Genomic DNA, 203,550 nt, shown 5'->3' with positions numbered 1-203,550 from the left:
ACGCCCGGTTACATTCCGAACCCGGAAGCTAAGCCTTACAGCGCCGATGGTACTGCAGGGGGGACCCTGTGGGAGAGTAGGACACCGCCGAACAAATTTTAGGGAAAACCCCGCACCTCATGGTGCGGGGTTTTCTGCGTTTTCAGCGCGGTCCGGGCGGCCGGTGCCCGGTGTCAGAGCCGGCCGGTCGCCTTCAGTGCGAGATAAGCATCGGCCAGTGCCGGTGCCAGGTCGTCCGGGATGGCGTCGACGACCGTGACGCCCTGTCGGCGGAGTTGTTCAGCGACGCGGTGGCGTTCTCCTTGGGAACGTGCCGCAGCCGCGGCCTCGTAGACCGCTTCCGCGGTACCGCGGGCGGCGGCCATGCGGGCCACGTACGGATCCGCCGCCGAAGCGACGAGCACCGTGTGCCGTCGGGTGAGCTGGGGGAGGACGGGGAGCAGGCCCTCCTCCACAGGAGCCGCGTCCAGGCTGGTGAGCAGGACGATCAGGGAACGGCGAGGCGCTGTGCGGAGGGCTGTTGCCACCAGTCCTCGGGAGTCCGTCTCGACGAGTTCCGGTTCCAGCGTCGCCATGGCGTTGACCAGGGACGGCAGGAGGTGGCCTGCGGCTCGGCCCTGTACGAGGGTGCGTACCCGGCGGTCGTAGGCGAGCAGGTCGACGCGGTCGCCTGCGCGGGATGCCAGAGCCGCGAGGAGCAGGGCGGCATCCATTGCGGCGTCCAGGCGGGGGGCGTCCCCCACCCGCCCGGCGGAGGTGCGGCCCGTGTCGAGGACCAGGAGGATGTGCCGGTCGCGCTCGGGGCGCCAGGTGCGTACGGCGACCGTGGACTGGCGGGCCGTTGCGCGCCAGTCGATGGAACGGGTGTCGTCGCCGGGCACGTACTCGCGCAGGCTGTCGAATTCGGTGCCCTCGCCGCGGGTGAGGACGCTGGTGCGGCCGTCCAGCTCCCGCAGCCGGGCCAGTTTCGCGGGCAGGTGCTTGCGGCTGGTGAACGGCGGCAGGACGTGGACCGTCCAGGGCACCTTGTGCGTGCCCTGGCGCGAGAAGAGACCCAGGGGGCCGTAGGAGCGGACCGTGATGCGGTCGGCCTGGCGGTCGCCGCGTCGGGTGGGGCGCAGGCGGGTCGTGACGCGGCGGCGTTCGCCGGGCGGCACCGTCAGCCGGTGGCGGGATGCCGTTGTCTCCGTGCCGGGCTGCCAGCTGCTGGGTGGCCAGGCGTCGCGGATCCGGGCACGCAGGGGGCGGCCGGACGGGTTGGTGACGGTGAGGGTGACGTCGGCGGTTTCGTTCAGGCGTACGGAGGTGTCGCCGGTGCGGGTCAGGCCGAGTCGGCGGACCGGTGCGGCGAGGGCGTAGTCGCAGGCGCAGGCGACGGCCAGGGGGGCGTTGACAGCGAGGATGCCCGACCAGCCCGGGTCCCAGATGCCGACGGGCAGGGAGCCGAGGGCTGCGAGGAGGGTGGCGCGTCCGGTCAGAGCCATCAGCGGGGGACCGGGACGTGGGTGAGGATCGCCGTGATCACCGAGTCGGCGGTGACGCCTTCCATCTCGGCCTCCGGGCGCAGTTGTACGCGGTGGCGCAGGGTGGGCAGGGCGAGGGCTTTGACGTCGTCGGGGATGACGTAGTCGCGGCCGGTGAGCCAGGCCCAGGCGCGGGCCGTCGACAGCAGGGCCGTCGCACCGCGGGGCGAGACGCCCAGGGTGAGGGAGGGGGACTCCCGGGTGGCGCGGCAGATGTCGACGACGTAGGCGGCGATCTCGGGGGAGACGGTGGTCTTGGCGATGGCGGCGCGGGCCGCGTCGAGGTCGGCGGGGCCCGCGACGGGGCGTACGCCGGCGGCGCGCAGGTCGCGCGGGTCGAAGCCGGCGGCGTGCCGGGTGAGAACGTCGATCTCGTCCTGCCGCGAGGGCAGGGGAATGGTCAGTTTGAGGAGGAAGCGGTCGAGCTGTGCCTCGGGCAGGGGGTAGGTGCCTTCGTACTCGACCGGGTTCTGGGTGGCGATGACGAGGAAGGGGTCGGGGAGCGGGCGGGGGGTGCCGTCGACGGTGACCTGGCGCTCCTCCATCGCTTCGAGGAGGGACGACTGGGTCTTCGGCGGGGTGCGGTTGATCTCGTCGGCGAGGACGAGGTTGGTGAAGACCGGGCCGGGCTGGAAGGAGAACTGTGTGGTGCGGGCGTCGTAGACGAGGGAGCCGGTGACGTCGCTGGGCATGAGGTCGGGGGTGAACTGGACGCGTTTGGTGTCGAGTTCCAGGGCGGCGGCGAGGGTGCGGACGAGAAGGGTCTTGGCGACTCCGGGAACGCCTTCGAGCAGCACGTGGCCGCGGCAGAGCAGGGCGACGACGAGGCCGGTCACGGCGGGGTCCTGGCCGACCACGGCCTTGGCGATCTCGGCGCGCAGCGCTTCCAGGGAGGACCGGGCGGCGGTCGCGTCCCCGGTGTGCCCGGCGTTGTCAGTGGTCGGGTCCATCATGGACGGCGTACCTCTCTTTCGAGGGCGTCGAGTCGGTCGGCGAGGGAGACGAGGGCCGCGTCGTCGCCGGGCGGCGGGCCGAAGAGGAGGTCGTGCAGGGGCTGTCCGTCGCCGTGGAGGCGGTCGGACAGGGCGGGGAGAAGGGTCTCGGGCGAGTGCGCCTGGGTGGCAGGGATGCCGACGAGGGGGGCGATGCGGGTGCGGGTGGCGGAGCGGAGAGCGGCGGCGGCGCGGTCGCGGGCGTCGACCTTGGCGTAGAGGCGGGCGCGGCCTTCGGTGGTCTCGGAGGCGCGGATCGCGACGGGGAGTTTCTCGGGCACGAGGGGGCCGAACCGGCGTGCCCGCCACAGGGCGGCCAGGGCGGCGGCGATGAAGAGCTGGAGGGTGCCCCAGAGCCAGCCGGAGGGGAGCAGGTCGAAGAAGCTGCGCCGGCCTGTGCTGGAGGCCGAGTCGTCGGTGAGTGAGGGGAGGTACCAGATCAGATGGTGGTGGGAGCCGAGGAGTTGGAGGGCGAGCGAGGCGTTGCCCTGCTGGTCGAGGCGGTTGTTGTAGAGGATGTCGGGCGCGCCGAGGAGGACGGTGTCGCCGCCCGCGTCCTGCGGGATGCGCAGGAGGGTGGGCAGGCCGTCGCTGGGGTAGCAGGCGTCGGCTGTGCGCAGGGGGGTGGTGTAGCGGATGCCGTCGCCCAGTTCGGCGGTGCCGGCGCGGCGAGCGGCGGGCAGGGGGCAGCCGGGTTCGAGGGCGGTGTCGAATCCGGGTGCGGGGTCGGCGGTGACGCCGGGGGCCAGGCGGTCGAGGGACGGGGTGCCGGCCGCGACCAGGACCGTGCGTGTGCCGGAGGGGGCGAGTGCGGTGTGCAGCCGGGTCTGCTGGTCGTGGGTCAGCAGGTCGGGGGCGGTGACGAGCAGGGTGGTGTCGGGGCCGGCCGCGGTGCGTGCCTCGTCGAGGCTGGTGACGACGCGTGTGGTCACCCGGTGGTCGGCGAGGAGGGCGGCGACGGCGCGGCTGCCGTAGGGGTCGGCGGAGCGCGGGTCGAGCCGGCCGTGCTGGTCGCCGGAGCGCAGCGCGGCGATGGTGACGGCCGCGGCGAGGAGGAGGACGAGCGCGAGCAGGACGCCGCGCGCGCGGGTCCACGTCCGGCGGGCGGTGGGGGTGGCCGAGGTGGTCGCGCGCGGGGCCGTGGTGGTGGCCTCGGTGGTCATCCGGCGGCTCCCCGGTCTGCTTCCTGCTGGGTGGTGGGGGTGGTGCTCGGGGTGCTGTGGGTGAGCTGGGGCCGGGTGCGTTCCAGGTCGCGGTCGAGTTCGGCGATGCGGTGGTACGCCGGTGCGGTGGCTTGCCGGTCGCCGTACGTGACGTCGTCGAAGTCCCGGGCGGCGGTGTGCAGCCGGTCGCTGTGGGCGGGCAGGGTACGGCCGGCCTCGGCCGCGGCCTCGTCGGCGGTGCGGCCGGGGCGGGCGTCGAGGAGGGTGCGTTCCTCCAGGGAGCGGACGATGGCGCGCATGCGTTCCTGGACGGCCTGGTTCCAATGGCCCTGGGTGGCGTGGGCCTCGGCGGCGGCGCGGTGTTCGGCGGCGGTGCGGGGGCGGTCGTCGAACAGGGTGGGCGCGGAGGTGGGCCGGCGGTGCGGGGTGCCGAGGCGCCACCACAGGGCGCCCAGTACGGCGAGTACGGCCAGGATGACGACGACGAGGCCGACGGGTCCGCCGGGGGTGGCGCCGGAGGCCGAGTCGAAGAGTTTGCCGAGCCAGTCCCAGAGGTGGTCGAGGGCGCGTTGCAGCAGGCCGGGTTCGTTCTCGTGGTACATCCGCTTGGAGAGTTCGCGGCGGGCGGCCTCGCGCGCGGGGTCTCGTGGGACGGTCACCGGGGGTTCGCCGCCCGTGCCCGTGCCCGACGCGGCCAGGGTGGCGGCGTGCCCGGCGTGGAGGAGGGCGCGCAGGGTCCCTTCGGCGTGGTCGGCCGCGTGCGGCAGCGTGGGCGGCGCTGTGAGAACTCCCCCCGGTAGGCTCACGGCATCAGCTCCCCGAGGCGGGTGTGCCGGAGCCGTGGCCCTGGACGCCCGCGGCGCGAGCCAGTTCGAGGTCGAGGCCCTCGCGGCGGATGCGCTGGTCGATGTAGAGGAGCACGGTGACACCGGCCGTGATCGGGAACTTGATCATGGAGCCGATCACCGACCCGACCCCCGCGATGACGAGGTACGTCCAGCCGAGGCGGCTGCTGCCCTCCAGGAGGCCGGAGATGCCGCCGTCGCTGAACGCGGTGGCGATGATGCTGAAGGGGATGACGATGATCGCCGAGATGATGTTCACGATGAGCGCGGTCAGCAGCTGGATGCCGAACATCCGCCACCAGGAGCCGCGGACCAGCTTGGCGGAGCGGCCCATCGCCTTCTTGACGCCCTGCTTCTCGAGCATCAGGGCGGGCGAGGCGAGGGAGTAGCGCACCGCCAGCCAGATGGCGACCACACCGGCGCCCAGCGCGCCGAGGACGGCGATCGCGGTGCCCCCGGCAGGGGATCCGGCGGCGGCGATGAGGATGCCGGGGACCGTGCCCACGGCGAAGACGCCGAGGCAGATGACCAGCAGCAGAAGGATCAGGCCGAGCAGCTGGGGGATCTGGGGGCGGGCGTCGCGCCAGGCTTCGCGGATGGTGACGGGCTTGCCGAGCACGGCGCGGCTGGTGACCGTGGTGAGCAGCGCGGTGGCCAGGACGGTGCCGATGATGCCGACGACGAAGAGGATGCCGGAGCCGAGCAGGCCGTCGCCCATGGCGCGCAGCAGTTCCCGCGGGCTGGCGTTGGGGTCGTCGAGTGCGGCGTTGTCGACGATGTCGTTCAGGGCCAGGCGCTGCACGAGGATGACGGCGATCTGGGTGACGACGGCGATGACCAGGGAGATGCCGAGCGCGGTGCGCCAGTGGGTGCGCATCGTGGAGACCGCGCCGTCGAGGATCTCGCCCAGTCCGAGCGGGCGCAGCGGGATCACTCCGGGCTTGGCCGCGGGCGGGGGGCCGCCCCAGCCGGCTCCCCAGGCGCCGTAACCCCCGGGACCGTATCCGCCGGGACCGCCGTAGCCCCCGGGGCCTCCGTGTCCGCCCCCGGGACCGCCGTAGCCTCCGCCGGCGGGCGGCGGGGTGCCCCAGCCGGGGCCGGGGGGAGGCGGCGGGGTCGCCTGGCCCGGGCCCGGTGCCGGGGCGGCCGAGGGCCCGGTGGGCGCGGACCACTGGCCGGCCGGTGGCTGCTCCTTGGACCACTTCACGCCGGGGCCCTGCGGCTGTGCGCCCGGCTGGTCCGCGGGTTGCGCGGGCGGTGCGGTGTCGGGGCGGCCCGCGGCGTCGGCAGGGCCGGACGCGCCGGGCTCCTGCCCGTCGGACGGGGCGGATCCGGGCGAGGCCCAGCCCGGAGTGTCGTTCATCATCGCTCCTTCACGGTGCCCGTCCGCGGTCGCGGCGGCAGGTTGGCTGCCATCGTGCCATGGGGTGGTGTTCGGGTGACCTGCCGCGGTGGGGGCTGCGCGCCTTCCATTGTCCGAGGGATACGGGGAACACTGACGGCATGGCTGATCAGTACGCGCAGACCCGCGAGGACAACCGGCCGCCGGGGATTCCCGCCCTCCGCTGGGAGGAGCCTCCCGAGGGGCCGGTGCTGGTGCTCCTCGATCAGACGAGGCTGCCCGCCGAGGAGGTCGAGCTGGTGTGCACGGACGCGCCCGCGCTGGTGGAGGCGATCCGGTCGCTGGCCGTGCGTGGGGCGCCGTTGCTCGGCATCGCCGGGGCGTACGGTGTCGCGCTCGCCGCCGCGCGCGGTTTCGACGTGGACGACGCCGCCGACGCCCTGGCGGGGGCGCGGCCCACCGCGGTGAACCTCTCCGTGGGCGTGCACCGGGCGCGGTGCGCCTATCACACGGCGCTGGCCGAGACCGGTGACCCGCTGCTGGCCGCTCCGGCGGCGCTGGCGGCGGCGCAGCGGCTGCACCGGGAGGACGCGCGGGCCAGCGCGCGGATGGCCGAGCACGGGCTGGCGCTGCTGGACGAGCTGCTGCCCGGTGGCGGCCACCGGGTGCTCACGCACTGCAACACCGGGTCGCTGGTGTCGGGCGGGGAGGGGACGGCGTTCGCGGTGGCGCTGGCGGCGCACCGGGCGGGCCGGCTGCGCAGGCTGTGGGTGGACGAGACCCGGCCGTTGTTTCAGGGGGCGCGTCTGACGGCGTACGAGGCGGCGCGCAACGACCTGGCGTACACGCTGCTCACCGACAACGCGGCCGGGTCGCTGTTCGCGGCGGGGGAGGTGGACGCGGTGCTGATCGGTGCGGACCGGATCGCGGCGGACGGGTCGGTGGCGAACAAGGTGGGCAGTTATCCGCTCGCGGTGCTCGCCCGCTACCACCACGTGCCGTTCATCGTGGTCGCGCCGGTGACGACGGTGGACGAGAAGACGGCGGACGCGGCGTCCATCGAGGTCGAGCAGCGGCCGGGGTACGAGGTGACGGAGCTGATCGCCCCGCAGGTCCCGGTGACGGGAGCCGGCGGGGGCATTCCGGTGGCGCCGCTGGGCACGCAGGCCTACAACCCGGCGTTCGACGTGACCCCGCCGGAGCTGGTGACCGCGATCGTCACCGAGCAGGGCACAGTGTCGCCGGTGACAGCGGAGGGGCTGGCCGAGCTGTGCGCGCGGGCGCGGCAGGCGGCGGCGGGGTAGGCGCCGGGGCGTCGGCATCGTGCCCGTTCCCGGGCGAGGGCAGACAGTGACGGCTCCGTACGACTATCGTCACAGGCCAGTGAGCTGTCTCACCTGGATCTTCGCCACCGTTACAAGAATGGGATGATGTCGTTCATGAAGGGACGAGTCCTTGTCGTCGACGACGACACCGCACTGGCCGAGATGCTCGGAATCGTGCTGCGTGGCGAGGGTTTCGAGCCGTCTTTCGTAGCCGACGGCGACAAGGCGCTGGCCGCTTTCCGGGAGACCAAGCCCGATCTGGTGCTGCTCGACCTGATGCTGCCCGGCCGGGACGGCATCGAGGTCTGCCGCCTGATCCGGGCCGAGTCCGGCGTGCCGATCGTGATGCTGACCGCCAAGAGCGACACCGTGGATGTCGTCGTGGGCCTGGAGTCGGGGGCCGACGACTACATCGTCAAGCCGTTCAAGCCGAAGGAGCTGGTCGCCCGGATCCGGGCGCGGCTGCGCAGGTCGGAGGAGCCCGCCCCGGAGCAGCTCGCCATCGGTGACCTGGTCATCGACGTGGCCGGGCACTCGGTGAAGCGGGACGGGCAGTCGATCGCGCTGACGCCGCTGGAGTTCGACCTGCTGGTCGCGCTCGCCCGCAAGCCGTGGCAGGTGTTCACGCGCGAGGTGCTCCTGGAGCAGGTGTGGGGCTACCGCCACGCGGCGGACACCCGCCTGGTGAACGTGCACGTCCAGCGGCTGCGCTCCAAGGTCGAGAAGGACCCGGAGAAGCCGGAGATCGTGGTGACCGTCCGCGGTGTCGGCTACAAGGCCGGACCCAGCTGACATGTCCGGGGACAGCGCCGCTTCGGCGCCCGGGCGCACCGGGTCCCGCGTGAAGCGGCCTGTCGGCCGGAAGAGCGCGGGTTCCCGTTGGGGGCGTCTCCTGGAGGGCGGGCTGCTGCACGGCGGCGTGCAGGGCAGCCCGGTCCTGCGTCTGCTGCTGCGCTGGGTGCGCCGGCCGCTGCTGCCCGTCATGCGGCTGTGGCGGCGCAACATCCAGCTCAAGGTCGTCGCCACCACGCTGCTGATGTCGCTGGGCGTCGTGCTGCTGCTGGGTTTCGTCGTCATCGGGCAGGTGCGCAACGGGCTGCTGGACGCCAAGGTCAAGGCGTCGCAGAGCCAGGCGACCGGCGGGTTCGCGGTGGCCAAGCAGCGGGCCGACGAGGCGGCGAGCGGCACCGGCGACGACGCGACGGGCACTCCCGCGGACGGGCACTCCTCGCAGAACGTCATCTCGTGGATGAGTGAGCTGGTGTCGTCGCTCTCCAGCGGCGGTCAGGGCGCCTTCGACGTGGTCACGCTCCCGGCGGATGAGGACAGCGCCGGGGGGCGCGGGCCGCGCGCCTCCGGCCAGGTGGATCCGACCGTGAGCGTCCCCGAGGACCTGCGGGCCCGGATCAACGGCAGCATGACCGCCGCGCAGAGCTACACGCGCATCGTCTACAAGGACACCGACAAGCAGCCCCAGCCCGCCCTTGTCATCGGCAAGCAGGTCAACGACCCCAACGGGCACCCGTACCAGCTGTACTACCTCTTCCCGCTCACCCAGGAGGAGAAGTCGCTCAGCCTGGTGAAGGGGACCCTGGCCACGGCCGGCCTCTTCGTCGTCGTCCTGCTCGGGGCGATCGCCTGGCTCGTGGTGCGCCAGGTGGTCACGCCGGTGCGGATGGCCGCGGGGATCGCCGAGCGGCTGTCGGCGGGGCGGCTGCAGGAGCGGATGAAGGTCACCGGCGAGGACGACATCGCGCGTCTGGGCGAGGCCTTCAACAAGATGGCGCAGAACCTCCAGCTGAAGATCAACCAGCTGGAGGACCTGTCGCGGATGCAGCGCCGGTTCGTCTCCGACGTCTCGCACGAGTTGCGTACGCCGCTGACGACCGTACGGATGGCCGCCGACGTCATCCACGAGGCGCGCGAGGACTTCGACCCGGTCACGGCGCGGTCGGCGGAGCTGCTTCTCGATCAGGTGGACCGGTTCGAGTCGCTCCTGTCCGACCTGCTGGAGATCAGCCGTTTCGACGCGGGCGCGGCGGCGCTGGAGGCCGAGCCGGTCGACCTGCGCGAGGTGGTGCGGCGGGTGGTCAGCGGTGCCGAACCGCTCGCGGACCGCAAGGGCACGCGCATACGCGTCGCCGGCGACCAGCAGCCCGTCGTCGCCGAGGTCGACGCCCGGCGCGTGGAGCGGGTCCTGCGCAACCTCGTCGTCAACGCCGTCGAGCACGGCGAGGGACGGGACGTCGTCGTCAGGCTCGCCGCGGCGGGCGGCGCGGTCGCGGTCGCGGTGCGCGACTACGGCGTCGGACTCAAGCCGGGCGAGGCCACCCGGGTCTTCAGCCGCTTCTGGCGGGCCGACCCGGCACGCGCGCGTACCACCGGCGGCACGGGCCTCGGGCTGTCGATCGCCCTGGAGGACGCCCGGCTGCACGGGGGCTGGCTGCAGGCGTGGGGCGAGCCGGGCGGCGGTTCGCAGTTCCGGCTGACGATACCGAGGACGGCGGACGAGCCGCTGCGGGGCTCGCCGATACCCCTGGAGCCCAAGGACTCGCGGCGCAACAGGGGAGTCGACGAGGCCGGTGCGGTGCGCGGCGGCAAGCGGGCCACCGTGCCCGTGCAGGCGGCCGGTGACCGCGGCGCGGCGCAGGGCCGGGACCCGATAGCGGGCCGGCCGACCGCGGCGGCCCCCACGGCCGACCCGACGGCGCTGCCGGGCAGCGGCGCGCGCGTGGTGCCCCGGCAGGCCCCGGGCACGCGGCGGCAGGACGCCACACCGACCGCCGAGGCCGCCGGTACGGCGGAGGAACGTGCGGGCGGGGGCGCGGACCCGGAGGACGCCGGGGCGCAGGGCACGCAGGAGCAAGGGGAGGCATTTCGTGGGCGCTGACCGCGAGGGGGGCGCGCGGCGTCGGCCGATGCGCGCGGTGGCGTGCGCCGCCTGGGGGATCCTTCTGCTGGCCGGGTGCGCCTCGATGCCCGACAGCGGGGACCTGCGGGACGTGGAGTCCACTCCGCGTCAGGACACCGAGGTACGGGTGTTCGCCATGCCGCCCCGGGAGAACGCCCCGCCGGCGGAGATCGTGCAGGGTTTCCTGGAGGCGCTGACGAGTGACGACCCGCAGTACGCGACGGCCCGGCAGTACCTGACGACGGCGGCCTCGCGGAAGTGGCGGCCGGAGTCGTCGACGACCGTGCTCGCCGACGGGTGGGACATCGAGGCCGACCGTGCCACGGCGCACGAGGACAGCGGTGACTACGCGTTCACGCTCTCCGGCAGCAAGGTGGCCCGGGTGGACGCGCAGCAGTCGTACATGCCGCTCGACGGCCGCTACAGCCAGTCCGTGCACCTCACGCGCGACCGGAAGTCCGGGCAGTGGCGCATCGACACTCCGCCGCAGGGCGTCCTGATGGGCCGGTCGGACTTCCAGCGCAACTACCTGCCCGTCAACAAGTACTACTTCGCCTCGAACGCGCCGGCCGGGACCGGACGGCCGGCGACGGCGGTCGCCGATCCCGTGTACGTACGCCAGCGGGTGGACGCGATGACGCACGTGGTCCGCTCGGTGCTCAGCGGGCCGACGCGGTGGCTGGACCGGGTGGTCAGGTCGAGCTTCCCGACCGGGACGGCACTGCGCAAGGACGTCACCGGGCTGTCGCCCGACGACCAGAACAGACTGACGGTGCCGCTGAACCTGAAGGCGTCGGCCGTCGACGACCAGAGGTGCTGGGACATGGCGGCCCAGGTGCTGTTCACGGTGCAGAACCTGACGCCCACGGTCGAGACGGTGGCGCTCCAGGGCAGTGACGGGAGCACGCTGTGCACGCTCGGCGCGGACCGGGCCCGGACCGTCGCCACGCGGGGGCCGGTGAAGCGGCCCGAGTACCTGTACTTCCTGGACGACAAGCGCAGGCTGGTGCGGATCCTCGGCGGCAGCGCCGGGACGAGCGTGGAACCGGTGCCGGGTGGCCTGGGCGAGGGCGCGCAGAGGTTCAGCTCGGCGGCTGTGTCATGGGACGAGCGCACCGCCGCGGGCGTCGGCAACGACCGGAAGGACCTGTTCGTGGCGTCGCTGTCGCAGGGTGGCGCGCTCGGCAACGCGGTGCTGCGCAGCAACGGCAAGACCGAGGACGACCGGCTGACGCCGCCCAGCTGGGACGCCCACGGCGACCTGTGGGTGGCCGACCGCGATCCGGCCCGGCCGCGGCTGATGGTGCTGGAACAGGGCACGGGTGAACCGATCGAGGTGGCGGTCCCTGGTCTGGACGGACGTGTCGACGCGGTGCGGGTGGCTGCCGACGGTGTGCGTGTCGCGCTGCTCGTGCAGCACAAGGACGGCACCGAGTCCCTGCTCATCGGGCGCATCGAGCGGGACGGCAGGAGCGGCGAGCGGCCGGCGGTGTCGGTGCTCGGACTGCGTTCGGCGGCGCCCGACATGGAGGACGTCACCGCCATGTCGTGGGCGGGGGACAGCCGGCTCGTGGTGGCCGGGCGGGAGCAGGGGGGCGTGCAGACGATGCGGTACGCCCAGGTCGACGGTTCCACGCCGGACATCCCGGCGCCCGCCGCGCTCACGGGGGTGAAGTCGATCGCCGCCTCCGAGGACGAGCGGCTGCCGCTGGTGGCGTACTCGGCGGCCGACGGGCTCGTGCGGATGTCGTCCGTGGCGCAGTGGCAGAAGGTGGTCAAGGAAGGGGCGGCGCCCGTCTACCCGGGGTGAGCGGAGCTTGGTGCCGGGACGGGCGGGGTCGGGTGCCCGGGTCGGGGCAGCCCGTGGGCGTGGGGCTCGGTGCCCGGGTCGGGGTAGCCCGTGGGCGCGGGGCTCGGTGCCCGGGTCGGGGGATTGCTGTCCGGGGTGGTGCGGGGTTTGTGTCCTTCCCTCTGCCTCGTGTCCTTCTTCCCTCGTGTCCTTTCCTTCTGTCCTTCTCTCCTTCCCTCGTGCGGGTGAAGCTCTGATCGTCGTGGGCGGAGTTGTCCACAGGGCGGCGCGGTCCGTTGTCCACAGGGGTGGCGGGGCCGGTGCGGGGTGGGCACAGTGGAGCCATGCGCGGGTGGTGGCAGGACCTCACCGACCTGGTACTGCCGGCCGAGTGCGGAGGCTGCGGCAGGCCGCGCACGATGCTCTGCCCCCGGTGCCGTGCCGTCCTCGGCGGGGCCGCGCCGCGCCGGGTGCGTCCGGTGCCGGAGCCGCCCGGCCTGCCGGCCGTGCACGCGGCGGCTCCGTACGCGGACGAGGTCAGGGCGGCCCTCCTCGCCCACAAGGAGCGCGGCGCGCTGGCCCTCGCGGGTCCGCTGGGCACGGCCCTGGCGGGCGCCGTGCGGGCGGGGGTGCGGGCAGCGACCGGGACACGGGAGGCGGCCGGGGGTTCCACCGGGCCGGTGCTGCTGGTGCCGGTGCCGTCGGCGCGCGGTGCCGTGCGGGCCAGGGGGCACGATCCGGTGCGGCGGATCGCGCGCGCGGCAGCCGGTGAGCTGCGCCGGTCGGGGTTGCCGGCCCGGGCACTGGCCGTGCTGCGTCAGCGGCGGGTCGTGGCCGACCAGTCGACGCTGGGCTCCCGGCAGCGGCTGGAGAACCTGGCCGGTGCGCTCCAGGTGGCCACGGGCGGGGAGCGGTTGCTGCGGGAGGGGGCCGTCGTGCTGGTCGACGACCTGATGACGACGGGTGCCTCGCTGATGGAGGCCGCACGTGCCGTGCGGACAGCCGTGTACGCGGCGCGGGCCTGGGAAGGGATGGGGGAACGGAAGCCGGTATCAGGCCGGAAGGAGGGGAACCCGGTGTACAGCACATCGGAATTGGCGGATGCCCGCGGCGCCGGTGACGTGATCTGTGCGGCCGTCGTGGCGGCTTCTCCGGATTCCTTCGAAATGAACCGGAACTGACAGTGGGCGGGGGTCGTTGCAGGTAATGACGGGGATAATTCACCTGGACGGAGGTACGCCGCGGTAGAGGGTGACGCCGTCCCGCCGAGCGAGATATGTTCGGGTGGTGAGGGAAAGGCGCAGGCCGTTCCCCTCATATCCGAATGCCGTGCTGCGGGTGTGCGAGTTTTTCGCAATCATCCGTACCGGCAGGGTGGAGATCTCGCCCGCGGGGAAGGGGAGGTGGACGTCACCGAGTCCGAGGTTCCGGACCCGACCGGAACCGGGTGCGAAAGGGAGATGCTCCGCCGCCGAAGCGGAGCGATCCGGGAACGGAGTTCTGCGTGGACATCGTCGTCAAGGGCCGCAAGACAGAGGTGCCCGAGCGGTTCCGCAAGCACGTGGCCGAGAAGCTGAACCTGGAGAAGATCCAGAAGCTCGACGGCAAGGTGATGAGCCTCGACGTCGAGGTGTCCAAGGAGCCCAACCCCAGGCAGGCCGACCGTTGCGACCGAGTGGAGATCACGCTCCGCTCCCGCGGTCCGGTGATCCGGGCGGAGGCAGCGGCCAGCGATCCGTACGCGGCGCTCGACCTCGCCGCGGAGAAGCTGGGGGCCCGGCTGCGCAAGCAGCACGACAAGCGTTTCTCGCGCCGAGGTGCCCGCCGTATCCCCGCGGCGGAGGTCGCCGACCACGTCCCGGGCGCCGCCACGCTGAACGGCAACGGGCTGACCGCCGCGGAGGAAGCGGCGGGCCAGGTGCCCACGAAGAAGGTCGGATCGCTGGAGGTGCAGGGGGACGGTCCCCTCGTCGTCCGCGAGAAGACCCACGTCGCCTCTCCGATGACCCTCGACCAGGCTCTCTACGAGATGGAGCTGGTCGGGCACGACTTCTACCTGTTCGTCGACTCCGAGACCAAGGAACCCAGCGTCGTCTACCGGCGGCACGCCTACGACTACGGCGTGATCCACCTCAGGACGGACACGATGGTGGCCCAGGAGAGCTCCCCCGAGGCGGGCGGCACCCTGGGCGGCTGACGACCCGCCAGGCCCGTCGGCTGAGCCGGTGCCCCTGGAGTGCGCGGGTGCGCCCCCAGGGGCACCGGCGTGCGACCCCTTCGCGCACCGCTTGGTCACCTCGGTAGCGGCCGGACATGGAATCATGGCCGCAACGGCCCAACGGCTGGGCTGTTGCCTCGGGTTGGCCACGGCACCGCATGCCCGGCCACAGCCTCAGGGGGAGGAAAACGATGACGGACAGCTTCGGACCGATGCGGGAGGTGGGCGCCGACCGCGACGTCGTCGGCATGGGCCCGGGCGCGGGCACCTCCCGCGTGGAGCCGATCAGAGTCCTGGTCGTGGACGACCACGCCCTCTTCCGCCGCGGCCTGGAGATCGTGCTCGCCGCCGAGGAGGACATCCAGGTCGTCGGCGAGGCGGGCGACGGCGCCGAGGCCGTGGACAAGGCCGCCGACCTGCTGCCCGACATCGTGCTGATGGACGTACGGATGCCCCGGCGCGGCGGGATCGAGGCGTGCACCTCGATCAAGGAGGTCGCCCCCAGCGCGAAGATCATCATGCTGACGATCAGCGACGAGGAGGCCGACCTCTACGACGCGATCAAGGCGGGCGCGACCGGTTACCTCCTCAAGGAGATCTCCACGGACGAGGTGTCCACCGCCATCCGCGCGGTGGCCGACGGCCAGTCGCAGATCAGCCCCTCCATGGCGTCGAAGCTGCTCACCGAGTTCAAGTCGATGATCCAGCGCACCGACGAACGCCGCCTCGTCCCCGCCCCCCGGCTGACCGACCGGGAACTGGAAGTCCTCAAGCTCGTCGCGACGGGGATGAACAACCGGGACATCGCCAAGGAGTTGTTCATCTCCGAGAACACCGTGAAGAACCACGTCCGCAACATCCTGGAGAAGCTGCAGCTGCACTCCAGGATGGAGGCGGTGGTGTACGCGATGCGGGAGAAGATCCTCGAGATCCGCTGAGCGGGCTGAACCGGCTTATCGGCGGACCGGCTGGAACGCGCTCAGCGCAGCGCGGCGGTCAGCGCCCGGGTCACCTCCCGGGTGAGGGGCTCGCGCAGGTCCGGAGCGTCGACCCGCTCCACGCGCACCTGCGTGGCGCCCACCCAGCTCGCCGCCTCGACCAGTGCCTGGGCCACCGCGGTGACCGCCTTGGGGCCCTCCAGGGTGACCTGTCTGGCCACCAGCGCGGCCCCCTGCCGGGCCGGGTCCACCCGCCCGACCAGTCGGCCGCCCGCCAGCACCGGCATCGCGAAGTAGCCGTGGATCCGCTTCGGCTTGGGGACGTAGGCCTCCAGGCGGTGGGTGAAGCCGAAGATCCGCTCGGTGCGCGCCCGGTCCCAGATCAGGGAGTCGAAGGGGGACAGCAGTGTGGTGCGGTGGCGTCCGCGCGGGGGCGTCGCCAGGGCCGCCGGGTCCGCCCAGGCCGGTTTGGACCAGCCCTCCACCGTGACCGGGACCAGACCGGAGTCGTCGATCACCGATTCGACCTGCTCGTTCTTGAGCCGGTGGTAGTCGGCGATGTCCGCACGGGTGCCCACGCCGAGGGACTGGCCGGCCAGCCGGACCAGGCGGCGCAGGCACTCGGTGTCGTCGAGTTCGTCGTGCAGCAGGGCCGGGGGGACGGCGCGCTCGGCGAGGTCGTACACCCGCTTCCAGCCGCGGCGCTCGACGCAGACCACTTCCCCGTACATCAGGGCGCGCTCGACGGCGACCTTGGTCCCGGACCAGTCCCACCACTCGCTGGTGCGTTTGGCGCCGCCCAGTTCCGTCGCCGTCAGCGGGCCTTCCTCGGCCAGCTGTTTGATCACCTGGTCGTAGGTGCCGTCGGGGAGCTGGTGGTTCCAGTGCGGGCGGTCGCGGTAGGCGCGGCGGCGGAAGGCGAAGTGGGGCCACTCCTCGATGGGCAGGACGCAGGCGGCGTGCGACCAGTATTCGAAGGCGTGCGTGCCGCTCCAGTAGGCCTGCTCGACGCTCTGGCGGTCGACGGCGCCGAGCCGGGCGTAGGGGATGAGTTCGTGCGAGCGGGCGAGGACCGAGATGGTGTCCAGCTGGACCGCGCCGAGGTGGCGCAGGACGCCCCGCACGCCGGATTTCCGGTCGGGGGCGCCGAGGAGACCCTGGGCGCGCAGGGCGATACGGCGGGCTTCGTCCGCCGAGAGGGCGACGGTGGGACGCGGGACGGTCGTCATGGTCCGCACGATAGGGGCCGGCACTGACAGCCGGGTTTGACCTGGGCGTTCGCCGGTGGACCGGCAGGGCCTAGGAGGACCGGGCGGGCAGGTAGGGCGCCGTCGAGGCCAGTTCCAGGTCCGAGGGGAGCAGGGAGCCCACCCAGCAGTCCCGTCGTACGCCCTTGTTGTCGAGCGCCGAGCGCAGGGTGCCCTCGACGGTGAACCCCGCACGTTCGGCCACCGCGCGGGAGGCCGTGTTGCCGACCTCGGCCCGCCACTCCAGCCGGTCCACGGCGAGCTGGGTGAAGGCCCAGCGGGCCACGGCACGGGACGCCTCGGTGACGTAGCCGTGGCCGCGGTGCTCCTTGGTGCCCCAGAAGCCGATCTCGGCCTCGCTCGGGGAGCGCCGGGTGATCCCCAGCACGCCCACGAGATCGTCCGAGGGTTCGGGGAGGAAGAGCCCGAAGGTGAACATCGAGCCGTCGGCCCAGCCGTCGGGCACCATCTGCTCGGTGAAGCCGCGCGCGTGCTCGTACAGATAGGGAGAGGGAATCGTGGTCCAGCGCTGGATGTCGGGGTCCTGCGCGGCGGCGTACACGGCGTCGGTGTCCTTCGGGCCGAGGGTGCGCAGGACGAGGCGGCCGGTGGTGAGCGTCACGGGTTCCATCGGCCGATTCTGCTCAAAGACCGCGCGCGACGCCATGGTGTTTCCCCGTGCGTGAGCGTGCGGTCACGATTCGCGCAATTCCCGGGGAGAACGCGGCACCATCCGCGCCCCCCGTCCGTTGTCCCCTTTGAAGGCGACGCGAAGCGCAGTGCGAGGAGTGCCCTCGCGGCAGGCACTCCCGGCTGGGCGGGGTCCTCGCATACGATGGCCGTTGCTCAGTCAAGTCAAATGGAACCCCGACCGTCCCAGGCCCGACCGGCAAGGAGACCAACCCCCGTGTCCGTCCTCTCGAAGATCATGCGTGCAGGCGAAGGCAAGATCCTGCGCAAGCTGCACCGCATCGCGGGCCAGGTCAACTCCATCGAAGAGGACTTCGTCGACCTCTCCGACGCCGAGCTGCGGGCCCTCACCGATGAGTACAAGCAGCGGTACGCCGATGGCGAGAGCCTGGACGACCTGCTGCCCGAGGCGTTCGCCACCGTTCGCGAGGCGGCCAAGCGCGTCCTGGGCCAGCGGCACTACGACGTGCAGATGATGGGCGGCGCCGCCCTGCACATGGGGTATGTCGCCGAGATGAAGACCGGTGAGGGCAAGACGCTCGTCGGCACCCTGCCCGCCTATCTCAACGCCCTCTCCGGAGACGGCGTCCACATCGTCACGGTCAACGACTACCTGGCCGAGCGCGACTCCGAGATGATGGGCCGCGTCCACAAGTTCCTGGGCCTGGACGTCGGCTGCATCCTCGCCAACATGACGCCGGCCCAGCGCCGCGAGCAGTACGCCTGCGACATCACCTACGGCACGAACAACGAGTTCGGCTTCGACTACCTGCGCGACAACATGGCCTGGTCGAAGGACGAACTGGTACAGCGCGGCCACAACTTCGCCATCGTCGACGAGGTCGACTCCATCCTCGTCGACGAGGCCCGCACACCGCTGATCATCTCCGGCCCGGCCGACCAGGCCACCAAGTGGTACGGCGACTTCGCCAAGCTGGTCACCCGCCTGAAGAAGGGCGAGGCGGGCAACCCGCTCAAGGGTCTGGAGGAGACCGGCGACTACGACGTCGACGAGAAGAAGCGCACGGTCGCCATCCACGAGGCCGGTGTCTCCAAGGTCGAGGACTGGCTGGGCATCGACAACCTCTACGAGTCGGTGAACACCCCGCTCGTCGGTTACCTGAACAACGCCATCAAGGCGAAGGAACTGTTCAAGAAGGACAAGGACTACGTCGTCATCGACGGCGAGGTCATGATCGTCGACGAGCACACCGGCCGTATCCTCGCCGGCCGCCGCTACAACGAGGGCATGCACCAGGCGATCGAGGCGAAGGAAGGGGTGGACATCAAGGACGAGAACCAGACGCTCGCCACGATCACCCTGCAGAACTTCTTCCGCCTCTACAACAAGCTCTCCGGCATGACCGGTACGGCGATGACCGAGGCCGCCGAGTTCCACCAGATCTACAAGCTCGGCGTGGTCCCGATCCCGACCAACAGGCCGATGGTCCGCATGGACCAGTCGGACCTGATCTACCGCACCGAGATCGCCAAGTTCGAGGCGGTCGTCGACGACATCGCGGAGAAGCACGAGAAGGGCCAGCCGATCCTGGTCGGCACCACCTCGGTCGAGAAGTCCGAGTACCTCTCGCAGCAGCTCAGCAAGCGCGGCATCCAGCACGAGGTGCTCAACGCCAAGCACCACGAGCGTGAGGCGTCGATCGTCGCCCAGGCCGGCCGCAAGGGCGCCGTGACGGTCGCGACGAACATGGCCGGCCGTGGTACGGACATCAAGCTCGGCGGCAACCCCGAGGACCTCGCCGAGGCGGAGCTGCGCCAGCGCGGCCTCGACCCCGAGGAGCACATCGAGGAGTGGGCGGCGGCCCTGCCCACCGCCCTGGAGAAGGCCGAGCAGGCCGTCAAGGCGGAGAAGGACGAGGTCGAGAAGCTCGGCGGCCTCTACGTGCTGGGCACCGAGCGGCACGAGTCGCGCCGGATCGACAACCAGCTGCGCGGCCGCAGCGGCCGTCAGGGCGACCCGGGCGAGTCCCGCTTCTACCTCTCGCTGGGCGACGACCTGATGCGCCTGTTCAAGGCCCAGATGGTCGAGCGCGTGATGTCCATGGCCAACGTCCCGGACGACGTGCCCATCGAGAACAAGATGGTCACCCGCGCGATCGCCTCCGCCCAGTCGCAGGTCGAGCAGCAGAACTTCGAGACCCGTAAGAACGTCCTGAAGTACGACGAGGTCCTCAACCGCCAGCGCGAGGTCATCTACGGCGAGCGCCGCCGCGTCCTGGAGGGCGAGGACCTGCACGAGCAGGTGCAGCACTTCATGGACGACACCATCGACGCCTACGTCCAGGCGGAGACCGCCGAGGGCTTCCCGGAGGACTGGGACCTCGACCGGCTGTGGGGCGCCTTCAAGCAGCTCTACCCGGTGAAGGTCACCGTCGAGGAGCTGGAGGAGGCGGCCGGAGACCGCGCGGGGCTGACCGCCGAGTTCATCGGCGACTCCATCAAGGACGACATCCGCGAGCAGTACGAGGCGCGTGAGACGCAGCTCGGCTCCGAGATCATGCGTGAGCTGGAGCGCCGGGTGGTCCTCTCCGTGCTCGACCGCAAGTGGCGCGAGCACCTCTACGAGATGGACTACCTCCAGGAGGGCATCGGCCTGCGCGCGATGGCGCAGAAGGACCCGCTGGTCGAGTACCAGCGTGAGGGCTTCGACATGTTCTCCGCGATGATGGACGGCATCAAGGAGGAGTCCGTCGGCTACCTGTTCAACCTGGAGGTCCAGGTCGAGCAGCAGGTCGAGGAGGTCCCCGTCGAGGAAGAGGCGCCGTCCCTGGAGAAGGCGCCGCAGGACGCGGTGCCCGCGCAGGCGGGTGCGCGTCCGGAGATCCGCGCGAAGGGCCTGGACGCGCCGCAGCGGCGTGACCTGCACTTCTCGGCGCCGACCGTGGACGGGGAGGGCGGTGTCGTCGAGGGCGAGTTCGCCAGCGACGACGAGCCGGTGCGGTCCGAGTCCGACGGCCTCACGCGCGCGGAGCGCCGCAAGCAGGCGAAGAGCGGCCGCCGCCGCAAGAAGTGACACCGGCTCCGCGTGAGCCGGAGCCGGACGAAGGGCCGGGCGCCTGCTGGGACGCTGTTGGCTAATTCGGGCCTTGTTGCTTCGCCCCGTCGTTATGCGGCGGGGCGGAGCGCTGCCAGGTGGCTGGTTCGGGTGCGGGCTCGGGGTTTGTCGGCGAGCCAGGCGTCGATGCGGATGAGGTTGACGGCGGCGCCGGTGAGCTGATGCTGGAGGCTGGTCTTTGGCAGGCCGCAGTAGCGGGATCTGCGCAGGTCACAGGCTTGTACTCCTTGGGAGATGGTCCCTTCGGCCCCGGCACGGATCTTGTAGCGGTCCTTCCACGCGTCGGTTTCCTGGAGTTGCCGGGCCTGGTGAAGGGCCTCGTATTCGTGGCGGGGCCGGAGGCTGATCTCCCGGCGCTGAGCTTTTGGGGAACTCACGCAGTCCCGCAGCTTGGGGCAGATACGGCAGTGGGCAGGGGAGAAACGGACCCGGATCACGGGGAGCTGTTCTTCCGAACGGCGCAAGGCCCATTGGGTGCTGGTGATCCCGTTCGGGCAGGTCACATGCTGGTTGTCCCAGTCGATGGTGAGGGCGTCCTGTCCGTAGGCGCCCTCACCACGGGCCTGGGAGACGGCGGTCACCGGCGGCAGTGGTCCGTGCAGGGCCACGCCGTGGTCGCTGCGGGCAGCGGCCAGAGCACTGGAGTTGGCATACCCGGTGTCAACCCAGTGCTCGTCCGGCAGCAGGCCGCGTTCGGCGAGGCCGGCATGGACGACGGCGGCCATCCGGTCGTCGGAGACAGTGGCGACGGTGGTGGTCACGTTCGTGACCAGGTGCACGGCATCGGAGTCACACGTCTCGGTGAGATGGACCTTGTAGCCATCCCACATCGTGTCGCGTTTGACGCTGCCACGGGTCGTCGATGTCATACGGGGTGACCAGGCGCTTCGCGCCCGGCGGCCGGTCTTTTGGGTCCCGCCGTTCCACGTCGCCCTCCACCAGGTGGAAGTGCTGGACCCACACCTGCCGCAGAATCCCGACCTCCGGCAGTTTCCGCAGTCCTGGTGGCGCGTCGTCTGCCCAGACCATGCGCAGCAGACGCATGCCGTCCGTCCCGATCCGTCGGCCCACCTCGACGCGCTTGGTGTGGGCTTTGGGGAAGCGGGAGTCCTCGATCCGGGTCGCGTAGTGCTTGAACCAGTCCGGCACAGCATGTTCCTTCAGCCACTCCGGCTCCGCGCGGGCCACCGTGTTCAGCGCCGCCCGGAAGGTCTCGCCTACCAGCTCCAGCCAGTTCAGCTCGCGTGCCGAGGAGAGCACATGCGTGGAGTCGGTCCGTGCCTTCCCGCCAGCCTTGACCAGTCCCCGTTCCTGAGCCGCGACCAGGATCGCGTCCAGCACAGTCCGCCCGGCGTCCCCGCCGACCAGACGGTCCCTGAACTCCGAGAGCACCGAGAAGTCGAAGCCGGGATCGGCCAGCTCCAGCCCCAGCGCGAACTTCCAGTCGATCCGGGCCCGCACCGCCTCAGCGGCCTGCCGGTCGGTCAATCCCTCAACGAACTGCAGCACCAGCACCATCGCCAGACGCCCCGGCGACCAGGCACGTTTCCCCCGCACCGGGAACAGCCCCGCGAACTGCTCGTCGGTGAACAGCACCCCCAGCTCATCCCGGACACGGATCGCCAGACTGCTCTTCGGGAAAGCCGCCCGCGCCACCCGCACCGTCTCCACCGGGATCTCCCCCGGCTCCCGCGGCTGCATCGACATCGACACCCTCCCCGTACGACAACGTCGGCTCCCAAGACCACAACAAGGTCTTGGGAGCCGACGTCGCGCGAAGGCCGGGATTAACCAACAGCGTCCCGGCTGGTGCCCGGCCCTTCGGCATGCCCCGCCCAGGGGCTCCGCCGAGGCCCTTGAGGAGGGGCTGGGCGGTCCTGGCCCCGGGTCCCGCGCGCGGAGGCCGGATTCTGTGCGCGGAGGGCCGGGCAGGCCGCTGGGTGGCCCCGGGGCCGGGCTCTCTCACTCCTCCCTGAGGCCGGAGCCGCGGGGGAGGCCCAGCTCCACCGCGGTGCAGCGCCAGCGGCGGTCCCGGCCCCGTTCGAGGCGGAAGGCCATGGCACGCAGTTGGCGGCCGGCGCCGATGCGGGCGAAGACCTCCAGGGCGCCGGGGTGGGGCTCGTAGTAGCCGATGTCGCGGACCACGGGCCGGGCGCCGCGGGCCCGCAGGGGGCCTCGTTCGGCGAGGCGGACCAGTTCGTCGTAGGCCTGGCCCGCGGTGTGCCGGAGCATCCAGTGGACGGGCCGCTGGCCGCTCAGCACGGCGAGGAGCCGGTCGGCGAAGAGGTCGGTGGTGGCTGGGTCGGTGACGGCCGGAGGGGTGACGGAAGCGGTGGCGGGAGTGGCGGCGACGGCCGAGGCGGTGGCGACGGCCGAGGCGGTGGCGACGGCCGAGGCGGTGCGCTGAGCGGCGCCAGGACCCTCGATGCCACTCCGGCTCTGGATGTCCCCCGGGCCGTCGATGCTGCCGCTCCGGCCCTGGACGCCACCCGGGCCCTCGATGCCGCCCCGGCCTCCGATGGCACGTCGGCCCCCGATGCCGCCCAGTTCTTCGGTGCCGTGCGGGACGGAGGCCGTCGCGCGGGGGTGGCCCGGCGCGGTGGGCGGGCGGTTGTCCGCGGGGCCGGTGCGGGCGGGCCCGCTACCCCGGGGGGAGCCGGGCGGACGGCCGTCGTTCGCGGTGCGGGCCGGGCTTCCGCCCGGCGTGCGCGGCGGGGCGCCGCCGGGGCGGCGGGCGTCGCGGCGGCCGGGCGGGCGAGTGCCGGGGCGGCGCTGCGCCCTGGTCATGACCTTGTTCATGCGTCCCCGTTCTCGGTGTGGTCTGGCGTGCGCCGTGGACGTGCGGGCCGCCGGTCGTGCGGGCCCGCTGTACCGAGCAGTAACTTCCTGCTGGGGATCTTGTACGGGACGCGGTTCGGCGGAGGCAAGGAAGGTCCCGTCCGGGTCGGTGGCCGACGGGATTCACCTATCCGGGTGACACCGGAAGGTCGCGCCCCTGGAATTCCGGGGCGGAACAGGGGTGCACCGGGTGAACCGAGGGGCGTGCGGTGGACGCGTGGGCAGGCGCGGCCGGGGACACGAAAGGGGACCCCCGCACGTATCCTGAAGGCCGTCCGGGTGGCCTCTCCAGGGTCTTCCGGCGCCCCGCGGAGCCCTCCGACCACGAAAGCGGCCAGCCATGCGCGTCTACGTCCCCCTGACCCTCCCCGGGCTCGCCGAGGCCTACGCGGCGGGGGAGCTGGGGGCACCGGCACAGCCGCTCGTCGCCTACGCCGTCACACCCGCGCTGCGCGAGTGGTACCTCTCCGACGACCTGGAGGAACTGGAGTACGCCGCGCTCAGCCGGGCCGCCCTTGCCTCGCTGCGGCTGCTGGCCATGGACCCGGGCGCACCGCGCCGCCGGACCGTGGTGGCCGTGGACGTCCCCGACGGCGCGGTGAGCGGCGACCCGGACCGGGGCCTGGACCCCGCCGCGCTCGGCGAGGTCCGGGTGAGCGGGGCCGTCCCGCTGGCCGACGCGGCGGCGGTGCACATCGACGCGGACGACGCGGAGGCGGACGTGACGGCGGCGGCGCAGGCGCTGGGGGCGGCGGACACCGGCGACGACGACGCGCAGTTCGTCGTCGACGGCGCCGAGGACCACGAGCTGCTGTGGTTCGCCACGCAGGAGATCCCGAACCTGGTCGGGCCGGGCGACGGCGGTTCCTGACCCGGTCCGGTTGTCAGTGGCGGCGGGTAGGTTCTCCGGTATGGGGATGCAGTCAGGTGCGCACATCGTCTGGGACTGGAACGGCACGCTGTTCCACGACAACGACGCGATCATCGGCGCGACGAACGCGGCCTTCGCCGAACTCGGCATGGAGCCGATCACGCTGGAGCGGTACCGCGCGCTGTACTGCGTACCGGTGCCGAAGTTCTACGAGCGGCTGATGGGGCGGCTGCCCACGGACGCCGAGTGGCGGCTGATGGACGACGCCTTCCACCGGCACTACAGCGTGCACCGGAATCGCTGCGGGCTCACCGAGGGCGCGGTGGAACTGCTGACGGGATGGACGTCGGCCGGGCACAGCCAGTCGATCCTCAGCATGTACGGCCACGAGGAGCTGGTCCCGCTGGTGCGGGGGTTCGGGATAGAGACGCACTTCCTGCGCGTCGACGGGCGCAGGGGGCCCTCCGGCGGCAGCAAGGCCGAGCACATGGTGCGGCACCTGGGCGCGCTGGCCGAGACGGTCGACCCCGCGCGCACGGTGGTGATAGGCGACGCGGCCGACGACGCGCTGGCCGCGCGGCACGCTGGGGCGCGTGCGGTGCTGTACACCGGGGGGTCGCACAGCCGGGACAGTCTGGAGGGGGCCGGCGCTCCGGTGGTGGACACGCTCCGGGACGCGGTCACCGAGGCGCAGCGCCTCGCGACGGCGGCGTGACGCGGTCGCCGGCGGGCTCTTGGCGGCGCCGGGCCGCGTGACGCGGCAGGGCAGGCCGGCCTGCAGGGGGCCTGCAGGGCCGTGTGACAGCCGTGGCGCCGTCCCCGTTGCCGGGTGACAGCCGCCAGCTGCCCCGGGCCTTGCCCGTGTCGCGTGACAGCCGCCGGGCAGCCCGGGACGTCGCCCTCGGCGCGTGACAGTCGCCAGCGCCCCCTGACAGCCTCGCCGTCGCCGTGCGGTGGCGGCCGGACGACCCTGACCTCGCTCCGACCTCCGTGGCTGCCACCAGCGCCTCCGGCAGCCTCGCCGTCGCCGTGCGGTGGCGGCCGGACAGCCCGGGCCTCGCCCCGACCCCCGTGGCAGCCGCCGGACGCCTCGGGACCTCGCCCCGGTCGTGTGACAGCCGCCAGGCCTCCGTGCCCCTGTGCAGAACGTCAAAGTTCCACCCCCGGTTTTGTACACATACGGCTCATGACGGGGCACCCGTGAAGAGCGATAGCCTGGTGGCGTGATCAGCGCGATAGTTCGCGGGGGCGCTCTCGCCTCCGCTCTGCGCCCGGTGAGCACGGACCACATCCGTGACCGGGCGGCGGTCGCTGGTCCTCGCGGGCGGGACGGGGTCGCCGCGACCCCCAGGTCCTTCTGGATGCCGGGCCGGTTCCCGGCGGCGCCACCGAGAGCAGTGTCACACCCCTCGGATGCGTCGAAGATGGCCGATATCCCCCCGCTCCTCTCACCTCACGGCATAGCGTCGGTAAGGGCCGGACACCCCGGACCGGGACGTCACGCCGAAAGGGCGGAGACCGTACTTCCTTCAACGTCACGCAACGGCGCGCGACAGGAGCCAGAGGACAATGCAGACCAAGCTGGACGAAGCCAAGGCCGAGTTGCTCGAAAGGGCCGTTCGGGTAGCTGAGAACAGTCCGGCCGGGGGGCACCTCCCCGCCGGAATGGCGGGCGAGGGAACCCCGGACCGGGACTCCGTACTCGCCTTCCTCCAGCGCTACTACCTGCACACCGCCCCGGAGGACCTTGCCGACCGTGACCCGGTCGACGTCTTCGGAGCCGCCTTCTCGCACTACCGGCTGGCCGAGAACCGCCCACAGGGCACGGCCAACGTACGGGTGCACACCCCGACCGTCGAGGAGAACGGCTGGACCTGCAGCCACTCCGTCGTCGAGGTCGTCACCGACGACATGCCCTTCCTCGTGGACTCGGTCACCAACGAGCTGACCCGGCAGGGCCGCGGCATCCACGTCGTGGTCCACCCGCAGTTCGTCGTCCGCCGCGACCTGACCGGCAAGCTCCTGGAAGTGCTGCCCGCCGCGCCGGCCGGTGCGGCGCTGCCGCACGACGCGCACGTCGAGTCCTGGATCCACGTCGAGGTCGACCGCGAGACCGACCGGTCCGACCTCAAGCAGATCACCGCCGACCTGCTGCGCGTGCTCTCCGACGTCCGCGAGGCCGTGGAGGACTGGGAGAAGATGCGCGACGCGGCCTCCCGCATCGCCGAGAGCCTGCCCGGCGAGCCGGTCCCCGCCGACCTGCCCGGGCCGCAGGTCGAGGAGGCGCGCGAGCTCCTGCGCTGGCTCTCCTCCGACCACTTCACCTTCCTCGGCTACCGCGAGTACCAGCTGCGGGACGACGACACGCTGGCCGCCGTCCCCGGTACCGGTCTCGGCATACTGCGATCGGACCCGCAGCACGCCGGAGAGGACGCCCACCCGGTCAGCCCGTCCTTCGAGCGGCTGCCCGCCGACGCCCGCGCCAAGGCCCGCGAGCACAAGCTGCTCGTGCTGACCAAGGCGAACAGCCGGGCCACCGTGCACCGGCCGTCGTACCTGGACTACATCGGCGTCAAGAAGTTCAACGACAAGGGCGAGGTGGTCGGCGAGCGCCGCTTCCTCGGCCTGTTCTCGTCCGCCGCGTACACCGAGTCGGTGCGCCGGGTCCCGGTCGTGCGCCGCAAGGTCGAGGAGGTGCTGGCCCTCGCCGGGTTCTCGCCCAACAGCCACGACGGGCGCGACCTGACCCAGATCCTGGAGACCTACCCGCGCGACGAGCTGTTCCAGACCCCGGCCGCCGAGCTGCAGGCGATCGCCACCTCGGTGCTGTACCTCCAGGAGCGCCGCCGGCTGCGCCTGTACCTGCGCCAGGACGAGTACGGCCGCTACTACTCGGCGCTCGTCTACCTGCCGCGCGACCGCTACACCACGGGTGTGCGCCTGCGGATCATCGACATCCTGAAGGAGGAGCTGGGCGGCACCAGCGTCGACTTCACGGCCTGGAACACCGAATCGATCCTCTCCCGGCTGCACTTCGTCGTCCGCGTACCGCAGGGCACCGAGCTGCCCGAGCTGTCCGACGCCGACAAGGAGCGCATCGAGGCCCGCCTGGTGGAGGCCGCCCGTTCCTGGGCCGACGCCTTCTCCGAGGCGCTCACCGCCGAACTGGGCGAGGAGCGCGCCGCCGAGCTGCTGCGCCACTACGCCGCCGCGTTCCCCGAGGGCTACAAGGCCGACCACACCCCGCGCGCCGCGGTCGCCGACCTGGTCAACCTGGAGCAGCTCGACGAGGACAAGAAGTTCGCGCTCAGCCTGTACGAGCCGGTGGGCGCGGCCCCCGAGGAGCGACGTTTCAAGATCTACCAGAAGGGCGGCTCGGTCTCCCTCTCGCAGGTGCTGCCGGTGCTCAGCCGGCTCGGCGTGGAGGTCACCGACGAGCGGCCCTACGAGCTGCGCTGCGCGGACCGTACGACGGCGTGGATCTACGACTTCGGCCTGCGCATGCCCAAGGCGGTCACCGGCAGCGGTGACTACCTCGCCGACGACGCCCGTGAGCGGTTCCAGGACGCCTTCGCCGCCGCCTGGACCGGCAAGGCGGAGAACGACGGGTTCAACGCGCTGGTGCTGAGCGCCGGGCTGGGCTGGCGCCAGGCCATGGTGCTGCGCGCCTACGCCAAGTACCTGCGCCAGGCGGGCTCCACCTTCAGCCAGGACTACATGGAGGACACCCTCCGCAACAACGTCCACACCACCCGCCTGCTCGTCTCCCTGTTCGAGGCGCGGATGGCGCCCGAGCGCCAGCGCGCCGGCCACGAACTGGTCGACGCCCTGCTCGAAGAGGTGGACGCGGCCCTGGACCAGGTGGCCTCGCTGGACGAGGACCGGATCCTGCGCTCCTTCCTCACGGTCGTCAAGGCGACCCTGCGCACCAACTTCTTCCAGGAGGCCGCGGCCGGCCGGCCGCACGACTACGTCTCCATGAAGTTCGACCCGCAGGCCATCCCCGACCTGCCGGCGCCGCGCCCGGCGTACGAGATCTGGGTGTACTCGCCGCGTGTGGAGGGCGTGCACCTGCGCTTCGGCAAGGTCGCCCGGGGCGGCCTGCGCTGGTCCGACCGGCGTGAGGACTTCCGTACCGAGATCCTGGGCCTGGTCAAGGCCCAGATGGTGAAGAACACGGTCATCGTGCCGGTCGGCGCCAAGGGCGGCTTCGTCGCCAAGCAGCTGCCCGACCCGGGCGTGGACCGGGACGCCTGGCTGGCCGAGGGCATCGCCAGCTACAAGACGTTCATCTCGGCGCTGCTCGACATCACCGACAACATGGTCGCGGGCGAGGTCGTACCGCCGCGGGACGTGGTCCGCCACGACGGCGACGACACCTACCTCGTGGTCGCCGCCGACAAGGGCACGGCGACGTTCTCGGACATCGCCAACGAGGTCGCCGAGTCGTACGACTTCTGGCTCGGCGACGCGTTCGCCTCCGGCGGCTCCGCGGGCTACGACCACAAGGGCATGGGCATCACCGCCCGCGGCGCCTGGGAGTCGGTCAAGCGGCACTTCCGCGAGCTGGACGTCGACACCCAGTCGCAGGACTTCACGGTCGTCGGCATCGGCGACATGTCCGGCGACGTGTTCGGCAACGGCATGCTGCTCAGCGAGCACATCCGGCTGGTCGCCGCCTTCGACCACCGGCACATCTTCATCGACCCGAACCCGGACGCGGCCACCGGCTACGCCGAGCGGCGCCGCCTGTTCGACCTGCCGCGCTCCAGCTGGGCCGACTACGACACCGACCTGCTGTCGGCGGGCGGCGGGATCTTCCCGCGCAACCTGAAGTCCATCCCGGTCAACGCGCACATCCGCGAGGCCCTGGGCATCGAGTCCGGTGTCACCAAGCTGACCCCGGCCGACCTGATGCGGGCCATCCTCCAGGCCCCGGTGGACCTGCTGTGGAACGGCGGCATCGGCACGTACGTCAAGGCGTCCACCGAGTCGAACGGCGACGTCGGCGACAAGGCCAACGACGCCATCCGCGTCGACGGCCGGGACCTGCGGGTCCGCGTCGTCGGCGAGGGCGGCAACCTGGGCTGCACCCAGCTGGGCCGGATCGAGTTCGCGCAGGCCGGCGGCCGGGTCAACACCGACGCCATCGACAACAGCGCGGGCGTGGACACCTCCGACCACGAGGTGAACATCAAGGTCCTGCTCAACGGGCTGGTCACGGACGGCGACATGACCGTCAAGCAGCGCAACAAGCTGCTCGCCCAGATGACGGACGAGGTCGGCGCGCTGGTGCTGCGCAACAACTACGCGCAGAACACGGCGATCGCCAACGCCCTCGCCCAGTCCAAGGACATGGTCCACGCCCAGCAGCGCTTCATGAAGCACCTGGTGCGCGAGGGGCACCTGGACCGGGCGCTGGAGTTCCTGCCCACCGACCGCCAGATCCGGGAGCGGCTCAACGCGGGACACGGCCTGACCGGACCCGAGACGGCCGTCCTGCTGGCGTACACGAAGATCACGGTTGCCGAGGAGCTGCTGCACACCTCGCTGCCGGACGACCCGTACCTGCGCGGGCTGCTGCACACCTACTTCCCGACCCAGCTGCGCCAGCAGTTCGGGGAGCAGATCGACAACCACCCGCTGAACCGCGAGATCACCACGACCGTCCTGGTCAACGACACGGTCAACACCGGCGGCACCACCTACCTGCACCGGCTGCGGGAGGAGACCGGGGCGTCGCTGGAGGAGATCGTCCGGGCGCAGACCGTGGCCCGCGCGATCTTCCGCTCGGCCCCGGTGTGGGACGCGGTGGAGGCGCTGGACAACACGGTCGAGGCCGACGTCCAGACCCGGATCCGGCTGCACTCGCGCCGCCTGGTCGAGCGCGGCACGCGCTGGCTGCTGAACAACCGGCCGCAGCCGCTCCAGCTCGGCGAGACGGTGGAGTTCTTCTCCGAGCGGGTCGAGCAGGTGTGGGCCCAGCTGCCCAAGCTGCTCAAGGGCGCGGACCTGGAGTGGTACCAGCAGGTCTACGACGAGCTGTCCGAGGCCGGTGTCCCGGACGAACTGGCCACGCGCGTGGCCGGGTTCTCCTCGGCCTTCCCGGCGCTCGACATCGTCTCGGTGGCCGACCGCATGGGCAAGGACCCGATGGACGTCGCCGAGGTGTACTACGACCTGGCCGACCGCCTCGCCATCACCCAGCTGATGGACCGCATCATCGAGCTGCCGCGCGCCGACCGCTGGCAGTCCATGGCGCGCGCGGCGATCCGCGAGGACCTGTACGCGGCGCACGCGGCCCTGACCGCGGACGTCCTCGCCGTGGGCAACGGCACCTCCACGCCTGAGCAGCGTTTCGAGGTGTGGGAGCAGAAGAACGCGGCGATCCTCTCCCGGGCCCGCACCACGCTGGAGGAGATCCGCGGTTCGGACGCGTTCGACCTGGCCAACCTGTCGGTGGCCATGCGGACGATGCGGACGCTGCTGCGCACGCACTCGTAGCGCACGGCGCAGCGAAGGAGGGCGTTCTGGGCCGCCAAAGGCCCGGGGCGCCCTCCTCCTCATTTCTTGTCGATGTTTAGGAAACGACGCACGGTAAATTTACCTTTTCCTGTTATTCGAGATCATTCGGATAAAGTGGCGCGCGTGACTGTGCACCTCGCCGGGGACCGTCCGGCCGCGCCCGCTCCCGCATCCGCGCTCGTACGTGTCACGGCCGCCCCCAGGGAAAGCGGCCTGTTCTGCGCCGGCCGGCCCGCATTCGGAATGCGCGGTGCGGGCGGCGGAAATACGGTGAAGGGCCTGCCGTCGGGAATTTCAGCGCGATGATGCGCGCCGCGCCGCCCGAGGCGCGCCCCGCCGGGAGGGCGGCGCCGCGGCCGCCGGTCTTCGTGAAACGTTCCGCCGCTCCCCGGACGGCCGCCGCGCTCCTCGTCGTCCTGCTGCTCCTGGTGATCGTCCGGCTGCCGTGGGCCGGTGACCTCGGCATGCACGCGGCCACCGTCGAACGCCTGCGCCACAGCCTGCTGCACCCCGGCAACCCGCTCGTCGACGCGGACACCCCGAGCCCTTACTACTCGCCGTGGATGCTGCTGCTGGGCTGCGTCGCCCGGTGGAGCGGCTGGTCCGTCTTCGTCGTGCTGCGCCTGGCCGCGTGCGCCGGGCTGGCGCTGCTGGCCACGGGCGTGCGCCGGTACGTACGGACGCTGAGCGCGCACCCGGCCGCGCCCGCCCTGGCCGTCCTGAGCCTGGTGCTGCTGTGGGGCACCGCACTCATCAACTGGAGCGGCTTCGTCTCGCTCAACTCCCTCGCGCTGACCGTCTCCTACCCCAGCGTGCTGGCCCTCGGTCTGGCCTTCCACCACTGGGCGTGGCTCACCCGGGCCCTGCGCGCGCCGGCCGGGTGGGAGGTGTGGCTCGGGCTCGGGGCGCTGTGGGCGGTCATCCTGCTCTGCCACCAGTTCACGGGGATCGTCGCCACCCTGGGCGCGCTGGCCACGGTGATCGCCGCCCGGCCCCCGCGCGCCCAGTGGCCCCGGATCGCCGCCTCGGCCGGGCTGGGGCTGCTGGTGCTGTGGCTGTGGCCGTACTACGACTTCTTCGCGCTGTTCTCGGCCGGGCGGGACCTGGAGGGCGTGCACCGGGCGCTGTACACGGACTTCGCGGGCCGGTACTGGCTGGCGCTGCTCGGTGTGGCCGCGCTGGCGGTGCGGTGGCGGCGCGACCGCTGGGATCCACTGGCGCTCTTCTTCGCGCTGGGCGCGCTGGTGTGCACGGCGGGTTTCGTCAGCGGCCACTACTCCTGGGGCCGGGCGCTGCCCGCCGCGCTCGTGCCGGCCCAGCTCGCCGTGGTGCTGGAGGTGCTGGGCCGGGGCCGGCGGGCGGTGCGCACCGGGTGGGCGTGGGCGCTGGCGGGTGCGCTGGCCCTGGGCGCGTGGACGCAGGCGGGGGTCCTCGGCTACGTCGTGGGGCGGGCCGCGCTGCCGGCCGCGCTCGCCGTGCACTACACGGAGCCGTGGGCCGGGTACCACTGGATCACGCCGTACGTGAGGTACGGCGACGTGGTCATGGCCCGGGACGTGCCGTCCCGGCTGATCCCGGCTTACGGCGCCTACACCGTCGTTCCCGGCTACCCGGAGTTCTTCCTGCCGGACGAGGCACGGCGGGAGCATGCCGTGCAGCGCTACTTCGCGCGGAGCACCCCGCGGGGCGCGCGCCGGGACATCCTGCGGATGTACCGCGTGCGCTGGGTGGTCGACGGCCGGGAGCCCCGGCGGGATCCCGGCCTGCGGCCCGTGGCCCACGGACCGGGCGGGCAGGTGCTGTACGCCGTGGTGCCGTGAGCCCGGGCGCGGGACCTCAGGACTTGCCGCTGGTGAAGGCCTCGTAGGCCTTCAGGACCTCGTCGGTGGGGCCGTCCATGCGCAGCACTCCGCGTTCCAGCCACAGCACCCGTTCGCAGGTGTCGCGGATCGAGTTGTTGTTGTGGCTGACCAGGAAGACCGTGCCGGCCTGCTTGCGCAGCTCGCGGATGCGTTCCTCGGAGCGCTTCTGGAACTTGCGGTCGCCGGTGGCCAGGGCCTCGTCGATGAGGAGGACGTCGTGGTCCTTGGCGGCGGCGATGGAGAACCGCAGCCGGGCCGCCATGCCGGAGGAGTACGTCCGCATGGGCAGCGTGATGAAGTCGCCCTTCTCGTTGATGCCGGAGAAGTCGACGATCTCCTGGTAGCGCTCCCTCACCTGCTCCCGGGACATGCCCATGGCCAGGCCGCCGAGGTGGACGTTGCGCTCGCCGGTGAGGTCGTTCATGAGGGCGGCGTTGACGCCGAGCAGGGAGGGCTGGCCGTCGGTGTAGATCTTGCCGTTCTCCACCGGCAGCAGGCCCGCGATCGCCTTGAGCAGGGTGGACTTGCCGGAGCCGTTGGTGCCGATGAGGCCGATCGCCTCGCCCTTGTAGGCGACGAACGAGACCTTCTTCACCGCGTGCACCCGGCGTACGCCCGCGGCCTTCTCGGCCTTGCCGGGGCGCAGGATGCGGTTGAGCGCGGCGGTCGCCGAGCCGCGGCCGGCGCCCGTGCCGTGCACCCGGTAGACGATGTCGACCTCGTCGGCGACGACGGTGGGGATCTTCTCGCTGGTGCGCTCAGCCACGTCCGTACCTCTCCTCGGCCTTCCAGAAGTAGACGAAGCCGCCGACCCCGGCGAGCAGCGCCCAGCCCACGGCGTACGCCCACACGTGGTGCGGGAGCTGGTGGGCCTTGAAGCTGTCGATGAGCGCGAAGCGCATCAGGTCGATGTAGACGGCCGCCGGGTTGATCTCCAGCAGCGTCTTGACGAAGTGCGGGACGCTGCTGTGCTTGAGGGTCGCGTCGATGCTCCACATGACACCGGAGACGTACATCCAGGTGCGCAGCAGGAACGGCATGAGCTGGGCGATGTCCGGGGTCTTCGCGCCCATCCGGGCCACGACCATCGACACGCCCGCGTTGAAGACGAACTGGAGCACCAGCACCGGCACGGCCAGCGCCCAGGACGCGGCGGGCAGCACGCCGAAGCAGAGCAGGATCACCACGAGGGCGGCCATCGAGAACAGCAGCTGCTGGAGCTGCTGGAGCGCGAAGGAGATGGGCAGCGCGGCCCGCGGGAAGTGCAGGGCCCGCACGAGGCCCAGGTTGCCGGAGATGGCCCGGGTGCCCGCCATGATCGAACTCTGCGTGAACGTCCAGATGAACACGCCGGTGACCAGGAACGGGATGTAGTCCGAGACGCCCCGGCTGGTGCCGAGCAGGACGCCGAAGATGAAGTAGTACACCGCGGCGTTCAGCAGGGGTGTGGCGACCTGCCAGACTTGGCCGAGCTTCGCCTGGCTGTACTGGGCGGTGAGCTTGGCCGTGGCGAAGGCCGTGATGAAGTGACGTCGCGCCCACAGCTCGCGCACGTACGCGGGCAGGGTGGGGCGGGCGCCGCTGACGGACAGGCCGTGTCGGGCGGCGAGCGCCCCCAGGTCGTCCTCGGCCTGGGCCGGGGCGGGGGGCGGTGTGTGGAGGACCTGGCTCACATCCGCTGCTTTCGCTCGGGGGAAGGGGGCGCGGGCGCCGGCTCCATGTCCACCGCCCGTTTCCTTACGGTTCTCTTCACGTTCTCTTACGTCGGAACGGGACCGTATCGTCGCAACGTGAGCGTAGGCCCAAGTGACGTCGCAACGCAACCGTTTCGTCGTAACGGCCTATGCTGGAGCGCATGACGACGAACGCCGGCGAACCCCAGACGCGTCCGCGCCGCGCCCCCGCCGGGGCGGCCGTGCTGCGGGAGGACGTGACGGAGGCGATCCGGGCCGCCGTCTTCGGCGAGCTGGCGGCCGTCGGCTACGCGCGCATGTCCATCGAGGGCATCGCGCGGCGCGCGGGCGTGGGCAAGACCGCGGTGTACCGGCGCTGGCGCTCCAAGCTGCACCTGGTGCTCGACGTCGTCTCCGCGCTCGCCGTGCAGGGGCTGCCCGCGCCGGACACCGGTTCCCTGGAGACGGACCTGCGCCTGCTGTACGAGGTGACCTCCCGCGCCCTGCGCCACCCCGTGGCCTCGCAGATCCTGCCCGACCTCCAGGCCGAGGCGGCGCGCAACCCCGATCTCGCCGAGGCCGTGCAGAAGGCCCTGCGCGACGGCCAGGAGGGGGTCGCCAGCAGCATCCTCGCGGCGGCGGGGGAACGCGGCGAGATCAGCCCCGGCCTCGACCGCGACCTGGCCCTCGACCTGATCTCCGGCCCCCTGTACTGGCGCGCGGTCGTCATCCGCAGCCCCAAGCTCCCCAAGGGCTACCTGGGCGCTCTGGCACACGGCACGGCGGAGGCACTCAAGTCCCTGTGACAGCGAGGCCGGCGAGCACCCCCGATCCGACGCGGGGTACGCGGCGCCGGGGCGCCGCTCAAGGCGTGCCCGGGGCCGACCGGGCCTGGACTGGGTCCGGGTGCGCCTGCACGCCTGGCCCGGATCGGGCGCGCACCCGCGCTGGGTGTGCCGTTTCAGGCGCGTCGCGTGCTGCCAAGGTGAGTACCGCGCTCGGACCCGCCCTCAGGGCGCCCACGGCGTGTCCGGAGCGAGCGTCGGGTGCGTTTCCACGGCACGTCCGGCGCTCAAGGCCGTCAAGTCCGGCTCCGGCGCGTGCGGCGCCGGGGCGCGCCGCTCAAGGCGTGCCCGGTCCGTCTGCGGCGCGCTCCGTCGGTTCACGGGCCAAGGCGCGCCCGGCGTGCCCGGGACGCGCCTCGCGCCTGCGTCACGCGCCCACGGCGCGCCCGGCTGCCCGGCCCACGCGGCCCCCGCAGAGGCAGGCGCGGGCGGGCCCGGGCCCGCGGGCCCTCAGGCGCGGGCCGCCTCCGGGTGGTGGTGGAGCCAGCCTGCCCAGGCTGAGGTGATCATGTCGTGGACGTCGTGCTTGGCCTTCCAGCCGAGTTCCGCGGTGATGCGGTCGGCGGAGGCGACGACGCGGGCCGGGTCGCCGGGGCGGCGCGGGGTGACCGTCGGCACGCGGTGGTGGCCGGTGACGGAGTTGATCGTGTCGATCATCTCGCGCACCGAGACGCCCTCCCCGCGGCCGATGTTCAGCGTCAGGTCGAGGCCGGGGGCGGCGCGCAGCGCGCGGGCCGTGGCCACGTGGGCCTCCGCGAGGTCCACCACGTGGATGTAGTCGCGGATGCAGGTGCCGTCGGGGGTGGCGTAGTCGTCGCCGAAGATGCGGGGCGGCGCGTTCTCCGTCAGCTTCTCGAAGACCATGGGGACGATGTTGTACACGCCGGTGTCGGCGAGTTCCGGGGCCGCCGCGCCCGCCACGTTGAAGTAGCGCAGGGAGGCCGTGGACAGGCCCGTGGCCCGGCCCGTCGCGCGGACCAGCCACTCACCCGCCAGCTTCGTCTCCCCGTACGGCGACATGGGCGCGCACGGCGTCTCCTCGGTGACCAGGTCCACGTCCGGCATGCCGTAGACGGCCGCCGAGGAGGAGAACACGAAGGCGCCCACCCCGGCCGCCGTCACGGCCTCCAGCAGGACGCGCAGGCCCTCCACGTTCTCCCGGTAGTACTGCAGGGGCAGCTCCACCGACTCGCCGACCTGCTTCTTCGCCGCGAGGTGGATGACGCCGGTGATCCCGTGCTCGGTGAGGGTCCGGGCCACCCGCTCCCCGTCCAGGGTGGAGCCCACCACCAGGGGGACCCCGTCCGGGACGCGCTCTGCGATGCCCGTGGACAGGTCGTCGTACACGACGGCCTGCTCGCCCGCTTCGGTCATCGCGCGGACGACGTGCGCTCCGATGTAGCCGGCGCCGCCGGTGATCAGCCAGGTCATGGTGGGCGTCTCCTCGTCAGTTGGCCCAGGTGGTGCAGGTGGTGCAGGTGGTGCAGGTGGTGCAGGTGGTGCAAATGGTTCAGTGGTGCTGTGGGCTGGGATGCGTTCGCGTCCCTATCCGGTTCCACGGCCCAGCAGGCGGCGGACCCTGCCGCGCAGGATCGTGGTGGCGCCGCGCCAGCCGGTGGCCAGGCGCAGGGCCAGCGCGCCCGAGTGCGTGGCGTAGGGCTGGACCAGCAGAACGCCGAAGCGCAGGCTCGGCACGACGCTGCGGCGCAGCAGGCCGGTGTCCGCCCCGGCGTGCCCGGTCACCTCGCGGGCGGTGCCGTCGGCGAAGCGCACCCGCAGGCGCAGGTCCCAGGTCCCGGCGCCCAGGGCCGTCAGGTCCACGACCGTGTCGGCCCGCCAGGTGTCCCCTGCGTCGGGGCGCAGCGCGACCGTGGCGCGCTGCGCCACGCGGCCCGCCTCGCGGTGCAGCCACTCCACCTCCACCGTCCGCGGCTTCGCGGCCGCCACCTGCCCGTACATCTCGTGCAGGCGCAGTCGCAGCAGGGTGGCGCCCCGCGAGCGGGGGCGCAGCGCCGCGTCCACGCAGAGCGGCAGCCGGTGCGCCGGCCGGGCCAGGTAGGGCTCCAGGGTGAGCTGGGGCAGGTCGTCCGCCCAGACGGGGACGCCTTCCTCGCCGCGCGCGTAGGGCGGGCACAGCCGGGCCGGCCGGGCGGCCAGTTCCTTCAGCCGGGGCAGGTCGCGCGGCTCGGGCGAGGCGAGGACGACCCGGGCGATGAGGCGGCCGGGCGCGGTCGGCTCGGCCGTCCAGTCACCCGCGTCGTACTCCCGCAGGTACGCGCGCGTGTGGGTCCACCAGGCGCGGCGGTACTTCGCGTCGCGCAGGGTCAGCTCGCGGGCGTACATGCGCAACTCGTGTTCGAGGAACTTGGCGCGGGCCGCCCGCGCCAGCTCCTTCTGCCCGGCGCTCAGCAGGATCTCGTACGCCTGCCGGTTCGCCTCGGTGCGCGCCTGCCAGTTCTCGACGTGCGCCCGGTCCAGCGAGATCGACAGCTGTTCGGCGGAGCGGCGGACGTTCCACACGTACACGTGGTCCGGGACGAAGGCCATGCGCGGCCCGGCGGCCAGGACCCGCGCGGCGAAGACGATGTCCTCGTAGGGGAAGCGGCCCTCGGGGAAGCGGATGTCGTGCTCACGGAGGAAGGCGGTGCGGTACAGCTTGTTGACGCACAGCGTGTCGTGCACGATCCCGGACTGCTGCGCGGGGTGCGCGAGGACGGTGGTCCGCGTGTACAGCTCGCCCTGCCACGGCACCTCGCGGCCCGAGGGCAGCTCGCGGCGCACGCACAGCCCGCCCGCGACCTCCGCGTCCTCGTGGTCGGCCGTCGTGAGCAGCGCGTCGACGGCGCCGGGCGGGAGCACGTCGTCGCTGTCGAGGAACATCAGGTACGGCGACGTCACCGCGTCGATGCCGGTGTTGCGCGGGCTGCCGCAGCCGCCGCTGTTGGTCTCGCGCCGGATCACCCGCAGCCTCGGCTCGTCCTCGGCGAGGCGTCTGAGCAGTTCATGGGTGCCGTCGGTCGAGCAGTCGTCGACGGCGACGACCTCGCGGACCATGGGGCCCTGGACGAGCGCGGAACGCACCGCGTGCGCTATGCGGTCGACATCGTTGAAGCCGATGACGACGACGCTGACGTGCGGGGTCTGCTGCGGGTGCAGGTGCATGGAGTCCACGGCCGAATATCGTAGGTGTGGTCGGTAATCTCCCGTTAAGTGGAACTCAGCGTCCCGGACGGAAGACGGTGCGGGTCCTGCTCGGGTTGTCTGCGGGGCACCACGGGTCTCGTCGAGCGCCACAGCCGGACGAACGAGACTACCGTGGCCGTGGCCAGCAGGCCGTTTCGGGTCAGCATCAACACACAACCCGTCCAGGTGCACCCCGCGACCTGGCTGTAGAGCGTCGGGTAGGCGATCGCGCTGACCAGGCAGGCGGGGGCGATCAGCGCCGTCACCGGGCGCTGTGTGGTCTCCCGTGAGGTGAGACACACCGCGGCGAGTCCCACCAGCCAGATCATGTACTGCGGGCTGATCACCCGGCTGGTCACGGTGAACAGCAGGACGGCGCTCAGCGCGGCGTCGCAGGGCGTCGCGGCCGTCCAGTGCCGGGCCCGGACGCGCCAGAGCAGCAGCAGTGCGAGGGCCGCCGCGGACAGGGCCAGTGAGACATGTGCCACGGTCGTGACGTGCGGGCCGGTGAACTCCAGCGCGCCGTACTGGTAGCGCACGGTGCCCGGCCAGCCCGCGTGGGTCGCGAGGGCGAGCACCGTGCCGCCGAAGGACTCGATCTGCACCCCCCGGCCGCCCTGCTGGCGCACGAAGGCCAGCGGGTTGCGGAACACCCCGGCGAGGACCAGTGCGACGAGGGCCCCGGCCCCGGCCGCCCAGGTCCACGCGGAGCGCGTCGTACGGCCCCGGGGGGTGCCCAGGAGCACCAGGGCGGGCCACACCTTGACCAGGGCGCCCAGCGCGGCGAGTGTGCCGGACGCGCGCGGGGAGCGGCGCAGCGCCAGCAGGGAGAGCACGGCGAAGGCGGTGACCTGGACGTCGTAGCGGGCGAGCGGGACGTGCAGCAGCAGCGGCAGGCCCAGCGTCCAGTAGGCGGCCCCGCGCACGCTGCGGCCCGGCCGGGTGCCCGCGCGGGCCAGCGTCAGGGCGATCACCGCGTCGGCGGTCAGGGTGAGGGCGACGAAGGCCTGGAAATACGTCAGCCCCGGCAGCAGCGCGGGCGACAGCAGTACCGGGCCGGCGCCCGGCGGGTACTGCCACAGCGTGTCGTGCGCAGGGAAGGCGCCCTGGGAGAGCACGACGTACCAGCGGTGGTACAGCTTCCACACCTCGCGCGCCACCGCGCCCCCGCCCAGGCCGGGCAGCGTGTCGTGGGCGAGCAGCCACAGCATCACGGCGCGCGTGAGGAGCCAGGCGGCCGTCAGGGTGAGGAAGCGGTGTCCGCTCGACGCGCGGACCAGGGCACGCGGCACGCTCGGGAAGGCACTCATCACGCGGGATCGTAGACCGCGCCAATGCCGCGTCCGCGTCGATACGCGAGCAATCACCGGTAAGAAGTCACCAAGCGTGCCCGATCGGTCATTCCGGACAAGTGTGCGGGGGGCATGCGGGGGGTCAGGGGGCCCGCGGCGTGATCCGCCGGAAGGTCCTGTCAGTCGGGCAGGTCCCGTGCCGCCGCGTCCAGGGCGTCGGTGAGCCGGGTGAGGCGCAGGTGCAGATCGGCGGCCTCCTCGGCGTCGAGGCCGGTCGCCGTCGCGATCCGGTGCGGCACCAGGGCGGCCCGCTCGCGCAGGGCCGCGCCCGCGCCGGTCAGCCGCACCTGGACCGACCGCTCGTCGCGCGTACTGCGCTCCCGGACCACCAGGCCCGCCGCCTCCAGGCGTTTGAGCAGCGGGGAGAGGGTCCCGGAGTCGAGGCGCAGGCGCTCGCCCAGCCGTTTCACGGGCGTCTCGCCGTCCTCCCACAGCACCAGCATCACCAGGTACTGCGGATAGGTCAGGCCCAGGTCCTTGAGGAGGCCGCGGTAGACGCCGGTGAAGGCGCGGGAGGCGGCTTGCAGCGCGAAGCAGATCTGGCGGTCCAGGCGCAGCCACTCCTCGTCGGGGGCGGGGGTCCGCGGTACCTCGGTCGTCATGACTGCAGGGTACCTCGGGCACGTCATTTAGTTGTGCACAATTGAATTGTGTGCTCTACTCATGGCTGTCCGGACAGGACGCCGACCCGGCGCCCGCCGGCGCACGACGTACGAGAGGGACGGATCTCCATGGACGCGCTCTACACCGCCGTCGCCACCGCCACCCACGGCCGCGACGGCCGAGCCTTCAGCTCCGACGGCAAGCTGGACGTGCAGCTCGCCCCGCCCGTGGAACTCGGCGGCGACGGCCTGGGCACCAACCCGGAGCAGCTCTTCGCCGCCGGCTACGCGGCCTGCTTCGCCAGCGCCCTCGCCGTCGTCGGCCGCCAGGCCGAGGTGGACGTGAGCGACGCCGCCGTCACCGGCGAGGTCGGCATCGGCAAGCAGGGCGAGGGCTTCGCGCTCGCCGTGACCCTGCGCGTCGAACTGCCCGACACCGTGGACGAGGCCACCGGCCGCAAGCTGGTCGAGCAGGCCCACCAGGTCTGCCCCTACTCCAACGCCACCCGCGGCAACATCCCGGTCGAGCTCGTCATCGAGTGACCTTCCCCGTCCCCTCCGGACTCCGTTCCCCGCCCTCTGCGCTCTCCGCGCTCTCCGTGCTCTCCGTGCTCTCCGCGCGTGGGCCCGGGATGCCCGCCGCCGGCCGCCGCGCCCCCGGGGCCGGCGCGGCGGCCAGCAGCGGCAGCCCCAGCACCGGCAGCAGCCAGGCCAGCACGATCAGCCGCTCGCCCCACACGGTGATGTCGGGATGCGCCGCCTGGTTGAGGAACCCGGTGGCCGCGGCCGCCACCACGAAGGCACCGAACGCCCGGCCGGGCCCCGGACCGGAACCGGGGCGGGCCCTGAGCGCGCCCCACGCGCCCGCGGCGAGCAGCGCGGCGAACAGCGGCTGCCACAGCTGCCGGCGCAGCCACTCCCGCCAGAAGTCGGCCTCCAGCCGCAGCAGTTCCGGCCACGGACGGGCCCGGTCGGGCCGGGCGTAGTGGTCGGTGAGCAGGTCCTGGAGGCTGTCGTACTCGGACGGGTAGTGCAGCGCCCGCGCCACCAGCAGCGTGCCGGCGACCGCGCAGCACGCCACCGCCGTGACCGCGAGGAGCGCGCGCCCCGCCGGCCGGTGCCGCGCCCGCCGCCGTACGGTGATCAGCGCGCCCGCGGCGGCCAGGGCCAGGCCGAGGAACAGTGCCTGGGAGTGCTTCACCGTGAACAGCGCGAGCAGCGCGCCGCCCACCACCGCGGGCCCGCACCGGCGCCGCCCGTCCAGGGCCAGGGCACAGCCCCACAGCGCCGTCAGGGTCAGTGCCGTCATCAGGCCCTCGGTCATCGGGCGCATGGCGGTGGTGCCGCACGGCAGGACGTAGTAGAGCCCCTGGCCGGCCAGCGCCAGGGGCGCGGGCACCCGGCGCCCGCGCAGCAGCACGTACACGAGGACGCCGCCCGCCACCGTCACGGTCACGCCCGCCGCCCACAGGCCCCAGGTCGCCCCGAGGACGCTGACGAAGGGGAGCAGGAACACCGGGTAGCCGGGCCGCACCTCGAAGATCCGCATGAAGCGCACCGGCATGAACGGCAGGGTGTGCCCGCCGGTCTGCCCGGCCCGCAGCCGCGTGTCCACGGCACGCCCCAGCTCGGTGCGGCACTCCTTGGCCACCCGGGCGGCCGGGCTCGGCGCGCGGAAGCGCAGCACGTCCACGCTCTGCTCGCGGCGGGCCCGCGCGGCCCGGCCCGCGCAGGCGTAGTCGATCGTGACGGCCGCCGTCGCGCGCTTGTCCGTGCCGCGCAGGCTCAGGGCGTAGGACAGGTAGTTCTTGGTGTCGGGGGTGTCCCGGCCGGTGACGGTGCCGAGCTGGAGCAGCGCGAACAGCACGGCCAGGAGCAGGACGCAGCCGCGCGGCCCGCGCAGACGGGCCGCCGCCTCCCGCATCCGGGCGCGGGGCCTCATGACGGGGCGAGCCGGCCGTGGCCGGAGAGCTGGGCGGGCACCTGGGCGGAAGCGGGCGCCGCGGACCGGGCGGACGCGGCGGGCGCGGCCGGTCCGGGCGGGGTCCAGCCCTCCTCCCCGAGGAGCAGTGTGCGCACCACCCGCTCCGCCGCCCAGCCGTCGTCGAACTCGCAGAAGCGTGCCCGGAACGCCGCCCGCAGCCGCGCCGACTCCGCGTCCCGCCAGGTCCCGGAGGCCAGCAGCCACGCCAGCTCCCGGTAGGAGCGCGACACGTGGCCCGGCGGCTCCGCGGTGATGTCGAGGTACAGGCCCCGGCTCGCCGTGTACGCGCCGAGGTCGTCGGCGTGCACCACGATCGGCCGGTCCAGCGTGGCGTAGTCGAACATCAGGGCGGAGTAGTCGGTGACGAGGACGTCGGAGGCGAGCATCACCTCCTCGACGAACGGCTCGTCCGTCGCGTCGACGAGCACACCGCGCCGGTGCAGCTCGGCCAGGCCCAGACCGCGCGCGGGGCCCGCCGCCAGCGCCGGGTGCAGCCGGACGACGAGGGTGTGCCCCTCGCCGAGGTCCGCGGCGAGGCGGGCCGCGTCGAAGCGCTCCACGTGCCCGCCGCGCCGGTACTCGCGCGGCGTCGGGGCGTACAGCACCACCGTGTGGTCCGGCGGGATGCCGAGCCGGGCGCGTACCGCGGCCCCCGGCTCGTCGCCTTCCCGTGCGCCGGCCCGCACGAGGACGTCGTTGCGCGGGCTCCCGGTGCGCGCGGAGACGAAGCGGCACGGGTAGGCCCGCTCCCACACCAGCTCGGAGTGGCGGTTGGCGACCAGGCTGTGGTCCCAGCGGTCGGCGCGGCGCAGCATGCCCGGGACGTCCAGGCCGTGCCGGGCGCCCGGCTTGGCCAGCAGGTCGGCGCCCATGTACTTCAGCGGGGTGCCCTGATGGGTGTGGATGTGCACGCTGCCGGGGCGCTTGGCGGGCACGTCGGGCCAGTTGACGTTGTTGACGAAGTACCCGGCGCGCGCGGCAAGCCGGCGGAAGCGCGGGGTGCCGGGCAGGACGTACTCGACGCCGGGCGGCAGCAGCCCGGCCCACCGCGCCTGCTCGGCGTCGCGGACCACCCACACCCCGCGCAGGTGCGGGGCGATCTCCCGCGCCTTGCGGTGGACGGCCGCCGGGTCGCCGAGCACCCCGCGGTGCGAGAACGCCGAGTACAGGACGAGGTCCGGGTCCAGGGGGCGGCGGCTGTGCAGCGCCGCCCAGCCGCCCTTCACCCCGCGCGCCGCCACCCGGCGGACCCGCCGCGCCCGCCGGCCCAGCTCCCGCTCGGCCCGCTCGGCCTGCCGCCGCAGCCGGTAGGCCGCGTAACCGCCCTCCAGGACGGCGAGGTCAGCGCCGACCGGTGCGCCCGCGGGCCGGTGCGCGCGGAACAGTTCGGCCGTGCGGTGGAAGAACTCGGCCTTGTCCGCCGCCGGCAGCCGGTCCGGCTTGGCGAGGATGTCCAGGCAGTGCTCGCCCATCTTGCGGTGCAGGTACGGCCGCCAGGAGGCCAGCTCCGGGTGCGCGTCCACGTACGCGAAGACCCGCTCGTACTGGTCGTGGATGTCGAAGTGCTTGCGGCTGGTGGTGGACAGGATGTTGCCCTGAAGGCGCTGGCGGTACAGCAGGCAGATCCGGTCGAGCACGGCGATCCGGCCGGCGGTGAGCAGGACCGGGAAGGTCCAGGGCGTGTCCTCGTAGTAGCCGGGCGGGAAGGCGAAACCGTGCTCCTCGACGAAGTCGCGCCGGTACAGCTTGTTCCACACGACCATCAGCAGGTCCAGGATCTCCGGCCGCTCGGCCGCCGTGAACGTCCCCTCGCCCGCCTCGGCCAGGACCCTCGCCAGGGCGTTGCGCCGCGTCCCGCCCCACCAGAAGGTGCGCGCGTAGTCGAAGACCAGCACGTCCGGATCGCCGGTCTCGGCCAGCCGGTCGGCCATGGCGCGCAGCGCGCCCGGGGTGAGGGTGTCGTCGCTGTCCAGGAAGAAGAGGAAGTCGCCGGTGGCCAGGGGCATTCCGGCGTTGCGGGCGCGGCCGAGCCCGGCGTTCTCGGGCAGGTGCAGCACGCGCACGCGCGGGTCGCGCTCGGCGTACTCGTCGAGGATCGCGCCCGAGCCGTCCGGGGAGCGGTCGTCGACGGCGATCACCTCGATGTCCCGGAAGGACTGGCCGAGGACCGAGTCGAGGCACTCGCGCAGGAAGCCCTGCACCTTGAAGCAGGGAACGATGATGCTGAAGCGGGGCACTGCTCTCGTCAGCTCCTCACGAACGGGACGGCGGCCCTCATGAACGGCACGGCGGCCGGGGCCGGGGCACGCCGGGCGAGGGGGACCACGGGCGGCAGCGCCACCTCGGGCTCGCCGAGGAAGACCCGGCGTACGACGCGTTCGGCGGCCCGGCCGTCGTCGAACTGGCAGAACCGCTCCCGGAACGCCGCCCGCAGCGCCGCCGACCGGGCCCCCGCGAAGGAGCCCTCGCGGAAGAGGGCCGCCAGTTCCCCCGGGGTGCGCGCCACCGGGCCGGGCGGCGTCCGCATCAGGTCGAAGCAGACGCCCCGCGTCTCGCGGTACACGTCCCAGTCGTCGGCGTACACGACGATCGGGCGGTCCAGGTTGGCGTAGTCGAACATGATCGACGAGTAGTCGGTGACCAGCGCGTCGGCGGCCAGGCAGATCTCCTCGGTGGAGCGGTGCGCGGTCACGTCGATGACCCGGCCGCTGTCCGCGCGCCCGCCCCGGTCGTAGAAGTAGTGGGCGCGCAGCAGTACGACGACGTCGTCGCCGGCCGCCGCGCAGAACTCCTCCAGGTCCAGGCCGGGTTCGAAACCGGTCGCGTGGTCGCGGTGGGTGGGGGCGTACAGGACGGCCGTCGCGCCCTCGGGCACGCCCAGCGCGCGGCGGACGCGGGCCACGTCCCCGGCGCCCGCCGTCAGCAGGAGGTCGTTGCGCGGATAGCCGTACTCCAGGTTCTCGTACGCGCCGGGGAAGGCCCGCTCCCAGATCTCGGTGGAGTGCCGGTTGGAGGACAGGTTGTGGTCCCAGCGGTCCACGCGGCGCAGCAGTTTGGTGAAGCTGCCCGTCTGGGCCGCGACCACCGGGTACGTCGACTGGTCGCAGCCCATCGTCTTCAGCGGGGTGCCGTGCTGGGTCTGGACGTGCACGCTGCCGGGCCGTTTGACGACGGCGTCGGCGAAGTTGGCGTTGTTCACCAGGTACTTGGCGCGGGCCAGCGCCTTCCAGGCGCGGGGGCTGCCGATCGGGGCGTGGTCGACGCCCTCGGGCAGGGTGTGTTCCCGGCCGGGTTCGACCAGGAACACCGCGCGCAGGTGCGGGGCGAGTTCGAGGGCCCTGGCGTGCAGGGCGGCCGGGTTGCAGGCGTAGCCGCGGCCCCAGTACGCGCAGTACACGACGAGGTCGTCGTCGAGCGGCCGGCGCAGGTGCCACCGGTAGCCGAGGCGGGTGCGGACGGCGCGCAGACCCGAGGCGGCGCCGGCGCCCGCCCGCGTTGCCCGCCCGGCGGCCCCGGCGGCGGCGGCCCGCGCGCGGAACGCGGGGTAGGCCAGGGCCGCGGGCAGCCGGTGCGGCAGGCCGGGGCGGTCCGTGGGCGGCCGGGGGCCGGCCGGGCGGTGGCCGCGGTCCAGGAGCCGTGCCCGGTCGAAGAAGGCGCGGCGGCGGCCCGCCGGCACCCGCCCCGGGTGCCGGGCCGTCTCCGTCACGACCTCCATGACCTGCGCGAACAGGGCGGCGTAGCGTTCCGCGGACAGGCCCTGCGCGCAGGCCCGGACGAGCACCCGTTCCGACTGGTCGAGGAGGTCGAACTGGTGCTCGCCCGGGAGTTCGAGTCTGCTGCCCTGCCGGCGCAGCAGGTGCCGTACGACGACGCGGCGTAGGACGGCGATCCGCTCGGCGGCCACGACGACCTCGCCGCCCCAGCCGAGGTCGGTGTGGTGCCCGGCCGGGAAGGCGAGACGGCGGCCGGTCACGAAGGCGCGGCGGTAGGCGGCGCTCCACGCGGGCAGCCGCACACCGGTCAGGTGCGGGGCCTGGTCGGGCGCGAAGACGTGCGCGGGAAGGCCGCCGGGAAGACCGCCAAGGAGGCCGCCGGGAAGGCCGCCGGCCGGGTCCGGTGGCAGGGGCAGCCCCTCCCACCAGGGCGTCCGCTCGTGCTCGAAGTACAGCGCGTCGACGTCGCCGGTCTCCTCCAGCCGGCCGGTCAGCGCGGTCAGCGCGCCCGGCGTGAGCACGTCGTCGCCGTCGAGGAAGAGCAGGTAGGCGCCGGTCGCCGCGGCCGTCCCGGCGTTGCGCGCGCCGCTCAGACCCGCGGACGGCGGGGAGTGCACCGGCCGCACCCGTGAGTCCCGGCGGGCGTGTGCGGCGGCCACGTCGGTGGCCGGGGCGCCGGGCCCGTCGCAGACCGGGATCAGCTCGAAGTCGCCGTAGGACTGGGCGAGGACCGAGTCAAGGGCCAGGGACAGCCGGCCCGCCACACCGTGGGACGGGACGATGATGCTGAAGCGCGGCATGGGGCTCTCTCTTCGATCTCTCTTCGGGTGCTCTCGGCGGGTGCTCTCGGTCAGGCTCAGGCTCTTGCCGGTGGCTCTCGGCGGGCTCTCGTCAGTGGCTCTCGGTGACGGTCTGCGGGCCCGCGGGCGGGGGCACGGTGGCCAGCCGGGAACGGGCCCGGTCCGCGGCGGCCCGCGACGGCACCGGGTGGCGCTCGGCGAGCGGGACGACGGGAGGCAGCCCGGCCGCCTCGTCGCTCTGGCCGAGCACCACGTGCCGTACCACCCGCTCGGCGGCGCGTCCGTCGTCGTAGGGGCAGAACCGCGCGCGGAAGGCGGCCCGCAGCTGGGCGGAGCGCGAGCCGCGCCAGTGGCCGCCGGTCAGGATGTCGACCAGCTCGTCCGGGGTGCGGGCGACCGCGCCGGGCGGACGGGCGCGGACGTCGAAGTAGGTGCCGCGGGCCGCCTCGTACGCCTCCCGGTCGTCGGTGAGGAGCACGATCGGGCGGTCCAGGTTGGCGTAGTCGAACATGATCGACGAGTAGTCGGTGAGCAGGACGTCGGAGGCCAGGCACAGGGCCTCGACGCTCGGGTGGGCGCTGACGTCGATGACCCGGCCGCCCGGCGCGGGACCGTCCGGCGTGTCCCGGGCGGGACCGTCCTCGACGGGGCCGTGGCGCGCGGTGGTGAGCGGGCCGTCCTGAAAGTAGTGGGCGCGGGCCAGGACGACGAAGCGCGGGCCGAGGCGCCGGGCGAGGCGCTCCAGGTCGAGGGCGGGGCGCTGGGTGCGGCGGTAGTCGCGGTGGGTCGGCGCGTACAGCACCGCGACCACGTCGTCCGGCACGCCGAGGGCCGCGCGCAGGGCCGCCACGTCGACCGAGGTGGCCCGCTGGAAGACGTCGTTGCGCGGGTAGCCGTACTCCAGCGTGATGTAGCGGCCGGGGTAGACGCGCTCCCAGGTCAGCGTGGTGTGCCGGTTGGCGGACAGGACGTAGTCCCACTTGTCGACGCCGCGCAGCAGGTCCGCGAAGTCCATGCCGCCGCCCGCCGCGGGCCGCTCCTGGAGGTCCAGGCCCATGTGTTTGAGCGGTGTGCCGTGCTGGGTCTGCACGAACACCTGGCCGCGCCGCTTGACCAGGCGGCGGTCGAAGTTGACGTTGTTGACCAGGTACTTGGAGCGGGCCAGGGCCGTCCAGTAGGCCGCCGTGCCCGGGGTGAGCGGCCGGGTGCCGGCCGGGGTGGCGTGGTGGTGGCCGGGACGCGCGACCCACGCCGTGCGGATGTGCGGCGCGAACTCGCGGAACGCGGCTTCCAGCGCGCCCGGGTTGCAGCCGTGCCCGCGCCCCCAGTACGCGGCGAACACGGCCCGGTCGGCGCGCAGCGGCAGGCACAGCTGGAGCCGGTAGTGCGCCTGGAGCAGGGCGGCCCGCAGCGCGCGCAGCGAGGTGACGGCGGCCTTGGCGGTCCGGCGGCGCAGGGTCATCGCAAGCCGCAGCAGGCGGAACGTGCGGTGCAGGCCGAACCGGACCAGGGCGTGCCGCAGCCGGGGGCGCAGGGCCAGGCGGGCGCCGGGGCAGCGGTAGCGGCGGTAGTACGTGCGGGCCCGGCGCAGGAACTCGGCGCGGCAGCCGCGCGGCAGCCGGCCGGGGCGGGTGAACACGGTGGTCAGGTGGTCGACCATGCGGCGGAACAGCACCGGCCGCCAGCAGGCCAGTTCGGGGCGCCGGTCCAGGAACGCGAAGAGGCGGTCGTACTGCGTGAAGACGTCGAAGTGCCGGCGGGTGGTGGTGCCCAGGATGCTGCCCTGCCGGCGCTGCCGGTAGTGCACGCACACCCGGTCCAGGGTCGCGATCGACTCCGCCGCCAGCAGCACCGGGTACGTCCAGGGCGTGTCCTCGTAGTAGCCGTCCGGGAAGGCGAGGCCCTCGCGCCGCACGAAGTCCCGCCGGTACGTCTTGTTCCAGGCGACCATCAGCACCCTGAGCAGCTCCGGGCGGTCGGCCAGCCGGAAGGGGGCCGGGCCGTCCTGGCTCAGCGGGGCGGTGACCTGGTCGGGGACGGGCCGACCGGTCCAGTCGGTGCGGGCGAAGCCGTGGACGAGGACGTCCGGTTCACCGGTCTCCTTCAGCCGGGCGGCGATCGCCCACAGGGCGTCCGGGGTGAGCGTGTCGTCGCCGTCCAGGAAGACGAGGTACTCGCCGCCGGCGCGGGCCATCCCGGCGTTGCGGGCGGCGCCGAGGCCCTGGTTCCCGCTCAGGTGGACGGCGCGCACGCGCGGGTCGCGGGCCGCGAACTCGTCGATGATCTCCCCGCAGGCGTCCGGCGAGCAGTCGTCGACGGCGACCAGTTCGAGGTCCATGAAGGACTGGGAGAGCACCGACTCCAGGCACTCGTGCAGGTACGCCTGAACGCGGTACGCGGGGACGATGACACTGAACCTGGGCAACGGGACATCCAAGGGTCGCGCGGGCGGTCGGTGCTGCCGTGCCCGGAAACGGCCGATGGAGTGAATTGGTTACGGTTCGCTACGGCATACGGGGGATGGTGGGTGAACGGAAGGGGGCGGACCGGTGCCGGTCCGCCCCCTGGGGGCCGTGCGGGGCGCCCGCTCGGTGCGCGGCGCTACTTGACCGCGCCCGCCATCACCCCGGACACGAACTGCCGCTGGAACGCGAAGAACACGGCCAGCGGGATCACCATCGAGATGAACGCGCCCGGCGCCAGGACGTCGACGTTGTTGCCGAACTGGCGTACCTGCGTCTGCAGGGCCACCGTGATCGGCTGGGTGCCGGACTTGGTGAACACCAGCGCGACCAGCATGTCGTTCCACACCCACAGGAACTGGAAGATGCCGAGGCTCGCGATGGCGGGCCCGCCCAGCGGCATCACCACCCGTGCGAACAGGCGCAGTTCACCGGCGCCGTCGAGGCGGGCCGCCTCCAGCAGTTCGCGCGGGATCTCCGCGAAGAAGTTCCGCAGCAGGAACACCGCGAACGGCAGGCCGAAGCCGGTGTGGAACAGGATCACCCCGAAGATGGTGCCGAACAGGCCGATCTTGCCGAACAGTTCGGCGATGGGGATGAGCGCCACCTGCACGGGCACGACCAGCAGGCCGACCACGGCCAGGAACCACCAGTCGCGGCCCGGGAACTCCATCCACGCGAACGCGTAGCCCGCCAGCGATCCGACCACCACCACGAGCACTGTCGCCGGGACCGTGATCAGCGCGGTGTTGAGGAGGGAGTGGGTGATGTCGCCGTTCTCCAGCAGCTTCTGGTAGCTGCCGAAGGTGAGCTGGGAGGGCTTGGTGAACACCGTCCACCAGCCGTCGGCGCTCATGTCCTCCGGCGAGCGCAGCGACGACAGCAGCAGACCGATCGTCGGCACCAGCCAGAACAGGCCCACCAGGATCAGGAACACCCGGACCAGGCCCCCGCCGGCGATCTCGGCGAGCCGGGAACCGAGCGGCTGCCGGGCCCGCGCGGGCGGCGCGGCGGGCACCGCCCGCGCCTTCGTGACGGCCTCGCTCGTCATCGCCGCACCTCCCGCCGCAGCCGCCTCATGTTGCTGTGTTCACCCGGGGGGCGACCCCCGGGCCCCCGGCAGAGAGCGTGGGGCCCCCTCATCGCCGCACCTCCCGCCGCAGCCGCCTCATGTTGAACACCATCACCGGGATCACCAGCAGCAGGAGGAACACCGAGATCGCGCTGGCCACGCCCGGGCGGCCCTCGGAGAAGCCCTTGCGGTACAGCTCCAGGGCCAGCACGTTGGCGTCGTCCTGCGAGGAGCCGGGGGCGATGATGAAGACCAGGTCGAAGATCTTCAGTACGTTGATCATCAGCGTGACCGCGACGACCGCGAGCACCGGGGCCAGCAGCGGCACGGTGACCCTGCGGAACACCTGCCACTCGTTCGCGCCGTCCACGCGGGCGGCCTCCAGCAGCTCCCGCGGCACACCGGCGAGCCCCGCCGCGATCAGCACCATCGCGAAACCGGCCCACATCCACACGTACGCGCCGATGATGGCCGGGGTGACCAGCGAGGGGCCGAGCCAGTCCACGCCGTTGTACGGCGCCTTGAAGTTGTCCGCGGGGAGTCTGAGCCGTGCCCCGTCGGCCTGCGCGGGCAGCGTGAAGGTGCCGTCGGCGGCGGCCTTCGCCGTGGCCACCACCTCGCCGTCCTTGACCGCCTCGATGCGCATGCCCGCGTAGCCCAGTTCGGCCGGGTCCACCGCGCCGAGCCTGCCGACGCCCTTGCCGCGCGTGAAGTCCTGCCAGGTGGTGCCGGTGATCTTCCCCGGCTCCGCCTTCGCCTGGACCGCCTTCCCCGCGCTGCCCGGCATCTGGTCGGGGGCGACGCCGACCAGCGGCAGCGCCACCGACTGGCCCGTGTGCACCGGGCTCGTGGTCAGGAAGCCGCCGTGGTCGGGCGCGAGCGGCGAGTCGCGGCCCGGGTGGGCCTTGGGGAACGCCGACGACTGCGCGAAGGTGTCGTGGACGCCGACCCACACCGCGTTGGCGACGCCCTTGTCCGGGTCCTGGTCGTACACCAGCCGGAAGATGATCCCGGCCGCGAGCATCGAGATCGCCATCGGCATGAAGACGACCAGCTTGAACGCCGTGCCCCAGCGCACCCGTTCGGTCAGCACCGCGAAGACCAGGCCGAGCGCGGTGGCGACCGCGGGGGCGACCACCACCCAGATGATGTTGTTCTTCAGCGCGGTGCGGATGCCGTCGTCGGTGAACAGGGCCTTGTAGTTGTCGACCCCGGCGAAGCCGTGGCCGGAGGAGTCGTAGAAACTGCGGACGATCGAGTACCCGATCGGGTAGACCACGAGCGCGCCGAGCAGCACCAGGGCGGGCAGCAGGAAAAGCGCCGCCACGGTCCTGCGGGTGCCGGTCACGCTCTTGCGCGCGGGGGGAACGGAGGGCGGCGCCGTCTGCTCGGCGACACCCTCCGCGGCTGCCGACGTCATCGCCGGATCAGCTTCCGCCGCCGTACGCCGCCGCCGCGTCCTTCTCCAGTTTCGCCTGGGTGCCCGCGACGTCCGAGGGGTTCTTCAGGAAGTCCTGGAGGTCCTTCCACTCGCCCTTGCCGGGCGTGCCGCCGAAGGCCTGCGGGGCCTGGTCGGACATGTCGAAGCGGAAGTTGTCGCCGGAGTCGATCAGCGCCTTGGCGATCTTGCGCTGCACGTCGTTCGGGTACGCCGACTCCGGCACGTTCTTGTTCGGCGACAGGTATCCGCCGAGCTTCGCCTGGATCGTCGCCGCGTCCGGCGAGGCCAGGAACGTCACCAGGGCCTGCGCCGCCTTGGAGTCCTTGAGGATCACCGCGGCGTCACCGCCGGAGACCACCGGCGCGGTGGCGCCCACGGCCGGGAACGGGAACACCTTCGCGTCGGTGCCCACCTTCGCCTTGGTCTCACCGATGTTGACCTGCGCGAAGTCACCCTCGTAGACCATGGCGGCCTTCGGCTGGTCGCCGCCGGTGAAGGTCTGGGTGACCGAGGCCGGGAACTCCACCTGGAGCGCACCGCTCTGGCCGCCCGCGATGTAGTCCTTCTTGGACCAGATCTGCGCGAGCGTGGTGAGCGCCTGCTTGACGGACGGATCCGTCCACTTGATCTTGTGCTGAGCGAGCTGGTCGTACTTCTCCGGGCCCGCCTGGGACAGGTAGACGTTCTCGAACCAGTCGGTGAGGGTCCAGCCGTCGGCGCCGCCGATCGAGAACGGGGTGACCCCGGAGTCGTACACCGTCTGCGCGGTGGCGAGCAGGTCCTTCCACGTCTTGGGCTCGCTCACCCCCGCGTTCTCCAGGACCTTCGCGTTGTACCAGATCAGCGACTTGTTGGCGGCTTTGTAGTAGGCGCCGTACTGCTTGCCGCCGACCTTGCCGATGTCCTGCCAGCCCTGCGAGTAGTTCTTGGCGAGCTGCGCCTGCGCCTCGGGGCCGAGCGGCTTGGCCCACTTCTTGTCCACCGCCTGCTTGATGGCACCCGGCTGCGGGAGGAGCGCCACGTCCGGCGGCTGACCGCCGGCGACCTTCGAACCGAGGAAGTTGATGATCGGGTCCTGTGCGGGAACGAAGGTGACCTTGGCGCCGGTGCGCTTGGTGAACTCCGCGAGAACCTTCTTGAAGTTGGCCTGCTCCGCCCCCGTCCAGACCGCGGCGACCTCCAGGGACGCGCCGTCCAGCTTGGGCAGGGTGACCGTCGTGCCGCCGCCCGTGCTCCCCGTGGTCCCGCCGCCGCTCGGGTCGTCGGCCTTCTTGTCGTCGCCCGAACCGCCGCACGCGGTCAGGGAGAGGGCCAGGGCGCCGGCGGCCACGACCGCCGCGGCCCTGGCCGCCCGGGCGGCCAGGGCGGCCCGGGCGGACCGCGCGGGCCCGTCGGACCGTGCCGGCCTGGTGGACCTGTCTGTCCGGATGGTGCTGCTCGTGCTGTGCATCACTGCCCCGTTCTTCGTCCGCGTCGAACGTCCGAGCGCTGTCCCGTGCTGCACTGTCCTACGCCGGGGCCCGCATGTCGGCAAGAGCGCCCACAGGCTCAACCCCGTGATCGTGACCAGGTCGTGACTGCACGTCAGCGCAGTTCGAGCGGGGCTCGCGCGGCGCTCGGGGCGGCGGCGACCCGCACCGGAGCGGCACTCAGATGAGGGACGGCACCCGGGCCGCCGACACCTCCCGCGCCGCCCGCTCCAACGCGCTCGCCAGCAGGGCCAGATCCGTCGGGCCGTTGCCCAGCTCGCGCACCGAACGGCGGGTGGGCGGATCGCCCATCCGGTGCCACTCCAGCGGCACCACCGTGGGGCGTTGGGTCGCCGTCCGCGGGATGCGGCCCGTGACCCGGCCGCCCTGGAACGGGGTCGCCCGGCCGTCGGCGGTGGTCAGCAGGCCCCGCCCCGGCGCCGGCTGACCACCGGACTCCGAGCCGTGACCGCCCGGTGAGCCGTCCGTGCGGCCGGATGCCGGCGGGTCGAGGACGACGCGCAGCGCGGCCCGGCGGACCGGTTCCGTCTGCGCCGTACGCCCGCCGGGCGCGGTGGCCGCCACCAGGTGGACGCCGAGCCGCTCGCCGTCGCGGGCCACCGCCTCCAGGGCGCGCACCACGGACCCGGCGGCGGGCCGGCCGGGCGAACCGAGCGCCGGTGAGACCAGGGCGTCCAGGTCGTCGACGACCACGACGAGCCGGGGCAGCGGCGGCGCCGCCTCGGCCCGCGCCCGCGCCGCCGCGGGCCGCAGCCGCAGCGTGGAACTGGGCGGGGTGTCGAGATCGGCCGCTCCCGTCCCCGTCCGGGGGCCGCTGTCCGGGCCGGGCGGCCCGGTGCGCTGGGCGACGATACGGCCGGACACCCCCCGCCGGCCGTGCCACTCGGCGAAGTCGGCCAGCCCCAGCAGCTCGGCCCGCCGCTTCAGCTCGGCGCTCAGCGACTGGGCGAACTCCCGCATGCGCACCGGGTCGTTGGCGGTGAGGTGCGTCGTCACGTGCGGTACGTCCGTACACACCCGCAGACCCTCACCGGGGCCGGTGCCGTCCCGGCCGTCCACCAGCACGATGCCGAGGCGGTCCGGGCGCTCGGCGGCGGCCAGCGAGGCGACCACCGAGCGCAGCAGCTCCGTCCGGCCGCTGCCCGCCGGGCCCTCGACGAGCAGATGCGGTCCGTCGGCCACGAGGTCGGCGCAGACCGGCCCGCGCGGACCGGCCCCGAGTATCGCCCAGGCCCGGCCGCCGAGGGCCCTGGCGTCGTCGGCCGCGTCCGCCCAGCGGGCCTGGAGCGACGCCGGGGTGGCCCGGGCCAGCCCCAGCTCGTCCAGCAGCCGCGCCGTGAGCGGCAGCGGCGCCGACACCGGGGTGGGCCGGTCGCCGCCCGCCGTCTCCGCCGACCGCAGCGGCGCCAGCGCCCGCGCGAACCGCTCGGCCCACGCCGGGGACACGGCGTCCACCACGGCCACGGTGCCCGGGGCCACGGGCCGCTGTGCCTGGCCGCCGGAGCGGGCCACGCGCATCAGCCGCAGCGCCGTCGCCACGTCACCGCTGAGCAGCGCGACGGCCCCGCACTCCCGGAACACCGGCGACAGCGCGCACGCGGCCTCGTAGGTCTCCACCACCGGCGATGCCGGAGAGGCGGCCACCGCCTCCGCCAGGCACACCACGTGGATCCCCGCGCGAGGGCCCTCGTGCGCCAGCCGCGCCACCGCTTCGCGGATCGTGGCACCGCCGGGGTCGCCGTCCACGACGACCACGGTGTACGGCCCGGCGAAACCGCCGCCCGCACCGGCAAGGCCCGAGCCGGACGCGTCCTCGCCGCCCGCGTGCGCCTCGCGCGCCCAGGAAGGGCGGCGGGCGGACGAGGGGGCGGACGCGGACGCCGGGGCCGGGGCGGGCGCGGGTATGCGGGCCGCCTCGGGGGCGTGGGGCGGGTGCGCCCCGGGCGACGGGAAGCCGTCGGGGGCCTGGTGGAGGGCGGCAGGCCCGGCCGCGCCGGTGCCCGGGGCGCCCGGTGCCACCGCGTCGGTGCGGTCCGCCCGCAGCGGCGCCGGGACCGGGGCCCGGGCGTCCGCCAGGTGGTCCTCCAGCCGCCGCAGGAGTTCGTCGGTGCGGGCCGTCGCCTGCTCGCGGTCGTAGGCCAGCAGCAGCCGGCAGTCCTGGCCGTGGCCGGGCCGCGTGTGGGGGAGCCAGCCGAGCCAGGACCACTCCGCCGTCCGCTCCTCCAGCGAGCGGGCGTGGTCGGTGCTGAGCAGGACGATCTCAAGGGTGTCGGGGGAGTGCAGCGCGGCGAGCTGGGCCAGCACCGCGCGGGCCAGCCCGGACAGGCGGGCCCGCGGTCCGGCCAGGCCCAGCGCCCCCACCTCGCGCAGGTCCGCCGTCACCGGCACGACGGGCAGCAGCCGGCCCGAGCCGTCGGGCGCGGCGCGGTCGGCCGTGCCCAGGCGCACGGTCAGGGCCTCGGGGTGCGCCGGGCCGCGCTCCCACAGCCGCGGGCCGGGGCCCAGCACGGTCAGCAGCAGGGCCGCCGGGTCCGGCCAGGTCTCCGGCAGCTGGGGTGCCGCGCAGGCCTCGGGCAGCGTCCGCTCGGGGGCGCCGGCCGCCGGGTCGTCGTACGCCTCGCCGCGGGCCGCCGCCGGTTCGCCGCGCCCGCCGGCCAGTCGCCGCGCCCACGCGCCGAGCCCGCCGCGCCTGCGCAGGCCCTGGGGCACCTCCGTGCCCCGCAGGGGCGTGCCCTTGCGGCCGCTCGCCTCGAAGGCGCCGTCCTCCCCCGCGGGGACACCGGGGTGGCCCGCGATCCCGGACCGGCCCGCGTGGGTGTCCCCGTCCCGGCTCTCGATCCGCGGGGCGCGGCTCTGCGCGGGCACCAGGTAGGGGTCGGCGGGCTGCGTGGGCACCTGGTAGGGGTCGGCGGGCTGCCTGGGCACCTGGTAGGGGTCGGCGGGCTGCGTGGGGCCGCGCTCCCAGTCGTGCGGGGCCGCCCCCTGGGCGTCTTTGGAGGCCCAGGCGGCGGTGCCGGTCCCCGACGTGGTCGCCGCCGTCCTCGCTCCCGTGTGCGTCCCCGGCTCCGCTGCCGTCCGGCCCGGGGGTTCCGTTTCCGTACGGGGTGCGCCGGGGCGTTCGCCCTGGGGGGCCGTGTCGGCCACGCGCGCGTGGCCCTCGCCGTCCGGGGCCGTCTCCAGGCGTGCCGCCGGTCCCGCGGACGGGGTCAGGCGCAGGACGGACTCGCCGATGCGCAGCAGGGCGCCCGGGGCGAAGCGGACCGGGCGGGGGTCCACGGGCCGGCCGTCCAGCACCGTGCCGTTGGTGGAGCCGAGGTCGGCGACCTGGACCCGGCCGTCGGGGGCGACGGTCACCCCGCAGTGCACGCGGGAGACGTCGGGGTCGTCGAGGGGGACGTCGGCGTCGGCGGAGCGGCCGACCGTGATCTGGCCGCCGTGCAGCAGGTGGACGCCGCCCGCGTCCGGGCCCGCGATCACGTGCAGCTGGGTGGGGGCCTCGTCCAGCTCGGGGTGCGCCTCGGGCTGGGCGGGGGCGCCCAGGGACAGCACCGCGCCGTCCAGCAGCGGGGGCTCGCCGAGCGTGCAGCGCTGGGCGTCGAGCCGCTCCGCGCCCGCGTACAGCACCACGGGACCGGCGCCGGGCTCCCGGCCGCCCCGCTCGGCGGCACCGCGCTCGCGGCCGGCCCGCTCGAAGGCCGCCCCGCCGTCACCGGCGACCGCGGCGGCGAGGGCCGAGGCCACCGCGGCCAGGGCCGTCCCCGCGGGCGCCGTGACCAGCACGTCACGGCTCGCGGCGCGGGCCCGGGCCGTGGGGGAGGGCGGGCCCAGCGGGTCTACGACGGTCAGCCGGATCTGCATCGCCGTCAGCGGTCCCTTCTGCGCGGGCGCCCGAGAACGGGAGGGGACGATGCCGCTCCGCGACCCCCCAACCGCGGACATTCCCCCCACCGCCGCACGGGCACGTCGGCCAGTACTGCAGGCATCCTCGCACCTGCCACTGACACCGCGCCCGCCGCCCGGCGCCAAGTGATCTTGATTGGTCGGCTCTGCCCCCAAAAGTGCCTGGCCGATGTCCCGCGGATGACCGCTTGAGATCGGTCACGTCCGTTTCCGGCAACCTGAGGGTCCGGATCGAGCGTCTTCCCTTCGAACGACGACGTCGAACGAAGACGTGGGCCGACACGTACGGCACGGGCACGGCACGGAGCCGGCGACCGGGAACCCCCAGGCCCCCGGGAACGCCGACCCGGGGGCAGGGAACTTCGACAGGCCGGTGCCGGGCGGGTCGGCACTACAGTGTGTCGGAACGTAGGCAAGCAACAGGGAGCGCATGACGTGCGGCCGGTAGGCAGCAAGTACCTCCTGGAGGAGCCGCTCGGACGCGGTGCCACCGGGACCGTCTGGCGAGCCCGCCAGCGAGAGACCGCGGGGGCCGAGGCGGCGGTGCCGGGACAGCCCGGCGAGACCGTCGCGATCAAGGTCCTCAAGGAAGAGCTGGCGAACGACGCCGACATCGTCATGCGGTTCCTCAGGGAACGGTCGGTGCTGCTCCGGCTGACCCACCCGAACATCGTGCGGGTGCGCGACCTGGTCGTCGAGGGCGACCTGCTGGCGCTGGTCATGGACCTCGTCGACGGCCCCGACCTGCACCGCTACCTGCGCGAGAACGGCCCCCTCACCCCCGTCGCCGCCGCGCTGCTCACCGCGCAGATCGCCGACGCGCTCGCCGCGAGCCACGCCGACGGGGTCGTCCACCGCGACCTGAAACCGGCCAACGTCCTGCTGAAGCAGGACGACGGGCAGATGCACCCGATGCTGACCGACTTCGGCATCGCCCGCCTGGCCGACTCGCCGGGGCTGACCCGCACGCACGAGTTCGTCGGCACGCCCGCGTACGTGGCGCCCGAGTCCGCCGAGGGCCGCCCGCAGACCTCCGCCGTCGACATCTACGGCGCCGGCATCCTGCTGTACGAGCTGGTCACCGGACGGCCGCCGTTCTCCGGTGGCTCCGCGCTGGAGGTTCTGCACCAGCACCTGAGCGCCGAACCGCGCCGCCCCTCCACGGTTCCCGACCCGCTGTGGACGGTGATCGAGCGCTGCCTGCGCAAGAACCCCGACGAGAGGCCCAGCGCCGAGAACCTCGCGCGCGCCCTGCGCGTCGTCGCCGAGGGCGTCGGCGTGCACGCGAACGCCGCGCGGATCGCCGCCGCGGAGGGCGTCGGCGCGCTCCTCGCGCCCGACCCGGCGCCCGCGCCCGTGCCCGTCCCGGACGGTGTGCCCGGCGCGGCCGACCCCACCCAGGTCCTGCCGCACGGCGCACCCGCGTACGACCCGAACGGCGCGACCAGCGTCCTGCCGCACACCGGCGCCCCGCAGGGACCGGACGGCCCGGTGGGCGCCGCGGATCCGACCACCGTGATGCCCCAGGGCGCCGCGGGTCCCACGCGCGCGATGCCGCCCGTGCCGCCGGGACAGCAGCCGGATCAGCCGCACCCGTGGCAGTCCCAGCTGCGCGCGGCCCGTGACCGCAACGAGCAGACGCAGATGCAGTACCTCGACCCGGCCGAGGACCCGCTGCGCCGCCGCCCCCAGCGGCAGGTCGCCCGGCCCCAGCAGCAGCCCCACCACCAGCAGCCGCAGCAGCCCGGCTACGGCTACCCCCAGCAGCAACCGCCGCAGCAGCCCGGCTACGGCTACCCCCAGCAGCAACCGCCGCAGCAGCCCCGGTACGCGACCCCGCAGCCCCAGCCGCAGCAGTACGCCCCGGCGCCGCAGCGGCCCCGCGAACCCCAGCGGTACGCGCCGCCGCCCGCCCCCGAGCCCCAGCGCCCGGCACGCGAGCCCCGGCCCCCGCGGCAGCGCGGCGCGAACCCGATGAAGATCCCCGGCCTGGGCTGCCTGAAGGGCTGCCTGTTCACGATCGTCATCCTGTTCGTCGCGGGGTGGCTCGTGTGGGAGCTGAGCCCGTTGCAGGGCTGGATCGGCACCGGCCGGGGCTACTGGTCCGAGCTGACCCACTGGGTCCACCAGGCGGGCGGCTGGGTCAAGGACCTCGGCGGCAACTGACCCGGCAACCGACGACGCGGGCGCCGCGTGCCTCCTGGGCGCGCGGCGCCCGCCTGTTCACGTTCTGGGCGCGCGGCGCCCGCCTGTTCACGTTCTGGGCGCGCGGCGCCCGCCTGTTCACCCTCCTGGGCAGGTGGCGCCCGCCTGGCCACGCCCGCGAGTTTGGAGATTTGTCGACACCTGGCGGGTGATTTCCGTCTCCGCGGTGAAGGTTGCCTCGTCGGACGCGTAGCTTTGTCGGCAACACGCGTCTGTAGGAGCAGTCTTGGCACGGAAGATCGGCAGCCGGTACACCGCGAACCAGATCCTGGGACGGGGCAGCGCCGGTACGGTGTGGCTGGGCGAGGGACCGGACGGCCCCGTCGCCATCAAGCTGCTGCGTGAGGACCTCGCGTCCGACCAGGAACTCGTGGGCCGCTTCGTGCAGGAGCGGACGGCGCTGCTGGGCCTGGAGCACCCGAACGTGGTCTCCGTGCGCGACCTGGTGGTCGACGGCAACGACCTCGCCCTGGTCATGGACCTGGTCCGCGGCACCGACCTGCGCACCCGCCTGGAGCGCGAGCGGCGGCTGTCCCCCGAGGCGGCCGTGGCGATCGTGGCCGACGTGGCCGACGGGCTGGCCGCGGCGCACGCCGCCGGGGTCGTGCACCGGGACGTCAAACCGGAGAACGTGCTCCTCGACATGCAGGGCCCCCTCGGCCCCGGCGGCTCCCACCCGGCGCTGCTGACCGACTTCGGTGTCGCCAAGCTCATCGACTCCCCGAAACGCACCCGCGCGACGAAGATCATCGGCACCCCGGACTACCTCGCACCGGAGATCGTCGAGGGGCTGCCCCCGCGCGCGGCGGTGGACATCTACGCCCTGGCGACGGTGCTGTACGAGCTGCTGGCCGGCTTCACCCCCTTCGGCGGCGGCCACCCGGGCGCGGTCCTGCGCCGTCACGTCACCGAGACCGTGGTCCCGCTGCCCGGCATCCCCGACGAGCTGTGGCAGCTCGTCGTGCAGTGCCTGGCCAAGGGGCCGGCCTCCCGCCTGCGGGCGTCCGAGCTGGCGGCCCGCCTGCGCGAGCTGCTGCCGCTGCTCGCCGGCATGCCGCCCCTGGACGTGGACGAACCGGGCTCCGACCCGGCGCAGGAGCCCGGAGAGGAGGAACCGGAGCACACCGAGGCACCGGCCGGCGAGCGCGCGCGCCGCCGGGGAGCCGTCCCGCTGGTGCCCGGCGCGCAGCCGGACTCCAACCGGGACACGCACACCTCGATGCGGGTGCCCGCGCCCGACGAGCTGGCCGGCGGCGCCCTCGGCACGGCCCGCGCGCCCCGGGCGCCCGGCGCCCCCCGCCCCGGCTCGGCCCGCAACCGTGCCGCCGCACGCCGCCGCCGCATCACCCTGAGCGTGGCCGGTCTGGTGCTCGTGGGCGCCGTCGGCGCGGGCGCCTGGTGGGCGTCCTCGGGCGACGACGGCGGAGCGCCCGCCCGGGACACCAGGCACTCGGCCCCCTCCTCGCCCTGAGCGCGCATCCCGCCGCCCGGCGCTGGCCGCGCGGCGGAGCCGTTACGCTGGAGGCGTGGCAGTCGTCGATGTATCCGAAGAGCTGAAGTCCCTCTCCTCGACCATGGAGTCGATCGAGGCCGTTCTGGACCTCGAGAAGATGAGGGCAGACATCGCCGTGCTCGAGGAGCAGGCGGCCGCGCCGTCCCTGTGGGACAACCCGGACGAGGCGCAGAAGATCACCAGCAAGCTCTCCCACCTCCAGGCGGAGGTCAGGAAGGCCGAGGCGCTGCGCGGCCGGATCGACGATCTCGCTGTGCTGTTCGAGATGGCCGAGGAGGAGGACGACCCGGACACCCGCGCCGAGGCCGAGTCCGAGCTGACCTCCGTGCGCAAGGCGCTGGACGAGATGGAGGTCCGCACCCTCCTGTCCGGCGAGTACGACGCCCGTGAGGCCCTGGTCAACATCCGTGCCGAGGCCGGTGGCGTCGACGCCGCCGACTTCGCCGAGAAGCTCCAGCGCATGTACCTGCGCTGGGCCGAGCAGCACGGCTACAAGACCGAGGTCTACGAGACGTCGTACGCCGAAGAGGCCGGCATCAAGTCGACGACCTTCGCCGTCCAGGTCCCCTACGCCTACGGCACGCTCTCGGTGGAGCAGGGCACGCACCGGCTGGTGCGCATCTCCCCCTACGACAACCAGGGCCGGCGGCAGACCTCCTTCGCGGGCGTCGAGATCCTTCCCGTGGTCGAGCAGACCGACCACGTCGAGATCGACGAGTCCGAGTTGCGCGTGGACGTCTACCGGTCCTCCGGTCCGGGCGGCCAGGGCGTGAACACCACCGACTCCGCGGTCCGCCTCACCCACCTGCCCACCGGCATCGTCGTCTCCTGCCAGAACGAGCGCTCCCAGATCCAGAACAAGGCCACGGCGATGAACGTCCTACAGGCCAAGCTGCTGGAGCGGCGCCGCCAGGAGGAGCAGGCCAAGATGGACGCCCTCAAGGGCGACGGCGGCAACTCCTGGGGCAACCAGATGCGTTCGTACGTCCTGCACCCGTACCAGATGGTCAAGGACCTGCGCACCGAGTTCGAGGTCGGCAACCCGGAGGCCGTGTTCAACGGCGAGATCGACGGGTTCCTGGAGGCCGGTATTCGCTGGCGCAAGCAGCAGGAACAGCAGAGCAAGTAAAGAACGGACGCTTTGTCGACAAGGCAACTGCCGCTCTCGGAGCGGCAGTTGCCTTTTCCGTCCCCGATGTCTGGGTTTTGCGTCACACTCACATCGCTCTTCCTCCGGCAAAGAGCGCGTACTCGGACATCGCGGTCGCAACGGCCTTGACGTTGCTTTGAAATATGGGAAGGGTGAAGCGCGGCATGCGTACGTACGGGGCGCATGTGAACCGGGGGGCTCCACAGTTTCAGCTACCCGTCGATCACGGCCCCGGGCGCGGCCTCATTGACGATCGGCTACTGGGGGTAGCGAACATATGACGAAGAAGACGCGGGTCCGGGTCGCGCGCATAGCCGCGGGCGCCGTGATCGCCGCGGGTGCCTCGCTGACCGCCGCGGGCGCGGCTTCCGCGCTGGACGCGAACGTGCAGGTGGGTCCGGTCAGCCTCGGCGTGAAGACGGGCGGTGACCCCTGCGACATCGTCATCGACCCCAACTGCGGCGAGGGCGACAACGGTGGTTCCGGGAACAACGGTGGGTCGGGCGACAACGGTGGTTCCGGGAACAACGGTGGGTCGGGCGACAACGGTGGGTCTGGCGACAACGGTGGGTCTGGCGACAACGGTGGGTCTGGCGACAACGGTGGGTCTGGCGACAACGGTGGGTCGGGCGACAACGGTGGGTCGGGCGACAACGGTGGGTCGGGCGACAACGGTGGCTCGGGCGACAACGGTGGGTCTGGCGACAACGGTGGGTCTGGCGACAACGGTGGGTCTGGCGACAACGGCGGGTCGGGCGACAACGGTGGCTCGGGCGACAACGGCGGGTCGGGCGACAACGGCGGGTCGGGCGACAACGGTGGCTCGGGCGACAACGGTGGCTCGGGCGACAACGGTGGCTCGGGCGACAACGGTGGCTCGGGTAATGGCGGTGGCACCGGCGGCAACGGCGGGGGCAACGGTGGCAACGGCGGTGGCGACACCACCGGCGGCACCACCCCCGACGGTGGCAGCGGCGGCTCCAGCAGTTCCGGCGGCTCCGGTGGCCCCGCTCCGCAGGAGCAGGGCTCCTCGGCCCTGACCGACACCGGCTCCACCACGCCGTCCGGCACCCCGGCGAACACCGCGCCCCAGGGCAGCGGCAAGCAGCTCGCCGAGACCGGTGCGGGTCAGACCGCGTTCCTGCTGATCGGCGCCGCGACGATGATCGCCGGCGGCATCGGCTTCCGCGTACTCCCGCGCATGATGTCGGGCCGCGGCGGCGCCGCCGCCTGAGCGTGTCCACGGCCCCACGGGGCGTGACCAGAACACGGTGAGGGACCCGGAGCGAAACGCTCCGGGTCCCTTCGCCCTGTCCGGCTCTCTGCCGGGGCTACGCCGTCTGGTGCGCCAGCAGCGCCACCCCGGCGATCAGCACCGCCAGCAGTGCGATCAGCGCCATCGGGTTCAGCCCTGCGAGGAAGTTGTTCTCCTGCTGCAGCCGCTCGCGATTGGCGCGGCACACCGGGCACCGGCCCTCGCTCACGGGCGCCGCGCAGTTCGCGCACACCAGCCGGTCGTACGTCATGCGCTCGCCCTCCTTGCACCGGTTTCCCTACCGACAACGCCCGCGGCGCCGCGAACGTTCCCCTCTCCACCATGCCAGGTTCCCCCGTGTTCAGCGCGGGGTCCGCCCGGAACCCGTAGCAGGCGAAGACAAAACGTACAACTATCCCCAACCCCGGCCGGTGACTGCGCTCGCACACCCGACTCGCGTATGGTCACGCTCATCTACCCCCGGCGACCCGTGGTGCATCCGTGATCCGATTCGACAATGTCTCCAAGGTCTACCCCAAACAGACCCGCCCCGCCCTCAGGGATGTCTCCCTGGAGGTCGAGAAGGGCGAGTTCGTGTTCCTCGTGGGGTCCTCCGGCTCCGGAAAGTCCACCTTCCTGCGGCTGATCCTCCGCGAGGAGCGGTGCAGCCACGGCCAGGTGCACGTCCTGGGCAAGGACCTCGCGCGGCTCTCCAACTGGAAGGTGCCGCAGATGCGGCGCCAGTTGGGCACCGTCTTCCAGGACTTCCGCCTGCTGCCGAACAAGACGGTGGCGGAGAACGTGGCCTTCGCGCAGGAGGTCATCGGCAAGTCGAAGGGCGAGATCCGCAAGTCCGTGCCGCAGGTGCTGGACCTCGTCGGGCTCGGCGGCAAGGAGGACCGCAGGCCGGGCGAGTTGTCCGGTGGTGAGCAGCAGCGCGTCGCCATCGCGCGGGCGTTCGTGAACCGGCCCAAGCTGCTGATCGCCGACGAGCCCACCGGCAACCTCGACCCGCAGACCTCCGTCGGCATCATGAAGCTGCTCGACCGGATCAACCGGACGGGCACCACCGTGGTGATGGCGACCCACGACCAGAACATCGTGGACCAGATGCGCAAGCGCGTCATCGAGCTGGAGAAGGGCCGTCTCGTCCGCGACCAGGCGCGCGGCGTCTACGGCTACCAGCACTGAGAAGTCCACGACGGAAAGGCTTGACCAGACGCCATGCGCGCCCAGTTCGTCCTGTCGGAGATCGGTGTCGGTCTCCGCCGCAACCTGACGATGACGTTCGCCGTCATCGTCTCCGTGGCCCTGTCCCTGGCCCTGTTCGGCGGCTCGCTGCTGCTGAGCGACCAGGTGACCAAGATGAAGGGCTACTGGTACGACAAAGTCAACGTATCGATCTTCCTCTGCAACAAGAGCAACGCCGAGTCCGACGCCAACTGCGCCAAGGGCGCGGTCACCGAGGACCAGAAGAAGGCGATCCTCGCCGACCTGCAGAAGATGTCGGTGGTGGAGAAGGTCACGTACGAGTCCCAGGACGAGGCGTACAAGCACTACAAGGAGCAGTTCGGGCACTCCCCGCTGGCCGCCTCGATCACGCCGGACCAGATGCAGGAGTCGTACCGGATCAAGCTGAAGAACCCCGAGCAGTACCAGGTCATCGCCAGCGCCTTCAACGGGCGCGACGGCGTGCAGTCCGTGCAGGACCAGAAGAGCATCCTGGACAACCTCTTCACCCTCCTCGGCTATCTGAACCTGGCCGCGCGGGGCGTGATGCTGGTGATGCTGACGGTGGCGATGCTGCTGATCGTCAACACCGTGCGGGTCTCCGCGTTCAGCCGGCGCCGGGAGACCGGCATCATGCGCCTGGTCGGCGCCTCCGGCTTCTACATCCAGGCGCCGTTCATCATGGAGGCCGCGGTCGCCGGGCTCATCGGCGGCATGCTGGCCTCCTCCTTCCTGGTGGTCATCCAGTACTTCGTGATCGACCACGGAGTGGCGCTGTCGTCGAAGCTCCAGCTGATCAACTTCGTGGGCTGGGACGCCGTGGTCACCAAGATCCCGCTCATCCTCGCCGTGAGTTTCCTGATCCCCGCGCTGGCCGGGTTCCTCGCGCTGCGCAAGTATCTGAAGGTTTGACACACGCCGACGGGGCCGCACCGCCGAGCGCGCGTGCGGCCCCGTCGCGTTGTCCTAGACTCACCGCCATGTCAGGCCGAGACCCCTTCTGTCAGCCCCGCCGCAGCCGCTCCGGGGCCGGTCTGACGTTGGTCTTCGTGGGGGTCCTCGTGGCGGGCGCGGCGACCGGTTCCCTGCCGGGTCACGAACGCAGGCCCGTGGCGGCGGCGGACCGTCCGGCCCCGTCCGCGTACGCCTCCGAGCCGCCCTCCGTGTCTCCTTCCGCCTCCGGCCCGTCGGCCGCCGCGAGCCGGCACGAACAGGTCGCGCGGGCCGCCGCCGAGGCCATGGCCGCCGGCAAGTCCCCGATGGAGGCCGCCGAGCACGCCGTCAGCCGCAGCGGCGACCGCTGGGGCGCCGTCTACTCCCCGGGTGACTTCGCCGAGTTCCAGGAGTCGCTGGCGGGCCGGTACACCGGAGTCGGCCTGTGGGCGCGGCGGGAGCGGGACGGCCGGATCGACGTCATGAAGGTGCAGACCGGCTCGCCCGCCGCCGACGCCGGGATCCGCGCGGGCGACCGGCTGCGCAGCGTGGACGGCGCGAAGGTGGACGGGCTGCCCGTCACCGACGTCGTCTCCTTACTGCGCGGCGACGCCGACGACGCGCCCGCCGGGACCTCCGTCACCCTGGGCCTGGAGCGCGGCACGCGCGCGTGGTCGCGGACGCTGCGCCGGGCCCGGCTGTCCACGGACCCCGTCACCGTGCGGCGCCTGGCCGACGGGACGACGGTCATCCGGATCAGCGCCTTCACCAAGGGCGTGGGCGACCGCGTCCGTACGGCCGTACGCGCCGCGCCGCCCGCCTCCGGGATCGTCCTGGACCTGCGCGGCAACTCCGGCGGCCTGGTCACCGAGGCGGTCACGACGGCCTCCGCCTTCCTGGACGGCGGCCTGGTCGCCACCTACGACGTCGACGGCAGGCAGCGGGCCCTGCACGCCGCACCCGGCGGCGACACAGCCAGGCCTCTGGTCGCGCTCGTCGACGGCGGCACGATGAGTGCGGCCGAGATGCTCACCGGGGCGCTGCAGGACCGCGGCCGGGCCGTCGTCGTCGGTTCCCGGACCTTCGGCAAGGGCTCGGTGCAGATGCCGACGCGGCTGCCCGACGGTTCCGTCGCCGAGCTGACCGTCGGCCACTACCGCACCCCCGGCGGGCGCGGCGTGGACGGCCACGGCATCACCCCGGACCTGGACGCCGGCGGCGACCCGATGGGCCGGGCGCGTACGGTCCTGACCGGCCTGGGCGACCCGTCCTGACGCGCGAGCCGGGAAAATGAACTTTCCGCACACCCCCTGTGTGGTGCCAAAATGGTCGGCACTATGGCTAAGGAAAAAGGGCGCAAGCTGATCGCGCAGAACAAGAAGGCGCGGCACGACTACCACATCCTCGACACCTACGAGGCCGGTCTGGTCCTCACCGGCACCGAGGTGAAGTCGCTGCGCCAGGGGCGGGCGTCGCTGGTCGACGGCTTCGTGCAGCTGGACGATCACGAGGCGTGGCTGCACAACGTGCACGTGCCGGAGTACAGCCAGGGCACGTGGACCAACCACAGCGCGCGGCGCAAGCGGAAGCTGCTGCTGCACCGCGAGGAGATCGAGAAGCTGGAGTCGAAGTCCCAGGAGACGGGTCACACGATCGTGCCGCTCGCCCTGTACTTCAAGGACGGCCGCGCCAAGATCGAGATCGCGCTGGCGAAGGGCAAGAAGGAGTACGACAAGCGGCAGACGCTGCGCGAGAAGCAGGACCGCCGCGAGGCGGAGCGGGTGATCTCGGCGGTGCGGCGCAAGGAGCGGGCGTGAGCACGCCCTGACCTGGGCGGCGTGACCGCGGGAATAAGCTGGCAAGGACCCGCGTTGGTCACGTACGATGGCAACGCACCGCACAGCCGGTGCGGCTCCCTTCTGAGGAAGGGCCCCTCTCCGGAGGGTGGGTTTGAAAAATCAACATGGGGATGATCGGTTTCGACAGCGGCTGTCGAAGCAGGGGAAGCGTGTCGAGGAAGCGGCCATGATCTCGTAAACCACAGGCCGAAAAAAATAATCGCCAATACCAAGCGCGATTCCTCCCAGCAGGCCTTCGCCCTCGCTGCCTGATCTCAGGTAGCGATCGCGAGCCTCCTATAAGGGAGTGTCAGCCCGGGGCTGTTCCCGACCCGGATCCTGGCATCAGCTAGGGGACTAAACCTTGATCCCGGTCACGGGGTGAAGAGGGAAACCAAACAGTGACTGAGCCCGTCGGAGACTTGTCCGCGTGATCTCCGGGGCCGAGAAAATCGAAGCGGACTGCACACGGAGAAGCCCTGGTTCCGCACCGTTGGACGCGGGTTCGATTCCCGCCATCTCCACTCACCCGCACCTGCGGGTACCCCATGTGAGACAAGGCCCTGCCGCTTCCGAGCGGCGGGGCCTGTCGTGTGGGCGGCGGGCTCGGGCCGGGGAGGCGGTACGGTGAATGCCATGGCGCCCTGCATCCTTCGCACCCTTCCGGAGGACCCATGACGACAGCAGCCTCGCACCCCACACCCGGCGTCCCGCCCATGCCGGACAGGAATCCGAAAGCCCTGCGGGCCGCTATCGCGCAGCACGCTCCGCAGTTGCTCCCTGGTTTCGACGCCCACTGGAAGCGGTACGTCGCGGACGCCTACGACGTCACCACCGTCCCCGCCTTCATGGCCCGCTGGTGGGGCGAGTACGCCATCGCCCGCGACCCGCACCTCGACGCCTACGTCACCGCTCTCGAACACCGGGCCGCGTACGAATGCGACGACGCCGCCGAGGCCGGAGCACTCCTGGAGGAAGCCTCCAACCTCCGGCACCTGGCGGCCCGGACGGAGCCCGGGCAGTGACGGACGCCGGGTTCATGGGCCCGCCCTGGCAGATGGACTGGACGCTCAAGGCGCAGGCCGCGCGTGACGCGCTTCCCGAGCATGTCCGCAAGGCGCTCGATGCGGCACGTGCCGAGTTGGTCACGGCGGCGGACCCGTATTTTCGCGACATCGAGACCGACGCCGGTCTGCCCGCGAGCATGCACGTCGAGCCTGCCAGGTCGAGTGATCCGAAAGGGTCTCGTGTTCTGTATTTCGACAACGGGCACGGGTGGCTGAGGTACGTCTTCGTCCAGAGGACCGAGGATCCCCAGATCGTGGTGGAAGAGGTCTTCTGGCAGTAGAGCGGAGCACGCCGGGCTCACAGGGCCCCGGCCTCAGTTCTCAGTTCCCGTGGCCAGCTCGAACCAGACCGTCTTGCCGATCCCGCCGGGCCGGAGAGGCGGTACGGTGAGATGCCATTGCACCCCGCATCCTGGGAGCGCCGGCGCCGCCTACAGGTAGGTCACCTGGTGCACGTACAGGCATTCGTGCCGGGGGACCACCAGATACAGGAAGAACCCGCCGGGTACGTGGGCGATGTCGCCCTTCGGGCCCGTGCCCTGGTATGCCGTGCCGTCGAGGTAGAAGGCCGCGGCGGCACGGACCAGTTCGTCGGCCTTCTTCTCGACCTCCGCCACGAGCGAGGGCGGGGCACCCCCGATGACGTGAACCTCGCTGGGGTCGTACTCCCACCGCCAGTTCAAGCGGACACCGCCTGTCGGGCCTCGGCCTCGACCGCGTGCAGTTCGTCCATCGCGGTGCGGAACTCGGGGGCGTCCTTGCCGCTGCTCTCGTTCAGGGCAGTGAGCGCGGCGTGGTGGCGCGCGTGGAGGTCCGGGCGTCGTTCGATCTCGACCTGGACCTGCCAGTGCGTGAGCCAGTGCTGGAGGTGGCCGATCCTGCCGTCCTGGATGGCGGTGGCCAGCGCCTGCTCCTTGTGCTGTTCCATCTCGCCCAGCCGGTGCGGAGCGACACGGGCCAGGGCGACCCGGACCGCCTCGGGGGTGCGTTCGGGGCGCGGGACGAGTTCGTGTCCCTGCTCGGGATGCGTGGTCACGCCGGGCTCCTTCGAGTGTGCGGTGTGCCCACCGTACTGGCAGCCACCGACATCAGCAGGCGGTCCGAGGACACGCGTCCAGCTCGAACCAGACCGTCTTGCCGATCCCGCCGGGCCGGGGTTCCGCTCCCCAGTCGTCCGCCAGTTCGGCCACCAGGGCCAGGCCCCGGCCGGACTCGTCCTCCGGTGATGCCTCGCGGGGCTCCGGCAGGCTCTCGTTCGCGTCGGTGACCGTCACGCGCAGCCGGCCCGTGTCGTCCAGCACGCAGCGGGCCCAGATCTCGCGGCCCGGCGCCGTCCGCGCGTGCCGGTACGCGTTCGTCATCAGCTCGCTCAGCAGCAGTACGGCCGTCTCCGTCACCTCGTCCGGAACCTTCCACGCCGCCGCCTGCTCCCGCAGGTACGTCCGGGCCCGCCCCACGCTGCGGGCATGGCGCGGCATGCGCCACTCGATGTCACGGGGCAGCGCGCCGGGGCGAGCGGTGGGGCGTGGTGCTGGGGGTGGGCGTCGTCGGCATGGGCGTGGGGTTCCTCGCGTGGGGGACGTGTGGCTCGTCGTTCGGCGGCACCAGGCTGCGGGTCGCCGCGCCGTCCCGGGAGTGTCCCCGGCGGTACGCGGCGCGGCTGTACACGGACGGTGCGGGTGGCGGCGGTCCGCGATGAGAACATGGGGGCTCAGCAACTACACCGCTGTAGAGGGACGCACGCACATGTTCGAACAGCTCAAGAACCTGAAGAACCTCAAGGACAAGGTCGAGGACCTCGCCGAGACCCACGGCGACAAGATCTCCGCCGGCCTGGAGAAGGCCGGCGACTTCATCGACGGCAAGACCGGCGGCAAGCACCACGACAAGATCGACTCCGCCGTCGACAAGGCCCAGGACTACATCGGGAAGCTGGCGGAGAAGGACGAGAAGGGCTCCGAGAAGGGCCCGGAGAACAAGGGCTGAGCCGTCGTCTGCGCGCCCTTGCGTGTGGAACTCGGCCGAACCGTGGATACGCCTCGTGTTCGGTGACTAGCCTCAGCGTGGCGAGTCGGGTACACAGCGTGTACGTAGGCGCTGTGTCGGCGGGAGGCGGGTGAGGGCGCGTGGCCACGGGGGAGTCCCCGCAGGCGCAGCAGAACTGGCGGTACTGCGGCGGGCAGATCAAGCTGTGGCGCGAGGAGGCCCAGGTCAGCCGTCAGGCGCTGGCCGAGGAGGCCGGGTACGACTACGAGTACGTCAAGTCGATGGAGTGCGGGCGGCGCAGGCCGACGTTGCGGTTGTTGCAGATCGCGGACCAGTTGTGCGGGGCGCGGGGGAAGTTGCTGGCCGCGCATGAGTTCCTGAAGCCTGAGCCGTTCCCGGAGCGTACGCAGCAGTACGTGCTCGTGGAGGCCGAGGCGATCACCATGCAGTGGTACGAGCCGCTTCTGGTCCCAGGGCTGTTGCAGACGTCGGAGTACGCACGTGCACTGATCAGCAGCAACTGCCCGCCTTTGGATGAGGAAACGGTGGAGGAGCGGGTTGCTGCGCGACTGAAACGGCAGGAGAAGCTGGTCAGCAAACCCCCGACGCACTTCAGCTTCGTCATCCACGAGGCCGCCTTGCGCTCGGTTGTGGGTGACCGTGATGTCATGCGTCGGCAGTGCGACCACCTGTTGGAGGTCAGTCAGCGGGCTCACTTGTCCATCCAGGTACTTCCGTTCCTCAACGCCCCGACTGCGGCGCTCAGCGGGCCGATGGTGCTCGCCGAAACCTGCGACCATGAGCGATTCGCCTTTGTGGACGGGCAGTCGACGGGCGCGCTCTACTCTGACGGGGACAAGCTCAGTGCACTCACTCAGCGCTATGGCATGATCCGCATGCAGGCGCTTAGTGTTGAGGAGTCTGCCCGGTTCATCAGGAAGGTGGCGGAGGAGCTGTGAGCGACGGCCTGTCGTGGTTCAAGTCGAGCTACAGCGACTCGGAGGGTAGTGCCTGCCTCGAAGTCGCCTACCCCTGGCATAAATCCAGCTACAGCAGCTCCGGTGGCGGTGAATGCCTGGAAGTCGCCGCCACCTCCCAGGCCCCCCACACCATCCACATCCGCGACTCGAAGCTCGGGGCTCGAAGCCCCCGTTTCTCCGTGGGCGCCGGCGCATGGTCGGCCTTCCTCACGCTCGCTGCCTGCGACGAAGCCTGAGCCCCGGGCTCCGGGCCGCGAGCCCCGAGCCGCTTCTTGAAGGAATGGGCGGTAGACCTCAACCCACCCTCCCGCCCTCCCCGTTCCAGCAACGCTGACTTTTCGTGAGCGAGTTGCGACGCACCGTCGCGACCCTCTAGCGTTCGCAGCAACAAACGACCCCGGTCGGGTGCTACCAACACCCGCCGGGGTCTCACCCCAAGATCGAACGCGAGTCGACCCGTGGCTGACGGAAACCTTATCGCTGCCCTGCCCGCACGCGCAGCGCATCCCCTGGCCAAGCCTGGATATGGCAAGCGGTCCGCGCCGGACCAGGCGCCGCCCCGCGCGGGCGACTTCGACCGGCTGCACGCCCGCGCGGCGTACCTCGCGAGCCTGATCGACCGGCTCGACGAGAACGCCGCGATGGACGCGAAGACCCTCGCCAAGGCGCAACCGCTGTACGGTCAGCAGGCGGTGCGCTCGGCGCTCAACGAGCTGAGCGCGGCGGGGCACTTGCGGCGCGTACGCCGCCGGGTCGTCCCGGGCGACGGCGCGGTGACCGGTACGCGCTGGGTGTTCCTGACGTACTGGTCCCGTACCGCACGGGATGACGAGTGGTGGGCGGGGCTCCTGGAGGGTGGCGTGCCGGACGCGTCCGCCTCCGCGCCCGAGAGCGAAGCCCGCACTCCGGCTGAGCCGCCGTCCGCAACCACCACCGATGACCGACCCTCGACCGCCCGCGACACCCTCGCCCGCCTCGGTCTGCACGACCCGCGCCTCGCCCTCTCCGCCGCCGACTGCGCGGCACTGGAGGAGCCGGCGGCCGAATGGCTCAGGCGCGGGGTGGACCCCGGTCACCTGACGCGGGTCCTCGTCACCGGCCTGCCGGAGCACGTCCATGCGCCTGGGGCGTTCGTGCGACGCCGGCTCGTGGACAAGCTGCCGCCCGCCCAGCCCGGCCCGCAGGCACGCTCCGCACCTCCCGCGCTCATGGAGTGCACGGACTGCCGCGTACCCGGCCGCCCGGAAGCCCTGCCGGGAGGGCTCTGCCGGGCCTGCCGGGGTGATGCGGGAACCGTTCCGCCGGGGCGGACGGCAGGCACCCCGGCGATGACCGTGCACGCCCAGGTCGACCGCCTTCGCGCCTCGGTGCGCGCCCCCCAACCCTGCTGATCTCATCGCCCTTCCTGCACAGGAGGCCCTCGCATGACCATGAAATCGACGCTGATCAACGCGATCACGCGCAGCCGTGTTGAGCGGCGTCGGCGGGCCGAGCAAGCGCGGCAGTTCGTCGAAGAGACCCTGCTGGAAGGGCAGGCGCTGTCCGAGGCGGAACTGGTCGAGGCGCGCGGCTTGCTGGCCGCGAGCAAGGCCCGCACGGCCGCCCGGCGACGCGAGAGGACCCGCTGTTCACCGTGATCGTCCTCCTGCTTCCCGTGAGGGCGGGCTGATCCGGCCCTGGCCCCCGTGTCCCGCATGAGGGCGAGTGGGGGCCGCCGCAACCTGCAAGGTTTCTGAAAAGTGCAGCAAGTGTTTTCTCGTGAAGCGCGTGGTGGCGGCCCTGTCGCATCGTCTCGGGTGTCAGGACCCGAAGGAGCCCCTGCTCGAACCCTTTACGCCCCCGTCCCCTCTGAGTAACCTCCCCGCAGAAACTTGCAGCGCCTTTCGCAAGGTTCTGCGGTCGAGTGGCGTGTCTCGGCCCTCAGTTCAGCCACCCGCTCAGCCGTTCCGCCGCTCCCCCCAGCTCCCCCCGTGGCCGTACGGGAGCTTCGTGCTGCCCGGCGGACCCGTCCGAGGAGCCCTCGATGGAGAGAACCCGACCCCGACCACCGCTGTTCAGGCCCTTCCGGAGGAGGTCACGGCGGACCGCAGCCACCGCGCTGGCCTCCGTCGCCGCCCTGGCCGCGGGCCTGCTCGCCGCCGGGACGACGCCCGCCTCCGGTGCCACGGGCGCGACCACCGCCACCGCCACCACCGGCACCGACACAGCCACCGTCTTCTACTACACCAAGTCCCGCGCCTGGTCCTCGTACTACCTGCACTGGGCACCGGACAGCGGCAGCTGGACCACCGTGCCGGGCGTGCGGATGGAGGCCGCCTGCACGGACTGGGTGAAGGAGACCGTCGACCTGGGGTCGGCGGCCGGGCTCCAGGCCACCTTCAACAACGGCAGCGGCACCTGGGACAACAACGGCGGCAAGAACTACGACCTGGGCAGCGGCACCGTCACCGTCAAGGACGGGGTCATCGCGCACAGCGACCCCTGCGGCGACGACAACGGAGGCCAGGGCGGGGGCGGCGACGGCAGCGCGCAGAGCGCCACCGTCTTCTACGCCACCACCGGCACCGGCTGGTCCACCGTCAACCTGCACTGGGCGCCCGACGGCGGCGCCTGGACCACGGCCCCCGGCGTCGCCATGGACGCGGCCTGCACCGGCTGGGTGAAGAAGACCGTCGACCTGGGCACGGCGACGGGCTGGCAGGCCACCTTCAACAACGGCAACGGCACCTGGGACAACAACAACGGCGCCAACTACGCGCTGACCGGCGGCCTCAGCACCGTCAAGGCGGGCAAGGTCACCAAGGACGCGAAGGACCCCTGCGCGGCCACCGCCCCCGACACCACCGCGCCCACCGTGCCCACCTCCGTGAAGGCCTCCGCGACCGGCACCTCCGTCGTGCTCACCTGGGAGCCGTCGACCGACGACACCGGCGTGACCGGTTACCAGGTCACCCGCACGGGCGGGAGCAAGGGCACGGCGGTGGTCAGCACCGGCTCCACCGTCTACTCCGACACCGGGCTCGAAGCGGACACCACGTACACCTACACGGTCCAGGCCGTCGACGCGGCGGGCAACACCTCCGCCGCCTCCGCGCCGGCGAACGCGACGACCGGACAGGCTCCGCCCCCGGCCCGGCAGGGCACCATGCTCGGCGGTGACCCGCGCAAGGACCCGATCTACTTCGTGCTGACCGCCCGCTTCTACGACGGCGACAGCAGCAACAACCGAGGCGGCAGCCAGGACGTCACCTCCGGCAACGCGGCCAACCACGACCCCATGTTCCGCGGTGACTTCAAGGGCCTGGTCGAGAAACTCGACTACATCAAGGCACTCGGCTTCTCGGCGGTCTGGATCACCCCCGTGGTCCTCAACCGCTCCGACTACGACTACCACGGCTACCACGGCTGGGACTTCTACAAGGTCGACCCGCGCCTGGAGTCGGCGGGCGCCTCCTACCAGGACCTCATCAACGCGGCCCACGCCAAGGGTATGAAGATCTACCAGGACGTCGTCTACAACCACAGCTCCCGGTGGGGCGCCAAGGGCCTGTTCGTGCCGACCGTGTACGGCGTGCGGGACTCCCAGTGGTCCTGGTACTACGACGAGAAGCAGCCGGGCTTCGAGTACGACGGGCTGACCGTCGAACCCAAGTCGGGCAAGTCCTACTACAACGGCGACCTGTGGTCGACCGCCGAGCCCTCCGGCAACACCTGTCTGAACTGGGGCAAGCCCACCGGTCAGAAGAGTCCCGAGGGCTACACGCTCTACAACTGCCAGTGGCCCAGCCCCACCAGCGGCATGTTCCCCTCGAAGTACTACCACCAGTGCTGGATCGGCAACTGGGAGGGCGAGGACTCCCGTTCCTGCTGGCTCGCCGACGACCTCGCCGACTTCAACACCGAGAACCCCGAGGTGCAGAACTACCTCATCGGCGCCTACGACAAGTACATCGACATGGGCGTCGACGGCTTCCGTCTCGACACCGCCGTCCACGTCCCCCGCATCACCTGGAACCGCCGCTTCCTGCCCGCCATCCAGCAGCGCGTGGCGCAGGACTGGGGTCCGGACAAGGCGCAGGACTTCTTCGTCTTCGGCGAGGTCGGCGCGTTCGTCAACGACAAGTGGAACCGCGGCTCGGTCAACCACTCCGCGCAGTTCTACACCTGGAAGGAACGCAAGGAGTACACCGCCGACGACACCCAGGCCGCCCTCGACCAGTACAACTACGAGGAGCAACTGGGCACCGGGCAGCAGCCCACCTCCACCAACGCCTTCCTGAACGGCAACAGCTACCACACGCCCGACCACTCGAAGTTCTCCGGCATGAACATCATCGACATGCGCATGCACATGAACTTCGGTGACGCGCACAACGCCTTCTCCAACGGCAAGGACTCCGACGACTCCACCAACGACGCCACGTACAACGTCGTGTACGTCGACAGCCACGACTACGGCCCCAACAAGTCGAGCGTGCGCTACGACGGAGGGCAGGACGCCTGGGCCGAGAACATGGCCCTGATGTGGACCTTCCGCGGCATCCCGACCCTCTACTACGGCTCGGAGATCCAGTTCCAGGCCGGCAAGACCATCGACTGCGGCCCGCGCTGCCCGCTGGCCACGACGGGCCGCGCCTACTACGGCGACCACCTCGAAGGCACCGTCACCGCCTCGGAGTTCTCCAAGGCCGACAGCGCGAGCGGCGCCGTCGCCACCACCCTCGCGCAGCCGCTGGTCAAGCACCTCCAACGGCTCAACCAGATCCGCCGCGCCGTGCCCGCGCTGCAGATGGGCCAGTACTCCACCGAGGGCGTCTCGGGCGGCGGCATGGACTTCAAACGCCGCTACACCGACGCGGCCACCGGCGTGGACAGCTTCGCGCTGGTCGCGGTCACCGACGGCGCCACCTACACCGGGATCCCGAACGGCACGTACAAGGACGCCGTCACCGGTGACGTGCGGCAGGTCACCGGCGGCACCCTGACCGTCGCCGCCCCGGGCAAGGGCGACCTGCGGGTCTACGTGCTCGACCTGGGCGGCAAGAACGCGGCGCCCGGCAAGGTCGGCACCGACGGGCCGTACCTGAAGTAGGGGGTGGCCTGAAGGGCGCCTGGAGGGGCTGAAGAAGCCTGAAGGGGGTCTGGAGGGCGCCTGAAGGGCGCCTGAAGGGCACCGCCCCTGCCGGAAAGACCGGACGGAGATGCGGCGACCGAAACCGGATGGATTCCAGCCAACGGCGAATCGGTCAATTCCGTTCACCATTGATCTTTCACGGTGGGGGCGGTCCTCATGGGCGTACGTTCATGACCGCCGAGCAGGGTGGGACAAGGGGGGCGCTCGGGCAGGTGGGGGCCTGTTCCGGCGACGCGGGCTCGGGGTCGTAGGCGCGCCCGGAACACTCCCGTGGGGGAACGAACGTGCGCGTGAAAAAGGGGCTGGAACAAGCCCAACCCGAATGGCCCGAGGCCGCGTCGGCGACCGGAACGACTGGTTCCGACGCCGGTGGCGCGCAGGATGCGCAGGCGGACGGCGGCACCCAGAGATTCCCGGAGACGGGGGCGCTCGCCGCGGTGCGTGTCGAGGACCCGTGGAGCGAGGCGGGGGCCGGCTCCGGCGGCCCCGGGACGGAGGAGCTGACCGTCCGGCTCGACCGTACCGGATCAACAGGAAGTACCGGATCAACAGGAAGTACCGGATCCACTCGACGTAGCGGAGCCACCGGACCCGGCGGAGAGGAGCCGGACGGCAGCTGCGGGGAGCGGCGGGCCGGGGGCTCCGAGGGGCCGGTCTTCGTCGACGCGTCCGGCCGCCGCAGCCGCCGGTTCCGCCGGATCGGGATGGCGGCGGGGATCAGCTGCGCGGTGTACGCCGCCGTCATCGTCGTCACCCTCGTGTCCGGCAACTCCAGGGCACCCTGGCTGCCGGTGCCGGGCCAGGCCGACGACCGGCCCGCGAGCAAGGTCGACACCTCCGCCGAGCCCTCGGACCCGCCCCGCCCGCCGGGTGCCGGTACGGGAGTGGGAGCAGGAGCAGGAGTGGGTACCGGGGTGGGCGTCGTGGCGCCGGGCGCGTCCGGGCTGCCGGGGGCGCCCGGCGTCTCCGCCCCGGCCGCCGGCGGCACCGGGCCGACGCCGGGCGCCGGTGGCGGGGCAGCCGGCGCGTCCGCCGGACCGCACCGGCCGGGCTCCTCGGCGGGGCCGCGGTCGGCCACCTCGGGGACCACCGGGTCCCGGCCTCCGGGCTCCGGCACCAGCGGCGGCCCCGTGACCGAGCCGTCCCCGCCTCCGGCCTCCCCGTCGACGGGACCGACGACGCCGACCACTGGTGGCGGCGGCTCCCCGAGCTCCGGCCCGTCGACACCGGCAGCGGGAAGCAGCGGGGCAGGCGCGGGCGGCGCGGGCGGTGGCGGGGGCGGCGGTGCCGCTACGGGCACGGGAACCGGCACCGGCACGGGCACCGGCGGCCCGGGAACGGTCGCGGACGGCCCGGGAACTCCGGTACCCGTGACCTCGGCCCCCGGTCCCACCACGCCCCCGGGCCCGACCTCGCCTCCCGGCCCCGGCACGTCCGGCACCGCGACGCCCACGTCCCCCGCGTCCCCGGATAACCGCGCCTGATGGCCGCCCACATCCGCCGCGGGCGGCCACCGAGGACCACCGACCCGAACCGCACGGCAGAAGGCGACGACACGGACCGCGGCAGGGAGGGCGACGGAGCGGACCGCCGTGTGGAGGGCGACGGCACGGGCCGCCGTATCGAGTCCGCCGCGGGCCGCGGCACGCCCGGCGGCCGGGGCGACGCCGCCCCCCGGCCCGGCACCGGTGGCGACACCGGCCGCCCCACCGGCGACCACGGTCCGCGCCACCAGTCCTCCGCCCGCCCCCGCTCCCGTCCCCGCCGCGCGTCAGCGCGTCCCGGAGGGCCCGGCGGGCGGCGCCGGACGGCCCGGCGTCCGTTCCGGCTGCCGCTCCGCCTCATCGTGCCCGTGGTTCTCCTCGCCGCGCTGATGGCGATGCTGGTGCTGCGCGGCTACGTGCACAGCGAGATCATGGCCGACCACCGCATCCGGTCCGAGGCGGCCACCGACACCGTGCCGGACAAGATCCTCCAAGGCGGGCCGGTCATCGACACCCGCCACGGGCAGACGACCAGCCTGCGCGTGCCCGACCACCGCCTCGTGCTCACCTTCGACGACGGCCCCGACCCCACCTGGACCCCCCAGGTGCTGGACGTGCTCAAGAAGCACCACGCGCACGCCGTCTTCTTCGTCACCGGCACCATGACCTCGCGATACCCGGACCTCGTCCGGCGCATGGTCGCCGAGGGCCACGAGGTGGGCCTGCACACCTTCAACCACCCCGACCTGTCCTACCAGTCCAAGCAGCGCATCGACTGGGAGCTGTCGCAGAACCAGCTCGCCATCACCGGCGCGGCCGGGGTGCGCACCTCGCTGTTCCGGCCGCCGTACTCCTCCTTCGCCGACGCGATGGACGACCGTTCCTGGCCGGTGACCGAGTACATCGGCAGCCGCGGCTACATCACCGTCGTCAACACCCTCGACAGCGAGGACTGGCAGAAGCCCGGCCCGGCGGAGATCGTCCGGCGGGCCACCCCGAAGGACGGCGAGGGCGCGATCGTACTGATGCACGACTCCGGCGGCGACCGCCACCAGACCGTGCAGGCGCTGGACCGGTACCTGCCGCGACTCCAGGCGCGCGGCTACCGGTTCGACAACCTCACCGAGGCGCTCGGAGCGCCCAGCGCGCTCACCCCGGTCACCGGCGCGGACCTGTGGAAGGGCAGGGCGTGGATCTTCCTGGTCCGGGCCTCCGACGACCTCACCGACGCGCTCGGCGGGTGCCTGGCGCTGGTCGGCGCCCTGGTCATCGCCAGGTTCGCGCTGATGCTGCTGCTCTCCGCCGCGCACGCCCGCCGGGTGCGCCGCCCCGGCTTCGGCTGGGGGCCGCCGGTCACCGGACCGGTCTCGGTGCTGGTACCGGCGTACAACGAGGCCAAGTGCATCGAGAACACGGTGCGTTCCCTGATGGCGAGCGAGCACCCGGTCGAGGTGGTCGTCGTCGACGACGGTTCGTCGGACGGCACGGCGGACCTCGTCGAGGCGATGGGCCTGCCCGGCGTACGGGTGGTGCGCCAGCGCAACGCGGGCAAGCCCGCCGCCCTCAACCGCGGTATCGCGCACGCCTCCCACGACCTGATCGTGATGATGGACGGCGACACCGTCTTCGAACCCTCCACCGTCCGCGAACTCGTCCAGCCCTTCGGCGACCCGCGGGTCGGCGCGGTCGCCGGCAACGCCAAGGTGGGCAACCGGGACTCCCTGATCGGCGCCTGGCAGCACATCGAGTACGTCATGGGCTTCAACCTCGACCGCCGCATGTACGACGTGCTGCGCTGCATGCCGACCATCCCCGGCGCGGTCGGCGCGTTCCGCCGCTCGGCCCTGGAACAGGTCGGCGGCATGAGCGAGGACACGCTCGCCGAGGACACCGACATCACCATGGCCCTGCACCGCGCCGGCCTGCGTGTCGTCTACGCCGAGAACGCCCGCGCCTGGACCGAGGCGCCCGAGTCCGTCCAGCAGCTGTGGTCCCAGCGCTACCGCTGGTCCTACGGCACCATGCAGGCGATCTGGAAACACCGCGGCGCGCTCCTCGACCGCGGCCCCTCCGGCCGTTTCGGCCGCGTGGGCCTGCCCCTGGTGTCCCTCTTCATGGTGGTCGCCCCGCTGCTGGCCCCGCTGATCGACCTCTTCCTCCTCTACGGCGTGATCTTCGGCCCGACCGCAAGGACGGTCGTGGCCTGGCTGGGCGTGCTCGCCATCCAGGCGTTCTGCGCGGCGTACGCGTTCCGGCTGGACCGCGAGCGCATGACCCATCTGATCTCGCTCCCGCTCCAGCAGATCCTCTACCGCCAGCTCATGTACGTGGTGCTGCTCCAGTCCTGGATCACCGCCCTCACCGGCGGCCGGCTGCGCTGGCAGAAGCTGCGCCGCACCGGCGTGGTGGAGGCACCGGCCGGTCCCGCACCCCGCGACCCGGCTGCTGCGGTGAGCGGTCCTGACCTGCTGAGCGACCCGACCGTGCGGAGGCCGGTGGCATGACCCAGACCCTCGCTCCGAAGCCCGCCGCCGGCCCGCGCGGACCGGCCGGCCGCGACCGCTACCTGGACCTCCTACGGGCCCTGGCCCTGTTCCGGGTGGTGCTCTACCACCTGTTCGGCTGGGCCTGGCTGACCGTGCTGTTCCCCTCGATGGGCGTGATGTTCGCGCTGGCGGGCTCCCTGATGGCACGCTCCCTGAACCGCCCGGCCCTGAGCGTAGTCAAGGGCAGGCTGCGCAGGCTGCTGCCCCCGCTGTGGGCGTTCGGCGCGGTCCTGCTCCCGCTGCTGCTGGTGGGAGGCTGGAACCCGTTCAAGGATCCGGACCTCGGCGGCAGCCTGTGGGTGACCAAGCTCCTGGACTACGTCGTCCCGGTCGGCGCCCCGCCCTACCCCGCACACCTGGGCTCCGACTCCGGCCTGCTGGAGACGACCTGGCCGGACGACGCGGCGGGCCCCCTGTGGTACCTGCGCGCCTACCTCTGGTTCGTCGTGGCGTCCCCGCTCCTGCTGCGGGCGCTGCGCCGGGCGCCGTGGCCGACCCTGCTCGCCCCGCTCGCCCTGACGGCGGTCCTCGGTACGGGCGTGGTGCGGATCCCCGGCGAGACGGGCGAGGCGGTGACGGACTTCGCGGTGTACGGCGGCTGCTGGCTCCTCGGCTTCGCCCACCACGAGGGCCTCCTGGCGAAGGTCCCCCGCTACCTCGCCGTCTCCTCGGCCGCCCTGCTGATGGTCTTCGGCCTGTGGTGGGCCTCCGGCCACCAGGGCCCCGACGGCTGGGACCTGAACGACATCCCGCTCGCCCAGGCAGCCTGGTCCTTCGGGGCCGTCGTGATCCTCCTCCAGTACGCCCCCTCCTGGCGCGAGTTCCCCGCCCACCTGCGCCGCCGGCGGAAACTCATCACCCTCGCCAACAACAGGGCCGTCACCATCTACCTCTGGCACAACTTCCTCATCACCGCCACGGTCCCTCTCGTCGACCAGGCCTACAACCTGCCGTTCATGCAGAGCGACCGCGCGTCGTCGATGCTCGACTCGACGTACAGCCTGTGGATGTTCGTCCTGGTGTGGCCGCTGATCGCGGCAGCGATCCTCGCCCTCGGCTGGATCGAGGACCTGGCGGCACGGCGCGGGCCACGACTGTGGCCGACCGGCGACTGAGGGCCGCTGAGGGCCGCTGAGGGCCGCCTCTCACCCCCGCCCCCCACGCGGTGAGACCGACGTTCCCTCCCCGTCACCCACCGCCACAGCGCGGAAACTCCGGCTTCCTACCGTCGGAAGCCAGGTACTCGGCACGCGTGGAGGCGGGATGGCGGGCAGGCGTTGGATCGGGGAGTGGGACCCGGAGGACGAGGTGTTCTGGGCGGGGGCGGGGGAGCGGATCGCCAGGCGGAATCTGTTCTTCTCCGTGCTCAGCGAACACATCGGGTTCTCGGTGTGGACGCTGTGGTCCGTGCTCGTGCTGTTCATGGGGCCCGAGTACGGGCTGAGCCCCGCCGACAAGTTCCTGCTCACGTCCGTGGTGACGCTGGTGGGGGCGGTCGCACGGGTGCCGTACACCTTCGCCGTGGCGCTCTTCGGCGGGCGGAACTGGACGATCGTCTCCGCGAGCCTGCTGCTCGTGCCGACCGTTGCCGCGTTCGTCGTCATGCACCCCGGCACCTCGTTCTCCACCTTCCTGTGGGTCGGGCTGCTCGCCGGGATCGGCGGCGGAAACTTCGCCTCCTCCATGACCAACATCAACGCCTTCTTCCCGATGCGGGAGAAGGGGTGGGCGCTCGGGCTCAACGCCGGGGGCGGCAACGTGGGGGTGCCCGTCATCCAGCTCGCCGCCCTCGCCGTCATCGGGGCGGGCGGCGGGCCGCGTGTGCTGCTGGGGATCTACATCCCGCTGATCGTCGTGGCCGCCGTGCTCGCCGCGCTGTTCATGGACAACCTCGCCTCCGTGAAGAACGACACCGGCGCCGCCGTGGACGCCGCCAAGGACGCCCACACCTGGATCATGGCCTTCCTGTACGTGGGGACCTTCGGGTCGTTCATCGGGTACAGCTTCGCCTTCGGGCAGGTGCTCACCGGCCAGTTCGGCAGGACGCCCCTCCAGGCCGCCTACCTCACCTTCATCGGGCCGCTCCTCGGGTCCCTGGTCCGGCCCCTGGGCGGCCGGCTCGCCGACCGGTACGGCGGCGCGCGGATCACCCTGTGGAACTTCGTCGCCATGGCCGCCGCGACCGGCGCCCTCGTCGCCGCCGGGATGCGGGGCTCGCTGCCGCTGTTCGTGGCCGTGTTCGTCGTCCTGTTCGCGCTCAGCGGGCTCGGCAACGGGTCCACGTACAAGATGATCCCGGGGATCTTCCAGGCCAACGCCCTCGCCGGGGGACTGGTCGGGGAGGAGGCCGTGGCGCACGCGCGGCGGCTGTCCGGGGCCGCCATGGGGCTCATCGGGGCCGTGGGCGCGCTCGGCGGCGTGGGCATCAACCTGGCCTTCCGGCAGTCGTTCCTCGCCCACGGCTCCGGCACCGCCGCGTTCGCCGCCTTCCTGGTCTTCTACGGCGCGGCCTTCCTGGTCACCTACGCCGTATACCTTCGCCGGCCGGGCGGCGAGCACGTGACCAGCGGCGTCGCCGCCGGGAGGGAGCCGCGGCTCGGCGGTGCCGAGGTATGACGTAACACTGGTGACATGCCGGTGAACCGAACCCGTCATGCGGTGTTGGCAGGCTCACGGGCACAGACGACGACTCCAGCACGGGACGAGAGCCATGAGCCAGGACCACGACCAGGACGAGCAGCAGCGGCCGGCCGGGCCCGGGCCCCTGGCCGGGTTCACCGTGGGGGTGACGGCGGCCCGCCGCGCCGACGAACTGGGCGCGCTGCTCCAGCGGCGCGGCGCGTCGGTCGTGCACGCGCCCGCGCTGCGCATCGTCCCCCTCTCCGACGACGGTGAACTCCTCGCCGCCACGAAGGAGATCATCGGCCGGGCGCCCGACACCGTGGTCGCCACCACCGCGATCGGCTTCCGCGGATGGGTGGAGGCGGCCGACGGGTGGGGGCTGGGCGAGGCGCTGCTCGGCCGGCTGCGGGGGGTCGAGCTGCTGGCCCGAGGTCCCAAGGTCAAGGGCGCGATCCGGGCCGCCGGGCTCACCGAGGAGTGGTCGCCGTCCTCGGAGTCCCTGGCCGAGGTGCTCGACCGGCTGCTGGAACAGGGCGTGGACGGGCGGCGCGTGGCCGTCCAGTTGCACGGGGAACCGCTGCCCGGCTTCGTGGAGGCGCTGCGCGCCGGCGGGGCGGAGGTCGTCCCGGTGCCGGTGTACCGGTGGCTGCCGCCGGAGGACCCCGGCCCGCTGGACCGGCTGCTGGACGCCGCCGTCTCCGGCGGGCTCGACGCGCTCACCTTCACCAGCGCCCCGGCCGCCGCGTCCCTGCTGTCCCGGGCGGAGGAACGGGGGCTGCTGACCGAGCTGCTGGCCGCGCTCGCCCACGACGTGCTGCCCGCGTGCGTCGGGCCGGTCACCGCCGTGCCGTTGCAGGCGCACGGCGTGGACACCGTGCAGCCGGAGCGGTTCCGGCTCGGTCCGCTGGTGCAGCTGCTGGGCCAGGAACTGCCGGGGCGCGCAAGGACCTTGCCCGTCGCCGGGCACCGGGTGCAGATCCGGGGGCAGGCGGTGCTGGTGGACGGGGACCTGAGACCCGTACCGCCCGCCGGGATGGCGCTGCTGCGGGCGCTCGCGCGGCGGCCCGGGTGGGTGGTCGCCCGCGCCGACCTGCTGCGCGCGCTGCCCGGCGCCGGCCGGGACGAACACGCGGTGGAGACCGCCATGGCCCGCCTGCGCACGGCGCTCGGCGTGCCGAAGCTGGTCCAGACGGTGGTCAAGCGCGGGTACCGGCTGGCCCTTGACCCGGCGTCGGACGCGAAGTACGGGGAGGACGACGGGTAGCGCCGCGCAGCAGCCGGGTGGCGCCGTGCAGCACCAGCGCCCGCGCCAGGCAGGCCCCGGCCGCCGTCACCAGCAGGGTCCGTACGACGTTCCACGCCACCCACGGGTGCTCGAAGTGCGCGCGGGCCTCCGCCGGACCGGCGGTGTGGGCCAGCGCGTCGTTCAGGGGGACGTTGCAGGCCGAGGTGACCGCGAACGCGAGGACGTGGGCCGCCAGCGCCGCCCACACCCACCGGCGCGGCAGCGGCACGCCGCGCAACTGCCACGCCGAGACCGCCGTCAGCAGCGGGGCGCCGAGGAAGGCGAGGAGGAAGACCGGGTTCTGGATCACGTCGTTGATGTTCCGCATGACCTCGACGTAGGTGCGGTCGTCGCTGCGGGCCAAGGCGGGCATCACGGCGCAGGCAAAGACGTAGAAGACGCCCGCGAGCAGGCCGGTGAAGACCGTGGCGGTGCCCAGGACCCCGGCGGCGCCCGGGCGCGCCCTGCCGTCGCGGGTGCGGGTGCGGGTGCGGGTGCTGGTGCTGGTGCCGGTTCCGTTGCTGGTGCCGATGTCTGCCATGCCGTCCAGTCAACGCGTCCGGCGTGCCGGGGCCCATCGCCGAGACGCGCGGCCGCATACGCGGGCGTCCACGTCACCCGCGTCCGGTCCGGGGGGTTCCGGCCGTGGGAACGGGCGGGCACTGTGGGAGGGAACGGTTCCCCCAGCCCTGACGAGCACCCCGCCGCCCGGTCCGCCGCGACCGGCCGGGGTGTCGCCCCCTAGGCGGTGACAGGCACATGGCACTGGGTACGGCCCCGGAGACGGCCACGGACACGGTCCCCCACGAACTGCGGTTCGACGCCGGGCGGGTCTGTCTGGACCTCCTCTCCACCACCCACCCCCAGGAACGGCTCGGCTCCCTTCCGCCGCTGCGCGCGTGGATCACGGGCGCGGGCCTGGTCCCGCCGGGCACCGGTCTCGCCCACGCCGACCTCGCCTGGCTCGCCGCCTTCCGCGAACTGCGCGGGCACATCGGGCACCTGGTCCACGGGCACCTCGAAGGCCCCCTGCGCCCGGACCCCCACGCCCACGACCTTCCCCACGCCCACGACCTCTCCCACACCCACGACCTCGCCCGCGAGCTCTCCCACACCCACGACCTCGCCCTCGCCCGCGTCAACGAGGCCGCCCGCGCCGCCCCGCCCGCCCCGCGCGCCGTACGCCGTGCGGACGGCACCCTCGTGCGCGCCCTGGCCGCTCCGCCCCAGTGCGCCGCCCTGCTCGCGGCCGTCGCCCGGGACGCCCTGGAACTGCTCACCGACCCCGTCGCCCGGGCGGCCCTGCGCCGGTGCGCGGGCGACAACTGCCCGATCGTCTACCTGGACACCTCCCGGGGGCGCAGACGGCGCTGGTGCTCCAGTGAGGTCTGCGGCAACCGCGAACGGGTCGCCCGCCACCGCCGCCGCGCCGCCCTCGGTGGCCGATGACGCTGTCGGACGCGCTCGACGACCTGACCCTGCCCACCGGGAGGTTGTCGGCGAGACGTACTTCCGAGGGCCCGTCAACGAGGCGGCCGAGACCTTGGGCATACCCAGCGGCACCGTGCGCGAGCCCCCTCTGCGTCCGCGGCGGCGCGGCCTTCGAGCCGAACCAGATCGACCACTTCGAGGTCATGGCCTTCGACGGGCGCAAGCTGGTCCAGGTGGACGCGTGGACCCGCTCGAAGCACACGCGTGGAGCCGCTCCGGGCACACACGTGGATTCCGTCGGGGCACACGCGTAGACCCGCTCAGGGCACACGCGTGGAGCCGGTCGGGGCCGATGCTCGGCTACGGCCGGGTCCGGCTTCCGCCGGTGGGTCCCCTTCGCGTACGGTTGACGGCTGCCCAGCACGTCAGAAGGGGGCCCGGTGGCCGCTCAGGCTCAACAGGATTCCGCGGTCGAATCGGTTCACGACGCCACGCGCGACGCGGTGCGCGACGCGGAGCAGGACTCGGTCCGGGACCGAGAGATCAGCATGGAACAGGAACACCTGGACCGGGTGTACCGGCGCCTCGAAGTGAAGATCCACGAGGCCGAGTTCCTGATGCGGGACGCGGCACAGCGCGGCCAGGTCGGCACGCCCGGCGCGCTGGCCGAGCGCGACGCGCAGGTCTTCCGGGCGGGCGTCCACCTCAACCGGCTGAACAACGAGTTCGAGGACTTCCTCTTCGGCCGGATCGACCTGCTCCTCGGCAAGGACGGCAAGAAGGGACCCGACGGGGCCTACACCGCCGTGGAACCGGCCGAGGGCGCGGTGCGCGAGGACAACACCGCCGACATCGCCGAGACCCTGCACATCGGCCGCATCGGCGTCCTCGACGAGGACTACGCCCCGCTGGTCATCGACTGGCGGGCGCCCGCCGCGGCCCCGTTCTACCGCTCCACCCCGGTCGATCCCGGCCGGGTCGTGCGCCGCCGGGTGATCCGCTCCAAGGGGCGGCGCGTGCTCGGCGTCGAGGACGACCTGATGCGGCCCGAGCTGAGGTCCTACCTGGACGGCCGGGAGCTGCCCGCCCTCGGCGACGGCGCGCTGATGGCCGCGCTCGGCCGGGCCCGCAGCCACAGCATGCGGGACATCGTCTCCTCCATCCAGGCGGAGCAGGACCTCGTCATCCGGGCCCCCGCCGCCTCGGTGGCCTACGTCGAGGGCGGCCCGGGCACGGGCAAGACGGCGGTGGCGCTGCACCGGGCGGCCTACCTGCTCTACCAGGACCGCCGCCGTTACGCGGGCGGCATCCTGATCGTCTCGCCGACCCCGCTCCTCGTGGCGTACACGGAAGGCGTGCTGCCCTCCCTCGGCGAGGAGGGGCAGGTCGCCATCCGGGCGATCGGCTCGCTCGTCGACGGCGTCGAGGCCACGCTGTACGATTCGCCGGCCGTGGCCCGCGCCAAGGGCTCGTACCGGATGCTGAAGGTGCTGCGGAAGGCCGCCCGGGGCGCACTGGAGACCGGCCCCGGCGCGCGGCAGGGCGTGAACGCCCCCGCCGGGCAGCTCGCCCTCGGCGACGACCCTGACGCGGAGCAGGAGACGGCGGCCCCCGCCGGGCCGCCGACCCGGCTGCGGGTGGTCGCCTTCGGCCGCCGTCTCGAACTGGAGGCCGCGGACCTGGACCGCGTCCGGCGCACCGCCCTCGGCGGCACCGCACCGGTCAACCTGCTGCGCCCGCGCGCACGCAAACTGCTCCTCGACGCCCTGTGGGAGCAGTCGGGGGCCGCCGCCCGGCACACCGACCCCGAGCTGGCCGCCGAGCTGCGCTCCTCCTTCGACGAGGACGTGACGGGCGAGGACTCCTTCGTCGCGTTCCTCGACGCCTGGTGGCCCGAGCTGACCCCGCGCGCGGTGCTCGCCGCCATGGCCGACGAACGGCGCCTGGGGCGCTGGGCCCGCCGGGTCCTCAACCCCGGCGAGGTGCGCAAGGTCGCCCGCTCGCTGAAGCGGGACGGGTACACCGTGCACGACATCGCGATGCTCGACGAGCTCCAGGCGCTGCTCGGCACCCCGGCCCGGCCGCGCAAGAAGCGCGAGCTGGACCCCCTGGACCAGCTCACCGGCCTGGAGGAGCTGATGCCGGTGCGCGAGGAGTCGCAGCGCGAGCGCGCCGAGCGGCTGGCCGAGGAGCGCACCGAGTACGCCCACGTCATCGTCGACGAGGCGCAGGACCTCACGCCGCTGCAGTGGCGCATGGTGGGCCGCCGCGGCCGGCACGCCACGTGGACGGTGGTCGGCGACCCGGCCCAGTCCTCGTGGTCCGACCCGGACGAGGCCGCCGAGGCCCGCGACGAGGCCCTGGGCACCCGCCCGCGCCGCCGTTTCGAGCTGACGGTGAACTACCGCAACCCGGCCGAGATCGCCGAGCTGGCCGCCAAGGTGCTCGCCCTGGCCATGCCCGGCTCCCGTTCGCCCTCCGCGGTGCGCTCCACCGGTGTCGAGCCGCGCTTCGCGGTCGTCCGGGACTCCCTGGGCGCCACCGTGCGGGCGGAGGCCGAACGGCTGCTGGAGCGGGTGGACGGCACGGTCGGCGTGGTCGTCGCCATGAACCGGCGCGAGGAGGCCCGCCGCTGGCTGGCGGGTCTGGGGGACCGCGTGGTGGCACTGGGCAGCCTGGAGGCGAAGGGCCTGGAGTACGACGCGACGCTCGTCGTCTCGCCCGCGGAGATCGCCGACGAGTCGCCGGCCGGCCTGCGCGTGCTCTACGTCGCCCTGACCCGTGCCACCCAGCAGCTCACGGTGGTCTCCGGCGAGCGCGACGAGCCGGACGCGGCCGGGGTGCCGGACCTGCTGCGGGACTGAGCGCGGGGCCCGTGCGGGCGGCGGGGGAAAGGAACCTCGCCCAGGGGAATGGCCTTACCGGATCCGTTTGTTAGCCTTGGTGTGGCACCGGCCCGATCCAAGCCCCCGGGCCCAACCTTCGTCGCTACGAGCGACCACTTGCCGCGAGGCGAGCATGGCGGGTCGGTGTCACAAGCCTCACGAGAGGCCCACGTCACGAGGAATGTGACGTGGGCCTCTTTTGTTGCGTGGGCACCTACCGCGACAGCGTGATCTCTCGTATGGTGGAAGTCACTTTCCGAAAATGGCACCACCTTCTGATACCCACTGGCACCTCCTGGTGGACACTCCGGTGAACACAAAGTCCGCAACCCGGGGCGACTACCACGTACTCAGGGGTAGGTGCGACGATCGGACGGCACAACTTCGCGACACGGTGAAAGCAGAGGAAGTCGGCCATGGCAACGGCGCCCAGCGTCTCCTACTCGATGACCATCCGGCTGGAGGTGCCCGCGAGCGGAACGGCCGTCTCGCAGCTCACCACCGCCGTGGAGTCCTCCGGAGGCTCGGTCACGGGCCTCGACGTCACCGCGTCCGGCCACGAGAAGCTCCGGATCGACGTCACCATCGCGGCGACCTCGACCGCGCACGCCGACGAGATCGTCGAGAAGCTGCGCGGCATCGAGGGCGTCACGCTCGGCAAGGTCTCCGACCGTACGTTCCTGATGCACCTCGGCGGCAAGATCGAGATGGCGTCCAAGCACCCCATCCGCAACCGTGACGACCTCTCCATGGTCTACACGCCGGGCGTGGCCCGCGTCTGCATGGCGATCGCCGAGAACCCCGAGGACGCCCGCCGCCTCACCATCAAGCGCAACTCCGTTGCGGTCGTGACGGACGGCTCCGCGGTGCTGGGCCTGGGCAACATCGGCCCCAAGGCCGCGCTGCCCGTCATGGAGGGCAAGGCGGCCCTCTTCAAGCGGTTCGCCGGCATCGACGCCTGGCCGATCTGCCTGGACACCCAGGACAGCGACGCCATCGTCGAGATCGTCAAGGCGATCGCCCCCGGGTTCGCCGGCATCAACCTGGAGGACATCTCCGCGCCCCGCTGCTTCGAGATCGAGGCCCGGCTGCGCGAGGCGCTGGACATCCCCGTCTTCCACGACGACCAGCACGGCACCGCCATCGTCGTGCTCGCCGCCCTCACCAACGCCCTGCGCGTGGTGGACAAGCCCATCGAGAACGTCCGGGTCGTGATGTCCGGCGCCGGTGCGGCCGGCACCGCCATCCTCAAGCTGCTGCTCGCCGCGGGCGTGAAGAACGCGGTGGTCGCCGACATCCACGGCGTCGTGCACACCGGCCGCGAGGACCTGGTCGACGCCGCCCCCGAGTCGGCGCTGCGCTGGATCGCCGACAACACCAACCCCGAGAACCTCACGGGCACCCTGAAGGAGGCCGTGCGGGGCGCGGACGTCTTCATCGGCGTCTCGGCGCCCAACGTGCTCGACGGCGACGACGTGGCCGCCATGGCGGACGGCGCGATCGTGTTCGCGCTCGCGAACCCCGACCCCGAGGTCGACCCCGCGATCGCGCGTCAGACGGCTGCGGTCGTGGCCACCGGCCGCTCCGACTTCCCCAACCAGATCAACAACGTGCTGGTCTTCCCGGGTGTCTTCCGCGGCCTGCTGGACGCCCAGTCGCGCACGGTCAACACCGAGATGATGCTGGCCGCCGCGCAGGCCCTGGCCGACGTGGTGACCGAGGGCGAGCTGAACCCGAACTACATCGTCCCCAGCGTCTTCAACGACAAGGTCGCGGGAGCCGTGGCCGGGGCCGTCCGGGAGGCCGCCAAGGCGGCCGGCGCGAGCGCGGTGACCAGCAGCACATCCGGAATCTGACCAACCGGACGAACCGGGCGAACCGGTCGGAGTGGGTGTTCGGGGGCGCCGGCCCCCGAGCGTGACGATCGCCACGACGCGCCGTGGACCGGCGCGTCGTGGCGGACGCTGTCAGTGGTGCGCCTTATCGTGGCTGGCCAGGCGCGGGCCCTCTTTTCGTGTGACTCCCAAGGGTGTTCTCACGACTCCTACGGGTGCCGGATTGGCTTTCCCGCCGCAGGTGGGGGCAGGATGCCTCCCTGGGCGCGAGGGTCTGACGAGGGACCCGGGTCCGGGGACCCCCGAGGACCCTGGCAGCATCGGCTTGGCTGGCCCAACATGCGGCTTTGCCGCGTGGCACGCCTCAACGGCAAGAAGAACACGGGAGTAACAACATGAACCGCAGTGAGCTGGTGGCCGCGCTGGCCGACCGCGCCGAGGTGACCCGCAAGGACGCCGACGCCGTGCTGGCCGCGTTCGCCGACGTCGTCGGCGACATCGTCTCCAAGGGGGACGAGAAGGTCACCATCCCTGGCTTCCTGAACTTCGAGCGCACCCACCGTGCCGCTCGCACCGCCCGCAACCCGCAGACCGGCGAGCCGATCCAGATCCCGGCCGGCTACAGCGTGAAGGTCTCCGCGGGCAGCAAGCTGAAGGAAGCCGCCAAGGGCAAGTGACCTTGCCGCCGTACGCCACGGGACGGCGTACGGGGCCCGGCAGGGCCGACAACGTCAATGGGGCGGCCCCCTCCACGGGGGGCCGCCCCATCGTCGTACACACCCCCCGGCCGGGCACCCCTGGACCGAGCGGGACCTGAGGCCCCGGCCGGGGAAGGGCGTGTGGCCGGGGCTGGGTGGCCGGGGCGCCTCAGCCGAGCGCCTGGCCCGGCAGCTCCACCTTCGCGCCCAGCTCGACGAGCTTGTCCATGCTGTGCCTGCCCGGGGGGCGACCCCTGGACCCCCGGCCGGGGGAAGGGCGTGTGGCCGGGGCTGGGTGGCCGGGGCGCCTCAGCCGAGCGCCTGGCCCGGCAGCTCCACCTTCGCGCCCAGCTCGACGAGCTTGTCCATGAAGTTCTCGTAGCCGCGGTTGATCAGGTCGATGCCGTGGACGCGGGAGGTGCCCTGGGCCGCGAGGGCGGCGATCAGGTAGGAGAAGCCGCCGCGCAGGTCCGGGATGACCAGGTCGGCGCCCTGGAGCCGGGTCGGGCCCGACACGACCGCGGAGTGCAGGAAGTTGCGCTGGCCGAAGCGGCAGTCGGAGCCGCCCAGGCACTCCCGGTAGAGCTGGATGTGCGCGCCCATCTGGTTCAGCGCGGAGGTGAAGCCGAGGCGGGACTCGTAGACCGTCTCGTGGATGATCGACAGGCCCGTCGCCTGGGTGAGGGCCACCACCAGCGGCTGCTGCCAGTCCGTCTGGAAGCCGGGGTGCACGTCCGTCTCCAGCGCGATGGACTTCAACTGCCCGCCGGGGTGCCAGAAGCGGATGCCCTCGTCGTCGATCTCGAACGCCCCGCCCACCTTCCGGTAGGTGTTCAGGAACGTCATCATCGAGCGCTGCTGGGCGCCGTGGACGTAGATGTTGCCCTCGGTGGCCAGCGCCGCGGACGCCCAGGACGCCGCCTCCAGGCGGTCCGCGAGCGCGCGGTGGGTGTAACCGCCGAGCTTGTCCACACCGGTGATGCGGATCGTGCGGTCGGTGTCCATCGCGATGATCGCGCCCATTTTCTGCAGGACGCAGATCAGGTCCTCGATCTCCGGCTCGACGGCCGCGTTGGACAACTCGGTGACGCCCTCGGCGAGGACCGCCGTCAGCAGCACCTGCTCGGTCGCGCCGACGGACGGGTAGGGCAGCCGGATCTTCGTGCCGCGCAGCCGCTGCGGCGCCTCCAGGTACTGGCCGTCCGCCCGCTTCTCGATCGTCGCGCCGAACTGCCGCAGCACGTCGAAGTGGAAGTCGATGGGCCGCCCGCCGATGTCGCAGCCGCCGAGGCCGGGGATGAACGCGTGGCCCAGCCGGTGCAGCAGCGGCCCGCAGAACAGGATCGGGATACGGCTGGAACCGGCGTGGGCATCGATGTCAGCCACGTTGGCGCTCTCCACCCGGGTCGGGTCGAGCACCAGCTCGCCCGGCTCCTCACCCGGACGTACCGTCACCCCGTGCAGTTGCAGCAGACCGCGTACGACCCGCACGTCCCGGATGTCCGGCACGTTGCGCAGTCGGCTCGGTTCGCTGCCCAGCAGAGCGGCGACCATCGCCTTCGGTACGAGGTTCTTCGCACCCCGGACCCGGATCTCGCCCTCCAGCGGGGTTCCGCCATGGACAAGCAGTACGTCATCAGTGCCGTTGACGGTCATGTATCTCGCGTTCCGATGAGTTGGGCAGGTGCCGGCCGGTCGGTTCGGGCAGGGGGCCGGAGAGACAGAGTAATCGCGGGGGAGCGCGCAACCGAAAGCCCGTGCACCGCCGGAACGTCATGGCTGTGTCACAACACGAACGGTCGGCCGGTGGACACGCGCGGTCACCGCCGCGCGCGTGCGCCCGCGACGCTCCCGTACCCCGTGCGCGCCCTCACTCCGGTAGCCGGATTGGCTCCCCACGCCAGGGGAAGATGCGGGATCATGTCTGGCATGACCGAGGTGTCCTCGCTCACAGGGCGGCTGCTCGTGGCAACGCCCGCCCTGGCGGACCCGAACTTCGACCGCGCGGTGGTGCTCCTCCTCGACCACGACGAGGAGGGTTCCCTCGGTGTCGTCCTCAACCGCCCCACCCCCGTCGACGTGGGCGACATCCTGGAGGGCTGGGCGGACCTCGCCGGGGAGCCCGGCGTGGTCTTCCAGGGCGGCCCGGTCTCGCTGGACTCCGCACTCGGCGTCGCCGTCATCCCGGGCGGCGGCCCCGGCGAGCGCGCCCCGCTGGGCTGGCGCCGGGTGCACGGCGCGATCGGCCTGGTCGACCTGGAGGCGCCGCCCGAGCTGCTGGCCTCCGCCCTCGGCTCGCTGCGGATCTTCGCCGGGTACGCGGGATGGGGGCCCGGCCAGCTGGAGGACGAGCTGGGGCAGGGGGCCTGGTACGTCGTCGAGTCGGAACCGGGCGACGTCTCCTCCCCGGCCCCCGAGCGGCTGTGGCGCGAGGTGCTGCGCCGTCAGCGCAACGAACTGGCCATGGTCGCCACCTACCCGGACGACCCGTCGCTCAACTGATGCCCGTGCGCTTCAGTACCCTTGCCGTATGAGCACTCTCGAGCCCGAGCGCGGCACTGGAACGGGGACCCTCGTAGAGCCGACGCCGCAGGTGTCCCACGGAGACGGCGATCACGAGCGCTTCGCCCACTACGTCCAGAAGGACAAGATCATGGCGAGCGCCCTGGACGGGACACCCGTCGTGGCGCTGTGCGGCAAGGTGTGGGTGCCGGGCCGCGACCCGAAGAAGTACCCCGTGTGCCCGCTGTGCAAGGACATCTACGAGTCCATGAGCGGCGGCGGCGACCAGGGCAAGGGCGGCGACAAGAAGTAGCGCCCCCGCGCCGAGGCGGCGGCAAGAGGCGGCGTTTCCGCCTCCGCCGCCCGCCCGCCGGGCCGATCGGGCCCCCCGAGTGCGTTTTGCGCGCTTGGGGGGCCTTTGTGCTGTCCGGCGTTGCACAGGGTGCGTCGGGCGGTCACAGAGTGGTTGAGACCTCTTGTCGGCGCGTTCACCGAGTCCCTAGCCTCCGTGGTGTTGTGCAGAGCAAAACCGTCATTGCGCATGTTGCAACACCCTGACCGGAGGAATGGCTCCATGAAGCTCTCCGCAAGACTTTCCGGACGGCTGGCCCTGCTGCTGGCCGCCGCCGCCCTCACCGCCACCGCCTGCGCCCCGCAGACGTCCGACAACTCCTCCTCCGGCAAGGACGAGAAGACCGGGACCCTGCGCGTCTGGCTGTTCCAGGAGGTCTCCAACAAGCCGAAGGAACAGGTGGTCAAACAGGTCCTCGCCGACTTCCGCAAGGCCTACGACGGCACCGACGTCAGCGTCGAGTACATCCCCGTGGAGACCCGGGCCCAGCGGATCAAGGCCGCGTTCAACGACCCGAAGAGCGCCCCCGACGTCATCGAGTACGGCAACACCGACACCGCCGGCTACGTCAAGGACGGCGGACTCGCCGACGTCACCGCGGAGTTCGACGCCTGGGGCGAGGCCAAGGACACCGACCCCACTGCCCGCACGTCGGTCACCGTGGACGGCAAGATCTACGGCGCCCCCTACTTCGTCGGCGTCCGCGCCCTGTACTACCGCACCGACGTCTTCAAGGAACTGCACCTCGAGCCGCCGAAGACCCTGGACGAACTGGCCACCACCGCCCACACGGTCCGGGCCGCCCGGCCCGGCCTGTACGGCCTCGCCGTCGGCGGCGCCTACACCTACGGCGCCATGCCCTTCATCTGGGCCAACGGCGGCCAGATCGCCACCGGCAAGTCCGGCTCCTACACCTCCGCCATCGACAGCCCCGCGGCCCGCAAGGGCATCGAGGAGTACACGTCCCTGTTCGGCGACGACAACTGCCCCGCCGCCAAGTGCGCCGGCATGACCGGCAACGACACGATCACCGCCTTCGCCGCCGGCAAGGCGGCCATGGCGATCGGCGGCGACTTCAGCCACCAGGCCGTGGAAGCCGGCGTGGCCAAGGGCAAGTACGCCGTCGTGCCGCTGCCCGGCGTCAAGCCCGGCTCCGTCGCGCCGGCCTTCGCGGGCGGCAACAACATCGGCGTCCTCAAGAGCACCTCGCACCGCACCCTCGCCGTGGACCTGATGAAGCGGCTCGCCTCGAAGAAGACCCAGGCCGAGATGTTCGACGCGATGGGCTTCCTGCCGACCTTCAAGGACGTACGCGGACAGGTCGCCGCCAAGACCCCGTACGTGAAGCCCTTCGTGGACACCCTCGCCGCGGGCACCGAGTTCGTCCCGGCCACGCCCGCCTGGGCCCAGATCGACTCCTCGCTGGTGCTGCCGACCATGTTCCAGGAGGTCGTCAGCGGCAAGAAGGACGTCAAGGCCGCCGCCGGGGACGCCGCGAAGAAGATGAACGACGTGTTCGGCTCCGCCGGATGACGGGTTCGACCACGAGCCCGGGGGAGGCGGTGCGCGCGGGGGTGCCGACGCGCCGCCGCTCGCCGCGCCCGGCCCCGCGCCCCCTCGAGCGCGGGGCCGTCACCCCCTGGCTGTACCTCGCCCCGGCCCTCGTCGTCCTCGGCGCACTGCTCGTCTACCCCGTCTACCAGCTCGGCCTGATCTCCTTCCTGGAGTACACCCAGGCCCAGGTCAGCGGCGGGAAGCCGGCCACCTTCCAGGGCCTGGGGAACTACGCCGAACTGTTCGGGGACGACCAGTTCTGGCGGGTCCTGGTGGCCACCGTGGTGTTCGCGGCGGCCTGCGTGCTCTGCACGCTCGCCGTCGGCTGCGCGCTCGCCGTGCTCCTCACCCGGGTGCGCGCCGTGCCGCGCCTCGCGCTGATGCTCGCCGCCCTCGGCGCCTGGGCGACCCCGGCGGTCACCGGCTCCACGGTCTGGCTGCTGCTGTTCGACGCCGACTTCGGGCCCGTCAACAAGATCCTCGGGCTCGGCGACCACTCCTGGACGTACGGGCGCTACAGCGCCTTCCTCCTCGTCCTGCTCGAAGTGGTGTGGTGCTCCTTCCCGTTCGTCATGGTCACCGTCTACGCCGGCATCCGCGCCGTCCCCGCCGAGGTGCTGGAGGCCGCCGCGCTGGACGGCGCCTCCCAGTGGCGCATCTGGCGCTCCGTGCTGGCACCGATGCTGCGCCCGATCCTGGTCGTCGTCACCATCCAGTCCGTCATCTGGGACTTCAAGGTCTTCACCCAGATCTACGTCATGACGGGCGGCGGCGGCATCGCCGGGCAGAACCTCGTCCTGAACGTCTACGCCTACCAGAAGGCGTTCGCGTCCTCGCAGTACAGCCTCGGCTCCGCGATCGGCGTCGTGATGCTGCTGATCCTGCTCGCCGTGACCCTGGTCTACCTGCGGCTGCTGCGCCGCCAGGGGGAGGAGCTGTGAACCTTCCGCTCGTACGGGTGCGCCGCCCGGGACGGCTCGCGGCCGAGGCGTCGGCCCTGATCGTCGCGGTCGTGGTCGCCTTCCCGCTGTACTGGATGGTGCTCAGCGCCTTCAAACCGGCCGGGGAGATCGAGTCGACGAAGCCGCGCCCCTGGACGGCGTCCCCCTCGCTGGACTCCTTCCGACGGGTCTTCCAGCAACAGGAGTTCGGCCGCTACTTCCTCAACAGCCTGCTCGTCGCGGGCACCGTCGTGATCGCCTCCGCGCTGATCGCGTTCCTGGCGGCGACCGCCGTCACCCGGTTCCGCTTCCGGTTCCGCACCACCCTGCTGATCCTGTTCCTGGTGGCCCAGATGGTGCCCGTGGAAGCGCTCACCATCCCGCTCTTCTTCCTGATGCGGGACTTCGGCCAGCTCAACACCCTGGGATCGCTGATCCTGCCCCACATCGCCTTCTCGCTGCCGTTCGCGATCTGGATGCTCAGAGGGTTCGTGAAAGCCGTTCCGGAAGCCCTGGAGGAGGCCGCGTTCATCGACGGCGCGAGCCGCGCGCGCTTCCTGTGGCAGATCCTCTTCCCGCTGGTCTTCCCCGGACTGGTGGCCACCAGCGTCTTCTCCTTCATCTCGACCTGGAACGACTTCCTCTTCGCGAAGTCGTTCATCATCAGCGACACTTCCCAGTCGACGCTGCCGATGGCGCTGCTGGTCTTCTACAAACCGGACGATCCCGACTGGGGCGGCGTGATGGCCGCCTCCACGGTGATGACGATCCCGGTACTGGTCTTCTTCGTACTCGTGCAACGACGACTCGTCTCCGGCCTCGGCGGAGCGGTAAAGGACTGACGTGACTGACGTGATGGACGTGATCCCCCGGCCAGGACGTACGACGGCCGACGAGGAACGGTTCTTCGAACTGGGCCCCGACACCACGGTGACGGCGGGCGAGGGCACCGGCCGCACCGAACGCTGGCTGCGCGCCACCCTCGGCGCGGCCACCGGACTGCCGCTCGCCCCCGCGCCGGCCGGCGACGGCGCCCTGCGCCTGCGCCTGGACGACGCCGTCGCCCGGGACCTCGGCGCCGAGGGCTACCGCCTGGTCGTCACGCCGGACGGCGCCGACCTCGCCGGCGGCGGCCCCGCCGGCCTCTTCTGGGGTGCCCAGACGCTGCGGCAGCTCCTCGGCCCGGCCGCCTTCCGGCGCGCCCCGCTGCCCGGCGGACGGTGGCGGCTGCCGCTGACCGACATCGAGGACACCCCCCGCTTCCGCTGGCGCGGCCTGATGCTGGACGTCGCCCGGCACTTCATGCCGAAGGACGGCGTCCTGCGCTACCTCGACCTGATGGCCGCCCACAAACTCAACGTCCTGCACTTCCACCTGACGGACGACCAGGGCTGGCGCGTCGAGATCAAGCGGTACCCCGAGCTGACCGCGACCGGCTCCTGGCGCTCCCGGACGAAGTACGGCCACCGCGCCTCCCCGCTGTGGGAGGACAAGCCGCACGGCGGCCACTACACCCAGGACGACATCCGCGAGATCGTCGCCTACGCCGCCGAGCGGCACATCACCGTCATCCCCGAGGTGGACGTACCCGGGCACTCGCAGGCCGCCATCGCCGCCTACCCGGAACTCGGCAACACCGACGTCGTCGACACCACCGCCCTGACCGTCTGGGACGACTGGGGTGTCAGCAAGAACGTCCTCGCCCCCACCGACGCCACCCTCCGCTTCTACGAGGGCGTCTTCGAGGAACTGCTCGAACTGTTCCCGGCGGACGCCGCGCCGTTCTCCGGCTTCTTCCACATCGGTGGCGACGAGTGTCCCAAGGAGCAGTGGCGGGCGTCGGCCACCGCGCAGGCCCGCATCAAGGAACTCGGACTCGCCGACGAGGACGAGTTGCAGTCCTGGTTCATCGGCCACTTCGACACGTGGCTCACCGCGCGCGGGCGCCGGCTCATCGGCTGGGACGAGATCCTGGAGGGCGGCCTCGCCGAGGGCGCCGCCGTCGCGTCCTGGCGCGGCTACGCGGGAGGGATCGCCGCCGCGCGCGCCGGCCACGACGTCGTCATGTGCCCCGAGCAGCAGGTGTACCTGGACCACCGGCAGGACGCGGGCGCGGACGAACCCGTGCCGATCGGCTTCGTGCGCACCCTGGAGGACGTGTACCGGTTCGAGCCGGTTCCGGCCGAGCTGGAGGCCGAGCACACGGGCCATGTGCTGGGCGCCCAGGCCAACGTGTGGACCGAGGTGATGGAGAGCCCCGCGCGCGTGGACTACCAGGCCTTCCCCCGGCTGGCCGCCTTCGCCGAGGTCGCCTGGAGCACCCTGCCCGCGCCGGGCGAGCGGGACTTCGCCGACTTCGAGCGGCGGATGGCGGGCCACTACCGGCGCCTGGACGCCCTGGGCGTCGGCTACCGCCCGCCCGCCGGACCGCACCCCTGGCAGCGCAGGCCCGGCGTCCTGGGACGCCCGCTGGACGGCCCGCCGCCGGTCCGGTAGCGGGACGGGGTACGCAGGAGGCGCGGGCGGCCGGGGCGGCGGCGCGGGCGGCAGCGGCGGCCCGGGCGGCCGGGTGCGCGCCGGCCGCCCGCTGTCTCGAACTGGCACTGTAAAAAGTCCGCAAGAGTCAGCGAACAGCGCTAATTCGCTCGCACCGGTGATCCTGTGTCAAAACGGACCATGTCCCCGATGAGGTGGGCGAATGCCTCCCGGCGGACCCGTGTCCGCGAGCCCTGGGAAGATGTGCCAGAGTTGCCACGTCCGCCCTGTCAGGCCGTACCGTACGGCAGCACGGGTGGGACCAGTGGGGCAGCGGGAAGGGGCAGCCGGTTTGACCACGCACGCACCGCAGGCGGCGCAGGCCGTCACGCTGCCCACGACGCTGGACGAGGCCGTGGCGGCGCTCAGCGCCATGCCCGCCGCCGTACCCGTGGCGGGTGGCACGGACCTCATGGCCGCCGTCAACTCCGGGCAGCTCAGGCCCGCCGCGCTCGTCGGCCTCGGCCGGATCAGCGAGATCCGCGGCTGGCAGTACCAGGACGGGCACGCGCTGCTCGGCGCGGGCCTCACGCACGCACGGATGGGGCGCCCCGACTTCGCCGCCCTGATCCCGGCGCTGGCCGCCGCCGCGCGCGCCGCGGGCCCGCCGCACATCCGCAACGCCGGCACCCTGGGCGGCAACATCGCCTCGGCCGCGCCCACCGGGGACGCGCTGCCGGTGCTGGCCGCCCTGGAGGCCACCCTGATCGTCGCGGGCCCGGGCGGGGCCCGCCGGGAGGTCCCGGTCTCCCACCTGCTGGCCGGCGTGGAGATGCTGCGCGGCGGCGAACTCATCGGCTACGTGCGCGTACCGCTGCTGCACGCCCCGCAGGTCTTCCTGAAGGCGACCGGCCGCACCGGTCCCGGCCGGGCGGTCGCCTCCGTGGCGCTCGTCCTCGACCCGGCCCGGCGCGGCGTGCGGTGCGCGGTCGGTGCCATAGCGCCGATGCCGCTCAGGCCGCTGGACGCCGAGCAGTGGGTGGCCGGGCTCATCGACTGGGACAACAACCGCGCGATCGTCCCCGAGGCGCTGAACGCCTTCGGCGAGTACGTGGCCGCGGCCTGCATCCCCGACCCGGCCGTGGCCGAGGACGGTTCGGTGCAGCAGCTCCCGCCCGCCGTACTGCACCTGCGGCGCACCGTCGCCGCGCTGGCCCGACGAGCACTGGGGAGGGCGCTGTCGTGACCGACGACCAGCACGGACAGGGCACGCCCCCCAGCGGCGGCCGCTGGGACCCGCTGCCGCAGGGCGACTACGACGACGGCGCCACCGCCTTCGTCAAGCTCCCCGAGGGCGGCATCGACGCGCTCCTGGCCGCCGACAGCCCGCTCGCCGCGCCGGGCCACGGGTACGTGCCGCCGCAGATAACGGTCACGTCCGCCCCGGCCGAGGCCACCGACCCGGCGGCGACCGGCACCTGGGCCGTACCCGCCGCGCCCGCCCAGGGCACCGGCTGGCCCGACCCGAACGCGGTGCCGCGGCCGGACGAGGGCCACGGCCACGGCGACACGGGCGCGGGCGAGGCGTTCGCCTACCGGCCCGAGGCCACCCAGCAGTGGAACTTCCAGGAGGTCCAGGGGTACCAGGAGCCGCACGGGCACCAGGGCGACCAGGGGCAGCACGGGCACCCTGAGGAGGTGCGGGCCGGTGGGGCGGCGCCCGGACACGACGTGACCGGGCAGTGGTCCATTCCCGTGGCCGGTGGTGACATCCCGGACGAATCCGGCGAGTTCACCACGTCGGCCCTGATCGAGCAGTGGGGCGGCACCCCTCCGGCCACCCTTCCCGGCGGCGCCCCCGCCCCGTGGGCCACCGAGACCGCGGGACAGCCGTGGGGCCGGACCGCGCAGGAGCCGGCCCCGGGCGCGTACGAGAGCGACCCGTCGGGGCACTCGTACGGCGCCGGACTGCCCGCACCGGAGCGTGCCCCCGAACGCCCGGCCCCCGAGCACCCGGTGCCCGTGGACCCGGGGCCCGTGGACCCCGTTCCCGGACACCCGGCACCGCAGGCGCCCCCCGCCACCCCCCAGGAGGCACCGGGCTCCGAGGTGCACCCCGCCTCGGAGGCGCCCTCCGGGCCCGTTGCGGACCGGGCACCGGACGTGCCGGGGGCCGCGACCGCCGCCACCGGCGTGCCCGCGCCCGTGCCCGCGCCCTCCGCCGGACAGCATCCCGGGGAGACCGTGCGGGAGCCGTCCACCGGCGCACCGGCGGCGGCGGACGACGACGAAGGGCCCGTGGAGGCCGCCGAAGGCTCCGCGGAGCCGCCCGCGGACCCCGACCCGGCCGAGGACACCGCCGTCGAGCCCGGGGCCGCCCAGGAGCCCGTCACGGCCCCGGAGACCGACGCCGAGCCGGACGCCGCTGCCGACGACCACCGGCCCGACGCCGAGACCGACGCCGAGACCGGCCCGGACCACGGTCCGGACGCGGACGCCGTTGCGCAGGAGACGCCGGCCCCGCAGGAGACGGCAGCCGAACCGGACCCGCAGGGCCCGCCCCCCGCGCCACCGCAGGACGAACACCCGCTCGCCTCCTACGTGTTGCGCGTCAACGGCGTCGACCGGCCCGTCACGGACGCCTGGATCGGCGAGTCGCTGCTGTACGTGCTGCGCGAGCGGCTCGGCCTGGCGGGCGCCAAGGACGGCTGCTCGCAGGGCGAGTGCGGCGCCTGCAACGTGCAGGTGGACGGCCGCCTCGTCGCCTCCTGCCTGGTGCCCGCCGTCACCTCGGCCGGCAGCGAGGTGCGCACGGTCGAGGGCCTGGCCGCCGACGGGCAGCCCTCGGACGTGCAGCGGGCGCTCGCGCGCTGCGGCGCGGTGCAGTGCGGCTTCTGCGTGCCGGGCATGGCGATGACCGTGCACGACCTGCTGGAGGGCAACCCGGCGCCGACCGAGCGGGAGACCCGGCAGGCCCTGTGCGGCAACCTGTGCCGCTGCTCCGGCTACCGGGGCGTCCTGCGGGCCGTCGAGGAGGTCGTCGCCGAGCGCGAGGCGTCGGCCGCCGCGGAGCACGCGGAGCCCGAGCACACCGGGCCCGAGCACACCGGCGCCGGGTACGCCGGGACGGACGCCGGCGAGCCCCGCATCCCGCACCAGGCGGGCCCCGGCGCGGGCGGCATCCACCCGTCCGCCTTCGACGCGCCCGGCCCGCACGCCCCCGACGAACCACCGCACCACCCGCACGACCCCTACGGTCAGGACGGAGGCCAGGCGTGAGCGACGAAGCCGCCACCGCTGCCGCCACGGATACCGCGCCCGCGCCCGCGTCGCCGGAGCCGCTGCCGCACGGTATCGGCTCCTCGCTGCCGCCCGCCGACGCCCGCGCGAAGACGGAGGGCACCTTCCCGTACGCCGCCGACCTGTGGGCCGAGGGCCTGCTGTGGGCGGCCGTGCTGCGCTCACCGCACCCGCACGCGCGCATCGTGTCCATCGACACCTCCCACGCGCGCGAGATGCCCGGCGTCCGCGCCGTCGTCACCCACGAGGACGTGCCCGGCAGCCCCCTGTACGGCAGGGGCGTGGCCGACCGGCCGGTGTTCGCCTCCGACGTCGTACGCCACCACGGCGAGCCCATCGCCGCCGTCGCCGCCGACCACCCGGACACCGCGCGGATGGCCGCCGCCGCCGTCACCGTCGAGTACGAGGTGCTCGACCCGGTGACCGACCCGGAGCACGCCTTCGAGGCCGAACCCCTGCACCCCGACGGCAACCTGATCCGGCACATCCCGCTGCGCCACGGCGACCCGGAGGCGGCCGGCGAGGTCGTCGTCGAGGGCCTGTACCGCATCGGCCGCCAGGACCCGGCGCCCATCGGCGCGGAGGCCGGTCTCGCCGTGCCCCGGCCCGACGGCGGTGTCGAGCTGTACGTGGCCTCCACCGACCCGCACGCCGACCGCGACACGCTCGCCGCCTGCTACGGCCTGGCACCCGAGCGCGTGAAGATCGTCGTCACCGGCGTGCCCGGCGCGACGGCCGACCGCGAGGACCAGGGTTTCCAGCTCCCGCTCGGGCTGCTGGCGCTGCGCACCGGCCGCCCGGTGAAGCTGACGGCGACCCGCGAGGAGTCCTTCCTGGGCCACGTGCACCGCCACCCCACCCTCCTGCGCTACCGCCACCACGCCGACGCCGAGGGCCGGCTGGTGAAGGTCGAGGCGCAGATCCTGCTGGACGCCGGTGCCTACGCCGACACCTCCGCCGAGGCGCTGGCCGCCGCCGTGTCCTTCGCCTGCGGCCCCTACGTGGTCCCGCACGCGTTCATCGAGGGCTGGGCGGTGCGCACCAACAACCCGCCCTCCGGCCACGTGCGAGGCGAGGGCGCCCTCCAGGTGTGCGCCGCCTACGAGGCGCAGATGGACAAACTGGCCAGGAAACTCGGCGTCGACCCGGCCGAACTGCGCCTGCGCAACGTGCTCGCGACCGGCGACGTCCTGCCCACCGGCCAGACGGTGACCTGCCCGGCCCCGGTCGCGGAACTGCTCCAGACCGTGCGGGACCACCCGCTGCCGCCGCTGCCCAAGGACGCCCCCGAGGACGAGTGGCTGCTGCCCGGCGGTCCCGAGGGCGCGGGTGAACCGGGCGCGGTGCGCCGGGGCGTGGGCTACGGCCTGGGCATGGTGCACATGCTCGGCGCGGAAGGCGCCGACGAGGTCTCCACGGCCACCGTGAAGGTCCACGACGGAGTGGCGACCGTGCTCTGCGCGGCCGTCGAGACCGGCCAGGGCTTCACCACGCTCGCCCGGCAGATCGTCCAGGAGACGCTGGGCGTCGACGAGGTGCACGTGGCCCCCGTCGACACCGACCAGCCCCCGGCCGGCGCGGGCTGCCGGGGTAGGCACACATGGGTCTCCGGCGGTGCCGTGGAGCGGGCGGCGAAGATGGTCCGCACCCAGCTCCTGCAGCCCCTGGCCCACAAGTTCGGCATGTCCACCGAACTGCTCCAGATCACCGACGGCAAGATCACCTCCTACGACGGCGTCCTGTCGACCACGGTCACCGAGGCCATGGAGGGCAAGGAGCTGTGGGCCACGGCGCAGTGCCGCCCGCACCCCACGGAGCCGCTGGACGAGTCTGGCCAGGGCGACGCCTTCGTCGGCCTCGCCTTCTGCGCGATCCGCGCGGTGGTGGACGTGGACATCGAACTGGGCTCGGTACGGGTCGTGGAGCTGGCGGTGGCCCAGGACGTCGGCCGGGTCCTCAACCCCGCGCAGCTGGCCGCGCGCATCGAGGCGGGCGTCACGCAGGGCGTGGGCATCGCCCTCACGGAGAACCTGCGCGCCCCGCGCGGCCTGGTCCGCCACCCCGACCTGACGGGCTACGCCCTGCCGACGGCCCTGGACGCGCCGGACATCCGGATCGTGAAACTCGTCGAGGAGCGCGACGTCGTGGCCCCCTTCGGCGCCAAGGCCGTCAGCGCGGTCCCGGTGGTCACCTCCCCCGCGGCCATCGCCTCGGCGGTGCGCGCCGCCACCGGCCGTCCGGTCAACAGGCTGCCGATCCGCCCGCAGGCCGCGGTCGTCACCGGCCGGTGACCCCCTGTTCCTCCGGCGTTCGCGCAGGCCGGGGGCGTTGTCAGTGGGGCGGCGTAATGTGCTGGGCAGTGGGGACGACGGCGCCCGCCCGCTGCGGACGGGCCCGGCCGCGCCCCGCCCCGGACCGGGCCCCGCCCGCGCCAGGGGACCGTTCAGCACGGGGGACACGGGGGACAGATGAGCACGACAGGTACCGCCACCGCGGTGATGACCCGGCCCGAGACCGGCCTCGGACCGTACGCCACACACGCGCCCACACACGCGCCCATGCACCGCGGACTCACCGGCCCCGGACTGCCGGCCGGCAGCGCCCTGCCGACGTTCCGTGCGCTGCGCCGCGACGGCCTGCGCACGGTCGCCGACTCCATCGGTGACCCCGACCGCGTGGCCGCCGGGCTGCGTGAGCGGCCGGTGACAGGCGGCCTGTTCGGCCCCGTCGGCCTGGAGACCGGGTCGCTGCTGCCGGACGGCGGCAGCGGCGGGATCTCCCCGACGTACTTCCGCCCCGACCGCCACGACCACCCCGGCCTCATGGACGCCCGCCCGCTCGCACCGTCCCTGGAGGCGCTGGTCCGCTTCGCCGCGGTCACGGAGGAACTGGCGGGCCTGCGAGGCCAGTTCGCCTCCTACGCCGGCCGGTACGGTTCGGAGGCGGTCGCCGAGGCGTCCCGGCAGCTCCTCGCGGTGTTCGAGGTGGGCGCGGACGGCGAGGTGCCGCCGTTCTGGAAGGCCGCCGCCCTCATCCGCCCACTGTCCCTGATCGCCGGTCCGGGCACGCGCTCGGGCCTCACCCTCGATCTGCCCGCCCGCCTCCTGGAGCGGGAGTTCGGTCCCGGCCGCGTCGCCCGCTTCGAGGACGTCGACTTCCCCGTCACGCTCACCCACGAGCCCACCCGCCGCTTCCTGCGCGAGACGGGCCTGCCCGAGGACGGGACCCTCTTCCAGCTGGACACCGACGTCCCCCTGCCCACCCTCGCCGAACACCACGCCGACGAGGACCGCCCGCACCTTGCGCCCACCGGACTCCCGGTGGCGGCGGACCGGTTGATACGCCTCGGTGACCTCGTCACCGTCACCAGCCTGGTGGTCGACGGCAGCACGGGCACGGTGTGGAGATGGAGCGAGCGCGAGGCCACCCTCCACCCGCTCAACACGGACGTCTCCACCCTCGCCTTCACCCTGTGGCTGCTGCACCGTGACAAGCGGATCGGTTTCCATGACGAAGCGGGCGGCGTGCTCTGAAGCACACCGCCCGCCTTCCCCCCTCGACCGGAGGCCGTGGCGGGAATCGAACCCGCGTAAGTCGCTTTGCAGGCGACTCCCTGAACCACTCGGGCACACGGCCGCGTTCGGAACGCTGAGTGCTCGTCCCGGACTCGGTTCATCGACCGTAGGACGGGCGCGGGGGGTGGCTCAAGGAGACGGCGAGCGCTGCAACGGGACTGCCACACGCCGTTCACAAAGGCGGGGGGCGTCCATGAAGGGCAGGGGAAAGGAGGACCGGATGCCTCCGGTCGTACGACCAAGGTCCCGGTCCGGGACCGACTCCCGACAGGGGTCAAAGCCGCCTGCGGACCTTACTCTGGCGACCATGACCGCCCTCGAACCACGCGACACCGACGTCGCAGGCATCCCTGAGACATGTACGACGTCCCCCTCGCGGGAGGCCGCGGCCGAGGCGGCCGACTCGGTGCTGGGCCGCGCCTACCGCGCACTCAGCATCGGGATCGTCTCCGTCGTGCTGCTGATCGCCTTCGAGGCGACCGCCGTCGGCACGGCGATGCCGGTCGCCGCGCGCGAACTGCACGGGGTGTCGCTGTACGCGTTCGCGTTCTCGGGGTACTTCACGACCAGCCTGTTCGGCATGGTGCTCGCCGGGCAGTGGGCGGACCGGCGCGGACCGCTGGGCGCGCTCACCGCGGGGATCGGGGCGTTCGCGGCCGGCCTGCTGCTGGCCGGGACGGCGACCACGATGTGGGTGTTCATCATGGGCCGCGCCGTCCAGGGGCTCGGCGGCGGCCTGGTGATCGTCGCCCTGTACGTCGTCGTCGGGCGGGCCTACCCGGAGCGGCTGCGCCCGGCGATCATGGCGGCGTTCGCGGCGGCCTGGGTGGTCCCCTCGATCGTCGGCCCGCTCGCCTCGGGGGCGGTCACCGAGCACCTGGGCTGGCGCTGGGTGTTCATCGGCATCCCCGTGCTGGTGGTCTTCCCGCTGGCGATGGCCCTGCCGCAGATACGGCGGCGGGCGGCCGGCCCGGTGGGGGAGGGCGGAGAGCAGGACGCCGCGCCGTACCCCGCCCGGCGGCGCATCCGGCTCGCCCTCGCCATCTCGCTCGGTGCGGGGCTCCTCCAGTACGCGGCCCAGGACCTGCGGTGGATGTCGCTGCTGCCCGCCGCGGCGGGCGCCGCGCTGCTGGTGCCCGCCGTGCGCGGACTGCTGCCGCACGGCACCTACCGGGCGGCGCGCGGGCTGCCGTCCGTGGTGCTGCTGCGCGGCGTCGCCGCCGGTTCCTTCATCGCCGCCGAGTCCTTCGTACCGCTGATGCTCGTCACCCAGCGCGGGCTCTCCCCGACCCTGGCCGGGTTCTCGCTGGCCGCGGGCGGCGGCACCTGGGCCCTGGGCTCGTGGGTGCAGTCCCGGCCGGGCGTGACGCCGTACCGGGAGCGGCTGATGACGCTCGGGATGGTGCTCGTCGCGGCGGCCATCGCCACCGCGCCCAGCGTGCTGGTCCACTCCGTCCCGGTGTGGACGGTCGCCGTCGCCTGGGGCTTCGGCTGCTTCGGCATGGGCCTGGTCATCTCCTCCACCAGCGTGCTCCTGCTGCGCCTGTCCGCACCCGAGGAGGCCGGGGCCAACTCCGCGGCCCTCCAGATGTCCGACGCCCTGTCCAACGTCCTCCTGCTCGCCGCGGGCGGCGCCGCCTTCGCCGCGCTGGGCGGCGGCACGGTGGCCCACACGACGGCGACGGCCGCGGCGGCCGGTTCCGGGGCCCGTCCGGCCGCGTTCGCGGCGGTCTTCCTGCCGATGGCGGGGGTGGCCCTGGCGGGCGTGTGGATCACCGGCCGGCTGTCGACCGGTGAGGCGGGCGATCGGTGACGGGCACAGGTGAGGCGGGCGACCGGTGAGCCGGGCACAGGTGAACCGGGCGACAGGTGAGTCGCGGGCGGCCGGTGAAACGGACGATCGCTGACGGGTGGTGGCGTGGCCGCCTGACGTCCTGCCGCCCGGACACGGCCGGCTGTGGCACGAGACACCGGCGCGGCCGGCCCGTCGTCTGTGACCCGCGTCGCACCCGCGCCCGGCGGGGTGTCGTCGGCTCCGGGGAGGGGTGAGGACACCGGTAGGGTGGCCCGGTTGTCATACGTAGCCGAGACCGACCCGCACCACGAACCCGGAGACCGTGACTACCGCCCGCCCGTCGCCCGCCACCGCCCTCAACGGAGGGCCCTCCGGGCGCACCCCCGTGTCAGCCTCCCACCACCTCTCGCCCGCCTTCCCGGGCCGCGCCCCCTGGGGAACCGCCGGCAAGCTGCGTGCCTGGCAGCAGGGCGCCATGGAGAAGTACCTCCAGGAGCAGCCGCGCGACTTCCTCGCGGTCGCCACCCCCGGCGCCGGGAAGACCACCTTCGCGCTGACCCTCGCCTCCTGGCTGCTGCACCACCACGTCGTCCAGCAGGTGACCGTGGTCGCGCCGACCGAGCACCTGAAGAAGCAGTGGGCCGAGGCCGCCGCCCGCATAGGCATCAAGCTGGACCCCGAGTACAGCGCGGGCCCGCTCGGCCGGGAGTACCACGGCGTGGCCGTGACGTACGCGGGCGTCGGGGTGCGCCCCATGCTGCACCGCAACCGCGTCGAGCAGCGCAAGACCCTCGTCATCCTCGACGAGATCCACCACGCCGGCGACTCGAAGTCGTGGGGCGAGGCGTGCCTGGAGGCGTTCGAACCCGCGACCCGGCGGCTCGCGCTGACCGGTACGCCGTTCCGGTCGGACACCAACCCCATCCCGTTCGTCGCGTACGAGGAGGGCAACGACGGCATCCGGCGCTCGGCCGCCGACTACACCTACGGCTACGGCTCCGCCCTCTCCGACGGCGTCGTCCGCCCGGTCATCTTCCTCTCCTACAGCGGCAACATGCGCTGGCGCACCAAGGCCGGCGACGAGATCGAGGCGCGGCTCGGCGAGCCGATGACCAAGGACGCGGTCAGCCAGGCCTGGCGCACCGCGCTGGACGCCCGCGGCGAGTGGATGCCGGCCGTGCTGCGCGCCGCCGACCAGCGGCTCACCGAGGTCCGCAAGGCCATCCCGGACGCCGGCGCCCTGGTCATCGCCTCCGACCAGGACTCCGCGCGCGCCTACGCCAAGCTGATCCGTGAGATCACCGGCAGCGGTGCGACCGTCGTCCTGTCCGACGACGCCGGCGCCTCGAAGAAGATCGACGAGTTCAGCGACGGCGACGACCGGTGGATGGTCGCCGTCCGCATGGTGTCCGAGGGCGTCGACGTCCCGCGCCTCGCGGTCGGCGTGTACGCGACGACGATCTCCACCCCGCTGTTCTTCGCCCAGGCCGTCGGCCGTTTCGTACGGTCGAGGCGGCGCGGCGAGACCGCCTCCGTCTTCCTGCCGACCGTGCCCGACCTGCTGACCTTCGCCAACGAGATGGAGGTCGAGCGCGACCACGCCCTCGACAAGCCGAAGAAGGAGGGTGAGGAGGACCCCTACGCCGAGTCCGAGAAGGAGATGGACGAGGCGAACAAGGAGCAGGACGAGGACACCGGCGAGCAGGACATGCTGCCCTTCGAGGCGCTGGAGTCCGACGCCGTCTTCGACCGGGTCCTCTACGACGGCGCCGAGTTCGGCATGCAGGCCCACCCGGGCAGCGAGGAGGAGCAGGACTACCTCGGCATCCCGGGCCTGCTCGAACCCGAGCAGGTGCAGCTGCTGCTCCAGAAGCGGCAGGCCCGGCAGATCGCGCACAGCCGCAAGAAGCCGGACGACGAGGCCGACCTGCTCGAACTGCCCGCCGAGCGGCGGCCGGTGGTCACCCACAAGGAGCTGATGGAGCTGCGCAAGCAGCTCAACACGATGGTCGGCGCCTACGTCCACCAGAGCGGCAAGCCGCACGGCGTGATCCACACGGAGCTGCGCCGGGTGTGCGGCGGACCGCCGAGCGCGGAGGCGACGGCCGGCCAGCTGCGCCAGCGCATCGCCAAGGTGCAGGAGTGGGCCACCCGGATGCGCTGAGGCGAGCGCGGCCCCGGGTGGCGCCTGGGGCGTGTGAGGACCCTGTGCAGAGATGTGCGGTGCGTATCGGGACGTACGCGGACAGTTCCCGTCGGGCACTGCCCGGATTCTGGACGGAGCCTTCCGCTCAGCGAACCGGCTTCGCTACTGTCCCGCTACGCACACGCCCCGTGGCAGAGCCGCCGCGGAGCGCAGCCGTGAAGCGACTGAGTCCGGACCGCCCCCGGACCGCCGGCCGATCGGCGGCCTCTGTCGCGCGTCACTGACGGGACTCGGTGACGCACCCGCCGCGAGGAGCGCCGCCGACCTCACCACTGAAGGAGTGGGCGTCGTGACCGCGGAGACATCCCAGACGCTCGACCGGGGACTGAGGGTCCTCAAACTGCTGGCCGACACGGACCACGGACTGACCGTCACGGAGCTGTCCCAGAGACTGGGCGTGAACCGGACCGTCGTCTACCGGCTCCTCGCCACCCTCGAACAGCACGCGCTGGTCCGCCGTGATCTGGGCGGACGCGCCCGGGTCGGGCTCGGGGTGCTGCGTCTGGGCCGGCAGGTGCACCCGCTGGTGCGCGAGGCGGCGCTGCCCGCGCTGCGCTCCCTGGCCGAGGACATAGGCGCGACGGCGCACCTGACGTTGGTCGACGGGGCGGAGGCGCTGGCGGTCGCCGTTGTGGAACCGACCTGGACCGACTACCACGTGGCCTACCGGGCGGGCTTTCGCCACTCCCTGGACCGGGGCGCCGCGGGCAAGGCGATCCTCACGGCCCGCCGCCAGCCGGCCGCCGAACCCGGCTACACCCTCACCCACGGCGAACTGGAGGCGGGCGCCTGCGGAGCCGCGGCGCCGCTGCTCGGCGTGAGCGGCGTCGAGGGCAGCGTCGGCGTGGTGATGCTCGCGGACGCCGTGCCCGAGCGGGTGGGCCCGAGGGTGGTGGACGCCGCCCGCGAGGTGGCCGAGGCACTCAGGTGACCGTGCCGCCTGGTCGCGTAGATTGAAGCCGTGCTCTCTCGCCTCACACGCCCCCAGGCCCTCACCGTCTGCGCGCTGCCCGTCGTGGCCCTGGTCGCCACGGCGGCCTTCGCGCCGCTGCCGTTCTCGGTGGCGCAGCCGGGGTCGACGGCGAACGTGCTCGGCACCTTCAAGGGCAACCAGGTGATCACGATCTCCGGCGCGCCCGTGCGGAACACCTCCGGGCAACTGCGGATGGTGACCATCGAGGCGACCGGCCCGGACACGCACATCTCGCTGGGTGACGTGATCGACGGCTGGTTCGCCACGGACCGCGCGGTCATGCCGCGCGACGCCGTCTACCCGAGCGGTGACACCGTCCGGCAGATCGAGCAGCACAACGCGGCGCAGATGAAGGAGTCGCAGGACGCGGCGACCCAGGCCGCCCTGAAGTACCTCGGCAAGTCCGGCCGGAAGATCGACGTGAAGCTCGACCTCGCCAACGTGGGCGGCCCCAGCGCGGGCCTGCTGCTCTCTCTCGGCGTCATCGACAAGCTGCACGGCGCCGGCGGCGGCGCGGACCTGACGGGCGGCCGTACGATCGCGGGCACGGGCACGATCAGTCCCGACGGGACGGTGGGCGCGGTCGGCGGTGTCGCCCTCAAGACGCAGGCCGCGCGGCGGGACGGCGCCACGGTCTTCCTCGTCCCCAAGGACGAGTGCAAGGACGCCGGGGCGGAACTGCCCAAGGGCCTGAGGCTGGTCCCGGTGACCACCCTGAAGGGCGCGATCGGCGCCCTGACCGCCCTGCGGGAGGGCAAGGACTCCGCCGTACCGAGCTGTTAGGCGGTCACGGTCCCCGCGCTCACGGCCCCAGCGGCGGGGGCGGCGGTGGCCAGGCGCAGGCCGACCTCCACGAGGGTCCAGCCGAGCCGGCCCCGCAGGTCGCGCGGGTGTCGCTGCCGTTGGCGCACGTCGTCGGCCAGGTGGTCGGCCGCGGCCTCGGCGTGGAGTTCGGCGGCGCGGGCGTGGTGCAGGACGAGGTGGGTCTCGGGACGCATCGGGCTGCCTCTCAGGCCGTGTGGGTGGGGAAGAGGTGGGTGTGCACGCGTACGGTCTCCGCGTCGGGGGCCCCTTCGGGCGCGGGGCCGTAGCCCCTGATCAGCTCGTGCATGCGCTGGACGAGTTCCCGGGCCAGGTCCGGCGTGAGCCGAAGGGTGAAGTCGCTCATGTCGCTTGCGCCTCCCCACTCGGCCGCCCAGTCGTTGGAGTTGGCGACCCAGGTGTCGAGTTCCTGGGTGTGCACGGTGGCCACCTCGTGACGGAAGACGGCGGCGGCGCCCCGCACCACGGGGTCCGCGTCCCTGACCAGGGTGTCGTCCAGCTGGACGGACGTGCTGAGGGCTCGCCACCAGCGCTCCCTGCCTTTGCCGTGCTCGGGGGCGTCTTCGACGAAACCGTGCGCGGCGAGCTGGCGCAGGTGATAGCTGGTCGCCCCGCTCGACTCGCCGAGCTTCCCGGCGAGTTGGGACGCGGTGGCGGGGCCGCCGTGCCGCAGGGCGACCAGGAGGCGCATGCGCAGCGGGTGGGCGAGCCCGCGAAGTGAGTGGGCATCGAGCACCCGCGTTGTCTGCTCTTCCGGCATGCTGACCACCGTAGCCATGCAAAGATATCTTTGCAACGGGTTCTTTGCAACGGGTTCTTTGTAACTCCTCCTCGCTCGCCCTCACTCCTCCGCCGCCTGCTCCACCAGCGGGATGATCCGCATCGGCACCGGGTTCTCCATCACGATCGCGGTGGACGCGCGGACGATGCCCTCGATGCCGACCACCCGGTCGATCACGCGCTGGAGGTCGGCGTTGGAGCGGGCCACCAGCCGGCACAGCATGTCCCCGGTGCCGGTGGTGGTGTGCAGCTCCAGCACCTCCGGCACGGTCGCCAGGTGGGCGCGGACGCCCGCGCCCTGCCCCTGCCGGATCTGCAGCGTCGCGAACGCCGTGACCGGATAGCCGAGCGCCGCCGGGTCCACCTCCGGGCCGAAGCCGCGGATGACCCCGCCCGAGCGGAGCCGGTCCAGGCGGGCCTGCACCGTCCCGCGCGCCACCCCCAGCCGCCGGGACATCTCCAGGACGCCGATGCGCGGCTCGCGCGCCAGCAGCACGATGATGCGGCCGTCCAGATGATCGATCGCCATGGGCCCCGCCTCCCGGGTGGTCATCCTGTACAGAAAGCCTGCCGGTGCCGGGCTTTCACCGGACACCTTGCCCAGTGAACGCGCGAACTATTGCGCACCTTGCGGTGCCGGGTGACGCTTCCGCTATGACGCAGACCACACAGCACACTCCCGACGAGACCGCACGGCAGGCCGATCCCTTCCCGGTCAAGGGAATGGACGCGGTCGTCTTCGCCGTGGGCAACGCCAAGCAGGCGGCGCACTACTACTCCACCGCCTTCGGTATGCAGCTGGTCGCCTACTCCGGACCGGAGAACGGCAGCCGCGAGACCGCGAGCTACGTCCTGGAGAGCGGCTCCGCCCGGTTCGTGTTCACCTCGGTGATCAAGCCGGCCACCGCCTGGGGCCACTTCCTCGCCCAGCACGTGGCCGACCACGGCGACGGCGTCGTCGACCTCGCCATCGAGGTCCCGGACGCGCGCGCCGCGTACGCCTACGCCGTCGAGCACGGCGCCCGCTCCGTCGCCGAGCCCTACGAGCTGAAGGACGAGCACGGCACGGTCGTCCTCGCCGCGATCGCCACCTACGGCGAGACCCGCCACACCCTGGTCGAGCGCAGCGGCTACGACGGCCCGTACCTGCCGGGCTTCACGGCCGCCGAGCCCATCGTCGAGCCGCCCGCCCAGCGCTCGTTCCAGGCGGTCGACCACTGCGTCGGCAACGTCGAACTCGGCCGGATGAACGAGTGGGTGGAGTTCTACAACAAGGTCATGGGCTTCACGAACATGAAGGAGTTCGTGGGCGACGACATCGCGACCGAGTACAGCGCCCTGATGTCGAAGGTCGTGGCCGACGGCACCCTCAAGGTCAAGTTCCCGATCAACGAGCCCGCGATCGCGAAGAAGAAGTCGCAGATCGACGAGTACCTGGAGTTCTACGGCGGCGCCGGTGTCCAGCACATCGCGCTGAACACCAACGACATCGTGCACACGGTCCGTCAGATGCGCGCCGCCGGCGTCCGGTTCCTGGACACCCCGGACTCGTACTATGACACCCTCGGCGAGTGGGTCGGCGACACCCGCGTGCCCATCGACACCCTGCGCGAGCTGAAGATCCTCGCCGACCGCGACGAGGACGGCTACCTGCTGCAGATCTTCACCAAGCCGGTCCAGGACCGCCCGACGGTGTTCTTCGAGATCATCGAGCGGCACGGCTCCATGGGCTTCGGCAAGGGCAACTTCAAGGCCCTGTTCGAGGCGATCGAGCGCGAGCAGGAGCGCCGCGGCAACCTCTGAGCCGCCGAGTCCGCCCGGAAGCCGTAGGCTGCCGCCCATGGCCAGGATCAACGACGTGGGCGGCACGCTCGGCTTCGGCGCGCTCGACACCACCGACGACCCCGCGCCCTTCCACGCGGACTGGGAGGCGCGGGTCGTCGGCCTCCTCAACGCCCTGCGCGCGGAAGGGCTGTTCAACACCAACGAGTTCCGGGACGCCATCGAGTCGATGCCGCCCACCGAGTACCTGACGACCTCGTACTACGAGCGCTGGTTCGAGGCCATCCGCACCCTGCTGGAACGCAAGGGTGTGCTGAGCCCGGGAGAACTCGATGCCTGACCGCTTCGCCCCCGGCACCCGGGTCCGCACCTTCCCGCACGACCCGCCGCACCACACCCGCCTGCCGCGCTACGCCCGCGGCAAACAGGGCGTCGTCGTCGAACCGGAAGGACGCGCCCCGCTCGCCGACATCAGCGCGCAGGGCCGCGCCGACGCGCCCGTCGAGCAGGTCTACGCCGTCCGGTTCGCGGCCCGCGACCTGTGGGGCGAGGGCGACCACCACGTCGTCCTGGACCTGTGGGAGAGCTACCTGAGCCGTCTGGAGGAGCAGCACGATGAGCGGTGACCACTCCGACGCGGCGATCGCCCGCCGGGTACGGCGTCTGGAGACCCTGCTGGAGGAGAAGGGGGTGCTCTCCGGCGCGCGCCTCGACGAGATCATCGACGCCTCCCTCACCGGCGCGTCCCCCGCGAACGGCGCCCGTGTGGTGGCCCGCGCGTGGACGGACCCCGCCTACAAGGCGAGGCTGCTGGCCGACGGGACGGCCGCCGTGCGCGAACTCGGCTACATGGAAGGCTCGTACCAGCGCCTGCGGGTCGTGGAGAACACCGCGGACACCCACAACGTCGTCGTCTGCACGCTCTGCTCCTGCTACCCGCTGCGGCTGCTCGGGCCGTCCCCCAGCTGGTACAAGTCGGAGGCCTACCGCTCCCGCGTGGTGCGCGAACCCCGGGCCGTACTGGCCGAGTTCGGCACGCAGCTGCCGGACGGCACGGACATCACCGTGTGGGACTCCAGCGCGGAGACCCGCTACATGGTGCTGCCCCGGCGCCCGGAGCACACCGACGGGCTCGGCGAGGAGGAACTGGCGGCCCTGGTCACCCGCAACGCCCTCATCGGAACGGCGGCGCTGTGAAACGCCACGCCCTCATCGGAACGGCGGCGCTCTGAGACAGCACGCCTCGGCGGGACGGCGGCGCGGTGAAACGCCTCGCCCTCATCAGGACGGCGGCGCGGTGAAACGCCTCGCCCTCATCAGGACGGCGGCGCGGTGAACTCCGCCGCCACGTCCACCCCCGCAGGCGCGTCGGCGGGCACCGGCTCGCCCAGCTCGTCCAGCGCCTCGGCGGCGTCCGGGGCCCACAGCGGCGAGAACGACGGGGCGGTGCGCAGCGCCTGCTCCAGATGGCGGCGCGCGGCCCCGGACATCCCGAGGCCCCCCTCGACCGTCCCGCGGTGGAACGCGTACAGCGCGTTGCGCACCCCGCCGCCCTTCGTCGCGTCCGTCGCCGCCGTCACGAACTCCAGCGCCTCCTCGTCGTACCCGTCGCGGTGCAGCGCCCAGCCCAGCGCGTCGGCCACCTCGGTCGCGGGCCGCAGCCGCCACTCGGCGCGCAGCCGCCCCACCGCCGACTCCGCGTCGCCGTGGTCCGCCTCCAGCCGGCCCAGGACCAGCTCGTCGTCGACCCCGGCCGCCGCGTCCTGCCCGGCCCGCTCCCGCACCCGCTCGTACGCGTCCTCGGCCTGCTCCTCCCGCCCCAGCGACTCGTACAGCTCGCCGAGTTCAAGCAGGTGTTCGGGGCGGGGGCGGGGGCCGAGCGCCCGGCCGTAGGCCCGTACGGCCTCCTCGGTCCGGTCCAGGGAGGCCAGCGTGCGCGCCCGCCCGGCCTCGGCGTCGCGCAGAGCGGGGTCCAGGCGCAGCGCCGCCCCGAAACAGCGCAGCGCGTCGTCCAGGGCGCCGCGCTCCCAGGCGTACTGCCCGGCCTGCTCCAGGTACGCGGCCCGCTCGACGGGCGCGGTCGCGGACGCCACGGCGTCGGCGACCTGTGCCTCGGCGTCCTCGCGCCAGCCGCGGTCCCGGTAGACGGCCGCCGCCCGGGCCCGCGCGGCGGGGGAGTGGTCCAGTTTCAGCAGCTTGTCCAGGGCGCGCCCCACGGCCTTGTGGTCACCGAGCCCGGTACAGGCCTCGATCAGCAGCGCGTACGCCGCCCCCCGCTCCGGAGCCGCTTTCACCGCGGCCTCGGCCCAGGTGCGCGCCGCGGGGAAGTCCCGCCGTGCGACGGCCAGCGCCGCCAGGGCGGCCGACGCGTCCGCGTTCCGCTCGGGGCCCAGCCGCAGCGAGGTACGCAGCGCCCGGTCGGCGGCGGGGAAGTCCGCCGGGTCCGCCGTCCGCCGCCCCCGCTCGACGTACGCCGAACCCAGCTCCGCCCACGCCCGCGCGTCCCGCGGGGCCGTCCGCACCCGCCGCTGCCGGTCGGCGATCAGCTCGCTCAGGCCGGACAGCGCGGCGGGCACCCCGGCCGTCACCGCGCGCAGAGCGACCTCCTTCCCCGGTGCCCCGGGCGCCCCGGGCGCCCCGGGCACCCCCGGCGCGGTGGGCCGCGCCGGCTGCCGCTGGCCCGGCAGCGCCGGCCAGACCGCGCCGAGCGCACCGCCCAGCACCACCAGCGCGACCAGCACCCGCACCAGCATCCGCCGCGGCCGCCGCGGCCGCCGCGACCGGCGCGACCGGCGCGACCGCCCGGGCGCCGGCTCGGGCGGCGGGGACGTGGCCGGGGAGCGCAGAGGGTTGTCCATGGCGCACACTGTGCGCCGCCGCGCCCACGCGGACCGGCCGCGACCCGGCGCCGGCACCGAGGGCCACCCGGCGGGCGGACCGATCCCCACCCGGCAGGCGCAGGGATGCCGCCCACGGGCTTCACACCGGTGGCCGCCGGTGCGACGCTGTGATCATGAGCCGTATCCAAGCCGCACCCGACGCAGCCGAGGCCAACCTCACCGACCGGCTCCTCGCGGGCCTGCCGGCCGAAGCGGTCCTCACCGATCCCGACGTCACGGCCTCCTACGCCAACGACATGGCGAGCTTCTGCCCGTCCGCCGCCCCGGCCGTCGTCGTCCTGCCGCGCACCGTGGAACAGGTCCAGCACGTCATGCGGATCGCCACCGAGCTGCGCGTCCCGGTCGTCCCCCAGGGCGCCCGCACCGGCCTGTCCGGCGCGGCCAACGCCTCCGAGGGCTGCATCGTCCTCTCCCTGACGAAGATGGACCGGATCCTGGAGATCAACCCCGTCGACCGCATCGCGATCGTCGAGCCGGGCGTCGTCAACGCCGCGCTCTCCCGCGCGGTGAACGAGCACGGCCTGTACTACCCGCCGGACCCCTCCAGCTGGGAGATGTGCACCATCGGCGGCAACATCGGCACCGCCTCCGGCGGCCTGTGCTGCGTGAAGTACGGCGTCACCGCCGAGTACGTCCTCGGCCTCGACGTCGTCCTCGCCGACGGCCGCCTCATGTCCACCGGCCGGCGCACCGCCAAGGGCGTCGCCGGATACGACCTCACCCGTCTCTTCGTCGGCTCCGAGGGCTCCCTCGGCATCGTCGTACGCGCCGTCCTCGCCCTCAAGCCGCAGCCGCCGCAGCAGCTCGTGCTCGCCGCCGAGTTCGCCTCCGCGACCGCCGCCTGCGACGCGGTGTGCCGCATCATGGAGGGCGGTCACGTGCCCTCGCTCCTGGAACTCATGGACCGTACGACGGTGAAGGCCGTCAACGACCTCGCCCACATGGGCCTGCCGGAGACCACCGAGGCCCTGCTGCTCGCCGCGTTCGACACGCCCGACCCGCGCGCCGACCTCGCCGCCGTCGGCGCGCTGTGCGAGGCCGCCGGCGCCACCCAGGTCGTCCCGGCCGACGATCCCGCCGAGTCCGAGCTGCTGCTCCAGGCCAGGCGGCTGGCGCTGACCGCGCTGGAGGCGGTCACCGGCACGACGATGATCGACGACGTGTGCGTCCCCCGCTCCCGGCTCGCCGAGATGCTCGACGGCATCGAACAGATCGCCGGGAAGTACCAGCTCACCATCGGCGTCTGCGCGCACGCGGGCGACGGCAACACCCACCCGACCGTCTGCTTCGACGCCCATGACCCCGACGAGTCCCGGCGTGCCCGCGAGTCCTTCGACGAGATCATGGCCCTGGGCCTGCGGCTCGGCGGCACGATCACCGGCGAGCACGGGGTGGGCGTCCTCAAGAAGGAGTGGCTGGCCCGCGAGATCGGTCCGGTCGGCGTCGAGATGCAGCGGGCCGTCAAACAGGTCTTCGACCCGCTGGGCATCCTCAACCCCGGCAAGCTGTTCTGAGCCCGTGCCCTCACCGGGCGAGCAGCCCGGCCAGCCCGGCGTCGATGCCGAGCCGCTCGCCCTCGGTGCCCGGCACCACCACCCGCAAGGTGCGCTCCAGCCACGACGACAGCTGCGCGGACGGCGCCTCCAGCAGGGCCGTGCCGGACGGCGAGCTGAGCGCCATCAGCACGACGCTTCGCCCCTTGGCCTCCGACGGCCGCACCCGCACGTCGCCGTGCCCGCACGGCCGGAACACCCCCTCCACGAGCAGGTCCCGCGCGAACGCCCAGTGCACCGGCTCCCCGGCGTCGACGTGGAAGTCGATGTGCACGGCGTACGGGTCGTCGGTGAGGTAGGCCAGCCGCGCCGGTACGGGGATCCCCCGCTCGGGCGACAGGATCAGCCTCAGCTCCAGCTCGCGCTCCACCACGGTGTGCCGCATGGTTCTTCGTCCTCTCCACTCGTGACGCGTCACGCGTACGGGCGCCGAAGCGGCCCCGCACCGGTGAAGAGGCGGGCGGACGCCGGGCATTACGCGGGTCCGCGGAGGTTTTCCCCGCCCGGCCGCGGCACCGCCCGCGCCCCGCGCGCGGGGGAGGCGGCGGATGTGAAGCATCTGCACGAGGTTGCCCGGAAAGGAGTGGGTCCGGCGGGACGGGCGGTGCCGGGTGCGCCGGTCTGATAGATGTGGAGGCCCCCAAGACGGCCCCCGAGCAGATACGGGACGACGGACATGAGCGCCCCAACCCCGGCACCAGGCGACGACAGGCCCCGCGAGGGGTACTACCCGGACCCGTCCATCCCCGGATACGTCCGGTACTGGAACGGTGCCTCTTGGGTGCCGGGCACCAGTCGGCCGGCACCGGCCGACGGCGAGCCGCTCAGCCCGCCGCCCGGCGTGCGGCCCGCCCGGCCCGCGGCCCCGGAGGTCGAGGAGACGGGCCCGCACTTCTTCGACGAGGACCCGCAGGACGGGCCCGCCCCGGCCGGCGGGCCGCACCGTCCGGAGGCGTGGCCCGCCGAGGCCGGCCGGCCCTCCGGTCCCGGCGGCGGCCAGGACCGCCCGGGCTCCTGGGGCGCCCCGGCGGGGCCCGACCCGCGGCTCGCCCGCCCGGACGCCCCGCCGCATCCGCACGCGGACGCCCCCGCCGGCCCGGCGGCCGGCACGGGTCAGGCGGCCCGGAACGAGGGGGAGGGCCGGGGCCAGGCAGTGGGCCAGGGCGGTGCCGAGTCCGGCAGTACGTTCGTGTTCCAGCGGCCGACGGCGGCCGACGGCGGCGCCGGGACGGCAGGCGCCCCGGCCGCGCCCGGCATCCCGGGGCCGGGCGGCCCCGTGGACGACGGCACCATGACCTTCCGGCCCGTACCGCGCGCCGGCGGGGCGGTACCGGCCCAGGGCTCGCCCCAGGGCTCGCCCCAGGGCACGCCCCAGGGCACGGCCGGCGGGCCCGGCTTCGGCACCGGGAAGGCAGCCGCGGCCCGCGCGTCAGCGCCCCAGCCGCAAACGCAGGGTCAGGGCCCGGGTCAGGCCCAAGGGCAGGGACAAGCACAAGGACAGGTCCAGGGCCAGGCACAGGCCCAGGGACAGGGTCCGGGCCAGGCCCAGGGCCCGGTGCACGCGCAGGGGCACGCCCAGGCCCAGCCGTACCCCCAGCCGCAGGCGCCCGGCCCCGTGCAGGGCCAGTTCCCGGGGCAAGCGCGGCACCAGGGGCCCGCCCAGGGCGGCGGCACCCCGGGGCAGCCGGTGGCCGGGACCCCGACGCCCCCCGCGGCCGCGGCCCCCTCGCCTGCTTCCGGTCCTGCTTCCGCCCCCCTTCCCGCTCCCGCTCCCGGCCCCGCCCCGCTGCCGCAGCAGTCCGCCGCGCCCCGGCCCGGCGCCGGGATGCCCGGATCCCCGCCCGCGCCCGTGACCAGCGGCCCCGGCGGCGGCCAGTCCTCCTGGGCCCAGCAGGTGCACCAGCTCGCGGGAGCCGGTGCGGGCGCCGCCGCGGGTGCGGCCGCAGGCGCGGGCCCGGCAGCGCCCGACGAGCAGCCCGTCGTGCCCTGGAAGCCGCCGGTCGAGGACCTCTTCCAGGCCGCGGCCCGGAGACAGGCACAGGCCCGCCCCGCCGGCCTGGGCAAGCGGCTGGCGGCCCGCCTCGTCGACACCGTGGTCCTCGCGGGCGTCACGGCCGTGGCCGCCGTACCACTGGGCACCAAGGCGGCCGACCACGTCGACGAGAAGATCGACGCGGCCAAGCTCTCCGGCCGTACGGTCACGGTCTGGCTGCTGGACGGCACGACGGCGGCGTACCTCGGCATCGTCCTCGCCGTCCTGCTGCTCGTCGGCGTCCTGTACGAAGTGCTGCCCACCGCCAAGTGGGGCCGCACCCTGGGCAAGAAGCTGTGCGGTCTGCAGGTGCGGGACATCGAGGGGCACGAGCCCCCGTCGTTCGCTCCGGCCCTGCGCCGCTGGGTGGTGTACAGCGTGCCGGGACTCCTGGGCGTGGGCGTCGTCGGCGTCCTGTGGTGCGTGTTCGACCGGCCCTGGCACCAGTGCTGGCACGACAAGGCGGCGCACACCTTCGTGGCGGGGTGACCGCCGCCGGCCGTCATCCCGGCGGGCGCCCGCCGTCATCCGTACGGCTGCTCGCCGGATGCGGCCCCGCCGGGTTCGGGATCGACTCGGCGCATGAGCAGCGAACCGCCCCCCGGCTCCGAACCGCCCGCCGGCTCCGGACCCCCGCCCGGCGGCCGGCCACTGCCACCGGACGGCGGCGCGCAGGGCGGCGGAGCCCACCCGCACCCCGGCAACCCGTACGGCGGCGGCAACCCGTACAGCGGCGGCGGCGATCCGTACGGCGGGGGAGGCCCCCACGAAGGCGGCGGTCCGTACGGCGGCGGCTCGTACGGCGGTGGTCCGTCCGGGGGCGGCCCCTACGGCGGCGGCCCCTACGGCGGCGGCCCGTACGGAGGCGGCCCGACCCCCGACGAACCGCTCGCCGGGATGCCCCCGCTCGCGGAGAGCGGCAGGCGCACCCTCGCCCGGATCATCGATCTGATCCTCGTGGGCATCGTCGTCTGGTTGATCACCTGGGCGCTGCGCGTCAACGAGTCCACGATGAACGCCGATCAGGTCCAGGTCGGCACGTCCATCGCGCAGTCGGTCGTCGGCGTCGTCCTCTACATCGCCTACGACACCTTCATGATCGCCAGGACGGGACAGACGCTGGGCAAGAAGTGGCTGGGTATGCGCGTGGCGGAACTGAGCGACGGATCGACGCCGTCCACGGCCACCGCGCTGGCACGCGCCGCGGTGCTCTGGATCCCGTTCTGGTTCTGCTGCGCCTGCTTCTGGCTCGCGGTCTGCGGCGGCTGGAGCTACTTCGACCGGCCCTACAAGCAGGGCCTGCACGACAAGGCGGCCAAGACGGTGGTGGTCAGTACGGGCCGTTGAGCCGCGCGAGCCGGGTGAGCCGCGTCAGCCGGGTCGGTCAGGTGAGCCGGCGCCGTGTCAGGAGGCCGCGGCCGGGCCCTGCCCCGGCTCGACACCGGCGGAGACGGTCTCCCGGCGGCGCGCCGCGACCCGCGCGTGCCCGGCGACCCGCGCCGGCCCGCCGGTCCGCGCCGCCGCGGAAGTCCTGACCGCCGCCCCGGAATCCGTGACTGCCGCCCCGGAGTCCCCGGCCACCGCCCCGGTCGTCGTACCGGAAGCCGCGCGCGCCTTCGGCAGCGGTACCGTCATGGCGACCAGGAGCCCCAGCGCGAGTGCCGCGAGGGCGATGACAGCGATCCCGAGGCCCGAACTCGTCTGCGACAGCAGCAGCATGGCGAGCGTCGAGCAGATCACGGTGCAGGAACCGTAGGCGAGCTGTGCGGCGGTCGGACGAGGCATGGCAATCGTGTCCTCGGAAGATTTCGGGGGGTGCGACAGCGGGCCGGCCTGGCTTTCCGCCGGCTTCCGGGCGTTCCGCCAATCGACTGTAATCCCCTGGATGCCCGCGAGGAACGGCCGGTAAGCGTGACCTAACCCACGGTGCCGGTGCACGGGGGGCGCACGGAGTCACGGCCACGGCGTGCCCGCTGCCGGGTCCGTCCGCAAAGCGGACGTCGGCTCCGCATAGTGCACTTGAACTGTCCAAGTCAAGGTCTGTCTTTTCTCGTAAACCTCTAGTCAAATGTCGTCACTTGACTAACACGCGTTGATCGCGCGCGGACTTTCTCGTGCCTCAGAGACCCCCCTTCCGCGCGTACGGGCGCGTCAGGGGAGGACAGCAAGTGACCAGTAGACCCTGGACGTTCAGAGCGGCCGCGATCGGTGTCGCGCTCGCGGCGGCCACCGCCACGTTCTCGACGTTCGCCGTCGCCGAGGCCGCCACCACGGCCGGCTCGGCCACCGTGAACCGGCACGACCCGCAGCCGGCCGGGCAGCACGAGCACAACCTCGACGGCCCGCTGAGCAAGACCCAGGACGCCCAGCGCCAGGAGGCCCTGAGCCGGGTCATCTCCGGCGAGGCCAAGGTCCAGGACCGCAACGGCTCCAAGGTCGTCGGCCTCAAGGGCAAGAAGGGCGACACCAAGTACGTCGAGCTGGGCCGCGAGAAGACCGACAAGATCTTCACCATCCTGGTCGAGTTCGGCGACAAGACGGACCCGAAGTTCGGCGGCACCCCCGGGCCGCTGCACAACCAGATAGCCGCGCCGGACCGCAAGAAGGACAACTCGACGGCCTGGCAGAAGGACTACGACCAGAAGCACTTCCAGGACCTGTACTTCGGCACCGGCAAGAACACCGAGTCGGTCAAGAAGTACTACGAGAAGCAGTCCTCGGGCCGCTACTCGGTCGACGGCGAGGTGGCCGACTGGGTCAAGGTCCCCTACAACGAGGCCCGTTACGGCTCCAACTACTGCGGCTCCACCAACTGCTCCAGCGTGTGGAACGTCGTCAGCGACGGCGTCAGCGCCTGGGTCGCCCAGCAGAAGGCCGCCGGCAAGTCGGACGCCGCCATCAAGGCGGACCTGGCCCGGTACGACCAGTGGGACCGCTACGACTACGACGGCGACGGCAACTTCAACGAGCCCGACGGCTACATCGACCACTTCCAGATCGTGCACGCCGGCGAGGACGAGTCCGCGGGCGGCGGGGTCCAGGGCACCGACGCGATCTGGGCGCACCGCTGGTACGCCTTCGGCACCGACGCCGGCTCCACCGGCCCGTCGGACAACAAGCTCGGCGGCACGCAGATCGGCGACACCGGCGTCTGGGTCGGCGACTACACCATCCAGCCGGAGAACGGCGGACTCGGAGTCTTCGCCCACGAGTACGGCCACGACCTCGGCCTGCCCGACGAGTACGACACCGCGGGCGGCGAGAACTCCACCGGGTTCTGGACGCTGATGTCCTCCGGTTCCTGGCTCGGCCGCGGCGAGGACGCCATCGGCGACCTGCCCGGCGACATGAACGCCTGGGACAAGATGCGGCTGGGCTGGCTGAACTTCGACACCGCCAAGGCCGGTGTGAAGTCCTGGCACAAGCTGGGTCTGTCCGAGTACAACACCAAGTACCGGCAGGCCGTCGTGGTCACCCTCCCCGACAAGGCGGTCACCACCACCGTGGTCGCCCCGGCCCAGGGCGCCACCCAGTGGTGGAGCGGCAGCGGCGACGACCTGAAGAACACCCTGACCCGGTCCGTCGACCTCACCGGCAGGAAGTCGGCCGCCCTCACCCTCGACGGCTGGTACGACATCGAGGCCAACTACGACTTCCTCTACACCGAGGTCTCCACCGACGGCGGCGCCAACTGGACCGCCCTGGACGGCACCGCGGACGGCCAGGCCATCCCGCGTGACGGCAGCGACAAGCCGGCCCTGACCGGTTCCGTCGAAGCCTACAAGAAGCTGTCGTACCCGCTGGACGCCTACGCGGGCAAGAAGATCCAGCTCCGCTTCCGCTACCAGACGGACGGCGGCGCGGCGCTCAAGGGCTTCGCGGCCGACGAGATCACGGTGACCGCCGACGGCTCGGCGCTCTTCTCGGACAACGCCGAGACCGCGGACCCGGCCTGGACGGCGAACGGCTTCTCCCGCATCGGCGCGTCCTTCACCAAGGACTACGAGCAGTACTACATCGCGGAGAACCGCCAGTACGCCTCGTACGACACCACGCTGAAGACCGGCCCGTACAACTTCGGTTCGGCCAAGCGCCCCGACTGGGTGGAGCACTACCCGTACCAGAACGGCCTGCTGATCTGGAAGTACGACACCTCCCAGGCGGACAACAACACCAGCGTCCACCCGGGCACCGGTCTGATCCTCCCGATCGACTCGCACCCGACCGCGCTGAAGTGGTCCGACGGCACCCTGATGCGCAACCGCGTCCAGGCCTACGACTCGCCGTTCAGCCGCTACCGCACCGACGGCATCACCCTGCACAAGGCGGACGTCACCACCCGGATCAAGTCGTCGAAGGGCGTGCCGGTCTTCAACGACCACACCAGCACGTACTACGACCCGGCGAACCCGGCCGGCGGTGTCAAGATCACTGACACCAACACCCGGATCGAGATCACCAAGGAGGCCCACGACGGCTCCACGATCGAGCTCGAAGTCGGCCGTGCGGTGAAGTAAAGGTAAAAAGCGCAGGTCAAACACGTATCGGCGGCAACCCCCTGGCGGGTTGCCGCCGATCGTGTTTAGGTGCCTGCTGTGACGCTCTTATTGACACCGACCGGAACGGGGAAGTGACCGCATGGCCGCAGGAGGTTTCAGCAAGCTGCCGAACGGCACCGTCGTGGTGGCCCTCAACCTGCCCAGCCCCGCCCCCGACGGCCCCGGCGGCGTCCGCGTGCTCGTGCACGCGCACAACCGCGCCCGCGCCCTGACCCGGCTGCGGAACCTGGGCCTGCGCGCCGTCTACCTGCGGGGCAACACCGCCCCGCCCAGCCCCGACGAGATCACGGCGGTCCTGCACCACCCCGACGGCCTCATCTGGCGCACGTCACCCGACAACGCTGTCGGCGGCGTCCCCGTCGGCCCCCCGGAGCTGTGGCACCCGATCAGGGCCCTGCTGCGCCGCCGCACCCCGGCCCAGGCGTGACCCGGCCGAGCGGCGCGAGCGGTCTCAGGCGACGACGGGCTTGCCGGTCAGCTCGACGCCCGCCTGCCGCAGCTCCTCCAGCGCCCGCTCGGTGGTCTGCGCGGCCACCCCGGCGGTGAGGTCGAGCAGGACGTGGGTGCGGAAACCCTCCCGCGCCGCGTCCAGCGCGGTGGCCCGCACACAGTGGTCGGTGGCGATCCCGACCACGTCGACCTCGTCGATCTCCCTGGCCCGCAGCCAGTCGGCCAGGGCCACGCCGTTCTCGTCGCAGCCCTCGAAACCGCTGTACGCGGCGGAGTAGGCGCCCTTGTCGAAGACGGCGTCGATCGCGCCGGAGGCGACGGCGGGCGCGAAGTTCGGGTGGAAGCCCACACCTTCCGTGCCCGCGACGCAGTGCGCGGGCCAGGAGTGGACGTAGTCGGGTTCGTCGGCGAAGTGGCCGCCGGGCGCGATGTGGTGGTCGCGGGTGGCCACCACGTGCCGGTAACCGGCCGGGGCCTGTCCGATCAGTTCGGTGATCGCGGCGGCCACGTCGGCGCCGCCGGCCACCGCGAGGCTGCCCCCCTCGCAGAAGTCGTTCTGCACATCGACGACGATCAAGGCGCGGCGCATGGCGGGTGTCCTTCGGCTCTGGGGTCAGCGGGCGGTCGGGCGGTCGGGGCGGATGCCGGCTCGGACAGGAACTGGGGACAGGAACTCAGGAACTGGGGACAGGAACTAGCGAGCTAGTTACCCGAGCGCTCGGTGACGTACTCCGTCGCGAGCACGGGTTCCCCGCGCGAGAGCTGTGTGGCCGACAGCGGCAGCCCGGCGCGGACCGCGACGTGCCGGTCCCGTACGACGTCCAGCGGCTCGCGGCCGACGACCTCGCCGCCCTTGACCAGCTCGACCTGCAACTGCCGGTCGGCCAGGTCGGTGGGCACGGCGCCGGTGCCCACCACCTCGGTCTCCGCGATCCCGTGGGCGTCCAGGCGGCGCGCCGCCCACTTGCGGCCGCCGATGGAGGTCTTGCCGCCGCTGGACTTCTTCGCCACCGGCGTCAGCGGGGCCCGCGGGTCGGCGGACCCGGCGCGGGCGACCAGCTTGTAGACCATGGAGCAGGTCGGGTGCCCGGACCCGGTGACCAGCTGGGTGCCGACGCCGTACGCGTCCACGGGCGCCGCGGCGAGCGAGGCGATGGCGTATTCGTCGAGGTCCGAGGTCACGACGATCTTCGTGTCCCGGGCGCCCAGCTCGTCCAGCTGCTGCCGCACCCGGTGCGCGACCAGCAGCAGGTCGCCGGAGTCGATGCGCACCGCGCCCAGCTCGGGCCCGGCGACCTCCACGGCCGTGCGGACGGCCTCGGCGACGTCGTAGGTGTCCACCAGCAGCGTCGTGTCCCGGCCCAGCGAGTCCACCTGCGCCTGGAAGGCGTCGCGCTCGTGGTCGTGCAGCAGGGTGAAGGCGTGGGCCGAGGTGCCGACGGTGGGGATGTTGTAGCGGAAGCCGGCGGCCAGGTCGGAGGTGGTGGCGAAGCCGCCGACGTAGGCGGCCCGGGAGGCGGCGACCGCGGCCAGCTCGTGGGTGCGGCGGGCGCCCATCTCGATCAGCGGGCGCTCGCCGGCGGCCGAGGACATCCGGGAGGCGGCGGCGGCGATCGCGGAGTCGTGGTTGAGGATCGACAGGATCACGGTCTCCAGCAGCACGCACTCGCCGAACGACCCCTCCACCCGCATGATCGGCGAGCCGGGGAAGTAGACCTCGCCCTCGGGGTAGCCCCAGATGTCGCCGCTGAAGCGGTAGTCGGCCAGCCACCGCAGGGTCGGCTCGTCCACGACCCGCCGCTCGCGCAGGAAGCCGAGGACGTCCGCGTCGAAGCGGAAGTTCTCCACCGCGTCCAGCACCCGGCCGGTTCCGGCCACGACGCCGTAGCGGCGCCCCTCGGGCAGCCGCCTGGTGAAGACCTCGAAGACACTGCGCCGCTCGGCAGTACCGGCCCGCAGGGCGGCCTGCAGCATCGTCAGCTCGTAGTGGTCGGTGAAGAGCGCCGTCGAGGGAACGTCCACCGGCAGCCCAAGGTCCGCTGTGTTCATGACCGACGATCGTACTCCCATTTCGTCAGTCTGACGATTTAGGGGTGCGCCCTGCTCGTGCGGCCTGCTCATTTGTGCTCCCACCCCCCTGTAGTGGCAGCATGGGCCATGTGACGGCAGCCGCACCCATCGAGATCGAGAAGACAGAGCCGGCGGAAGAGGTCTTCGCCGTACCCGAGCCCGACGTCCCCTGGGTGACGATCGTCCACAACGACCCCGTCAATCTGATGAGCTACGTCACCTATGTCTTCCAGACGTACTTCGGGTACTCGAAGGACAAGGCCACCAAGCTCATGCTCGACGTCCACCACAAAGGCCGGGCGGTCGTCTCCAGCGGCAGCCGCGAGGAGATGGAACGGGACGTTCAGGCCATGCACGGCTACGGTCTGTGGGCCACTCTCCAGCAGGACCGCAAGTAGCCAAGTGGCAGGCGGCGCGCAGCGCCGACGAAGCCCGGACCGGAAGCAGCGAATCCTCTCCATGCCTGGACACTTCGAACCGCTCCCCGGCGGCGGCGCGGCCGTCGCCCTCGACGACGTCGAGATCTCCATCATCCGCTCGCTGGCCGTGCAGCTCCTGGAACTGATCGGCCCCGGCCCGGCGGAGGACGAGAAGCCCGCCGACCCGCTCGCCGAGCTGTTCGCCGAGGGCCCGAGCGAGCCGCCCGCCGACCCGGTGCTCAAAAGGCTCTTCCCGGACGCCTACGGCGACCCCGAGCAGCTGCCGGGCAGTCCCGAGGAGGCCGCCGAGCAGCGGGCGCACGCCTCCGAGTTCCGCCGCTACACCGAGAACGACCTGCGCGCGGGCAAGCGGGAGAACGCCCTCGCGGTGATCCACTCGCTCAACGAGCTGTCCTCGGTCGGCGAGGGCGGGGCCGTGCTGAAGCTGTCGCAGGCGGAGTCCCGGCGCTGGCTCGGCGCCCTGAACGACCTCCGCCTGGCCATCGGCTCCCGGCTGGAGATCGATGACGAGGACGACGCGGACGACCTCTTCCGGCTGCCCGACGAGGACCCGCGCAAGCCGATGGTGATGGCGTACCTGTGGCTGGGCGGCCTCCAGGAGACCCTCGTCTCCACTCTGATGCCCTGATTGCATCGGTCCGTACGGATTCGGCGTTCGCTCAGAGGACGCTCAAATCCGCATAACGATCGCGTCAATACGGCCCAGATTTATCAGCCGATTGAGTGCGTTTCGTCCGATTCTCCCGGTCTCTCTCTGTGCCGTGTGCCACAGCTCACCCTGCGATCAGTGTTGCGGCCGTGATAAATCTTCACGACCGCCCGGCGAACACCACCCACGTTCGCCCGGGTGCGCCACCGAGCCGGCAACCGCCGGCCAGGCATGAGCGAGACCGGTGACACCCGAGCCCGCTCACTCCATTTCAGTCCGGGGGGATCGAGACCCGATCCGCGGCCGACAGACGGCCCGGGTCGGCATGGAGAAAGGCGCACGACACATGACCTCAGCGCAGGTCGAGCACGAACACGACGGCAAAGAGGCCGTGGAAGGCGGCGAGGGCTACCAGCGCGGCCTCGGCGCCCGGCAGATCCAGATGATCGCCATCGGCGGCGCCATCGGCACCGGCCTGTTCCTCGGGGCGGGCAAGGGCATCTCCAAGGCCGGACCCAGCCTGATCCTGGCCTACGCGGTGGCCGGCTTCGTCATCTTCCTCATCATGCGGGCGCTCGGCGAGCTGCTGATGTACCGCCCGGTCTCCGGTTCCTTCTCGGAGTACGCCCGCGAGTTCATCGGCCCCTTCGCGGGCTTCGTGACCGGCTGGACGTACTGGCTGTTCTGGGTCGTCACCGGCATCACCGAGGTCACCGCCGCGGCCGCGTACATGACGTACTGGTTCGACATCCCGCAGTGGGTCTCGGCCCTGATCTTCACCCTCGTGCTCTACGGGGCCAACCTGATCTCCGTGAAGCTCTTCGGCGAGCTGGAGTTCTGGTTCTCCATGGTCAAGGTCACCGCGATCATCGGCATGATCCTGATCTGCGCGGGCATCCTGACCGTCGGCTTCTCCGACGCCGGTGACACCGCGTCCGTCTCGCACCTGTGGAACGAGGGCGGCTTCTTCCCGCACGGCGTCGGCAACACCCTGATGACCCTCCAGATGGTCATGTTCGCCTTCCTCGCCGTCGAGCTGGTCGGCGTGACCGCGGGCGAGTCGAAGGACCCCAAGACCGTGCTGCCCCGGGCGATCAACACCGTGCCGTGGCGCATCGCCGTGTTCTACATCGGCGCGCTGATCATGATCCTGTCGGTCGTGCCCTGGACGAGCTTCCACGCGGGCGCGAGCCCGTTCGTGGTCGCCTTCGAGAAGATGGGCCTGCCCGCGGGCGCCGGCATCGTCAACTTCGTCGTCCTCACCGCCGCCCTGTCCTCCTGCAACTCCGGCATGTACTCCACCGGCCGCATGCTGCGCGACCTGGCGCTCAACAGCCAGGGCCCGCAGTTCTTCACCAAGCTGACCCGCAGCGGCACCCCGCTGGTGGGGACCACGTTCTCCGCCGCGCTGATGCTGGTCGGCGTGTGGATCAACTACCAGTGGCCGGGCAAGGCGTTCGACTACGTCGTCTCCTTCGCGACCATCTCCGGCATGTGGGCCTGGATCGTCATCCTGGTCTGCCAGATCCGCTACCGCGCCAAGTCCGACCGCGGGGAGCTGCCCAAGTCGGAGTTCCGCGCCCCCGGCGCCCCGTACGCCAGCTGGTTCGCGCTCGCCTTCATCGGCATGGTGATCGTGCTGATGGGCATCGACAAGGACGCCCGTGTCTCGCTGTACTGCGCGCCGCTGTGGGGCCTGATCCTCGCCGTCGCCTACCTGGTGCTCAAGCGCCGCAACCCGGAGGCCGCCGCCTTCCGCAGGCGCTGACCGGCACCGGACCCGGACGTCCGGCCGGAGCGGATTCTCGTGGGACCCGCTCCGGCAGCCGCCCAGGACGTCCGCCATGTGGGCCGTTCCGTACCACTCCCCGGTACGGAGCGGCCCCTCTGTCTATCCTTTGGCCCATGCTGACCATCACCCAGTCGCTCTACGACCAGATCGTCGCCCACGCGCGCGCGGACCACCCCGACGAGGCGTGCGGCGTGGTCGCCGGACCCGTCGGCGCCGGCCGCCCCGAGCGGTTCATCCCCATGCTGAACGCGGCCCGCTCGCCCACCTTCTACGAGTTCGACTCGCAGGACCTGCTCAAGCTCTACCGCGAGATGGACGACCGCGACGAGGAGCCGGTGATCATCTACCACTCCCACACGGCGACCGAGGCCCACCCCTCCCGCACCGACATCTCCTACGCCAACGAGCCCGGCGCCCACTACGTCCTGGTCTCCACCGCCGACACCGACGGCGCGGGCGAGTTCCAGTTCCGCTCGTTCCGCATCGTCGAGGGCGAGGTCACGGAGGAGGAGGTCAAGGTCGTGGAGGCGTACTGAACCGGCCCCCGTCCCGTCCCCACCTCGTCCCGACCCCGCCTCCATCTCGTACCGCGGATGGAATCCGTCCGAAGGGCGAGATCACATTCCAGGGACCGGATGGGGAATCGATACGATGAGCCCATGGTTCTTCACGACGTGAGCGACGACATCCCGGGCACGCTGCTCGTGGCGCGGCTGCACGTCGACCTGTGCAGGTTGAACAGCGCCATCTGTTGACGTTCCCTGCCGCCGCCGTACGGCCCTGAGCCGCGGCGCTCCCCCAGGGGCCAACGCCTGGGGGCACTCACGACGCGCGCCCCCCGATCCGACGACACCTTCCTGACAGGAGCCCGCACCCATGGCCATCGAGGTCCGCATCCCGACCATCCTCCGCACCTACACCGACGGGCAGAAGGCGGTGGAGGGCACCGGGGACACGCTCGCCGCGCTCTTCGCCGACCTCGAAGCCCGCCACCCGGGCATCCAGGCCCGCATCGTGGACGGTGACCAGCTGCGCCGCTTCGTCAACGTCTACCTCAACGACGAGGACGTCCGCTTCCTGGACGGCATCAAGACCAAGCTCGCCGACGGCGACAACGTGACGATCCTGCCGGCCGTCGCCGGCGGGATGCGCTGATCGGCCGCTGAGCAGCGATGCGCTACGACTCCCCGCTGGCCGCGGTGGGCAACACCCCCCTGGTGCGCCTGCCGCGGCTCTCGCCGTCCGCCGACGTCCGCATCTGGGCCAAGCTGGAGGACCGCAACCCGACCGGCTCCGTCAAGGACCGCCCCGCCCTGCACATGATCGAGCAGGCGGAGAAGGACGGCCGTCTCACGCCGGGCTGCACGATCCTCGAACCGACCAGCGGCAACACCGGCATCTCGCTCGCCATGGCGGCCAAGCTCAAGGGCTACCGCATGGTGTGCGTGATGCCCGAGAACACCTCCCAGGAGCGCCGGGACCTGCTCGGCATGTGGGGAGCGGAGATCATCTCCTCCCCGGCGGCGGGCGGCTCCAACACCGCCGTCCGCGTCGCCAAGGAACTCTCCGCCGAGCATCCCGACTGGGTGATGCTCTACCAGTACGGCAACCCCGACAACGCCGGCGCGCACTACGCGACCACCGGCCCGGAGATCCTCGCCGACCTGCCCTCCGTCACCCATTTCGTGGCGGGCCTCGGCACCACCGGCACCCTGATGGGCGTCGGCCGCTACCTGCGCGAGCACAAGCCGGACGTGAAGATCGTCGCCGCCGAACCGCGCTACGACGACCTGGTGTACGGCCTGCGCAACCTCGACGAGGGCTTCGTCCCCGAGCTGTACGACGCCTCCGTCCTCACCACCCGCTTCTCCGTCGGCTCCGCCGACGCCGTCACCCGTACCCGTGAACTCCTCCAGCAGGAGGGGATCTTCGCCGGGGTCTCCACGGGCGCCGCGCTGCACGCCGCCATCGGCGTCGGTAGCAAGGCCGTCAAGGCGGGGGAGAGCGCCGACATCGTCTTCGTCGTCGCCGACGGCGGCTGGAAGTACCTGTCCACCGGCGTCTACACGGCGGCCACCACGGAGGAGGCCATCGCCACGCTCCACGGCCAGCTCTGGGCCTGACCGGTCCGGCCGCCTCAAGCACGTCCCAGCCCCCTCCCACGAGGGGGCCAATCTCATCCTATGGAGGGGCAAAGAATTCCCTCCGGGTACTGCCGCGTCCCGGCCGCGCGGGGCTACGTTCTCGGCGCACCCTGTCATGCCACGATCACGTGGTGTGCGGAGTGTGGAATGTCATGCTCATGACTGCGCGGTTCCGCCGCCGCGACCCGCGTCACGGGCTGCCCGACCAGTGCGCACCCCCACGTCAACGGAGGCAGTACCCCATGCGTGAGTCACGCCCGAGCAGCCGGAGACGGAGTCCGCGCCGACTCCTCACCGTCGCCTTCCCCGCCCTCGCCCTCACCGTCGCCGGGTTCGTCGCGGCACCGACCGCCGGGGCGGCCCAGCCCGCCGCCGCGCACCCGCACACCACCAAGGCCGCCCAGAACGCGCGGGCCCTCACCGCCCCGGAGCGGCAGACCTTCCACACCACCGGCACGGCCGGCCAGAAGGTGCCCACGACCCGGCTGTGCGCCGACGCCCGGCCCGGCGAGGCCTCCTGCTTCGCCCAGCGCCGCACCGACATCAAACAGCGGCTCGCCTCCGCGCTCGCCGCCGCCGCACCCTCCGGCCTCTCCCCGGCCAACCTGCACAGCGCCTACAACCTGCCCAGCACCGGCGGCTCCGGCCTGACGGTCGCGGTGGTCGACGCCTACAACGACCCCAACGCCGAATCCGACCTGGCCACCTACCGCTCGACGTACGGCCTGTCGGCCTGCACCAAGGCCAACGGCTGCTTCAAGCAGGTCAGCCAGACCGGCTCCACCACCTCCCTGCCGACCAACGACAGCGGCTGGGCCGGTGAGGAGGCGCTCGACCTCGACATGGTCAGCGCGGTCTGCCCGAACTGCAGCATCATCCTGGTCGAGGCGAACTCCGCGAACGACACCGACCTCGGCACAGCCGAGAACGAGGCCGTCTCGCTCGGCGCCAAGTTCGTCTCCAACAGCTGGGGCGGCTCCGAGGCGTCCTCCCAGACCACCGAGGACACCCAGTACTTCAAGCACCCCGGCGTCGCGATCACCGTCTCCGCGGGCGACTCCGGCTACGGCGCCGAATACCCCGCGACCTCCCAGTACGTGACCGCCGTCGGCGGCACCGCGCTCACCACCGCGTCCAACTCCCGCGGCTGGAGCGAGAGCGTGTGGAACACCAACTCCACCGAGGGCACCGGCTCCGGCTGCTCCGCCTACGACCCGAAGCCGAGCTGGCAGACCGACACCGGCTGCTCCAAGCGCATGGAGGCCGACGTCTCCGCCGTCGCCGACCCGGCCACCGGCGTCGCCGTCTACGACACCTACGGCGGCAGCGGCTGGGCCGTCTACGGCGGCACCAGCGCCTCCGCCCCGATCATCGCCGGCGTCTACGCCCTGGCGGGCACGCCGGGCGGCAGCGACTACCCGGCGAAGTACCCCTACAGCCACACCGGCAACCTGTACGACGTGACCAGCGGCTCCAACGGCTCCTGCTCCACCGCGTACTTCTGCAAGGCGGCCGCCGGCTACGACGGCCCGACCGGCTGGGGCACCCCGAACGGCACCGCCGCCTTCACCACGGGCGGCGGCGGCACCGGCAACACCGTGAGCGTCACCAACCCCGGCAGCCAGTCCACCACCACCGGCGGCTCGGCCGGCCTGCAGATCAAGGCCACCGACAGCGCGGGCGCGGCCCTCACCTACAGCGCCACCGGCCTGCCCACCGGCCTGTCCATCAACAGCTCCACCGGCCTGATCAGCGGCACCGCCACCACCGCCGGCACCTACCAGGTCACCGTCACCGCGAAGGACTCCACCGGCGCCTCCGGCTCCACCTCCTTCACCTGGACGATCGGCACCTCCGGCGGCACCTGCACCGGGGCGCAGCTGCTCGGCAACCCGGGCTTCGAGTCCGGCAACACCGCCTGGACCGCCTCCAACGGCGTCATCACCACCGACAGCGGCGAGCCCGCCCACAGCGGCTCCTACAAGGCGTGGCTCGACGGGTACGGCACCTCGCACACCGACAGCCTCTCCCAGTCGGTGACCATCCCGACCGGCTGCAAGGCCACCCTTACCTTCTACCTGCACATCGACACCTCCGAGAGCGGCAGCACCGCCTACGACAAGCTGACGGTGACCGCGGGATCGAAGACCCTGGCGACGTACTCCAACGCCAACGCGGTTTCCGGTTACGCCCAGAAGACCGTCGACCTCTCCAGCCTGGCGGGCTCCACCGTCACCCTGAAGTTCAGCGGCACGGAGGACTCCTCCCTCCAGACCAGCTTCGTCGTCGACGACACGGCCCTGACGACCGGCTGACCCGCCCCGCCCCTCCCGCACACCGCGACCCCGGCCGGAACACCGGCCGGGGTCCCGGCGTGCGCGGGCGCGGGGATCCTGATGTGCTGGAGGAACGTCACATCGGCACCAGGGCACTGGGCCCCGGGACACCGGGCACCCGGAACGGGACTGCGGAAAGGCGGACGCCCCATGCGCCGTACGACGCACCACCGCACCACCACCGCGACCGCGGGCGCGGCGGCAGCCGCCCTGCTCCTCCTCGGCTGCGGCAGCACCCAGCAGGACGGCAAGGGCACAGCGGGAACTGCGGGAACAGCAGGCACAGGGGGAACTGCGGGTCCCACGTCCGCCTCCCAGCCGTCCCCGCCCGGCTGCACCGCCCACGCCGACCTCACCGCCGCCGACTCCGGCCGCACCCTCTGCCTCACCGTCGGCGGCTACCTGCGCCTGACCCTCGACGGCACCGAGGAACGCCCCTGGACCCCGGTCAAGGCCACCGGCACCGCGCTCAAGGGCGCCGACGCCGGCATCGTGATCCTGCCCGGCGACGCCCTCGCCGCCTACACCGCCACCACCCCCGGCACCGCCCGCCTCACCTCGTCCCGCCCGCTGTGCGCCACCGCCCCCGGCAGGATCTCCTGCAAGGGCATCCAGGAGTGGACGGTCACCGTGCGGGTCGCACGGCCATGACAGGCGCACCCGGCGGCCAGGGCGTACGGGCGGCCCCGGCGGACCGACTCACCCGGCCAGGTAGCGCACCTGGTCCCAGAGCACCGGGTCCACGACCCCCACCCGGCGACGGAAGTCCCACACCGGCACCTCCCGCACCTCGTCGGTCTCCAGGAAGCTCGTCCGCCCCTGCGCGTCCCCCACCGAGCCCGGCGGCAACGGGATCACCCCGGCCCGCTCGTCGTGGTACCTGCTGGTGATCTTGGCGACCCGGGCCCGCTTGCCGTGCACCGACAGCACCAGACAGGGACGGTCCTTCGACCCGGGACCCTCCTCGTAGGGCACGTTCGCCCACCAGATCTCCGCCGGCTGCGGACGCGCGCCGGCACCCCGCTCCCCGCGCCCCTCCGGACGCCCCGGCGGACGCGTCCGGCGCCCCGCGGGACGCCGGCCCCACCCGTCGACGAGCGTGGCGACGAGCGCCAACAGCACCACCGCCGCGAGCGCCAGCCACCAGGACGTGTCCATAAGGACGACGTTACCGGCGCACGACCGTCCGTGCGCGCCCTCTTCCACACCTCATGCGCCCCACGTCCAGCCGAACCGGTGACACCACAGGTGAGTTCGCCCACAACCGACCTTGCCGAAGGAGCGACCCGCCGTTTCGCGCCTTACGCTCGACGGACCGCACGACCCCCGTCACCTTCTGTATCTTCCCCGCCAGCGGAGGTTTCTGCTCCATGAAGCTCACCGTCGTCGGCTGCTCGGGGTCGTTCCCGTCCGCGGAATCGGCCTGCTCGAGCTACCTCGTAGAGGCCGACGGCTTCCGGCTGCTCCTCGACATGGGCAACGGCGCCCTGGGCGAGTTGCAGCGCCACTGCGGTCTCTACGACCTCGACGCGATCTTCCTGAGCCACCTGCACGTCGACCACTGCATCGACATGTGCGCCTACTTCGTCGCGCGCTACTACCGGCACGAGGGCGGACGCTGCGCCCCGCTGCCGGTCCACGGCCCCGAGGGCACCGAGCACCGGCTCACCACGGCCTACGCCGACACCCCCTCCGCCTCCTCGATGAGCGAGGTCTTCGACTTCCACACGGTCAAGCCGGGCACCTTCGACATCGGCCCCTTCACCGTGCACACCGAGCGGGTGGCCCACCCCGTGGAGGCGTACGCCATCCGCCTCGAACACGGCGGCCGGACGCTGACGTACTCCGGCGACACCGGCACCAGCGACGCGCTGGAGGAACTCGCCCGGGACGCCGACCTGTTCCTGTGCGAGGCGGCTTTCACGGACGGCAAGGAGGACATCCCCGACCTCCACCTCAACGGCCGCGAGGCCGGCGAGGCCGCCGCCCGCGCCCGCGCCCGCCGCCTCGTCCTCACCCACATCCCCCCGTGGACCGACCCCCAGATCAACCTCACCGACGCCCGCGCCGTCTACGACGGTCCGGTGGAGCTGGCGGCGGCCGGAGCGACGTACGAGATCTGAGGCGCCCGCCCGTACGACGACGCACGACGAAGCCCCCCGAGCAGCGGCTCGGGGGGCTCGTGACGTTCCGGGGGAGGGCTCACGCCTTGGTGAGGTCCTCCACCTCCTCCTCGGGCTCGCGGCCCGGGGTGGGGAGGTTGAACTTGATGATGGCGAAGCGGAAGGTCACGTAGTAGATGACCGCGAAGACCAGTCCGATCGGGATGATCAGCCATGGCTTCGACGCCAGGTGCCAGTTCAGCGCGTAGTCGATGAAGCCGGCGGAGAAGTTGAAGCCGTCGTGCACGCCCAGGCCCCAGGTGATGGCCATCGACGCGGCGGTGAGCACGGCGTGCAGCACGTACAGGACCGGCGCGATGAACATGAAGGAGAACTCGATCGGCTCGGTGACACCGGTGACGAACGAGGTCGCGGCCAGCGAGAGCATCATGCCGAGCACGACCTTGCGGCGCTCGGGACGGGCGCAGTGCGCGATGGCGAGCGCGGCGGCCGGCAGGCCGAACATCATGATCGGGAAGAAGCCGGACTGGAAGAGACCGGCGGACGGGTCGCCGTGCAGGAAGCGCGGGATGTCGCCCTGCCAGACCTGGCCGGAGGCGTCGGTGAAGCTGCCGAGCTGGAACCAGGAGACCGTGTTCACGAACTGGTGCATGCCGACCGGGATCAGCGCGCGGTTCACGCCGCCGAAGAGGGCGGCGCCGCCCGAGCCCAGCCCGGTCATCCAGTCGCCGAAGTCGGTGATGCCGGTGCCGATCGGCTTCCAGATCAGGGCGAAGACGACACCCACCACGATGCCGACGAAGGCCATGATGATCGGCACCAGACGGCGGCCGTTGAAGAAGCCGAGCCAGTCGACCAGCTTCGTGCGGTGGAAGCGCTGCCACAGCACGGCGGCCAGCAGGCCCATGATGATGCCGCCGAGCACACCCGGGTTGTTGTAGGTGGCCTCGACTATCTTCCCCTTCTCGATGTGCTGCTCGGTGAGGGGGAAGGCCTCGAGGACCTTGCTGTAGACGAGGAAGCCCACCACCGCGGCCAGCGCGGTCGAACCGTCCGACTTCTTGGCGAAACCGATGGCCACACCGATGCAGAAGAGGATCGGCAGGGAGCCGGTCAGCGCGCCGCCCGCGTTGTTGAACACAGCGGCGACCTTGTCCCAGCCCAGGCCGTCCTTGCCGAAGATGTCATCCTGGCCCAGCCGGACCATGATGCCGGCCGCCGGCAGCACGGCGATCGGCAGCTGCAGGCTTCGGCCGACCTTCTGCAGGCCCTGGAACAGGCCTGATCCCCGCTTCTTCGCGGGTGCCGCCGTCGTCTCGGCGGTGGCGGTGCTCATAACGTCCGTCCTCCATCGGGTGGTGGTCTACACCACTCAGTGGTGTAGACCTGTTGTAGCACGATGAAGGTGGCGTAAGGAACCCGCGAAAATGCGACCGAACCGCTACACGCCGTACGGAATCCCACCGGCCGGCACAGGCCGCTTTCGCACCGGTTTGACCCTCAGGCCTGCGTGACGTCCTCGACCTCCTCCTCGGGCTCCCGCCCAGGAGTCTTCAGATCGAACTTCCTGATGGCAAATCGGAAGACCGCGTAATAGACGACGGCGAAGCACAGCCCGATCGGCACGATCGCCCACGGCCGGGTCGCCAGGTTCCAGTTGATGACGTAATCGATCAGCCCCGCCGAGAAGCTGAACCCGTCGTGCACACCCAGCGCCCAGGTCACCGCCATCGACACCCCCGTCAGCACCGCGTGCACCGCGTACAGCACCGGGGCGATGAACAGGAACGAGTACTCCAGCGGCTCGGTGATCCCCGTGACGAACGACGTCAGCGCCACCGACAGCATCAGCCCGCCGACCTCCTTGCGGCGGTCCGGCCGCGCCGTGTGCGTGATCGCCAGCGCCGCCGCCGGCAACGCGAACATCATGATCGGGAAGAAACCCGAGGTGAACTGCCCCGCATGCGGGTCGCCCGCCAGGAACATGTTGATGTCACCGTGCACCACCGTCCCGTCCGGCTTCGTGTAACTGCCGAACTGGAACCAGATCGGCACGTTCAGGAACTGGTGCAGGCCGATCACCAGCAGCGCCCGGTTCGCCAGCCCGAAGACACCCGCGCCCCACGCCCCGGCAGCGCTCAGCCAGTTGCTGAAGCCCTCCAGGCCCCGGCCGATCGGCGGCCAGACCCACAGGCACAGCGCCGCGAACAGGATCGCCACGAACGCCATGATGATCGGCACCAGCCGCCGCCCGTTGAAGAAACCGAGCCAGTCCACCAGCCTCGTACGGTGGAAACGCCGCCAGAAGAAAGCGGACAGCAGCCCCATCACGATCCCGCCGAAGATTCCCGGATTCTGGAACGCGAACGCCGTCACCGTCCCGTCCGCCGCCTGACACCCCGTCGCGATCACCCTCGCCCCCGCCGGACAGGTCGTCGGGAACTGGTGCAGCACGTTGTAGTAGACGAGGAAGCCCGCCACCGCCGCCAGCGCCGTCGAACCGTCCGCCTTCTTCGCCATCCCGATGGCCACACCGACGCAGAACAGCATCGGCAGCCCCAGCTCCCCGTCGAGCAGCGCACCGCCCGCCCCCGCCATCACCTTCGAGACGTCGATCCAGCCCAGCCCGTCCTTGCCGAACACGTCCGGCTGCCCCAGCCGGTTCAGGATGCCCGCCGCCGGCAGCACCGCGATAGGCAACTGGAGACTGCGGCCCATCTTCTGCAAGCGCTGGAACAACGTGTTCCAGCGCTCCCGCAAGGGCGAGACCCTGACTTCCGCGCCACCGGCGTTGTCGGCACTCATGGCGTCCTCCCGGCGCCCCGCTCCGTCGTGCGGCACCCCGTTTGGCCACCGCGCCAACGGTGGTGTAGACCAGTTGACGGACGGTTCCGCTGTCGTGAACGCCATCATTCGGTACCGACGGCACAACCGCTCGCGAAGATGGGCCAACTGTGGGTTACTGCGACAAAGCGGTTCGGATCAGGGAGACAGAACATGGCCAGCAAGGCTGAGAAGATCGTTGCCGGGCTCGGCGGCATCGACAACATCGAAGAGGTCGAGGGCTGCATCACCCGCCTCCGCACCGAGGTCGTCGACCCGAGCAAGGTCGACGAGGCCGCCCTCAAGGCCGCCGGCGCCCACGGCGTCGTGAAGATGGGCAACGCCATCCAGGTCGTCATCGGCACCGACGCCGACCCGATCGCCGCGGACATCGAAGACCTGATGTGAACCCCTCGGTCCCGCCCAGGGACCCGGCAGGTTCACCCCCAAGGGGCTCTTCCCGACGCGGGAAGAGCCCCTTGCCCGTGGGGCACTAGGCTCGACCCATGTCTCGAATCGACGGCCGCACCCCCGACCAGCTCCGCCCCGTCACCATCGAACGCGGCTGGAGCAAGCACGCCGAAGGCTCCGTCCTCGTCTCCTTCGGCGACACCAAGGTCCTCTGCACCGCCTCCGTCACCGAAGGCGTCCCGCGCTGGCGCAAGGGCAGCGGCGAGGGCTGGGTCACCGCCGAGTACGCCATGCTGCCCCGCGCCACCAACACCCGCGGCGACCGCGAATCCGTCAAGGGCCGCATCGGCGGCCGCACCCACGAGATCAGCCGCCTCATCGGCCGCTCACTGCGCGCCGTCATCGACTACAAGGCCCTCGGCGAGAACACCGTCGTCCTCGACTGCGACGTCCTCCAGGCCGACGGCGGCACCCGCACCGCCGCCATCACCGGCTCCTACGTCGCCCTCGCCGACGCCGTCGCCTGGGCCCAGGGCAAGAAGCTGATCAAGGCCGGCCGCCAGCCCCTCACCGGAACCGTCAGCGCCGTCTCCGTCGGCATCGTCGGCGGCGTCCCCCTCCTCGACCTCTGCTACGAGGAGGACGTGCGCGCCGACACCGACATGAACGTCGTCTGCACCGGCGACGGCCGCTTCGTCGAGGTCCAGGGCACCGCCGAGGCCGAACCCTTCGCCCGCGACGAACTGGGCGCCCTGCTCGACCTCGCCGTGGCCGGCTGCACCGACCTCGCCGCGATCCAGCGGGCAGCGCTCGAAAAGTAGTGCGACAGCGGCTCAGCGGGTAAAGCGCACGCCAAGAAAGGGAGCCACCGGGACGCAACCCGCCTCCCGCGTCCGACGTCCCTACCGGTACGGGCGTACGGGGCACGGAAACCGTGCACGTAACCGTACGCCCGGCCACCGAACGGGGAGGGAACCCAGCCATGGCCGCGAGCCGCCGCCGACGACCCGGCCGCACCACCGCCATCGCCGCCACCACGGCCGCCATCGCACTCACCGTCACCGCCCTCACCGGCTGCGACGCGGTCGGCAAGGCCCTGGACTGCGTACAGAGCGCCGACGCCATCGCCGACAGCGTCACCAACCTCCAACAGGCCGTGCAGAACGCAGCGGACGACCCGACCAAGACCGACGACGCCCTGCGCGCCATAGAGAACAACCTGAAGAAAATCGGCGACAAGACCGACAACACCGACGTCAACAAGGCCGTCGACGACCTCGACAAGGCCGTCGGGAACGTCCGCACCGCCGTCAAGAACGGCGACGACACCCCCGACCTCACCCCCGTCACCGACGCCGCCGGCGAACTGACCAAGGTCTGCACACCCTGACCCGCCCCCGATACTGGTGAGCATGACCCGCTTGATCCTCGCCACCCGCAACCCCGGGAAGATCACCGAACTCAGGGCGATCCTCACCGAGGCAGGACTGCCCCACGAACTCGTCGGCACCGACGCCTACCCCGAGGTCCCCGACGTCAAGGAGACCGGCGTCACCTTCGCCGAGAACGCGCTGCTGAAGGCCCACGCCCTGGCACAGGCCACCGGCCTGCCCGCGGTCGCCGACGACTCCGGCCTGTGCGTCGACGTCCTCGGCGGCGCCCCCGGCATCTTCTCCGCCCGCTGGGCCGGCCGCCACGGCGACGACAAGGCCAACCTGGACCTCCTCCTCGCCCAGCTCTCCGACATCGCCGAGGAACACCGCGCGGCCCACTTCGCCTGCGCCGCGGCCCTCGCCCTGCCCGACGGCACGGAACGAGTGGTGGAAGGCCAGCTCCGAGGCACCCTGCGCCTCGCCCCCGCCGGCGCGAACGGCTTCGGCTACGACCCGATCCTCCAGCCCGACGGCGAGACGCGCACCTGCGCGGAACTGTCGGCCGAGGAGAAGAACGAGATCAGCCACCGCGGCAAGGCGTTCCGGGCACTGGTGCCGGTGGTACGGGAGCTGGTGGGCTAGAGAAAACGGCCCCCGCCTTTGAATCAAAGGCGGGGGCCGGTGCGGCCGGTGGGACTCGAACCCACACGGGCTTTCGCCCACGGCGTTCTAAGCGCCGCTTGGCTGCCAGTTACAACACGGCCGCGTGCACGGCCATGGTACCGGTCATGCGGTGCTCGCATGAGGGGTACGTTTCCGCCCTCCTCTGCACCACGTGCTGGTCGTCGCATGGCAGTTCGGGCACAGCAACCGCAGGTTCTCCTGCCGGTTGTCACGCCAGTCCCCGTTGATGTGGTCGACCTCCAGCGTCATGGGCTTCCCGAGCCACTCGGGACCTACCCCGCACTCAGTGCATTCCTCGGGGACACCGACTTCGCGGAGCGCGCGGCGCAGAAGCACCGTCTTGGTCCGGCGCTCACGGTTGTGCTTGACCAGAAGCTCCTCCGGTCGCTTGGCGGGGGTCGGGCCCGGTTTGCCTCGTTGATGGGCCTGCCCGAGGAAGTGCCTGGTCGACAGGTTCTCTTCAGCGATCCACTTACGAAGCAGGGTGCGCTGTGAACCGTTGTCCGGACGTCCCAGCCGGCGGAGCACTCCAGCGATGGAGACTGATTCGCCAACCGCCACCCGCAACTGCTCGGCCCCGGGACGGTGGCGTTCAGCGCGGATCACTGGTCTTCCCCTAGGACGCGCCCTTTGCCGCGTCCCCGGTATGTGTCCGTCGTGGAGTGGCAGTTGGGGCACAGGAATCGTAGGTTCTCGATGCGGTTGTCCCGCCAGTTGCCGTCGATGTGGTCCACTTCGAGTGGAAGCGGGCGGCCACGCCAGGCAGCCTCCGCACCGCACAAGGCGCACCGCTCCTCCATGCCTGTCATTGTCATCGCCCACTTGAGGCGATCGCTGGGGATGCGCCGGGCGCGAGCGCTCGGCTGCTCGACGAGCAGCCCTTCCGGTGTCCGAGGGCGCCAAGGCTTACCCCGCCTGGTTGGCACCTGGAAGTGGGAGGTGTCGATACCAAACGCCTTGATCTTGCGGCTGATGTGCGTGTGATGCCCGCCCACCACCTCCAGGCCGAGATGTCGCAGCACCTCGCAGATGTTGGTGGAGGCCGCTACCGCCTGCTCAAGGACTTCCTTGGTCCACTTCACTCCCTCCCGCTCGAAGTGCGAGGCATCGATGCCGAGCTTCTTCATCCGCTCCCACACGTACCGGCGTGTAGAGCTCCTCGGATCCACCCCCAACCTCACCAACGCCTCCGACAGCGTCCGCGCCCCGCGCGCCGCCTCCTCCAGCCGTTCCCTCGTGTACGCACTGGCCCCCATCGAGCCCCCTCCGTTCGGATCTCGGCCATGTGTTCATGGCCCGTACGGAGTAACGAACCGGTTATCGGACAGTCACGCACGGAAAGCGGAGCGGCCCGTACCGGGTGTGCCGGTACGGGCCGCTCGGAGGGCGGGAGGCCCCCGCCTCAGATACCCAGATCCTTGATGATCTTGGCTACGTGGCCGGTGGCCTTGACGTTGTACAGGGCTCGTTCGACCTTGCCCGTCTCGTCGACGACGACCGTGGAGCGGATGACTCCGGTGACCGTCTTGCCGTAGAGCTTCTTCTCGCCGAAGGCGCCGTAGGACTCCAGGACCTTCTTGTCCGGGTCGGCGAGGAGGGTGACCTTCAGGGACTCGGTCTCGCGGAACTTCGCGAGCTTCTCCGGCTTGTCGGGGGAGATGCCGATGACGTCGTAGCCCGCGCCGGCGAGCAGGTCGAGGTTGTCGGTGAAGTCGCAGGCCTGCTTGGTGCAGCCGGGCGTGAGGGCGGCCGGGTAGAAGTACACGATGACCTTGCGGCCCTTGCGGTCGGCCAGCGACACCTCGTTGCCGTCGGCGTCGGGGAGGGTGAAGGCGGGGGCCTCGTCCCCGGGCTGGAGTCGCTCGCTCATCGAAGTCTTCTCCTCGTGCGTGTCCTCGTAGGTGCCAATACCGTGTCGGTCCGAGGGTAACCGGGGGTGCCGACAGTGCGGTCGCGGCGAGAGCTGACAGACTGTGCTGAACACGCATCAGTTGACTTCGGAGGCGCTACGGTGGCGGACACGGCGGACACCAGAACCCCGGCTGAGATCGAGGCGGACATCAGGCGTCGCCGCGAGACGCTGGCCGAGACCCTCGACGAGATCGGGGTGCGCGTCCATCCGAAGACCATCGTCGGCGACGCCAAGGCCAAGGTCGCCTCTCACGTCGACCACACCCTCGGCCGCGCCTACGTGCAGGTCAACCGGGTGGTGAGCGACGTGCGGTCCCAGTTCGTGGACGAGGCGGGCGCGCCCCGGTTGGAGCGGATCGTGCCGGTCGCGCTGCTCGCGGTGGGTGTCGTAGGCCTGCTCGCGGTCGGCGGGCGCAAGCGCCGCGGCTGACCCACTCCGTACGGACATGGCCGAAGCAGGTAGGTTTCAGGCGTGAGCGCCAACAGAAACGAGCACAGCCCCCACGAGGACAAGCTGCCCATCCGGATGCTGCACGACCGGGTGCTCGTCCGCCAGGACACGAGCGAGGGCGAGCGTCGGTCGGGCGGCGGCATCCTGATTCCCGCGACGGCGGCGGTGGGCCGCCGGCTCGCCTGGGCGGAGGTCGTCGCGGTCGGGCAGAACGTGCGGACCGTGGAGCCGGGTGACCGGGTGCTGTTCGACCCGGAGGACCGGGCGGAGGTCGAGGTGCGGGGTACCGCCTACGTGCTGATGCGCGAGCGGGATCTGCACGCGGTCGCCGCGGACCGGTTCGAGGGGTCGGAGGACTCCACCGGTCTGTACCTCTGACAGGACGGCCCGAGGGGCTGGTGACCGTTGTCACCGGCCCCTTTGTCGTTCCTTTGCTAACCTCGGGAGGGAGCCCGACGAGACGCGCCGTACCGGGTCGAAGGCAAAGACGACGCACCTGATGTCCGTCGCGACGCCCGGTCGACCGTCCGGCGTCGCCGTCGTCTCGGAGGTGCCCGTCGTGGCCTGGGTTCTGCTTGTCGTCGCCGGTCTGCTGGAAGTGGGCTGGTCGATCGGGATGAAGTACAGCGAGGGGTTCACCCGGCCGGTGCCCAGCGTCCTGACCGGCGCGGGGATCGTCGCGAGCATGCTGCTGCTGTCCTACGCCGCCCGTTCCCTGCCCATCGGTACGGCCTACGGGGTGTGGGTGGGCATCGGGGCGGCCGGTGCGGCGGTGCTGGGCATGGTGGTGCTCGGTGAGCCGGTGACCGCAGCCCGGATCTTCTTCGTCTGTCTGCTGCTGGTGGCCGTGGTGGGCCTGAAGGCCACCTCGGGGCACTAGCCACAGCCGGCAGGCCCGGGCGGCCACAGGCCCCGGCCGCCACAGGCCCGGGCCTGTGGCCGCCCCGTGGGCTACTGCCGTCGTGGCCTACTGCCGTTGTCGCCTACTGCTGTCGTGGGGTGGTGACGTGCTGACCCGTGCCCGGGCCGGTGCCGGTGTTCGTGCCGGTGCCGCCCGCGGCCGGGCCCGTGCTGGTCCCGGTCCCGGACCCGCCGTCGGCGCTCGCGCCGCCGGCCCCGGTGGGGTCGCCGGTGGTCGGCGTACCGCCCCCGGAGCCGCCGGGGGTGCCCCCGCCCTGGGTCCCCCCGCCGGTGGGGGGAGTGCCGCCCGTGCCGTCGGTGGTGCCGGTGTCACCGCCCGGGCCGCCCTGGGTGTCCCCGGTGCCGCCGCTGTCCGTGGGCGTGCCGCCGCTGGAGTCGCCCGGTGTGCCGCCGGTCTGTCCCTGAGCCTGCCCCTGGGTGCCCTGGCCCTGCGTGTCCTGGCCGCGGCCGGCCCCCGGCGTCGCGGTGGTGCCGGCGGTGTCGGCGCCGGTGCCCGGGCTGGTCTGGGCCGGACTGCTCGGGGGTGCCTGGGTCTCGTCGGCGCCGGGCTGGAGCTGGAGGTCGAAGTCGCTGACGGGGGTGCCCTTGAGGGCGTCGCCCATGAACTGTGCCCAGATACTGCCGGGCGGCCCGCTGCCGTTGACGCGGTCGAGGCCGAGGGCGCCGTAGAGCGGTTTGTGCGCGGCGGTCTCGGGGTCCTGGCCCATGACGGAGACGACGGTGGCGAGGTCGGGCGTGTAACCGGCGAACCAGGCCGCCTGGTCGTTCTCGGCGGTGCCCGTCTTGGCCGCGGCCGGGCGGCCGATCGCCTGCGCGGGTGCGCCGGTGCCGTTCTGGACGACGCTCTGCAGCACGGACGTGGTGGTGTCGGCGGCCTCGCGGCTGACGGCCTGGGAGGCGGTGCTGTCGTGGCCCGGGAGGGCCACCGCGTCGGCGCCGTCCTTGGTGATCTTCCTGATGATCGTGTACGTGCCGTGCTTGCCGTGGTTGGCGAGGGTCGCGTATCCCTCGGCCATGTCGAGGACGCTGGCCTGTGCGACGCCGAGCGCGATCGAGGGGGAGCCGATCAGCTCCGGAGTGTCGGACGGGAGGCCGAGGGCGATCGCGGTGTCCTTGACCTTGTCGGAGCCCACGTCGACGGCCATCTGCGCGTACACGGCGTTGACGGACTTGTCGGTGGCCTCGCGGACGGTGATGTCGCCGTAGGACTGCTGGTCCTCGTTCTCGGGGGCGTAGTGGCCGCCGTTCCAGCCCTGCACGGGCCGTTTGTCGGTGCCGTCGTAGAGGGTGTTCGGGGTGATGGGGCGGGAGTCCTGGGTGGTGGACTGGTTCTGCACGGCGGAGGTGAACACGAACGGCTTGAAGGTGGAGCCGACCTGGAAGTCCCGCCGGGTGGCGTTGTTGGTGTACTGCTTGACGTAGTCGATGCCGCCGTACATCGCCACGACCTGCCCGGTTCTCGGGTCGACGGCGGCGCCGCCGGCGCGGACGTAGCCGTCGGTCTTGTTGTTCTTCTTGTCCAGCTTGTTCATCAGCTGGTCGTCGACCGCCTTGACGAAGGCGTCCTGCTTGTTCTTCTGCAGGGTGGTGGTGATGCGGTAGCCGCCGGCGGCCAGTTCGTCCTCGTCGAGGATCTTGTTCTTGGCGAGGTAGTCCTTCACCGCGCGCACGAGGTAGCCGCGCTGTCCGGCCATGTTGGTGGGCACGGTGGCGGCCTTGGGCGTCGGGAACTTCAGGCCGGCTCGCTCGGAGGCGCTGAGCCAGCCCTTCTTGACCATGCCGTCCAGGACGTAGTTCCAGCGGGCGACGGCGGCCGCCTTGTTCTCCGGGTGGGCCGACACGTCGTATTCGCTGGGGGCGTTGACCAGTGCGGCGAGGTAGGCGGCGCGGGCCGGGTCGAGGTCCTTGGCCTTCACGCCGTAGTACGCCTGGGCGGCGGCCTGGATGCCGTACGCGTTGCGGCCGAAGAAGCTGGTGTTGAGGTAGCCCTCGAAGATCTCGTCCTTGGACTTGTTGCGGTCCAGCTTGATCGAGATGAAGAACTCCTTCACCTTGCGGGTGACGGTCTGTTCCTGGCCCAGGTAGTAGTTCTTCACGTACTGCTGGGTGATCGTGGAGCCGGACTGCTTGCCCTTGCCGCTGATGGTGCGCCAGCCGCCGCGGACCACGGCCTTGGGGTCGATGGCGGACTCGGTGTAGAAGTCGCGGTCCTCTGCGGCGAGCACGGCGTGCTGGGCGGCCTTGGAGACCTGCTCCAGCGGGACGCTCTCGCGGTTGACCTCGCCGTCGCGGGCGATCTCGGTGCCGTCGGCGTAGAGGTAGACGTTGGCCTGCTTGACGGCCAGCGCGTTGGCGGACGGGATCTTGACCAGTGAGTAGCCGACGAAGAACGCGCCGAAGCCCAGCAGGACGAGGGTGAGGAACCCGCCGAGCGTCATGCGCCAGGTGGGGAAGATGCGCCGCCACCCGGTACGCCGGCGCTTGGGCCGCTTGCCTTTGCCGCCCGCGCCCGTGCCGCCGCCGGTGGCGCCGGAGGCGTGGGCCGTGGTGGTCACGGCGGCGCGTGGCGCGGCCGGTGCGGTACGTGCACCGGAACCGGCGGCACCGGCACCGGCTCCCGCCGCCCAGGCGGGAGGCACCGTACGACGCCGCGGCCCGCCCTGCGGACCCGAATCCTGAGCGGGTCCGGGCCCGGGCGCGGGCTCCGGCACTGGATCCGCGCCCGGACGACCGCGCTCACCACCGGGACCGGCCCCCGCACCCGAAGCCCCTCCGGACCGCGAACCGTCTCCGGACCGCGAACCGTCTCCCGATGGCGACCGGTCTCCCGACCGCGACCGGTCTCCCGATGGCGACCCGTCTCCCGACCGCGAACCGGCGGCTCCCGCACCCGACTCCGCACCGGGGCCGGACTCCGCACCGGGACCCGGCTCCACCCCGGGCTCCTGGCGCTGTGCCCCAGCCTCCGGGTGCGGGCCGGGTCGGCCCTGCGGTTCCCGGCCGGGCCGCGACTGCGGTCGCGCTTGCGGCCGTGGCTGCGCGCCGGTCTCTGGCTGCTGCGCCCCGGCCTTCGGCTGCGGCTCGTCGCTCATCTCGTGCACGGACTCCTGTTTCGCCTCGTACGTTCCCGTACGCCCTCATGCGGCTTCTGCCTTTTGCGCCCCCGGATGAAGACTCTCGTACCAAGCGTTCCGTTCCCGCGCCCCGAAACTTCGGGGGCGCGGAAAATGCGTGGCACGTCACGTTCCGCGCGTACTAGGCTCCTGCGCTTCGGTGTCGGCGGAGCTCGGGAGGCGTGACGTGGGCGCTGGACGGTTGTACGCGGCCGTCGCGGCGGGCGGATTCAGACGGTACGCGACGTATCGGGCGGCCACGGCGGCCGGGGTGTTCACGAACACGGTCTTCGGCCTGATCCTCGTGTACACCTACCTCGCGCTGTGGGACGCCCGGCCGCATCTGGGCGGGTACGACCGCTCCCAGGCGGTGACGTACGTGTGGCTGGGGCAGGCGTTCCTCGCGACGCTCGCGATCGGCGGGGGCGGCGTCGAGGACGAGCTGATGGAGCGCATCCGTACGGGTGACATCGCGACGGATCTCCACCGCCCCGCCGACCTGCAGCTGTGGTGGCTCGCGGCGGACGTGGGCAGGGCGACGTTCCAGCTGCTGGGCCGCGGGGTCGTGCCCTTCGTCTTCGGGGCGCTGTTCTTCCCGGCCACGCTGCCCACGGACCCGGTGACCTGGGCGGCGTTCCTCGGCGCGGTGCCGCTGGCGATGCTGGTGAGCTTCGGGATCCGGTTCCTGGTGGCGCTGAGCGCGTTCTGGCTGCTGGACGGGGCGGGTGTCGTGCAGATCGCGTGGCTGGCCGGGCTCTTCTGCTCGGGGATGCTGCTCCCGCTGAACGTCTTCCCGGGCGCCCTCGGCGAGGTCGTACGGGTCCTGCCGTGGTCGTCGCTGCTCCAGGCCCCGGCCGATGTGCTGCTGGGACACGCGGATCCGCTGCGCACGTACGCCTTCCAGGGCGCGTGGGCGGCGGCGCTGCTGGGGGCCGGCCGGCTGCTGCAGACGGTGGCGACGCGGCGGGTGGTGGTGCAGGGTGGCTGAGACCGCGGGCGGCGCGGACCGGGCACTCACTCGCGGACCCGTTCCCGCGCCGCCGCGCCGCCGCCGGCTCGCCGACGGGCTGCGCGCCTACCGCATGATCGCCGCGATGTGGCTGCGCTCCACGATGGCCTACCGGGCGTCGTTCGTGATGACCACCATCGGCAACTTCGCGGCGACCGCGCTGGACTTCGTGGCGATCCTGCTGATGTTCTCCCGCGTGGACGCGCTCGGCGGCTACTCGCTGCCGGAGATCGCCCTCCTGTACGGGCTCTCGGGCACGTCCTTCGGGCTGGCGGACCTCGCGATCGGCTCGATGGACCGGCTGGGGCGGCGGGTGCGCGACGGCACGCTGGACACGCTGCTGGTCCGCCCGGCCCCGGTGCTGGCGCAGGTCGCCGCGGACCGGTTCGCGCTGCGCCGGCTGGGCCGCGTCACGCAGGGACTGCTGGTGCTGGGGTACGCCCTGTGCACGCTGGACCTGCACTGGACGGTGCTCAAGGTGCTGTTGATGCCGGTGATGGTGCTGAGCGGCTGCGTGATCTTCTGTTCGGTGTTCGTGGCGGGCGCGGCCTTCCAGTTCGTGGCGCAGGACGCCTCCGAGGTGCAGAACGCGTTCACCTACGGCGGGACCACGCTGCTGGAGTACCCGCCGACCGTGTTCGGCAGGGAGCTGGTGCGGGGGGTGACGTTCGTCCTGCCGCTGGCCTTCGTCAACTGGCTGCCCGCGGCCTACGTGCTCGGGCGCCCCTACCCGCTGGCGCTGCCGCAGTGGACGGCGTTCGTCTCGCCGCTGGTCGCGGTGGCCTGCTGCGCGCTGGCGGGGCTGGCCTGGCGGGCGGGGCTGCGGTCGTATCGGAGTACGGGAAGCTGAAGGGACGCGGGACGGACATGGACACGGGACCTGACGGCGCGGTCGAAGGCGCGGTCGACAGTGCGGTCGAAGGCACGCTCGAAAGCGTGGTCGACAGTGCGGTCGAGGGCGCGCTCGAAGGCGTGGTGGACAGCGCGGTCGGCGGCGCGTTCATCGAACTCGACCGGGTCGAGAAGGTCTTCGACGTGCGCAAGAAGACCGGCTTCCTGAAGCGGGAGCGGCGGCGGGTGCGGGCGGTGGACGGGATCTCCTTCACCGTGGCGCGCGGTGAGATCGTCGGCTACATCGGCCCGAACGGCGCGGGCAAGTCGACGACGATCAAGATGCTCACGGGCATCCTCACCCCGAGCGGCGGCCGGCTGCGGGTCGCGGGCATCGATCCCTCCCGCGAGCGGACGCGGCTGGCCCAGCGCATCGGGGTGGTGTTCGGGCAGCGGACGACACTGTGGTGGGACCTGCCGCTGATCGACTCGTACCGGCTGATGCACCGCATGTACCGCATCCCCGACGCCCGTTACCGCGAGAACCTCGACCGCTGCGTGGAACTCCTGGAACTGGCCGACCTGCTGGACGTCCCCGTACGGCAGCTCTCGCTCGGCCAGCGCATGCGCGGTGACATCGCGGCGGCCCTGCTGCACGACCCCGAGGTGCTCTACCTGGACGAGCCGACCATCGGCCTGGACGTGATCAGCAAGGCCAGGGTCCGTGACTTCCTGCGCGATATGAACGCCGAGCGCGGTACGACGGTGCTGCTCACCACGCACGACCTCCAGGACATCGAGCAGTTGTGTTCGCGGGTGATGGTGATCGACCACGGGCGCCTGATGTACGACGGCCCGCTGGCCGGTCTGCACGAGGCAGGGGAGGGGGAGCGCACCCTGGTGGTGGACCTGGAGCGCGAACTGCCCCCGGTCAAGGTGCCGGGCGCACGCGTGGTCCGCGTCGAGGGGCCCCGGCAGTGGCTGGCGTTCCCGGCGGGCGAGTCGGCGGCCCCGCTGGTGGCGCGGATCGCGGACCGCTATCCGCTGGTGGACCTGTCGGTGCGGGAGCCGGACATCGAGGCGGTGATCGCCAGGATGTACGAGTCCGGGGCGGAACGTGTGGGCTCGTAGCCTCCCGCGCGGTGAACTCGTAGGCTGCTGCCCATGACCGATGCCGTGCCGCCCCCTGGAGAGACGCCCTCCGGGCCCGCCGTGCCCGAGCTGCGCGCCTCCGACGCCGACCGTGAACGGGTCGCCGAGGTCCTGCGGGACGCCCTCGCCGAAGGCCGCCTGGACATGGGCGAGTTCGAGGAGCGGCTGGACGCGACGTACAAGGCGCGCACGTACGGGGAGCTGGCGCCGATCACCCGCGACCTGCCGGTCGGGCAGGGCGCCGCCCCCGTGGCCCCGACGGTCTCCCTGCACAAGGAGCCTGAGGCGGACGGGAGTTGGGCGGGGCGGATCACCGGCGGCGAGGGGTCGTCGTCGTGGGCCGTCGCCGTCATGTCCGGCTTCCAGCGCAAGGGGCGGTGGACGGTCCCCAAGCGCTTCACCTGCTTCTCCTTCTGGGGCGGCGGCGAGATCGACCTGCGCGAGGCGAACTTCGCCGACCGCGAGGTCGAGATCAACTGCATCGCGATCATGGGCGGTGCGCAGGTGATCGTGCCGCCCGGCGTCGAGGTGGTCGTGCGCGGCATCGGCATCATGGGCGGCTTCGACCACCGCGAGGAGGGCGTGCCGGGTGAGCCGGGCGCCCCGCGCGTGATCATCACGGGCTTCGCCTTCTGGGGCGGCGTCGGCGTGGAGCGCAAGCTCACCAAGGCCGAGCGGCAGCGGCAGCGGGAGGAGCGCCGCCAGGAGAAGCTGGACCGCAGGGCCGAGCGCCGCGAGCTGGAGGCGGACCGCCGCGACGGGCACCGGGAGCGCTGGGAGCGGCAGTGGGAGCGCCACGAGGAGCGCATGGAGCAGCACCGCGAGCGGCACGAGGAGCGCTGGGAGCAGCACCGCGAACGCCGGGAGCAGCACCGGGACCGCTGGGACCGGCGCCGCGACGGCCGTGGGCACCGTGACTTCTAGGGCCGCCGCTGCCCTTACTCGTTCCCCTTCCTCTCCTTCCTCCGGTTCGTCCGGCCGGTTCGCCGTCCCTCCCCTCTTCCCCTTCGTCACCCTTCCCCTCCCTCGTCTCCTCCCTCGTCGCTTCCGGGTGGTGTCGGGAACTCCTGTTCCGTTCCGGGAGTAGGTCAGGAGGGGACAATCGTGCGCGGCGCGTGTGCGGGAACACGGAACGGGTGGAGCGGATGGAACGAACGACGACGGCTGTGCCACAGGCGGATGCGGAAGCGGCGGATGCCGCGGCCGTCTCCCGCCGCACGATGACCGTGTTCAGCCCCGCCGACGAGGAGCGCAGGCGCGGTGTGCGCCGGATGAAGCTGACCGCGACCGGGCTGCTGCTGTTCGTGGCGGTGGTGTACGTCCTGGCCAAGTGGGCCCAGCACAGCGGTGCCGGCGCCTGGGCGGGGTACGTCGCCGCGGCCAGCGAGGCGGGCATGGTCGGTGCGCTCGCCGACTGGTTCGCGGTCACCGCCCTGTTCCGCCATCCGCTCGGCCTGCCCATCCCGCACACCGCGATCATCCCCACGAAGAAGGACCAGCTGGGCGTCTCGCTGGGGGAGTTCGTCGGCGAGAACTTCCTTGCCGGGGACGTCGTACGGCAGCGGCTGCGCGCCGTGGGCATCGGCAGCCGGCTGGGCGCCTGGCTGGCCCGTCCGGAGCACGCCGACCGGGTGACCGCCGAGCTGGCCACCGCGCTGCGCGGCGCGCTGACGGTGCTGCGCGACTCGGACGTGCAGGCCGTGGTCGGTGAGGCGATCACGCGCCGGGCGGCGGTGCAGGAGATCGCGCCCGGTCTCGGCAAGATGCTGGAGAAGATCGTCGCCGACGGCGGGCACCGGCGCGTCGTCGACCTGGTGGTCAGCCGCGCGCACGACTGGCTGGTGCTGCACGGCGACTCGGTGATGGACGCCGTGCAGGGCGGGGCGCCCGGCTGGACCCCGAAGTTCGTCGACCGGAAGGTCGGTGAGCGCGTCTACCGGGAGCTGCTGCGGTTCGTCACCGAGATGCGGGACATGCCGAGCCACCCCGCGCGCGGGGCGCTGGACCGCTTCCTCACCGACTTCGCCTCCGACCTCCAGTCCGACAGCGACACCCGGGCCCGTGTCGAACGCCTCAAGAGCGAGGTGCTGGGCCGCGGTGAGGTGCAGGACCTGATCGCCTCGGCCTGGTCCGCGGTGCGGTCGATGATCGTCTCGGCGGCGGAGGACGAGCGCAGCGAACTGCGGTTGCGGGTGCGGGCCTCCCTGCTCTCCCTGGGCAACCGGATGGCCGAGGACCCCAAGACGCAGGACAAGGTGGACCGCTGGGTGGAGGGCGCGGCGGTGTACGTCGTGACGACCTACCGCACGGAGATCACCTCCCTGATCACCGACACCGTGGCGGGCTGGGACCCGGAGCACACCACCCGCAAGATCGAGGCGCACATCGGCCGTGACCTCCAGTTCATCCGGATCAACGGCACGGTGGTGGGTTCGCTGGCGGGGCTGCTGATCTACACGGTGTCGCGCGTCCTCGGAGCGTAGGCGGCCGGTGCCAGGGCGTGATCCCATGGGTTCGGGGGCACCCGGAGTGAGGTCCGCTCGACGAGGAGGGAGCCCATGGCCACCGCAGACGCCGCAAGCGCCGCAGGGGCGGCAGGTGACGGCACCGGCCGCACCGTGACCACCGACATCCCCGCCAGACTCGACCGCCTTCCCTGGTCGCGCTGGCACTGGACCATCGTCGTCGGTCTGGGCACCGTGTGGATCCTGGACGGTCTGGAAGTCACCGTCGTCGGCAACATCGCCAGCCGCCTGTCGGAGCCGGGCAGCGGTCTGGCGATCAGCTCCGGGCAGGTCACCGGTGTCGCCGCCGCGCTGTACGTGGCCGGGGCCTGCGTCGGCGCCCTGTTCTGGGGCCGGCTGACCGACCGCTACGGCCGCCGGAAGCTGTTCATGATCACCCTGGCGGTGTACCTCGCGGCGACGGCCCTGACCGCCGTCTCCTTCCAGGCCTGGTGGTTCTTCCTCTTCCGTTTCCTGACCGGGTTCGGCATCGGCGGCGAGTACGCGGCCATCAACTCCGCGATCGACGAGCTGATCCCCGCGAACTACCGCGGCCGGGTCGACCTGATCATCAACGGCAGCTTCTGGGTGGGCGCGGTCGGCGGTTCGCTGCTGTCGATCCTCGCGCTGAACACCCACTTCCTCGCCGCCGACCTGGGCTGGCGGCTGACGTTCGCGCTCGGAGCCGTACTCGCCCTGGTCATCCTCCTCGTCCGGCGGCACGTCCCCGAGAGCCCGCGCTGGCTGCTGATCCACGGCAGGGACCGGGAGGCCGAGGAGGTGGTGGCCGGGATCGAACGGGAGATCGAGTCCGAGACGGGCGAACAGCTGCCGGAGCCGCACGGCCAGATCACCATCCATCAGCGCCGCACCATCTCCTTCCTGGAGATCGGCCGTACGGTCTTCGCCGACTACCCCAAGCGGGCCGTCCTCGGCTTCTCCCTCTTCATCGGCCAGGCCTTCCTCTACAACGCCATCACCTTCGGCTTCGGCGCCATCCTCACCAAGTTCTTCGACGTCCCCGCCGACCACACCGGCTACTACTTCGCCGTCATCGCGGTCGGCAACTTCCTGGGCCCGCTGCTGCTCGGCAAGCTCTTCGACACGGTCGGCCGCCGGGTGATGATCTCCTCCACCTACCTGCTGTCCGGCCTGCTGCTGTTCGGCACGGCCTGGCTGTTCGACCGCGGCGCGCTCGACGCGACCACGCTGACCGCCTGCTGGTGCGCGGTGCTGTTCTTCGCCTCGGCCGGCGCCTCCAGCGCGTACCTGACCGTCTCCGAGATCTTCCCCATGGAGACCAGGGCGATGTCCATCGCCTTCTTCTACGCCCTCGGCACCGCCGCCGGCGGCATCAGCGGCCCGGTGCTCTTCGCCGACCTCACGGGCACCGGCAAGGTCGGGGACACGGTCCTCGCCTTCTCGATCGGCGCCGCCCTGATGTGCGCGGCGGGCCTGGTGGCCGCCTTCCTCGCGGTCGACGCCGAGCGCCGCTCCCTGGAGGACATCGCCAAGCCGCTGACCGCCGTGACGGGGAAGTCCGGCCCGGCGGCCAAGAAGGGCCGACCCGACGTCACACCCCCGTCGTCGAGCACGGCCTGACCTCACGCCCCGTCGTCGAGCACGGCCTGACCTCACGCCCCGGTCGTCGAGCCCGGCCTCACGATCATCAGGACGGTGACGGCGGCCCACAGGAGGTTGAACAGGCCGGTGAACATGGCCAGTCGGGCGGTGGCGCGGGCGGTGTTCGCGCCGGCGCCGCCGCTCGTGCCACCGCCCGTGCCTGCGCCCGCGCGTTCGTCGGTGCCTTCACCGGTGGCCCCGGTGCGGCTCCCCGCGGGGAGGCTCACTGCGGTGAGGTTTCGGGCGGTGAGGCTGTCCGCGGTGAGGCCCTCGGCGAGCGCTGCCTGGCGGGGCAGGACGAACGCGGCGAGCACGAGCGCGGCGAGCGCGGTCAGCGCGATGGACACGATGAGCCAGGTGTCGCCCAGTACCCCCATGTTCCGCGCCGTGGCGAACCCGAACACCGGCACGACGACGCCGACGACGGCGTACACCCGGCAGATCCGCAGCAGCAGCCGTACGGTCTCCACGGCCCGCGGATCCCCCGGCGAGGACAGCGCGCGGCGCGCGGCGGGCGGGAACATGCTGGCGGCGACGGTGACGGGCCCGACCGCGACGATCGCGGCCAGGACGTGCACGGCGAGGAGGAACTTGGTCACGCGCCGACGCTAGACGGGCCGCCGAGCCGGAAGAAGCGGCAAGAATGCCAGGTACCGATAGATTCCCGCCAGGGCCAGGCAGGGACGGGGACCGGCGCGGGAACCAGGTGCCGGGACCGGGTGCCAGGACCGGGCGCGGGAACCAGGTGCCGAGACCGGGTGCCAGGACCGGGCGCGGGGACCGGGTGCCGGGACCGGGTGCCGGGACCGGGCGCGGGGACCGGGGACCGGGTTTGAGGACTGGGTGAGGACCGGTTGAGGGGCCACCCCCAGTGCTCGCCCGCGGTTCGCGCGCCTACGCTCCCGGCATGCACATCGTGGCCGTCCTCGCGTTGGACCAGGTGATCCCGTTCGACCTCGCCGCCCCCGTCGACACCTTCGGCTGGGCGCGGCAGCCGGACGGCCGGCCCCTGTACGAGACCCGGGTCTGCTCGGTGGGCCCGCAGGTGCGGGCGGCCGGCGGCGCGTTCACCGTCCAGGCGCCGTACGGGCTGGAGACGCTGGCCGAGGCCGACACGATCGTCGTGCCGGGGGTCGCCGACCCCACCGCCCCGCTCCCGCCCGGCGTCGCGGACGCGCTGCGCGCCGCGGCGGCGCACGGCACCCGCATCGCCTCGATCTGCGTGGGCGCCTTCGTCCTCGCGGCCACCGGCCTGCTGGACGGGCTGCGCGTGACGACCCACTGGGCCGCGGCAGGGACCCTGGCGGAGCGGTACCCGGAGGTGACCGTCGACCCGAACGTCCTCTACGTCGACAACGGCCGGCTCCTGACCTCCGCGGGCGCCGCCGCGGCCCTGGACATGTGCCTGCACATGATCCGCAAGGACCACGGCTCGGCGGTCGCCGCGCACGCGGCCCGCATGTCGGTGATGCCGCTGGAACGGGAGGGCGGCCAGGCGCAGTTCATCGTCCACGACCTGCCTCCGGCCCCCTCCGGCGCCACGCTGGAGCCGGTGCTGCGGTGGCTGGAGGAGCACTGCGACCGCGACCTCGCCCTGGAGGAGATCGCGGCCCGGGCGGGCATGAGCACCCGCACCCTCAACCGCCGCTTCCGCGAGCAGACCGGCACGACGCCGTTGCAGTGGCTGCACCGCGCGCGGGTGCGGCGCGCCCAGCACCTGCTGGAGACGACGCCGTACCCGGTGGAGCGCATCGCCGCGCAGGCGGGTTTCGGCTCACCGACGGCGTTCCGTGAGCGCTTCCGGCGGGTGGTGGGCACGAGCCCGAGGGCGTACCGGAAGTCGTTCCAGGCGGCGGGCGGCTGAGGCAGCCGAGGCGGTGGAGGCCGAGGGGGCGGAGGCTGAGGCGGCGGGAGCGCGGACGCGAGCGGGACGCGCGTCCCGCGCATCGGCACGGACTCGGTCAGAGCCGGTCACGCGCCCGCGCCGGGCGGCCTGTGAGCCCGCGCCGGTAGGCCTACGAGTTCGCGCCGACCGGCGTTCGAGCCGGTCCGGTCGGCCCGCGGGCCGTGCATCCGGGTGGCGTACGAGCCGCGCGCCGGGCGGCATGCGAGCCGCGCGCGCCGGATGGTGTACGAGCCGCGCGCGCCGGGTGGCATGCGAGCCGCGCGCGCCGGGGGACGTACGCCCTCCGAGCGCCGGTCGGCGTACGACCCCTGCGCGCCGGTCGGCTTACGAGCCCCGCGCGCCGGGCGGCGTACGAGCCCCGCGCGTCGATCGGCTTACGAGCCGCGCCGGTCGGCGACGGCCCAGGAGGCGGCGGCGACCGCGCCGGCGACCCCGAACACGGCGGGCCAGGCGCCCACCTTCTTGGCCAGCGGGTGCGACCCGGCGAACGCGGCGACGTAGGCGGCCGTGAGCGCACCCGCCGCCTTCCCGCCCGCCCGCTGCCGCCACTGCTGTGCGGCGGTGGCACCGGCGACGGCCAGTACGGCCCCGCCCAGCTGCCGCTTCTTGGTCCAGCGAGCCACGCCGTAGCCGCCGACGAGCCCGGTCGCGGCGACCGCTGCCGTAGGAATCCTCGCCATCACTGTCTCCCTGTCTCCCCCGACTCCCGCACGTGCCGAGACTCCCGCACGTGTCGAACGACCCGAGGCTAACCCCCGGCCCCGCCGACGGGCGGACCGCCCCCGAGCACGCCAGAGTGAGACCCAGGTCACATCATCAGGACCCGTCGGCCTGTCACACACCGCGCCCCGGATCCGTCGTATCAGTGCAACCGCACGAAGACGAGCAACGAAGACCAAGACGACCAAGGAGCCCACGATGGAAGCCCGCCTCGACATCTTCCAGAACCCCGTCGCCGGCAAGTTCTTCCGCTACATCAACTCGGCCGGAAAGGTCCTGTCGGACTCGACGCTCCCGGCCGCGACGCAGGAGCTGGTGAAGATCCGCGCCAGCCAGATCAACGGCTGCAGCTTCTGCATGGACATGCACACCAAGGACGCCGCGCACGCCGGCGAGACGGCGCAGCGCCTCCACCTGGTCGCCGCGTGGAGGGAGGCGAAGGTCTTCACGGAGGCCGAGCGCGCGGCCCTGGAACTGGCCGAGCAGGGCACCCGCATCGCGGACGCGGCCGGCGGCGTGAGCGACGAGGTGTGGGAGAACGCGGCCAAGTACTACGACGAGGACCAGCTGGCCGCCCTCGTCGGCCTCATCGCACTGATCAACGCGTACAACCGCCTGAACGTCGTCATCCAGCAGCCCGCGGGCGACTACGAGCCGGGCATGTTCGGCTGACGGCCGACCCGTTCACAACGAGCCCACCGCGAGGCCCCGCCGAGCCCTCATGCCCCCCGGCATAGGCTGACCACCGAATCGAACGGTGATCTTCCGCTGGGGGGCCGAGCGGTGCCTGACGAACCGAAGACGACGCACGAAGACAACAACACCACCACCATCACCGCCACCATCATCACCGCCACCGCCCGTACCCGTCGGGGCCGCCTGCCCCGCCCGGACGGTACGCACCTCGCCTACGACGACCACACCCCCGTCGACCGAACGCCGGAGGACCGCGACCCATCCCCTTCGCAACCCCCCTCGCAACCCCCTTCGGACCGGCCGGAGCCCGTACTCCTCCTGCACGGCCTGGCGGGACACCGGGGCGAGTGGGACGACCTGGCCGCGCGTCTGGGGGCTGACGGCCACCGTGTGGTGACGTACGACGCCCGGGGCCACGGCGACAGCACGCGCCGCCCCGAGGACGTGACACGGGAGGCCTGCGTCGCGGACGCGGCGGCGCTGATCGAGACCCTCGCCCTGGCCCCGGCCGTCCTCGTCGGCCAGTCCTTCGGCGGCCACACGGCCCTGCTCCTGGCCGCCGCCCGGCCCGATCTGGTGAAGTCCCTGATCCTCGTCGAGGCGGGCCCGGCGGCGACACCCCCGGACGTACCGGAGCGGACAGCGGCCTGGCTGGACTCCTGGCCGGTCCCGTTCCCCACCGCGGAGGCGGCCACCGGCTTCTTCGGCCACGAGGCCTGGGCGCGGGGCCTGGAGGAGCGCGCGGACGGCTGGTGGCCGCGGGTCGACAAGGGCGTGATGGTGTCCTCGATCGCCGAACTGACCCGGCGCGACCACTGGCGCGAGTGGCAGACGATCACCTGCCCCACGCTGGTGGTGAGGGGCACCGACGGCACGATGCGCGAGGCGGAGTTCACCGAGATGCACACCCGCCGCCCCCACGACACCACGCCGCTGACCGTCCCCGCCGCGGGCCACGACGTCCACCTGGACCAGCCGGAAGCCCTGTACGAGGCGGTGGCGGCGTTCCTGGCGGCCCAGGTATGAGTCGGGGCTTGTCAGCTTTCATCCGGCGAGCTATATAAAGAGGAGTAGGGCATCGCACTCAGTGCCACGAGAGAGGAGTGACCTGTGATGCTCATGCGCTCCGACCCCTTCCGCGAGTTCGACCGCCTCGCACAGCAGGTCTTCGGTCCCACCCGTCCAGGCGCCATGGCCATGGACGCCTACCGCTCGGGAGACGACTTCGTCGTCCACTTCGACCTCCCCGGGGTCGACCCGGAGACCATCGACCTCGACGTCGAACGGAACGTGCTCAACGTCCACGCCGAGCGGAAGCACCCGGCCCCCGACGGTGCCGAGATGATCGTCTCCGAACGACCCACGGGCACCTTCACCCGCCAGTTGTTCCTCGGCGAGACACTCGACACGGAACGCATCGACGCCTCGTACGAGGCCGGCGTCCTCACGCTGCGCATCCCGGTGGCCGAGCAGGCCAAGCCGCGCAAGATCCAGATCACCGGCGGCGGCGGACGCAGGCAGCTGAGCAGCTGAGAACACCCTTGAGGAAGCGTCCCGTGAGCCCGTACCCCGCTCACGGGACGCGGCCACGCGCCACCCGGCGAGCGAACCCACGCGGAGGAGACCCCACACGATGACCGCGACGGCGGCCCCCACCAGGAAGACGATCAGTACGCCCGCGAACTCCCCCTCCACCGACACCACTTGGCACGCGTTGACCGAACGGGTGCGGGAAGCGGGCGGCTACCGGACGAGAGCGGAGGCGGAACACATCACCCGCACCGTCCTCTCGGCCCTCGGTACCCACGTGACCGGCGACGAACGCGTGGCCCTGGCCCGCGCCCTCCCCGAGGAGGCGGCAAGGGTGATCGCCGCCCAGATCCCGGTCGTCCGCCCCCTGACGGCACGCGAGTTCGTCGAGTCGGTGGCGTCCCGCATCGACGGCTCCACCCCGGCAACGGCCCGCTGGGACACCGGCACGGTCCTGACCGTCCTGGCGGCCCACCTGCCCCCATCCGTCCTGACGGACGTCCTGACCCACCTGCCGGCGGGGTACGCGCTGCTGTTCGGCAGGGTGGAACTGGGCGGTGCCCGGCGGGCGGGCCGAACAGCCTGAGTGGCCGGATCTCCGTCCTCCGCGCTCAACCTCGTTGCTTTGGCAATCACCCTCCTGATAAGGATGAAGATCCCCGGGCCGGCGCCGCGCGAGCCGCCGGCCTCAACAGGGGAAACGTATCGTCGCGAACGATCTACGGGGGGTAGACGTGACGGGGTGGGATGTCACGCCCAGCGGGGTGGAATCGATACTGTCGCTGGTCGGCCTGGCCGCCGACGACCTCGGCAAGGACATCAAGGGCTACGGCGGGAGCGTCGAGGAGGCGGCCCTGTGCGCGGGCACGATCAGCGGCCCGTACTGCGGCTCCGCACCCGTCGGCCCGGTCGGCGCCGCGATCGCGGACTTCGCCTCCGACACCGAGCCGCAGATCACCTTCATGGTGGCCCGCATCAAGAAGACGATGGCCGGAACGGTCGAGGCCACCACCGCGTACATCGACGGTGACCTGGCGATGGCCGCCCGTGCTCAGCGCGAGGCGGCCAAGGTCCCCTCATCGGCCGAACTGCGCGCGGTGGCCGAGCAGGCCGACCGGCAGGGCGGGGAGCACCGGGGGTGATAGAGCCGGGGGGAATACCGCAGTACACCGGCGACTTCGGCAAGCTGGCCAAGGCCGTCACCGAACTCCGCACCCGCGCCGTCGGCATCCGCAACGACGGTCAGGACGTCCACTCCCGTTTCCAGGCGACGGCCGCCTACTACAGGGCGCCGGAGGCCGATCAGCTCTTCTCCTCCACGCAGCCGGTGATGGACCGGGCGGACGAGTTCGCCGGTCACATCGAGTCCCTGGCCGACGCGCTGGACACCTTCGTCGCGGAAGCGAAGCCCCACGCGGACCGCTTGAAGACGCTGAAGGAGGAGGCCATCGCCTTCGTCGACAGCGTGCGGGGCGACGACGACTGGACCAAGGACCAGGACAAGGTCGACCGGGACAAAGCCCTGACGGACGACGTGGCGGTGGCGGTCGCGGGGTTCCAGGCGGCGGAGCGCGACGCGGCGAGCAAGATCGGGAGCATCAGCCCGGGGGCGTGCCGACCCGGCTGGGTGGTCGACGACGGCAGCCACGCACCCGGCATGTACGGCTTCGACGCCGACACGCTCAAGTCCATGGACGGCCTCCCCTGGGGCAGCCCGGAGGAGCGCAGCTACGACCGGTGGAGCCTGGACTGGTGGGGCCACGGGGTCAAGAGCTGGGCGTGGGACGGCATTGTCAAGGACAGCGTCTGGGGCGGCTTCGTCGGCCTGGGCATCCTTGAGGACAACCTCCTGGGCGTCAACGGCTCCCAGGCCCAGCACGACACCTGGGACGGCCTCAGGCGCACCTTCGTCGGCGCCTACGCCTACGGCATGGACGCGGTCGGCCTGGGCGACCACCTCTCGGACTGGCAGCGCGGCAGTGAGGCGTACGCCAAGGAGTTCGGCAAGGGGTTCGTCGCCTACGACACGTGGGGCGAGGACCCGGCGCGCGCCCACGCGGTCACCGCTTTCAACCTCCTCACGCTCTTCGGAGGGGCCGCCGGAGGCCTCGCCAAGGTGAGCAAGGCAGGCAGGGTCGCCGAGACGGCCGGCACCCTGGCCAGGGCCGGCGACGTCCTCGACCCCGTCTCGGGCAGCATGAAGGCGGCCAAGGCCCTGTCCGACCTGCCGAAGGTCTCCGAGGTCCTCACCCGCGTCACCGACCACCTCAAACTCCCGAAGCCGCACTTCCCCGACACCGCCCTCGACCTGAACGACCGTTACCGGATCGACAAAGACGGCAACTTCATCGCCATCAAGCCCGACGGGAAACCCGACAGCAGCCCGGTCAGACGCGAACCCGCCGCGACCGAGCGGACGGCCGACTCCACATCCGGCGACCGTGAGTTGGTCGCGGCCGGCCCACGGGCAGGCGACGTCGAGGAAGGTGCCGGTTCGCGCGTGCCGCCTGAGGGGCACCCCGGTGCAGGTGACGCACACGGCCACGAGGCAGGACCGAGACAGGAAGGGCACGGCCACGGGGGCAGGTCCGATCACGCCACAGGGCATCAAGATGCCGATCACCAGGGGGAAGATGCCGGTGACGGTGCGGTCGACGGCGCAGGCCACGGACGTGGCGCCGACGGTGGCAACGGCGGGTCGGACAGTCATCCTCCCTCAGCTCACTCCGGATCCTCGCCCGATGGGGAGGGCCGTCCCATGGATCGCGGAGGGGAGACGGAGCAGCGGGCCCGCGACGCGATCAAGGGCATCCCGGGCAAGAAGCGCCCGAAGCCCAATGTTCTCGACAGAGTGATGGAGAGGCTTGGATCGGAACCGGACGGCCAGAGAGTTGCGGAGATCATAGCCTCCGGCCAGTTCAACAAGAGCGACGAGTATGGGCAGGTCGTGTCGTCCCTGGGTGCCAACAAGCAGAACATGTTCCAGCCAAGTGCCGACCAGCTCATTTTCGCGGATGATCTGGTCCGTAGCGGCGTTCCTGCTCATGCTGTCGACTTCGAGCAGAAGCTCCCGGTCGGTGCCGACGTGGACGTCCGTATCCTGGATCAGTCCGGCGATGTCTACGCCTATCAGATGAAGCACCTCAATGACCCCTTGGACCCGGTGAGTGAAACACCCGGGGTAAGTACTTGCTTCAGCTGGCGAAGGCCGAAGCCACGCACCACGTGCTCCTTGTGGACGGAGGACGGGGAGGACTGGCGGACTGGATGACCAATGGCTCCTACGATGCTCTCATGGACATTCACCGAGGCGGGCGCGGACCGAAGGGTGAAGGCATCACCTTTGTCATCCGCCTGGAGGACGGAAATCTCGTCATCCCGCCAGGAAGCAAGGTCGACCCCAAGGACATGCTGTGATTTTCTCGAACCCCATTGGCGACTGGAATTGGGAAGTGGCGTCGGGCGTTGAAAGACTTCGTCCCATCCGTGCGGCTGAAACCGCTGTCGTAATCTGGAAAATCTTGGAAGAATACGACCTGGCGGTGGGCAACGGTAAGGTTGATTTGTCTGCCCGGGCCATGAGTGACACCCGAAACACGCTTTTCAGGGCCGAGGGCCTGCCTTTGGAAGCAGAACCACTGTCTCCTGGAACGGCCCTGTCGCATGCTGTCTCTGAGATCGAATCCACCGTCGGTGATTTGATCATCAGTGCGCGAGCCGAATGCCCAGGCTATTGGCTGGAGTCAGGGGTGAAGCATCGGGCAGAAAAGCTTTTTTCTGTCCAAGTGGAAATCTGGAGGTGCAGCCTCCTCTTGGTGACGCTGGAGACGTACAGTGACGCGTGGCTGACCATGGATACCCGAGACCGGGAGCAGCCTGAGGTGTACGCGCAGAACGCGCCTCGGCTCAGCGCAGTCCTGCACAATATTTCAGCATTTCTGGGCAGCCCCTGCACACCGGGTGACCCGAATCGATACGCAACTCCCACAGATTCCGGATTCGAAGATCCGAGAATCGAAGGATTCGCCTACGACGACTCCTGGGGGACGTTCGAGGTTCCCGCCCGCTCGCGCCTGCTCCGATCCAGAATCCCGGAATCGGAGAACGAGTACCAAGAAATCACTGACCACCCCGTGCGCTATTTCACCATCGGGTGGGACGGAAAGACTCTGGGGTACCTATGGGCCTCCGTCGGCGACGAGGCTGCCGGTTATGAGCCTCGGACGGCCGCTGGCGAGGCGGCGCTCGAAGCGGGCGCCCTGTGGCTGCTACGTCTTCGGGACGCCCATGAGCAGGGGCTCAGTGCGCAGACCGCCTTGTTGCGGTTGGCGATGAGTCCGTCGCCTGCGGAAACCGGCAGGGCCATGGAGGAAGTCCCTCGGGAAGCCCCTTCACTAGACGCCCTCGAAGAATTGTCGGGCCGGTATTGATGTACCGATGACCAAATCTCTGTGGCACGACTGGTGGCACTGAATGACCCAGGAAACCGTAGCCATCACCCGGAGAATGCCGGACCCCGCATCTCTGCTGGCCGCCCTCCACGCAGGCGGCCCCGACCTGCGCGTCGCCCGGGCAGGGCAAGGTGCCGTGGCGCGACTGTGCACGGAGGACGGGCGCCTGGTGGTCTCGGTCGAAGCCCCTCGCTACATCCAGGTACCGGGAGAGACGGCACGGCTCCTGGGCCCCGGCGCCGCCACGGACACCCCGGTGTGGTGGACCGAGGTCCGCGCGGCCTCCGCCGCACCGGAGGCACCCCGGCTGGCAGCCTCCGTGGCCGGACGCCTGGCCACCCTGCTCGACGGCACCACCGGGCCCCGCGAGGCCGCCTCTCACACCGACGTCGTCACCGTCTCCGCCTCCGGCGAACCGAGCCCGGACGGCGCGGGCGGCGATGACGTACTCGCCGAAGCCGACATCCTCACCGACCAAGCAGTCATCGTCCTCCACGACGCCCCGATCCTCGCCGCCACCACCTGGCTGACCGAACTCCTGCGCACCACCGCACGGACCGGCCGGTACCTGTACCTGGTCACCCCGCCCACCACCCGCCTCACCCTGCCCACCCGCACACTCCTGGACCGCGCCCCCGCCCGCTGGGTCGTGAGCGCTCCCGAAACCGGCTACTACGACGGACTGTCCGGCGTGGAACTCGACTGGCACGACGGCCACTTCACCCCGACTACCGGCCCGAGCCCTGCCATCGTGGATGCCTACCGGCCGCCGTCAGGCCCCGCGGGCGAACGCCAGCTCCTCCTGTCCATGCGGACTGTCCACGCCCCTGACGAACAGCTCCTCCTCGGTGGCGCGCTGGAATGCGCCTGGCAGACCCTGACCGGCGAACCGCCCGCGGGCTGGTCCACCGCGGAACCCGTCAACGTCCCCTGGTCCCGCCGCCAGCTGACCGACCTCGTACGCAGCCGTGCTCGCCGTGGATCACCGACCTGGCTGGTGGCAGTGGGCAACCCCGACCACCCGGCGATCGCCACCCAGCGCGTGACCCACACCCGCCTGGGCGTGGAGGAACACATCACGCTGGCCTTCGGCCACACCGCCGACAGTCCCGCCCTCTTGGACCGGCTGCCGCACCTGGCAGAGGAACTGGCCGCTCAGCACCGTCTGGCCACAATGATCACGGAGCTACGAGCAGCCCGCGCGGACCTCACGGTCCCGTCCCACTACGAACCGCCGGCCCTCCCCGTCTCCCTCACCTTCGGCCCGGACGCCGTGGCCGACATCGGGCGGGGCTGCTTGGACAGCACCCTGCCGGACACCCCTTCCCGGCGCCTCGGCCCCACGGCCCGCCCCGCCCTCCACTACGAACTCGGCGACGGAACAGACCCTGGTGCGTGGAGACGCCTCCGGCACATCGAGGACCACCTGAATTCCACACCCGGGGCGCGAGCCGGTTCGTGATTGCGACGAAGCGGCGACGGCCCGCAGCCGGGGGCGATTTCGACGGTGCTTTCTCACGGCATTCCGGCCGGAGCCACAACTGACCCACGAGGACTCCTGTGATCACGACGATCGATCAGATCAGCGTTGTCTCCCAGGACTGGCGCCAGTCCGCAGGCACGATCGGCGACCCCGCACGAGTGGGCCCACTGCCGCGGCAGCGTCACGCTCAGCTCTTCATTTGCCACCCGGGTTGCCCAGGCGGCGGATGCACGGTCCAACCCGTGGTCTTTCCCCGGTGACGTCCATCCGGTCCACTGCGTCGGCCGGGGCAGTGAGCTGGGCCGCTGAAGGCCCAGCCATCCTCGCTGTTGTCTCCTGCCTTACTGGGGCCGGGCAGTCACGAACCGACGCCATGCGCGATGAGATACGGCAACCCAGGGGCCTTCCGGCTGCTTAGAGTCACGTATGAGCACGCCTGACGGCATGCAAGCGGCCTCTACGCACTCTGTAGCGTTAGCGCCGCTGTATGACGACTTGAACCAGTTCAGGTCATGTGGAACAGGAAGATCTACATGCATTTACAGCTCCTTGCGAGCGCGTTGGATCATGGCGGAGGAGGCCTCCACGTCCAACGCTTGTGCGCGCAGGTACTCGAACGCAAGTCTGTATCGCTCAAGCTCTTCATCCTTCTCCAAGAAGAGCGAGCCGGTGTGGAAGTCGACGTAGGCCACGTCGAGAGCTGCCTCGGTCCCGCCGATGATGACGAAGCTGCCGAGGGCGGCGGCGTGAGCGCCCTTGGAGAACGGCAGTACTTGCAGCCGGATGTGGGACGACTCGTTGGCTTCGAGGAGCCTCTCGAGCTGTTCCTTCATGATCTCGGCCGAACCGACGACACGGCGGATGACCGACTCGTCGAGGATGGCCCACATGCGGAGCGGTTTCGACCTGGCGAGGATTTCCTGGCGCTTCATGCGGATGTCCACCAGCCGCTCGATCTCTGCGGGGTCCAGCCGGATCTCGTTGGCCTCCTGCAGGGCGGTGGTGTACGCCCGGGTCTGCAGAAGCCCAGGGACGTAGACGCACGAGAAGTGGTTCTCGTGCACGGCCTCATCCTCAAGCGTGAGCAGCAGGTTCATGCTCTCCGGGATGGAGTCGGCGAACGAACTCCACCACCCCTGCTGCTTGGCATCCTTGGCCAGCCGTACGACGGCCTCCCGCTCGGCGTCGGTCGCTCCGTACTCGCGGCACAGTGCATCGACGACGATCCACTTCACCGGACCGGCCTGGGTCTCGTACCGGCTGACCGTTGCCTTGGACACGCCGACCAGCCGTCCTGCTTCCTCCAGGGTCATGCCCTTACGGGCTCGCAACTTGCGCAGCATCGCGCCCAGTTGGCGTCGGCGAGTGGTCGTCCTCTCGGGCATGGGGCTCCTCTGTGCGTAACCCCCAGGCAGTCGCTCGGGGCGTGAACAGGCTAGGCAGCGCGGCAGTCGGCTCACCACGGGATTCACTCGATCGATTCGCGTGAGAAGTTACATGGTGAGACTTCTCTGTGTCATTCTCAGTTACGGATCGCTACGCAGTGCAGCCGCTCCGATGCGGCAGGCGCAGCATGCGCGTGGCACGGGAGGGAGCAATGCTGATGCCAGGTATTGGCACCGGGGATCGCGGACATCGTTGTGTACTGCCCTTTGAGGCGGCACCCGCGGAGGTCCCGCTGCTACGGAGGGCCGTTGCGGCCCAGTTGGACCAGTGGGGCGTGCTGGCGCTCAGCGCGGAGGCGGAGCTGGTTGTCACCGAGCTGGCGACCAACGTCATCAAGCATGTCGGTGAAGGAACGCCGGCGACTCTCGCTCTTGAGTGGAGGCGCGACCGGCTGCGTGTGGAGATGTACGACAAGAGCAGCGTGCAGCCGGTCTCGCGCGTGGCTGACTGTGACGCGGAGTGCGGCCGGGGGCTGCACTTGCTCGCGGCAATGGTGATGGCATGGGGGACCGTTGCCACCGCGCTCGGCAAGGCCGTCTGGTGTGAGATCAAGTTGGGGCCCGAAGCCTCCTGCCGCCGTATGGAGCGCGCTGTCAACGTGCTTGAGAACTACCAGGGATGCTGTGGTGGAGGGGCCCTTACGGGACAGCGGAGAGAGGTGTCATTGGAGGAGTCTGCGGTGGCGCTGATCGCAGACCTGCTCCACTGGACGTCTGCGCGCGGCCTGGACCCGGACGACATGCTGGACCGGGCCCAGACGCACTACGAGGCGGAAGCGGGCGTGGCCTGATGAGTGGCCGCGCGGGACTCCTGTATCTGCTCCCGGAGAGCGGCCGGAGTGCGCCAGGACTCCCCGGGGCGGCTTCTGTGGCACATCCGGTGGCAGTTCGCGCACAGGCAGGCGAGATCGTCGAGCTGGGTCTGGCGAGGGCCGGATACGTAGAGCGGTGTGACGTGGTGCACTTCGATGTAACCCTGGCCCAGCGCTCCGTAGGTCCGGGCGAAGTCAAAGTCGCACACCTCACACCGCAGCGGCTGGCCGCGTCGCCCCATCTGCGCGATCTTCCGCGCCCGGAGCCGGGGATCGCGTTCGCGTGCCAGCGCCCAGCGGGCAAGGAGGCGCCCCTCGATGGCCGTGCCGCCCAGGTCGTCCATCTCATCCGGCTGTGCAGGGATGAGGTGGAGTTCGCCCGAGCCGATACCTCGGTGAATGGCGTCAGCCGCTTGAAGCATCTCCGCTTCGCGCCGGGTGAACGCTTCGATCATGAGCAGCGTCGGCTTGCCGCACCGGGTGGCCTTCCCGGAGTACTGCCCATGGTTCGTCATGAAGTCCGTGGTCTTGCGGCTGACGCTGTCCGGAGAGCGGAAGCCGGGCAGAGCGAGGGCTTCGGCGTCATGGATCGGCAGGGAGCGAAGCAGGTCGGAGAGCTCCTGCACTTCAGGGTCTGCAGTCCGCAGTTCACGCCACCCGTTCCTCACGACGAGAGCGCCGGCGAGCACAAGTTCATCCTCAGTCCACGCAGGAATCCGCATGGGCAATATCGTATGAGTGTTCGGTGCCTCGGAGGGGGTGTTCAGCGAACGGCTGAGCTTGCTGCACACTTAGTGGGGTCTCGTTGTCAGTGGGGTCTGTCACCCTCAGTGATGGTGGATTGCAAGATGAGTCTGCCGCTGTACGGCTGTAAGGAGGGGGCATGACCCGCACGAAGGAATCAGAACGCGTCAGCACGGCCGCGGAGCGGCGGTTCACGTCGATCGAGATCTGTGCTGGCGCCGGCGGACAGGCCATCGGCCTGCATCAGGCTGGCTTCGCGCACCTGGCTCTCGTGGAACTGGACCAGCACGCGGTCGAGACGCTCAAGCTGAACATCGAAGAGCACAGACTGTGGACGTGGGAGAGGGAGCACTGCGACCTCCTGCCACCGACTGACGTGAAGGAGTTCAAGCCCGGCCGGGACCTGCGCAAGAGCGCTGATGTCCTGGCGGCGCACGGCCTGGACCTCCTGGCGGGCGGCGTGCCCTGCCCGCCGTTCTCCCACGCAGGCAAGCAACTGGGCAAAGCCGACGAGCGAGACCTCTTCCCGCGGATGCTGAACCTCGTGGAGGAGCTGAAGCCGCGAGCGGTGATGATCGAGAATGTCCGGGGGATCATGGACCCGAAGTTCTCGGACTACCGTGACTGGATCCAGGCCCGCCTCCAGGGCGGCTCGTACCGGACGGATGACGGGCAGGTGGCCCGCGAAGAGGGCCTCGGCTACACCATCTGCAAGTGGGGCGTCCTGGAAGCCAGTGACTTCGGTGTGCCGCAACTCCGCCCGCGCGCCATCCTCGTCGCCTTCCGGGACGATGTCATCGAGGACCTCAAGTACGAGTGGCCCTCACCCACCCATGAGGATCCCGTCAGTGTGGCAGAGAGCCTTGAGCAGTCCATGCTCAAGCGCTTCGAGCCGTACTTCGAGGGTGCGCACGCGGAGAAGGCACGCGCCGCGTTCGACCGCTGGCTGCGGAAGGCCCGCGGACGTGACCAGGAGTTGAAGGGCAAGGGCGGAGGCATCGCACCTACCCTTGTCGGCGGCTCGAAAAAGCATGGCGGTGCGGATCTCGGTCCGAGCCGTGCTAAAGCTGCCTGGAAGCAGCTCGGTGTCTCAGGCATGGGCGTAGCCAACGACATTGACACCTGCGCTAGGAAGCAGACGGAAGACCGCGACCTTTTCGGCGCTGATGGGCCGATGCTCACCGTGCAGCAGGCGGCGATAATCCAGGGATTTCCGCAGGAATGGGATTTCGCAGGCGGTAAGACTGCACAGTACCGTCAGGTGGGTAACGCCTTCCCGCCACCGGTGGCCAGGGCTGTTGGTGAATCGATCATGGACGTTCTCAAGGCGGCCCGGGAGCGCGACCAGGAGAAGGGCTGATCAGCTACCGGAACCGTCCCGCTTGTTTGCGCTCCGCCGCTTCTCGACCTCGGCGGCGATGCGCGCCGCACAGTCTTCCGACCGTTCGTGTTCCCAGAACCGGAGCACCGACCAGCCAGCCTCTTCCAGGCGCTGATCGGTGTCCCGGTCGCGGGCCATGTTCCGGGCAACCTTGTCCGACCAGTAGCCCGCATTGGTCTTCGGAGGCACATAGTGCTCGGGGCAGCCGTGCCAGTAGCAGCCGTCGATGAAGACTGCCACCTTCGCCGGGCCGAAGACCATGTCAGCGGTCCGGCGGAGGCCTGGGAGAGGCTTTGCGGCAACTCGGTAGCGCAGGCCGCGAGCGTGCACCAGCCTGCGGACGAGCCACTCCGGCTTGGTGTCCCGGCTCCGGATGGCCTGCATGTTTCGGCGGCGTGCCGCCGAAGAGGCCCAGGAGCCGCTTGGTGGATGCCAGTCGACTTCCATAATTCCTAATGCTATTCGACTAACGGGAGGGCAGCTTGGGGGCCGGTCTATCTGCCTTTTCATCGTAGTTGATCGCTACCCATCTGCAGCCTTCGAGCTCGACCGACGGCCGGTCCCCGTGACAAGGCTGAGCCTTCGCAAGCCTGAAGCTTACGAACTCTCCTTTTTCGGGAACCGGGCCTCCAAGTGCCTGAGCGACTGCCTTATGGCTTCCGGAGTCGCCGACGATAATGTACCCCTCTTCTCGCAGTACAGGTCTGGCCCGTGTGCGCTGTTTGTCGTCCCGGACACGAGCCATGTAATCGTGCTGTTGAGCTAGCGTCCTGACTACGTTGCGATCAATTCGTTTTTTCTGAACGAGACGGAAAAGTTCGTTTACTCGCTTCTGGCCTGACTTAGGGGCATAAAGAGCGCGGCGCGTTTCAGTATCGAGGTGAAGAAGGAGATTTTCTTTGAGTGGCCGCATATGCCACAGCCAGTCGACCAGGTGAAGGTTTGACTTGTTGAGTCGGTATTTGTGATCCCTATTGCCTTTTCGGGTTATCAAACCATTTTGCGTAAGCTTCTCCCGGTCAGCCCTAAGGAGGCCAGCGCTCCACTTACTCAGCCGGTCGTCGGCCCAGACGACCAGGCACACCTCTCCCATGGCCTCCGGTGGGATCATCCACCCTCCGAGGTCCTGTGAGAACTTGCAGTCGACGTCCACGCCGGCGATATTGAAATCCATATCGCGGCCGTCGGCGAAATCAAACCTACGCTGCAGATTGATCTCTACTAGAGTGCCGGCATGAGTTTTTTCGGTCTTGTGGAGATGGCGCCAGTCGTATCGACCCGTATTCTCCCCATCCAGGAGCTGGTCTATGGTGTGACGCAGGACGGCTGCGAATTTATCTCCCTCTGGATCCATGCGTAGCAAGTGTTGACGGACTCTTGCCAGTTCTTCGTCGCTGGAGTGAGAAGTTGCAATTACCGTGGCGGCAGCAACGTCGATGGGTAGGCTATCCTGGCTTGGTAATGTCAAAGTAATGCCCTCAGTTAAAGGGGAGCGATCAAGCCTTCTGGGCTGGCTGGAACGCGAAACGGGCGAAAAATTTCGTTGGCGAAGAAAGAGCTACTAGGATGTAATTCGGCGGTCTTGTCGTGGTGATTTCCGTGAGAGACTGCTGGCTGCTATTTCGGCACAGCTCACGCAGCGTCAGAGGATCTCGCGCCTGTGACACTCCTCATATGACCTCCCCGAATGGCACCAGCACTCCGCCGCCCGCTGCGGTGGCCAGGCCACCGCCCGGCCCCGGGCCGCCAGGGTCGTCGCGTACTGGGGGAGCAGGGTCGTGTCGGACGGGGAGGAGCCCTCCGAGGCGGCGAAGGCCTCGTAGGAGGGGACCGTGCCTGTGACGATGCCGAGGTTGGGGGTGCCGGAGGCGGCCAGTTCGCGCAGGGAGCGCTCTATCGTCGCCAGGTGGGTCTCGTGGGAGGGGTACTCCGTGGCGAGGTCGGCGTAGGCCGCGACCAGTTCGTCCAGTTCGCCCGCCGGCCAGTGCAGGACCGCCACCGGGAAGGGGCGGGAAAGGGCCTCGCGGTAGGCGCCGAGTTCCGCGCGCAGGCGGACCAGTTCCGCCTGGAGTTCGGCCGGGTTCTCCGAGCCGAGGGACCAGACCCGCTTGGGGTCGTGCAGCTCGTCCAGGGAGACCGGCAGGGAGTGCAGGGTGTCGGCGAGGGCGTCCCAGTCGTCGTGGGACGCGCCGAGCATGCGGCGCACCCGGTGGCGGCCGAAGAGGAGCGGGTGGGTGGCGTACGGGGGTTCAGGGACGTCGGTCAGCAGGAGCGTGACGGCCTCCGTGAACGTCTTGTGGGCCGCCTCCAGTTCGTCGTGCGACTCCAACGACTCCGCGACGATCACCCAAGGCGCCGGGTCGCGCGGCGCGGTGGCGCGGACGCCGTCGATGATCGCGCGGGCCTCGGCCTCGTGGTCGTACTCCCAGAGGTTGGCCGCCTTCAGGGCGCGCACCAGCGTGGCGTTCTCCAGGGCGCCCGCGGTGGCCAGCAGGCGGTCGTAGAGCGCTGTCGCCGCGGGGCGGTCGCCGGCGAGTTCCAGGTGGGCGGCGGCCCGCAGCAGGAGGGCTTCGGCGTCCTCCGGGTACAGGCCCGCGGTCCGCTCCAGGCGGGCCGCTTCGGCGGTGTGGTCGGCGGTGTCGGCGTTCGGGGCGGCCGAGGTGTTCCGGTCGTTCTCGCCGGGGCGGTCGTTCCCGGCTTTTCCGGTGCTTTCGGCGGGCGTGTCGGGGCGCATGGGGGACACCGTACTGCCGGGCGCTGACAAAGGTGAGACGTCCACCGGAGTATCAGGGGGCGTATCCGCGGGCGTACGCGCGGGAGGGTTCGGCGAGGTCTCCGCAGGCCAGGACCCCAGCGGGTGCCCGGCGGCACGGGGTCCCGGCGGCACGGCGACCTCCGGCGGCGCCGTGGCGTGGTGGGGACATGACGGATCGGTCCGGTGGGAGGGGGCTTGCGGGCCGGGCCGGAGCGTCCTGTATAACGAGACGACCAGGTCGTTACCAGGTCCTGCTCGTACTTGTACTTGTAGTCGTGGTCGTGGGGGCGGGGAACCGTTCGGGAGGGGGAGTCGATCGTGCTGCGTCATGTGTCGCGCCACCGTCCCCGGACCGGTGCGCGCTTCGCTCCCGTGCTGGGCTCCCTGCTCGTCCTTGCCCTCCTTGCCCTCCTGGTCCTCCAGCTCTCGCTGCTCGACACGGGCGGTCTCTCCGTGACCGTCGCCGCCGGTGCCGCGCTCGTCGCGTGTGCGCTGCTCGGCTCGCGGTGCGCGCCCGCCGTGGCGCCCACGCGGGTGCGCACCGCGATCCGCGAACGGGACCGTCGTACGGCCTTCCTGCCGCAGCGCGATCCCGATGCCGCGGGCCGGCGACGGCCCAGGGCACCCGGACGCGGCCTTCCGGCGGCCGTCGCCGCGTAGGGCACGTACGCGACCTCTCCCGGCACCTGTGCACCCGCCAGGTCCTGGTTCCGGATCCACGTTCACTTCGCTTCGTGTACGTCACGTGTCCCTGCGCCGCGGGTCGTCATGCCGTCTGTCTTCCTTTCCCGGCACGACGAATCCCCCGGAGGGCTTCTCACCATGTCCGTCTTCTCCGCGTCCGTTCTCCCGGCGTCCGTTCTTTCCGGTTTCGCCGGGGCGGTCGAGCACCTCGCCGACCTGCTCCAGCCGCTGTTCCACGCCTCCGCCGCTGCCGCCGCCATCGTCCTGGTCACCGCGCTCGTACGGCTCCTCGTCCATCCGCTCTCCCGCGCCGCGGCGCGCGGGCAGAAGGCGCGGACCGCGCTCCAGCCGCGCGTCGCCGAGCTGCGGAAGAAGTACCGGAAGGATCCCGAGGGGCTCCAGAAGGCGGTGCTCGCGCTGCACGCCGAGGAGAAGGTGTCCCCGCTGTCGGGCTGCCTGCCCGGCCTGCTCCAGCTGCCCGCGTTCTTCCTGCTCTACCACCTGTTCTCCAGCACGTCGATCGGCGGCGACGCCAACGGGCTGCTCACGCACCGGCTGCTGGCCGCGCCGCTGGGCGGGCGGTGGAGTGACGCCCTGGCGGGCGGGGGCGCCTTCGGGCCGGCCGGGCTCGTGTACGTCGGGCTGTTCGCGGTCGTGGCCGTCGTCGCCACCTTCAACTTCCTGCGTGCCCGGCGGACGGCGGCCGGTACCGGTGGCGCTGTCGGTGGCGGTGCGGGCGTCGCGGGCGGCGAGGAGCAGGTGCCCGGGCTCGCCGCCGTCGGCAAGGTCATGCCGTTCATGTCGTTCGCCACGCTGGTCACCGTGGCCGTCGTACCGCTGGCCGCCGCGCTGTACGTGGTGACCAGCACCGCGTGGAGCGCGGTGGAACGTGCCGTGCTCTACCGCTGAGCGGGCCGTGCCCTGTCGCCGAGCGGGCCGTGCTGTGGCGCTGCGTGCGGCCGCCGGGGCGGGGCCTACGGTCCAGTACGTGAACGGGGTATTGCGGAGTGGACCCCGACCTTGGAGGATCGAACAGTCCTCCGACGGCTGCGCCCGCCGCACTCAGGTCGCGTCGCTCGGCCGGGCTGCCCGCGATCGAGGGAGTTGGGGAACATGAAGCTGCTGCGAGTCGGTACGGCCGGGGCCGAGAGGCCCGCACTGCTGGACGCCGAGGGCATCTTGCGCGACCTGTCCGGCGTCGTCCCGGACATCGACGGCGGCCTGCTGGCCGACGCTGCCGCGCTCGGCCGCGTCCGGAGCGCCGCCGAGGCCGGGCACCTGCCCGTGCTGGACGCGGACGGTCTGCGGATCGGCCCGCCGCTGGCCCGGATCGGCAAGGTCGTGTGCATCGGCCTGAACTACCACGACCACGCCCGGGAGACGGGTGCCGAGGCACCCGCCGAGCCCGTCGTCTTCTTCAAGGCGGCGGACACCGTGGTCGGGCCGAACGACACCGTGCTCGTACCGCGCGGCTCCGCCAAGACCGACTGGGAGGTGGAGCTGGCGGTCGTCATCGGCCGTACGGCCCGCTACCTGGAGACGGACGAGGAGGCCCTGGCGCACGTCGCCGGGTACGCCGTGGCGCACGACGTGTCCGAGCGGGAGTTCCAGATCGAGCGGGGCGGCACCTGGGACAAGGGGAAGAACTGCGAGACGTTCAACCCGCTCGGACCCTGGCTCGTCACCGCCGACGAGGTGCCCGACCCGCAGGACCTCGCCCTGAAGCTGTGGGTCAACGGGGAGCTGAAGCAGGACGGTACGACCGCCGAGCAGATCTTCCCCGTCGCCGAAGTCGTGCGCTACGTCAGCCACTTCATGACCCTCTACCCCGGTGACGTCATCAACACCGGTACACCGGCGGGCGTGGCCATGGGACAGCCCGAGCCGAAGCCGTACCTGCGCTCCGGTGACGTGGTCGAGCTGGAGATCGAGGGGCTGGGGCGGCAGCGGCAGGAACTCAAGGACGCGTAGCGCTCCGCGGGGTGCGGGGTGCGGGGTGCGGGGTGCGGGGTGCTGGGTGAGGGGTGAGGGGTTCGGGGGACTGGCGGTGCGTTTCGGGTGCGGCGCCGTCTTGGTTGTTCGCGCCTGCGCGGCGGAGCCGCATATCGACACCGCCCCGCGCCCCTTTGATGCCGGCCTCAGTCGAGAAGTGAGGCCAGGCGGCGCCATTCCTCCCGCGGGAGGTCGTCGGGGTCCGTCGTGCCGGTGACCAGTTGGAGGGCCAGGTGGTCCGCGCCCGCTGACTGGAACTCCTCCAGGCGGGCGCGGATGCGGTTGTCGTCGCCCCAGGCGTACACGGCGTCGATCAGACGGTCGCTGCCGCCGTCGCGGAGGTCGTCCTCGGTGAAGCCCAGACGGAGGAAGTTGTTGGTGTAGTTGGGGAGTTGGAGGTACACCGCGAGGTAGCCCCGGGCGGTCGCGCGGGCCCGGTCGGCATCCTCGTCCAGGACGACCTTCAGCTCGGGGGCGAGCAGCGGGCCCTCGCCCAGGATCTCCCGGGCCTGGGCGGTGTGCTCCGCCGTGACCAGGTACGGGATCGCGCCCGCCGCGCGGTCCCGGGACAGTTCGAGGGTCCTGGGGCCGAGCGCGGCCAGCACCCGGCGCTCCGCGGGCACCTTCGCCGCGTCCAGCTTGTCCAGGTAGGCGACCAGCGCCGAGTACGGGCGGCGGTACTGCTCGGCGAGCTTGGCGTGGCTCACCCCGATGCCCAGCACGAAGCGGCCGGGGTGGGCCGCCTCCAGCTCCGCGTAACCGGCCGCGCTCGCCTCGGCGTCGTGCTGCCAGATGCTCTGGATGCTGGTGCCGACGGCGAGCGTCGACGTGGCTTCCAGCAGCGGTGCCGCGTGGCCCGGGGCGCTGCTGCCGCCGAGCCACGCGGTGCCGTAGCCCAGCTCCTCCAGTTCGGCGGCGGCCTCGGCGATGGCGCCGCGCCGGGACGGGTCCTCCGATCGGAGGCCGACGCTCCAGACGCCGTACCGTCCGACCGTCTCCTTCAGTGGGGCTGCCGTGTCGCTCATCGGTTCCGATCCCTCCGGGCGGGTGCCGCGATCAGATGCCTGATCGGCAGTGTCTGATCGGCAGTGTCTGATCTGCCATGCCTGATCGTCCTGCGTACAGCCAACCCCAACCGCGAGGGCGGCGCCCGTCATTCCCCGGCCCGGCGAGTCCGGCTCCGCCGTCCTAGAGGCCGAGATACGCCTCCAGTGCCTCCACCACCAGCCGGTGGTCCTGCACCTGTGGCAGGCCCGACACCGTCACCGCGCCGATCACGCCGACGCCCTCCACGGTGACCGGGAAGGAGCCGCCGTGCGCCGCGTAGGTGTCGGGGTCCAGGCGGGAGGAGTCCTCGAAGGTCGTGCCCTTGGCGCGGAAACGGGCGCCGACCAGGTAGGACGCGGAGCCGTAACGCTCCACCACCCTGCGTTTGCGGGCGATCCAGGCGTCGTTGTCGGGGGTGGAGCCGGGCAGGGCCGCGTGGAACAGCTGCTGGCCGGCGCGGTGGATGTCGACGGCGACCGGGGCCTGCCGCTCCCGCGCCAGTTCGACCAGCAGGCAGCCCAGCGCCCAGGCGTCCTCGTGGGTGAAACGGGGGAAGACCAGGCGGCGCTCCTGCGCCTCCAGTTCCTCGATGCCGATGCCGATGCCGGTGCCGGTGCCGGTGCCGGTGTCGGTATCGGTATCGGCCGGTCCCGCGGCCGGGGACGGCGGGGACGGCGGGGCCGGCGGGGACTGCGGGGGCTGTGCGGGCTGCGGCGGCTTCGAGGGCTGCGGAGGCTTCGGTGCGTTCGTCACAGCCGCACCGCCCCACCGTCGCGGGCGGAGCGGCGCGCCGCCTCCAGGACGTCCAGCGCGGCGGCGGCCTCGTGGGCGGTCACCGGGTTCGGGGCGCCCTCGCGCAGGGCGGCGGCCACGGCGGCGTAGTACGCCGGGTAGTCGCCGGGCAGGGTCGGTACGGGGCTGCCGCCGCCGGCCACCGGGGACTCTCCCCCAGAGGGGGCAGCCCCAGCGCCGAGACGGCCCCACAGGGACTCCTCCTCGACGCCCCAGCCGTCCGGGCCCGGACGCGCACCCGCGCGCAGCGCGGCCTCCTGCGGGTCCAGGCCGTACTTGACGTACCCGGCCCGTGAGCCCAGCACCCGGAAACGGGGGCCGAGCTGGGCGGCCGTCGAGGAGACGTACAGGTGGGAGCGGACGCCGTTCGCGTGCGTGAGCGCGAGGAACGTGTCGTCGTCGGCCTCGGCGCCCGCGCGGCGGACGACCGACTCGGCGTACACCTGCGTGGCCGGGCCGAAGAGCACCAGGGCCTGGTCGACCACGTGGCTTCCGAGGTCGTAGAGGAGACCTCCGATCTCTGCGGGGTCGCCGGACTCGCGCCAGCCGCCCTTCGGCTGCGGGCGCCAGCGCTCGAAACGGGACTCGAACCGCCATACGTCCCCGAGTTCGCCCCGGTCGACCAGTCCGCGCAGGGTCAGGAAGTCGTTGTCCCAGCGGCGGTTCTGGAAGACGGACAGCAGCAGTCCGCGCTCCTCGGCGAGGGCGGCCAGGCCGCGCGCCTCGGCCGCCGTACCGGCGACGGGCTTGTCCACGACCACCGGCAGGCCGGCCTCGAGCGCCGTCGTCGCGAGCGGGACGTGCGTCTTGTTCGGGGAGGCGACGACGACCAGGTCCAGCTCGCCGGCGCGGGCGAACAGCTCGTCCGCGCCGGCGGCCACGCGGACGTCCGGGAACTCCTTGCGGGCCTGCGCCTGCCGTTCCTCCTTCGACGTGACGACCGTGTCGAGGGCCAGGCCCTCGGTGGCGGCGATCAGCGGAGCGTGGAAGACGGAACCGGCGAGGCCGTAGCCGATGAGGCCCACGCGGAGGTCGCGGAGGGGGGTGCTAGTCATGTGTTCCACTTTCGCAACGCTGTTGCCTAAGTGCAAGCGCGGGGGAGAATGGGGGGCGGACGGTGCGGCGCGAGCAGCCGGACGACGGTGGCCAGAGGCCGAGGGCGGCGAGCGTGGCGCGAGCGGCGAGTGGCCGGAATGCGACGCTCTGCGAGCGGTGGGTACGGGCCCGGCGAGCGCAGGGCGAGGACGGCGGAAGTGCACGGTGGGTGAGGCTGAGGACGTGGTGACCGGCGGGAAGGTGCGCGGCGTGGGCGCCGGGGCGAACCTGCTCGCCCTGCGCAGCCACAACACCGCCCTGGTGCTCGATCTGCTGCGCCGGGCGGGGGCCGCCGGGATCAGCAGGCTGGAGCTGGCAGAGCGGACCGGTCTCACCCCCCAGGCCGTCAGCAAGATCACCGCGCGGCTGCGGGAACGGGGACTGGCGGCCGAGGCGGGACGCCGGGCCTCCACCGGGGGCAAACCGCGGACCGTGCTGCGACTGGTCCCGGAGGCCGGGCACGCGGTCGGCGTGCACGTCGAGCGGGACGAGGTGCGGGCCGTACTGGTCGACCTGGACGGCACCGTCACCGGCGAGCGGCGCGAGCCGCTGGCCCTGGGGGCGCGGGCCGGTGCCGTCGTGGACGCGGTGGCGGCGCAGGTCGAGGCGCTGGTCACGGAGGCGTTCGGGGTCCGTGCCCGGGAGGCGTCCGCCGCCTCGCTCGTCGGGGCCGGAGTGGCGCTGCCCGGGCCGCTCGACCACGGGAGCGGGGTGCTGCACCGGGTCACCGGGTTCCCCCAGTGGGACGGGTTCCCGCTGCGGGACGCGCTGGAGCGGCGGCTCCACGTGCCCGTCGTCGTGGACAAGGACACCAACGCGGCGGCGCTCGGCCTGGCCGTCGCCGGGGAAGGAGGCGGCGGCTCCTTCGCCTACCTCCACCTGGGCACGGGGCTCGGGGCCGGGCTGGTCATCGGCGGAACCGTGCACCGCGGGGCGCGGACCGGGGCCGGCGAGTTCGGGCACCAGGTGATCCAACTGGACGGGCCGCGCTGCGAGTGCGGGGACCGGGGGTGCGTCGAGGCGCTGTGCCTGGCGGCCGTCGCGCGCGGGGACGTGCGGGAGGCGGCGCGCGTACTGGGCGCGGGGGCCGCGAACCTCGTCGGGCTGCTGGACATCGACCTGGTGCTGCTCGGCGGGCGTACGGTCGCCGAACAGCCGGAGGTGTTCGTGACCGGAGTGGGCGCGCTCGTCGCCGCCCGGGCCGGGCGGGGCGGGCTGCCGGAGGGCGCGGTGCCGGTCAGGCAGTCGCCGGCCGGGGCGCGCGGGGTCGCGGAGGGCGCGGCGCAGTTGCTGCTGGCGCCGTTGTTCGGGCGGGGGGACGGGTAGGCGGACGGATCGGCCGGCGGCGAGGCCCGCGGCCTGTCCGCGCGCCGATCCGGAGGCGCCGCTGAGCGCGCGGCCCCGGTCTGCGACGATCCCTGCGTGGACTACCCGAACGACCAGGCCCCCGGCGCCCCGGTGCGCTCCGGCATCCCGGAGCACGGCCGGATCCCCAAGTACTACGCGGTGAAGGCGAGGATCGACCGCCTCGTCGGCGAGCTGGGCGAGGACCGGCCGATCCCCACCGAGCGCGACCTCGCCGAGGAGTACGGGGTCGCCCGTGAGACCGTGCGGCAGGCGCTGCGCGAGCTGGTCCTGGAGGGCAAGCTCAGGCGCCGGGGCCGGGGGACGGTCGTGGCGGGGCCCAAGCTGGAGCAGCCGCTCTCGCTGGCCAGCTACACGGAGGGCGTGCGGCGGCAGGGCCGTACGCCGGGGCGTACGCTCGTCGGTCTGGACCGGTTCCCCTGCCCGGACGCGCTCGCCGCCGAGACCGGACTCAGCCGCGGCGAGCCCGTCTGGCACCTGGAGCGGGTGCTGCTCGCGGACGAGGAGCGGGTAGGACTGGAGAGCACCTACGTGGCGGTGGCCCGCGTGCCGCGCCTGGACGCCGACTTCGACCCGGACTCGTCCTTCTACGCCTACCTCCAGCGCCTGGACCTGGCCTTCGGTGACGCGGACGAGCGCATCGAGACCGTACTCGCCACCCCGCGTGAGGCGCTGCTCATCGGCACCCCGCCCGCCCTCCCCATGCTGCTGATCCACCGCATCTCGCGGGACGCGCAGGGACGACCGCTGGAGCGGGTGCGCAGCCTCTACCGCGGGGACCGGTTCTCCTTCACGACCCACCTGAGCGGCTGAGGCTCACGACCCACCTGAGCGGCTGACGCTCCCTGTACGCCTGGCGTGCCGACCGTGAGACGCCCACTCCGCCCCCCGCCCGCGAGTAACGAAAAGATAACGGGTCTAGCCCAATCGTGATGCCTCGTTCAGGCTCTCGTTGTCAGCCGGACTCTTCCGGTTCTCCCTCCGAGAGGAACGTCGCCGTCGTGAAAGTGACAGTCGTAGGAGCCGGCGTGGTGGGCACCATGCACGCCTGGCAGGCAGTGGAACGCGGCCACGAGGTCGTGCAGATAGAGCGCGAGGCCGAGGCCCGCGGCGCCTCGCTGCGCAACTTCGGGCAGATCTGGGTGAGCGGCCGCGCGAGCGGCGAGGAACTTCAGACCGCCCTGCGGGCGCGGGAGCTGTGGGAGGAGATCGGCGGCCGGGTGCCCGCGCTGGGCTTCCGCGCCAACGGCTCCCTCACCCCCGTACGAGGCGCCCTCGAACGCGCCGTGGCCGAGGCCGCCGCGGCGGCCCCGGACGCCGCCGCCCGCGGCCACAAGCTGCTGACACCGGCCGAGGCCCGTGCCCTCAACCCCGCCCTGCGCGGGGAGTTCGACGCCGCCCTGTACTGCGAACGGGACGCCGCCGTCGAGCCGCGCACCGCCCAGCGCGCCCTGCGCGCCGAACTGCTCAAGCACCCGAAGTACACCTTCCTGCCGGGCCGCGAGGTCCGCGAGGTCGTCGGCGCGGGCGCCGTCCGCGACGATCACGGCGACGTCCACACCGCCGACGTGGTGGTCCTCGCCACCGGTGCCTGGCTCGGCGGACTCGTCCGGGAACTGGCCGGACCCGACCTGCCCGTGCGCCGCGTCCGGCTGCAGATGATGCAGACCGACCCGCTCGGCGAGGCGCTGCCCACCTCGGTCGCCGACGCCGACAGCTTCCGCTACTACCCGGCGTATGCCGGCGGGGCCCTGGCCGCGCTCGACGCCGCCCAGCCGCAGCCCGAGACCGCCGCCGCGCACCGGATGCAGCTGCTCATGGTGCAGCGCGCCGACGGCGGGCTGACCATCGGCGACACCCACGAGTACGAGCATCCCTTCGCCTTCGACACCGTCGAGGACCCCTACGAACACCTCACCGGGGTCGTCGAATCCCTGCTGGGCCGCCCGCTGCCGAGGATCCGCCGCCGCTGGGCCGGCGTGTACGCGCAGTGCACCGACCCGAGCCGGGTCGTGCACCGACAGCAGGTGCGCGACCGCGTCTGGCTGGTCACCGGGCCCGGCGGGCGCGGCATGACCTGCTCCCCGGCGATCGCCGAACGCACCGCGAACGAACTGGGCTGGTGAGACAACCGATGACCGAAACCCGCACCACCACCGAGGTGCCCGGCGACGCCCAGGGCGGCGCCGGCATCCGGCTCGTCGTCCTCGACATGGCCGGCACCACCGTCGCCGACGGCGGCCTGGTCGAGCGCGCCTTCGCCGCTGCCGCCGCCGAGCTGGGCGTCGAACCCGGCTCCGCCGACCACGCCGACAAGCTCGCCTACGTCCGCGCCACCATGGGCGAGTCGAAGATCTCCGTCTTCCGGCACCTGTTCGGTGCAAAGGAGGCCGCCCAGCGGGCCAACGCCGCCTTCGAGAAGGCGTACGGCGACCTCGTCGACGGCGGGCTCGTCGCCCCCGTGCCCGGCGCCCGCGAGGCCGTCGAGGAGCTGCGGGCCGACGGCCGTACCGTCGTCCTCACCACCGGCTTCGCCCGCGTCACCCAGGACGCCATCCTCGACGCGCTCGGCTGGCGCGACCTGGTGCCGCTCACCCTGTGCCCGGCCGACGCGGGCGGCCGCGGGCGGCCGTACCCGGACATGGTCCTCGAAGCCTTCCTGCGCACCAAGGCCGCCGACGCCGTGCACCAGGTGGCCGTCGTCGGCGACACCTCCTACGACGTGCTCAGCGGGCTGCGCGCCGGAGCGGGCCTGGTCGCCGGAGTGCGCACCGGGGCCCACGGCGACGCCGAGTTCCGCGCCGCGGGCGCCACGCACGTCCTCGACTCGGTCGGCGCCCTGCCCGGCCTGCTCCGGGGAGAACGGTGAGATGAGCATCCGCTTCGACTCCGTCACGGTCGCCTACGACGGCAACGTCGTCCTCGACTCGCTCGACCTCACCGTCGCGCCCGGCGAGGTGATGGCGCTGCTCGGGCCGTCCGGATCCGGCAAGACCACCGCGCTGCGGGCGGTCGCCGGCTTCGTCAGGCCCGTGTCGGGACGGGTGCTTCTCGGGGAGCGGGACGTGACGGACCTGCCTCCCCACCGGCGGGGCATCGGCATGGTCGTGCAGCAGTACGCCCTCTTCCCGCACCTGCGGGTCGAGGACAACGTGGCCTTCGGCCTGAAGGCCCGCAAGGCGGGCCGGGCCGAGACCCGCGAACGCGTCGGCGCGGCCCTGGAGATGACCGGCATGGCCGCCTACGCGCGCCGCTACCCGCGGGAGCTGTCCGGGGGCCAGCAGCAGCGCGTCGCCATCGCCCGCGCGCTCGCCGTCCGCCCCGCCGTCCTGCTGCTCGACGAACCGCTGTCCGCGCTGGACGCCCGGCTGCGCTCCGGCATGCTCGCCGAACTGGCGCGGCTGCACCGGGAGTTGCCGGACGTGTCCATCCTGTACGTCACCCACGACCAGATCGAGGCGCTGACCCTGGCCGACCGGATCGCGGTGATGGACAGGGCCAGGCTGCGTGCCTGCGGGACACCCCGGGAGCTGTACCGGGCCCCGGCCGACGAGTTCACGGCGTCCTTCGTGGGCAACGCCAACCTGCTGCCGGTCACCGTGACACCCCGGGGCGCCGTCCTCGGCGACGCCGAGCTGACGCTCGACACGGCGGGCGCGGCGGCCGGGGCGCGGGCCACCCTGTGCGTACGCCCCCACCTGGTCGGCCTCGGCGACGGCCCCAACCGACTGACCGGCACGGTCCGCGAGGTCCAGTGGCGCGGCTCCACGCACCGGCTCTACGTCGACGTCGCCGGCCACCCCGTGATGGCGGACCTGCCCGAGCTGCGGGAGCCCCCCGCGCACGGCGACCCGGTCAGCCTGCACTTCGCCGCCGAGGACGCGGTGCTGCTGGCCGCGGGGGTGAGCGGCGATGAGCACTGAGCCGCTGCCCACCCCGGCCCCCACCCGGCCGGCCGCCCACGCGCCCACCGCCCCGCCCCCTGTCGACGCGGCCGTCACCCCGGCCCCCGCCGCCCCGCCGCGCGCCCCCGCCGCCCGGACGGCCCGGCGCCTGCTGTGGGCGCTGCCGCCGGTCGCGCTGCTCGCCGGGTTCTTCCTCTACCCGCTCGCCCTGGTCGTCCGGCAGTCCTTCCAGCCGGACGCGGGCGGCACCTCCCTGAAGCCGTACGCCGACGTCTTCGCCTCGGACGCCTTCCGCGAGGCGCTGTGGACCACCGTCTGGCTGGCGCTCGCCTCGACCGCCGGATGCCTGGTACTGGGCTTCCTGCTGGCGCTGGTCATCGCGTTCGTACCGTTCCCCGGGGCGAAGGCGGTCGCCCGGTTCGTCGACGTCTTCCTGTCCTTCCCGTCCTTCCTCATCACGCTGGCCCTGCTGTTCGTCTACGGCCGCACCGGCCTGGCCAACGGGCTGTGGACCCAGGCCACCGGCGCCGCGGACGGACCCTTCCAGTTCCTGACCACGCCCTGGGGCGTGCTGCTCGCGGAGATCACCTACTTCACGCCGTTCGTGATGCGCCCGCTGCTCGCCGCGTTCACACAACTGGACACCGCCCAGCTGGAGGCGGCCAGTTCACTGGGCGCCCGTGCGCCGCGGATCGTCCGGCAGGTGATCCTGCCCGAGGCGCTGCCCGCGCTCGGGGCGGGCGGGAGTCTCGTGCTCGTGCTGTGCCTCAACGAGTTCGGCATCGTGCTCTTCACCGGCGCCAAGGGCGTCACCACCCTGCCGATGCTCGTCTACGGCAAGGCGATCCTGGAGTCCGACTATCCGGGCGCGTGCGTGGTCGCCGTCGTCAACGTCCTGATCTCCGTGGGCCTCTACGGCCTCTACCGGGTGGTGAGCCGTCGTGCTGGTGCATAGCCGAAAGGCCCGCTGGGCCGTGTGGGCGGTCTTCCTCGTCCTCTTCCTGCCCCTGTTCGCCCTGCCCCTCCTCGTCGTCCTCGGCGCCTCCTTCGCCACCCACTGGTCCGGCGTCCTGCCCTCGGGCCTGACCACCGGCAACTACCGTGCCGCCACCCGCGGCGAGGCCCTCCAGGCGCTGACCACCAGCCTGGTCACCGCTGTCACCGCGAGCCTGCTCGCGCTGGCCGCGGGCACCTGGGCCGCCCTGGCCGGGGCCGCCCTGAAGAAGGCCCAGCGCCAGGTCCTGGACGCGCTGTTCGTCCTGCCGGTCGCCGTACCGTCGGTGGTGGTCGGACTGTCGGTCCTGGTGGCGTTCTCCAGGCCGCCGATGCTCCTGAACGGCACCCGCTGGATCGTGATCGTCGCCCACACGGTGCTGGTCACGGCCTTCGCGTACCAGTCCGTGTCCGCGGCGATCGTCCGCCTCGACCCCGCCTACGAACAGGCCGCCGCCTCGCTCGGAGCCCGGCCCGCGTACGTCCTGTGGCGGGTGCGGCTGCCGCTGCTGCTGCCCTCGCTCACGGCCGCCGCCGGCCTCTGCTTCGCCCTGTCGATGGGCGAGCTGAGCGCCACGATGATGCTCTACCCGCCCGACTGGACGCCGCTGCCCGTGCTGATCTTCGCGGCCACCGACCGCGGCTCCCTGTTCACCGGCTCCGCCGTCGCCGTGGTCCTGCTGGCCGTCACGCTGCTCGTCCTGCTGGCCGTGTCCCGCGTCCGCACCCGGGCCTCCTACCGCTGACCACGGACCACGCCCCCCTCCCCCCGCACCCCGCTCCCCCCTTCTTCCCTCCCGCCCGCCCGCCGCAAGGAGTACGCCCCGCCATGCCCAGGAACAGCCTCAAGCCCGCCGTCGCCGCCGCCCTCGCCCTGCTCACCGCCCCGCTGCTGTCCGCCTGCGGCGGCTCCTCCGCCGCCGCCGACGGCAAGTCCGTCACCGTCTACAGCGCCGACGGCCTCAAGGGCGAGAACGGCGACGGCTGGTACGACCGCGTCTTCGAGGACTTCGAGAAGCAGACCGGGATCAGGGTCAAGTACGTCGAGGGCGGCTCGGGCGAGATGGTGCAGCGCGCCGTGCGCGAGAAGGCCAACCCGCAGGCCGACGTGCTGGTCACCCTGCCCCCGTTCATCCAGCAGGCCGACGGCAAGGGCCTGCTGCAGAAGTACGCCCCGAAGGGCGCCGACCAGGTGGGCACCGCCGACAAGGCGGCCGACTCCACCTGGACCTCGGTCGTCAACAACTACTTCGGGTTCGTCTACGACAAGAAGGAGCTGGAGCCCGCCCCCACCACCTGGGAGCAGCTCCTCGACGCCAAGTACAAGAACCGGCTCCAGTACTCCACGCCCGGCGTCGCCGGCGACGGCACCGCCGTGCTGGTCAAGGCCATGCACGACTTCGGCGGCAAGGACGCGGCCCTTCAGTACCTGAAGAAGCTCCAGTCCAACAACGTCGGCCCGTCCGCCTCCACCGGCAAGCTCGCCCCCAAGGTGGACAAGGGCGAACTGCTGGTCGCCAACGGCGACGTCCAGATGAACTACGCCCAGGCCAAGACCATGCCGAACCTCGGCATCTGGTTCCCGGCCCGGCAGGGCGGCCGGCCCACCACGTTCGCCCTGCCCTACGCCGCCGGGCTCGTCACCAGGGCCCCGCACTCGGAGAACGGCAGGAAGCTCCTCGACTTCATGCTCGGCCGGCAGGCCCAGCAGCAGGTCAGCGAGATCGGCGGCGGCTTCAGCGCCCGCAAGGACGTCAAGGCCACCGACGCCGACGCGACCGCACTGGCCGCCCTGTTGAAGGGCGTGTGGGTGTTCCAGCCGGACTGGGCCGACATCGACCGGAACCTGACCGCGTACGTCGAGGACTGGAAGCGCGCCACCGGCAGCTGACCGGCCGGGCGGGCGGGCGGGGCCCCGGCCTGCCGGAACAGCGCGTGCTGAACCGTTCCGGCAAGATCCGGCCACTGGTTAGGCTGGGGCCCACGCAGGCCCGCGTACGGCAGGAGACCGAAACCCATGGCAGACCGCAAGCCCATCGAGTCGTGGCTCACCGACATGGACGGTGTGCTGATCCACGAGGGTGTTCCGATCCCCGGCGCCGACGCCTTCCTGAAGAAGCTGCGCGATTCGGGCCGGCCCTTCCTGGTGCTCACCAACAACTCGATCTACACCCAGCGCGACCTGCACGCCCGGCTGCGCCGGATGGGCCTGGACGTGCCGGTGGACAACATCTGGACCTCCGCGCTGGCCACCGCCCAGTTCCTCGACGACCAGCGCCCCGGCGGCAGCGCCTACGTCATCGGTGAGGCCGGCCTGACGACCGCACTGCACGACATCGGCTACATCCTCACCGACCACGAGCCCGACTTCGTGATCCTCGGCGAGACCCGGACGTACTCCTTCGAGGCGCTGACCAAGGCCGTCCGCCTGATCAACGACGGGGCCCGGTTCATCGCCACCAACCCCGACAACGTCGGCCCCTCCGCCGAGGGCGACCTGCCCGCCACCGGCTCGGTCGCCGCCCTGATCACCGCGGCGACCGGCAAGAAGCCGTACTTCGTGGGCAAGCCCAACCCGCTGATGATGCGCGCCGGGCTGAACGCGATCGGCGCCCACTCCGAGACCTCCGCCATGATCGGCGACCGGATGGACACCGACGTGCTCGCCGGCCTGGAGGCCGGGATGCGCACCTTCCTCGTCCTCACCGGCGTGACGCAGCCCAAGGACGTCGACCGCTACCCGTTCCGTCCCTCCGAGGTCATCGACTCCATCGCCGACCTCGTGGAGCGCGTCTGAGACCGGACCCCGGCGGGCCCTGAACCATCGCTCACCCGTTCGGAGCAGTACCGGGCAGTACCGGCCCGTTGCGGATGCGCATCCCGGCCCCTTGACGTCTCCTGGTACCGGAGGTGTCACGATGGGTTCCCTGCGTCTGACGCTGTGTACGGGTCTGCTGGTGGCGGGTGCCTTCGCCCCGGCCGCGGTCCCCGCCGCCACCTCCGCCACCACGGACGGGACGCCCGGGGCCGCGGCCGGCCGGGCCCCGGCGGCCTCGTCGCCCACCCCCGGTGACGCGGTCGCCGTAGTCCCCGCGCAGGCGCGTCCGGCGCCACCGGATCCTCCGGACGCCCACGCCGTCGCGGACGCCCCCGGCGTGGCGCACGCGGTGACCGGACTGGTCCTGGCGGGCGCCGCGGCGGCGGCCGTCGTCCTCCTTCCCCGCGCGCGCGGGGAAGCGCGCCGTCCCGGCCGCCGGCGGACCGAGGACTGAAGGGCTGACCACCATGTCCGACACCATGTCCGGCACCCCGTCCGGCACTCTGTCCGGCACCGCACGCCTCCGCGGTCCCGGCCGTCTCGTCGCCGGTCTGGCCTGGGCGGTGCTGCTGCTCGGGCTGTGGCAGTGGGGAGGCGCGGCCGCCGACGGGCACGGGCGGCCGGCCGAGCCGGCGACCGGCGACATGGCCGCCGTCGGCCGCCCCGCCCAGGACGACCCGTCCCCGCATCCGGTCCACCTCTCCCGAACCGGCCCGTGACCCGGTTGCCGCCTGGCAGCATGGAACGGGAGGAATGTGGGGTATGTGACCGAACGGTCGAATGCACCGAGGGGGAGTCGTATGCACGGCATGAGGGGGGCGGTCCCGCGCGCCCTCGCGGCGGCGGCGCGGGCGTCCGCGGTGCTGCTGGGGGCGGCACTGCTGGCCGCCGGGTGTTCCTCCGGGGACGGCGGTGCGGACGGGGACGGCGAGCGTGGTGGCGCGGGCGCCCCGATCAACCAGCGGCCCCGCGCCGCCGACCCGTTCTGGGTCGACCCGGACAGCAGGGCGGCCCGCCAGGTCGCCGCCTACGCCAAGGCCGGCCGGAAGGCCGACGCCGAGCAGATCCGCAAGATCGCCGAGCAGCCGACCGGTGAGTGGATCGGACCGGAGAACCCCGAGCAGGAGGCGCGCGGCTTCACCGAGGCCGCCGACAAGGCGGACCGCACGGCGCTGCTCGTCCTCTACGACATCCCGCACCGCGACTGCGGCCAGTACTCCCGGGGCGGCGCCGCCGACGGCGACGCCTACCGCGCCTGGATCGACGGCGTGGCCCGCGGGATCGGCGACCGCGCGGCCACGGTGGTCCTGGAGCCGGACGCCGTACTGCACCTGGTGGACGGCTGCACCCCGCCGCAGTTCCAGGAGGAGCGCTACGACCTGCTCAAGGGCGCCGTCGCCACGCTCAAGGCGCTGAAGAACACCAAGGTCTACCTGGACGCGGGCAACGCCGGCTGGGGGCACCCGGACCAGATCTTCGAGCCGCTCGGGCGGGCGGGCATGGACCGGGCCGACGGCTTCGCCGTCAACGTCTCCAACTTCTACTCCACCCGGCAGTCCGTGGAGTACGGGAAGCAGTTGTCGCGCAGGACCGGCGGCAAGCACTTCGTCGTCGACACCAGCCGCAACGGCAACGGCCCGTACACGGACGGCGATCCGAGCGAACGCTGGTGCAACCCGCCCGGCCGCGCCCTCGGCGAGGCCCCCACGACGAGGACCGCCGACCCCCTCGTCGACGCCTACCTCTGGGTCAAGCGCCCCGGCGAGTCGGACGGCACCTGCAAGGGCGGCCCGGGGGCGGGCGACTGGTGGGAGACGTACGCGCTGGAGCTGGCGCGGGCGACCGGGTGACCGCGCGGCGACGGCCGTCGGGGCGCGCGCCCTGCACCGCACAGGACGCCCCGTGGGCCGTGCGGGGCGCCGGGGCCTACGGGACCTTCACCCACTGCGCCTTGCTGGGCGTCCCCCGGTCGTCGGCGACGAACAGCATGTACCAGCCCGACTGCACCAGGTTCCGGTTCTTCGGCACCCTCACCGTGACCCGGTCGCCCGAGGTCGTGAAGTCCAGCGCGATCGACCGCTGGTCCACGTCCGTGACGTGGGTGGAGGCGCTCGGCCGGATCAGCCGGGCCTTCCTGATCGCCTCGGCGTGCCGCGAGGTGAACGTGGCGAAGGCGCCGCGCGCGACGGTCTGCGGGCCGCCCGTCAGCGAGGGCCGCGAGTCCCGGTACAGGTACGGCGGCGTGTAGATCTCGATGCGCTGCTCGAAGGTGCCCGGCCTGGTGCCGGCCTTGTCGCCGTAGAGCGAGTCGGAGCCGAAGAACATCACCCGGCCGTCGGGCAGCAGGATCGAACCCGAGTGGTAGTTGCGCCCCACCAGCGGGTCGGCGACCCGCCTGAGCGTGTTCGTGGCGGGGTCGTACAGCCGGGCCTCAAGGATGTTCGAGTCGCCGCGGCCCCGGTAGTCCCCGGAGCCGCCGGAGACCAGCACGCTGTCGTCGGGCAGGATCGAGGACTGCGGGTAGCGGGTGCCCTCGGCCAGCGACGGGCCGTCCGTGAAGTGCGGGTTCTTCGCCCTGAGGTCGATGATCCGGGTCTTCCTGCTGGACAGCTTCGACTCGCCGACCCCGCCGCCGCCGATCACCATGTACCTCTCGCCCTGGGCGGGCGGCAGCAGCACCGTGCCGGAGGTCTCCATCCTGTCCGCGTCGCCCAGCCCCGGCAGCGCGGTGAACCTGTTGGTGGCCAGGTCCCAGACGCCCGGGTCGCGGCCCACCTCGGCGGGTCCGTAGCCCGCGTTCGAACCGGAGTAGAAGATCCTGCCGTCCTGCATCAGGAACAGCGCCGGGTACGTCGGGAACTGACGGACCTTCGGGGTGTACGTCCACGTGCGGGTCTTCGGGTCGAAGACCTCGTTCTTGCCGGGGACGAGCTGGCCGATGTCGTCGAGGCCGGAGACGCTGAGGACCTTCCCGTCGCCGAGCGTGGTGAGCGTCGGGTACCAGCGGGCCTCGTGCATCGGATCGACCCCGATGTACTTCTCGGCGACCGGGTCGAACTCGTAGGTGTCCCGGATCCCCTGGAAGTCCTTCTTGTCCAGGGCGAGCTTCTGCGCGATGCCGTAGGTGTTGCGGGCGTCGGCGCCGCCCAGGCCCCGGATCCGGTAGTTGTCCTGGGTCCCGGTCTCGTAGCGGGCGCCGCTCTTCAGCGCCTCCACGTAGATCCGGCCCAGCCCCGGGGTGTTGCCGAGGAACCTCCCCGTCCTGGCGTCGAAGTTCTTCTTCGCGCGCGGGACGAGCACCGGGTCCTTGGAGACGAACGTCTTCCCGTTCGCCCTGCCGGTGAAGCTCGTCCCGGCGGGCAGGGTGACCGGCTCGTCCGGGTTCTCGTTGTGCACGATCATCAGGCCGCCGGCCTTGGTGACGTCGCCCTTGAGCTTCTCGTACCGCTTGGTGCCGCCGGCGATGAGGATCCTGCCGTCGCCGAGCTGGGTGTGGCCCGTGCAGAACAGGTCGTCGGGCGTGGGCACCTTCTTGACGGTGCCCCGGACCGGGTCCCAGATGCGCGAGTCGAACCTCTTCGCGTCGAAGTTCGCCTGGTTGTTGCCCGAACCCGCCACCAGCAGCACCTTCCCGGTGTGCAGCAGCACGGCGTGGATGGTGTCCTGGCGGTACTCCTTGGGGAACTCGACGATGTCCCAGTGCCCGTTGGCCGCCTTGTACCCCGGCTCGTTGATCTCGTACTGGTGGTAGCGCTCCGTGCCGAAGCGGTAGAGCCACGGACCGTTCATCCCGGCCAGGGCGAGCACCACCACGGCGCCGATCCCGACCCGGCGGGCGCGGCGCAGGCCGGCCCGGTCCCTCATGCGCCGTCACCTCCCGCCGCGTGCCCGGCGTACGCCGGTGGTACGGCGTCCTGCGGCGCGACCGCGACGGCATCCGCTGACGAGCCCTGCCCGGCGGGCGCCGGGGCACGCCGGGTGCGCCGCAGCGACCAGCGCCAGGCGAGGAGGGGGGAGGCGGTGACGAGGAGGGCGAGGACGGCCCAGGCGAGCATCGCGGGGTGGGCGTGCCCGCGTGCGACACCGGCCGCGACCGATCCGCCGAACACCAGGATGAAGAACCAGTGGACGCGGAACGTGCCGAACAGCGTGTCCGGGCTCGCCGAGGCGCCCTTCGGCGTCACCACGAACCTGCTCCCGCGGCGCAGGACCGTGTCCATCAGCGCGCGGGCGTAGATCGGCGCCGACAGCGCCGACATCACCATGCCGGCCACCCCGCCCGACCCCTCGGGCTCGTGCGGGGAGACGTTGTGCCGGCGGTTCCAGACGTACAGGCCGATCTGGAGCGCGGACGCGTTCCCGTACAGCATCAGCCACACCGTGGGGTCGATGTTCACGCCGGAGGCGCCCAGGCCCAGGAAGAGCGCGCAGCTCAGCGCGGCCAGGATCCAGTTCAGGGCGGACATCGGATAGAAGACGACCATCATGGTGTAGTTGAACAGGCGCCCCGGAGGCAGCGTGCCGATGCCCTTCCAGTACTGCTTGAGGATCGTCTCGTACGTCCCACGGGACCAGCGCAGCTGCTGGGTGAAGAAGTCCGTCCATGCGCTCGGGCCCTCACCGACGGCGAGCACGTCCGGGGTGTAGACGGACTTCCACTTCCGGCCGGTCGCCGGGTTCTTGGCGCGGTGCATCTCGAAACCGGTCGCCATGTCCTCGGTGATCGAGTCGTACAGCCCGCCGATCTGCTTGATCGCGCCGATCCGTACGGCGTTGGAGGTGCCGACGAACATGGGTGCGCCGTAGCGGTTGCCGGCGCGCTGGATCAGCGCGTGGAAGAGGAACTGCTGCGACTCGGCGGCCTTGGTGACGAACGTGTCGTAGTTGCCGTAGACCTGCGGGCCGATGACGAAGCCGACGTCCGGGTCGCGGAAGTAGCCGAGCATCCGCTCCAGGTAGTTGGGCAGCGGGACGTGGTCGGTGTCGACGGAGGCGAAGAAGTCGTACTCGTCGCCGTGCGCCTGGAGCCAGGCGTTGTAGTTGCCGTGCTTGGTCCTCGCGCGGGGCGGGCCCCCCGGCCGGTTCCAGCGCTCGACGCCCTTGCGGGTGAAGTGATGGACGCCCAGGCGTGCGCAGACCGCCTTCACCTCGGCGTCGTCGCCCTCGTCGAGCAGCCACACGTGCATGACGCCCCGGTGCCGCAGCCGTACGGCCGCCTGAAGGGTCCGCGTGACCATCTCCAGCGGTTCCTTGCCGGGCACGAACGTGGTGAGGAAGGCGACCCGGGTGCCGGCCTCGGGCACCACCGGGACGGGGTCGCGGGCCACCAGGGTGGCGTGCGCGTTGGAGAGCACGTTCAGGCAGCGGAAGAGTTCGATCAGGCCGATCGCGACCAGCATCACCGTGTCGAGGACCGGCAGGAGGCCGTACGCGGGATGGTCGCGCTCGGTCCAGTGCCGCGGCTGCATCAGCCAGACCAGCAGGACCAGGGAGAGCAGCGGGGCGGCGGCCAGCATCAGCGCGACCCGGACCCGGTGCGGTTCCCGCGAGAGCAGGGAGCGGTACCGCACCCGGTACGGCTCGTCCGGGTCGGGCTGGGTGAGCGGTCCCGCCAGGCGGCTGTAGTGCTCGTAGTCGTATCTCGGCAGGGTGTTCCTGATCCTGCGGAACGCCCCGGTGGTGCCGGCGGTGCGGTGCGGTGGCACCTGCGGGCGTGTCGTCTCGGACGGATCGGGCCGGTCGTGCCGGTCGTGCCGTTGCCTTGCGCCCGACGGCGTCGACGTCATGACTTCATCCCCCCCACACGCAGGTCAGCGCGTGTCGTTCCGGTTTCCTGCCGGTTGCATGGCTGCCCCCCTCGGCGGCCGTCGACGCAACGGGGCCCCTTTTCCCGCACATCGGGCAACTGGTTCAAACGGTTTTTCGAAAAACTCCCAAGGACCCACAACTGCCGCTTATCGGCGGCATCCTGGCACCCAGGGTTCTAGGTGTTCAGCCTGATCGCAAGATGCGAAAAGCGGAGTCAACGGCTCATATCGGCGCAAGACGCACGGGTGCACAGGGGTGCGAACGGGGCGGGGGCGCGGGTGGCGGGCCCCCACTGTGCGCGGCGCGGGTGCGCAGGAACGACGACGGGCCCCGTTCGCGTTTTCCGCGAACAGGACCCGTCGTCGTCATGGTGCGCCGCCAGGGACTCGAACCCCGGACCCGCTGATTAAGAGTCAGCTGCTCTAACCAACTGAGCTAGCGGCGCCTGCTGACGTGGACAACTTTACAGGACTCGGTGAGGTGCCTGTGACCACGGTCCGGCTGCCGGAGCCGCCCCGACGGGGCCCGTTTTCATCCTTCGGGCCGTCAGGCATGCGTATTTCCGGGACGATTGTGACACTGATCAACGTGCGCAGATGCGGACAAGTCCGTATGAAGTGTGACGTGGATCGCATGGAGCTCCCGGTCGACCGGCCGAATCGTTCCTTCCCCCGGCTCATCCAGAACGAGGCGACCACCGAGATCCCTCTCCACCGGCTCTTCCGCGACGAACCCGGCCCCGGCCGACCGGACCACGACCCGTCCCCGGCGGCGCTCGGGCCCCCGGTGGCGGGCAGCGGGCAGCGGGTAGCGGGCAGCGGGTAGCGGGCGGGGCGCGGGCGAGCAGCCGCGCTTCCGCCGCCGGGTGCCCGCCCCGGCCCGCCCGGCGCCCGAGGCCGAGCCGGGCCTGGCGGAGCGGCCGGCCCGGCTGCTGCCGGGTGCGGTCGGGGTCCTCGCCGGGGTGTGCGGGGCGGCCGGCTGTGTGCTCACCACCTGGTGGGCGAGGGGTCTGCCGCCGCTCGCGGCGCGGGCGCTGCCCCTGCCGGCCGGTGCGGGCGCGGGGCTCGGCCTGCCGCAGTGGGGCGCGTACGCCGCGGCCGGGGCGCTCGGGCTGCTCGGCTTCGGCGGGCTGACCCGGGGGCGGGCCGGCCGGGCGTGGGTGCCCGGGCTGTTCGGCCGCTACCGGGGGACCGTCCGGGGCGCCGGGCTGCTGTGGATCAACCCGTTCGTGCCGCGCCGTGGCGTCGACGTACGGCTGCGGCACTGGCGCAGCGAGCCGATGCCGTCCGCGGACGCCGACGGGATCGCGTTGAGGGTGGCGGTTCTCGTGGTCCGGCGGGTGCGGGACACCGCGCGGGCGGTGCTCGGGGTCGACGACCACGAGTCCTGCCTGCGCGCGTGCGTGGAGGCGGCGCCGGCGCGGGTGCCGGTGCGTGGGGCGGGGGGTGGGGCGGTGCGGAAGCGGCCGGGGAGGCGCTGACCCGGCTGGTGGCGCGGGAGGCGGAGCCGGTCGGGCCGGAGGCGTTCTCGGTCCGTCCGGCCCGGGTCGAGTAGGCCCTCGAGGTCGCCGGCGCCATGCACCGGCGCGGTGTGGCCGCGCTGGACGCCCGGGACCGGGCCGGTGCGCTGACGTCGGTGGTGGACTCGGTCGAGGACACGGTGACCCGGCTGACCATGCGCGGGCTGGTCGATCTGGACGACGGCGAGCGCAAGGTGCTGGTGCGGGATCTGACGGTGGCGTTCTGCGCCGGACGCCGGGAAACCATCCCGTGATTGGTATGGACATGTCCAAGTGGTCGCCATAGCCTGGTACTTGGTCTAGACCAACGCACACAGTCCTGCTCAGCGAACATCCCCACACGTTCACCAGGAGCGACTCCATGCGCACCAAGGCCAAGTTGTACGCGGCCGTGCTGGGCCTGACCACCGCCGGAGCCCTCGTGCTCTCCACCGGCGGCGCCAGCGGCCACGGCTACACCGACCTCCCCATCAGCAGGCAGTTGCTGTGCGCCGACGGCACGGTACGGGGCTGCGGCGAGATCCAGTGGGAGCCGCAGAGCGTCGAGGGTCCCAAGGGCTTCCCGGCGCGCGGACCGGCGGACGGGCATCTGTGCTCCGGCGGCCTGGACCGGTTCGGCCCGCTCGACGGCGCCCGCACCCCCAAGGGCGCCGAGTGGCCCACCACGCAGGTCACCGGCGGCCAGAGCTACACCTTCCGCTGGCAGTTCGAGGCACGGCACGCCACGACCGACTTCAGGTACTACGTCACCAGGCAGGGCTGGAACCAGGACCACGCCCTGACCCGCGCCGACCTCGACACGACCCCGTTCCTGACCATCCCCTACGGCGGCAAGCAGCCACCGGCCACCCTCAGCCACAGCGGCACCCTGCCCAGCGGCCTGAGCGGCCACCACGTCATCCTCGCGGTCTGGACGATCGCCGACACGGGAAACGCGTTCTACGCCTGCTCGGACGTCACCTTCTGACGCCGGACCCGACGCCGTACCCGAGGGGCCCGGGGGCGCGAAAGCGGTGAGGCCGGTCCCACGTCTCCGTGGGACCGGCCTCACCGTTCTGTGCGCCGCCAGGGACTCGAACCCCGGACCCGCTGATTAAGAGTCAGCTGCTCTAACCAACTGAGCTAGCGGCGCATGACTCCCGCCGTCCGCTTCCCGCGGCCGACGACGAAGAAAATACTACCCGGTCCCCGGGGGTGCTCGTGACCACCCGGGGTGCCGGGGGAGGCCGGCGGCGCGCCCGCGCACGCCGCCGGTCGCGCCGCCGGTCGCGGCGGCGGGTCAGAGCACCGCGCTGAGGAACTCCCGCGTCCGTTCCTGTTCCGGGTCCTGGAAGATCTGCTCCGGCGGACCGGCCTCCACGACCCGCCCCGAGTCGAACATCAGCACCTGGTCGGAGATGTCCCGGGCGAAGCCCATCTCGTGGGTCACGCAGAGCATCGTGATGTCCGTGGAGCGGGCGATGTCCCGCAGCACGTCCAGGACGCCCGCGACCAGCTCCGGGTCGAGCGCGGAGGTCACCTCGTCCAGCAGCAGCACCTGCGGCCGCATCGCCAGCGCCCGGGCGATCGCCACCCGCTGCTGCTGGCCGCCGGACAGCTGCGCGGGCCGCGCGTCGCACTTCTCGGCCAGCCCCACCATCTCCAGCAGCTCGCGCGCGCGGACCTCCGCCTCGTCCCTGGACATGCCGAGCACCGTGACGGGAGCCTCGGTGATGTTCCGCAGTACCGACATGTTCGGGAACAGGTTGAAGTGCTGGAAGACCATCCCGATCTTCTTGCGGATCTCCCGGACCTGCTTCTCGGGCGCCGGGAAGAGCTGCTCGCCGTCGACCGTGATGGTGCCCTCGTCCGGCCTGGTCAGGGTCATCAGCAGCCGCAGGATGGTCGTCTTGCCCGACCCGGAGGGGCCGATCAGCGTGACGTGCTTGCCGGGGTCGACGGAGAAGTCCAGCCCGTCGAGGACCGTGTGGTCGCCGAACCGCTTGGTCACGTTCTCCAGCCGAACCAGCTCGCCGGGCGCGGTGACGGCGGCCGGCGGCCGCGGCTTCCCGGAGCTCTTTGGGGTCTCGGGGTTCTTCGTGGTGTCAACGGACAAGACGTCGCTCCAGTGCTCGCAGGAGGAGGGAGGCCAGGTAGGAAACGAGGATGAAGGCCACACCGATCACGGTCAGCGGCTCGGTGAACTGGAAGTGCTGCTGCGAGTACAGGCGCGCCTGCCCGAGCATCTCCAGCACGGTGATCGCCATCAGCAGCGGCGTGTCCTTGAGCATCGAGATGACGTAGTTGCCGAGCGCCGGGACCACACGGCGGATCGCCTGCGGCAGGATCACCGCCGTCCAGGTCCGCCGCCGCGGCAGGTTCAGTGCCGTCGCCGCCTCCCACTGGCCGGCGGGCACCGCCTCGATACCGGCGCGGTAGACCTGCATCGTGTACGTCGAGTAGTGCAGTCCGATCGCGAGGACGCCCGTGGTCAGCGCGGAGAACGTCAGCCCCCACTCCGGCAGCACGTAGAAGAGGAAGAACAACTGCACCAGCAGCGGGGTGTCCCGGACGAACTCGGTCACCACCCCCACCGGCCAGCGCACCCACCGCGTCGGCGTCCGCATCAGCAGCGCCCACACCAGCCCCAGCGCGAACGAGATCACCGACCCGAGGACCAGCGCCTGCAGGGTGACGAGCAGACCGTCCCAGAAGTGCGGCATGAAGTCGCGTACGGCGCCCCAGTCCCAGTTCACGCCACACCGCCCTGGGCCGGGGTGCCCACGGGTTCGGGGGAGGCCACGGGCTCGGGGGAGGTCACGGCCCCGCTCCGCGCCGCCTTGCCGACGCCCCGCTTCAGCCGCTTCTCGAGGCCGCGCATCAGCCGGGTCAGCGCGAACGCGATCACGAAGTAGATGATCAGGATGTACGTGTAGATGTGGGCGCTCTCCTGGAGCGCGAGCCGTACCAGGTTGCCGCTGAACGCCAGGTCGCCCATGCCCATGACCGACACCAGCGAGGTGCCCTTGAGCAGTTCGATCAGCAGGTTGCTGAACGGCGGGATCATCTCCGGCACCGCCTGCGGCAGCAGGATCAGCCGCATCCGCTGCCAGGGCGTGAAGCTGAGCGCGACGCCGCCCTCACGCTGCGCCGGGTCGACCGAGTTCAGCGCGCCGCGCACGATCTCCGCGCCGTACGCCCCGTAGGTCAGCCCCAGCGCCAGGGTGCCCGCCCACATCGGCACCAGCTGCCAGCCGAAGGCGGGCGGCAGCACGAAGAACACCCAGAAGATCATCACCAGCGCCGAGGTCCCGCGGAACACCTCGGTGTAGAAGCCCGCGAGGAAGCGGACGATCCACAGCCGGTGGGTGCGGGCGACGCCGACCACGAAGGAGACGGCGGTGGCCAGCAGCGCGCTGAAGAACAGCAGCTGGAGGGTGACCCACACGCCCTCCAGGACGAGTTCCCATAGTCCCTTCGTCATCCGGCGCACAGCTCCTTCGCGGTCAGATCCGTCATCTCGGCCTGCGAGAACCCGAAGGGCTTCAGGATCCGGAACAGCTCGCCGCTCTTCTTCATCTTGTGCAGCTCGGTGTTGAAGGCGTCCCGCAGCTTCGTCTCGGTCGGCCGGAAGGCGAACCCGCCGCCGTCCACGTGCGGTTTTCCCTTCACCAGCGGCGCGAACGGCTTGGTGGCCTCGGCCTTCGCGGACTTCTTCACCACCGCGCGGGTGGTGAGCGCCGTACCGGCGAAGACGTCCACCCGGCCGGCCTCGACGGCGTTCAGCCCCGCCACCTGGTCGGGCACGATCAGGATGTCGCTCTGCCGGTACCCGGCGTCGATCGCGTACTGGATCTCGGCGTAGCCGGTCCCGGTGGCGAACTTCGCCTTCTTCGCCACGACGTCCTGGTAGTCGTGCAGCCCCTTCGGGTTGCCCTTGCGGACGATGAAGGAGTCGAGCATCTGGTAGTCGGGATCGGCGAAGAGGACCTGCTCGCAGCGGTCGGCGTTGATGTACATCCCGGCGGCGACGACGTCGAACTGCTGGGAGTTCAGGCCCGGTATGAGCGAGCCGAACTCCGTGGGCACCGGCTGCACCCGGTCCACCCCGAGCCGCTTGAAGATCACCTCGGCCAGCTCGGGCGCCTCGCCCGTCACCTTCCCGTCCTTGCCGATGTACCCGAACGGGATCTCGCCCGCGATACCCAGCCGTACGACCCCCTGGGCCCTGAGCCGGTCCAGGAGGTCGCCGCCGCTGCCGGTGGACGCCGTGGCCACGCGACTGCACCCGGCGGCGCCCAGCGCGCCGGCCGCCGCGACCCCCGCGAGCAGCGACCGGCGGCTGGGCCGCCCGGGTGTCCGTCTGCCTCTTCCAAGTCCATGTGGTGGAGCCATGAGCGCGCCGCTACCCAAGCGAAACCGAGTTATGCGAAGGAAATTCGGCGGCCTTCCGGGGTACCCGCACCGCGACGGCTCCAGGGCGATGACCCCGGGAAGGGCCCGCAAGGGCCCCTACGACACAGCGAGCACACCAGGAAGGCTGGACATGACCGCACTCGGATTCCTCTACCCGGGCCACTTCGCCGAGGACGACTATCCGCGCATCGAGCAGCTCCTGGGCAGTGACATCCGGGTCGATCTCGTCCACACCGGGATCGGCGAGGACGCCTACCGGCTGGAGGCGCTGCGGGGGACCGGTGCGGTCGATCAGCTGGCGCGCAGCGTCGAGGGGCTGCGGCTGTCCGGCGCGGAGGCGGTGGTGTGGGCGAGCACCAGCGGCAGCTTCGTGCACGGCTGGGAAGGCGCCCACGAGCAGGTGCGGGCCCTGGCCCGGGCGGTGGGCATGCCGGCCTCGGCCACCTCCTTCGGCTTCGTGCACGCGGTGCGCGAGATCGGGGTGCGGCGGGTCGCGGTCGCGGCGACCTACCCTGAGGACGTGACGGCCCTCTTCGCGGACTTCCTGCGTGCCGGGGAGGTGGAGGTGGCCGCCGCGCACAGCGCCGGCAGCCGCTCGGCCGAGCAGGTGGCGTCCTGGGGGGAGCCGGAGATCCTCGCGCTGGCGCGGGCGGCCGACACCCCGCGCGCCGACGCGGTCCTCCTGCCGGACACCGCCCTGCACACCGCCTCCCACATCGCGGCCCTGGAGAAGGACCTCGGCAAGCCCGTACTCACCGCGAACCAGGTGACCGTCTGGGAGGCGCTGCGGCTCACCGACCGCCGGGTCAACGCGCCCGGCCTGGGCGCGCTGTTCAGCCGGGAGCCGATCGTCCAGGTATGAGGTCCGTGTGAGACCCGTGTGAGCGCCGTACGAGATCCGGGGCGCCCCGCGCGGGGGCGCCGGGCGCGCTTGCGGGCGCCCGCGCACAGGCGTTACCTGGAGATGTCCGGCGGTGCGGCGAGAACGCCCCGCACCCGGCCCCGGCGAACACGGGCGCCCGCCCGTGATCATGTCCGCGCGACCGCCCCGTGTCCGGCTTCCGCCCCGCGGGGTGTCCCGTCGCCGCCGCTGTCGTGAAGTGATGACGCGGAGGTGACCGAGGTGAAAGCCGTCGTCTACGAAAAGCCCTTCGGCGTGACGGTGCGCGACGTGGACGATCCACGGATCCAGCACCCCAACGACGTGATCGTCCGGGTCACGTCCAGCGCGATCTGTGGGTCCGACCTGCACATGTACGAGGGCCGTACGGCCGCCCAGGCGGGCATCGTCTTCGGCCACGAGAACCTCGGCGTCGTGGAGGAGACCGGCAGCGGGGTGACGTCGCTGGCCGAGGGCGACCGGGTCGTCATGCCGTTCAACGTCGCCTGCGGGTTCTGCAAGAACTGCCTCGCCGGGAAGACCGGGTTCTGCCTCACGGTCAACCCCGGGTTCGCCGGCGGCGCCTACGGCTATGTCGCGATGGGCCCCTACACCGGCGGCCAGGCCGAGCGCCTGCGCGTGCCCTTCGCCGACTTCAACTGCCTGAAACTGCCGCCGGGGGAGGAGTTCGAGACCGACTTCGTGCTGCTCGCCGACATCTTCCCGACCGGTTACCACGGCTGTGAACTCGCCCAGCTCACGCCCGGCGAGTCGGTGGCCGTCTTCGGCGCCGGGCCGGTGGGGCTGATGGCCGCGTACTCGGCGCTGCTGCGCGGCGCGTCGAAGGTGTTCTCGGTGGACCGGGTGCCCGAGCGGCTCGCCAAGGCGGAGGAGATCGGGGCCATCCCCATCGACTTCACGAAGGGCGACCCGGCCGAGCAGATCAAGGAACAGACGGGAGGCGAGGGAACCGACAAGGGCGTGGACGCCGTCGGCTACCAGGCCCAGTCGCACAAGGACACGAGCCACGAGGAACCCGCCGTCGTCCTCAACACGCTCGTCGAGACGGTACGGCCCACCGGCATGCTCGGCGTACCGGGCCTGTACGTCCCCTCCGACCCGGGCGGCCCCGACGAGCACGCCAAGCACGGCCAGCTGCTGGTCTCCATCGGCAAGATGTTCGAAAAGGGTCAGCAGATGGGCACCGGCCAGTGCAACGTCAAGCGGTACAACCGCCAGCTCCGTGACCTGATCATCGCCGGGCGCGCCAAGCCCAGCTTCGTGGTCTCGCACGAACTTCCCCTGGACCAGGCCCCGCAGGCCTACGAGAAGTTCGACAAGCGGATCGAGGGCTACACCAAGGTCGTCCTCCACCCCGGGCACGCGCTGGCGGCGTAGGACGCGCGCCCACCGCGCGGGAGGCGCGCGCGGAAATAAACGGGGACTGTCTCCTGTTGGCACCCGGGAGAACGAGCCAACCAGCAGGAGGCACCCCGTGGCGGCAGACGAGATCCGAGGCGAGGGACACGGCACCGCACCCGTGCCCCTCTCCGTCCTGGACCTGGTGACGGTGGGCGCGGGCCACACGGCCACCGAAGCCCTCCGTACCGGCGTCGCGCTGTCCCGCCTCGCGGAGCGCCGCGGCTACCACCGGTACTGGGTCGCCGAGCACCACTCGATGCCCGGCGTCGCCTCCTCCTCGCCGGCCGTGATCCTCGCCCACATCGCCGCCCACACCGAGCGCATCCGCCTCGGCTCGGGCGGCGTCATGCTGCCCAACCACGCCCCGCTGGTGATCGCCGAGCAGTTCGGCACCCTGGAGGCCCTGGCCCCCGGCCGCATCGACCTCGGCCTCGGCCGCGCCCCCGGCACCGACGGCGCCACCGCCGCCGCCCTGCGCCGCACCGACCACCTCAACGAAGGCGCCGACGACTTCCCCCAGCAGCTCGCCGAGCTGACCCGCTTCCTCGACGACGACTTCCCCGACGGCCACCCCTACCGCCGCATCCACGCCGTCCCCGGCCCCATCCAGGCCACCTCCCCGGGCGGCGTCCAGTCCCCGCACCGCCCGCCCCTGTGGCTGCTCGGCTCCTCCGGCTTCAGCGCCCGTCTGGCGGGCATGCTGGGCCTGCCCTTCGCCTTCGCCCACCACTTCTCCGCGCAGAACACGGTCCCGGCCCTCGACCTCTACCGCGAGTCCTTCCGCCCGAGCGCGGTCCTCGACGCCCCGTACGCCCTCATCGGCGTCGCCGCCCTCGCCACCGACGACGAGCGCGAGGCCCGCCGCCAGGTCCTGGCCGCCGCGCTGAACATGGTCCGGCTGCGCACCGGCCGCCCCGGGCTCGTCCCCACGCCCGAGGAGGCGGAGGCCTACGCGTTCAGCCCCATGGAGCAGGACTTCATCTCCTCCTGGAACGCCAACGTCATCCACGGCACGCCCGACGAGGTCCGCTCCGGCCTCGACGACCTCCACAAGCGCACCGGCGCCGACGAGCTGATGATCACCAGCAACGCGCACAGCGGTGATGTACGCGTACGGTCCTACGAACTCATCGCGGACGCCTACGGGCTGCCCACCGCCTAGTAGGGCTTGGTCAGGTTTGTTCGTGGGTGGCGTGTCTGTTAGCTGGTTGGTGTCGTTGTCCTGGTGTGACACCTGAGGAGTTGGCCGGGG

The 203,550-nt window shown here is 72.0% G+C and carries 175 protein-coding genes, 4 tRNA genes, 1 rRNA gene, 1 other RNA gene, 3 pseudogenes and 1 riboswitch; of the genes and pseudogenes, 119 read left to right on the top strand and 65 right to left on the bottom strand.

All coding sequences use genetic code 11. The features are described 5' to 3' along the window. Positions 1 to 93: ribosomal RNA gene (gene rrf / locus AB0G56_RS24180) — 5S ribosomal RNA — on the top strand; the annotation flags it as partial. An 80-nt stretch (positions 94 to 173) separates the two neighbouring features. Here the strand turns inward: rrf and AB0G56_RS24175 are convergent. From AB0G56_RS24175 to AB0G56_RS24155, 5 genes are read right to left on the bottom strand one after another with little or no spacing between them, the layout of a single operon-like run. After that, the gene (locus AB0G56_RS24175) at positions 174 to 1,484 is read right to left on the bottom strand and encodes a DUF58 domain-containing protein (RefSeq protein WP_360972597.1); all 1,311 of its coding nucleotides are present in this window, start codon (positions 1,482 to 1,484) and stop codon (positions 174 to 176) included. Beyond that, entirely contained in the window at positions 1,484 to 2,473 is a 990-nt protein-coding gene (locus AB0G56_RS24170) for a MoxR family ATPase (protein WP_360972595.1), read from the bottom strand. The genes AB0G56_RS24175 and AB0G56_RS24170 overlap by 1 nt, the downstream gene beginning before the upstream one ends. Next, a complete protein-coding gene (locus AB0G56_RS24165; protein WP_360972593.1) occupies positions 2,473 to 3,678 on the bottom strand; it encodes a DUF4350 domain-containing protein in 1,206 nt (401 codons plus the stop codon). Before AB0G56_RS24165 ends, AB0G56_RS24170 begins: the two co-directional genes overlap by 1 nt. Further along, on the bottom strand, positions 3,675 to 4,484 hold the full coding sequence (locus tag AB0G56_RS24160; protein ID WP_360972591.1) for a DUF4129 domain-containing protein: 810 nt from the start codon (positions 4,482 to 4,484) through the stop codon (positions 3,675 to 3,677). The genes AB0G56_RS24165 and AB0G56_RS24160 overlap by 4 nt, the downstream gene beginning before the upstream one ends. A gap of 4 nt (positions 4,485 to 4,488) precedes the next feature. Further along, a complete protein-coding gene (locus AB0G56_RS24155) occupies positions 4,489 to 5,886 on the bottom strand; it encodes a glycerophosphoryl diester phosphodiesterase membrane domain-containing protein (RefSeq protein WP_360972589.1) in 1,398 nt (465 codons plus the stop codon). A gap of 140 nt (positions 5,887 to 6,026) precedes the next feature. On the opposite strand from AB0G56_RS24155, the gene mtnA reads away from it, so the two are divergent. From mtnA to AB0G56_RS24120, 7 genes are all read left to right on the top strand, one after another. Beyond that, a complete protein-coding gene (gene mtnA, locus AB0G56_RS24150; protein ID WP_360972587.1) occupies positions 6,027 to 7,169 on the top strand; it encodes an S-methyl-5-thioribose-1-phosphate isomerase in 1,143 nt (380 codons plus the stop codon). 123 nt (positions 7,170 to 7,292) lie between these two features. Next, positions 7,293 to 7,982 (top strand): two-component system response regulator MtrA, encoded by a 690-nt coding sequence (gene mtrA / locus AB0G56_RS24145; RefSeq protein WP_003975799.1) that lies wholly within the window; start codon positions 7,293 to 7,295, stop codon positions 7,980 to 7,982. Between the two features lies 1 nt (position 7,983). After that, a complete protein-coding gene (gene mtrB / locus AB0G56_RS24140; protein WP_360972585.1) occupies positions 7,984 to 10,080 on the top strand; it encodes an MtrAB system histidine kinase MtrB in 2,097 nt (698 codons plus the stop codon). Then, positions 10,070 to 11,911 carry an LpqB family beta-propeller domain-containing protein gene (locus AB0G56_RS24135; RefSeq protein WP_360972581.1) on the top strand — a complete coding sequence of 614 codons (1,842 nt, stop codon included), beginning with the start codon at positions 10,070 to 10,072 and terminating at the stop codon, positions 11,909 to 11,911. The genes mtrB and AB0G56_RS24135 overlap by 11 nt, the downstream gene beginning before the upstream one ends. Positions 11,912 to 12,234: 323 nt before the next feature. Continuing rightward, on the top strand, positions 12,235 to 13,071 hold the full coding sequence (locus AB0G56_RS24130) for a ComF family protein (protein WP_360972579.1): 837 nt from the start codon (positions 12,235 to 12,237) through the stop codon (positions 13,069 to 13,071). A 323-nt stretch (positions 13,072 to 13,394) separates the two neighbouring features. Next, positions 13,395 to 14,087 carry a ribosome-associated translation inhibitor RaiA gene (gene raiA / locus AB0G56_RS24125; RefSeq protein ID WP_360972577.1) on the top strand — a complete coding sequence of 231 codons (693 nt, stop codon included), beginning with the start codon at positions 13,395 to 13,397 and terminating at the stop codon, positions 14,085 to 14,087. A 212-nt stretch (positions 14,088 to 14,299) separates the two neighbouring features. Beyond that, positions 14,300 to 15,046, top strand: a complete 747-nt coding sequence (locus tag AB0G56_RS24120) for a response regulator transcription factor (protein WP_360972575.1) — start codon at positions 14,300 to 14,302, stop codon at positions 15,044 to 15,046. Positions 15,047 to 15,087: 41 nt separating this feature from the next. On the opposite strand, the gene AB0G56_RS24115 is transcribed toward AB0G56_RS24120, so the two are convergent. Continuing rightward, on the bottom strand, positions 15,088 to 16,275 hold the full coding sequence (locus AB0G56_RS24115) for a crosslink repair DNA glycosylase YcaQ family protein (protein ID WP_360972573.1): 1,188 nt from the start codon (positions 16,273 to 16,275) through the stop codon (positions 15,088 to 15,090). Between the two features lie 70 nt (positions 16,276 to 16,345). Next, a complete protein-coding gene (locus tag AB0G56_RS24110; RefSeq protein ID WP_360972571.1) occupies positions 16,346 to 16,924 on the bottom strand; it encodes a GNAT family N-acetyltransferase in 579 nt (192 codons plus the stop codon). Between the two features lie 276 nt (positions 16,925 to 17,200). Between AB0G56_RS24110 and secA the strand changes: the two genes are divergently transcribed. Further along, complete coding sequence (gene secA / locus AB0G56_RS24105) at positions 17,201 to 20,017, top strand: preprotein translocase subunit SecA (protein WP_360972569.1); 2,817 nt, start codon at positions 17,201 to 17,203, stop codon at positions 20,015 to 20,017. 92 nt (positions 20,018 to 20,109) lie between these two features. Here secA and AB0G56_RS24100 read toward each other — a convergent pair. Together AB0G56_RS24100 and AB0G56_RS24095 are read right to left on the bottom strand one after the other, a co-directional pair. Then, a pseudogene (locus AB0G56_RS24100) lies at positions 20,110 to 21,766 on the bottom strand (IS1182 family transposase). A gap of 255 nt (positions 21,767 to 22,021) precedes the next feature. Beyond that, positions 22,022 to 22,858, bottom strand: coding sequence for an Rv3235 family protein (locus AB0G56_RS24095; protein ID WP_360972567.1), 837 nt, complete (start codon positions 22,856 to 22,858; stop codon positions 22,022 to 22,024). A gap of 379 nt (positions 22,859 to 23,237) precedes the next feature. On the opposite strand from AB0G56_RS24095, the gene AB0G56_RS24090 reads away from it, so the two are divergent. The 4 genes from AB0G56_RS24090 to AB0G56_RS24075 all read left to right on the top strand — a co-directional run bounded on the left by AB0G56_RS24090 (position 23,238) and on the right by AB0G56_RS24075 (position 32,113). Next, positions 23,238 to 23,768 carry a hypothetical protein gene (locus AB0G56_RS24090; RefSeq protein WP_360972565.1) on the top strand — a complete coding sequence of 177 codons (531 nt, stop codon included), beginning with the start codon at positions 23,238 to 23,240 and terminating at the stop codon, positions 23,766 to 23,768. A gap of 40 nt (positions 23,769 to 23,808) precedes the next feature. Next, positions 23,809 to 24,483, top strand: a complete 675-nt coding sequence (locus AB0G56_RS24085; RefSeq protein ID WP_360972563.1) for an HAD family hydrolase — start codon at positions 23,809 to 23,811, stop codon at positions 24,481 to 24,483. A gap of 854 nt (positions 24,484 to 25,337) precedes the next feature. Continuing rightward, positions 25,338 to 30,272, top strand: a complete 4,935-nt coding sequence (locus tag AB0G56_RS24080) for an NAD-glutamate dehydrogenase (RefSeq protein WP_360972561.1) — start codon at positions 25,338 to 25,340, stop codon at positions 30,270 to 30,272. A gap of 389 nt (positions 30,273 to 30,661) precedes the next feature. Beyond that, positions 30,662 to 32,113, top strand: coding sequence for a hypothetical protein (locus AB0G56_RS24075; protein WP_360972559.1), 1,452 nt, complete (start codon positions 30,662 to 30,664; stop codon positions 32,111 to 32,113). 16 nt (positions 32,114 to 32,129) lie between these two features. Here the strand turns inward: AB0G56_RS24075 and AB0G56_RS24070 are convergent, their stop codons facing one another. Together AB0G56_RS24070 and AB0G56_RS24065 are read right to left on the bottom strand one after the other, a co-directional pair. After that, entirely contained in the window at positions 32,130 to 32,921 is a 792-nt protein-coding gene (locus AB0G56_RS24070) for an ABC transporter ATP-binding protein (RefSeq protein WP_360972557.1), read from the bottom strand. Further along, on the bottom strand, positions 32,914 to 33,828 hold the full coding sequence (locus AB0G56_RS24065) for an ABC transporter permease (RefSeq protein WP_360972555.1): 915 nt from the start codon (positions 33,826 to 33,828) through the stop codon (positions 32,914 to 32,916). Before AB0G56_RS24065 ends, AB0G56_RS24070 begins: the two co-directional genes overlap by 8 nt. Before the next feature lie 182 nt (positions 33,829 to 34,010). Between AB0G56_RS24065 and AB0G56_RS24060 the strand changes: the two genes are divergently transcribed. After that, positions 34,011 to 34,634: a TetR/AcrR family transcriptional regulator gene (locus tag AB0G56_RS24060; protein WP_360972553.1), complete on the top strand. Its 624-nt coding sequence runs from the start codon at positions 34,011 to 34,013 to the stop codon at positions 34,632 to 34,634. A 489-nt stretch (positions 34,635 to 35,123) separates the two neighbouring features. On the opposite strand, the gene galE is transcribed toward AB0G56_RS24060, so the two are convergent. The 4 genes from galE to AB0G56_RS24040 all read right to left on the bottom strand — a co-directional run bounded on the left by galE (position 35,124) and on the right by AB0G56_RS24040 (position 39,810). After that, the gene (gene galE / locus AB0G56_RS24055; protein ID WP_360972551.1) at positions 35,124 to 36,104 is read right to left on the bottom strand and encodes a UDP-glucose 4-epimerase GalE; all 981 of its coding nucleotides are present in this window, start codon (positions 36,102 to 36,104) and stop codon (positions 35,124 to 35,126) included. Positions 36,105 to 36,218: 114 nt separating this feature from the next. Then, positions 36,219 to 37,835, bottom strand: coding sequence for a glycosyltransferase family 2 protein (locus AB0G56_RS24050; protein WP_360972615.1), 1,617 nt, complete (start codon positions 37,833 to 37,835; stop codon positions 36,219 to 36,221). Positions 37,836 to 37,879: 44 nt separating this feature from the next. Then, a complete protein-coding gene (locus tag AB0G56_RS24045) occupies positions 37,880 to 39,166 on the bottom strand; it encodes a glycosyltransferase family 87 protein (protein WP_360972549.1) in 1,287 nt (428 codons plus the stop codon). A gap of 161 nt (positions 39,167 to 39,327) precedes the next feature. Continuing rightward, positions 39,328 to 39,810 carry a MarR family transcriptional regulator gene (locus AB0G56_RS24040; RefSeq protein ID WP_360972547.1) on the bottom strand — a complete coding sequence of 161 codons (483 nt, stop codon included), beginning with the start codon at positions 39,808 to 39,810 and terminating at the stop codon, positions 39,328 to 39,330. Between the two features lie 129 nt (positions 39,811 to 39,939). Here AB0G56_RS24040 and AB0G56_RS24035 point away from each other — a divergent pair, with 129 nt between their 5' ends. Next, entirely contained in the window at positions 39,940 to 40,353 is a 414-nt protein-coding gene (locus AB0G56_RS24035; protein WP_360972545.1) for an organic hydroperoxide resistance protein, read from the top strand. On the opposite strand, the gene AB0G56_RS24030 is transcribed toward AB0G56_RS24035, so the two are convergent. The 8 genes from AB0G56_RS24030 to AB0G56_RS23995 form a co-directional block, all read right to left on the bottom strand. Then, on the bottom strand, positions 40,343 to 41,752 hold the full coding sequence (locus tag AB0G56_RS24030) for a hypothetical protein (protein ID WP_360972543.1): 1,410 nt from the start codon (positions 41,750 to 41,752) through the stop codon (positions 40,343 to 40,345). The two genes, AB0G56_RS24035 and AB0G56_RS24030, sit on opposite strands and share 11 nt — an antisense overlap. Continuing rightward, a complete protein-coding gene (locus AB0G56_RS24025) occupies positions 41,749 to 44,031 on the bottom strand; it encodes a CDP-glycerol glycerophosphotransferase family protein (RefSeq protein WP_360972541.1) in 2,283 nt (760 codons plus the stop codon). The genes AB0G56_RS24030 and AB0G56_RS24025 overlap by 4 nt, the downstream gene beginning before the upstream one ends. Before the next feature lie 8 nt (positions 44,032 to 44,039). Beyond that, positions 44,040 to 46,307 carry a CDP-glycerol glycerophosphotransferase family protein gene (locus tag AB0G56_RS24020; protein WP_360972539.1) on the bottom strand — a complete coding sequence of 756 codons (2,268 nt, stop codon included), beginning with the start codon at positions 46,305 to 46,307 and terminating at the stop codon, positions 44,040 to 44,042. Between the two features lie 91 nt (positions 46,308 to 46,398). Beyond that, positions 46,399 to 48,732 (bottom strand): bifunctional glycosyltransferase family 2 protein/CDP-glycerol:glycerophosphate glycerophosphotransferase, encoded by a 2,334-nt coding sequence (locus tag AB0G56_RS24015; RefSeq protein ID WP_360972537.1) that lies wholly within the window; start codon positions 48,730 to 48,732, stop codon positions 46,399 to 46,401. A 176-nt stretch (positions 48,733 to 48,908) separates the two neighbouring features. Further along, positions 48,909 to 49,820 carry a carbohydrate ABC transporter permease gene (locus tag AB0G56_RS24010; RefSeq protein WP_360972535.1) on the bottom strand — a complete coding sequence of 304 codons (912 nt, stop codon included), beginning with the start codon at positions 49,818 to 49,820 and terminating at the stop codon, positions 48,909 to 48,911. An 88-nt stretch (positions 49,821 to 49,908) separates the two neighbouring features. Beyond that, positions 49,909 to 51,261 carry a sugar ABC transporter permease gene (locus AB0G56_RS24005; protein ID WP_360972533.1) on the bottom strand — a complete coding sequence of 451 codons (1,353 nt, stop codon included), beginning with the start codon at positions 51,259 to 51,261 and terminating at the stop codon, positions 49,909 to 49,911. Positions 51,262 to 51,268: 7 nt separating this feature from the next. After that, positions 51,269 to 52,732: an ABC transporter substrate-binding protein gene (locus tag AB0G56_RS24000; protein WP_360972531.1), complete on the bottom strand. Its 1,464-nt coding sequence runs from the start codon at positions 52,730 to 52,732 to the stop codon at positions 51,269 to 51,271. Positions 52,733 to 52,931: 199 nt separating this feature from the next. Beyond that, the gene (locus AB0G56_RS23995) at positions 52,932 to 56,630 is read right to left on the bottom strand and encodes an FHA domain-containing protein (protein WP_360972529.1); all 3,699 of its coding nucleotides are present in this window, start codon (positions 56,628 to 56,630) and stop codon (positions 52,932 to 52,934) included. Positions 56,631 to 57,107: 477 nt separating this feature from the next. Here AB0G56_RS23995 and AB0G56_RS23990 point away from each other — a divergent pair, with 477 nt between their 5' ends. The 4 genes from AB0G56_RS23990 (at position 57,108) to AB0G56_RS23975 (ending at position 62,774) form a co-directional block, all read left to right on the top strand. Continuing rightward, positions 57,108 to 58,838: a protein kinase gene (locus AB0G56_RS23990; protein ID WP_360972527.1), complete on the top strand. Its 1,731-nt coding sequence runs from the start codon at positions 57,108 to 57,110 to the stop codon at positions 58,836 to 58,838. A gap of 265 nt (positions 58,839 to 59,103) precedes the next feature. After that, positions 59,104 to 60,348, top strand: a complete 1,245-nt coding sequence (locus AB0G56_RS23985) for a serine/threonine-protein kinase (protein ID WP_360972525.1) — start codon at positions 59,104 to 59,106, stop codon at positions 60,346 to 60,348. Positions 60,349 to 60,403: 55 nt separating this feature from the next. Continuing rightward, positions 60,404 to 61,519: a peptide chain release factor 2 gene (gene prfB, locus AB0G56_RS23980; protein WP_360972523.1), complete on the top strand. Its 1,116-nt coding sequence runs from the start codon at positions 60,404 to 60,406 to the stop codon at positions 61,517 to 61,519. A 298-nt stretch (positions 61,520 to 61,817) separates the two neighbouring features. Further along, positions 61,818 to 62,774: an LPXTG cell wall anchor domain-containing protein gene (locus AB0G56_RS23975; RefSeq protein ID WP_360972521.1), complete on the top strand. Its 957-nt coding sequence runs from the start codon at positions 61,818 to 61,820 to the stop codon at positions 62,772 to 62,774. 97 nt (positions 62,775 to 62,871) lie between these two features. On the opposite strand, the gene AB0G56_RS23970 is transcribed toward AB0G56_RS23975, so the two are convergent. Continuing rightward, the gene (locus AB0G56_RS23970; protein WP_360972519.1) at positions 62,872 to 63,066 is read right to left on the bottom strand and encodes a hypothetical protein; all 195 of its coding nucleotides are present in this window, start codon (positions 63,064 to 63,066) and stop codon (positions 62,872 to 62,874) included. A gap of 230 nt (positions 63,067 to 63,296) precedes the next feature. On the opposite strand from AB0G56_RS23970, the gene ftsE reads away from it, so the two are divergent. From ftsE to AB0G56_RS23935, 7 genes are all read left to right on the top strand, one after another. Then, on the top strand, positions 63,297 to 63,986 hold the full coding sequence (gene ftsE, locus AB0G56_RS23965; RefSeq protein ID WP_037862576.1) for a cell division ATP-binding protein FtsE: 690 nt from the start codon (positions 63,297 to 63,299) through the stop codon (positions 63,984 to 63,986). A 33-nt stretch (positions 63,987 to 64,019) separates the two neighbouring features. Then, the gene (gene ftsX / locus AB0G56_RS23960; protein ID WP_360972517.1) at positions 64,020 to 64,937 is read left to right on the top strand and encodes a permease-like cell division protein FtsX; all 918 of its coding nucleotides are present in this window, start codon (positions 64,020 to 64,022) and stop codon (positions 64,935 to 64,937) included. 68 nt (positions 64,938 to 65,005) lie between these two features. After that, the gene (locus AB0G56_RS23955; RefSeq protein ID WP_360972515.1) at positions 65,006 to 66,232 is read left to right on the top strand and encodes a S41 family peptidase; all 1,227 of its coding nucleotides are present in this window, start codon (positions 65,006 to 65,008) and stop codon (positions 66,230 to 66,232) included. Between the two features lie 63 nt (positions 66,233 to 66,295). Continuing rightward, a complete protein-coding gene (smpB, locus tag AB0G56_RS23950; RefSeq protein WP_360972513.1) occupies positions 66,296 to 66,775 on the top strand; it encodes an SsrA-binding protein SmpB in 480 nt (159 codons plus the stop codon). A gap of 148 nt (positions 66,776 to 66,923) precedes the next feature. Further along, positions 66,924 to 67,323: a transfer-messenger RNA gene (gene ssrA, locus AB0G56_RS23945) on the top strand. Positions 67,324 to 67,470: 147 nt separating this feature from the next. Next, positions 67,471 to 67,821 (top strand): hypothetical protein, encoded by a 351-nt coding sequence (locus AB0G56_RS23940; RefSeq protein ID WP_360972511.1) that lies wholly within the window; start codon positions 67,471 to 67,473, stop codon positions 67,819 to 67,821. Continuing rightward, a complete protein-coding gene (locus tag AB0G56_RS23935; RefSeq protein WP_360972509.1) occupies positions 67,818 to 68,144 on the top strand; it encodes a hypothetical protein in 327 nt (108 codons plus the stop codon). Before AB0G56_RS23940 ends, AB0G56_RS23935 begins: the two co-directional genes overlap by 4 nt. 150 nt (positions 68,145 to 68,294) lie before the next feature. Here the strand turns inward: AB0G56_RS23935 and AB0G56_RS23930 are convergent, their stop codons facing one another. From AB0G56_RS23930 to AB0G56_RS23920, 3 genes are read right to left on the bottom strand one after another with little or no spacing between them, the layout of a single operon-like run. Continuing rightward, entirely contained in the window at positions 68,295 to 68,546 is a 252-nt protein-coding gene (locus AB0G56_RS23930) for a hypothetical protein (RefSeq protein WP_360972507.1), read from the bottom strand. Next, positions 68,543 to 68,899 carry a DUF6247 family protein gene (locus AB0G56_RS23925; protein WP_360972505.1) on the bottom strand — a complete coding sequence of 119 codons (357 nt, stop codon included), beginning with the start codon at positions 68,897 to 68,899 and terminating at the stop codon, positions 68,543 to 68,545. The genes AB0G56_RS23930 and AB0G56_RS23925 overlap by 4 nt, the downstream gene beginning before the upstream one ends. Before the next feature lie 52 nt (positions 68,900 to 68,951). Next, positions 68,952 to 69,341, bottom strand: coding sequence for an ATP-binding protein (locus AB0G56_RS23920; protein WP_360972503.1), 390 nt, complete (start codon positions 69,339 to 69,341; stop codon positions 68,952 to 68,954). Between the two features lie 268 nt (positions 69,342 to 69,609). On the opposite strand from AB0G56_RS23920, the gene AB0G56_RS23915 reads away from it, so the two are divergent. The 10 genes from AB0G56_RS23915 (at position 69,610) to AB0G56_RS23870 (ending at position 83,879) form a co-directional block, all read left to right on the top strand. Continuing rightward, positions 69,610 to 69,849, top strand: a complete 240-nt coding sequence (locus tag AB0G56_RS23915; RefSeq protein WP_360972501.1) for an antitoxin — start codon at positions 69,610 to 69,612, stop codon at positions 69,847 to 69,849. Positions 69,850 to 69,989: 140 nt separating this feature from the next. Continuing rightward, the gene (locus AB0G56_RS23910; RefSeq protein WP_360972499.1) at positions 69,990 to 70,808 is read left to right on the top strand and encodes a helix-turn-helix transcriptional regulator; all 819 of its coding nucleotides are present in this window, start codon (positions 69,990 to 69,992) and stop codon (positions 70,806 to 70,808) included. Further along, entirely contained in the window at positions 70,805 to 71,065 is a 261-nt protein-coding gene (locus AB0G56_RS23905; RefSeq protein ID WP_360972497.1) for a DUF397 domain-containing protein, read from the top strand. The genes AB0G56_RS23910 and AB0G56_RS23905 overlap by 4 nt, the downstream gene beginning before the upstream one ends. Before the next feature lie 222 nt (positions 71,066 to 71,287). Next, positions 71,288 to 72,220 (top strand): hypothetical protein, encoded by a 933-nt coding sequence (locus AB0G56_RS23900; protein ID WP_360972495.1) that lies wholly within the window; start codon positions 71,288 to 71,290, stop codon positions 72,218 to 72,220. A gap of 33 nt (positions 72,221 to 72,253) precedes the next feature. Then, positions 72,254 to 72,466 (top strand): hypothetical protein, encoded by a 213-nt coding sequence (locus AB0G56_RS23895; RefSeq protein WP_360972493.1) that lies wholly within the window; start codon positions 72,254 to 72,256, stop codon positions 72,464 to 72,466. Between the two features lie 386 nt (positions 72,467 to 72,852). Beyond that, positions 72,853 to 75,921: a carbohydrate binding domain-containing protein gene (locus AB0G56_RS23890; RefSeq protein ID WP_360972491.1), complete on the top strand. Its 3,069-nt coding sequence runs from the start codon at positions 72,853 to 72,855 to the stop codon at positions 75,919 to 75,921. A 1,915-nt stretch (positions 75,922 to 77,836) separates the two neighbouring features. Further along, on the top strand, positions 77,837 to 79,951 hold the full coding sequence (locus tag AB0G56_RS23885; protein WP_360972613.1) for a glycosyltransferase: 2,115 nt from the start codon (positions 77,837 to 77,839) through the stop codon (positions 79,949 to 79,951). Then, on the top strand, positions 79,948 to 81,108 hold the full coding sequence (locus tag AB0G56_RS23880) for an acyltransferase (protein ID WP_360972489.1): 1,161 nt from the start codon (positions 79,948 to 79,950) through the stop codon (positions 81,106 to 81,108). Before AB0G56_RS23885 ends, AB0G56_RS23880 begins: the two co-directional genes overlap by 4 nt. A gap of 148 nt (positions 81,109 to 81,256) precedes the next feature. Then, positions 81,257 to 82,609: a nitrate/nitrite transporter gene (locus AB0G56_RS23875; protein ID WP_360972487.1), complete on the top strand. Its 1,353-nt coding sequence runs from the start codon at positions 81,257 to 81,259 to the stop codon at positions 82,607 to 82,609. Between the two features lie 94 nt (positions 82,610 to 82,703). After that, positions 82,704 to 83,879, top strand: a complete 1,176-nt coding sequence (locus tag AB0G56_RS23870; RefSeq protein WP_360972485.1) for a uroporphyrinogen-III synthase — start codon at positions 82,704 to 82,706, stop codon at positions 83,877 to 83,879. Here AB0G56_RS23870 and AB0G56_RS23865 read toward each other — a convergent pair. Next, positions 83,812 to 84,441, bottom strand: coding sequence for an anthrone oxygenase family protein (locus AB0G56_RS23865; protein ID WP_360972483.1), 630 nt, complete (start codon positions 84,439 to 84,441; stop codon positions 83,812 to 83,814). The genes AB0G56_RS23870 and AB0G56_RS23865 overlap by 68 nt on opposite strands. Before the next feature lie 218 nt (positions 84,442 to 84,659). On the opposite strand from AB0G56_RS23865, the gene AB0G56_RS23860 reads away from it, so the two are divergent. The 5 genes and pseudogenes from AB0G56_RS23860 (at position 84,660) to AB0G56_RS23840 (ending at position 90,728) form a co-directional block, all read left to right on the top strand. After that, positions 84,660 to 85,349 carry a CGNR zinc finger domain-containing protein gene (locus AB0G56_RS23860; RefSeq protein WP_360972481.1) on the top strand — a complete coding sequence of 230 codons (690 nt, stop codon included), beginning with the start codon at positions 84,660 to 84,662 and terminating at the stop codon, positions 85,347 to 85,349. 122 nt (positions 85,350 to 85,471) lie between these two features. Continuing rightward, a pseudogene (locus AB0G56_RS23855) lies at positions 85,472 to 85,573 on the top strand (RNA polymerase subunit sigma); the annotation flags it as partial. A gap of 198 nt (positions 85,574 to 85,771) precedes the next feature. Beyond that, positions 85,772 to 88,195: a UvrD-helicase domain-containing protein gene (locus AB0G56_RS23850; protein ID WP_360972479.1), complete on the top strand. Its 2,424-nt coding sequence runs from the start codon at positions 85,772 to 85,774 to the stop codon at positions 88,193 to 88,195. A 437-nt stretch (positions 88,196 to 88,632) separates the two neighbouring features. Next, positions 88,633 to 90,072: an NAD-dependent malic enzyme gene (locus AB0G56_RS23845; RefSeq protein WP_360972477.1), complete on the top strand. Its 1,440-nt coding sequence runs from the start codon at positions 88,633 to 88,635 to the stop codon at positions 90,070 to 90,072. A gap of 374 nt (positions 90,073 to 90,446) precedes the next feature. Continuing rightward, positions 90,447 to 90,728: an HU family DNA-binding protein gene (locus AB0G56_RS23840; protein WP_037862537.1), complete on the top strand. Its 282-nt coding sequence runs from the start codon at positions 90,447 to 90,449 to the stop codon at positions 90,726 to 90,728. Between the two features lie 330 nt (positions 90,729 to 91,058). Here AB0G56_RS23840 and murA read toward each other — a convergent pair whose 3' ends face one another. Next, positions 91,059 to 92,405, bottom strand: a complete 1,347-nt coding sequence (gene murA / locus AB0G56_RS23835) for a UDP-N-acetylglucosamine 1-carboxyvinyltransferase (RefSeq protein WP_360972475.1) — start codon at positions 92,403 to 92,405, stop codon at positions 91,059 to 91,061. Positions 92,406 to 92,678: 273 nt separating this feature from the next. On the opposite strand from murA, the gene AB0G56_RS23830 reads away from it, so the two are divergent. From AB0G56_RS23830 to AB0G56_RS23785, 10 genes are all read left to right on the top strand, one after another. Next, positions 92,679 to 93,251: a YqgE/AlgH family protein gene (locus tag AB0G56_RS23830; RefSeq protein WP_360972474.1), complete on the top strand. Its 573-nt coding sequence runs from the start codon at positions 92,679 to 92,681 to the stop codon at positions 93,249 to 93,251. A gap of 28 nt (positions 93,252 to 93,279) precedes the next feature. Continuing rightward, on the top strand, positions 93,280 to 93,564 hold the full coding sequence (locus tag AB0G56_RS23825) for a DUF3039 domain-containing protein (RefSeq protein ID WP_360972473.1): 285 nt from the start codon (positions 93,280 to 93,282) through the stop codon (positions 93,562 to 93,564). 261 nt (positions 93,565 to 93,825) lie between these two features. Further along, positions 93,826 to 95,136 (top strand): extracellular solute-binding protein, encoded by a 1,311-nt coding sequence (locus AB0G56_RS23820; protein WP_360972472.1) that lies wholly within the window; start codon positions 93,826 to 93,828, stop codon positions 95,134 to 95,136. Then, the gene (locus AB0G56_RS23815; RefSeq protein ID WP_360972471.1) at positions 95,133 to 96,098 is read left to right on the top strand and encodes a sugar ABC transporter permease; all 966 of its coding nucleotides are present in this window, start codon (positions 95,133 to 95,135) and stop codon (positions 96,096 to 96,098) included. The genes AB0G56_RS23820 and AB0G56_RS23815 overlap by 4 nt, the downstream gene beginning before the upstream one ends. Next, positions 96,095 to 96,940, top strand: a complete 846-nt coding sequence (locus AB0G56_RS23810) for a carbohydrate ABC transporter permease (protein ID WP_360972469.1) — start codon at positions 96,095 to 96,097, stop codon at positions 96,938 to 96,940. Before AB0G56_RS23815 ends, AB0G56_RS23810 begins: the two co-directional genes overlap by 4 nt. 13 nt (positions 96,941 to 96,953) lie before the next feature. Beyond that, a complete protein-coding gene (locus AB0G56_RS23805; protein ID WP_360972611.1) occupies positions 96,954 to 98,594 on the top strand; it encodes a beta-N-acetylhexosaminidase in 1,641 nt (546 codons plus the stop codon). A 331-nt stretch (positions 98,595 to 98,925) separates the two neighbouring features. Then, positions 98,926 to 99,819, top strand: a complete 894-nt coding sequence (locus AB0G56_RS23800) for an FAD binding domain-containing protein (protein ID WP_360972467.1) — start codon at positions 98,926 to 98,928, stop codon at positions 99,817 to 99,819. Then, on the top strand, positions 99,816 to 101,852 hold the full coding sequence (locus AB0G56_RS23795) for a 2Fe-2S iron-sulfur cluster-binding protein (protein ID WP_360972465.1): 2,037 nt from the start codon (positions 99,816 to 99,818) through the stop codon (positions 101,850 to 101,852). The genes AB0G56_RS23800 and AB0G56_RS23795 overlap by 4 nt, the downstream gene beginning before the upstream one ends. Next, complete coding sequence (locus AB0G56_RS23790; protein WP_360972463.1) at positions 101,849 to 104,164, top strand: molybdopterin cofactor-binding domain-containing protein; 2,316 nt, start codon at positions 101,849 to 101,851, stop codon at positions 104,162 to 104,164. The genes AB0G56_RS23795 and AB0G56_RS23790 overlap by 4 nt, the downstream gene beginning before the upstream one ends. A gap of 177 nt (positions 104,165 to 104,341) precedes the next feature. Beyond that, complete coding sequence (locus AB0G56_RS23785) at positions 104,342 to 105,406, top strand: SUKH-4 family immunity protein (RefSeq protein ID WP_360972461.1); 1,065 nt, start codon at positions 104,342 to 104,344, stop codon at positions 105,404 to 105,406. 31 nt (positions 105,407 to 105,437) lie between these two features. Here the strand turns inward: AB0G56_RS23785 and AB0G56_RS23780 are convergent. Continuing rightward, positions 105,438 to 105,509, bottom strand: a tRNA-Cys gene (locus AB0G56_RS23780). 246 nt (positions 105,510 to 105,755) lie between these two features. Here AB0G56_RS23780 and AB0G56_RS23775 point away from each other — a divergent pair. From AB0G56_RS23775 to AB0G56_RS23760, 4 genes are all read left to right on the top strand, one after another. Further along, positions 105,756 to 107,261 (top strand): MFS transporter, encoded by a 1,506-nt coding sequence (locus AB0G56_RS23775; RefSeq protein WP_360972459.1) that lies wholly within the window; start codon positions 105,756 to 105,758, stop codon positions 107,259 to 107,261. A gap of 367 nt (positions 107,262 to 107,628) precedes the next feature. Continuing rightward, positions 107,629 to 109,407: a DEAD/DEAH box helicase gene (locus AB0G56_RS23770; RefSeq protein WP_360972609.1), complete on the top strand. Its 1,779-nt coding sequence runs from the start codon at positions 107,629 to 107,631 to the stop codon at positions 109,405 to 109,407. Positions 109,408 to 109,738: 331 nt separating this feature from the next. After that, positions 109,739 to 110,380 carry a helix-turn-helix domain-containing protein gene (locus tag AB0G56_RS23765; RefSeq protein WP_360972457.1) on the top strand — a complete coding sequence of 214 codons (642 nt, stop codon included), beginning with the start codon at positions 109,739 to 109,741 and terminating at the stop codon, positions 110,378 to 110,380. Positions 110,381 to 110,410: 30 nt separating this feature from the next. Further along, the gene (locus AB0G56_RS23760) at positions 110,411 to 111,205 is read left to right on the top strand and encodes a S16 family serine protease (protein WP_360972455.1); all 795 of its coding nucleotides are present in this window, start codon (positions 110,411 to 110,413) and stop codon (positions 111,203 to 111,205) included. Here AB0G56_RS23760 and AB0G56_RS23755 read toward each other — a convergent pair. The 3 genes from AB0G56_RS23755 to AB0G56_RS23745 all read right to left on the bottom strand — a co-directional run bounded on the left by AB0G56_RS23755 (position 111,202) and on the right by AB0G56_RS23745 (position 112,553). After that, the gene (locus AB0G56_RS23755) at positions 111,202 to 111,420 is read right to left on the bottom strand and encodes a hypothetical protein (protein ID WP_360972453.1); all 219 of its coding nucleotides are present in this window, start codon (positions 111,418 to 111,420) and stop codon (positions 111,202 to 111,204) included. The two genes, AB0G56_RS23760 and AB0G56_RS23755, sit on opposite strands and share 4 nt — an antisense overlap. Before the next feature lie 11 nt (positions 111,421 to 111,431). Continuing rightward, entirely contained in the window at positions 111,432 to 112,004 is a 573-nt protein-coding gene (locus tag AB0G56_RS23750; protein WP_360972451.1) for a winged helix-turn-helix domain-containing protein, read from the bottom strand. Positions 112,005 to 112,085: 81 nt separating this feature from the next. After that, positions 112,086 to 112,553, bottom strand: a complete 468-nt coding sequence (locus tag AB0G56_RS23745; RefSeq protein WP_360972449.1) for an Lrp/AsnC family transcriptional regulator — start codon at positions 112,551 to 112,553, stop codon at positions 112,086 to 112,088. Between the two features lie 125 nt (positions 112,554 to 112,678). Between AB0G56_RS23745 and hppD the strand changes: the two genes are divergently transcribed. Genes hppD through nthA form a run of 4 tightly spaced genes read left to right on the top strand, consistent with a single transcriptional unit; the run spans position 112,679 to position 115,003 of the window. Further along, positions 112,679 to 113,827, top strand: a complete 1,149-nt coding sequence (gene hppD / locus AB0G56_RS23740) for a 4-hydroxyphenylpyruvate dioxygenase (protein WP_360972447.1) — start codon at positions 112,679 to 112,681, stop codon at positions 113,825 to 113,827. Positions 113,828 to 113,864: 37 nt separating this feature from the next. Beyond that, positions 113,865 to 114,146, top strand: coding sequence for a hypothetical protein (locus AB0G56_RS23735; protein ID WP_360972445.1), 282 nt, complete (start codon positions 113,865 to 113,867; stop codon positions 114,144 to 114,146). Continuing rightward, positions 114,139 to 114,432, top strand: a complete 294-nt coding sequence (locus tag AB0G56_RS23730) for an SH3-like domain-containing protein (protein ID WP_360972443.1) — start codon at positions 114,139 to 114,141, stop codon at positions 114,430 to 114,432. Before AB0G56_RS23735 ends, AB0G56_RS23730 begins: the two co-directional genes overlap by 8 nt. Further along, on the top strand, positions 114,422 to 115,003 hold the full coding sequence (gene nthA, locus AB0G56_RS23725; protein WP_360972441.1) for a nitrile hydratase subunit alpha: 582 nt from the start codon (positions 114,422 to 114,424) through the stop codon (positions 115,001 to 115,003). The genes AB0G56_RS23730 and nthA overlap by 11 nt, the downstream gene beginning before the upstream one ends. Positions 115,004 to 115,122: 119 nt before the next feature. Here the strand turns inward: nthA and AB0G56_RS23720 are convergent, their stop codons facing one another. Further along, positions 115,123 to 116,664, bottom strand: coding sequence for a hypothetical protein (locus AB0G56_RS23720; RefSeq protein ID WP_360972439.1), 1,542 nt, complete (start codon positions 116,662 to 116,664; stop codon positions 115,123 to 115,125). A gap of 149 nt (positions 116,665 to 116,813) precedes the next feature. On the opposite strand from AB0G56_RS23720, the gene AB0G56_RS23715 reads away from it, so the two are divergent. Then, on the top strand, positions 116,814 to 118,220 hold the full coding sequence (locus AB0G56_RS23715) for an FAD-linked oxidase C-terminal domain-containing protein (protein WP_360972437.1): 1,407 nt from the start codon (positions 116,814 to 116,816) through the stop codon (positions 118,218 to 118,220). A gap of 10 nt (positions 118,221 to 118,230) precedes the next feature. Here the strand turns inward: AB0G56_RS23715 and AB0G56_RS23710 are convergent, their stop codons facing one another. Then, positions 118,231 to 118,644: an SsgA family sporulation/cell division regulator gene (locus AB0G56_RS23710; protein WP_360972435.1), complete on the bottom strand. Its 414-nt coding sequence runs from the start codon at positions 118,642 to 118,644 to the stop codon at positions 118,231 to 118,233. 291 nt (positions 118,645 to 118,935) lie between these two features. Here AB0G56_RS23710 and AB0G56_RS23705 point away from each other — a divergent pair, with 291 nt between their 5' ends. Both AB0G56_RS23705 and AB0G56_RS23700 read left to right on the top strand, forming a co-directional pair. Continuing rightward, complete coding sequence (locus AB0G56_RS23705; protein WP_360972433.1) at positions 118,936 to 120,780, top strand: RDD family protein; 1,845 nt, start codon at positions 118,936 to 118,938, stop codon at positions 120,778 to 120,780. A 93-nt stretch (positions 120,781 to 120,873) separates the two neighbouring features. Further along, the gene (locus AB0G56_RS23700) at positions 120,874 to 121,638 is read left to right on the top strand and encodes an RDD family protein (protein WP_360972431.1); all 765 of its coding nucleotides are present in this window, start codon (positions 120,874 to 120,876) and stop codon (positions 121,636 to 121,638) included. A 57-nt stretch (positions 121,639 to 121,695) separates the two neighbouring features. On the opposite strand, the gene AB0G56_RS23695 is transcribed toward AB0G56_RS23700, so the two are convergent. Then, positions 121,696 to 122,076 carry a hypothetical protein gene (locus AB0G56_RS23695; RefSeq protein ID WP_360972429.1) on the bottom strand — a complete coding sequence of 127 codons (381 nt, stop codon included), beginning with the start codon at positions 122,074 to 122,076 and terminating at the stop codon, positions 121,696 to 121,698. A gap of 383 nt (positions 122,077 to 122,459) precedes the next feature. Here AB0G56_RS23695 and AB0G56_RS23690 point away from each other — a divergent pair, with 383 nt between their 5' ends. Beyond that, on the top strand, positions 122,460 to 124,808 hold the full coding sequence (locus AB0G56_RS23690; protein ID WP_360972427.1) for an immune inhibitor A domain-containing protein: 2,349 nt from the start codon (positions 122,460 to 122,462) through the stop codon (positions 124,806 to 124,808). A 121-nt stretch (positions 124,809 to 124,929) separates the two neighbouring features. Further along, positions 124,930 to 125,277: a hypothetical protein gene (locus tag AB0G56_RS23685; protein WP_360972425.1), complete on the top strand. Its 348-nt coding sequence runs from the start codon at positions 124,930 to 124,932 to the stop codon at positions 125,275 to 125,277. 24 nt (positions 125,278 to 125,301) lie between these two features. Here the strand turns inward: AB0G56_RS23685 and AB0G56_RS23680 are convergent, their stop codons facing one another. After that, a complete protein-coding gene (locus AB0G56_RS23680) occupies positions 125,302 to 125,889 on the bottom strand; it encodes an isochorismatase family protein (protein ID WP_360972423.1) in 588 nt (195 codons plus the stop codon). 113 nt (positions 125,890 to 126,002) lie between these two features. Continuing rightward, positions 126,003 to 127,349 (bottom strand): nicotinate phosphoribosyltransferase, encoded by a 1,347-nt coding sequence (locus AB0G56_RS23675; RefSeq protein ID WP_360972421.1) that lies wholly within the window; start codon positions 127,347 to 127,349, stop codon positions 126,003 to 126,005. Between the two features lie 101 nt (positions 127,350 to 127,450). Here AB0G56_RS23675 and clpS point away from each other — a divergent pair, with 101 nt between their 5' ends. From clpS to AB0G56_RS23630, 9 genes are all read left to right on the top strand, one after another. Beyond that, complete coding sequence (gene clpS / locus AB0G56_RS23670) at positions 127,451 to 127,768, top strand: ATP-dependent Clp protease adapter ClpS (RefSeq protein ID WP_360972419.1); 318 nt, start codon at positions 127,451 to 127,453, stop codon at positions 127,766 to 127,768. Positions 127,769 to 127,829: 61 nt separating this feature from the next. Further along, positions 127,830 to 128,438, top strand: coding sequence for a DUF2017 domain-containing protein (locus tag AB0G56_RS23665; RefSeq protein WP_360972417.1), 609 nt, complete (start codon positions 127,830 to 127,832; stop codon positions 128,436 to 128,438). Positions 128,439 to 128,805: 367 nt separating this feature from the next. Then, entirely contained in the window at positions 128,806 to 130,227 is a 1,422-nt protein-coding gene (locus tag AB0G56_RS23660; protein ID WP_360972415.1) for an amino acid permease, read from the top strand. Between the two features lie 137 nt (positions 130,228 to 130,364). Then, positions 130,365 to 130,787, top strand: coding sequence for a M67 family metallopeptidase (locus AB0G56_RS23655; RefSeq protein WP_360972413.1), 423 nt, complete (start codon positions 130,365 to 130,367; stop codon positions 130,785 to 130,787). Between the two features lie 123 nt (positions 130,788 to 130,910). Then, positions 130,911 to 131,006, top strand: a complete 96-nt coding sequence (locus tag AB0G56_RS23650; protein ID WP_324609559.1) for a putative leader peptide — start codon at positions 130,911 to 130,913, stop codon at positions 131,004 to 131,006. A 121-nt stretch (positions 131,007 to 131,127) separates the two neighbouring features. Next, on the top strand, positions 131,128 to 131,406 hold the full coding sequence (locus AB0G56_RS23645) for a MoaD/ThiS family protein (protein WP_360972411.1): 279 nt from the start codon (positions 131,128 to 131,130) through the stop codon (positions 131,404 to 131,406). Positions 131,407 to 131,423: 17 nt separating this feature from the next. Beyond that, a complete protein-coding gene (locus tag AB0G56_RS23640; protein WP_360972409.1) occupies positions 131,424 to 132,374 on the top strand; it encodes a cysteine synthase in 951 nt (316 codons plus the stop codon). A gap of 263 nt (positions 132,375 to 132,637) precedes the next feature. Further along, complete coding sequence (locus tag AB0G56_RS23635; protein ID WP_360972407.1) at positions 132,638 to 134,710, top strand: putative Ig domain-containing protein; 2,073 nt, start codon at positions 132,638 to 132,640, stop codon at positions 134,708 to 134,710. Between the two features lie 171 nt (positions 134,711 to 134,881). After that, complete coding sequence (locus AB0G56_RS23630; RefSeq protein ID WP_360972405.1) at positions 134,882 to 135,382, top strand: hypothetical protein; 501 nt, start codon at positions 134,882 to 134,884, stop codon at positions 135,380 to 135,382. Between the two features lie 48 nt (positions 135,383 to 135,430). On the opposite strand, the gene AB0G56_RS23625 is transcribed toward AB0G56_RS23630, so the two are convergent. Beyond that, positions 135,431 to 135,889, bottom strand: coding sequence for a type II toxin-antitoxin system PemK/MazF family toxin (locus tag AB0G56_RS23625; protein ID WP_360972403.1), 459 nt, complete (start codon positions 135,887 to 135,889; stop codon positions 135,431 to 135,433). A gap of 212 nt (positions 135,890 to 136,101) precedes the next feature. Here AB0G56_RS23625 and AB0G56_RS23620 point away from each other — a divergent pair, with 212 nt between their 5' ends. Next, on the top strand, positions 136,102 to 136,854 hold the full coding sequence (locus AB0G56_RS23620; RefSeq protein ID WP_360972401.1) for an MBL fold metallo-hydrolase: 753 nt from the start codon (positions 136,102 to 136,104) through the stop codon (positions 136,852 to 136,854). 79 nt (positions 136,855 to 136,933) lie between these two features. On the opposite strand, the gene AB0G56_RS23615 is transcribed toward AB0G56_RS23620, so the two are convergent. Both AB0G56_RS23615 and AB0G56_RS23610 read right to left on the bottom strand, forming a co-directional pair. Then, the gene (locus tag AB0G56_RS23615) at positions 136,934 to 138,190 is read right to left on the bottom strand and encodes a PTS transporter subunit EIIC (protein WP_360972399.1); all 1,257 of its coding nucleotides are present in this window, start codon (positions 138,188 to 138,190) and stop codon (positions 136,934 to 136,936) included. 164 nt (positions 138,191 to 138,354) lie between these two features. After that, positions 138,355 to 139,659 carry a PTS transporter subunit EIIC gene (locus AB0G56_RS23610; protein ID WP_360972397.1) on the bottom strand — a complete coding sequence of 435 codons (1,305 nt, stop codon included), beginning with the start codon at positions 139,657 to 139,659 and terminating at the stop codon, positions 138,355 to 138,357. Positions 139,660 to 139,851: 192 nt separating this feature from the next. On the opposite strand from AB0G56_RS23610, the gene AB0G56_RS23605 reads away from it, so the two are divergent. From AB0G56_RS23605 to rdgB, 4 genes are all read left to right on the top strand, one after another. Next, on the top strand, positions 139,852 to 140,085 hold the full coding sequence (locus AB0G56_RS23605) for a PTS glucose/sucrose transporter subunit IIB (protein WP_360972395.1): 234 nt from the start codon (positions 139,852 to 139,854) through the stop codon (positions 140,083 to 140,085). A 98-nt stretch (positions 140,086 to 140,183) separates the two neighbouring features. After that, entirely contained in the window at positions 140,184 to 140,909 is a 726-nt protein-coding gene (gene rph / locus AB0G56_RS23600; protein WP_360972393.1) for a ribonuclease PH, read from the top strand. A 161-nt stretch (positions 140,910 to 141,070) separates the two neighbouring features. After that, positions 141,071 to 141,478, top strand: a complete 408-nt coding sequence (locus tag AB0G56_RS23595; protein ID WP_360972391.1) for a hypothetical protein — start codon at positions 141,071 to 141,073, stop codon at positions 141,476 to 141,478. A gap of 22 nt (positions 141,479 to 141,500) precedes the next feature. Beyond that, entirely contained in the window at positions 141,501 to 142,103 is a 603-nt protein-coding gene (gene rdgB / locus AB0G56_RS23590; protein WP_360972389.1) for an RdgB/HAM1 family non-canonical purine NTP pyrophosphatase, read from the top strand. 40 nt (positions 142,104 to 142,143) lie between these two features. Here rdgB and AB0G56_RS23585 read toward each other — a convergent pair. The 4 genes from AB0G56_RS23585 to bcp all read right to left on the bottom strand — a co-directional run bounded on the left by AB0G56_RS23585 (position 142,144) and on the right by bcp (position 144,015). Then, positions 142,144 to 142,227: transfer RNA gene (locus AB0G56_RS23585), tRNA-Leu, on the bottom strand. Between the two features lie 20 nt (positions 142,228 to 142,247). Beyond that, positions 142,248 to 142,751: an HNH endonuclease signature motif containing protein gene (locus tag AB0G56_RS23580; RefSeq protein ID WP_360972387.1), complete on the bottom strand. Its 504-nt coding sequence runs from the start codon at positions 142,749 to 142,751 to the stop codon at positions 142,248 to 142,250. Further along, a complete protein-coding gene (locus tag AB0G56_RS23575) occupies positions 142,748 to 143,401 on the bottom strand; it encodes an HNH endonuclease signature motif containing protein (RefSeq protein WP_360972385.1) in 654 nt (217 codons plus the stop codon). Before AB0G56_RS23575 ends, AB0G56_RS23580 begins: the two co-directional genes overlap by 4 nt. 146 nt (positions 143,402 to 143,547) lie before the next feature. Beyond that, positions 143,548 to 144,015 (bottom strand): thioredoxin-dependent thiol peroxidase, encoded by a 468-nt coding sequence (gene bcp / locus AB0G56_RS23570; RefSeq protein ID WP_360972383.1) that lies wholly within the window; start codon positions 144,013 to 144,015, stop codon positions 143,548 to 143,550. 141 nt (positions 144,016 to 144,156) lie between these two features. Here bcp and AB0G56_RS23565 point away from each other — a divergent pair, with 141 nt between their 5' ends. From AB0G56_RS23565 to AB0G56_RS23555, 3 genes are all read left to right on the top strand, one after another. After that, positions 144,157 to 144,486 carry a DUF3618 domain-containing protein gene (locus tag AB0G56_RS23565; RefSeq protein ID WP_360972381.1) on the top strand — a complete coding sequence of 110 codons (330 nt, stop codon included), beginning with the start codon at positions 144,157 to 144,159 and terminating at the stop codon, positions 144,484 to 144,486. A 42-nt stretch (positions 144,487 to 144,528) separates the two neighbouring features. Beyond that, the gene (locus AB0G56_RS23560) at positions 144,529 to 144,885 is read left to right on the top strand and encodes a co-chaperone GroES (RefSeq protein WP_037853273.1); all 357 of its coding nucleotides are present in this window, start codon (positions 144,529 to 144,531) and stop codon (positions 144,883 to 144,885) included. A 44-nt stretch (positions 144,886 to 144,929) separates the two neighbouring features. Next, a riboswitch (guanidine-III (ykkC-III) riboswitch) is annotated at positions 144,930 to 145,004 on the top strand. 62 nt (positions 145,005 to 145,066) lie between these two features. After that, positions 145,067 to 145,387, top strand: a complete 321-nt coding sequence (locus tag AB0G56_RS23555; protein WP_360972607.1) for a multidrug efflux SMR transporter — start codon at positions 145,067 to 145,069, stop codon at positions 145,385 to 145,387. 103 nt (positions 145,388 to 145,490) lie between these two features. Here AB0G56_RS23555 and AB0G56_RS23550 read toward each other — a convergent pair whose 3' ends face one another. Beyond that, positions 145,491 to 148,529: a transglycosylase domain-containing protein gene (locus AB0G56_RS23550; protein WP_360972379.1), complete on the bottom strand. Its 3,039-nt coding sequence runs from the start codon at positions 148,527 to 148,529 to the stop codon at positions 145,491 to 145,493. 199 nt (positions 148,530 to 148,728) lie between these two features. On the opposite strand from AB0G56_RS23550, the gene AB0G56_RS23545 reads away from it, so the two are divergent. The 6 genes from AB0G56_RS23545 to AB0G56_RS23520 all read left to right on the top strand — a co-directional run bounded on the left by AB0G56_RS23545 (position 148,729) and on the right by AB0G56_RS23520 (position 155,639). After that, a complete protein-coding gene (locus AB0G56_RS23545) occupies positions 148,729 to 149,529 on the top strand; it encodes an ABC-2 family transporter protein (RefSeq protein ID WP_360972377.1) in 801 nt (266 codons plus the stop codon). Continuing rightward, positions 149,522 to 150,400, top strand: coding sequence for an ABC transporter permease (locus AB0G56_RS23540; protein ID WP_360972375.1), 879 nt, complete (start codon positions 149,522 to 149,524; stop codon positions 150,398 to 150,400). Before AB0G56_RS23545 ends, AB0G56_RS23540 begins: the two co-directional genes overlap by 8 nt. 17 nt (positions 150,401 to 150,417) lie before the next feature. Then, the gene (locus AB0G56_RS23535) at positions 150,418 to 151,512 is read left to right on the top strand and encodes an ATP-binding cassette domain-containing protein (RefSeq protein WP_360972373.1); all 1,095 of its coding nucleotides are present in this window, start codon (positions 150,418 to 150,420) and stop codon (positions 151,510 to 151,512) included. Positions 151,513 to 151,545: 33 nt separating this feature from the next. Beyond that, positions 151,546 to 152,457 (top strand): DUF1707 domain-containing protein, encoded by a 912-nt coding sequence (locus AB0G56_RS23530; protein WP_360972371.1) that lies wholly within the window; start codon positions 151,546 to 151,548, stop codon positions 152,455 to 152,457. 296 nt (positions 152,458 to 152,753) lie between these two features. Beyond that, complete coding sequence (locus tag AB0G56_RS23525; protein ID WP_360972369.1) at positions 152,754 to 154,016, top strand: DUF445 domain-containing protein; 1,263 nt, start codon at positions 152,754 to 152,756, stop codon at positions 154,014 to 154,016. 75 nt (positions 154,017 to 154,091) lie between these two features. After that, positions 154,092 to 155,639: an MFS transporter gene (locus AB0G56_RS23520; protein ID WP_360972367.1), complete on the top strand. Its 1,548-nt coding sequence runs from the start codon at positions 154,092 to 154,094 to the stop codon at positions 155,637 to 155,639. Positions 155,640 to 155,671: 32 nt separating this feature from the next. Here the strand turns inward: AB0G56_RS23520 and AB0G56_RS23515 are convergent, their stop codons facing one another. Continuing rightward, entirely contained in the window at positions 155,672 to 156,259 is a 588-nt protein-coding gene (locus AB0G56_RS23515) for a protease (protein ID WP_360972365.1), read from the bottom strand. A 308-nt stretch (positions 156,260 to 156,567) separates the two neighbouring features. Here AB0G56_RS23515 and AB0G56_RS23510 point away from each other — a divergent pair, with 308 nt between their 5' ends. Continuing rightward, positions 156,568 to 157,524, top strand: a complete 957-nt coding sequence (locus AB0G56_RS23510) for a helix-turn-helix domain-containing protein (RefSeq protein WP_360972363.1) — start codon at positions 156,568 to 156,570, stop codon at positions 157,522 to 157,524. Positions 157,525 to 157,940: 416 nt separating this feature from the next. Here AB0G56_RS23510 and AB0G56_RS23505 read toward each other — a convergent pair whose 3' ends face one another. Then, entirely contained in the window at positions 157,941 to 158,246 is a 306-nt protein-coding gene (locus AB0G56_RS23505) for a hypothetical protein (protein WP_360972361.1), read from the bottom strand. 238 nt (positions 158,247 to 158,484) lie between these two features. Here AB0G56_RS23505 and AB0G56_RS23500 point away from each other — a divergent pair, with 238 nt between their 5' ends. The 9 genes from AB0G56_RS23500 to AB0G56_RS23460 all read left to right on the top strand — a co-directional run bounded on the left by AB0G56_RS23500 (position 158,485) and on the right by AB0G56_RS23460 (position 166,425). Continuing rightward, positions 158,485 to 158,958, top strand: coding sequence for a carboxymuconolactone decarboxylase family protein (locus AB0G56_RS23500; RefSeq protein WP_360972359.1), 474 nt, complete (start codon positions 158,485 to 158,487; stop codon positions 158,956 to 158,958). A 111-nt stretch (positions 158,959 to 159,069) separates the two neighbouring features. Further along, positions 159,070 to 160,008: an alpha/beta hydrolase gene (locus tag AB0G56_RS23495; protein WP_360972357.1), complete on the top strand. Its 939-nt coding sequence runs from the start codon at positions 159,070 to 159,072 to the stop codon at positions 160,006 to 160,008. An 87-nt stretch (positions 160,009 to 160,095) separates the two neighbouring features. Then, positions 160,096 to 160,515 (top strand): Hsp20/alpha crystallin family protein, encoded by a 420-nt coding sequence (locus AB0G56_RS23490; protein WP_360972355.1) that lies wholly within the window; start codon positions 160,096 to 160,098, stop codon positions 160,513 to 160,515. Positions 160,516 to 160,615: 100 nt separating this feature from the next. Then, the gene (locus AB0G56_RS23485; RefSeq protein WP_360972353.1) at positions 160,616 to 161,098 is read left to right on the top strand and encodes a DUF2267 domain-containing protein; all 483 of its coding nucleotides are present in this window, start codon (positions 160,616 to 160,618) and stop codon (positions 161,096 to 161,098) included. Between the two features lie 148 nt (positions 161,099 to 161,246). Then, positions 161,247 to 161,654, top strand: a complete 408-nt coding sequence (locus AB0G56_RS23480) for a DUF6507 family protein (RefSeq protein ID WP_360972351.1) — start codon at positions 161,247 to 161,249, stop codon at positions 161,652 to 161,654. Continuing rightward, entirely contained in the window at positions 161,651 to 163,783 is a 2,133-nt protein-coding gene (locus AB0G56_RS23475) for a hypothetical protein (RefSeq protein ID WP_360972349.1), read from the top strand. Before AB0G56_RS23480 ends, AB0G56_RS23475 begins: the two co-directional genes overlap by 4 nt. Before the next feature lie 23 nt (positions 163,784 to 163,806). Then, a complete protein-coding gene (locus AB0G56_RS23470) occupies positions 163,807 to 163,929 on the top strand; it encodes a hypothetical protein (protein ID WP_360972347.1) in 123 nt (40 codons plus the stop codon). Continuing rightward, positions 163,926 to 164,942, top strand: coding sequence for a hypothetical protein (locus AB0G56_RS23465; RefSeq protein ID WP_360972345.1), 1,017 nt, complete (start codon positions 163,926 to 163,928; stop codon positions 164,940 to 164,942). The genes AB0G56_RS23470 and AB0G56_RS23465 overlap by 4 nt, the downstream gene beginning before the upstream one ends. Positions 164,943 to 164,985: 43 nt before the next feature. Continuing rightward, positions 164,986 to 166,425 carry a DUF6177 family protein gene (locus AB0G56_RS23460; protein WP_360972343.1) on the top strand — a complete coding sequence of 480 codons (1,440 nt, stop codon included), beginning with the start codon at positions 164,986 to 164,988 and terminating at the stop codon, positions 166,423 to 166,425. A gap of 362 nt (positions 166,426 to 166,787) precedes the next feature. On the opposite strand, the gene AB0G56_RS23455 is transcribed toward AB0G56_RS23460, so the two are convergent. Together AB0G56_RS23455 and AB0G56_RS23450 are read right to left on the bottom strand one after the other, a co-directional pair. Further along, entirely contained in the window at positions 166,788 to 166,985 is a 198-nt protein-coding gene (locus AB0G56_RS23455) for a DUF397 domain-containing protein (protein ID WP_360972341.1), read from the bottom strand. Beyond that, on the bottom strand, positions 166,986 to 167,831 hold the full coding sequence (locus AB0G56_RS23450; protein WP_360972339.1) for a helix-turn-helix transcriptional regulator: 846 nt from the start codon (positions 167,829 to 167,831) through the stop codon (positions 166,986 to 166,988). 188 nt (positions 167,832 to 168,019) lie between these two features. Between AB0G56_RS23450 and AB0G56_RS23445 the strand changes: the two genes are divergently transcribed. Beyond that, positions 168,020 to 168,682, top strand: a complete 663-nt coding sequence (locus AB0G56_RS23445) for an ATP-binding protein (protein ID WP_360972337.1) — start codon at positions 168,020 to 168,022, stop codon at positions 168,680 to 168,682. Here AB0G56_RS23445 and AB0G56_RS23440 read toward each other — a convergent pair. Continuing rightward, on the bottom strand, positions 168,655 to 169,425 hold the full coding sequence (locus AB0G56_RS23440; RefSeq protein WP_360972335.1) for an HNH endonuclease: 771 nt from the start codon (positions 169,423 to 169,425) through the stop codon (positions 168,655 to 168,657). The genes AB0G56_RS23445 and AB0G56_RS23440 overlap by 28 nt on opposite strands. A 161-nt stretch (positions 169,426 to 169,586) precedes the next feature. On the opposite strand from AB0G56_RS23440, the gene dcm reads away from it, so the two are divergent. Further along, complete coding sequence (gene dcm / locus AB0G56_RS23435) at positions 169,587 to 170,807, top strand: DNA (cytosine-5-)-methyltransferase (protein WP_360972333.1); 1,221 nt, start codon at positions 169,587 to 169,589, stop codon at positions 170,805 to 170,807. Here the strand turns inward: dcm and AB0G56_RS23430 are convergent, their stop codons facing one another. From AB0G56_RS23430 to AB0G56_RS23420, 3 genes are all read right to left on the bottom strand, one after another. After that, positions 170,808 to 171,275 carry a very short patch repair endonuclease gene (locus AB0G56_RS23430; protein WP_360972331.1) on the bottom strand — a complete coding sequence of 156 codons (468 nt, stop codon included), beginning with the start codon at positions 171,273 to 171,275 and terminating at the stop codon, positions 170,808 to 170,810. 19 nt (positions 171,276 to 171,294) lie between these two features. Continuing rightward, a complete protein-coding gene (locus tag AB0G56_RS23425; RefSeq protein ID WP_360972329.1) occupies positions 171,295 to 172,296 on the bottom strand; it encodes a NaeI family type II restriction endonuclease in 1,002 nt (333 codons plus the stop codon). Between the two features lie 174 nt (positions 172,297 to 172,470). Then, positions 172,471 to 173,562, bottom strand: a complete 1,092-nt coding sequence (locus AB0G56_RS23420) for an SEC-C metal-binding domain-containing protein (RefSeq protein WP_360972327.1) — start codon at positions 173,560 to 173,562, stop codon at positions 172,471 to 172,473. A 432-nt stretch (positions 173,563 to 173,994) separates the two neighbouring features. On the opposite strand from AB0G56_RS23420, the gene AB0G56_RS23415 reads away from it, so the two are divergent. The 3 genes from AB0G56_RS23415 to AB0G56_RS23405 all read left to right on the top strand — a co-directional run bounded on the left by AB0G56_RS23415 (position 173,995) and on the right by AB0G56_RS23405 (position 176,238). After that, the gene (locus AB0G56_RS23415; RefSeq protein WP_360972605.1) at positions 173,995 to 174,243 is read left to right on the top strand and encodes a DUF6412 domain-containing protein; all 249 of its coding nucleotides are present in this window, start codon (positions 173,995 to 173,997) and stop codon (positions 174,241 to 174,243) included. A gap of 162 nt (positions 174,244 to 174,405) precedes the next feature. Beyond that, positions 174,406 to 175,176, top strand: a complete 771-nt coding sequence (gene yidC, locus AB0G56_RS23410) for a membrane protein insertase YidC (protein ID WP_360972325.1) — start codon at positions 174,406 to 174,408, stop codon at positions 175,174 to 175,176. Between the two features lie 204 nt (positions 175,177 to 175,380). After that, entirely contained in the window at positions 175,381 to 176,238 is an 858-nt protein-coding gene (locus AB0G56_RS23405) for a fumarylacetoacetate hydrolase family protein (protein WP_360972323.1), read from the top strand. A 167-nt stretch (positions 176,239 to 176,405) separates the two neighbouring features. Here AB0G56_RS23405 and AB0G56_RS23400 read toward each other — a convergent pair whose 3' ends face one another. From AB0G56_RS23400 to AB0G56_RS23390, 3 genes are all read right to left on the bottom strand, one after another. Beyond that, positions 176,406 to 177,284: an LLM class F420-dependent oxidoreductase gene (locus AB0G56_RS23400; RefSeq protein WP_360972321.1), complete on the bottom strand. Its 879-nt coding sequence runs from the start codon at positions 177,282 to 177,284 to the stop codon at positions 176,406 to 176,408. A 163-nt stretch (positions 177,285 to 177,447) separates the two neighbouring features. Beyond that, positions 177,448 to 177,909 carry a heme-degrading domain-containing protein gene (locus tag AB0G56_RS23395; protein WP_360972603.1) on the bottom strand — a complete coding sequence of 154 codons (462 nt, stop codon included), beginning with the start codon at positions 177,907 to 177,909 and terminating at the stop codon, positions 177,448 to 177,450. A gap of 146 nt (positions 177,910 to 178,055) precedes the next feature. Next, positions 178,056 to 179,153, bottom strand: coding sequence for a Gfo/Idh/MocA family oxidoreductase (locus AB0G56_RS23390; protein ID WP_360972319.1), 1,098 nt, complete (start codon positions 179,151 to 179,153; stop codon positions 178,056 to 178,058). A gap of 205 nt (positions 179,154 to 179,358) precedes the next feature. On the opposite strand from AB0G56_RS23390, the gene AB0G56_RS23385 reads away from it, so the two are divergent. The 12 genes from AB0G56_RS23385 to AB0G56_RS23330 all read left to right on the top strand — a co-directional run bounded on the left by AB0G56_RS23385 (position 179,359) and on the right by AB0G56_RS23330 (position 190,124). After that, positions 179,359 to 180,519: an ROK family transcriptional regulator gene (locus tag AB0G56_RS23385; protein ID WP_360972317.1), complete on the top strand. Its 1,161-nt coding sequence runs from the start codon at positions 179,359 to 179,361 to the stop codon at positions 180,517 to 180,519. Positions 180,520 to 180,615: 96 nt separating this feature from the next. Further along, positions 180,616 to 181,371, top strand: coding sequence for a GntR family transcriptional regulator (locus tag AB0G56_RS23380; protein WP_360972315.1), 756 nt, complete (start codon positions 180,616 to 180,618; stop codon positions 181,369 to 181,371). A 188-nt stretch (positions 181,372 to 181,559) separates the two neighbouring features. Next, a complete protein-coding gene (locus AB0G56_RS23375; RefSeq protein WP_360972313.1) occupies positions 181,560 to 182,684 on the top strand; it encodes a TIGR03364 family FAD-dependent oxidoreductase in 1,125 nt (374 codons plus the stop codon). Between the two features lie 8 nt (positions 182,685 to 182,692). Beyond that, a complete protein-coding gene (locus tag AB0G56_RS23370) occupies positions 182,693 to 183,427 on the top strand; it encodes an HAD family hydrolase (RefSeq protein ID WP_360972311.1) in 735 nt (244 codons plus the stop codon). Position 183,428: 1 nt separating this feature from the next. Continuing rightward, positions 183,429 to 184,481: an ABC transporter ATP-binding protein gene (locus AB0G56_RS23365; RefSeq protein ID WP_360972309.1), complete on the top strand. Its 1,053-nt coding sequence runs from the start codon at positions 183,429 to 183,431 to the stop codon at positions 184,479 to 184,481. Then, the gene (locus AB0G56_RS23360; protein ID WP_360972307.1) at positions 184,471 to 185,418 is read left to right on the top strand and encodes a 2-aminoethylphosphonate ABC transporter permease subunit; all 948 of its coding nucleotides are present in this window, start codon (positions 184,471 to 184,473) and stop codon (positions 185,416 to 185,418) included. The genes AB0G56_RS23365 and AB0G56_RS23360 overlap by 11 nt, the downstream gene beginning before the upstream one ends. Next, positions 185,405 to 186,202, top strand: coding sequence for an ABC transporter permease subunit (locus tag AB0G56_RS23355; protein WP_360972305.1), 798 nt, complete (start codon positions 185,405 to 185,407; stop codon positions 186,200 to 186,202). The genes AB0G56_RS23360 and AB0G56_RS23355 overlap by 14 nt, the downstream gene beginning before the upstream one ends. An 83-nt stretch (positions 186,203 to 186,285) precedes the next feature. Then, a complete protein-coding gene (locus AB0G56_RS23350; RefSeq protein ID WP_360972303.1) occupies positions 186,286 to 187,347 on the top strand; it encodes a 2-aminoethylphosphonate ABC transporter substrate-binding protein in 1,062 nt (353 codons plus the stop codon). 126 nt (positions 187,348 to 187,473) lie between these two features. Continuing rightward, positions 187,474 to 188,253, top strand: coding sequence for an HAD-IIA family hydrolase (locus AB0G56_RS23345; protein ID WP_360972301.1), 780 nt, complete (start codon positions 187,474 to 187,476; stop codon positions 188,251 to 188,253). 121 nt (positions 188,254 to 188,374) lie between these two features. Beyond that, positions 188,375 to 188,728, top strand: a complete 354-nt coding sequence (locus AB0G56_RS23340; RefSeq protein ID WP_360972300.1) for a hypothetical protein — start codon at positions 188,375 to 188,377, stop codon at positions 188,726 to 188,728. Between the two features lie 13 nt (positions 188,729 to 188,741). After that, complete coding sequence (locus tag AB0G56_RS23335; RefSeq protein WP_360972298.1) at positions 188,742 to 188,993, top strand: hypothetical protein; 252 nt, start codon at positions 188,742 to 188,744, stop codon at positions 188,991 to 188,993. 81 nt (positions 188,994 to 189,074) lie between these two features. Beyond that, on the top strand, positions 189,075 to 190,124 hold the full coding sequence (locus AB0G56_RS23330; RefSeq protein WP_360972296.1) for a glycoside hydrolase family 6 protein: 1,050 nt from the start codon (positions 189,075 to 189,077) through the stop codon (positions 190,122 to 190,124). A gap of 76 nt (positions 190,125 to 190,200) precedes the next feature. On the opposite strand, the gene AB0G56_RS23325 is transcribed toward AB0G56_RS23330, so the two are convergent. From AB0G56_RS23325 to AB0G56_RS23315, 3 genes are all read right to left on the bottom strand, one after another. Then, positions 190,201 to 192,138: a kelch motif-containing protein gene (locus AB0G56_RS23325; RefSeq protein ID WP_360972294.1), complete on the bottom strand. Its 1,938-nt coding sequence runs from the start codon at positions 192,136 to 192,138 to the stop codon at positions 190,201 to 190,203. Continuing rightward, positions 192,135 to 194,060 carry a glycosyltransferase family 2 protein gene (locus AB0G56_RS23320; protein WP_360972292.1) on the bottom strand — a complete coding sequence of 642 codons (1,926 nt, stop codon included), beginning with the start codon at positions 194,058 to 194,060 and terminating at the stop codon, positions 192,135 to 192,137. The genes AB0G56_RS23325 and AB0G56_RS23320 overlap by 4 nt, the downstream gene beginning before the upstream one ends. Positions 194,061 to 194,450: 390 nt before the next feature. Then, a tRNA-Lys gene (locus AB0G56_RS23315) sits at positions 194,451 to 194,527 on the bottom strand. Positions 194,528 to 194,715: 188 nt separating this feature from the next. On the opposite strand from AB0G56_RS23315, the pseudogene AB0G56_RS23310 reads away from it, so the two are divergent. Continuing rightward, a pseudogene (locus AB0G56_RS23310) lies at positions 194,716 to 195,855 on the top strand (SPFH domain-containing protein). 107 nt (positions 195,856 to 195,962) lie between these two features. After that, a complete protein-coding gene (locus AB0G56_RS23305) occupies positions 195,963 to 196,568 on the top strand; it encodes a lytic polysaccharide monooxygenase auxiliary activity family 9 protein (protein WP_360972290.1) in 606 nt (201 codons plus the stop codon). Positions 196,569 to 196,659: 91 nt separating this feature from the next. On the opposite strand, the gene AB0G56_RS23300 is transcribed toward AB0G56_RS23305, so the two are convergent. From AB0G56_RS23300 to ehuB, 5 genes are all read right to left on the bottom strand, one after another. Then, positions 196,660 to 196,733, bottom strand: a tRNA-Lys gene (locus AB0G56_RS23300). Positions 196,734 to 196,880: 147 nt separating this feature from the next. Then, entirely contained in the window at positions 196,881 to 197,609 is a 729-nt protein-coding gene (gene ehuA / locus AB0G56_RS23295) for an ectoine/hydroxyectoine ABC transporter ATP-binding protein EhuA (RefSeq protein ID WP_360972601.1), read from the bottom strand. Between the two features lie 76 nt (positions 197,610 to 197,685). Next, a complete protein-coding gene (gene ehuD, locus AB0G56_RS23290) occupies positions 197,686 to 198,336 on the bottom strand; it encodes an ectoine/hydroxyectoine ABC transporter permease subunit EhuD (RefSeq protein WP_360972288.1) in 651 nt (216 codons plus the stop codon). Next, on the bottom strand, positions 198,333 to 199,064 hold the full coding sequence (ehuC, locus tag AB0G56_RS23285; protein WP_360972286.1) for an ectoine/hydroxyectoine ABC transporter permease subunit EhuC: 732 nt from the start codon (positions 199,062 to 199,064) through the stop codon (positions 198,333 to 198,335). Before ehuC ends, ehuD begins: the two co-directional genes overlap by 4 nt. Beyond that, complete coding sequence (ehuB, locus tag AB0G56_RS23280; RefSeq protein ID WP_360972284.1) at positions 199,061 to 199,975, bottom strand: ectoine/hydroxyectoine ABC transporter substrate-binding protein EhuB; 915 nt, start codon at positions 199,973 to 199,975, stop codon at positions 199,061 to 199,063. The genes ehuC and ehuB overlap by 4 nt, the downstream gene beginning before the upstream one ends. Positions 199,976 to 200,126: 151 nt before the next feature. Between ehuB and AB0G56_RS23275 the strand changes: the two genes are divergently transcribed. The 3 genes from AB0G56_RS23275 (at position 200,127) to AB0G56_RS23265 (ending at position 203,460) form a co-directional block, all read left to right on the top strand. Continuing rightward, positions 200,127 to 200,858, top strand: coding sequence for a decarboxylase (locus AB0G56_RS23275; protein ID WP_360972282.1), 732 nt, complete (start codon positions 200,127 to 200,129; stop codon positions 200,856 to 200,858). Between the two features lie 261 nt (positions 200,859 to 201,119). Further along, positions 201,120 to 202,274: a glutathione-independent formaldehyde dehydrogenase gene (locus AB0G56_RS23270; RefSeq protein ID WP_360972599.1), complete on the top strand. Its 1,155-nt coding sequence runs from the start codon at positions 201,120 to 201,122 to the stop codon at positions 202,272 to 202,274. Positions 202,275 to 202,371: 97 nt separating this feature from the next. Continuing rightward, positions 202,372 to 203,460 carry an LLM class flavin-dependent oxidoreductase gene (locus AB0G56_RS23265; RefSeq protein ID WP_360972280.1) on the top strand — a complete coding sequence of 363 codons (1,089 nt, stop codon included), beginning with the start codon at positions 202,372 to 202,374 and terminating at the stop codon, positions 203,458 to 203,460. The last annotated feature ends 90 nt before the right edge of the window (positions 203,461 to 203,550 follow it).

It is taken from the genome of Streptomyces sp. NPDC021356, from assembly GCF_040641015.1.
Classification (GTDB): Bacteria; Actinomycetota; Actinomycetes; order Streptomycetales; family Streptomycetaceae; genus Streptomyces.
This window is presented reverse-complemented; position numbering and strand designations above follow the sequence as displayed.

Bases quoted from the DNA above. Each gene is read 5' to 3' on its own strand.
- AB0G56_RS24175 (WP_360972597.1), bottom strand. From the start codon at position 1,484: ATGGCTCTGACCGGACGCGCCACCCTCCTCGCAGCCCTCGGCTCCCTG.
- AB0G56_RS23755 (WP_360972453.1), bottom strand. From the start codon at position 111,420: ATGCGTCCCGAGACCCACCTCGTCCTGCACCACGCCCGCGCCGCCGAA.
- AB0G56_RS23895 (WP_360972493.1), top strand. From the start codon at position 72,254: ATGACCATGAAATCGACGCTGATCAACGCGATCACGCGCAGCCGTGTT.
- AB0G56_RS23345 (WP_360972301.1), top strand. From the start codon at position 187,474: ATGGCAGACCGCAAGCCCATCGAGTCGTGGCTCACCGACATGGACGGT.
- AB0G56_RS23805 (WP_360972611.1), top strand. From the start codon at position 96,954: ATGGACGTGATCCCCCGGCCAGGACGTACGACGGCCGACGAGGAACGG.
- AB0G56_RS23520 (WP_360972367.1), top strand. From the start codon at position 154,092: ATGGCCACCGCAGACGCCGCAAGCGCCGCAGGGGCGGCAGGTGACGGC.
- AB0G56_RS24110 (WP_360972571.1), bottom strand. From the start codon at position 16,924: ATGGAACCCGTGACGCTCACCACCGGCCGCCTCGTCCTGCGCACCCTC.
- ehuC (WP_360972286.1), bottom strand. From the start codon at position 199,064: ATGACGAAGGGACTATGGGAACTCGTCCTGGAGGGCGTGTGGGTCACC.
- AB0G56_RS23890 (WP_360972491.1), top strand. From the start codon at position 72,853: ATGGAGAGAACCCGACCCCGACCACCGCTGTTCAGGCCCTTCCGGAGG.
- AB0G56_RS23675 (WP_360972421.1), bottom strand. From the start codon at position 127,349: ATGAACACAGCGGACCTTGGGCTGCCGGTGGACGTTCCCTCGACGGCG.
- AB0G56_RS23420 (WP_360972327.1), bottom strand. From the start codon at position 173,562: ATGCGCCCCGACACGCCCGCCGAAAGCACCGGAAAAGCCGGGAACGAC.
- AB0G56_RS23325 (WP_360972294.1), bottom strand. From the start codon at position 192,138: ATGAGGGACCGGGCCGGCCTGCGCCGCGCCCGCCGGGTCGGGATCGGC.
- AB0G56_RS23815 (WP_360972471.1), top strand. From the start codon at position 95,133: ATGACGGGTTCGACCACGAGCCCGGGGGAGGCGGTGCGCGCGGGGGTG.
- AB0G56_RS23405 (WP_360972323.1), top strand. From the start codon at position 175,381: ATGAAGCTGCTGCGAGTCGGTACGGCCGGGGCCGAGAGGCCCGCACTG.
- AB0G56_RS23455 (WP_360972341.1), bottom strand. From the start codon at position 166,985: ATGCATGTAGATCTTCCTGTTCCACATGACCTGAACTGGTTCAAGTCG.
- AB0G56_RS24045 (WP_360972549.1), bottom strand. From the start codon at position 39,166: ATGAGTGCCTTCCCGAGCGTGCCGCGTGCCCTGGTCCGCGCGTCGAGC.
- AB0G56_RS24155 (WP_360972589.1), bottom strand. From the start codon at position 5,886: ATGAACGACACTCCGGGCTGGGCCTCGCCCGGATCCGCCCCGTCCGAC.
- AB0G56_RS24010 (WP_360972535.1), bottom strand. From the start codon at position 49,820: ATGACGAGCGAGGCCGTCACGAAGGCGCGGGCGGTGCCCGCCGCGCCG.
- AB0G56_RS23710 (WP_360972435.1), bottom strand. From the start codon at position 118,644: ATGCGGCACACCGTGGTGGAGCGCGAGCTGGAGCTGAGGCTGATCCTG.
- AB0G56_RS23750 (WP_360972451.1), bottom strand. From the start codon at position 112,004: ATGCCGGAAGAGCAGACAACGCGGGTGCTCGATGCCCACTCACTTCGC.
- AB0G56_RS24030 (WP_360972543.1), bottom strand. From the start codon at position 41,752: ATGAGGCCCCGCGCCCGGATGCGGGAGGCGGCGGCCCGTCTGCGCGGG.
- AB0G56_RS23445 (WP_360972337.1), top strand. From the start codon at position 168,020: ATGCGCGTGGCACGGGAGGGAGCAATGCTGATGCCAGGTATTGGCACC.
- AB0G56_RS24130 (WP_360972579.1), top strand. From the start codon at position 12,235: ATGCGCGGGTGGTGGCAGGACCTCACCGACCTGGTACTGCCGGCCGAG.
- AB0G56_RS24040 (WP_360972547.1), bottom strand. From the start codon at position 39,810: ATGACGACCGAGGTACCGCGGACCCCCGCCCCCGACGAGGAGTGGCTG.
- AB0G56_RS23915 (WP_360972501.1), top strand. From the start codon at position 69,610: ATGTTCGAACAGCTCAAGAACCTGAAGAACCTCAAGGACAAGGTCGAG.
- AB0G56_RS23275 (WP_360972282.1), top strand. From the start codon at position 200,127: ATGACCGCACTCGGATTCCTCTACCCGGGCCACTTCGCCGAGGACGAC.
- AB0G56_RS23430 (WP_360972331.1), bottom strand. From the start codon at position 171,275: ATGGAAGTCGACTGGCATCCACCAAGCGGCTCCTGGGCCTCTTCGGCG.
- AB0G56_RS23995 (WP_360972529.1), bottom strand. From the start codon at position 56,630: ATGCAGATCCGGCTGACCGTCGTAGACCCGCTGGGCCCGCCCTCCCCC.
- AB0G56_RS23615 (WP_360972399.1), bottom strand. From the start codon at position 138,190: ATGAGCACCGCCACCGCCGAGACGACGGCGGCACCCGCGAAGAAGCGG.
- AB0G56_RS23450 (WP_360972339.1), bottom strand. From the start codon at position 167,831: ATGCCCGAGAGGACGACCACTCGCCGACGCCAACTGGGCGCGATGCTG.
- AB0G56_RS23785 (WP_360972461.1), top strand. From the start codon at position 104,342: ATGAGCACGACAGGTACCGCCACCGCGGTGATGACCCGGCCCGAGACC.
- AB0G56_RS23330 (WP_360972296.1), top strand. From the start codon at position 189,075: ATGCACGGCATGAGGGGGGCGGTCCCGCGCGCCCTCGCGGCGGCGGCG.
- AB0G56_RS23460 (WP_360972343.1), top strand. From the start codon at position 164,986: ATGACCCAGGAAACCGTAGCCATCACCCGGAGAATGCCGGACCCCGCA.
- AB0G56_RS23775 (WP_360972459.1), top strand. From the start codon at position 105,756: ATGACCGCCCTCGAACCACGCGACACCGACGTCGCAGGCATCCCTGAG.
- murA (WP_360972475.1), bottom strand. From the start codon at position 92,405: ATGACCGTCAACGGCACTGATGACGTACTGCTTGTCCATGGCGGAACC.
- ehuB (WP_360972284.1), bottom strand. From the start codon at position 199,975: ATGGCTCCACCACATGGACTTGGAAGAGGCAGACGGACACCCGGGCGG.
- AB0G56_RS23880 (WP_360972489.1), top strand. From the start codon at position 79,948: ATGACCCAGACCCTCGCTCCGAAGCCCGCCGCCGGCCCGCGCGGACCG.
- AB0G56_RS23720 (WP_360972439.1), bottom strand. From the start codon at position 116,664: ATGGACAACCCTCTGCGCTCCCCGGCCACGTCCCCGCCGCCCGAGCCG.
- AB0G56_RS24095 (WP_360972567.1), bottom strand. From the start codon at position 22,858: ATGAACAAGGTCATGACCAGGGCGCAGCGCCGCCCCGGCACTCGCCCG.
- AB0G56_RS23635 (WP_360972407.1), top strand. From the start codon at position 132,638: ATGCGTGAGTCACGCCCGAGCAGCCGGAGACGGAGTCCGCGCCGACTC.
- AB0G56_RS23730 (WP_360972443.1), top strand. From the start codon at position 114,139: ATGCCTGACCGCTTCGCCCCCGGCACCCGGGTCCGCACCTTCCCGCAC.
- AB0G56_RS23535 (WP_360972373.1), top strand. From the start codon at position 150,418: ATGGACACGGGACCTGACGGCGCGGTCGAAGGCGCGGTCGACAGTGCG.
- AB0G56_RS24115 (WP_360972573.1), bottom strand. From the start codon at position 16,275: ATGACGACCGTCCCGCGTCCCACCGTCGCCCTCTCGGCGGACGAAGCC.
- AB0G56_RS23885 (WP_360972613.1), top strand. From the start codon at position 77,837: ATGGCGATGCTGGTGCTGCGCGGCTACGTGCACAGCGAGATCATGGCC.
- AB0G56_RS23595 (WP_360972391.1), top strand. From the start codon at position 141,071: ATGGCCGCGAGCCGCCGCCGACGACCCGGCCGCACCACCGCCATCGCC.
- AB0G56_RS23440 (WP_360972335.1), bottom strand. From the start codon at position 169,425: ATGCGGATTCCTGCGTGGACTGAGGATGAACTTGTGCTCGCCGGCGCT.
- AB0G56_RS23840 (WP_037862537.1), top strand. From the start codon at position 90,447: ATGAACCGCAGTGAGCTGGTGGCCGCGCTGGCCGACCGCGCCGAGGTG.
- mtrA (WP_003975799.1), top strand. From the start codon at position 7,293: ATGATGTCGTTCATGAAGGGACGAGTCCTTGTCGTCGACGACGACACC.
- AB0G56_RS23660 (WP_360972415.1), top strand. From the start codon at position 128,806: ATGACCTCAGCGCAGGTCGAGCACGAACACGACGGCAAAGAGGCCGTG.
- AB0G56_RS23305 (WP_360972290.1), top strand. From the start codon at position 195,963: ATGCGCACCAAGGCCAAGTTGTACGCGGCCGTGCTGGGCCTGACCACC.
- AB0G56_RS23955 (WP_360972515.1), top strand. From the start codon at position 65,006: ATGTCAGGCCGAGACCCCTTCTGTCAGCCCCGCCGCAGCCGCTCCGGG.
- AB0G56_RS24080 (WP_360972561.1), top strand. From the start codon at position 25,338: ATGCAGACCAAGCTGGACGAAGCCAAGGCCGAGTTGCTCGAAAGGGCC.
- AB0G56_RS23975 (WP_360972521.1), top strand. From the start codon at position 61,818: ATGACGAAGAAGACGCGGGTCCGGGTCGCGCGCATAGCCGCGGGCGCC.
- AB0G56_RS24170 (WP_360972595.1), bottom strand. From the start codon at position 2,473: ATGGACCCGACCACTGACAACGCCGGGCACACCGGGGACGCGACCGCC.
- AB0G56_RS23645 (WP_360972411.1), top strand. From the start codon at position 131,128: ATGGCCATCGAGGTCCGCATCCCGACCATCCTCCGCACCTACACCGAC.
- AB0G56_RS23875 (WP_360972487.1), top strand. From the start codon at position 81,257: ATGGCGGGCAGGCGTTGGATCGGGGAGTGGGACCCGGAGGACGAGGTG.
- AB0G56_RS23485 (WP_360972353.1), top strand. From the start codon at position 160,616: ATGACCGCGACGGCGGCCCCCACCAGGAAGACGATCAGTACGCCCGCG.
- AB0G56_RS23870 (WP_360972485.1), top strand. From the start codon at position 82,704: ATGAGCCAGGACCACGACCAGGACGAGCAGCAGCGGCCGGCCGGGCCC.
- AB0G56_RS23320 (WP_360972292.1), bottom strand. From the start codon at position 194,060: ATGACGTCGACGCCGTCGGGCGCAAGGCAACGGCACGACCGGCACGAC.
- nthA (WP_360972441.1), top strand. From the start codon at position 114,422: ATGAGCGGTGACCACTCCGACGCGGCGATCGCCCGCCGGGTACGGCGT.
- AB0G56_RS23625 (WP_360972403.1), bottom strand. From the start codon at position 135,889: ATGGACACGTCCTGGTGGCTGGCGCTCGCGGCGGTGGTGCTGTTGGCG.
- AB0G56_RS24060 (WP_360972553.1), top strand. From the start codon at position 34,011: ATGACGACGAACGCCGGCGAACCCCAGACGCGTCCGCGCCGCGCCCCC.
- AB0G56_RS23510 (WP_360972363.1), top strand. From the start codon at position 156,568: ATGCACATCGTGGCCGTCCTCGCGTTGGACCAGGTGATCCCGTTCGAC.
- AB0G56_RS24035 (WP_360972545.1), top strand. From the start codon at position 39,940: ATGGACGCGCTCTACACCGCCGTCGCCACCGCCACCCACGGCCGCGAC.
- AB0G56_RS23340 (WP_360972300.1), top strand. From the start codon at position 188,375: ATGGGTTCCCTGCGTCTGACGCTGTGTACGGGTCTGCTGGTGGCGGGT.
- AB0G56_RS23350 (WP_360972303.1), top strand. From the start codon at position 186,286: ATGCCCAGGAACAGCCTCAAGCCCGCCGTCGCCGCCGCCCTCGCCCTG.
- rph (WP_360972393.1), top strand. From the start codon at position 140,184: ATGTCTCGAATCGACGGCCGCACCCCCGACCAGCTCCGCCCCGTCACC.
- AB0G56_RS23920 (WP_360972503.1), bottom strand. From the start codon at position 69,341: ATGCCGCGCCATGCCCGCAGCGTGGGGCGGGCCCGGACGTACCTGCGG.
- dcm (WP_360972333.1), top strand. From the start codon at position 169,587: ATGACCCGCACGAAGGAATCAGAACGCGTCAGCACGGCCGCGGAGCGG.
- AB0G56_RS23940 (WP_360972511.1), top strand. From the start codon at position 67,471: ATGACGACAGCAGCCTCGCACCCCACACCCGGCGTCCCGCCCATGCCG.
- AB0G56_RS23845 (WP_360972477.1), top strand. From the start codon at position 88,633: ATGGCAACGGCGCCCAGCGTCTCCTACTCGATGACCATCCGGCTGGAG.
- AB0G56_RS23685 (WP_360972425.1), top strand. From the start codon at position 124,930: ATGGCCGCAGGAGGTTTCAGCAAGCTGCCGAACGGCACCGTCGTGGTG.
- AB0G56_RS24085 (WP_360972563.1), top strand. From the start codon at position 23,809: ATGGGGATGCAGTCAGGTGCGCACATCGTCTGGGACTGGAACGGCACG.
- AB0G56_RS23640 (WP_360972409.1), top strand. From the start codon at position 131,424: ATGCGCTACGACTCCCCGCTGGCCGCGGTGGGCAACACCCCCCTGGTG.
- AB0G56_RS23505 (WP_360972361.1), bottom strand. From the start codon at position 158,246: ATGGCGAGGATTCCTACGGCAGCGGTCGCCGCGACCGGGCTCGTCGGC.
- AB0G56_RS24165 (WP_360972593.1), bottom strand. From the start codon at position 3,678: ATGACCACCGAGGCCACCACCACGGCCCCGCGCGCGACCACCTCGGCC.
- AB0G56_RS23680 (WP_360972423.1), bottom strand. From the start codon at position 125,889: ATGCGCCGCGCCTTGATCGTCGTCGATGTGCAGAACGACTTCTGCGAG.
- AB0G56_RS23490 (WP_360972355.1), top strand. From the start codon at position 160,096: ATGCTCATGCGCTCCGACCCCTTCCGCGAGTTCGACCGCCTCGCACAG.
- AB0G56_RS23735 (WP_360972445.1), top strand. From the start codon at position 113,865: ATGGCCAGGATCAACGACGTGGGCGGCACGCTCGGCTTCGGCGCGCTC.
- AB0G56_RS24050 (WP_360972615.1), bottom strand. From the start codon at position 37,835: ATGCACCTGCACCCGCAGCAGACCCCGCACGTCAGCGTCGTCGTCATC.
- AB0G56_RS23370 (WP_360972311.1), top strand. From the start codon at position 182,693: ATGACCGAAACCCGCACCACCACCGAGGTGCCCGGCGACGCCCAGGGC.
- AB0G56_RS23365 (WP_360972309.1), top strand. From the start codon at position 183,429: ATGAGCATCCGCTTCGACTCCGTCACGGTCGCCTACGACGGCAACGTC.
- AB0G56_RS23825 (WP_360972473.1), top strand. From the start codon at position 93,280: ATGAGCACTCTCGAGCCCGAGCGCGGCACTGGAACGGGGACCCTCGTA.
- AB0G56_RS23470 (WP_360972347.1), top strand. From the start codon at position 163,807: ATGGACATTCACCGAGGCGGGCGCGGACCGAAGGGTGAAGGCATCACC.
- AB0G56_RS24020 (WP_360972539.1), bottom strand. From the start codon at position 46,307: ATGCCGCGCTTCAGCATCATCGTCCCGTCCCACGGTGTGGCGGGCCGG.
- AB0G56_RS23695 (WP_360972429.1), bottom strand. From the start codon at position 122,076: ATGCCTCGTCCGACCGCCGCACAGCTCGCCTACGGTTCCTGCACCGTG.
- AB0G56_RS23820 (WP_360972472.1), top strand. From the start codon at position 93,826: ATGAAGCTCTCCGCAAGACTTTCCGGACGGCTGGCCCTGCTGCTGGCC.
- galE (WP_360972551.1), bottom strand. From the start codon at position 36,104: ATGACCTGGCTGATCACCGGCGGCGCCGGCTACATCGGAGCGCACGTC.
- AB0G56_RS23700 (WP_360972431.1), top strand. From the start codon at position 120,874: ATGAGCAGCGAACCGCCCCCCGGCTCCGAACCGCCCGCCGGCTCCGGA.
- AB0G56_RS24000 (WP_360972531.1), bottom strand. From the start codon at position 52,732: ATGCACAGCACGAGCAGCACCATCCGGACAGACAGGTCCACCAGGCCG.
- yidC (WP_360972325.1), top strand. From the start codon at position 174,406: ATGTCCGTCTTCTCCGCGTCCGTTCTCCCGGCGTCCGTTCTTTCCGGT.
- AB0G56_RS23605 (WP_360972395.1), top strand. From the start codon at position 139,852: ATGGCCAGCAAGGCTGAGAAGATCGTTGCCGGGCTCGGCGGCATCGAC.
- AB0G56_RS23400 (WP_360972321.1), bottom strand. From the start codon at position 177,284: ATGAGCGACACGGCAGCCCCACTGAAGGAGACGGTCGGACGGTACGGC.
- AB0G56_RS23970 (WP_360972519.1), bottom strand. From the start codon at position 63,066: ATGACGTACGACCGGCTGGTGTGCGCGAACTGCGCGGCGCCCGTGAGC.
- AB0G56_RS23525 (WP_360972369.1), top strand. From the start codon at position 152,754: ATGACCGTGTTCAGCCCCGCCGACGAGGAGCGCAGGCGCGGTGTGCGC.
- AB0G56_RS23650 (WP_324609559.1), top strand. From the start codon at position 130,911: ATGGTTCTTCACGACGTGAGCGACGACATCCCGGGCACGCTGCTCGTG.
- rdgB (WP_360972389.1), top strand. From the start codon at position 141,501: ATGACCCGCTTGATCCTCGCCACCCGCAACCCCGGGAAGATCACCGAA.
- AB0G56_RS23575 (WP_360972385.1), bottom strand. From the start codon at position 143,401: ATGGGGGCCAGTGCGTACACGAGGGAACGGCTGGAGGAGGCGGCGCGC.
- AB0G56_RS23620 (WP_360972401.1), top strand. From the start codon at position 136,102: ATGAAGCTCACCGTCGTCGGCTGCTCGGGGTCGTTCCCGTCCGCGGAA.
- hppD (WP_360972447.1), top strand. From the start codon at position 112,679: ATGACGCAGACCACACAGCACACTCCCGACGAGACCGCACGGCAGGCC.
- bcp (WP_360972383.1), bottom strand. From the start codon at position 144,015: ATGAGCGAGCGACTCCAGCCCGGGGACGAGGCCCCCGCCTTCACCCTC.
- AB0G56_RS23390 (WP_360972319.1), bottom strand. From the start codon at position 179,153: ATGACTAGCACCCCCCTCCGCGACCTCCGCGTGGGCCTCATCGGCTAC.
- AB0G56_RS23665 (WP_360972417.1), top strand. From the start codon at position 127,830: ATGCCTGGACACTTCGAACCGCTCCCCGGCGGCGGCGCGGCCGTCGCC.
- AB0G56_RS23860 (WP_360972481.1), top strand. From the start codon at position 84,660: ATGGCACTGGGTACGGCCCCGGAGACGGCCACGGACACGGTCCCCCAC.
- AB0G56_RS23500 (WP_360972359.1), top strand. From the start codon at position 158,485: ATGGAAGCCCGCCTCGACATCTTCCAGAACCCCGTCGCCGGCAAGTTC.
- AB0G56_RS23745 (WP_360972449.1), bottom strand. From the start codon at position 112,553: ATGGCGATCGATCATCTGGACGGCCGCATCATCGTGCTGCTGGCGCGC.
- mtrB (WP_360972585.1), top strand. From the start codon at position 7,984: ATGTCCGGGGACAGCGCCGCTTCGGCGCCCGGGCGCACCGGGTCCCGC.
- AB0G56_RS23630 (WP_360972405.1), top strand. From the start codon at position 134,882: ATGCGCCGTACGACGCACCACCGCACCACCACCGCGACCGCGGGCGCG.
- AB0G56_RS23830 (WP_360972474.1), top strand. From the start codon at position 92,679: ATGACCGAGGTGTCCTCGCTCACAGGGCGGCTGCTCGTGGCAACGCCC.
- AB0G56_RS24090 (WP_360972565.1), top strand. From the start codon at position 23,238: ATGCGCGTCTACGTCCCCCTGACCCTCCCCGGGCTCGCCGAGGCCTAC.
- mtnA (WP_360972587.1), top strand. From the start codon at position 6,027: ATGGCTGATCAGTACGCGCAGACCCGCGAGGACAACCGGCCGCCGGGG.
- ftsX (WP_360972517.1), top strand. From the start codon at position 64,020: ATGCGCGCCCAGTTCGTCCTGTCGGAGATCGGTGTCGGTCTCCGCCGC.
- AB0G56_RS23335 (WP_360972298.1), top strand. From the start codon at position 188,742: ATGTCCGACACCATGTCCGGCACCCCGTCCGGCACTCTGTCCGGCACC.
- AB0G56_RS23360 (WP_360972307.1), top strand. From the start codon at position 184,471: ATGAGCACTGAGCCGCTGCCCACCCCGGCCCCCACCCGGCCGGCCGCC.
- AB0G56_RS23865 (WP_360972483.1), bottom strand. From the start codon at position 84,441: ATGGCAGACATCGGCACCAGCAACGGAACCGGCACCAGCACCAGCACC.
- AB0G56_RS24005 (WP_360972533.1), bottom strand. From the start codon at position 51,261: ATGACGTCGGCAGCCGCGGAGGGTGTCGCCGAGCAGACGGCGCCGCCC.
- clpS (WP_360972419.1), top strand. From the start codon at position 127,451: ATGGGCCATGTGACGGCAGCCGCACCCATCGAGATCGAGAAGACAGAG.
- AB0G56_RS23655 (WP_360972413.1), top strand. From the start codon at position 130,365: ATGCTGACCATCACCCAGTCGCTCTACGACCAGATCGTCGCCCACGCG.
- smpB (WP_360972513.1), top strand. From the start codon at position 66,296: ATGGCTAAGGAAAAAGGGCGCAAGCTGATCGCGCAGAACAAGAAGGCG.
- AB0G56_RS23705 (WP_360972433.1), top strand. From the start codon at position 118,936: ATGAGCGCCCCAACCCCGGCACCAGGCGACGACAGGCCCCGCGAGGGG.
- AB0G56_RS24120 (WP_360972575.1), top strand. From the start codon at position 14,300: ATGACGGACAGCTTCGGACCGATGCGGGAGGTGGGCGCCGACCGCGAC.
- AB0G56_RS23530 (WP_360972371.1), top strand. From the start codon at position 151,546: ATGACCGATGCCGTGCCGCCCCCTGGAGAGACGCCCTCCGGGCCCGCC.
- AB0G56_RS23610 (WP_360972397.1), bottom strand. From the start codon at position 139,659: ATGAGTGCCGACAACGCCGGTGGCGCGGAAGTCAGGGTCTCGCCCTTG.